The sequence below is a fragment of the Pantoea sp. CCBC3-3-1 genome, assembly GCF_007981265.1.
Taxonomy (GTDB): Bacteria; Pseudomonadota; Gammaproteobacteria; order Enterobacterales; family Enterobacteriaceae; genus Erwinia.
The window spans coordinates 4128653-4359338 of sequence record NZ_CP034363.1 but is presented as its reverse complement, the minus strand read 5'-3'; the positions used below and the strand labels follow the sequence as shown (position 1 = coordinate 4359338).

General features: G+C 52.9%; 214 protein-coding genes, 1 tRNA gene, 4 pseudogenes and 1 riboswitch (2 of these 220 cut by a window edge). Of the genes and pseudogenes, 130 read left to right on the top strand and 89 right to left on the bottom strand.

Features of this window, described 5'->3' with window-relative positions; genetic code table 11:
• A protein-coding gene (gene pepA / locus EHV07_RS20365; protein WP_147199957.1) for a leucyl aminopeptidase crosses the window boundary here: on the bottom strand, positions 1-423 show its 5' portion. 1089 nt of this gene lie to the left of the window's left edge; the window shows 423 of its 1512 coding nt (coding positions 1-423); the start codon lies at positions 421-423; its stop codon lies off the left edge, out of view.
• 256 nt (positions 424-679) lie between these two features.
• Between pepA and lptF the strand changes: the two genes are divergently transcribed.
• From lptF to EHV07_RS20345, 4 genes are all read left to right on the top strand, one after another.
• Entirely contained in the window at positions 680-1780 is a 1101-nt protein-coding gene (gene lptF, locus EHV07_RS20360) for an LPS export ABC transporter permease LptF (protein ID WP_147199956.1), read from the top strand.
• Positions 1780-2856, top strand: a complete 1077-nt coding sequence (lptG, locus tag EHV07_RS20355) for an LPS export ABC transporter permease LptG (protein WP_147199955.1) — start codon at positions 1780-1782, stop codon at positions 2854-2856. The genes lptF and lptG overlap by 1 nt, the downstream gene beginning before the upstream one ends.
• A gap of 386 nt (positions 2857-3242) precedes the next feature.
• On the top strand, positions 3243-3650 hold the full coding sequence (locus EHV07_RS20350) for a YsnF/AvaK domain-containing protein (RefSeq protein ID WP_147199954.1): 408 nt from the start codon (positions 3243-3245) through the stop codon (positions 3648-3650).
• Positions 3651-3678: 28 nt separating this feature from the next.
• Positions 3679-4632 carry a YsnF/AvaK domain-containing protein gene (locus EHV07_RS20345; RefSeq protein ID WP_147199953.1) on the top strand — a complete coding sequence of 318 codons (954 nt, stop codon included), beginning with the start codon at positions 3679-3681 and terminating at the stop codon, positions 4630-4632.
• Positions 4633-4689: 57 nt separating this feature from the next.
• On the opposite strand, the gene EHV07_RS20340 is transcribed toward EHV07_RS20345, so the two are convergent.
• Positions 4690-5970 carry a DUF445 domain-containing protein gene (locus EHV07_RS20340; protein WP_147199952.1) on the bottom strand — a complete coding sequence of 427 codons (1281 nt, stop codon included), beginning with the start codon at positions 5968-5970 and terminating at the stop codon, positions 4690-4692.
• A gap of 170 nt (positions 5971-6140) precedes the next feature.
• On the opposite strand from EHV07_RS20340, the gene EHV07_RS20335 reads away from it, so the two are divergent.
• Positions 6141-6761 carry a LysE family translocator gene (locus tag EHV07_RS20335; protein ID WP_147199951.1) on the top strand — a complete coding sequence of 207 codons (621 nt, stop codon included), beginning with the start codon at positions 6141-6143 and terminating at the stop codon, positions 6759-6761.
• A gap of 323 nt (positions 6762-7084) precedes the next feature.
• On the top strand, positions 7085-7690 hold the full coding sequence (locus EHV07_RS20330; protein WP_147199950.1) for a DUF1640 domain-containing protein: 606 nt from the start codon (positions 7085-7087) through the stop codon (positions 7688-7690).
• Positions 7691-7925: 235 nt separating this feature from the next.
• On the opposite strand, the gene EHV07_RS20325 is transcribed toward EHV07_RS20330, so the two are convergent.
• Positions 7926-8432, bottom strand: a complete 507-nt coding sequence (locus tag EHV07_RS20325) for a DUF2501 domain-containing protein (protein WP_147199949.1) — start codon at positions 8430-8432, stop codon at positions 7926-7928.
• A gap of 547 nt (positions 8433-8979) precedes the next feature.
• Between EHV07_RS20325 and EHV07_RS20320 the strand changes: the two genes are divergently transcribed.
• From EHV07_RS20320 to EHV07_RS20295, 6 genes are all read left to right on the top strand, one after another.
• Positions 8980-9064: transfer RNA gene (locus EHV07_RS20320), tRNA-Leu, on the top strand.
• Between the two features lie 552 nt (positions 9065-9616).
• Positions 9617-11806, top strand: coding sequence for a type I Zorya anti-phage system protein ZorA1 (gene zorA1, locus EHV07_RS20315; protein WP_147199948.1), 2190 nt, complete (start codon positions 9617-9619; stop codon positions 11804-11806).
• 13 nt (positions 11807-11819) lie between these two features.
• The gene (gene zorB1, locus EHV07_RS20310; RefSeq protein ID WP_147199947.1) at positions 11820-12563 is read left to right on the top strand and encodes a type I Zorya anti-phage system protein ZorB1; all 744 of its coding nucleotides are present in this window, start codon (positions 11820-11822) and stop codon (positions 12561-12563) included.
• Complete coding sequence (gene zorC / locus EHV07_RS20305) at positions 12560-14239, top strand: type I Zorya anti-phage system protein ZorC (protein ID WP_147199946.1); 1680 nt, start codon at positions 12560-12562, stop codon at positions 14237-14239. The genes zorB1 and zorC overlap by 4 nt, the downstream gene beginning before the upstream one ends.
• Entirely contained in the window at positions 14239-17487 is a 3249-nt protein-coding gene (zorD, locus tag EHV07_RS20300; RefSeq protein ID WP_147199945.1) for a type I Zorya anti-phage system protein ZorD, read from the top strand. The genes zorC and zorD overlap by 1 nt, the downstream gene beginning before the upstream one ends.
• Before the next feature lie 370 nt (positions 17488-17857).
• Positions 17858-18966, top strand: a protein-coding gene (locus EHV07_RS20295; RefSeq protein ID WP_371419655.1) for an IS3 family transposase whose coding sequence is annotated in 2 segments (ribosomal slippage) — positions 17858-18119 and positions 18119-18966 — 1110 coding nt in all. Because the reading frame shifts where the segments join, the coding sequence is not laid out codon by codon here.
• A 68-nt stretch (positions 18967-19034) separates the two neighbouring features.
• Here EHV07_RS20295 and EHV07_RS20290 read toward each other — a convergent pair.
• Both EHV07_RS20290 and EHV07_RS20285 read right to left on the bottom strand, forming a co-directional pair.
• Positions 19035-19379 carry a hypothetical protein gene (locus tag EHV07_RS20290; protein WP_147199943.1) on the bottom strand — a complete coding sequence of 115 codons (345 nt, stop codon included), beginning with the start codon at positions 19377-19379 and terminating at the stop codon, positions 19035-19037.
• Positions 19376-19744 (bottom strand): tlde1 domain-containing protein, encoded by a 369-nt coding sequence (locus EHV07_RS20285; protein ID WP_147199942.1) that lies wholly within the window; start codon positions 19742-19744, stop codon positions 19376-19378. Before EHV07_RS20285 ends, EHV07_RS20290 begins: the two co-directional genes overlap by 4 nt.
• A 226-nt stretch (positions 19745-19970) precedes the next feature.
• On the opposite strand from EHV07_RS20285, the pseudogene EHV07_RS24985 reads away from it, so the two are divergent.
• From EHV07_RS24985 to EHV07_RS20265, 4 genes and pseudogenes are all read left to right on the top strand, one after another.
• Positions 19971-20388, top strand: a pseudogene (locus EHV07_RS24985) (IS3 family transposase); the annotation flags it as partial.
• Positions 20389-20834: 446 nt separating this feature from the next.
• Positions 20835-21686, top strand: coding sequence for a YPO3983 family protein (locus tag EHV07_RS20275; RefSeq protein ID WP_147199940.1), 852 nt, complete (start codon positions 20835-20837; stop codon positions 21684-21686).
• Positions 21673-22116 (top strand): DUF943 family protein, encoded by a 444-nt coding sequence (locus tag EHV07_RS20270; protein ID WP_147199939.1) that lies wholly within the window; start codon positions 21673-21675, stop codon positions 22114-22116. Before EHV07_RS20275 ends, EHV07_RS20270 begins: the two co-directional genes overlap by 14 nt.
• Positions 22109-22498, top strand: a complete 390-nt coding sequence (locus EHV07_RS20265; protein ID WP_147199938.1) for a DUF943 family protein — start codon at positions 22109-22111, stop codon at positions 22496-22498. The genes EHV07_RS20270 and EHV07_RS20265 overlap by 8 nt, the downstream gene beginning before the upstream one ends.
• A gap of 101 nt (positions 22499-22599) precedes the next feature.
• On the opposite strand, the gene symE is transcribed toward EHV07_RS20265, so the two are convergent.
• From symE to EHV07_RS20250, 3 genes are all read right to left on the bottom strand, one after another.
• Positions 22600-22935, bottom strand: a complete 336-nt coding sequence (symE, locus tag EHV07_RS20260) for an endoribonuclease SymE (RefSeq protein WP_147199937.1) — start codon at positions 22933-22935, stop codon at positions 22600-22602.
• A 239-nt stretch (positions 22936-23174) separates the two neighbouring features.
• Positions 23175-23819, bottom strand: a complete 645-nt coding sequence (locus tag EHV07_RS20255) for a bifunctional 2-polyprenyl-6-hydroxyphenol methylase/3-demethylubiquinol 3-O-methyltransferase UbiG (RefSeq protein ID WP_147199936.1) — start codon at positions 23817-23819, stop codon at positions 23175-23177.
• Entirely contained in the window at positions 23819-24832 is a 1014-nt protein-coding gene (locus tag EHV07_RS20250) for an HNH endonuclease domain-containing protein (RefSeq protein ID WP_147199935.1), read from the bottom strand. The genes EHV07_RS20255 and EHV07_RS20250 overlap by 1 nt, the downstream gene beginning before the upstream one ends.
• 361 nt (positions 24833-25193) lie before the next feature.
• On the opposite strand from EHV07_RS20250, the gene EHV07_RS20245 reads away from it, so the two are divergent.
• The 10 genes from EHV07_RS20245 (at position 25194) to EHV07_RS20200 (ending at position 33966) form a co-directional block, all read left to right on the top strand.
• On the top strand, positions 25194-25565 hold the full coding sequence (locus EHV07_RS20245) for a hypothetical protein (RefSeq protein ID WP_147199934.1): 372 nt from the start codon (positions 25194-25196) through the stop codon (positions 25563-25565).
• A 152-nt stretch (positions 25566-25717) separates the two neighbouring features.
• Positions 25718-26560, top strand: a complete 843-nt coding sequence (locus tag EHV07_RS20240) for a YPO3983 family protein (RefSeq protein WP_147199933.1) — start codon at positions 25718-25720, stop codon at positions 26558-26560.
• On the top strand, positions 26553-27038 hold the full coding sequence (locus EHV07_RS20235) for a DUF943 family protein (RefSeq protein WP_168199653.1): 486 nt from the start codon (positions 26553-26555) through the stop codon (positions 27036-27038). Before EHV07_RS20240 ends, EHV07_RS20235 begins: the two co-directional genes overlap by 8 nt.
• A gap of 35 nt (positions 27039-27073) precedes the next feature.
• Positions 27074-28807, top strand: coding sequence for a DUF4153 domain-containing protein (locus EHV07_RS20230; protein WP_147199931.1), 1734 nt, complete (start codon positions 27074-27076; stop codon positions 28805-28807).
• A 110-nt stretch (positions 28808-28917) separates the two neighbouring features.
• Positions 28918-29967, top strand: a complete 1050-nt coding sequence (locus tag EHV07_RS20225) for a DUF1176 domain-containing protein (protein WP_254446280.1) — start codon at positions 28918-28920, stop codon at positions 29965-29967.
• 127 nt (positions 29968-30094) lie between these two features.
• Positions 30095-30808 carry an integrase gene (locus EHV07_RS20220; RefSeq protein WP_254446279.1) on the top strand — a complete coding sequence of 238 codons (714 nt, stop codon included), beginning with the start codon at positions 30095-30097 and terminating at the stop codon, positions 30806-30808.
• Entirely contained in the window at positions 30801-31472 is a 672-nt protein-coding gene (locus EHV07_RS20215) for an RES family NAD+ phosphorylase (protein WP_147199929.1), read from the top strand. Before EHV07_RS20220 ends, EHV07_RS20215 begins: the two co-directional genes overlap by 8 nt.
• A gap of 111 nt (positions 31473-31583) precedes the next feature.
• Positions 31584-32645 carry a DUF1176 domain-containing protein gene (locus tag EHV07_RS20210; protein WP_147199928.1) on the top strand — a complete coding sequence of 354 codons (1062 nt, stop codon included), beginning with the start codon at positions 31584-31586 and terminating at the stop codon, positions 32643-32645.
• Positions 32646-32654: 9 nt separating this feature from the next.
• A complete protein-coding gene (locus EHV07_RS20205) occupies positions 32655-33602 on the top strand; it encodes a type IV toxin-antitoxin system AbiEi family antitoxin (protein ID WP_147199927.1) in 948 nt (315 codons plus the stop codon).
• Positions 33556-33966, top strand: a complete 411-nt coding sequence (locus tag EHV07_RS20200; RefSeq protein WP_147199926.1) for a hypothetical protein — start codon at positions 33556-33558, stop codon at positions 33964-33966. Before EHV07_RS20205 ends, EHV07_RS20200 begins: the two co-directional genes overlap by 47 nt.
• Here the strand turns inward: EHV07_RS20200 and EHV07_RS20195 are convergent.
• A complete protein-coding gene (locus EHV07_RS20195) occupies positions 33913-34812 on the bottom strand; it encodes a LysR family transcriptional regulator (protein ID WP_147199925.1) in 900 nt (299 codons plus the stop codon). The genes EHV07_RS20200 and EHV07_RS20195 overlap by 54 nt on opposite strands.
• A 191-nt stretch (positions 34813-35003) precedes the next feature.
• On the opposite strand from EHV07_RS20195, the gene EHV07_RS20190 reads away from it, so the two are divergent.
• From EHV07_RS20190 to aroD, 4 genes are all read left to right on the top strand, one after another.
• Positions 35004-36488, top strand: coding sequence for a UbiD family decarboxylase (locus EHV07_RS20190; protein WP_147199924.1), 1485 nt, complete (start codon positions 35004-35006; stop codon positions 36486-36488).
• Between the two features lie 70 nt (positions 36489-36558).
• On the top strand, positions 36559-37278 hold the full coding sequence (locus tag EHV07_RS20185) for a DUF554 domain-containing protein (RefSeq protein ID WP_147199923.1): 720 nt from the start codon (positions 36559-36561) through the stop codon (positions 37276-37278).
• 249 nt (positions 37279-37527) lie between these two features.
• On the top strand, positions 37528-39066 hold the full coding sequence (locus tag EHV07_RS20180; protein WP_147199922.1) for a NosD domain-containing protein: 1539 nt from the start codon (positions 37528-37530) through the stop codon (positions 39064-39066).
• A gap of 135 nt (positions 39067-39201) precedes the next feature.
• Positions 39202-40101: a type I 3-dehydroquinate dehydratase gene (gene aroD, locus EHV07_RS20175; RefSeq protein ID WP_147199921.1), complete on the top strand. Its 900-nt coding sequence runs from the start codon at positions 39202-39204 to the stop codon at positions 40099-40101.
• 50 nt (positions 40102-40151) lie between these two features.
• On the opposite strand, the gene EHV07_RS20170 is transcribed toward aroD, so the two are convergent.
• The 3 genes from EHV07_RS20170 to EHV07_RS20160 all read right to left on the bottom strand — a co-directional run bounded on the left by EHV07_RS20170 (position 40152) and on the right by EHV07_RS20160 (position 43685).
• The gene (locus tag EHV07_RS20170) at positions 40152-41486 is read right to left on the bottom strand and encodes an MFS transporter (protein ID WP_147199920.1); all 1335 of its coding nucleotides are present in this window, start codon (positions 41484-41486) and stop codon (positions 40152-40154) included.
• Between the two features lie 95 nt (positions 41487-41581).
• Positions 41582-42520, bottom strand: coding sequence for a 2-hydroxyacid dehydrogenase (locus EHV07_RS20165; protein ID WP_147199919.1), 939 nt, complete (start codon positions 42518-42520; stop codon positions 41582-41584).
• A 172-nt stretch (positions 42521-42692) separates the two neighbouring features.
• Positions 42693-43685 (bottom strand): LacI family DNA-binding transcriptional regulator, encoded by a 993-nt coding sequence (locus EHV07_RS20160; protein ID WP_147199918.1) that lies wholly within the window; start codon positions 43683-43685, stop codon positions 42693-42695.
• Positions 43686-43960: 275 nt separating this feature from the next.
• Between EHV07_RS20160 and idnO the strand changes: the two genes are divergently transcribed.
• Genes idnO through EHV07_RS20145 form a run of 3 tightly spaced genes read left to right on the top strand, consistent with a single transcriptional unit; the run spans position 43961 to position 45264 of the window.
• Positions 43961-44725 carry a gluconate 5-dehydrogenase gene (idnO, locus tag EHV07_RS20155; protein WP_147199917.1) on the top strand — a complete coding sequence of 255 codons (765 nt, stop codon included), beginning with the start codon at positions 43961-43963 and terminating at the stop codon, positions 44723-44725.
• A 14-nt stretch (positions 44726-44739) separates the two neighbouring features.
• The gene (locus EHV07_RS24980; RefSeq protein WP_254446278.1) at positions 44740-44979 is read left to right on the top strand and encodes a hypothetical protein; all 240 of its coding nucleotides are present in this window, start codon (positions 44740-44742) and stop codon (positions 44977-44979) included.
• Positions 44980-45018: 39 nt separating this feature from the next.
• The gene (locus EHV07_RS20145) at positions 45019-45264 is read left to right on the top strand and encodes a YhcH/YjgK/YiaL family protein (RefSeq protein ID WP_371419654.1); all 246 of its coding nucleotides are present in this window, start codon (positions 45019-45021) and stop codon (positions 45262-45264) included.
• A 74-nt stretch (positions 45265-45338) separates the two neighbouring features.
• On the opposite strand, the gene EHV07_RS20140 is transcribed toward EHV07_RS20145, so the two are convergent.
• The gene (locus tag EHV07_RS20140) at positions 45339-46646 is read right to left on the bottom strand and encodes an FAD-binding oxidoreductase (RefSeq protein ID WP_147199916.1); all 1308 of its coding nucleotides are present in this window, start codon (positions 46644-46646) and stop codon (positions 45339-45341) included.
• A gap of 284 nt (positions 46647-46930) precedes the next feature.
• Between EHV07_RS20140 and EHV07_RS20135 the strand changes: the two genes are divergently transcribed.
• Genes EHV07_RS20135 through EHV07_RS20120 form a run of 4 tightly spaced genes read left to right on the top strand, consistent with a single transcriptional unit; the run spans position 46931 to position 51884 of the window.
• Entirely contained in the window at positions 46931-47824 is an 894-nt protein-coding gene (locus EHV07_RS20135) for an ABC transporter substrate-binding protein (protein WP_147199915.1), read from the top strand.
• Complete coding sequence (locus tag EHV07_RS20130; protein ID WP_147199914.1) at positions 47821-48732, top strand: amino acid ABC transporter permease; 912 nt, start codon at positions 47821-47823, stop codon at positions 48730-48732. The genes EHV07_RS20135 and EHV07_RS20130 overlap by 4 nt, the downstream gene beginning before the upstream one ends.
• Positions 48725-49486 carry an amino acid ABC transporter ATP-binding protein gene (locus EHV07_RS20125; RefSeq protein ID WP_147199913.1) on the top strand — a complete coding sequence of 254 codons (762 nt, stop codon included), beginning with the start codon at positions 48725-48727 and terminating at the stop codon, positions 49484-49486. Before EHV07_RS20130 ends, EHV07_RS20125 begins: the two co-directional genes overlap by 8 nt.
• A 28-nt stretch (positions 49487-49514) precedes the next feature.
• The gene (locus EHV07_RS20120) at positions 49515-51884 is read left to right on the top strand and encodes a molybdopterin-dependent oxidoreductase (RefSeq protein ID WP_147199912.1); all 2370 of its coding nucleotides are present in this window, start codon (positions 49515-49517) and stop codon (positions 51882-51884) included.
• Here EHV07_RS20120 and EHV07_RS20115 read toward each other — a convergent pair.
• From EHV07_RS20115 to EHV07_RS20105, 3 genes and pseudogenes are all read right to left on the bottom strand, one after another.
• Positions 51824-53155, bottom strand: coding sequence for an MmgE/PrpD family protein (locus EHV07_RS20115; RefSeq protein WP_147199911.1), 1332 nt, complete (start codon positions 53153-53155; stop codon positions 51824-51826). The two genes, EHV07_RS20120 and EHV07_RS20115, sit on opposite strands and share 61 nt — an antisense overlap.
• Before the next feature lie 16 nt (positions 53156-53171).
• Entirely contained in the window at positions 53172-54326 is a 1155-nt protein-coding gene (locus EHV07_RS20110; protein WP_147199910.1) for an amidohydrolase, read from the bottom strand.
• Positions 54323-54860: pseudogene (locus EHV07_RS20105) on the bottom strand (GNAT family N-acetyltransferase). Before EHV07_RS20105 ends, EHV07_RS20110 begins: the two are co-directional and overlap by 4 nt.
• 284 nt (positions 54861-55144) lie before the next feature.
• Between EHV07_RS20105 and EHV07_RS20100 the strand changes: the two are divergent.
• Together EHV07_RS20100 and EHV07_RS20095 are read left to right on the top strand one after the other, a co-directional pair.
• The gene (locus EHV07_RS20100; protein ID WP_147199909.1) at positions 55145-56248 is read left to right on the top strand and encodes an iron-containing alcohol dehydrogenase family protein; all 1104 of its coding nucleotides are present in this window, start codon (positions 55145-55147) and stop codon (positions 56246-56248) included.
• A gap of 44 nt (positions 56249-56292) precedes the next feature.
• Complete coding sequence (locus tag EHV07_RS20095) at positions 56293-57597, top strand: LLM class flavin-dependent oxidoreductase (RefSeq protein ID WP_147199908.1); 1305 nt, start codon at positions 56293-56295, stop codon at positions 57595-57597.
• 137 nt (positions 57598-57734) lie between these two features.
• Here EHV07_RS20095 and fucO read toward each other — a convergent pair whose 3' ends face one another.
• The 3 genes from fucO to opgB form a co-directional block, all read right to left on the bottom strand.
• Positions 57735-58886, bottom strand: coding sequence for a lactaldehyde reductase (fucO, locus tag EHV07_RS20090; RefSeq protein ID WP_147200684.1), 1152 nt, complete (start codon positions 58884-58886; stop codon positions 57735-57737).
• 584 nt (positions 58887-59470) lie between these two features.
• Positions 59471-60661, bottom strand: coding sequence for a D-alanyl-D-alanine-carboxypeptidase/endopeptidase AmpH (ampH, locus tag EHV07_RS20085; RefSeq protein WP_147199907.1), 1191 nt, complete (start codon positions 60659-60661; stop codon positions 59471-59473).
• Between the two features lie 73 nt (positions 60662-60734).
• Positions 60735-63032: a phosphatidylglycerol--membrane-oligosaccharide glycerophosphotransferase gene (gene opgB, locus EHV07_RS20080; RefSeq protein WP_147199906.1), complete on the bottom strand. Its 2298-nt coding sequence runs from the start codon at positions 63030-63032 to the stop codon at positions 60735-60737.
• A gap of 472 nt (positions 63033-63504) precedes the next feature.
• Between opgB and EHV07_RS20075 the strand changes: the two genes are divergently transcribed.
• Entirely contained in the window at positions 63505-64656 is a 1152-nt protein-coding gene (locus EHV07_RS20075; protein ID WP_147199905.1) for a porin, read from the top strand.
• A 57-nt stretch (positions 64657-64713) separates the two neighbouring features.
• Here EHV07_RS20075 and EHV07_RS20070 read toward each other — a convergent pair whose 3' ends face one another.
• The 3 genes from EHV07_RS20070 to EHV07_RS20060 all read right to left on the bottom strand — a co-directional run bounded on the left by EHV07_RS20070 (position 64714) and on the right by EHV07_RS20060 (position 68395).
• Positions 64714-65910: a cytochrome c gene (locus tag EHV07_RS20070; protein ID WP_147199904.1), complete on the bottom strand. Its 1197-nt coding sequence runs from the start codon at positions 65908-65910 to the stop codon at positions 64714-64716.
• Complete coding sequence (locus EHV07_RS20065) at positions 65907-67820, bottom strand: FAD/NAD(P)-binding protein (RefSeq protein WP_147199903.1); 1914 nt, start codon at positions 67818-67820, stop codon at positions 65907-65909. The genes EHV07_RS20070 and EHV07_RS20065 overlap by 4 nt, the downstream gene beginning before the upstream one ends.
• 185 nt (positions 67821-68005) lie before the next feature.
• Complete coding sequence (locus EHV07_RS20060; RefSeq protein ID WP_147199902.1) at positions 68006-68395, bottom strand: tautomerase family protein; 390 nt, start codon at positions 68393-68395, stop codon at positions 68006-68008.
• 148 nt (positions 68396-68543) lie between these two features.
• On the opposite strand from EHV07_RS20060, the gene EHV07_RS20055 reads away from it, so the two are divergent.
• From EHV07_RS20055 to EHV07_RS20040, 4 genes are all read left to right on the top strand, one after another.
• On the top strand, positions 68544-69458 hold the full coding sequence (locus EHV07_RS20055; protein WP_147199901.1) for a LysR family transcriptional regulator: 915 nt from the start codon (positions 68544-68546) through the stop codon (positions 69456-69458).
• A 78-nt stretch (positions 69459-69536) separates the two neighbouring features.
• Positions 69537-70487: a WD40 repeat domain-containing protein gene (locus EHV07_RS20050; RefSeq protein ID WP_147199900.1), complete on the top strand. Its 951-nt coding sequence runs from the start codon at positions 69537-69539 to the stop codon at positions 70485-70487.
• 17 nt (positions 70488-70504) lie between these two features.
• Positions 70505-71032 (top strand): G/U mismatch-specific DNA glycosylase, encoded by a 528-nt coding sequence (gene mug, locus EHV07_RS20045; RefSeq protein WP_147199899.1) that lies wholly within the window; start codon positions 70505-70507, stop codon positions 71030-71032.
• 221 nt (positions 71033-71253) lie between these two features.
• Positions 71254-71424, top strand: a complete 171-nt coding sequence (locus EHV07_RS20040) for a Hok/Gef family protein (protein ID WP_371419653.1) — start codon at positions 71254-71256, stop codon at positions 71422-71424.
• A 123-nt stretch (positions 71425-71547) separates the two neighbouring features.
• Here EHV07_RS20040 and rpoD read toward each other — a convergent pair whose 3' ends face one another.
• The 3 genes from rpoD to rpsU form a co-directional block, all read right to left on the bottom strand.
• Positions 71548-73392, bottom strand: coding sequence for an RNA polymerase sigma factor RpoD (gene rpoD / locus EHV07_RS20035; protein WP_147199897.1), 1845 nt, complete (start codon positions 73390-73392; stop codon positions 71548-71550).
• Positions 73393-73715: 323 nt separating this feature from the next.
• Complete coding sequence (gene dnaG / locus EHV07_RS20030; protein WP_147199896.1) at positions 73716-75461, bottom strand: DNA primase; 1746 nt, start codon at positions 75459-75461, stop codon at positions 73716-73718.
• Between the two features lie 111 nt (positions 75462-75572).
• A complete protein-coding gene (rpsU, locus tag EHV07_RS20025; protein ID WP_001144069.1) occupies positions 75573-75788 on the bottom strand; it encodes a 30S ribosomal protein S21 in 216 nt (71 codons plus the stop codon).
• Between the two features lie 303 nt (positions 75789-76091).
• On the opposite strand from rpsU, the gene tsaD reads away from it, so the two are divergent.
• Positions 76092-77114: a tRNA (adenosine(37)-N6)-threonylcarbamoyltransferase complex transferase subunit TsaD gene (gene tsaD / locus EHV07_RS20020; protein WP_147199895.1), complete on the top strand. Its 1023-nt coding sequence runs from the start codon at positions 76092-76094 to the stop codon at positions 77112-77114.
• 73 nt (positions 77115-77187) lie between these two features.
• On the opposite strand, the gene plsY is transcribed toward tsaD, so the two are convergent.
• Complete coding sequence (plsY, locus tag EHV07_RS20015) at positions 77188-77802, bottom strand: glycerol-3-phosphate 1-O-acyltransferase PlsY (RefSeq protein ID WP_147199894.1); 615 nt, start codon at positions 77800-77802, stop codon at positions 77188-77190.
• 107 nt (positions 77803-77909) lie between these two features.
• On the opposite strand from plsY, the gene folB reads away from it, so the two are divergent.
• Both folB and bacA read left to right on the top strand, forming a co-directional pair.
• On the top strand, positions 77910-78269 hold the full coding sequence (gene folB / locus EHV07_RS20010) for a bifunctional dihydroneopterin aldolase/7,8-dihydroneopterin epimerase (RefSeq protein ID WP_147199893.1): 360 nt from the start codon (positions 77910-77912) through the stop codon (positions 78267-78269).
• Between the two features lie 143 nt (positions 78270-78412).
• Positions 78413-79231, top strand: coding sequence for an undecaprenyl-diphosphate phosphatase (gene bacA / locus EHV07_RS20005; RefSeq protein WP_147199892.1), 819 nt, complete (start codon positions 78413-78415; stop codon positions 79229-79231).
• A gap of 41 nt (positions 79232-79272) precedes the next feature.
• Here bacA and EHV07_RS20000 read toward each other — a convergent pair whose 3' ends face one another.
• Positions 79273-80499: a multifunctional CCA addition/repair protein gene (locus EHV07_RS20000; RefSeq protein ID WP_147199891.1), complete on the bottom strand. Its 1227-nt coding sequence runs from the start codon at positions 80497-80499 to the stop codon at positions 79273-79275.
• A gap of 139 nt (positions 80500-80638) precedes the next feature.
• Positions 80639-81259 (bottom strand): TIGR04211 family SH3 domain-containing protein, encoded by a 621-nt coding sequence (locus tag EHV07_RS19995; RefSeq protein WP_147199890.1) that lies wholly within the window; start codon positions 81257-81259, stop codon positions 80639-80641.
• Between the two features lie 283 nt (positions 81260-81542).
• On the opposite strand from EHV07_RS19995, the gene EHV07_RS19990 reads away from it, so the two are divergent.
• The 3 genes from EHV07_RS19990 (at position 81543) to hldE (ending at position 87245) form a co-directional block, all read left to right on the top strand.
• On the top strand, positions 81543-82847 hold the full coding sequence (locus EHV07_RS19990; RefSeq protein ID WP_147199889.1) for an inorganic triphosphatase: 1305 nt from the start codon (positions 81543-81545) through the stop codon (positions 82845-82847).
• 48 nt (positions 82848-82895) lie between these two features.
• Entirely contained in the window at positions 82896-85727 is a 2832-nt protein-coding gene (glnE, locus tag EHV07_RS19985; protein ID WP_147199888.1) for a bifunctional [glutamate--ammonia ligase]-adenylyl-L-tyrosine phosphorylase/[glutamate--ammonia-ligase] adenylyltransferase, read from the top strand.
• Positions 85728-85817: 90 nt separating this feature from the next.
• Positions 85818-87245: a bifunctional D-glycero-beta-D-manno-heptose-7-phosphate kinase/D-glycero-beta-D-manno-heptose 1-phosphate adenylyltransferase HldE gene (hldE, locus tag EHV07_RS19980; protein ID WP_147199887.1), complete on the top strand. Its 1428-nt coding sequence runs from the start codon at positions 85818-85820 to the stop codon at positions 87243-87245.
• 48 nt (positions 87246-87293) lie between these two features.
• Here the strand turns inward: hldE and EHV07_RS19975 are convergent, their stop codons facing one another.
• A complete protein-coding gene (locus tag EHV07_RS19975) occupies positions 87294-87605 on the bottom strand; it encodes an accessory factor UbiK family protein (RefSeq protein ID WP_147199886.1) in 312 nt (103 codons plus the stop codon).
• Positions 87606-87752: 147 nt separating this feature from the next.
• Positions 87753-87904: riboswitch (FMN riboswitch) on the top strand.
• A gap of 96 nt (positions 87905-88000) precedes the next feature.
• Here EHV07_RS19975 and ribB point away from each other — a divergent pair.
• Positions 88001-88657 carry a 3,4-dihydroxy-2-butanone-4-phosphate synthase gene (gene ribB / locus EHV07_RS19970; protein WP_147199885.1) on the top strand — a complete coding sequence of 219 codons (657 nt, stop codon included), beginning with the start codon at positions 88001-88003 and terminating at the stop codon, positions 88655-88657.
• Between the two features lie 99 nt (positions 88658-88756).
• Here the strand turns inward: ribB and zupT are convergent, their stop codons facing one another.
• Positions 88757-89524, bottom strand: a complete 768-nt coding sequence (zupT, locus tag EHV07_RS19965) for a zinc transporter ZupT (RefSeq protein WP_147199884.1) — start codon at positions 89522-89524, stop codon at positions 88757-88759.
• 189 nt (positions 89525-89713) lie between these two features.
• Between zupT and ygiD the strand changes: the two genes are divergently transcribed.
• On the top strand, positions 89714-90499 hold the full coding sequence (gene ygiD, locus EHV07_RS19960; protein ID WP_147199883.1) for a 4,5-DOPA dioxygenase extradiol: 786 nt from the start codon (positions 89714-89716) through the stop codon (positions 90497-90499).
• A gap of 82 nt (positions 90500-90581) precedes the next feature.
• Here ygiD and EHV07_RS19955 read toward each other — a convergent pair whose 3' ends face one another.
• The 3 genes from EHV07_RS19955 to tolC all read right to left on the bottom strand — a co-directional run bounded on the left by EHV07_RS19955 (position 90582) and on the right by tolC (position 94039).
• The gene (locus EHV07_RS19955) at positions 90582-91742 is read right to left on the bottom strand and encodes a glutathionylspermidine synthase family protein (RefSeq protein ID WP_147199882.1); all 1161 of its coding nucleotides are present in this window, start codon (positions 91740-91742) and stop codon (positions 90582-90584) included.
• A 6-nt stretch (positions 91743-91748) separates the two neighbouring features.
• Complete coding sequence (locus EHV07_RS19950; RefSeq protein WP_147199881.1) at positions 91749-92417, bottom strand: DUF1190 family protein; 669 nt, start codon at positions 92415-92417, stop codon at positions 91749-91751.
• Between the two features lie 143 nt (positions 92418-92560).
• Complete coding sequence (gene tolC / locus EHV07_RS19945; RefSeq protein WP_147199880.1) at positions 92561-94039, bottom strand: outer membrane channel protein TolC; 1479 nt, start codon at positions 94037-94039, stop codon at positions 92561-92563.
• Between the two features lie 214 nt (positions 94040-94253).
• On the opposite strand from tolC, the gene nudF reads away from it, so the two are divergent.
• From nudF to parE, 5 genes are read left to right on the top strand one after another with little or no spacing between them, the layout of a single operon-like run.
• Positions 94254-94889 (top strand): ADP-ribose diphosphatase, encoded by a 636-nt coding sequence (gene nudF, locus EHV07_RS19940; protein ID WP_147199879.1) that lies wholly within the window; start codon positions 94254-94256, stop codon positions 94887-94889.
• A complete protein-coding gene (locus EHV07_RS19935) occupies positions 94886-95311 on the top strand; it encodes a DUF1249 family protein (RefSeq protein WP_147199878.1) in 426 nt (141 codons plus the stop codon). The genes nudF and EHV07_RS19935 overlap by 4 nt, the downstream gene beginning before the upstream one ends.
• 45 nt (positions 95312-95356) lie before the next feature.
• Positions 95357-96184: a 3',5'-cyclic-AMP phosphodiesterase gene (gene cpdA / locus EHV07_RS19930; protein ID WP_147199877.1), complete on the top strand. Its 828-nt coding sequence runs from the start codon at positions 95357-95359 to the stop codon at positions 96182-96184.
• A 2-nt stretch (positions 96185-96186) separates the two neighbouring features.
• Complete coding sequence (gene yqiA, locus EHV07_RS19925) at positions 96187-96768, top strand: esterase YqiA (RefSeq protein WP_147200683.1); 582 nt, start codon at positions 96187-96189, stop codon at positions 96766-96768.
• A 47-nt stretch (positions 96769-96815) separates the two neighbouring features.
• Positions 96816-98711 carry a DNA topoisomerase IV subunit B gene (gene parE, locus EHV07_RS19920; RefSeq protein WP_147199876.1) on the top strand — a complete coding sequence of 632 codons (1896 nt, stop codon included), beginning with the start codon at positions 96816-96818 and terminating at the stop codon, positions 98709-98711.
• A 59-nt stretch (positions 98712-98770) separates the two neighbouring features.
• On the opposite strand, the gene EHV07_RS19915 is transcribed toward parE, so the two are convergent.
• The 4 genes from EHV07_RS19915 to EHV07_RS19900 form a co-directional block, all read right to left on the bottom strand.
• Positions 98771-99703, bottom strand: coding sequence for a nucleoside hydrolase (locus EHV07_RS19915; RefSeq protein WP_147199875.1), 933 nt, complete (start codon positions 99701-99703; stop codon positions 98771-98773).
• 23 nt (positions 99704-99726) lie between these two features.
• Positions 99727-101253, bottom strand: a complete 1527-nt coding sequence (locus EHV07_RS19910; protein ID WP_147199874.1) for an amino acid ABC transporter permease/ATP-binding protein — start codon at positions 101251-101253, stop codon at positions 99727-99729.
• A gap of 21 nt (positions 101254-101274) precedes the next feature.
• Positions 101275-102096, bottom strand: coding sequence for an ABC transporter substrate-binding protein (locus tag EHV07_RS19905; protein WP_147199873.1), 822 nt, complete (start codon positions 102094-102096; stop codon positions 101275-101277).
• 85 nt (positions 102097-102181) lie between these two features.
• Positions 102182-102694: a flavin reductase family protein gene (locus tag EHV07_RS19900; RefSeq protein ID WP_147199872.1), complete on the bottom strand. Its 513-nt coding sequence runs from the start codon at positions 102692-102694 to the stop codon at positions 102182-102184.
• A gap of 247 nt (positions 102695-102941) precedes the next feature.
• On the opposite strand from EHV07_RS19900, the gene EHV07_RS19895 reads away from it, so the two are divergent.
• Genes EHV07_RS19895 through argE form a run of 3 tightly spaced genes read left to right on the top strand, consistent with a single transcriptional unit; the run spans position 102942 to position 105184 of the window.
• The gene (locus tag EHV07_RS19895; RefSeq protein WP_147199871.1) at positions 102942-103361 is read left to right on the top strand and encodes a RidA family protein; all 420 of its coding nucleotides are present in this window, start codon (positions 102942-102944) and stop codon (positions 103359-103361) included.
• Position 103362: 1 nt separating this feature from the next.
• Entirely contained in the window at positions 103363-104037 is a 675-nt protein-coding gene (locus EHV07_RS19890) for a DUF1028 domain-containing protein (protein ID WP_147199870.1), read from the top strand.
• Positions 104030-105184: an acetylornithine deacetylase gene (gene argE / locus EHV07_RS19885; protein WP_147199869.1), complete on the top strand. Its 1155-nt coding sequence runs from the start codon at positions 104030-104032 to the stop codon at positions 105182-105184. The genes EHV07_RS19890 and argE overlap by 8 nt, the downstream gene beginning before the upstream one ends.
• Here argE and EHV07_RS19880 read toward each other — a convergent pair.
• Complete coding sequence (locus EHV07_RS19880; protein ID WP_147199868.1) at positions 105181-106128, bottom strand: LysR family transcriptional regulator; 948 nt, start codon at positions 106126-106128, stop codon at positions 105181-105183. The genes argE and EHV07_RS19880 overlap by 4 nt on opposite strands.
• 402 nt (positions 106129-106530) lie before the next feature.
• On the opposite strand from EHV07_RS19880, the gene EHV07_RS19875 reads away from it, so the two are divergent.
• The 5 genes from EHV07_RS19875 to EHV07_RS19855 all read left to right on the top strand — a co-directional run bounded on the left by EHV07_RS19875 (position 106531) and on the right by EHV07_RS19855 (position 114469).
• Complete coding sequence (locus EHV07_RS19875) at positions 106531-108900, top strand: glycoside hydrolase family 3 C-terminal domain-containing protein (RefSeq protein ID WP_147199867.1); 2370 nt, start codon at positions 106531-106533, stop codon at positions 108898-108900.
• Positions 108901-108959: 59 nt separating this feature from the next.
• Entirely contained in the window at positions 108960-110045 is a 1086-nt protein-coding gene (locus EHV07_RS19870) for an ABC transporter substrate-binding protein (protein WP_147199866.1), read from the top strand.
• Between the two features lie 106 nt (positions 110046-110151).
• Positions 110152-111915: an ABC transporter permease subunit gene (locus EHV07_RS19865; RefSeq protein WP_254446277.1), complete on the top strand. Its 1764-nt coding sequence runs from the start codon at positions 110152-110154 to the stop codon at positions 111913-111915.
• 11 nt (positions 111916-111926) lie between these two features.
• Complete coding sequence (locus EHV07_RS19860; RefSeq protein ID WP_147199865.1) at positions 111927-112964, top strand: ABC transporter ATP-binding protein; 1038 nt, start codon at positions 111927-111929, stop codon at positions 112962-112964.
• Between the two features lie 248 nt (positions 112965-113212).
• Positions 113213-114469 (top strand): NAD(P)/FAD-dependent oxidoreductase, encoded by a 1257-nt coding sequence (locus tag EHV07_RS19855; RefSeq protein ID WP_147199864.1) that lies wholly within the window; start codon positions 113213-113215, stop codon positions 114467-114469.
• Between the two features lie 97 nt (positions 114470-114566).
• On the opposite strand, the gene EHV07_RS19850 is transcribed toward EHV07_RS19855, so the two are convergent.
• Both EHV07_RS19850 and EHV07_RS19845 read right to left on the bottom strand, forming a co-directional pair.
• Positions 114567-114875 (bottom strand): putative quinol monooxygenase, encoded by a 309-nt coding sequence (locus EHV07_RS19850; RefSeq protein ID WP_147199863.1) that lies wholly within the window; start codon positions 114873-114875, stop codon positions 114567-114569.
• A 32-nt stretch (positions 114876-114907) separates the two neighbouring features.
• On the bottom strand, positions 114908-115489 hold the full coding sequence (locus EHV07_RS19845; protein WP_147199862.1) for an NAD(P)H-dependent oxidoreductase: 582 nt from the start codon (positions 115487-115489) through the stop codon (positions 114908-114910).
• A gap of 202 nt (positions 115490-115691) precedes the next feature.
• On the opposite strand from EHV07_RS19845, the gene EHV07_RS19840 reads away from it, so the two are divergent.
• The 4 genes from EHV07_RS19840 to ftsP all read left to right on the top strand — a co-directional run bounded on the left by EHV07_RS19840 (position 115692) and on the right by ftsP (position 121445).
• Positions 115692-116459 carry a transporter substrate-binding domain-containing protein gene (locus EHV07_RS19840; protein ID WP_147199861.1) on the top strand — a complete coding sequence of 256 codons (768 nt, stop codon included), beginning with the start codon at positions 115692-115694 and terminating at the stop codon, positions 116457-116459.
• A 150-nt stretch (positions 116460-116609) separates the two neighbouring features.
• A complete protein-coding gene (gene parC, locus EHV07_RS19835) occupies positions 116610-118883 on the top strand; it encodes a DNA topoisomerase IV subunit A (protein WP_147199860.1) in 2274 nt (757 codons plus the stop codon).
• 242 nt (positions 118884-119125) lie between these two features.
• Positions 119126-119863, top strand: coding sequence for a 1-acylglycerol-3-phosphate O-acyltransferase (locus tag EHV07_RS19830; RefSeq protein ID WP_147199859.1), 738 nt, complete (start codon positions 119126-119128; stop codon positions 119861-119863).
• Between the two features lie 166 nt (positions 119864-120029).
• A complete protein-coding gene (ftsP, locus tag EHV07_RS19825; RefSeq protein WP_147199858.1) occupies positions 120030-121445 on the top strand; it encodes a cell division protein FtsP in 1416 nt (471 codons plus the stop codon).
• Positions 121446-121478: 33 nt separating this feature from the next.
• Here the strand turns inward: ftsP and dkgA are convergent, their stop codons facing one another.
• On the bottom strand, positions 121479-122303 hold the full coding sequence (gene dkgA / locus EHV07_RS19820) for a 2,5-didehydrogluconate reductase DkgA (protein WP_147199857.1): 825 nt from the start codon (positions 122301-122303) through the stop codon (positions 121479-121481).
• A gap of 223 nt (positions 122304-122526) precedes the next feature.
• Here dkgA and EHV07_RS19815 point away from each other — a divergent pair, with 223 nt between their 5' ends.
• Positions 122527-123426 (top strand): AraC family transcriptional regulator N-terminal domain-containing protein, encoded by a 900-nt coding sequence (locus EHV07_RS19815; RefSeq protein ID WP_371419652.1) that lies wholly within the window; start codon positions 122527-122529, stop codon positions 123424-123426.
• Between the two features lie 21 nt (positions 123427-123447).
• Here the strand turns inward: EHV07_RS19815 and EHV07_RS19810 are convergent, their stop codons facing one another.
• Positions 123448-124104, bottom strand: coding sequence for a DedA family protein (locus tag EHV07_RS19810; RefSeq protein ID WP_147199856.1), 657 nt, complete (start codon positions 124102-124104; stop codon positions 123448-123450).
• A gap of 108 nt (positions 124105-124212) precedes the next feature.
• On the bottom strand, positions 124213-125406 hold the full coding sequence (metC, locus tag EHV07_RS19805; protein ID WP_147199855.1) for a cystathionine beta-lyase: 1194 nt from the start codon (positions 125404-125406) through the stop codon (positions 124213-124215).
• 245 nt (positions 125407-125651) lie between these two features.
• Here metC and exbB point away from each other — a divergent pair, with 245 nt between their 5' ends.
• Both exbB and exbD read left to right on the top strand, forming a co-directional pair.
• Positions 125652-126386, top strand: coding sequence for a tol-pal system-associated acyl-CoA thioesterase (exbB, locus tag EHV07_RS19800; RefSeq protein WP_147199854.1), 735 nt, complete (start codon positions 125652-125654; stop codon positions 126384-126386).
• A 5-nt stretch (positions 126387-126391) separates the two neighbouring features.
• Positions 126392-126814 carry a TonB system transport protein ExbD gene (gene exbD / locus EHV07_RS19795; protein ID WP_147199853.1) on the top strand — a complete coding sequence of 141 codons (423 nt, stop codon included), beginning with the start codon at positions 126392-126394 and terminating at the stop codon, positions 126812-126814.
• A gap of 44 nt (positions 126815-126858) precedes the next feature.
• Here exbD and EHV07_RS19790 read toward each other — a convergent pair whose 3' ends face one another.
• The 7 genes from EHV07_RS19790 to EHV07_RS19760 form a co-directional block, all read right to left on the bottom strand.
• Positions 126859-128178 (bottom strand): MFS transporter, encoded by a 1320-nt coding sequence (locus EHV07_RS19790; RefSeq protein WP_147199852.1) that lies wholly within the window; start codon positions 128176-128178, stop codon positions 126859-126861.
• Positions 128179-128333: 155 nt separating this feature from the next.
• Positions 128334-129314 (bottom strand): spore coat U domain-containing protein, encoded by a 981-nt coding sequence (locus tag EHV07_RS19785; protein WP_147199851.1) that lies wholly within the window; start codon positions 129312-129314, stop codon positions 128334-128336.
• Entirely contained in the window at positions 129311-131725 is a 2415-nt protein-coding gene (locus tag EHV07_RS19780) for a fimbria/pilus outer membrane usher protein (protein ID WP_147199850.1), read from the bottom strand. The genes EHV07_RS19785 and EHV07_RS19780 overlap by 4 nt, the downstream gene beginning before the upstream one ends.
• A 3-nt stretch (positions 131726-131728) precedes the next feature.
• Positions 131729-132442: a molecular chaperone gene (locus EHV07_RS19775; protein WP_371419651.1), complete on the bottom strand. Its 714-nt coding sequence runs from the start codon at positions 132440-132442 to the stop codon at positions 131729-131731.
• Positions 132443-132462: 20 nt separating this feature from the next.
• On the bottom strand, positions 132463-132960 hold the full coding sequence (locus EHV07_RS19770; RefSeq protein ID WP_147200679.1) for a spore coat U domain-containing protein: 498 nt from the start codon (positions 132958-132960) through the stop codon (positions 132463-132465).
• Positions 132961-133016: 56 nt separating this feature from the next.
• A complete protein-coding gene (locus EHV07_RS19765) occupies positions 133017-133583 on the bottom strand; it encodes a spore coat protein U domain-containing protein (RefSeq protein WP_147199849.1) in 567 nt (188 codons plus the stop codon).
• A gap of 163 nt (positions 133584-133746) precedes the next feature.
• A complete protein-coding gene (locus EHV07_RS19760) occupies positions 133747-133929 on the bottom strand; it encodes a hypothetical protein (protein ID WP_147199848.1) in 183 nt (60 codons plus the stop codon).
• A gap of 200 nt (positions 133930-134129) precedes the next feature.
• On the opposite strand from EHV07_RS19760, the gene EHV07_RS19755 reads away from it, so the two are divergent.
• Both EHV07_RS19755 and EHV07_RS19750 read left to right on the top strand, forming a co-directional pair.
• Positions 134130-136223 (top strand): bifunctional diguanylate cyclase/phosphodiesterase, encoded by a 2094-nt coding sequence (locus EHV07_RS19755; protein WP_147199847.1) that lies wholly within the window; start codon positions 134130-134132, stop codon positions 136221-136223.
• Positions 136224-136313: 90 nt separating this feature from the next.
• Positions 136314-137762 (top strand): PLP-dependent aminotransferase family protein, encoded by a 1449-nt coding sequence (locus tag EHV07_RS19750; protein ID WP_147199846.1) that lies wholly within the window; start codon positions 136314-136316, stop codon positions 137760-137762.
• On the opposite strand, the gene EHV07_RS19745 is transcribed toward EHV07_RS19750, so the two are convergent.
• Positions 137759-138241 (bottom strand): YlaC family protein, encoded by a 483-nt coding sequence (locus EHV07_RS19745; protein ID WP_147199845.1) that lies wholly within the window; start codon positions 138239-138241, stop codon positions 137759-137761. The genes EHV07_RS19750 and EHV07_RS19745 overlap by 4 nt on opposite strands.
• A gap of 162 nt (positions 138242-138403) precedes the next feature.
• On the opposite strand from EHV07_RS19745, the gene EHV07_RS19740 reads away from it, so the two are divergent.
• Positions 138404-139396: a lysozyme inhibitor LprI family protein gene (locus EHV07_RS19740; protein ID WP_147199844.1), complete on the top strand. Its 993-nt coding sequence runs from the start codon at positions 138404-138406 to the stop codon at positions 139394-139396.
• Positions 139397-139417: 21 nt separating this feature from the next.
• On the opposite strand, the gene EHV07_RS19735 is transcribed toward EHV07_RS19740, so the two are convergent.
• Genes EHV07_RS19735 through fliP form a run of 5 tightly spaced genes read right to left on the bottom strand, consistent with a single transcriptional unit; the run spans position 139418 to position 144484 of the window.
• Positions 139418-141514: a flagellar biosynthesis protein FlhA gene (locus EHV07_RS19735; protein WP_147199843.1), complete on the bottom strand. Its 2097-nt coding sequence runs from the start codon at positions 141512-141514 to the stop codon at positions 139418-139420.
• Positions 141501-142634 (bottom strand): flagellar type III secretion system protein FlhB, encoded by a 1134-nt coding sequence (flhB, locus tag EHV07_RS19730; protein WP_147199842.1) that lies wholly within the window; start codon positions 142632-142634, stop codon positions 141501-141503. Before flhB ends, EHV07_RS19735 begins: the two co-directional genes overlap by 14 nt.
• Positions 142631-143404 carry a flagellar biosynthetic protein FliR gene (gene fliR, locus EHV07_RS19725; RefSeq protein WP_147200678.1) on the bottom strand — a complete coding sequence of 258 codons (774 nt, stop codon included), beginning with the start codon at positions 143402-143404 and terminating at the stop codon, positions 142631-142633. The genes flhB and fliR overlap by 4 nt, the downstream gene beginning before the upstream one ends.
• A 10-nt stretch (positions 143405-143414) precedes the next feature.
• Entirely contained in the window at positions 143415-143687 is a 273-nt protein-coding gene (locus EHV07_RS19720; RefSeq protein ID WP_147199841.1) for a flagellar biosynthetic protein FliQ, read from the bottom strand.
• Positions 143684-144484, bottom strand: a complete 801-nt coding sequence (gene fliP / locus EHV07_RS19715) for a flagellar type III secretion system pore protein FliP (protein WP_147200677.1) — start codon at positions 144482-144484, stop codon at positions 143684-143686. The genes EHV07_RS19720 and fliP overlap by 4 nt, the downstream gene beginning before the upstream one ends.
• A 507-nt stretch (positions 144485-144991) precedes the next feature.
• Here fliP and EHV07_RS19710 point away from each other — a divergent pair.
• From EHV07_RS19710 to EHV07_RS19690, 5 genes are read left to right on the top strand one after another with little or no spacing between them, the layout of a single operon-like run.
• A complete protein-coding gene (locus EHV07_RS19710; RefSeq protein WP_371419650.1) occupies positions 144992-145990 on the top strand; it encodes a sigma-54 interaction domain-containing protein in 999 nt (332 codons plus the stop codon).
• Positions 145991-146010: 20 nt separating this feature from the next.
• Positions 146011-146361, top strand: a complete 351-nt coding sequence (locus EHV07_RS19705; RefSeq protein ID WP_147199839.1) for a flagellar hook-basal body complex protein FliE — start codon at positions 146011-146013, stop codon at positions 146359-146361.
• A gap of 7 nt (positions 146362-146368) precedes the next feature.
• A complete protein-coding gene (fliF, locus tag EHV07_RS19700; RefSeq protein ID WP_254446276.1) occupies positions 146369-147589 on the top strand; it encodes a flagellar basal-body MS-ring/collar protein FliF in 1221 nt (406 codons plus the stop codon).
• 58 nt (positions 147590-147647) lie between these two features.
• Positions 147648-148091, top strand: coding sequence for a flagellar export protein FliJ (locus EHV07_RS19695; protein ID WP_147199838.1), 444 nt, complete (start codon positions 147648-147650; stop codon positions 148089-148091).
• 37 nt (positions 148092-148128) lie between these two features.
• Positions 148129-149022: a hypothetical protein gene (locus tag EHV07_RS19690; RefSeq protein WP_147199837.1), complete on the top strand. Its 894-nt coding sequence runs from the start codon at positions 148129-148131 to the stop codon at positions 149020-149022.
• A gap of 76 nt (positions 149023-149098) precedes the next feature.
• On the opposite strand, the gene flgM is transcribed toward EHV07_RS19690, so the two are convergent.
• Positions 149099-149359, bottom strand: coding sequence for a flagellar biosynthesis anti-sigma factor FlgM (gene flgM / locus EHV07_RS19685; RefSeq protein ID WP_147199836.1), 261 nt, complete (start codon positions 149357-149359; stop codon positions 149099-149101).
• Positions 149360-149465: 106 nt separating this feature from the next.
• Positions 149466-149726, bottom strand: a complete 261-nt coding sequence (locus EHV07_RS19680) for a hypothetical protein (RefSeq protein WP_147199835.1) — start codon at positions 149724-149726, stop codon at positions 149466-149468.
• Positions 149727-150000: 274 nt separating this feature from the next.
• Between EHV07_RS19680 and EHV07_RS19675 the strand changes: the two genes are divergently transcribed.
• Positions 150001-150504 carry a flagellar basal body P-ring protein FlgI gene (locus EHV07_RS19675; protein WP_147199834.1) on the top strand — a complete coding sequence of 168 codons (504 nt, stop codon included), beginning with the start codon at positions 150001-150003 and terminating at the stop codon, positions 150502-150504.
• A gap of 64 nt (positions 150505-150568) precedes the next feature.
• Here the strand turns inward: EHV07_RS19675 and EHV07_RS19670 are convergent, their stop codons facing one another.
• Together EHV07_RS19670 and EHV07_RS19665 are read right to left on the bottom strand one after the other, a co-directional pair.
• Positions 150569-151039, bottom strand: a complete 471-nt coding sequence (locus EHV07_RS19670; protein WP_147199833.1) for a hypothetical protein — start codon at positions 151037-151039, stop codon at positions 150569-150571.
• On the bottom strand, positions 151014-151967 hold the full coding sequence (locus tag EHV07_RS19665; RefSeq protein WP_147199832.1) for a transcriptional regulator: 954 nt from the start codon (positions 151965-151967) through the stop codon (positions 151014-151016). The genes EHV07_RS19670 and EHV07_RS19665 overlap by 26 nt, the downstream gene beginning before the upstream one ends.
• A 475-nt stretch (positions 151968-152442) precedes the next feature.
• Between EHV07_RS19665 and fliS the strand changes: the two genes are divergently transcribed.
• From fliS to EHV07_RS19630, 7 genes are all read left to right on the top strand, one after another.
• Positions 152443-152826, top strand: a complete 384-nt coding sequence (gene fliS / locus EHV07_RS19660; RefSeq protein WP_147199831.1) for a flagellar export chaperone FliS — start codon at positions 152443-152445, stop codon at positions 152824-152826.
• Between the two features lie 204 nt (positions 152827-153030).
• The gene (locus EHV07_RS19655; RefSeq protein WP_147199830.1) at positions 153031-153729 is read left to right on the top strand and encodes a FliA/WhiG family RNA polymerase sigma factor; all 699 of its coding nucleotides are present in this window, start codon (positions 153031-153033) and stop codon (positions 153727-153729) included.
• A 229-nt stretch (positions 153730-153958) separates the two neighbouring features.
• Entirely contained in the window at positions 153959-154558 is a 600-nt protein-coding gene (locus EHV07_RS19650) for a cupin domain-containing protein (protein WP_147199829.1), read from the top strand.
• Positions 154559-154993: 435 nt separating this feature from the next.
• Positions 154994-156217 carry a cupin domain-containing protein gene (locus EHV07_RS19645; RefSeq protein ID WP_147199828.1) on the top strand — a complete coding sequence of 408 codons (1224 nt, stop codon included), beginning with the start codon at positions 154994-154996 and terminating at the stop codon, positions 156215-156217.
• Between the two features lie 165 nt (positions 156218-156382).
• Positions 156383-157648: a phosphatase PAP2 family protein gene (locus tag EHV07_RS19640; protein ID WP_147199827.1), complete on the top strand. Its 1266-nt coding sequence runs from the start codon at positions 156383-156385 to the stop codon at positions 157646-157648.
• A 201-nt stretch (positions 157649-157849) separates the two neighbouring features.
• Entirely contained in the window at positions 157850-158284 is a 435-nt protein-coding gene (locus EHV07_RS19635; protein WP_147199826.1) for an SRPBCC family protein, read from the top strand.
• A 17-nt stretch (positions 158285-158301) separates the two neighbouring features.
• Positions 158302-158793 carry a GNAT family N-acetyltransferase gene (locus tag EHV07_RS19630; protein ID WP_147199825.1) on the top strand — a complete coding sequence of 164 codons (492 nt, stop codon included), beginning with the start codon at positions 158302-158304 and terminating at the stop codon, positions 158791-158793.
• Between the two features lie 31 nt (positions 158794-158824).
• Here the strand turns inward: EHV07_RS19630 and ftnA are convergent, their stop codons facing one another.
• The 3 genes from ftnA to EHV07_RS19615 all read right to left on the bottom strand — a co-directional run bounded on the left by ftnA (position 158825) and on the right by EHV07_RS19615 (position 160533).
• A complete protein-coding gene (gene ftnA, locus EHV07_RS19625; protein ID WP_147199824.1) occupies positions 158825-159334 on the bottom strand; it encodes a non-heme ferritin in 510 nt (169 codons plus the stop codon).
• A 255-nt stretch (positions 159335-159589) separates the two neighbouring features.
• Complete coding sequence (locus EHV07_RS19620; protein ID WP_147199823.1) at positions 159590-160057, bottom strand: NUDIX hydrolase; 468 nt, start codon at positions 160055-160057, stop codon at positions 159590-159592.
• Positions 160058-160314: 257 nt separating this feature from the next.
• Positions 160315-160533: a helix-turn-helix domain-containing protein gene (locus tag EHV07_RS19615; protein WP_147199822.1), complete on the bottom strand. Its 219-nt coding sequence runs from the start codon at positions 160531-160533 to the stop codon at positions 160315-160317.
• Between the two features lie 129 nt (positions 160534-160662).
• Here EHV07_RS19615 and EHV07_RS19610 point away from each other — a divergent pair, with 129 nt between their 5' ends.
• Positions 160663-160872 (top strand): helix-turn-helix transcriptional regulator, encoded by a 210-nt coding sequence (locus tag EHV07_RS19610; RefSeq protein ID WP_147200676.1) that lies wholly within the window; start codon positions 160663-160665, stop codon positions 160870-160872.
• 32 nt (positions 160873-160904) lie between these two features.
• Here EHV07_RS19610 and EHV07_RS19605 read toward each other — a convergent pair whose 3' ends face one another.
• The 9 genes from EHV07_RS19605 to EHV07_RS19565 all read right to left on the bottom strand — a co-directional run bounded on the left by EHV07_RS19605 (position 160905) and on the right by EHV07_RS19565 (position 170741).
• Positions 160905-162542 carry a methyl-accepting chemotaxis protein gene (locus EHV07_RS19605; protein WP_147199821.1) on the bottom strand — a complete coding sequence of 546 codons (1638 nt, stop codon included), beginning with the start codon at positions 162540-162542 and terminating at the stop codon, positions 160905-160907.
• A 155-nt stretch (positions 162543-162697) separates the two neighbouring features.
• A complete protein-coding gene (pqqF, locus tag EHV07_RS19600) occupies positions 162698-165139 on the bottom strand; it encodes a pyrroloquinoline quinone biosynthesis protein PqqF (protein ID WP_147199820.1) in 2442 nt (813 codons plus the stop codon).
• A 4-nt stretch (positions 165140-165143) separates the two neighbouring features.
• A complete protein-coding gene (gene pqqE, locus EHV07_RS19595; protein ID WP_147199819.1) occupies positions 165144-166277 on the bottom strand; it encodes a pyrroloquinoline quinone biosynthesis protein PqqE in 1134 nt (377 codons plus the stop codon).
• Positions 166264-166548 (bottom strand): pyrroloquinoline quinone biosynthesis peptide chaperone PqqD, encoded by a 285-nt coding sequence (gene pqqD / locus EHV07_RS19590; protein ID WP_147199818.1) that lies wholly within the window; start codon positions 166546-166548, stop codon positions 166264-166266. The genes pqqE and pqqD overlap by 14 nt, the downstream gene beginning before the upstream one ends.
• Entirely contained in the window at positions 166548-167312 is a 765-nt protein-coding gene (pqqC, locus tag EHV07_RS19585) for a pyrroloquinoline-quinone synthase PqqC (RefSeq protein ID WP_147199817.1), read from the bottom strand. The genes pqqD and pqqC overlap by 1 nt, the downstream gene beginning before the upstream one ends.
• A gap of 11 nt (positions 167313-167323) precedes the next feature.
• Positions 167324-168235 (bottom strand): pyrroloquinoline quinone biosynthesis protein PqqB, encoded by a 912-nt coding sequence (gene pqqB / locus EHV07_RS19580; RefSeq protein WP_147199816.1) that lies wholly within the window; start codon positions 168233-168235, stop codon positions 167324-167326.
• Between the two features lie 51 nt (positions 168236-168286).
• Positions 168287-168358 carry a pyrroloquinoline quinone precursor peptide PqqA gene (gene pqqA, locus EHV07_RS19575; protein ID WP_071822147.1) on the bottom strand — a complete coding sequence of 24 codons (72 nt, stop codon included), beginning with the start codon at positions 168356-168358 and terminating at the stop codon, positions 168287-168289.
• Positions 168359-168522: 164 nt separating this feature from the next.
• Positions 168523-169560 (bottom strand): dipeptidase, encoded by a 1038-nt coding sequence (locus EHV07_RS19570; RefSeq protein ID WP_147199815.1) that lies wholly within the window; start codon positions 169558-169560, stop codon positions 168523-168525.
• Positions 169561-169754: 194 nt separating this feature from the next.
• Positions 169755-170741: an AraC family transcriptional regulator gene (locus EHV07_RS19565; protein ID WP_217363417.1), complete on the bottom strand. Its 987-nt coding sequence runs from the start codon at positions 170739-170741 to the stop codon at positions 169755-169757.
• A gap of 108 nt (positions 170742-170849) precedes the next feature.
• Between EHV07_RS19565 and EHV07_RS19560 the strand changes: the two genes are divergently transcribed.
• A complete protein-coding gene (locus tag EHV07_RS19560; RefSeq protein ID WP_147199813.1) occupies positions 170850-172046 on the top strand; it encodes an MFS transporter in 1197 nt (398 codons plus the stop codon).
• Between the two features lie 55 nt (positions 172047-172101).
• Here the strand turns inward: EHV07_RS19560 and EHV07_RS19555 are convergent, their stop codons facing one another.
• Complete coding sequence (locus tag EHV07_RS19555; RefSeq protein WP_147199812.1) at positions 172102-173319, bottom strand: MFS transporter; 1218 nt, start codon at positions 173317-173319, stop codon at positions 172102-172104.
• A 280-nt stretch (positions 173320-173599) separates the two neighbouring features.
• On the bottom strand, positions 173600-173881 hold the full coding sequence (locus EHV07_RS19550; protein WP_147199811.1) for a SelT/SelW/SelH family protein: 282 nt from the start codon (positions 173879-173881) through the stop codon (positions 173600-173602).
• Positions 173882-174118: 237 nt separating this feature from the next.
• Here EHV07_RS19550 and EHV07_RS19545 point away from each other — a divergent pair, with 237 nt between their 5' ends.
• The 5 genes from EHV07_RS19545 to EHV07_RS19525 are packed head-to-tail and all read left to right on the top strand — an operon-like array spanning position 174119 to position 180184.
• Positions 174119-176509 (top strand): TonB-dependent receptor domain-containing protein, encoded by a 2391-nt coding sequence (locus EHV07_RS19545; protein ID WP_147199810.1) that lies wholly within the window; start codon positions 174119-174121, stop codon positions 176507-176509.
• Positions 176510-176567: 58 nt separating this feature from the next.
• Positions 176568-177596 carry a hemin-degrading factor gene (locus EHV07_RS19540; protein ID WP_147199809.1) on the top strand — a complete coding sequence of 343 codons (1029 nt, stop codon included), beginning with the start codon at positions 176568-176570 and terminating at the stop codon, positions 177594-177596.
• On the top strand, positions 177593-178420 hold the full coding sequence (locus EHV07_RS19535; RefSeq protein WP_147199808.1) for a hemin ABC transporter substrate-binding protein: 828 nt from the start codon (positions 177593-177595) through the stop codon (positions 178418-178420). The genes EHV07_RS19540 and EHV07_RS19535 overlap by 4 nt, the downstream gene beginning before the upstream one ends.
• 32 nt (positions 178421-178452) lie before the next feature.
• Positions 178453-179418 carry a FecCD family ABC transporter permease gene (locus tag EHV07_RS19530; RefSeq protein ID WP_371419704.1) on the top strand — a complete coding sequence of 322 codons (966 nt, stop codon included), beginning with the start codon at positions 178453-178455 and terminating at the stop codon, positions 179416-179418.
• The gene (locus EHV07_RS19525) at positions 179411-180184 is read left to right on the top strand and encodes a heme ABC transporter ATP-binding protein (protein WP_147199806.1); all 774 of its coding nucleotides are present in this window, start codon (positions 179411-179413) and stop codon (positions 180182-180184) included. Before EHV07_RS19530 ends, EHV07_RS19525 begins: the two co-directional genes overlap by 8 nt.
• Positions 180185-180279: 95 nt before the next feature.
• Here EHV07_RS19525 and mrdA read toward each other — a convergent pair whose 3' ends face one another.
• Entirely contained in the window at positions 180280-182175 is a 1896-nt protein-coding gene (gene mrdA, locus EHV07_RS19520) for a penicillin-binding protein 2 (RefSeq protein WP_147199805.1), read from the bottom strand.
• Between the two features lie 632 nt (positions 182176-182807).
• Here mrdA and EHV07_RS19515 point away from each other — a divergent pair.
• The 5 genes from EHV07_RS19515 to EHV07_RS19495 all read left to right on the top strand — a co-directional run bounded on the left by EHV07_RS19515 (position 182808) and on the right by EHV07_RS19495 (position 189001).
• Positions 182808-183365: a fimbrial protein gene (locus tag EHV07_RS19515; protein WP_147199804.1), complete on the top strand. Its 558-nt coding sequence runs from the start codon at positions 182808-182810 to the stop codon at positions 183363-183365.
• Between the two features lie 53 nt (positions 183366-183418).
• Positions 183419-184117: a molecular chaperone gene (locus EHV07_RS19510; RefSeq protein WP_147199803.1), complete on the top strand. Its 699-nt coding sequence runs from the start codon at positions 183419-183421 to the stop codon at positions 184115-184117.
• Positions 184118-184130: 13 nt separating this feature from the next.
• Positions 184131-186689 carry a fimbria/pilus outer membrane usher protein gene (locus EHV07_RS19505; RefSeq protein WP_168199652.1) on the top strand — a complete coding sequence of 853 codons (2559 nt, stop codon included), beginning with the start codon at positions 184131-184133 and terminating at the stop codon, positions 186687-186689.
• 4 nt (positions 186690-186693) lie between these two features.
• On the top strand, positions 186694-187698 hold the full coding sequence (locus EHV07_RS19500; RefSeq protein ID WP_168199651.1) for a fimbrial protein: 1005 nt from the start codon (positions 186694-186696) through the stop codon (positions 187696-187698).
• 202 nt (positions 187699-187900) lie between these two features.
• The gene (locus tag EHV07_RS19495) at positions 187901-189001 is read left to right on the top strand and encodes an NADH:flavin oxidoreductase/NADH oxidase (RefSeq protein ID WP_147199800.1); all 1101 of its coding nucleotides are present in this window, start codon (positions 187901-187903) and stop codon (positions 188999-189001) included.
• 41 nt (positions 189002-189042) lie between these two features.
• On the opposite strand, the gene EHV07_RS19490 is transcribed toward EHV07_RS19495, so the two are convergent.
• The 7 genes from EHV07_RS19490 to EHV07_RS19460 all read right to left on the bottom strand — a co-directional run bounded on the left by EHV07_RS19490 (position 189043) and on the right by EHV07_RS19460 (position 197093).
• Positions 189043-189693 carry a LuxR C-terminal-related transcriptional regulator gene (locus EHV07_RS19490; protein WP_147199799.1) on the bottom strand — a complete coding sequence of 217 codons (651 nt, stop codon included), beginning with the start codon at positions 189691-189693 and terminating at the stop codon, positions 189043-189045.
• 57 nt (positions 189694-189750) lie between these two features.
• A complete protein-coding gene (locus EHV07_RS19485; RefSeq protein ID WP_147199798.1) occupies positions 189751-190902 on the bottom strand; it encodes a fimbrial protein in 1152 nt (383 codons plus the stop codon).
• Between the two features lie 14 nt (positions 190903-190916).
• Positions 190917-193538 carry a fimbria/pilus outer membrane usher protein gene (locus EHV07_RS19480; RefSeq protein ID WP_147199797.1) on the bottom strand — a complete coding sequence of 874 codons (2622 nt, stop codon included), beginning with the start codon at positions 193536-193538 and terminating at the stop codon, positions 190917-190919.
• 47 nt (positions 193539-193585) lie between these two features.
• Entirely contained in the window at positions 193586-194287 is a 702-nt protein-coding gene (locus tag EHV07_RS19475) for a molecular chaperone (protein WP_147199796.1), read from the bottom strand.
• A 56-nt stretch (positions 194288-194343) separates the two neighbouring features.
• On the bottom strand, positions 194344-194913 hold the full coding sequence (locus tag EHV07_RS19470) for a fimbrial protein (RefSeq protein ID WP_147199795.1): 570 nt from the start codon (positions 194911-194913) through the stop codon (positions 194344-194346).
• Between the two features lie 97 nt (positions 194914-195010).
• On the bottom strand, positions 195011-195418 hold the full coding sequence (locus EHV07_RS19465) for a hypothetical protein (protein ID WP_147199794.1): 408 nt from the start codon (positions 195416-195418) through the stop codon (positions 195011-195013).
• Between the two features lie 598 nt (positions 195419-196016).
• On the bottom strand, positions 196017-197093 hold the full coding sequence (locus EHV07_RS19460; protein ID WP_147199793.1) for a tartrate dehydrogenase: 1077 nt from the start codon (positions 197091-197093) through the stop codon (positions 196017-196019).
• 83 nt (positions 197094-197176) lie between these two features.
• On the opposite strand from EHV07_RS19460, the gene EHV07_RS19455 reads away from it, so the two are divergent.
• Positions 197177-198115 carry a LysR family transcriptional regulator gene (locus tag EHV07_RS19455; RefSeq protein ID WP_147199792.1) on the top strand — a complete coding sequence of 313 codons (939 nt, stop codon included), beginning with the start codon at positions 197177-197179 and terminating at the stop codon, positions 198113-198115.
• 759 nt (positions 198116-198874) lie between these two features.
• On the opposite strand, the gene EHV07_RS19450 is transcribed toward EHV07_RS19455, so the two are convergent.
• A complete protein-coding gene (locus EHV07_RS19450; RefSeq protein ID WP_147199791.1) occupies positions 198875-199222 on the bottom strand; it encodes a hypothetical protein in 348 nt (115 codons plus the stop codon).
• 192 nt (positions 199223-199414) lie between these two features.
• Between EHV07_RS19450 and EHV07_RS19445 the strand changes: the two genes are divergently transcribed.
• On the top strand, positions 199415-200449 hold the full coding sequence (locus EHV07_RS19445) for a Gfo/Idh/MocA family protein (protein ID WP_147199790.1): 1035 nt from the start codon (positions 199415-199417) through the stop codon (positions 200447-200449).
• 5 nt (positions 200450-200454) lie between these two features.
• Here EHV07_RS19445 and EHV07_RS19440 read toward each other — a convergent pair whose 3' ends face one another.
• Positions 200455-201372: a DMT family transporter gene (locus EHV07_RS19440; RefSeq protein WP_147199789.1), complete on the bottom strand. Its 918-nt coding sequence runs from the start codon at positions 201370-201372 to the stop codon at positions 200455-200457.
• 247 nt (positions 201373-201619) lie between these two features.
• Here EHV07_RS19440 and EHV07_RS19435 point away from each other — a divergent pair, with 247 nt between their 5' ends.
• Genes EHV07_RS19435 through EHV07_RS19425 form a run of 3 tightly spaced genes read left to right on the top strand, consistent with a single transcriptional unit; the run spans position 201620 to position 204183 of the window.
• Positions 201620-202456, top strand: coding sequence for a transporter substrate-binding domain-containing protein (locus EHV07_RS19435; RefSeq protein ID WP_174822368.1), 837 nt, complete (start codon positions 201620-201622; stop codon positions 202454-202456).
• 9 nt (positions 202457-202465) lie between these two features.
• Complete coding sequence (gene pxpB, locus EHV07_RS19430; protein ID WP_371419703.1) at positions 202466-203158, top strand: 5-oxoprolinase subunit PxpB; 693 nt, start codon at positions 202466-202468, stop codon at positions 203156-203158.
• Positions 203155-204183, top strand: coding sequence for a biotin-dependent carboxyltransferase family protein (locus tag EHV07_RS19425; RefSeq protein WP_147199786.1), 1029 nt, complete (start codon positions 203155-203157; stop codon positions 204181-204183). Before pxpB ends, EHV07_RS19425 begins: the two co-directional genes overlap by 4 nt.
• A 68-nt stretch (positions 204184-204251) precedes the next feature.
• Here the strand turns inward: EHV07_RS19425 and EHV07_RS19420 are convergent, their stop codons facing one another.
• Positions 204252-205457, bottom strand: coding sequence for a pyridoxal phosphate-dependent aminotransferase (locus EHV07_RS19420; protein WP_147199785.1), 1206 nt, complete (start codon positions 205455-205457; stop codon positions 204252-204254).
• A 179-nt stretch (positions 205458-205636) separates the two neighbouring features.
• Here EHV07_RS19420 and EHV07_RS24600 point away from each other — a divergent pair, with 179 nt between their 5' ends.
• The 8 genes from EHV07_RS24600 (at position 205637) to EHV07_RS19385 (ending at position 211194) form a co-directional block, all read left to right on the top strand.
• Positions 205637-205795 carry a hypothetical protein gene (locus EHV07_RS24600; protein WP_168199650.1) on the top strand — a complete coding sequence of 53 codons (159 nt, stop codon included), beginning with the start codon at positions 205637-205639 and terminating at the stop codon, positions 205793-205795.
• Positions 205792-206715, top strand: coding sequence for a nitrogen assimilation transcriptional regulator NAC (nac, locus tag EHV07_RS19415; RefSeq protein WP_147199784.1), 924 nt, complete (start codon positions 205792-205794; stop codon positions 206713-206715). Before EHV07_RS24600 ends, nac begins: the two co-directional genes overlap by 4 nt.
• A 187-nt stretch (positions 206716-206902) precedes the next feature.
• Complete coding sequence (locus EHV07_RS19410; protein WP_147199783.1) at positions 206903-207331, top strand: acetyl-CoA carboxylase biotin carboxyl carrier protein subunit; 429 nt, start codon at positions 206903-206905, stop codon at positions 207329-207331.
• Positions 207328-208104, top strand: coding sequence for a LamB/YcsF family protein (locus tag EHV07_RS19405; protein ID WP_147199782.1), 777 nt, complete (start codon positions 207328-207330; stop codon positions 208102-208104). Before EHV07_RS19410 ends, EHV07_RS19405 begins: the two co-directional genes overlap by 4 nt.
• Positions 208105-208218: 114 nt before the next feature.
• Positions 208219-208971 carry an SDR family oxidoreductase gene (locus EHV07_RS19400; protein WP_147199781.1) on the top strand — a complete coding sequence of 251 codons (753 nt, stop codon included), beginning with the start codon at positions 208219-208221 and terminating at the stop codon, positions 208969-208971.
• Positions 208972-208992: 21 nt separating this feature from the next.
• Positions 208993-209688: an amino acid ABC transporter permease gene (locus EHV07_RS19395; RefSeq protein ID WP_147199780.1), complete on the top strand. Its 696-nt coding sequence runs from the start codon at positions 208993-208995 to the stop codon at positions 209686-209688.
• Positions 209689-209692: 4 nt separating this feature from the next.
• Positions 209693-210445: an amino acid ABC transporter permease gene (locus tag EHV07_RS19390; RefSeq protein ID WP_147199779.1), complete on the top strand. Its 753-nt coding sequence runs from the start codon at positions 209693-209695 to the stop codon at positions 210443-210445.
• A gap of 11 nt (positions 210446-210456) precedes the next feature.
• Positions 210457-211194, top strand: a complete 738-nt coding sequence (locus EHV07_RS19385) for an amino acid ABC transporter ATP-binding protein (protein ID WP_147199778.1) — start codon at positions 210457-210459, stop codon at positions 211192-211194.
• Between the two features lie 53 nt (positions 211195-211247).
• Here EHV07_RS19385 and EHV07_RS19380 read toward each other — a convergent pair whose 3' ends face one another.
• Genes EHV07_RS19380 through EHV07_RS19365 form a run of 4 tightly spaced genes read right to left on the bottom strand, consistent with a single transcriptional unit; the run spans position 211248 to position 214718 of the window.
• Positions 211248-212687, bottom strand: coding sequence for a 6-phospho-beta-glucosidase (locus EHV07_RS19380; RefSeq protein ID WP_147199777.1), 1440 nt, complete (start codon positions 212685-212687; stop codon positions 211248-211250).
• 41 nt (positions 212688-212728) lie between these two features.
• Positions 212729-213070: a PTS lactose/cellobiose transporter subunit IIA gene (locus EHV07_RS19375; RefSeq protein ID WP_371419702.1), complete on the bottom strand. Its 342-nt coding sequence runs from the start codon at positions 213068-213070 to the stop codon at positions 212729-212731.
• A complete protein-coding gene (locus EHV07_RS19370) occupies positions 213070-214398 on the bottom strand; it encodes a PTS sugar transporter subunit IIC (protein ID WP_147199776.1) in 1329 nt (442 codons plus the stop codon). The genes EHV07_RS19375 and EHV07_RS19370 overlap by 1 nt, the downstream gene beginning before the upstream one ends.
• Positions 214398-214718 (bottom strand): PTS sugar transporter subunit IIB, encoded by a 321-nt coding sequence (locus tag EHV07_RS19365; protein ID WP_147199775.1) that lies wholly within the window; start codon positions 214716-214718, stop codon positions 214398-214400. The genes EHV07_RS19370 and EHV07_RS19365 overlap by 1 nt, the downstream gene beginning before the upstream one ends.
• Before the next feature lie 298 nt (positions 214719-215016).
• Between EHV07_RS19365 and EHV07_RS19360 the strand changes: the two genes are divergently transcribed.
• From EHV07_RS19360 to EHV07_RS19285, 17 genes and pseudogenes are all read left to right on the top strand, one after another.
• Complete coding sequence (locus tag EHV07_RS19360) at positions 215017-216036, top strand: LacI family DNA-binding transcriptional regulator (protein ID WP_147199774.1); 1020 nt, start codon at positions 215017-215019, stop codon at positions 216034-216036.
• A gap of 155 nt (positions 216037-216191) precedes the next feature.
• A pseudogene (locus EHV07_RS19355) lies at positions 216192-216436 on the top strand (zincin-like metallopeptidase domain-containing protein); the annotation flags it as partial.
• 449 nt (positions 216437-216885) lie between these two features.
• On the top strand, positions 216886-217164 hold the full coding sequence (locus tag EHV07_RS24975; protein ID WP_254446275.1) for an SDR family oxidoreductase: 279 nt from the start codon (positions 216886-216888) through the stop codon (positions 217162-217164).
• A 125-nt stretch (positions 217165-217289) separates the two neighbouring features.
• Entirely contained in the window at positions 217290-217634 is a 345-nt protein-coding gene (locus EHV07_RS24970; protein WP_371419701.1) for an SDR family NAD(P)-dependent oxidoreductase, read from the top strand.
• Between the two features lie 187 nt (positions 217635-217821).
• The gene (locus EHV07_RS25230) at positions 217822-217992 is read left to right on the top strand and encodes a helix-turn-helix transcriptional regulator (protein WP_371419700.1); all 171 of its coding nucleotides are present in this window, start codon (positions 217822-217824) and stop codon (positions 217990-217992) included.
• A gap of 460 nt (positions 217993-218452) precedes the next feature.
• Positions 218453-218841 (top strand): annotated as a pseudogene (locus EHV07_RS24960) (site-specific integrase); the annotation flags it as partial.
• A gap of 316 nt (positions 218842-219157) precedes the next feature.
• Positions 219158-220033 carry a ParA family protein gene (locus tag EHV07_RS19335; protein ID WP_147199773.1) on the top strand — a complete coding sequence of 292 codons (876 nt, stop codon included), beginning with the start codon at positions 219158-219160 and terminating at the stop codon, positions 220031-220033.
• Positions 220026-221396, top strand: a complete 1371-nt coding sequence (gene dnaB-PI, locus EHV07_RS19330) for an SPI-7-type island replicative DNA helicase (RefSeq protein WP_147199772.1) — start codon at positions 220026-220028, stop codon at positions 221394-221396. Before EHV07_RS19335 ends, dnaB-PI begins: the two co-directional genes overlap by 8 nt.
• Complete coding sequence (locus EHV07_RS19325) at positions 221393-223063, top strand: ParB family protein (protein ID WP_147199771.1); 1671 nt, start codon at positions 221393-221395, stop codon at positions 223061-223063. The genes dnaB-PI and EHV07_RS19325 overlap by 4 nt, the downstream gene beginning before the upstream one ends.
• Positions 223056-223766 (top strand): DUF2786 domain-containing protein, encoded by a 711-nt coding sequence (locus tag EHV07_RS19320; RefSeq protein ID WP_147199770.1) that lies wholly within the window; start codon positions 223056-223058, stop codon positions 223764-223766. Before EHV07_RS19325 ends, EHV07_RS19320 begins: the two co-directional genes overlap by 8 nt.
• Before the next feature lie 6 nt (positions 223767-223772).
• Positions 223773-224369 (top strand): DUF2857 domain-containing protein, encoded by a 597-nt coding sequence (locus tag EHV07_RS19315; RefSeq protein WP_147199769.1) that lies wholly within the window; start codon positions 223773-223775, stop codon positions 224367-224369.
• On the top strand, positions 224366-224614 hold the full coding sequence (locus tag EHV07_RS19310) for a hypothetical protein (RefSeq protein WP_102891651.1): 249 nt from the start codon (positions 224366-224368) through the stop codon (positions 224612-224614). Before EHV07_RS19315 ends, EHV07_RS19310 begins: the two co-directional genes overlap by 4 nt.
• Before the next feature lie 100 nt (positions 224615-224714).
• Positions 224715-225950, top strand: coding sequence for an STY4528 family pathogenicity island replication protein (locus tag EHV07_RS19305; RefSeq protein WP_147199768.1), 1236 nt, complete (start codon positions 224715-224717; stop codon positions 225948-225950).
• 378 nt (positions 225951-226328) lie between these two features.
• Positions 226329-227042, top strand: a complete 714-nt coding sequence (locus EHV07_RS19300) for a PFL_4669 family integrating conjugative element protein (RefSeq protein WP_147199767.1) — start codon at positions 226329-226331, stop codon at positions 227040-227042.
• Position 227043: 1 nt separating this feature from the next.
• Positions 227044-227598, top strand: a complete 555-nt coding sequence (locus EHV07_RS19295) for a hypothetical protein (protein WP_147199766.1) — start codon at positions 227044-227046, stop codon at positions 227596-227598.
• 15 nt (positions 227599-227613) lie between these two features.
• Positions 227614-229635: a DNA topoisomerase III gene (locus EHV07_RS19290; RefSeq protein ID WP_147199765.1), complete on the top strand. Its 2022-nt coding sequence runs from the start codon at positions 227614-227616 to the stop codon at positions 229633-229635.
• Between the two features lie 643 nt (positions 229636-230278).
• Positions 230279-230686, top strand: partial view of an STY4534 family ICE replication protein gene (locus EHV07_RS19285; RefSeq protein ID WP_147199764.1) — the 5' portion only. 63 nt of this gene lie beyond the right edge of the window; the window shows 408 of its 471 coding nt (coding positions 1-408); the start codon lies at positions 230279-230281; its stop codon lies off the right edge, out of view.

Here is a 230686-nt window from a genome sequence, read left to right as displayed (position 1 = left end):
GTCAAAGCAGTACAGCGTCTCTTTGGAGGTTTCAACCGCCTGGCGGACTTTCCAGTAGGTGTTACGGCCTTTAACATGCAGCTCGGTCAGGAAGCAAACCGCTTCCATTGAGCCGGTGTCATTCAGCGTATTGATGGTTTTTTGAATAACCTGCTTATACTGACGCTCATCCAGCTCGCGCTCTTTGCCACAGCCGATCAGCAAGATACGCTCGGAGAGAATATTTGGCACATGATGCAGCAGCAACGTTTGCCCGACTTTCCCTTCCAGTTCACCGCGGCGCAACAGGGCGCTAATGTAGCCATCGCTGATTTTATCCAGCTGTTCAGCAATCGGTGACAGTCTGCGCGGCTCGAATACGCCGACCACAATACAGGCACTGCGCTGCTTTTCCGGGCTACCGCTTTTTACACTGAACTCCATGCACTCTCCTGAATCTTAAAGACAACGGCGCCAGCTGCGGCTAGAATGTAGCGCTTATCAACCGCATAATGCTGCGGGCGTTAGATTTGGTTTTGATGATTTTTTGAATTCGTTCGAATTTTTTTACATCACCGAAACACGATTGTTGTCATACTAGTTTAGCTATGAACGAGGCCATTGATAGAAAAAATGGCGTATAAGCGATGAAACTATCGATTTTCCTGCAAAAAGACAAGTTTTCACAGGCGTATTCAGCGTGATCATCATTAGATATCTGGTAAGGGAAACGCTCAAAAGCCAGCTGGCTATCCTGTTTATTCTGCTGCTGATCTTCTTTTGTCAGAAGTTAGTCAGGATCCTGGGAGCCGCGGCGGATGGACAGATCCCCACAAATTTAGTTCTGACATTATTGGGTCTTGGGGTTTCAGAGATGGCGCAGCTCATCCTGCCTCTAAGCCTGTTTTTAGCCATTTTAATGACTCTTGGTCGTTTATACACCGAGAGTGAAATCACCGTGATGCATGCCTGCGGCCTCAGTAAGGCCGTATTGGTTAAAGCGGCGATGGTCCTGATGCTATTCACAGCGGTGGTGGCGGCGGCCAACGTCGCGTGGCTCGGCCCCTGGTCGGCGCGTTACCAGAACGAGGTAACGAAAAACGCCAAGGCCAATCCGGGCGCGGCCGCGCTGGCGGCAGGGCAGTTCCAACAGTCGGGCGACGGCCAGTCCGTGATGTTTATCGAGAACGTCAAAGGCAATAATTTCGGCAATGTCTTCCTGGCGCAGCTGCGGCCAAAAGGCAACGCGCGTCCGTCCGTCGTGCTGGCCGATCAAGGACACATGACGCAGCGTGCGGATGGTTCGCAGGTTGTGACGCTAGATAAAGGCACGCGTTTCGAAGGCACCGCGCTGCTGCGTGATTTCCGCATCACTGATTTTGAAAATTATCAGGCGATTGTGGGCCATCAGGAAGTGGTGCTGGATCCGAACGATGCCGAACAGATGGGCTTCAGTACGTTGAGGCATTCGCCAAGACCGGAATTCCGCAGCGAGCTGCACTGGCGCCTGACGCTGGTCTTCTCGGTACTGGTCATGGCGCTGATGGTGGTGCCGCTGAGCGTGGTCAATCCACGTCAGGGACGCGTGCTGTCGATGCTGCCAGCAATGCTGCTTTATCTGGTGTTCTTCCTGCTGCAAAGCTCGCTGCGTTCCAGCGGGGCGAAAGGGCGGTTAGATCCGGCCATCTGGATGTGGGTGGTGAATATCGCTTATCTGGCGCTGGCCGTGCTGCTTAACCTGTGGGATACGGTGCCGATGCGGCGTCTGCGTGCCCGATTCAGTAAGGGAGGCTCCGTCTGATGTTCGGCGTTCTCGACAGATATATCGGTAAAACGATTTTCAACACCATTATGGCGACGCTGTTTATGCTGGTGTCGCTCTCCGGCATCATCAAGTTTGTCGATCAGCTGCGGAAAACCGGCCAGGGCGACTACACCGCGGTGGGTGCCGGCCTGTATACCATTCTCAGCGTGCCGAAAGATATCGAAATCTTCTTCCCGATGGCGGCGCTGTTAGGTGCGCTGCTGGGCTTAGGGACGCTGGCACAGCGTAGCGAGCTGGTGGTGATGCAGGCTTCAGGCTTCACCCGTATGCAGATTGCAGCTTCGGTAATGAAAACCGCAATCCCACTGGTTATCCTGACCATGGCCATTGGCGAGTTTGTTGCGCCGCAGGGCGAGCAGATGGCGCGTAACTATCGCGCTCAGCAGCTGCTGGGCGGTTCGCTGCTCTCCACGCAAAACGGCCTGTGGGCGAAAGATGGCAACAACTTCATCTTTATTGAAAGCCTGAAGGACAATAACGAGCTGGGCGGCGTCAGTATTTACAGCTTTAACCCGGCGCGTCGCTTACAGTCGGTACGTTATGCGGCTACGGCGAAATACAATGCGGATAAAAAGGTCTGGGATTTGGCCGAAGTGGACGAATCCAATCTGCAGGATGCGAAACAGGTTACGGGCAGCCAGACGTTAAGCGGTGAATGGAAAACGACGTTGACGCCGGATAAGCTCGGCGTGGTGGCGCTGGATCCTGACGCATTGTCGATTAGCGGACTGTATAACTACACCAAATATCTTAAGCAGAGCGGACAGGTTGCAGGACGCTATCAGCTGAATATGTGGAGCAAAATCTTCCAGCCGTTATCGGTCGCGGTGATGATGCTGATGGCGCTGTCGTTCATCTTTGGCCCGCTGCGCAGCGTGTCGATGGGGATGCGCGTCGTTACCGGCATCAGCTTTGGCTTCCTGTTCTACGTGCTGGACCAGATCTTTGGCCCACTCAGCCTGGTTTACAATATCCCGCCGGTGCTGGGCGCGCTGCTGCCAAGCGCCGCGTTTATGGCGATCAGCATCTATCTGCTGCTGAAACGCCGCTAGTTCCCTGCCGCCACGGGCTTCCTGTGGCGGCATGACCTCCAGCCTCTCCTTATCGTTATCCCGCTTTTCGCCTGCCGTTTCGTATTAATCCTGGTATTAACAAGGCATCATGAAATTAACCAGGATATATCCGTATTGACTTTCAATTATTTAAAGCGAAACGGCACGGTGTTCTAAATAAGCATAAAGTTCAATTTAATTATCAAAAAAAGCATTTGTATATATTCCTTCAGGATATACAAAATCTGTTACATGTTGCGTGATAATTAAAAGTGCGAAATGCGATTCAACGACTATCATTATTTGTGTGTGCAACACAACGTGACGGTGAGCAAAAAGTTGATTTAGCCAGATGGCAAATTTTCACCTTCTCTAAGGTAAAGTTTATGGGAAATAAAAACGAGCCACTCGCTAAAAATATGGAACATGTTGAAACGATGCCACTTGCCGAAGAGCAGGCAGAAATTGCCACTCATCGCAAGGTCGACAGCCGCGTGCAGCTTACGCGCTCCACCCATGAGGTAGAGAAGCTGCTGCAAGCTGAACTGACGCATGAGCATGTTGAAATTAAACATGTTGCAAAAAACTGTCCGGTTGCAGATGACTATTCTGCTGAGGTTCGTCAGGAAGGGGATGTGTTTATTATTCCCGTCATTGAAGAACAGGTAGAAATAGTCAGAAGGAAAGTGCTTAAGGAAGAAATACATATCCACAAACATATAAATAAAGAAGAGTTTCAGCAGAGCGTCACTCTGCGTAATCAGGAAGTCAAAATTACGAAGAAGAAACTTTAACGTCAAACCTGTTAACGAGGATCTATTTATGTCACATGAAAAAATTGTCACCGCATTCAATCAGGTAACCCAGGCTGAGGCGGCAAAACAGAAATTGATCGTCGAAGGTATTGCAGAAAAAAATATTGATATCATCTCTGGCGAAAGATTACGCGTTGAAGATAAAGAGATTCGTCATCCAAGCTTCTGGCAGCGCCTGTTTGGCGATGATGTTGACGATAACTACGCAAGTGAATACAGCAAAGCGCTGCGTTCAGGCGGCGTACTGCTGACAGTACGCGCCCCGAAAGATCAGGCCGACCATATCGAGCATGAACTGAGCGCTTTTGCCGCTGATTACTCTTCACTGCATGCAAACGATCGCGACCCAATCAATCGTGATTTTGCCGGGGAAACCAACGATCTGGGCACCAATCAGCGTGCGGCAACCGGGCTGGCCAGTGATGAAAACATCATTAACCCGAACGGGCCACTTACCAATACCGACACCACAGCGAACACCTTAGGCAACACCAACTCGCTGACGGGCGATCGTGCGGTTTCCGAAACCAACCGTGAATCCCTGAAGCTGGCTGAAGAGCAGGTGGATATTGGTAAACGTCAGATTAATGATGGTTCTGTACGTCTGCGCCGCTTTACGGTAGAAGATGAAGTGGCCGAAGACGTGTCGCTGTTCGACCAACATGCTGAAGTGTTCCGTACCGCAGTCGACGAGCCGGCGTATTTGAATGATGTGGACTGGTCAGATAAAACCATCTCGGTGGAAGAGTCTCATGAGATCCCGACCATTGAGAAAACCGCCCGTGTGAAAGAAGAAGTGGGCCTCCGCGGTGAAGAAACTGCTCGCGTCGAGACCGTAAAAGATACCGTGCGTCGTCAGGAAGTGGAAGTCGAGCACAGCAACGAGAATCGTCTGCGCGATGATAAGCTCAATGCCGAAAATCCTTTGCGTGACGACAAACTGACCGACAAGAAATACTAAGTCGGCCACCTCGTGTAGCCGCTCCTGATAACGGCTACAAAACGAAGCCCGCCCTGTTTATCTCAGCAGGGCGGGCAGCTGCGACATTGCCCACAGCAGCAAACCAATGGCACCGCCCACAACGGTGCCATTGATGCGTATACGCTGCAAATCCCTGCCGATATTCAACTCCACCTGATAAGACATATCTTTTGCATCCCAGCTTTTCACCGTATCGCTGATATGACGGCTTAAAAACGCCGAGAACTCTGGCGCAACGCTGACGGCGGCCTCTTCCATATGCTGATTAAGCGATGCTCTTACCTGCCGGTCCTGCATTAACGTCTCGCCAAACCATTGTCCCGCTGCGCTTACCTTAGCGTGCAGCGTGGAATCTGTTTTATCCAAATCCTCTTTAAGCCAGCGGCGCAGATCGGCCCACAGCTGACTGATGTAAGTATTCAGCGCCTCGTCCTGCTTGAGATACGCTTTGATCTCTTCCGCTTTTAGCTGCATTTCCGGATCGTGGCGCAGACGCTCAATCAGCCGCTCCACAGCGCGGTTAAACCCCTGACGCAGCTCGTGTGTTCCATCCTGTTCGATATCGTTAAGAATCGACTTCACGGCGTTAGCGGCAAGCTCGGCACTCTTTTCTCCCACCCATTCGGTCGGCAGCATTTTCTCTTTGATCGGATGTTCGCGCTTCAGCCAGCGCATTACCTGAAGCGCAATAAACTCGTGCGTGGCAGGTTTGTTAATCAGCTGGAGCAGCTGGCTGATAGCATCGTCCAGCAGCGCCTGATGACGGTTATTTTTGGTCAGGCTTTCCAGCACCATCGCTGCCGACTGCGACAGATCGACCTTATCAATGGCTTTGTGAATTGCGCGACGCATAAAGGCCTGGATGCGCTGGTCGTCGGCCAGATCGAGAAAGCCGCGCACCATTTTCAGCAGATAACCGCTTAGCCTTGCTGCGTTCACCGGCGTACTCAGCCAGTTAGCGATGATTTGCGCCGGATCGTGACGGCGGATCAGCGCCAGCAGCGAATCGGTGTTGAGGAATTTATCCTGCACGAACAGCGCAAGGTTATCGGCAATGCGATCTTTGTTGCGCGGAATAATGGCGGTATGACGGCCAACCAGCGGGATCGGCACGCGGCGGAACAGCGCGCTGACCGCGAACCAGTCGGCTAACGCACCCACCATCGACGCTTCTGAGACAGCTTTTAGCGCGCTAACCCAGGCGTTGGCCGGAAACCAGAGTGGATAAAGGACGGTCGCGATAAACAGGATTGCAGCGGCACAAAGCAGCAACAGCGGCAGACGTTTGGCTCTCGCCAGTTCGGTTTCTTTATTCATGAGCAACATAGTCGTTATTAGGTGACTACTGATAATGCAGGCGAGCAACGACAGATGCAAACGAGCGCTTAATGCTTTAACAGCGCTTAAAAAGTGTGGCGTCAGATGATGACAGCGTTATTTTTTTCAGTCATGTTTAATGAATACTCTTTCACTGGCGGGAGAAAAAAATGGAAGCGAACCTTATTGCAGTAGCGACGATTGGCGGTGCGCTGGCGTTAGGCGCGATGAGTCCGGGCCCCAGTTTCATTTTGGTAGCGCGTACGGCATTGGCCTCTTCAAGACGAGCGGGTATGGGCGCGGCGCTGGGAATGGGCGTGGGTTCAATCGTGATTTCCCTGGTTGCGTTGATGGGGCTGCACACGTTGCTGGCCGCAGTACCCTGGCTGTGGCTGATATTAAAGACCGGCGGCGGTATTTATCTGCTGTGGATGGCGTTTAAGATGTTCCGTCACGCCCGTGAGCCGCTGCATGTTGAATCTAACGCCTCTGTCGGTAAAAGCTTTCGCCGCGCTTTCCTCACCGCTTTCGGTACGCAGATCAGCAACCCGAAAACGGCAGTGGTATTCGCCGGGATTTTTGCCGCGCTGTTGCCGAGCCATATCACGCCAGTGATGTATGTGGCGCTGCCGATCGTATCGATGCTGGTGGATGGCCTGTGGTATGCGTTTGTCGCGTATGCGCTTTCTTCAAGCGGGCCGCGTAATACCTATCTGCGCTATAAGACTACCTTCGACCGGATAGGCGGCAGCGTGATGGCGATGCTGGGGATCAAGCTGATAGTGAAATAATGATGCGGTTGTCTGTAAGTTCTGTGTCTGCGCAGGGAACACGCTGCTTGATCGGTATTGTTTGCAAGACGCGTTTGCTGAAAGTCTGGTGTCCCCTGCGCTTTGCGGGTTGCCGCTGCCTGTTAAATATATTCGCTGAAGGTATAGTTATTAATTTCTGGCTGAATGGACGTTGCAGAGTCATTTCAGGAAAATTGAGAGCGGCATTACGAAACCAGGCATTGCCCGCCTGCTGAATAAAGAAACGATAACCTTAATTTTGCTCTGGCGGTATCATCTCCTTCAATGGAAAAAAAGATAATATAATGACAAGGAGTGTCACAATGGTACAGTCGGGTAATCTGAATAAAAAGGTCACTTCGTTTTCAGTAGATGCCGGAAAATCGAAAACCAGCGGCGGAGGTGGGGATATGGAATCCCGTATAGCCAAACTTGAATCTGATGTTGAGAATATCAAAGTCAATATTATTGATATTAAAGAAGATGTGCGTGAGCTTCGTGTAGAAGTTAACGGGGTAGAAACCAGCTTACGCAAGGAAGTCAAAGACGCAGAAACCAGCTTACGCAAGGAAGTCAAAGACGTAGAAACCAGCTTACGCAAGGACGTCAAAGACGTAGAAACCAGCTTACGTAAGGAAATCAAAGGGGTGGAAATCAGTTTACGTGAGGAAGTCAAAGCCGTAGAAACCAGCTTACGCAAGGAAATCAAAGACGTAGAAACCAGCTTACTTAAGGAAATCAAAGGGGTGGAAACCAGTTTACGTGGGGAAGTCAAAGGAGTAGAAACCAGCTTACGTGGTGATATAAGAAGCCTGGAAACTAACTTGCGCAGAGATATGAAAACAGATTTCCGCCTGATGTTTAGCGCGCTTATTACCTCAGTATTGGGGCTTGCTGCCCTGATGGCTAAAGGTTTTCAGTGGCTATAATTAACAGTAACGCTTCTGCTTAATAAAAGATATGTCGCAATAAAAAGGCATGCGTTATTTAACAGGTTCTCTTAATAAAAATATTGATAATAGCTTGATTTTGGTCAGTGGATTTTACCTGGGCACTATTTGACAGATCTTTGCGGCAAATATTCCCCATGCTTCAGGAAAATCCTGAAGCGTGGGAAACATGATGATCCGGGAAAGCAGGCGAGGGGACAGCCCCGCTGGTTTATTAAGAGATAAACTGTTTGCTCTGCTTCAGCACCAGATCGCAGGCTTTGGTTTTTACCTTCTTGCCCAGCTCGGTATTGCCCAGGCTTTTCAGATTCACCTGCTGATCGTTACCGGTATTCAGCAAGCCCATCAGCCCCTGTTTGTAGTCGGTGGTTTCCTGCGCCTTAGTCGTATCAGTCAGGCCCAGTTTGCTCATCAGCTGATCTTTCACCGAACTGACATTGTTATCAACCACGTTGTTCTTCACACAGTATTGCAGCACTCCAGCCGCATTGGTCATGCTGTTGGAGCTGAGCTGCTGATTGCCGCCGTTCAGTAAGCCAGTCAGCGCGCCCAGCGAAGTGCCGCTGTTCTGCTGTGTCGTCGTCGTGCCTGAGTTGCTGTTCTGGCTAAGCGTGTTGGCCGCGCTGCTAAGCTGATCCTGCCAGCTGGCCGCCGAGGCCACGCCAGCAAACAAGGATGTAGAAACCGTTAATGCCAACATCATTTTAGTTGAAGCTTTCATTTTTATACCCTTTCAAAGTTATCTGACGCGATGAAACCGCATCACGCGCCGATCTCCACACTCAGACTGCGGGAATAGTGCGGAGTTCCCTGGCAAACCCTGCTGAGGATTCAGGAAAAACGGCTTTAAGAGTAGTCCTGGAAATGCGTACGCACCTGGCAAGTTTTCCTCAGGGCGAGGATGTCAGGTAAATCGTCGTCGAGTAGCTGGCAGCGTTGGTGAAACGGTAAATAGCGCCTTTTACTGAGAGATGGATAACGCTGTTGGTTATGTCTACTTTGGCGTTCTTGTCAGAGGTTGAATAAAACATCTGACGAGCGAGTTCTTATGCCTGGCAGATGCAGCCCATTACCTTACCTGCAATGAAAGTGTTCCCTGCGAGAGATGATAGTTAATTGGGCAGGTGAGGCAGGTTTATGAATGGAAAAGGGAGAGTGGTATCGTCTTTTGCTGCATTTTCCATCAGTTGCACGTTCGAACGCGGATAGGGGTTGCGGAAACAGAAGGTAAAGGTATAATCCACAACGTTTTCCGCATACCCTTCAGTGCCGAAGTGGCGAAATCGGTAGACGCAGTTGATTCAAAATCAACCGCCGCAAGGCGTGCCGGTTCGATTCCGGCCTTCGGCACCATAAAGTTTGGTATGAAAATCAAGTCACCTCAGGGTGGCTTTTTTTGTGCCTGAAATTTGGGGGCAGCGAGGCGGGTCTTGCTTCTCTTTCGATCAAAAATAGTTGAGCAAATCCTTTTCAAATTATTGATATAAATGAAATTTCATGCATATACCTGTCCAGTGATTTCACTTCTGATTAGCGTCTTAATGATTGCTCAATGTATTTGTCAAGTGATGCGATTTAAAGCAGTGATGAGTCAAAATTATGTGATTTATCGGATTATTTCTCTGCAAACTGTTTTCTACTTGTGATCTTTGTATAGATTGTTATGATTTTCAGGACTAATCCGGTTGCAAAAGCCTCTGGTGGTTTGACTTTTTCACTATCCCTAAAATGGTTACAAAGTCAGCCGACCCAGCCATGTTTCACGCCTACCTGATTTTTCTTATTTTCTCTGGCGCTAAAAATTGTTTTTTTAAAAATTCAAATTATTAGTCGCCGTATAAGCAACTATAAAAATTCATAGCCAGACGTTGATAAATCCTTATTACTTTATTCAGAGAGAAAAAAATGCATGTGATTGACTTATTATTAACTATGTTAACGTCAGTGCAACCTTACCGGGTCCCGCTGACGGTTGGTGGTATTATTGTCTTGTTCTCTGTTTTTTTCGTCTGGCTTTATGTTGTTAAAGCTATAAAAATTTCTCGTAAGATAAATAAGCAGAAGGATGATATCTCAACCTGGAAGGAAGATGCTCCTGAAACTAAGCTGAGAAAATTAAGCGACCTATTTACCAAAACTGCAATGGAGCATGCATGGAGTGAGTTCTCTAAATCGCTTCATAAGCAAAGGGATGTGATCGATGGTGAGCTGAAACTAAAAAATATTCGAGCAACTGCGCCCGCCGCCGCTTATTTTACTGAGCAGCAGTTAGTTGATATTCCGCTAAGCACGGAGTTTATCAAACATCTGCCTGGCATTTTGACTGGCGTAGGGATTATTGGCACCTTTTATGGTTTAATGATTGGTTTATATCATTTTGATCCCAGCACACCTGAACAGGTTACAAGCAGCGTAGCTGCACTACTGCGTGATGTTCTTTATGCTTTTCTGGGATCATTTTTTGCTATCACTGCATCCATCGCAGTTACCTGGCTTGAAAAATTTCTTATTGCTAAATGCTATAAAAACCTTGAAAAATTGGCAGCGGCTATCGATCAATTATTCGAAAGCGGCGTCGGCGAGGAGTATCTGGCAGAGCTAGTTAAATCAGGTAACGAAAGTGCCACGCAAGCGAAGCAATTAAAAGATAGCCTGGTGACTGATCTCCGCGAGATGTTGCAAAACCTGGTTGCAAGTCAGGCAACAGAAAATGAAAAGCTGGCTCAAACGCTTTCTTCAACCTATCGTGACAGTGGCCAGATAATGGCAGAACAGATCGGTGGGGCTATCGAAAATAGCCTCAAATCACCTTTAGATAAAATAGCTGGTGCGGTACAAACGGCCAGCGGAGAGCAGACCGGACAGGCTGCGACCGTATTGCAAGATATGCTAAGCGCATTCATGACACGTCTTGATAATACCTTTGGTAAACAATTTGAAGATATGCACGTAATGATGGGACAATCCGTTAGTGCTATTGAGGCTATGCAGTCTGGTTTCTCCAGCTTATTACAGGATATGCGTAGTGCCAGCGAGGAAACCAAGCAGGGAAGTACAGAACTGATAGCTCAGTTGATCAATGAAATGAAATCTGGTCAGGTGGCAATACAATCAGGGATGAGCGAGATGCTTGCAAGCCTGCAGTCTTCGGTAGCCAAAATTGGTGCTGAAGGAGAAGGTGCAGGCGAGCGTATGGCGAGACAGCTTGAAAAAATGTTTGCTGACAGTGAAGCGCGTGAAAAAGCGATGGCCGATCAAATGAAAGAATTTATCGCTTCTATCCAGCAAACCTCCGAGCAGGGCCAGCACGAAACGATGCAAAAAATGGCGGCATCAGTAGAAACGCTGGGTGAGCAGCTCGGCTCAATGTTTACGCAACTTGAGCAAGGACAGAAACAACTGACCAGTCATCAGCAGGACACGCAGGCATCCTTGCATCAGGAAACTCAACAGATAGTTTCTGGGTTCGACGAACAGATAAAAGCTCTGCTAATTGCATTAAACGAACAGCGAGAAGCCTCAGAAAACACTTTGCGCAGGCTGGCAGAGCAAACTACTACTCATCTGCAGGATATGCATACCGGAGCCGATAAGATGCGGGTGGCGGCGGATCGTTTTGAGACCGCTGGCGATAAAGTAAAAGAAGCCAATAACCTTACCGCAGATGTACTTAACAAGGCGCAAAGTGCAGGCAGTGAGCTGAGCATGGCAAGCCATGAATTGAGTTCCGTTGTTGCCGATTACCGCAATAATCGTGAGGCAGTGGCTAAATCTATCTCGCTGCTTGAAGGCGTTGTTGCTAACGCTCAGGCAGAGCTTGCTGCACGCAGTCAGTTTCTTAAAGAACTTAAACAGCACAGTGAAAGCCTGCATGATTACAATCGTGAGGCTAGGGAGTTCCTGGAAAGCTCAGGCCAGGTGTTGGCAAACGGATTTAATCAATTCTCTGACGGCATGAAAACCAGCCTTGATACTACTTTAGGAGCGTTAGACGCGAATCTGGATACTGCTGTTAAGCGCTTAGGTAGCGGTATTGATGAGCTGGGGGAAAGTATTGAAACCCTGGAAGAAGTTCTTTCTAAAGTGCCGGCATAAAGGAAGCTGAGTCATGTTCGGTCATTCTTTTCGTATTAAAGGCCGTCGTTCAGACGAAGCTGAGAAACCTTTTTGGATCTCTTATGCTGACCTGATGACGGCAATGATGGTTTTATTTTTAGTCGTGATGGTGGCATCGCTCAGCTCGGTGACCCAGCGTATTCAGCGCGTAGAGCAGGGTGAAAAACTCCGTGGGCAAGATATCACTCGTCTTTGTGAACGCCTGGAGCTGCATGCGAAAGAAACGAACCGGAATATCGTTGTGGATTGTCGTGATAACCGTATCAGCTTTGGTGAGGCTGGTCGGTTTGACCATAACCGCTTTTTTCTTAACGCCAATGGTCAGAAGGCGCTGCAGGATGTGGTGCCTCTTGTGCTTGATGCCGCTAACAGCGAAGAAGGAAAAAAGTGGTTTAAGCAAATAGTCATTGAGGGTTTTACCGATACAGATGGTTCCTATTTGTACAACCTGCATCTTTCGCTGCAGCGTTCAGAATGGGTAATGTGTAGTTTGTTAGATAGCCGCAGTTCACTACAGCAGCAAATCACCGCATTGCAGCAAGAGCAAATCCGTAAGCTATTTCTGGCTGGTGGCGTCTCATTTAATAATGCCAAAGAGAGTAAAGAGGCGAGCCGCCGTGTTGAACTACGAATGCAGTTTTTTGGCTTAAAAGATGAACACGAAAAAGCGGCCGTTGATATTGAAGGTGCAGTCACGCCGAATACGGAGAAGTGTCAGTTGGAGATGTCATTATGATGACTGCTCTATCCCGGCTGACAACGGAAATTGCGGCAACTGTAAAACGCCACACAGGTGAAGAAAGTACAGGCTTTGGCGAGTTTCCCCGGTTGAAAGCCGCTGAAGAACATCTGGCCGCAAATATGGTAATAAGCGAAAGAACTATGGTTCCCCCGCTTGAAAAACGTCTTATGGCGATAAGGGCTCTTCGCCAGAAAAAAGTGAAAGCCAGGGACAGGTATCACTGGCAGCTTATTTTTGCCGGATTAGCGGACAAAGATCCGGATGCAGCATTCCCAGTGTTACTGGAGGATGATTTACTCTATGGCGTAGTTCAGCAGGAAATACAGCGCCGCATTGATAATAAAAAACTCAAGAGAAGAGAGTGGAAGTTTTTATGTAGTAGCTATTTCGGTTACCACGTAAAAAAACCGGAAGAAAATGATAACTGGTGTTCTCTACGCGATCAGCTTCGTATCAGCTACATGATGATTAAGAGTCAGGTGCGTAGAGAAAAACGCTGGATGGCAGTCATTGATGAATTCAGCGATCTGTTTACATCTGAAGCAGGGAGCCTACTGGCAGAAAAAATGAGCGCAGGCGAGCTGGTAGATTTTTCAGCACTGGAAAATGTGGCTCAGGTACCTGATTTAAGCTGGCTATGGTATCGGGCTTTTGTAGTCTTACTAGCTAAAGTAGCAGGCTTAGATGATGACGGATTTAAAGAACGCTTACCTAATCTTTTGTCTCTCGCGCAACAGCGAGAGAGATACAGAAATACTATCTTACGGGCATGTTTAACCCGATATTATCGCTCATCCTTCAGAAGTACTCCGCATGCACAGCTCAAGCAGATGGCTTTAGAAAACTGGGGAAGTCCGCAGCTTCGCAGTAAACAGAATCTCTGGCTTAATCACCTGAAAGACCCGGAAACCAGCGAAAAAATCTGCGGAATGGTACGCAGCTGGTTGGCAAAAGAGGATCTGACTCACTTCTTCCAGCTGCTAAAAGGGAGTAAAGAAGTAGATCATGCTCGCTTGTTTTACTGGTTACGCTTCGCCAACCAGATGGGGTTTACCAGAATCGTTATGGGGCAAGATGCCCGTAATGACAAGCATTCTGATTTTATTGCATTCCGCGAAAAAAATAAGGGACGCCTGAGTAATCTCTATGGTGGCACGAGCGCTGATAACGCCGTGATTATGCAAATTGGTGACTATCTGTTTGTAGAGTTTTCGCGTACCGGAAATGCAATGTATGCCTATAAAATTTCCTCTGCGCCATTTGATCCTGAGAAAAACGACCTGCAGCTAAGTGAGCTGAAATCTGGCGATGTTAAGTATCGTCACGCCCCTACGGCACTGGGTTATAAAGATCATCACCTGACCGGCTGGATGTTATCGTACGAAGATGCGCTGCGTGATTTAGGTATTACATATCTTTCACCTGATAGTGATGTATTACCTGACACCAGCAAAGCTGATATATCTGTAAACAAGGTTCCCATAAATCAGCGTGAACAAGATATTCAACAGCTGCTGAAAGGATTGAAAGCAACGGTAAGCGATAAGCGTGGTATGGGCGGCGCTTTGCATATACGTTTGGCGATCAGCAACTCTGATGACATAGCCAAACTTATCAGGCTTGGTTTTAAACAAAAACACGGCGATCCGCTGACCTTCTGGAGTAGGTAATGCTAAAACGTTTGCTCAGCAAATTCATAAATTCAGGCTCCTCTGAACAAGTGGTAAGCCACAGGTATCATGCGGAAGATGCCGGGCTCTCTTTTACGTTCACGCTGGCCGATGAGGATGCTTTATGGCCTTTAGTGGCTTACATGGAACAGTTAGTCGAAGAGGATTATGTTGCTGAGCTTACCGACCGTTGGTTACTCACATGGGATGAATTATATCGTTTAGCTGAAGATGAGGATCATCAAACCAGTCTTCCCCTGTTAGGTGTGCCAGATTTTAAACCTCTAAAAATCTGCCTGGCTGGCCAGGGAGGATTGAGTGACGACGATTTCAGCATCTATATTCGTGAGTGGCGGACAGCGGATTCTGGCTATTCTGTTGATTTCAAAAGAACCGGTGCGTTCATCAGTGATGCCGCAGGCGCGCAATTACTTACAAAGGCAAACTGGCAACTGCTATCGGCTCTTCAGCAATTTCGCGATGAGCAGGCTCAAAGGCCAGGTGAAAAAACTAACCAGCTTGGCTGGGCGAAAATTCGTCGCCTGGCTAAAAAAGCAAATGCAGAGCTGGACCACTATCTTGCAAAAACCATTGTTGTAAAGCCGGAGTCGTTACAATTAAAGCTGCGGAAGGCGATGGTTCACGACACGCCGGTAATTGAAATTGAACCTTCATTTGAGGATCAACCCGATCAGTGGCTAAACACGTTTGACAGTAGTCAGCGTGTGCAGGATCAATATCGCGTTCTCGGTAAAGATGGATCGCTCAGCCATGTCATTATTTCGCCAGAGGTAAAAGAAGTCCTTTCTTCGGTTCATTCGATTAAGGGAAGGCGTGTTGCAGGTGATGATGCGATCTCTTTTGTCCGAAATCCTTACACGTTTATTGGTGAAGAGGCTGCAGGCGTTGTTCCACCTGAACAGCATGAAAAAGCATTGCACGATGCGCATATTTTCTTTCATCGTTTCTATGTTGAAGCGGTATTGGATCCTGAAATTGGCCGTATCTGCGCGATTTCTCTCACACTGGAACCCGTTACGGCCACACCTCAGGAAGCTGTTACTTTCTCGCTGGTGAAGCCTTTTGAGTTTGCAAAATTTATACAGGAACTCTCTGTAAAACTGGCATCAGGACTACCTGCTGGGATTTGGCAAGGCTTCGAATTAGAGCTGAGTCAATTAACGCTGGAGCAGTTGCAGAGGTATCAGGATCTGCTTTTATGCTGGCAGCAAGAAGTCGCTGGTGTGGAATTCGATGATGTATTGGATATTAATAAATATGGCGATCGGGTCATCGGCATAGGTGAATTTCAAAAAATCTCTTCTCCTTATCTGGTTAAAAGCGAGAGCGAAAACTGGCTGCCTGATGAAATTGCAGAGTCGTTACTCGGCGCGGATTTTTTCGACGGTTGGGATCGAGAGAGTGAGGAACAGCTATCAGATCTCGACAACCGTATTGAAACTGCTGAAAAACAGCAGGATGACAGCGTAGCTATGCCGTGGAATGAACATCTTTTACCTGTAGACGATGCGAAAAAATTATTGAATGACTGGAAAAAAAAGGTCACGGAGCAGGATCCTGACAGAGGAAAAGTAAGCGCGGAAGATAACAAGCGAGCCGTATTGTTGATTGAGCAAAATATTGAACATGCGGCCTATATCAGGCAGAGGCGTAAAGCGCTACTGGATGCAAGAGCAGCAGAGCCTGTCTTGCCCGTGCTGCTTAGAGGGCATATTCAACTCCGTGAGCATCAATGCCAGGGCGTGGCGTGGCTGCAGCAACTTTTCTTGCGGGCACCTGATGAGGTTTCAGGCTGCCTGCTTGCTGATGACATGGGATTGGGTAAGACCCTACAGATTTTGACTTTTTTGATGTGGTATATCGAAAAAAATCCTGATGGTTTACCGACAATGATTGTTGCACCAGTGTCATTACTGGACAACTGGGAAAGAGAACTCAATAACTTTTTCCATACCGACGGCGTGGAAGTCCTTAAACTCTATGGCGAAACGGTCAGAGACGTTAAGTTCCATAAGGATGAAATTCCGGTCGAATTGAAAGCACAAGGAATAAAAAATCTCCTGCGTCCGGGGTGGGTAGGCGATGCCAAAATCGTTTTAACAACCTACGAGACCTTGCGCGATCAGGAATTTTCCCTCGCTCGTCAGCAGTGGTCAATTATGGTTTGTGATGAAGCACAAAAAATAAAAAATCCGGCCGCACTGATAACACATGCTGCCAATGCTGTCCCTGCGCAGTTCAAAGTTGCCTGTACGGGAACCCCGGTTGAAAATACGCTGGTTGATCTCTGGAGCCTGTTTGATTTTGCCCAACCTGGTTTGCTCGGTGCACTGAATGACTTTGGTAAGAACTATCTCCGGCCTATAGAAGGAGCGCAGCAGCGCGACAGTAAAGCGCTTGAAAAGCTACGTGACCTTATCGAAGGACAGACTTTACGACGCACGAAAGAAGACGTGGCAAAAGATCTGCCCCTGAAACTTGAAGATGTAAACTGTAAGAATCTGAACATGATACCGCTACAGCGGGATCTCTATATTTCTTCTGTTGCAGCTTATAAAGATCAACAGAAAATTCAGGAAGAGTTGGCCCAGCCCGGCATGGGGATGCTGGGGTTATTGCACAGGCTTAAATTGATTTGTGCACACCCTTACAGTGTGAAGCCGGACAGTCGGTTAGAAGCTCATTCGCCGAAGCTTGAATGGCTAATGCGCACGCTGGAAAAGATCCACAAAAAAGGCGAAGACAAAGTTATTATCTTCTCCGAACTAAGAGAACTTCAAAGAGCACTGAAGAAAGCGATTCACGATCGCTTTGGTTTTATGCCTTATGTAATCAATGGCGACACAAGCACAAAGAGTTCGAGTGCTAACAACAGACAGAAACTTATCGACCTTTTCCAGGCACAGCCCGGATTCGGGGTGATTATCCTGTCAACGGTAGCGGTTGGATTTGGTGTTAACGTACAAAAAGCAAACCATGTAATTCATTTCACACGTTGCTGGAACCCGGCAAAAGAAGATCAGGCAACGGACCGTGCATACCGTATTGGGCAGACAAAAGACGTCTATGTGTACTACCCAACGGTAAGAGATGCGTCAATACCTACCTTTGAAGAAACATTGGATGCGTTACTGCAGAAACGGCGGGCGCTGGCGCGCGATATGCTCTGTGCTAAAGGCGATGTCTCGGTTGAAGAGTTTAACCAGGTTTTGAGTGCAAAACGGTAGCAATGGTAAGTTTCCCGCTCAATGGCGGAAGCCTCAAACTTGTACCTATTTTGGCGCCGGAGGAATTAAGTTAGGCTGATTTTATGAGATAATCCCAGCCACAATAACTGTGCATACATTGTTAGATTTCCGCTTAGAAATTAACCCATGGTGGAGTTTCCATTTATCAGGGATTAGACTCCAAAGAGCCGAGTTCTATTTGGTTTTCATAAAAAAGAGAACGTATTACATGGCTAAATCACCAACCAAGAAAGTTGGCAAAGGCTTCGAAGAGACCCTTTGGGATACTGTGACCCTGACCCGAAATCCTGCTCCATTCAGAAACAGAGTTCCGGCATAATAAATACTCCCCTGAACGGAGGTGGTGCCAATGAAAAAGTCACGATTCACCGAAGAGCAGATTGTCTTTGCCCTGAAGCAGGCGGAGCGGGGGACGTCTGTGCCGGACGTTTGCCGCAAGCTGGGTATCTCCGATGCCACGTTTTACACGTGGCGTAAGAAATACGGCGGAATTTCCCCATCTGAACTGAAACATATACGCCAATTGGAAGAGGAAAACCTGCGGCTGAAGAGGCTGGTTGCCGACCTCAGCCTCGACAAAGCCATGTTGCAGGACGTGCTGGCAAAAAAGAACTGACGCTGGCACGCCTGCGCGAATGGGTCAGGGATTTACAGGCCAGATACGGTGCCAGCGAAAGACAGATCTGTTTTGCGCTACGGCTCAGCCTCAACTCGTTCAGGTATCGTTCAGTTGCTGCCGATGACAGCGCGCTGCGCCTGCGAATCCGTGAGATCACCGAAACGCGAGTTCACTACGGATATCGCCGGGTACACGTGATGCTCCGGCGTGAGGGCTGGCGCGATAATCACAAACGGATATACCGTCTCTACTGTGAACAGGGTTTGTCGCTGCGCCTCAAACGGCCACGCCGCAACAAATCCGCTCAGCGCAGGCAACCGCAGCCTCAGGGCCTGTATCCGAATCACGTCTGGGGCATGGATTTTGTTTCTGATGCTCTGTTTGACGGGCGCAGACTGCGCCTGCTGACGGTTATCGACCTGTACACCCGCGAGTGCCTGGGGATCTGCGTGGGGCAGAATTTGCGTTCAACAGAAGTGGTAGAAATGCTGAACAGCATAGCGCTCAGGCGTCCTTTACCACAGTTGCTGAAAACTGATAATGGTTCTGAATTTGCAGGTAAAATGCTGGACAGGTGGGTATATGAAAGGGGTATCCGCATTGACTTCTCACGGCCGGGCACACCGACGGATAATGCGACGGTAGAGTCCTTCAACGGCAGGCTTCGGCAGGAATGTCTGAACGAGAACTGGTTCATGTCCCAGGAGGATGCACGGTGCAAAATTGAGGCCTGGCGCATACACTATAACCAGAGTCGTCCCCATTCTGCACTGGGCTGGATGACCCCCTCCGAATTCGCCAAAAAATCTGCCGGTTGCCAGAATATGCAGCCAGACTGAAGCCGGTTATTCCTGATTATGAATGGATCACATACGGGGAGCGGGTCAGTAACTTTATTACCTGATGCTCATTCATCATGATTTATAGTTGTTTTACTAACCTGATAAACATTCACCTCGCTGGCTGAACATTCCTCACGGGTTGCATCACTTTGTGTGATCACATCGTAAGATTTACCGCTTTTGTCATTAAAGGTGAAATGATAAATCTGAGTAAAAACGCCACCTTTTTTTGGTTCGCTGGCAAGTAACCTAACGACAGTTTTCTGTTCATCAAGCAGAGTGACATCAACTATCTTTTCATTTTTTAACCATACTTCAGCCATGCTCATGGGCCAGGAATAACAGTCTGGCATCTTGGCGGTGGCAGATGCTGATACCACCAACAGTAATGGTAGTAAAATCTTTTTCATTGAATGACCTCAACCTGTCGATCACCGCTGGCCCAGATGGCTTGACGGATATTGAGCGGCATGACAATGCATCCGTTCGAGGCACTTCCCGGATGTGCAGCACTGTCACCATGAATCAGAAACCCGGCACGACCAAACATGACATTAGTAGATGCAGGCTGAAGGCGCATTGAGTAGTTACCTGTGTGCGGGTGATGAAAGGGATGTCCAGTGATGGTATATCGTCCTCTCGGCAAGGGGCCGATATCTGGAGTAAACTGCATGGCGGGATTGTTTTTCCCAGAATCTTTACCAGCATACCCTGTTGCCACCAGTTTTCCATTGCGGGACAGACGCCCCGTACTCTGTTGAAAAATCCAGCTCATAAATTCGCACATCCTATGCAAGGTTGTTAGTTAATAGTTCCATCTTAAACCAGAAAATAAAAAAATAAAATTTATACTTTTTAGTTTTCATCGGTCTGACGAATATATTTTAATTATATAATTCATGATCTTATTTATTATTAGTGTCATTTTAGACTAGCTCATTAGATTACCAGACACTGCAACTCTCTTACAATAAGAGGTAGTCTTTGAACCAGGTTCAACCCAGTCAGAGCAGGATGCGCTGCTGGTGGTTAACGCGAAACACGAATACCGGTCATGCGCGGACATCATCTGCTTCGGGTACGTAAGCCAGCGGCTCTTCAGCGTAAGGACGCGTGGCGGTCAGTGAGAACAACCGCTGCTGGTGCTCAGATGGCTTTGAGTTCCGCTGCAACAACGGGGGAAAGTTACGCGTGACCTTTGCCCAGGAATGCTGTGTCCGTGAAATTATTGACTGGGTAGCGGGCACAGGTGGCTATGACAAAGAAACCGTGCAGGATGTGATGCCGGGTACGGTGGTAAAGCGCTTCGGACAGCAACTGCCGTTAGCGTTCAGCCATTACAACGAACACCATCCGCACAGTGCGCTGAGATATCGCTCACCACGGAACTATATGCGCAGGGAGTTATCGCAACCGTAAAAGAGAAAAAGCGTCTGGCTATATAGGGGCAAATCCACGAAGGTTGAAGTATGTGGTCATGGTTTCAGAACGATAGATCTATTTTAGTTGACCACTACATTACACAACTGAATTTCGCAATTAAAGCGCTGCCGCTTGCTAAACGAATTGGTGTTGCTGCCGGGGATCGCGAACTCAGTCTCTGTTAATGAAAGTTTAATATCTGACGCAGCAAATAGCAGCAGATAATGATCTCGTCAGAGCGTGAAAGTAAACTGGTCGCTGAAAATGTCTGCCTTATCTACGATGCCGCCGTCCTTCAGGCACGCCCCCAGCAACCTGGCACCCGGGCAATATTCCTAATTCCTATCCTCTGCAAATCGGGCATTTACAGCGCATTTTAGCAGCGTATGATTGAGCGTTATCTGTACAAATGAAATGGATCTCTACACACAAGGAAGCGAGACATGACAGCTCTAAAATACCCTTTTACTGTATTCAAAAGCCAAAGACATATGGATGATTACGATGCCAGTGATATGCGTTGTGGTGACCTGTCCGAAGCAGACCTTAAAAGAAAACTTCACTTAGTCGATGTTTCTGCCAGAGCCAATCCTTATACGCTGACAAAAATCACCCCTTTTAACCAGCCGCAATCGAGGTTTTACGGTATGCATGGGCAGGGTGAAAAGATCACTAAAAAGGAATGTATCAGAATCCTCTTTGATGAACTTCGTCATCTGTCTCAGCCGTTCGCTGCCAGTGGTCCTTATAAAATCCTAATAGAAAAAATGATCGCTCATATGCATGATAATAAGGGTACGGCGTTCAGAAGTCAGTATCTTAATCAGGCATTAAAAGAACAGATAAATAACGATAATTCTAAAGAAAATAGTTCACGCTTGCTTTTAAAGAAAGTATTTGACTACCACATCGACTGGAAAAATGGATTTTATCCGGATAACAAGAAGGATGAGCTGGTAAAAGCTATCACCTTTTGTAAATTGCCAAAATTTGACAGGTTTCAGGATAATTATAACGGTATGGGTATAACGGTTCACGATACCTGGGCAACTCATATCACTATAAAATCGCTTAAATTTGATAAGGATTCATACTCTGCAATTGTACATTACAAGATACAGGACCACTTTGGTCTTGATGGTAATGATATTTTGAAATTCAAGTTTAATCAGTTTCGTTTTTTTCGTATCTGGTTTGTTCTTCAGCGTTATGAACAATTCGCATTTAAACCTTTTATGACCAATATGGAAGCCACAATAGAGATTATCGGAGAGCGCAAAAATGATAATAAATAAAAAAATCCTGCTCACATCGTTAACAGCAGGCGGTGTCCTGTTGGCAGCACTCCTTTGGTTATCGCTACGCCCGGTCGAAATCATTGCCGTTCATCAGGATGGCAATTACAGCTCTGTTCTGGTTAGAAATTTTCCAATTACGGACAACGGTAAAATTAACTGGTGGCTAAAAAATAAAAGTTTGCTAAAGACCCAATATGGTATTCCTAAGCCCGCCTCCTATGGGAGTTACACTATCATCTTTTGGGATTTTGGTGATGGCTATAAAGAGGAGGGGAAATATGACAGGCTCTGTTTTACTGACATGGAAACCAAAAAGAACTGCATTGAAAAAGAAAAAGTTATGACTATCCAGAGGATTAATAAGAAAAAGCCGTTTTTTTCAATTAATGGTAAGGAATATAAAACCCCTGGGGAAAGTGATGATTAAGCACTTTGTTATAATGCTTATCATTATTATCTGCGTTTGCGCTGCATGGCATACATCAAGACCCGTAGAGATCATTGCTGTACATGATGGTAATACAATATTAGTTAAGAACTTCCCGATTTTTAAAAACAAGCAGATTGCCTGGTGGGAGAGTAATAAAGAAATGATAAAGAATAGATATGATATCCCGCGGCCAGATGAAGAAGGCTACTATGCCATTTACGTTCAGGGGTTCGGTGATGGATATCATAGAGATGGTGAAAGAGAAGAGGATGCTGACTTACTTTGTTTTAAAGACATGCCTGTAGAGGCGCATTGCATCAACAAGGATCCTTTACTAACTATAGGCAATGCCCGCAATGCGCCAAGTTACTTTGAGTAACCCCACGTACGGCTCACAAGGTGGCTGAATTTTTATTACTCATCAATATGCAAAAAGGGGCGGCCTGCCCATGGTGACGGTAAGGGCGGGCCAGCCACACCTCAAATCCGCTTACCGCCAACAACCCCAATAAACTCCTGAACCTGCCGCTGTTTGCGTGCAGAGAGCTTACAAACCTGCCGTAGCGACTTCATCAGCTCGGGTTCTTCCGGCTCAGGAGCACGGCTGGTGATCACCAGGCATCCGTCCATCACCCGCACATCGACGGCTGTACCGGTACTAAACCCAGCGGCCTCAAGCCATTTTCCTTTCATAATCAGCGAAGGGATCCGCTCATAATCTGGGAAGGTGCTCGCATAGCTCACTTTTATCCGGCGCGCTGCGTGGCCCGGCACTTCTTTCAGATCTGTTTCTGCACTACAATCCTGTTCAGCCATAATAACTAGCTCCGATAGTTGTTGTGGTCAGCGGTGTGAATGTGTTCCCGCACATTCACGCCGCGATTAAATTACCCTGTTATTATATCCAGCTGCATGCCGTATCCTATCTTTATATTAATGCAGATTTAGAAAATGAATGATGGCTCGCAAAATTAAATGCAATCAATGAAAGTGCTTTCATGCCATGAAATACAGGCAGGGATGCTATTTAAATTAAACTATTTACTTCCACAAACTCATTTGCTTCCTTTTAGCAATATCCCATTTAACCAAACCTCGCTACCACGTCCAGGCCTTAAATCCCCGGTTTTCCAGATATCAGCGATCGTAATCGCATTGATGCCTTCATCCGCTTTATTATCGCCCCGTTCAGTATTACTGCCACCTTCGTTACTCAGCCCGGCAACCAATGCCTTTAAACCGATCTCATCCAGATCGGTAAACGTCCGCCCATCCTTTTCCCGCTCGCCGTTGCCATATTTAAAAGAGAGATACCACACGCCGCCAGGCTTCAACGCGTTCGCCAGCGATGCCATCACGCCGGGCAACTCAGCTTCAGGAACATGCAGCAGGGAAGCACAGCACCAGATGCCGTCGTATTTCTCAAGCTCGGTAACGTCCTGAAAACGCATCAGTGCAACCGGTTTACCGCATAGCTGACGAGCCAGCTCAACCAGTTCCGCAGAAGCATCAAAAGCATCCACCTCATAGCCCATTGCGCTGAAAGCTTTGGTATCCCGCCCTGAGCCGCAACCGGCATCCAGAATGCGTGCGCCGGGCTCCAGGTGCGCCAAAAAACGTTGATAAAGCGCAGACATATCTACGTCTACCGTATCAGCGTAAAAGCGCTGAGCATGTCGTTGGTAGTAGTCTTCATTCATCAGAAAACACTGTCTCCCTGAGCGTCGGGCTGCCATTCATGTAACAGCGTAAACTTTGCGGTGTTCCAGCTTTGCTGTAGATAATGTTGCCGCTGTTCCGGCGTGTTGCCCGTCTGACGGATCAGCGTCTCCCGCAGCGGTAAATGACTGTTAATAAAATATTCGTTGCGATCGTGCAGGCGTTGCAACAGCGTTGTGGTTGGAATACGGGTGAACTTTCCCTGAGCGCCACGATTACAGCTCTGGCAGGCCAGCACCAGGTTCCATACGCCGTTAAGGTTGCTGATTTGAGCACTAAGCGTGAGAGGCAGAAAGTGATCCACGTCGGCGAGATCCGTCGCGCCCGCTACTACGCTAACCGCGCGGAAGCAGTAGAAGCAGTGGCCTTTCTGATAGCCGTTCAGGCTGCTTCGACAGCTGGTAATGGTAATACGTCGGTTACTCTGACGGCTGAATAACATCTTGTCGTTTGCATCGTATTCCACTGCAATCAGCTGGCTGGAGACGTTCATGGCCCACGCTTCTTCGACCAGTCGCCATCTGGCGTCGGTTTCCTGAATCAGATTGGGAAACTGTTCCTGTTCGGTTAGCGTGTAAAAATTATCCGTCAGCCGAATCCCTTTATGCGTTTTGCGTTCATCCAGGAAAAAGCGCTTGTCGATTTCGGCGCTGTTCACGTTATGAAAGGCGTCAATCACGTTTGCAAAACCGCGCTTCGCAGTGAGGGTAATCAACTCATCTTCAGAGATTTCATCTTCATTAAACCGCCTGCATGCATCAAGGAACTGGCTGCTCTTACTGGTGATCTGTTTCGGTGCCTGCTTCAGATGCGCACACAGATGGCGTGCAAAAGGCGCAGCCAGTGTTTCCAGCGTAATGAGGTCGTTATCCGGCTGCTTCAGGTCATACAGCGCGTGGGCGAGGGCAAACTTGTAAGAGGCGACGTTTTTGCCAAAAAGAATAACGCCGCGCCAGTAGTTTTCAAGGCGGGGATCGGCCTGATAAAAACGCATGCAGGATCCTGTTTTGTGAGACGGCTCGTAAAAATCAACGTAACAGGATCACATAACAAAAACCGCTATTTGTAAACTGAAAAAGCTCGCAGCGACGTTACCGGCGGGTTGCCTGGTGAAAGCTATTTTTTAAAACAAACATGGAGGGAAGCCGTCTGGCTGATGGTTGTATAAAGACGAGTAATAATTTCCAGAAAAAATTAATGCCGGAGAGAGTTATCACGCATGAAAAATCCTGTGTAAAGAAAAGGTTTATTTTTTCCTAATATTAATGAAAATGCTTACATTCAATTTTTTCTTCAAATTCATAAGTGGAAAATATACTATTCGTAAATGTCGTAATATCTTGCCCAGAAAATAAATGGATCCTTCACTTTCTCAGGTAATCATTTTTGTACATCAGTTCTCGAAAGCGCCGCTTGCTTCTGTCCATGAACAGACCTTGCTGGAAGCCGATCTCGGTATTACCGGCGATGATGGCGTGGAGCTTATAGAAGCGGCAGAGAAAATCTTCAGAGTCGATTTTTGCTCAACAGAACAGAGTTTCAGTACAATATTTTCTCTTAAAGAAAACGAGTATCTTTTTAACAGCGAAGGTCTGGACCTGCTGGGGATCTGCCGATTGTTCGACTGGATCCGAGGCATTCCCCGGCCAGTCATTCGCGATCTCTCTGTTGGTCAGCTGCATCGGGCGCTGGTCGAAGCCTGTAACGTTCATTTGTTAGAGGCTTAAGGCTGAATGAAGACTCAAGCGATGACTAAATCGGGCAAAAATCTTAAATTACCTTCAGAAGAATAAGGGTATTTACAGGCTGTTTTAGCAGCGTATGATTGAACGTTATATGTGCAATTTGAATGAATCTTTATACGCAAGGAAGCGATACTATGGCAGCTCTGCAATTCCCCTTTACCGTATTTAAAAGCCAAAAGAAAATGGATGATAGCAGCGCCAGCGATATGCGCTGTGGTGACTTATCTGAGAACGAACTGAAAAGAAAATTTCACCTGGTTGATATATCCACCAGAGCCGATCCTTACAAACTGACTAAAATCACCCCCTTCAATCAACCACAGTCGCGGTTTTACGGTATGCATGGGCAGGGGGAAAAAATCACTCAGCAGGAATGTGCCAGAGTTTTGTTTGATGAGTTTAGAAGCCTGTCGCGACCTTTTGCCGCTTACGGTCCCTATAAGCATCTTATCGAAAAGATGATTACTCACCTGCAGGAAGGTGAAGGCCAGGCATTCAGAGATCCTTTGTTGGACAGCGCTTTAAAGGAGCAAATACTTGATGATAAATCTAAAAAGTACAGCTCTTTTCTGCGACTTAAACAGGCACTAGCCTCTAACATTGACTGGAATTTATGCTGTTTTGATAATGCAAGAAAGCACACTTTAATTGATGCGGTAAAAACCAGTATTCTTCCTAAATTTTGCAGGTTTCAGGATAATTTCAATGGTATGGGAATTACTATACATGATACCTGGGCAACCCATATTACTGTCTCCTCACTAAAAATTGAGAAAGATGCGTTTCAGGCAGTTATAAACTATAAAATTCAGGACCATTTTGGCCTGGATAATGATGATATTATGAAGGCGAAATTTAACCAGTTTCATTTCTTCCGTATATGGTTTTTGCTTCAGAGATATGACAGGTTTGGTTTTAAGCCTTTTTTTACCAATCTGGAAGCGCGAGTGGAAATTAAATGGAGTAAAAATGATTAGGAAATGGATTGCTATTTTTCTGTTTTTTATCGTTGCTATGATAATGGCTATTATGGGATTGCGGCTGGCCATCCGTCAGCCTGAGATAATCGATGTGTTCACTCAGAATGATACCAGTAACGTTATTGTGAAAAATTTCCCGTTGACGGATAAAGGGAAGATTGACTGGTGGCTTGATAATAAAAATACGCTGTTTGAATCGTATGGTTTCCCTAAAGAAGATAAAAGTTATGGGACTTATACCGTAACGTTTTGGGATTATGGTAATGGTTACAAGAAATTTAGAGAGCCAGAGAGTTCATTTCTTAATTTTTTTTATAATGAAATGTATTGTTTTGATAGCGAAAAAGAAAATGAGAGGTGTTTGGATAAAAACATCCTGTTGATAATTAACAAGTCAACAACGGGTATTGTCAGTTATACGACAGAGCATAAATACTATCAAAAGAAAAATGGTGATATCTTTGAGGGTGAATAATAATCTTTTTTTTAGCTAAACAGCAAGGAACCGCTATGTTGCCAAAAGGCGTTTTACCAGTAAGTACCCGCTGGATGATTATCATTATTGGGCTATTCGCGGGGCTGCTTTGGGCTTTGCCGGATGGCCTTAGCCTGCATGAGCGCTATGCAGTTTATCTGCCGCCGCTTTCTCTCGGCGCGGCCAGCGTGCTGGCTTTTACTCTTACGCGACCGGGCGCAATAAAGCCCTGGCTGTGCGCGTTGGCAGTACTGCCTGTTATCGCGCTAATGACAGGGTGGCTGCGCTGGAACTTTCCGACTCTTCCGCAAGGCGAGTTCAACTTTAGAAATATCTGTGCCGTCATTTTTATGCTCAGCATGTTGATGCCTGCCGTTCAGGCTTTCTGCAATAAGTCAGAAGAGAGCGAAGGCAAAGTACAAATGAGCGTAGATATAGCCGATGCGCTGTGGCGCAATACGTTTACTCTGGGTATGACCGGCATTATAACCCTGCTGTTCTGGCTGGTGCTGTTAATCTGGAGCAAACTGTTCAGCGCAATTGGCATTACGTTTTTTGACTGGCTGTTTTTTAATAATGTCTTTTTTGCCCCAATGGCAACCGGCATGGTAATGGCTGCCAGCATTGGATATTGCAAAGGCATGGCGAGTCCGGTCAGCGTGTACCGTCAACTGGTAACTCTGGCGGCCAGCGCGCTGTTACCCTTGCATGCTATCGTATCACTGTTGTTTCTGGCCTGCCTGCCGTTAACCGGCCTGGCGGGCCTCCCGCATGCGCTTTCAGCGGCAACAATATTGCTTACCATAACGCTGATGATGCTGGTATTTAGCGCCGTCGTTGATAAAAGGGCGCTCAGCGCATCGTTCTGGCGGCGTGGTATGGGGCGTATCGTGCTGATAGCGCAATTTCTTACTCCACTGCTGGCCGCGCTGGCTGGCTGGGCATTATGGATACGGATTAATGAATATGGCTGGACGGTAGAGCGGGTCTATGGCGTTGCAATAGCCCTGATCGCTTTTATCGGTTCGCTGCTGCTTGTGTGGTTCCAGCGCCGTGCCTGGTCTCAGGGCGCGGGCAGCATGAAGACGTATACCGCTTTGATGCTGGGTTTAACAGCACTTGGCTGCTTCCTGCTTCATACTCCGGTGGCCGATCCTTATCGTATTGAGATAAAAAACCAGCTGGCGCGCTTTAAGCAAGGCACAGCAAAAGCGAGCGAGATGGATATTTACTCATTCAGCACTGCGGGCCGTCGGGGGATGCAGGCGTTACAGACAGTAAACCAGCATCCGCAATGGCTCTATTCTCCTGCTGATCAAAAGCAAATGCTGGTACAGCTCCTGGCGGAAAAAACGGGTAAAACGTATCAGCAAGCGGATGTCGGCGAACTGCAACGCAGTATCCCATTACGAACAGGCAGTGAAGCGCCGCCAGAAAGCTGGTGGCAATCTCAGGCAAATTATCTCGATCATTCCCTTGCTACCTGCATGGTGGATAAGGATACCTGTCTGCTCTGGATGCAGGATCTCAATAACGATGGGTCGCTGGAAGTGCTGCTCTATAACCGTAATCAGCAGGAGATCGTTATCTACAAAACCGGTGAAGAAGGCTGGCGTCAAACAGGAAGCCTGTCCTTGCGGGATAAAGATCCGAACATTGAAAAAAGTATTCGTGAGGAAGTGCCCGGGACGGCGTTAAAACCCTGGCGCGATCTTAAAATTGATGGTCATCGATACCCGGTACAATATTACGGGAACGACGACGAATAATCATTATAACAGCCCGCACCTTCGCTGGTGCGGGTTACAAAAACAGTCAAAGCAGCGAATCCCGCAGCTGAAATATAAAAATGACATTTTTAACTGGCAGGAGCCGCGAAGTGAATATACCGATCAAAACAGCTTTCCTGATACTGGCTGCGTTAAGCGCACCGGCAATAGCCAGAGAAAGCGGTACCTACTTCTATCATAAAAACTGGGAAGTCGCCTGCGACAACACCCTGACCTGCCGTACTCTGGGTTTCGAAAGGGATCGGGAAATGGACAGCTCGGTTCTGCTTACCCGACAGGCTGGCAGGGACACTGTTCCCACCGGTGAAGTGATGCTGGAAAAAAACGACCTGCGGGACGATTCCACCGTAAATAAATTAACGATATGGATTAACGGCAAGTCAGCAGGCGATCTCACCGCAGCTGAAAACGGTGTCTGGCGGTTATCTCAGCCGCAAACACTGGCACTTATTAGTGCAGTAAAAGGGAACGGCAACGTCGAATTTAAAGGCGGCGAATCCTCATTTACGCTCTCAAACGATGGCGCTTATGCCACCATGCTGAAAGTGGATGATGTACAAGGCCGTATCGGCACACCGGGAGCCTGGACGAAAACGGGTGATAAACCGGAAAGCAGCGTCGCTAAGGCCATCTTCCAACCCGTGATTCAGGCAGCAAAAGTCAGCCAGGCTCAGCCTCGCATCCTGAGCAAATCAGAAGTCGCTGCGCTCAGGCCACGCCTGCTCGCCACGCTGAACGAGGATATGGATTGCGAGCGTATGACGTATCCCGGCCAGGAAAATATCAATGGAGAAATCGATAAAGACGAATTTACGCTGACTCCGCTTGATGACCATCACGCCTTAATTTCCACGCTGTGCTGGAGCGGTGCTTATAACGAAGGGCATGGCTACTGGATAATTGATAAACAGCTCAAAGGGGATCCCGTAGCGGTCACTAACGCTGGCTATAAGTATCAGGATGGCGTCATTTCAAGCTACTTTATGGTCAGCAGCATGGGCAACTCAGCGACGGAAGAACAGTGGGTATGGGAGGGTAAAGCTTTCCCGAAAAGCCGCTCGGTGCTGTGGCGGTCAAGGAGTGAGGATGGCGGCTGGGAGATGCCTCTGCTGGTAACGGAAGTGAAAACGGCTAAATGACTGAAAAAATAACTAATCTGCTGGCTTCACCAGGCGTCATTATCGTTTTTGACAAAAGCACAGTGACAAAATTTCCATCAAGAATATAATGTATATAACCAATATATCCTGTTCCGTGATGGAGCGAATGATGTCAGCGAAAGCCAATACTGTACGGCGTAATGAATATTCATTTAACGTTCAAACGTTAAACGGCGCTCAGCTCACTAAGCTGGAAACGAATGCAGATAAAGATTATCTGGTCATTGATTTAGGGCAGGCTAAAGAACATAGCCCGGTTTTTAATGAAACCATCAAAGTGGCGATGCGGGCGGCCATGAATGCTGTTCTGGCATCGTTGAGCATGCCTGAGACCGCAGCGCCTGAAACCGCTGTCGCTCGCCGCAAAGTGCCTGACGAGGCTCTTACTGAAGCAAAGCCGGAAAAATCGGCGCGTGCGGAACGAAATGCACAGCGTTTGCAGCAATTAACTGCCCGTATTCTTGCGGATTCAGAATGGCTGACGGCTCGAGAGTTGTCTGAGAAAGCTAACTTCCGCAACACGAATCCGAGTGCAGGCCCGAACCGCTGGAAGGCTGCTGGCGCTCTTTTTGCTATACCGCTGAATGGCAAAGACAACTATCCGGCATATGCACTGGATGAAGGATTCAGACCAATTCCTGTTGTTAAACAAGTTATTAGATTGTTTGAAGGGAGGAAAACTCCCTGGGGATTAGCTATCTGGTTCGGTTCAGAAAATAGTTGGCTGGCAGGCAGAAAACCGAAAGATGTGTTGATAACTCAGCCACAGCAGGTACTCGAGGCGGCCCATGCCGAACTGGACGGGGGAACCCATGGCTGAGTCGGATAACAGGGATGTTGCCGTTCGCAAGTTGCGGAAACCCAAACATGTATTAGAAGTCAATTTCACAACATGGATAGCGGGCAAACCAATTTGCCGGATACATTCGGCAAACTTTAACGCTCTCCAGTTTAATCCAGGAAAAGGCAACGCCCGGTTTAGTCCTTTAAGCAATGGTGTATCGACTTTGTATGGTGGTGAGAACATTGGCGTTGCCATAATGGAAACGCTCTTTCATGATTTACCGCCAGATTCAGCAGGAGTTCCCTACGATTTGGCAAAACTGGAAGGTGCGGTTCATTCGGTCATCAAACCCTGCACCAATCTTACTCTGGTTGATCTTAATCCTAAAACGCTTCGCAGAATGGGCATTACACGTTCTGAATTACTTGATTCATCCGCCGATCAGTATGTTTTCACCCGTGAATATTCTCTGGCCATTTATTTGAATTTCTCTGAAGTGCATGGCTTGCAGTGGTCTTCAAAACAGCATGGAAGTACAGCCTTAATGCTATTTGGCGATCGGGTAAAACCAGAAGATTTCAGCGTGTTAATTGAGTCACAGCCACTTTTGGAATCTGCCGCCGTAATAAACGCTATCGAATACGAAGCCGATCAGTTGGGGATTGTACTTATTGAACCGTTGGGCGGTTATGGGCCATAGCGCCTGTAATATAATCAACTGATTAGGTGAAAGGTAGCACCCTGAATAAAAGATTTCCTATTGAATCCCTAATTGTTCAAACTCTTCGGCTTATCTCACAGGAGAGATCGCGTGAAAGCCTCTTATACAACAGCCTTGTTCTTATTCAGTACCCTTACTGCACCCGTCCTCGCCGAACAAAGCGGCATCTCATTCGAGCATAAAGACTGGGAAGTGACCTGCGACAACACCCTGACCTGTCGTACCGCTGGTTATGCCAATGAAGAAGGCGCGGGCGGTTCGGTGCTGCTTACCCGACAGGCTGGTGCGAACACGGTTCCCACCGGTGAGGTCATTTTGTCGGAGACCGACTCGGAAGATGAAGCACCTGTTACTAAGCTGACCGTATGGATTAATGGTGTTTCAGCGGGCGATCTCACCGCGGCTGAAAACGACACCTGGCGGTTATCGCAGCCGCAAACCCTTGGGCTGATCAATGCCGTTAAGGGCAGCGGCAAAGTCGAGTTCAAAGGCGGCCACACGCCCTTTATGCTCTCAAACGATGGCGCTTACGCCGTCATGCTGAAAGTGGATGATGTGCAGGGCCGTATTGGTACGCCAGGCGCATGGACCAAAAAGGGAAATAAGCCGGAAAGCGGCGTAACCAAAGCCGTACCGGCGCCGGTTATTCAGGCGGCGAAAGTCAGTAAAGAACCTTCCCGCCTGCTGACCCAACAGGAGATTACCGCGCTAAAGCCCCGGCTGATGGCTACGCTGACCGACGATCTGCAATGCGATCGCCTGAACCCGGATGAGGAAGAAAAGGGCAGTATTAGCGACGAAGAGAGCGACAAGCTGACCTATATCCCGCTGGATAACACCCATGCTCTGATCTCCACGCTTTGCTGGCGCGCTGCCTACAACGAAGGGTACGGCTACTGGGTTATCGATAAAGCCTTAACCGGTAAACCTGCGATCGTCACGGATTCCGGCGATGATTACCGCGACGGCGAGATTTCCTGGTTCCAGAAAGGTCGCGGCATTGCCGACTGCGTCAGTATGGCCGGATGGGTATGGGACGGCCAGACATTCCAGAAAACCCGACATGCGAACAGCGGGATGTGTCGCTATATCCGTGCGGGTGGAAGTTGGGATTTACCGGATTTTGTGACCGAGGTGAAGCCAGCGCCCTGACCGGATTTTTTGATTCTATTGAATGCCGATCGGGCTTCAGTTAATCAGGATGGGCTGGCGACGTTAGTCAGCCCAAATGGGCTACCATTTATCTTTTCATTAAACGTTAAAAAAATTCACCGTAAAGAGTCACTTAAAAGCATTGTTAACAATACGGCGCACGTTACAACGGCTGCTCCTCTGCTGCTTGTTTGTAATCAGCTGACCCCCACTCTTGCTGAGTATTGTCACAGTAATCACCTGAACTTTATCGATATCGCAGGCAATGCAGGGATAAATGTTCCCGGGCTGTATGTACTTATTGAAGGTAAAACGGCAGAGAAAATAGTCGCGCCTAAGTCCCGACTGGCTGAAGGCGTCATGAAGCTGCTTTTTGTTCTGCTATCCCAACCTGAATCCTTAAATGAGACCTACAGAAGCCTGGCTGTGAAAGCCGGTGTTTCGCTGGGGATGGTGAGCAAAGCTTTTGAGTATCTTGCCGCACAAAAATACTACCGTAAAACGCAGTCTGGCCGACGCTTAATGAATGCCGAAGAGCTGCTGGTATTGTGGCTACGAGACTACGCTTCGGCCTTGCTTCCAAAATTATCAGGTGTTCGCGTAGCGGGTTGCGATTTGTGGCAGGATATCCCACTGGGTGCAGGAGAGTATTGGGGTGGGGAGGTGGCCGCCGCTGAATTAAGTGACGGTTATCTGGTACCGGAAAAGGGACAGTTATTTACGCCCTATGCTTTGTCAGTGCGCTGTAAGGAACTTGGGTACAGGCCAATGCATGACGGCCAGCTACAGCTGATATCCAGCTTCTGGGGACGGGATTTTCAGCTAAATGAAAAAGCAAAGGTGATGCTGTGCGTAGCGGATCTGCTGGCCAGCGACGACGACCGCAACAAGGAAGCAGCAAGGATTATCAATGACAAATACCTTAAGCTTAGCGATACCGCTCTTTTCAGTTACTGAGTCGCTGTTAACCGATATCCATAATGTCTGTTCTGAGCAGAATCTTCCTTTCTTTATCGCCGGGGCTACAGCCCGCGAAATATTACTTCATCATGTATACGGAAAAAGCATGGGCCGCCGTACGCGCGATATTGATGTAGCTATATTTGTTGAGGAATGGCAGGAATTTTATTCCTTGAAACAAAGTCTGCTACAGCATGGAGCCAGTGAAAAGGCAAAAAACATTCATCGATTGATCTGGCAGGACACCGAGCTGGATATCATTCCGTTTGGGGGGATCACGCAGGAGAATAAGATTGCCTGGCCTCGCTCAGCATCCCCCTTTCTCAGTCAGTTCCCGCGCATAATTAACAAAGTTCTTTAACGTGCGGTGATAACGACGCCGCTGCCAGGCAAGCATCAGCGTGGTGGTGGCTTGTTCATCAATCAGCTGACAATAGCCCACGTCGGGCAGCAGAACCGAACGCTGCGTTTCCGGCACCACGGTGACGCCCATGCCCATCGCCACCAGTCCCATTGCGACCGAAACGTCGCGCGTCACCTGAATCTTTCCCGGCGTGAATCCCGCACGCTGACAGGCAGAAAGTACCGACCAGCCCAGCCCGATACCCGGTGGATCTTCCTGAATCAAAAAGGTTTCATCAGAGAGCTGGCTGAGGCAGATACGTTGCTGCCCGCACAGCGGATGATTAGCCGGTAAGACGGCGGTCAGGGGGCGGGTGACAATATTCAGATAATCCAGTTCGTCGTAACGCGGCACCGGCGAGCGAACCAGCGCGATATCGAGCCGGTCATCCATTAACCGTGTGAGCTGATTGTCGACATTGTGTTCTTCAATTGTTATCTCGGTGGTGGGCCAGGCCTGTCGATAACCATTGATTAACATTGCCAGACTGGGGTCGAGAATGGAACTGCCGACATAACCCAGCGTCAGGTGGCCCTGCAATCCCTGCTTCAAAATATTGGCATGTTCGCGAAACCGCGAAAACTGGCTAATCGCAATTTTAGCCCGGCCAATCAGCTGCTCGCCTTCCCAGGTCAGGGCGACTTTGCGCTTATCACGGACAAACAGCGGCAGGCCGAGCTCCTGCTCCAGCGCCTTAATATGCTGGCTCAGCGCGGGCTGGGCAATATTCAGGCGGCAAGCCGCATTGCCAAAATGCAGCTCTTCCGAAAGGACCAGGAAAGCTTGTAAATGCCGGTATTCCACGCTGAGTCTCCCTTTTTTTGGTGATAATAAACGCTTATTTAAAACAGGGTAATGCTTATTGGACAAAGTTGGCTGGAATTCTAAAACTGATAGCACAGCGAATCATGACCTTTTCCCCGCAGTCGAAGGGTCTGATTAAACCGCACCCTTTAGTTAGCTTCAGTCAGAATCACAGCTTAAGAGGTTTTAAAATGTCTGAGAATCAGAAGAAAGTAACAGACTTACGCAGCGCAATTGAGGTGCTGAGTCAGTACGATGACGAGCTCATTTACACCGATGAACCGGTAGATCCGATTGCTGAGCTGTCTGGCGTTTACCGTTATGTTGGCGCAAACGGTACGGTGATGCGCCCGACCCGTATCGGCCCTGCCATGATTTTTAACAAAATCAAAGGCTATAACGACATGCGCGTGCTCATCGGGCTGCTCTCTTCCCGTCAACGCGTTGCTCATCTGTTTGGCAGCACCCCTGAAAAACTGGCCTTTATGTTGAAAGACGCGGCCAGCAATCCAATCGCACCGATTGTTATTCCGCAAGAAAAAGCCGTCTGCCAGGAAGTGGTGCATCTGGCCAGCGATCCCGACTTCGATATTCTGAAAATCCTGCCTGCCCCAACCAATACGCCGGAAGATGCCGGTCCCTATTTTACGCTGGGCATGTGTTACGCCGCCGATCCAGAAACCGGCGAGCATGATGTGACTATTCATCGCCTTTGCGTGCAGAGCAAAGATGAAATCTCCATGTACTTTGTGCCGGGTCGTCATCTGGACGTGTTCCGTCAGAAAGCGGAAGAGAAGGGCGAGCCGCTGCCGATCTCCATCAGCATTGGCGTGGATCCGGCCATTGAAATCGGTGCCTGCTTTGAGCCGCCAACTACGCCGCTGGGCTTCGATGAGCTGTCGATTGCCGGTAGCCTGCGTAATCAGCCCGTTGAGTTGACGGACTGCGTCTCTGTTCATGCGCGTGCCATCGCCAATGCCGAAGTGGTGATTGAAGGCGAACTGTTGCCAAACGTGCGCGTTCAGGAAGATCAGAACACCAACACCGGCAAAGCGATGCCGGAGTTTCCGGGCTATACCGGCGATGCCCAGGCCGCCGTGCCGGTTATCAAGGTGAAGGCAATTACCCACCGCAAACATCCGATCCTGCAAACCTGCATCGGCCCAAGCGATGAACATACCAACATGGCGGGCATCCCAACGGAAGCCAGTATTTTGCAGATGGTCGAGCGCGCGCTGCCGGGCTTTGTGCAGAATGTTCACTGCCCATCACCCGGCACCGGGAAATACCTCGCCGTGCTGCAAGTGAAGAAACGTTCTCCGGCAGATGAAGGAAGACAGCGTCAGGCCGCGTTGCTGGCATTCTCAGCTTTCTCAGAGCTGAAGCACGTGATGCTGGTGGATGAGGATGTCGATCTCTTCGATATGAACGACGTGATGTGGGCGATGACCACGCGTTATCAGGGCGATGCCAGCACCGTGTTTATTCCAGGCGTGCGCTGTCATCCGCTTGATCCCTCTTCCGATCCGGCATTCAGTTCGTCCATCCGTGCGCACGGTATCGCCTGCAAAACCATTTTCGACTGTACCGTGCCTTACGATCTGAAGCATAACTTCAAGCGCAGCGCATTCCTTGAAGTGGACGTAAACCGTTTTATTCCCGGCTTTAAAAAATAAGACGCGCTTGGGTCAGGGCTGATTTACCGCGCTGGGGAGAGTCAATGAAATCCATCAGGAGTACCCATCAGTGATAGTAGGACCCTATATTAACGGCTCTGCCGTTTTCCTGGGCGGCATCATCGGCGCGGTACTCAGTACCCGCCTGCCGGAACGTATTCGGCTCAGCATGCCGTCGATTTTTGGTGCCGCCTCAATGTGTATGGGCATCGTACTGGTGGTCAAAGTCGTTCATATGCCGGTAATGGTGCTTTCAGTGATTTTAGGTTCGTTATTAGGAGAACTGATTTATCTGGAAAAAGGCATCGGTAAAGTCGGCGGCAAAGCGAAAGGGCTGGTGGAGCTGTTAGTGAAACCGGGGAGCAGTGATGAAAGTGCGCAGGAGCAATTTTTACATCAATACGTCTCTATCATCGTACTGTTTTGCGCCAGCGGGACGGGTATTTTTGGTTCAATGCATGAAGGCATGACCGGCGACACCAGCGTGCTGATTGCCAAATCCTTCCTGGATATTTTTACCGCGGCTATATTTGCTACGTCATTGGGTTTTGCAGTAGCCATTATTGCCCTGCCTCAGCTGATTATTCAGTTAGCGCTGGCGCATGGTGCAGTCTACATAATGCCCTTGACCACTTCTGCAATGCAGGCTGATTTTTCTGCCGTCGGTGGTGTATTGATGTTTGCTACCGGGTTTCGGATCTGCGGTATTAAAATGTTTCCTGTAGCAAATATGATACCCGCGCTGGTTCTGGCAATGCCAATATCCGCAGCCTGGGTGCACTGTTTTTGAGTTAAAAATAAAATACAAGTCGGCTCATTCATAAATATTATGGGTGGGCCTCGGCGTGTCTGGTATATAACTATTTTTATTGTTGTATGTTTGCTGGCTAATTTGATTTTGATCATAAGTTTTATTGTAGACAGGCGTATCTTTTTTTAAGAAATAATGAGTACCTCTTTTGTTTATAAACGATCGCTTACGATAATACGGATGAGCGCAATCGCGCTTATTATTATGGCTCTCAATGTCAGGTGAAACATGTTTAAAAATAAAATTGCCGTTATGCTGTCTCTGCTTTTATCTTTTGCCGTTACGGCTGAAGAGAACGTCTTGCCAGAAAAAGACATACTGAAAGTTAACGCTGCTGCTGATAATGGTCAGAATGGCACGTTGCGATGGGCGTTGGAGAAAAATAATCAAAATCCAGGTCGATATAAGATAGAGATAGATTTTAAAGATAATGCCCCGTTAGTGATTAAGCCAGGCAAGCCTTTACCAGAAATTAAAGGGCCAGTGGATATTATTAATATGAACTGGTTACGGGAAGGGACATATATTGCCATTGATGGCTCTGGCTATATCAAACCTGTCGATCCCCGCAGCTGTCCGGGTGCAGAAAAAGGGCAGTATGGCGCAAATGTCCGCACCAACACGCTGCCGGGGTTGGTTCTGCGCGATACGCATGACGTCACCATTCAGGGGCTGGAAGTGCGTAATTTTTGTATCGGTATTTTGCTAAACCGCGCCAGCAACAACGTAATTGAAGACAACCGCTTTGTGGCAAACCACGGTGGTGCCGGACTGATGATGACCGGCGACGATGGCAAAGGAAACTCAACGGCCACTACCACCCAGCGCAACAAAATTCTGCGCAATACCTTTCTTAATAACGGCGACGGCATGGAGGCAACACGCGGCGCTTCGTTCAATCTGATTGCCGATAACTTAATCACGACCGATGCCAGTAATCAGGAACCGTCTCAGGGGCTGGAAATGCTGTGGGGCAATGATAATCAGGTGATCCACAATACGTTTCAAAACTATTCAGACGGCGTGCAGATAAACTGGGGAAACCGCAACTATATCGCTGCCAATATGTTTAAGAATTTATCCTCTGCCGTTACGCTTAGCGGCACAGATAATATCGTAGCGGGAAACCGTATGGTCAATAATCGCGTTGCCGTCGCGGTTCGGCCACAGGGCGTGGCGGGCAAAGATGGCCGCTTTGGTATTAACCGTATTACCGGACCAAATCGCGATCGCATTTCGGAAAATATTATGATCGATAATGGTAAGGATATTAAGCGCTGCTTTGCTGGCGGCAGCTGCCTGCCTGATTATGCCGGTGCGATAGTGTTTAATGTGCCAGGCCTGGAACATGCCGATTTCCCAGGAAGCCGCGGTGGAGGCATCAGTAATAATGCATCCACGCTTGAACGTATTTGTGCGCTTGATGGTAACAGTGCAGGTTGTGAGAAAACACCCAATGAAAACCAGCTGCCGCCGGTTATTTCACAGGCTGCTCACCAGGGCAACGATCTTATCGTGAGTGGCAGTGTCAAAGGCGAAGCCAATACTCTGTATCGCATTGAGTTCTTCGCTAACAGTAAAGCAAACAGAGACGAAGCTGAAAACTTTCTTGGCTATGACATGGTGCCGGTTCACGCAGATGGGCAGGGCACGTTTAAATATATATTACCACTGACGGATGACATCGTGGTCGCTAACGTTACCAGCACGGCGACGACGGAAGATGGCGCTACATCGCCCCTCAGCAAGCCCGTAACAGCAAAGTAATAGAGACAGTGCTTATTTATCTGTAAAAATAATGTTCGGTAACTCAGCGTTAATGGCTTTTGTTTCTATCCCGTAATTCGGCGGTCTTTAATCCGCTGAAGATAATAACGATCCGTGCTTAATGGAGTAGTAAACGTGAATTTACGAAAAATGGTTATAGCAGTCTCATTATTACTGGGTACACAAAGCGGCGTTGTGGCTTTATCTCAGGCCCATGCGGCGTCCACCAGCCAGGCGGCAGCGGCTTTTACCCAGCGGCATGCCGTCCCGTTGAAGATCAATAACACCCTTATCGGCCAGGGGGCGCCTAAAATCATTGTGCCCACCACCGGCGCCACTGCGGAGCAGGTGCTGGCACAGGCAAAAATGATTGGTGAAAACCCGGATGCCGACCTGATTGAATATCGAATTGATTACCTGAATTTTGCCAACGATCCCGCGCAAGTTGCGGCGCTGGGCAAAAAAATTGTGGCCGAAGTGAAGGGTAAGCCGCTGATCCTGACTTTTCGCACTAAGGCGGAGGGGGGAGCAAAAGTGATAACGGACCAGGCCTGGGGCGATCTCTACCTGGCGCTAATCAAATCGCATTTTATTGATATTCTGGATGTTGAAATGTTCCGCCAGCCCGCGGTGGTGCAAAAAGTGGTGGCTGCGGCACATGAGGCGGGTATCAAGGTGGTGATGTCCAGCCACGATTTTAACAACACGCCCGACACCGCTGAAATAGTTTCGCGGCTGCGTAAACAGGATGAAATGGGGGCAGATATCCTGAAAATCGCGGTAATGCCGCACAATGCAGGAGACGTACTGAAATTGCAGGATGCCACTGCGCAAATCCGCGAGCGCTACTCACGCAAACCACTGCTGACCATGTCCATGGGCGGGCTGGGAGCCGTCACGCGAATCACCGGCCAGGTGTGGGGATCGGATCTCACCTTTGGCATGATCGGCGAGGCATCGGCTCCAGGTCAGATCGAGGTCAAACCGCTGCGCCAGGCGCTGGAAACCATCAATATGGCGATGACCGGGAAATAAGGTTTAGCAGGATGTTCGGGTGGCGGGCCATCCCTGGCCCGTTTTTCGTCTTAATGCCCCTGATGCGACACCTCGCCCTGCATTTTCTCCTCCTCTGCCTGTTTCTTCGCGGCGGATTTTTCATCGTCTGATAAATCACAGCCTTTTGGCAACGTCGCAGCAAGAACGCCCGCGATGATCAGCGAAGCGGCCAGCGCGCAAACGGCGGCGCCCTGACCGTAGACATACGTCATGATCCCGACCAGATACGGACCGCAGAAACCGCCGAGGTTGCCCAGTCCGTTAATCACGCCACGTGCGCTGCCCGCCAGCTCCGCCGAAGCGATGCGGCCAGGGATAGTCCAGAAGGGACTGGTTGCCGCCTTGAGGAAGAAGCCGCTGAACACCAGCGCGATATAAGAGGCGACAATATGCTGATTCAGTCCGACCGAAGCCAGCAGCGAGGCGGCAAAGCAGAACAGCGAGACCATTACCCAAAAGCGACGTTTACCGGTGCGGTCGCTCAGCCAGGAAATCAAATAGATACCGGCAATGGTGGCGACAAACGGCAGGATAGCCAGCACACCAACGCCCGCCATATTCGCGCCGGTCAGATTTTTCAGGATGCTGGGCAGCCACAGCGTATAGCCGTAATCACCGGTCTGATAAAAGAAGTTCAACAGCACCAGCTTCATCAATCCCTTACTGCGAAACACCTCTTTCAGGCTTGCCTTGCCCGGCGGCGTTTTTTTCGCGCGCTCTTCCCGATCGCGTTTTAGCTCGGTCAGCAGATAGTCGCGCTCGCGTGCCGGTAACCAGCGCGCTTCTTCAGGCCGATCGCTGATCGCTATCCACCACACCAGCAGCACGAACGCAGAAAGCACGCCTTCGATGATAAACAGCCAGCGCCAGTCAAACATATTGATTATCGTGCCGGAGATCGGCGCGGTGAACATGCCGCCAAGCGGCGCAAACATCATTACAAAAGCATTGGCGCGGCCCAGCTCTTTTTCGGGGAACCAGTTACTGACCATCGTCAGCACTACCGGCAGCATTCCGCCTTCGGAAACACCCAACACAAACCGCAGGGCCAACAGCTGCCAGTGGTTGGTGACAAAGCCGGTGGCGATGGAAACCACCATCCAGGCCGCCAGCGACCAGGCGATAAAGCGCTTACCGCTGCCGTTAACGGCAATCCGACCGCCAGGCACCTGTAAAAACAGATAGCCGATAAAGAAAATCCCGCTGGCGACACCCGCCATCTGGCTGGTGATCGCTAAATCTTTTTCCATCCCGCCGGGCAGGGCAAAACTGATATTGACCCGGTCCATAAATGAAATAATGCAGGTAATCAGGATCGGGGCTATTACACGCAGCCAGCGTGTTCCGGGTATCTTATTCTTCATCTCTGACCCTCGTTAGAGTAAGGCGTGAACGTGCCCCACGCCTGTCTGGCAGGATGAAAAGAAGTTATCCCGTCATCCTGAACTGATAAAAGGAATTAAATTGCGTTAGGGAGATCATCTGCTTTGAAAAAGGCTTCGACGTTGGCAAAAACGACATCACTCATTTTTTGGCGGGTTTCGTGCGTAGCGCTGCCAACATGAGGTTGTAAAACCACATTGCTCATGGCTATTAACTCTTCCGGCACCTGCGGTTCCTGCTCATAAACGTCCAGTGCGGCACCGGCTATATCGCCTTTACGTAAGGCCTGAATTAACGCGCTTTGATCAACCAGCGTGCCGCGCGCAATATTAATCAGCCAGGCGTGTTTTGGCAGGGCATGTAAAACATCAGCGTTAACCAAACCTTTGGTGGATTCGCCACCGGCGGCGGCAATCACCAGGAAGTCGCTATCGCGTGCCAGAGACTGCACGTCGTCGTGCCAGGCGTAAGGCAGCGCGTCATGACGGCTGCGGCTGGTATAGCTGATTTGCATATCAAAACCAGCGGCGCGGCGGGCAATCGCCTGGCCAATATTGCCCATGCCTAAAATGCCGATGCGTTTGCCGCTAACCTGATTGCCCAGCGTCGGGGCGGTATTCAGCCATTTGCCCTGACGGACGAAGCTGTCGCCCTGACATAAGCGGCGTGAGGCGGCCAGCAGCAGTCCCATGGCCATATCGGCCACATCGTTGGTCAGCACGCCAGAAGTGATGGTGACGGCAATATTTTTCGAGCGGGTATAGTTCAGGTCTGTGGCATCGGTACCCACACCGAACACGGCAACCAGGCCCGCGTTGGGCAGCTGTTCCAGCACCTCTTTGCGCACGCCGACGTCACCACGCGTGACCACCGCCTTGATGGTGTCGCCTTTGTCGGCCAGAAACGTCTGCGGGTCATCCTGCTCAAAAAGACGGTGTACCGTCCAGGCCGAAGCAAGGCGATCGAGCAGGGCGTCAGGTACGGCAGCGATTAACAGGATGGCTTGGGTCGTCATAAATATCTCCCTTCGGAATGCGATACGTCGGATACGTATTATTAAAGGCGTTCCTGAAGGATTTTTTGTGACGAAGATCACACTGAATCGTGTTAAGAAATCGTGTTACCGACTACGTGATCGCCAGGACAAAACCGGCACGATCGGCAGGGATTTTTAGGGGGGAAGAGGCTTAAATAGTGGCACCCATCGATAAACGATAGTGCAAATCTACACGCTCGATAGCCGGCATATTATTGATTTTTTTAATTAAAATTTCGGTGGCGGTTTTGCCCATCTCAAAGCGCGGCGTGATCACGCTGGCCAGTTTTGGCGTGGTAACCTGTCCGATTTCCAGCCCGTGAAAACCGGCAATCGCCATTTCTTGAGGCACCGCGATACCCGCCGCCAGACACTCCTGTAAAACGCCGACGGCCAGGTCGTCATTGGTGCAGAGAATGCCGTCCATATCGGGATACATTTGGCGTGCCAGCGTCATCATGCCCGCGCCGGTCGACACGGAAGACACTTTGTTCGGTGAGATGCGTCCTGCCTGCAAACCCGCGCCCGCCATCGCCTGGCAATAACCCGCGTAGCGCTGTTCATCACGAATATCGGACATCGATCCAAAGTAGATAATGCGTTTTTTACCGCTGCCGATCAGCATACTGGCCATATCAAAACCGGCCTGATGGTTGTTAAAGCCAACGTTAACGCGACCCTGAGTGGTCGTCAGACCCATCACTTCTGCAACCGGAATGCCGGAAGCCTTGAGGTATTTTTCTGCCCGCACCGTATGAACCGATTCAGTTAACAAAATCGCCTTAACATTAAACGCTAACACCGTGGCGATCTGCTCTTCTTCGCGCTGGCTGTCGTAGTCGTAATTAACCACCAGCGTCTGGTAGCCCTGAGCGCCGGCGACCGATTCCACACCGGCCAGCAGCTCGGAAAAAATCTGGTTATGAAAAGAAGGGATTAACACGCCGATACGGGGCAGGGCGTTGCTGGCGATAGCGTGATTATCGGGATCGGGCTGATAGCCCACTTCGGCGATGACGCTGGCAATGCGCTCGGCGGTGTCGGGCTTTACTTTTTCCGGCGTGCGTAAATAGCGGCTGACGGTCATTTTCGTTACGCCCGCCAGCGTGGCGATATCGTGTAACGTGATGCGTTGCATTTTCATAGAGGGTCATCAGCCTGCCGGTTATAGCCTGTCATTATGCCTGCTGCGTGACATAAAGGAAATTAACAAAAGCTGCGCTTAACTTTATTTGCAGCGCCTTGATTCATGGGAAAATTCGTGGCGGATCACAGCGCTTGTAACCTGCTTCTGTAACACTTTTTAAAGTGATCTCCATCACAGTTTTATAGCGGCAAAAGCCGTGTGATAAAGCTCACACCCGTCGCATCTCTCCGGGCACGCCATTGAATGCCTGAAGGTTATGGAGCAGGAAACCTATGAATCAACTCTTCAGCTTAAAGAACAAACGCATTTTACTGACCGGCTCGGCGCAGGGTATTGGCTTTATCATGGCGCGTGGCCTGGCGGAACAGGGAGCGGAAATCATCATAAACGGCACGTCACATGAACGTGCGGAAAACGCCGCGATGAAATTACGCGATGAAGGTTATACCGCGCATGTGTCGGTCTTTAACGTTGCCGATGCGCCCGCCGTGGAGCAGGCGATCGATCATATTGAGCGCACCATTGGCCCGATTGACGTGTTATTCAATAACGCAGGTATTCAGCGCCGTCATCCTTTTACCGAGTTTCCATTGCAGGAATGGAACGACATTATTGCCACCAATCAGACCGGCGTGTTTGTGGTTTCCCAGTGCGTGGCAAAAAGGATGATGGGGCGACAGGCCGGGAAAATCGTTAACATCTGTTCCATGCAGAGCGAGCTGGGGCGCGACACCATTACCCCTTATGCCGCCGCCAAAGGCGCGGTCAAAATGTTGACGCGAGGCATGTGCGTTGAGCTGGCCCGTCACAATATTCAGGTCAACGCCATCGCACCGGGCTATTTCCAGACGCCGATGACGCAGGCGCTGGTGGATAATGAACAGTTCACCGACTGGCTGTGTAAACGCACGCCTGCCGCACGCTGGGGCAATCCGGAAGAGCTGGTTGGTGCGGCCGTATTCCTTTCGGCAAAAGCATCCGATTTTGTTAACGGTCATCTGCTGTTTGTGGATGGCGGTATGCTGGCGGCAGTTTGATAACGGAGGAAGATATGGCGGGACTTTGCATCATTTTAATGGGCATTTCCGGCACAGGAAAATCCCCGGTCGGCACGGCGCTGGCTAACTGCTTCAGCCTGCTACAGGCACCAGCCTCAAGGGCAGTGGGGACACGTGCGCCTTCAACGCGTGCAGCCTCTGTCCCTGCGGCAGCTTCAGGCCGGGAAGTATCGACATCAGCACCGGCAGTGACCCCCCTTCAGCCAGAAACGGAGCAGCGTTATGATCATTGATACCCTTACCCTTGCAGCACAAACCCGCTTTATCCGGCGGTGATCCGCCGTACTTTGCAGACCATTCAGCAACATAATCCGCAAACGCTGGCGGCAGGGAAATATGAAATTCAGGGCGAGGCGATTTTCTTTAACGTGATGGAAGGCGAAACGCGCGATATCAATGCCCAGCAGCCGGAATTTCACCACCAGTATATTGATATTCATCTGGGTGCTGGCAGTGATCTTCCCGCTGGAGCTGCACCGCCCAATGTGTACGCAAGGCGTGCCGTCGCCGCTGCGTAAGATCATGTTGTGCCTGGCCTGCAAGATCATTGCCTGGCGCACTGGACAGGCATTTTAGCAGCAAAAATGCACCATCAGGCTTCGCGCCTGCCGAGCCAGCGCTCTTTAAGCAGCGACAAGCCAATGGCTGCATCCAGCACGGGCGACGGCGGCAGATAGCTGGCTTCGCCCAGTCCCAGCATGGGCGCAATCAGCGGGTTATCCTGACCCAACGCATAATCCGCCAGCAGCGATCCGGCAATGGTTTGCTTGGAAATGCCCGCGCCGTTGCAGCCGCTGGCGGTATAAAGCGCAGGCCCGATCGCTCCCCATACCGGCGCGCCGTTTCGCGTTACGCTAATGGTGCCGGACCAGGTATGCGTAAACGCCACATCGGTAAGCTGCGGCCAGAGGCGATGAAGCATATTGCGATGCTGCAAGGTCGCCTGCCAGGTTTGGGTAGCGGTCACGCTGCCGTTCAGCGCGGGCGTAACATGCTGGCGGATCATTAAACGATGATCGTGCGTGTAGCGCACGCTGGCACCTGCAATCGCGTTGACCGGCGTCAGTCCCCAGCTTTGCATTGCGGGCAGGCGCTGACGCTGTTCTGCGCTGAGCGGTGCGGTAAGGCTGGCAAAGGTCGCCATTGCAGCCTGACGGCTGGTGACAGGAGAAAGCTCGCGGGAAAGGGCATTGGTTGCCAGCATCACTTTAGGTGCGGTGATAATGCCGTGGGGCGTAATCACCCGCATCGGCTGGCCGTGCTCAATCTTCATAACCGGCGTGTTGTCATACAGCGTGACGTTATCTGGCAGACTCGCGGCCAGACCAAGGGTCAGGCTGGCCGGATTCACCAGAATCGCGCCGGGCGTATAAATGCCTTTTTGATAAAACCGGGTGCCCAGCGTTTGTGCCAGTTCGTTGGCATCAAGCATCTGATAGGTTTCACCCATCGCGTCCAGGTTATCGGTGTATTCCCGCAACAGGCGTTCATTGATGGCATCAACCTGGCAGTGGTACTTGCCGACGTTTTCCCAGTCACAGGCGATCTTATGCTGCTCTACGATCGATGCCAGCTGCTGAATGCCTTCCTGTAACAGCGAGCGATAAGCCTGCGCTTTTTTTAATTCCGCCGTCGAGCTGCCGATATTATGCGGCAGGCCAATAATAAAACCGGAATTCCTTGCGGAAGCGCTTTCGCCCGCGCATTCCGCATCAACCACCACAATATGCCAGTCAGGATGCAGGCTTGCCACCCGGCGGGCAAAAGCCAGCCCGGCAAAGCCGCAGCCGATGACTACCCAGTCTGCGGTAATATTCGCGCTTAATGCCGGATGGGGTTTAGCTTCTTTATTCAGCCAGCCGTTTTTATTTTGATTAAAGGGAAGGGTGGCGTATTTCATTATGTATCATCCTTGTTAAGCAGCAGTCCGTTTTAATTAACTTCGCCCGCGACGCGCTATTTCCGATTAGGTGCCGCTGGCGGGATAGTAGCACCGTCCGGGCTTTTGTGTCACCACACGCTCTTTTTTTTCAACTTACATTTTATTTGGTAAAGCTTATCTTTTTTTCGCATTTGCCCTGCTTCTGCGGCTTCAGACAGAATGGCCGAAGCGTTAACCAACCTGCAATGCTTTCCGCCACCTTGTTGCGCGGCTTTTATTTTTTTTCAGGAGAAAGGGTACCAATGAAAATATCTAAATGGCTGTTTCCGCTGCTGATGGCAGGAAGCTGTGTCGTCCAGGCCGCTGAACAGAATGTACCCACCTCCAGCACGCTGCATGTGACGGCTGACAGCCAGCTAAAAAGCCAGCTCCCGGCGGATATCGTGAAGCGCGGTTATCTCATCGCCGGCACCAACCCGAACACGCCGCCAACTACCTTTTATAAAGAAGATAACCGGACACTGGCAGGACGTGAAATTGACGTGATGAACGCCGTTGGCGAACGGCTGGGGATTCCGGTGCACTGGCAGGATACCGGCGGCTTCGACAACATTATTCCAGGCCTGAAGTCGGGTCGCTACGACGTGGCGCTCTCTAATATCAACGCCACCAAAGCGCGCCTCTCGCAGGTCGATTTTATTGGCTATTTTAACGCGTCCCGCCTTGGGGTGATCGCCCGCAAAGAGGCCAACATTAAGCCTTTCACTTCTTTGCAGGACGTTTGCGGCCAGCAGATTGGCGGCGGGGCCGGAACCACTCAGCTTACGCGTCTGGACGAGGCGAGCAAGGCATGCGTGGCGGCAGGTAAACCTGCAATCAACGTCGCGGTCTTTCCGGATCGGCCAGCGGGCGTACAGGCCGTGGTCAGTGGCCGCGTGCCGATGTTCTTTGGCCCTTATGAAGGGCTGACTTATCAGGTCAGTCAGGTTCCTGCGCTGGTAATGCGCGGACAAATTCACGTGGATGATGCCCCGGTCTCGGTCGCCTTCGCGAAAGATTCACCGCTGGAACCCGCCGTACAGGCCGCGCTGAATTCGCTGATTAAAGATGGCAGCTATCAGAAAATCCTCGACCACTGGTCAATCGGTTACGGTGCGGTGACCGAAGCGCGACGCAATCAGGATATCTTCAAATGAAAGCAGAACAGGATCCCGATTCACTGCGCATTGTGAGTAAGCGCTACTACGGCCGCTGGATCAGCGCCCTGGTTGTGGTGCTGTTGCTGGCAGCGGCGGTCAATTCGATGGTGCAAAACCCGCGCTTTGAATGGCAGGTGATTGCTAACAGCTTTACCGAGCAGTCGATTATCGACGGCGTGCTGATGACGCTGCAACTGACGCTGATTTCGGTCGTGCTGGGCTTTACCGGCGGCACGGTGCTGGCGCTGATGCGCCTCTCTTCTAACCCGGTGCTGAGCAGCGTCAGCTGGGCTTATACGTGGTTTTTCCGTGGTGTACCGATGCTGGTGCAGCTGTTTCTCTGGTACAACATCGCCGCGCTCTATCCCAACATTTCGCTATCGTTACCGGGCGTGGGTGAGCTGTGGAGCGCTTCCGCAAACGCGCTAATCAGCCCGTTTAGCGCCGCAGTCATTGCGCTGGTGATGCATCAGGCCGCGTATGCAGCGGAAATTGTGCGTGCCGGGATCCAGAGCGTGGGAAATGGTCAGCTTGAAGCAGCAAAAGCGCTGGGCTACCGCCCAACCGAAATTTTCCGCTATACCGTTCTGCCGCAGGCGATGCGCGCTATTTTGCCGCCCGCGGGTAACGAAATCATCGGCCAGTTAAAAACCACCGCGGTGGTGTCGGTGATCTCCTTACAGGATGTGCTGTTTTCCGCGCAGATTATCTATCAGCGTACCTATCAGGTGATCCCACTGCTGCTGGTCGCCACGCTGTGGTATCTGCTGCTGACCTCAGTGCTTTCCGTCGGACAGTACTATGTCGAGCGTTATTTTGCGCGAGGCGTCACCCGCCGCGAGAAGCGTGAATGGTTTAAGCGTACGCCTTTTGCAGTGGAAGAAGGGAGAGTGAGCAATGGCTGAAGCGATCGCATTGCGTAAAGTAACCAAACGCTTTTCCGGCGTGACTATCCTTGACGGGATCGATCTTGATATTCCGGCAGGCTCGGTCACTACCATTCTTGGCCCGTCCGGTTCGGGAAAATCGACGCTGCTGCGCTGCATCAATCATCTGGAAAAGCTGGATGGCGGCACCATCCGTATCGGTAACGATCTGGTTGGCTATCAGCAAAAAGGCCAGCTGCTGCATGAGTTAAACAGCAGGCAGATTGCCGTACAGCGTAGTCAGATTGGCATGGTGTTTCAGCAGTTCAATCTGTTTCCACACCGGACGATTTTGCAGAACATTATTGATGCGCCGATGCGGGTGAAAAAACTTTCCCGGCAGCAGGCGGAAGCGAAAGGGCGTGCGCTGCTGAAGCAGGTTGGGCTGAGCGGCCGCGAAAACGACTGGCCCTCGGAACTCTCTGGTGGCCAGCAGCAGCGCGTCGCCATTGCCCGTGCGCTGGCAATGGATCCGGAAGTGATGCTGTTCGATGAGCCGACGTCGGCGCTGGATCCTGAACTGGTTGGCGAAGTGCTTCAGGTGATCCAGAAGCTGGCGCACTCCGGCATCACCATGGTGATCGTCACGCACGAAATCGGCTTTGCCCGCGAAGTCGCCGACAATATCGTGTTTATGGAGGAGGGCCGAATCATTGCCAGTGGCCCTACGGCGCAGGTGCTGGATAGTGCGCAAAATCCTCGCGTAAAAAACTTTTTAGCCACGGTGCTTTAATTGTCCTCTACTCATCAGGAAATTTTCCATGTCCGTGACCCGCGCGATGCACAGCTCACACTGGGGTGCGTTTAGCGCGCGCCGTGAAAACGATCGTCTGACCATCGTTCCCTTCAGCGGCGATCCCGATCCCAGCCCGCTGTTGCAGAATTTTGAAAATGTCCTGAGTCATCCTGTGCGGGTGGCAATGCCCTGCGTGCGTCGTGGCTGGCTGGAAAACGGCCCCGGTCCCGACGCGCGTCGTGGCGCGGATGAGTATATCGCTGTCAGTTGGGAAGACGCTTACGCGCTGGCCGCGAAGGAACTGAAGCGGGTCGCTGACGAAGGCGGCCCGGAAGCGGTATTTGGCGGATCCTATGGCTGGTCGAGCGCCGGACGTTTCCACCATGCGCAAAGCCAGGTGCATCGCTTTCTCAATACCACCATCGGCGGCTATGTTCGCTCGGTGAACAGCTACAGTTCCGGCGCGGCTTCAGTCATTCTGCCGCACATCGTTGGCGACATGAACGAGATCGCCCGTCGTGGCGTCAGTTGGAAGGAGATAGCTCAACATACGGAAGTCGTGCTCTCTTTTGGCGGCCTCGCATTGAAAAATTCCCAGGTCGCAAGTGGCGGATTGAGCGAGCACACCGAGCGAGGGTTTATGCAGCAGGCTGCGGCACGCGGCACAAGGTTTATCTCAGTCAGTCCATTGCAAAGCGATTTACCGGAAGAGGCGCAGGGGGAATGGCTGGCGATATGTCCCGGCACCGATGCGGCGCTGATCCTGGCGCTGCTGAGTACGCTTTACCAGCGCGGCTGGAGTGATGAATCCTTCCTGGCCCGCTACTGCACAGGCTGGGAAACGCTGGTGGCTTACCTCAACGGCGAAGAAGATGGACAGGTGCGTGATGCGGCCTGGGCCGCAGCGATCTGCGGCATCACGGCGGAAAAGATTGAAGCGCTGGCGGAACAGCTGCACGGCAAACGGACGATTATCAGCGTGGCACACTCGCTTCAGCGCGCGGAGCATGGTGAACAGCCGGTCTGGCTCGGTCTGGTGCTGGCGGCAGCGCTGGGGCAGCCAGGCCTGCCCGGCGGCGGTTTTTCCTATGCGCTTGGTGCGCTGGGGCATTACGGCAAGCATCATAACCGCGTCAGCTTTCCCGCGTTGCCGCAGGGCAAAAACGGCATTGACCGGCTGATCCCGGTCGCCAGCATCGCCGATATGCTGCTGCATCCGGGCGAAAAATTTCACTATAACGGCCGCCATCTGACCTATCCCCATATCAAACTGGCGTGGTGGGCGGGCGGTAATCCTTTTCATCATCATCAGGATCTGGCGCGTCTGCGGCGGGCATTCAGCAAGCTTGATACGCTGATTGTGCATGAGGTGGCGTGGACCGCGACGGCCCGTCATGCGGATATTGTTTTTCCGGCCACGATGACGCTGGAGCGGGAAGACGTTGGCGGCGCACCAACGGATCGCCACCTGATAGCTATGCAGCCGGTGGCGCAGCCCTATGGCGAAGCGAAAGACGATTACACCATTTTCAGCGAACTCGCCCGGCGACTGGGGAAAGAGCAGGCTTTTACCGAAGGCCGCTCGGCAAGGCAGTGGCTGGCGCATCTTTATCAACAAATGCGGGCGAAATTGCAGGATATTGCAGTTAACGTGCCGGACTTTGATACTTTTTGGCAGCAAGGTGTACTGGAACTGCCGCAAACCGAAGACGGCGGCAGGCTGCTGCGAAATTTCCGTGCCGATCCGCAGCATTCCCCTTTACCGACGCCGAGCGGAAAGATCGAAATCTACTCCGCACGGCTTGCCGGTTTTCACTACGCCGACTGCCCTGGCCATCCCGTCTGGCTGGAGCCGGTACAAAAACCGGATGACGCGCACCCGTTCTGGCTGCTTGCCAATCAGCCCGCTTCCCGTCTTCACAGCCAGCTCGATTTTGGCCGCTACAGCGTGAGCCAGAAGCGTGAAGGCCGCGAAGTGTGCCGCATGCATCCAGATGACGCGCAGCAAAAGGGCATTGGTGAGGGTGATGTTGTCGAAATTTTTAATCAGCGAGGCTCGGTGCTGGCCTGTGTACAGCTGAGTCGGCAGGTGAGAACCGGCGTGGTACAGCTGCCTACCGGTGCCTGGTACGATCCGGTCGATCCGCTGGCTGACAAACCGCAGTGCCGGCACGGCAATCCCAATGTACTGACGCGGGATGCGGGAACCTCTTCCCTGAGCCAGGGTTGCACCGGGCAGATTACCGTTGTCCAGGTGCGGCGATACGACAGGGTAGCGCCAGCGGTGCGGGCATTTACGCCGCCGCGAATTTCTGGATTAAAGGAAGTACAGGCTCAGTGCAGCGGACGTAGCCTTTCGTCCAACAGCTTTATCAGCCCGGACAACGCATCCTGAGTCCGCAATTCGCACAGCGCAACGATATGCTGGCGCTCAGCAACGGAAGCGCCGGCCAGACAGCTTTGCAGCTTCTTAACCAAATCGACCGGCTTGCTAAGGCTTTGCTGGCGCGTCACGCGGCTGCCTGATGACTGTCCGTCAGCGAAAAAGAGCCTGACCTCGTGGAAGCGGGCGGAAGGATCGTGTTCATCCGGTGGCGCCGAGGGATCGGGACAACGTTCAACCCGTGCGGCCAGGGCGGCAATCTCTGGATTCACCGGGCCTTCTGCGACGTCTTCCAGCGCTACGCCGTCGTACAGCAGGCAGGAAGCAATCACGTATTCCAGACTGAAGCGCGCTTCGATACCGTTCGCCGGCTGACGGATGGCCGCAGCAATATCCCCCCCGGGCGGGAAAGCCACTTCGATACGGACAACGGCTTCCGCCAGCGGGTGCGATGAAGCGTGAGACGCCAGCCAGCGCTCACGCAGCTGGCGTGCAGCATCGGCCGCGCTGTGGGTGCCGCTACAGGTAGCGTAAGGCTTGAATTCCAGCCCCGGCACCTCAATCCGCCACGGTGCTCCCCATTGGGCCACCAGACGATCCGGGTCGCTACCGGCACAGCATGCCGCTAAAAATCCGTCTATTACGCCCTGGCGCTGACCGTCAAAGCCTGCGAGCGCCAGCTTTGTCGCAAACACCGCCGCCTGCGCGGCCAGCCCGGCATGCAGCGGCTTTACCGCTGAACCAAACTGGGCGCGCAATCCGCTGGCCTGGGTCGCGGCAATGCCAAGCAGAATTTCTGTCTGAATAACGCTCGCTCCGCTCAGGCGCGCCATGGCCGCCGCCGCGGCCAACGTTCCGAGCGTCGCGGTATTATGGAATCCCTGCTGATAGTGGCGCTGGCCCGCCGCCAGGCCGAGCCTTCCTGCCGTCTCAACGCCAGTCACACAGGCATCCAGAAACGCGTCCGGCGTGCAGGGATGTTCTCCGGCAAAAGCCAGCAGGGCAGGCAGGATCACCGTGCCGGGATGGCCACGAAAATCGGGATGGAAATCATCAAAGTCGAGCGCGTGTCCGGCATAGCCCAACAGCAGCGCGCGCGTCTGGCTGTCGCGGGCGAAACAGACCGACTGAAGGGCCGCCAGGCCGCTGTCTGCCGTTTCACCGCGCAGTACCGGCAGCGTAACCGCAATAAAATCCAGCAGACCGGCGCGAGCGCGTTCCCGGGCTGTCGCCGTTGGCTGACTTTCCACAATCCGTGTTGCCAGCTCATGGGTAATATTCATTGCCTCTCCTGATTTCTCAGCGCTGCGCGAGCTGCTCCAGCGCCTTCACGGCGAGGTTGGCCAGATAATCCGCCGTAGGAAACAGCGCACGGTCATCAACACGGAACTCAGGATGATGCAGGGCGAACGGGCCGCCTGAGCCAATCATCAGAAACGCGCCGGGGAGCTGCTGCTGGTAAAAAGCAAAATCCTCGCCGATGGGGCTGGCTGCCACCCGCCTCGCTTCAAATCCTGCGGCAGGCGCCTGCTCAAGGGCGAAATCTACCCAGGCTTCATCATTGATAACCGACGGCGGCCCGGCCTGCCAGTCCAGCGCAATCTCTGCGGCAAACGCGGTGCCAAATCCGTTAAGCAGCTCGCGGAAGCGACGTTCAATCAGCTCGCGCGCCGACTGACTGAAGGTACGCACCGTCCCTTCCAGCCAGGCGCTGTCAGGGATCACGTTCCAGGTCGTGCCGCTGTGGATCTGGGTGATCGACAGCACGGCATTTTCAGCGGAAGGCAGGTTACGGGCGATCACCGTTTGCAGTGCGCCGATCAGTTGCCCGGCGATCACGATCGGATCGTTGCCATCATGCGGACGCGCAGCATGACTGCCGTTGCCGGTAACGGTAATGGTAAAGCGGTCTACGCCAGCGGTGAGCGGCCCGGCTTTACTGCCGACCACGCCAACCGGGAGCGTGGGGTCGTTATGGATGCCGAAAATCACGCTGGCGTTGTTCAGCGCGCCGGTTGCCAGCAAAGCGGGTGCGCCCAGGCCAATCTCTTCCGCGGCCTGAAACAGAATGCGTATCCGCCCCGGCAACGACGTCTCATTGCGCTTTAGCAGGATCGCCGCGCCCAGCGCCGCAGAAGCGTGAAAATCATGGCCGCAGGCATGCATCACGCCGGGGTTTTCAGAACTGAACGCGACGCCGGACTTCTCAGAAATGGGCAGCGCGTCAATATCGGAGCGCAGCACCACCAGCGGGCCCTCTGGCTTGCCAACTTCGGCCACCAGTCCGGTTGCCAGCGGTAGGTTAAGAATGCGGATTTGATGTTCATCCAGCACGGCACGCAGGCGGGCGGTGGTTTCAAACTCCTGATTGGACAATTCGGGATAGCGATGTAACTCCTGGCGAAAAGTCTGAATAAAATCGGCCAGTGGCCGTTGTTCTGCGGCTATCTTCATCGAATTTCCTGTTTCTGGCGGGCAAGCCACTGCGTATGCAGCGCCGCGTCGAGAATTTTTTTCATATACAGCGTGATATGTCCTTTACCGAGATCGGTCTCGTGCATAGGCTGAAAACCGCGTTGCAGATACATTTCCTTCAGCCAGGGATGACTGACCGCGGTACCCAGCGATACAGCGGGCGCTTTGAGCTGGTCTCGCAGAATATGCTGCTCAACCCAGGCGAGCATTTTACGGCCGAGCTGTTGCCCCTGACAAATCGGGATCGCTGCCAAACCAGCCAATATGCGGCAGGCCAAACGGGCCGGGAAGCGGGCCCCACGGGTAACGAAGCGTCAGAGAACTGGCGAGGCGATCGCCGACAAACAGACCATAAACGCCATGCTGTTGCAGATGCTGGCTGACCTGCGCTAAATCGGCCGTTGCCGCATCAAAATGAATACCCATTTCACGAATGGGCGCATAGGCGTGCAGCATCAGGGATAAATAAGAATGGCGGTCGTCCAGCGTTAGCTGGCGAAAATGCAGGTTCATGCGGCTGTTCCCTGAATAACGGTAGAGCGATTTAATTCGCCGTTTTATCTCTCCTGAAAAATAATCATGCCGTGGAGAAAACGCGAACGGCAAGTGATTTATTGCTTTAGTTTTTATTGGCATAACGACTTGCTTATTTGTCAGAAAGGAACGGCAAAGCGTGATTGCTTCTGCACTTTTCTTTGTAGCATGATGAAAAAAAGCTTCCGTCTGAGCCGCTGGTCGATGAAAAGTTATTGCCGCTACGGTCCGGAATATTCCGCTTAATTAACAAAGGATGTGGCGTGTTTTCAATTAAATCTCCACGCAATTATTATCAGCTGGCCGGAGTCAGAGCGCAGGCTGGTGATTATCTTTCGCCGCTGTCGCAGCATATTTATATTATTTCCAGCACGCAGGCCTGGCAGGCGGTGAATCCTGAACTGGAAAAAAGTTTGCAGGCGGCGGGTATTCGTTACCGGCTTGCCCTGCTAACGACTGGCTGCACCGATGAGGCGACAGAACGCCTGACAGCGGAAGCGCAGCAGGAAGGTGCCAGCCTGATCCTCGGCGTGGGCGGTGGCCAGGTTCTGGACGTGGCGAAAGCCGTGGGGAATGCGCTGATCGATAACGCAAACGCCGCTGGCGACACGCAGGCTGGCATAGCCATCGTCACGATGCCGACGCTGGCCGCCACCTGCGCGGCCTGGTCGCCCGTCACCATTATTTATGACGAGAAGGGCGGCCATTTACGCAGCCAGCCGCTGGGCGTGATGCCGGAACTGGTGCTGGTCGACAGCGAGGTTATTGCGCGCAGCGACGTGCGCTATCTGAAAGCGGGCATCGTCGATGCCCTTGCCAAATGGTATGAGTTTCAGCCTTACCAGCAGCACAATCCCGACAGTCTCGCGCTGGATATGAAAGCGCTGGTCGCCCGTCGCGCAGTAGACGTCTTCCTGGCGCATGGCGCACAGGCGCTGGTGGATAATCAGCAGCAGCGGGTTTCCCCGGCGCTGATTAAAACAATCGATGCCTGCATTGCTCTGGCCGGCATGGCTAACAGCCTGCGGGACAGTCTGCCAACGCCGGGTTTCGCTCATGCTATCCATAATCGGCTGACGCATCTGCCCGAGCTGCATGACTGGCTGCACGGCGAAAAGGTGGGTTTTAGCCTGCTGGTACAGTCGATTATGCAGCATCCTGACGGCAAGCCGGATGCAGAGCTGCTTGCCCTGCTGCGCCAGTACGATGCGCCGCTAACGCTCTCGCCCTTGACGGGGGAGAGGGGCGAGGCGATTCGCACCCTGGCGCACGAGATCAAATTTCCGCCCGCCTGCGCGGCGCGGCTGCCCTTTGAGATTTCCCCCCAGGCGCTGGAAAAAGCGCTGCTGGCGACGGAAATCGGCTAACTCTTTTGGCGTAATATCGCGCCGCAAATAATCCAGGACACTTTATGCCTTCATCAACTTCTGTACGCCAGCTGCGGCTGGGGCTGTTTGTTCAGCCACTGGGACACCATGTCAGCGGCTGGCGTCTTACCGAACGGCTCGGTTCACCGACCGACATTGACTGGCTGATTCAGATTGCCAAAAAGGCCGAAGCGGGCCTGTTCGATATGTTCTTTGTCGGCGATGCGCTGGCCACCAACGTTCACCGCTTGCCCTCGACGATGGCCCGGCTGGAACCGCTGACCCTGCTGTCCGCGCTGGCGGTTTCTACCCGAAACATCGGTCTGGCCGCGACGGCATCTACTACCTTCAGCGATCCGTTCACGCTGGCACGCAGCTTCTCTTCTCTCGATCACATCAGCCGTGGGCGTGCGGCCTGGAACGTGGTGACATCATATTCCACTGACGTGGCGCGTAATTTCAGCCGTGAAGATATGCCGGGCCATGCCGATCTTTACGCCCGCGCCCGGGAATTTTTGGCAGTGACGTTCAGGCTGTGGGAAGGCTGGCAGGAAGGGGCTGTCGCGCCGGATGCCGCCACAGGCCGCTATTTTGTTGATGAGAAGATCCAGCCGGTTAACCACAAGGGCGACTACTACCAGGTGCAGGGACCGCTGAATATTTCGCGATCGCCGCAGGGACGACCGGTGATTATCGAAGCGGGATCGTCAAACGACGGTCAGGCGCTGGCCGCCGCCACGGCGGAAGTGGTTTTTACCGCCTCGGCCAGCCTTGAAGAGGGGCAGGCTTTTTATCGTTCGCAGAAACAGCAGGCAACCGCCGCCGGACGCGATCCTCAGCATCTGCTGATCCTGCCGGGCGTGATGCCAATTGTTGGCCGCACGCGTGAAGACGCTCAGGCCACCTGGAAAAAATTGAATACGCTGGTGGATATCGAAAACGGTTTGCGCCAGCTTTCCGCCCGCTTCGGCAGGGATCTCAGCCAGCTTCCTCTGGACGGCCCGGTGCCGGATGTGCCAGAGGGCGAAGGCAATCAGAGCCGCGTCAGGCTGCTGGTCGATATGGCGAAACGGGACAATCTGACGCTGCGCGAGCTGGCTGCGGTGGCCGCAGGCTCCCGTGGGCATCGGGTGATTGTCGGCACGGCAGAAGAGATTGCTGATGACTTCCAGCAATGGCTTGAGCAGGAAGGTGCGGATGGTTTTAACATCATGCCCGCCATCATGCCGGAACAGCTGGATCTGTTTATTGAACTGGTGGTGCCGGAGTTACAGCGCCGTGGCTTGTTCCGTAAGGAGTATGAGTACACCACGCTGCGCGGCAATCTGGGACTGCCGGATTATCAATAATTTCCATCAGGCAGAATAACGAAAGGAGTGGCAGCTATCGTGACTATTGCGATGGTCAACACCGTACGGGCATGAGGATCGACAGCCGCCTGCGAATAAAAGAGCATGCAGGCGGAGCAAACCTGCATGCCGGACGCTTAGTACAGTTGGCGATAGAGTTCGGCAATGTCGGCCAGCGTGGCTTCTCTTGGGTTGCCGCCGGTGCAGACATCATCAAACGCGGCCTGAGCGAGTGCGGCAATATCTTCCTCTTTCATCCCCACATCACGCAGGCGCTCGGGAATGCCGACGTCGGCGGAAAGCTGCTTCACGGCCTGTACTGCCGCTTCACGCACGTCAGGCAGGCTCATGCCACAAATGTGCTTCACGCCCATCGCGCGGGCGATATCACGGTATTTCTCGCCGGTAAATTCGGCGTTCCAGGCCATCACGTGCGGCAGAATGATGGCGTTGGCAACACCATGCGGCACGTTATAAAACGCGCCCAGCGGATGGGCCATCCCGTGTACGAGGCCAAGACCGACGTTAGAGAAGCCCATGCCGGCAATGTACTGGCCGAGCGCCATATCTTCCACGCCGCGAGCCTCACCCGCCACCGAAGCACGTAGCGAGCGGCTGATGATTTGGATAGCTTTCAGGTGGAGCGCATCGGTCAGTTCCCATGCGGCTTTCGTCGTCAAACCTTCAATTGCGTGCGTTAACGCATCGATCCCGGTGGCGGCTTTAAGCGACGGCGGCATGCTGGCCATCATCTCGGCATCAATAATCGCCACAATCGGAATGTCGTGCGGATCGACGCAGACGAATTTGCGGCGGTTTTCCTCATCGGTGATGACATAGTTAATGGTAACTTCGGCTGCCGTACCGGCCGTGGTAGGAATGGCAATAATCGGCACGCTGGGCTGACGCGTATTCGCCACGCCTTCCAGACTGCGTACGTCGGCAAATTCGGGGTTATTAATAATAATGCCGATGGCTTTTGCCGTGTCCTGCGGCGATCCGCCGCCGATGGCAATCAGATAATCCGCCGAAGCGGCTTTAAACGCGGCAATGCCGTTTTTTACGACAGTGATGGTGGGATTAGGCACCACTTCGTCATAAATCACATAGGGCAGATTATGCTGTTCCAGCAGCGAGGTTACTTTTTCAATCACGCCCGCTTTGATCAGCGTTTTGTCCGTGACCAGCAACGCTTTTTGCAAACCTCGCTGGGCGACTTCATTCACGATTTGCGAGACAGATCCCGCGCCAAACCAGGACGTTTCGTTCAGTATCATTCTGTGCAACATCATATTCTCCGTTAGTGTGAATTTTCACAAAAAAAGTCCATTAGCGATTGTCACTGCTGGAAAATATGAGGAGGAATGGTGCGGGTCGTATTGATTAAGATCATTTATAGACGAGTCAGACGGAAAGATTCGATCGGGAAAATATCTCAGGCCTGCCGGATAAGCCAGGTGCAGGATAATGTTAGCAATTGCCCACTCAGCGGAAGAGTGAGCGGGCAATAAGCGGCATCAATAAGCATGACAGGTGAAGTGGGTTGATGCGAACTCTGGGTAATAGCGGTGAGAAACGGCTTCATTAGCGTCGTTGTATATCTGCGCATCTGGTTGTGCAGTAACCTGCCTGAATGCTTCAGGCAGGCCTGGCTGAGAAACATTTTTTACCGCAAGTGGCTTTCTGGTTAAGCGAGGAGTTCTTGGCTCACGAGGAGTTCGCGGTTCACGAGGTGTTCGCGGTTCGCGAGGCTCTCTCGGTTCAAGATTTTCTCGTGGCACCCTTGCGGGCCTCGGTTCTCTTGGTTCTCTTGGTTCTCTTGGTTGCCGGGGTTTCCGCGGCGTTCCGGATTCTGGCGGTGAGCTCAATTTCATTATTCACTCATAATACTGGCGGCTAACTGCGCGCTGGCTGGGGTGTTGCCAATCAGCTCGGTCAGCAAATTATTTACGCCGTCGCTCATGGCGGTGAAGTGCGTTTGCGGCGAGCGGGTAACCACAATAAATACCCCGACGCTGTAGCGCGGCACCATTGCTATGTAGGTGATAAAGCCGCCGCCGCCGCCTGTCTTCTGAATAATCCCAGGACGGCCGCCTTCCGGTGCCATATAGACCCAGCCCATCCCCAGCGCCGTCGCTTTGCCCGGTACGTCCATGCCATCGACTTTCGTCAGCTGGCTGCGCTGGTAAATCATGGTCTGAATACGGTCGGCCTGCGCAGAGCGAGCGTGAATGTCCGAGGAGAGGAACTGCTGCATCCAGCGACCCATATCATCCGGCGTGGAATAGACGCCACCGCTGCCAATCGCCGCCAGTGTGTTAGTACAGGGGCTTGCCCCTTTTTGCGCCACCATCAGGCGCGAGCACTGCTCCGGCGAAGGCGTAAAGGTGGTGTCTTTCATTCCTAACGGACGGGTTATTTCACGTTGCAGCAGCGCGGGATAAGGCACGCCTGCGGCCCGTGACAGCGCATCGCCAAGCAGATCGAATGCCAGGTTGGAATAGGCCGCCTGCGTTCCCGGTGGCGCTTTCAGCTGCGCTTTCTGCAACCAGCTCCAGCGCTGGCTGGCAGTGGGCCAGACAAATACCGGACGGTTAGCTTTGCCGCCAGGCTGTTCGCGCGGTAAGCCGCTGGTGTGCGTCGCCAGATTAATCAGGCGGATGGTTTGCCCGGCATAGTTGGGAACGCGGCTGCCGGCGGGAGAGTATTTGCTCAGCGGATCGTCAAGCCGCACCACGCCCTGTTCGGACAGCTTGACCAGCATCTCGCTGGTCATCAGCTTGGTCAGCGAGGCGATACGGATTAACGAATCTTTTTGCGGCCTGACGCTGCTGCCCGGACGCACCGAACCCATGCTGGCAAAGACGCGCTGGTTGGCGTCAATCGCCACCATCGCCATGCCGGTGGCTTTGGTGTTGTAGTAGATGTTTTGCGCATAGCGATCGACAATTTGGGACGCGAGCAGCGGATCGGGAGCAACCTGTGCCGCTTGACCGCAGAGCGGCAGAACAGCGGCAAACAGAGCCAGCAAACGGTAAGCGGGTTTCAACGTACGTATATCCATCTGAATCGGCGTGTAAGGATTAACATCATAATCTGTTTCCGGCCGGGTAAAAAAGATCCCGGCCGGGTTTATTTCAGGGCGTTGGTACTATTTGCAGGCTGACCAGGCCGATGCCCAGTTTTCGTGCGGCAAAGCCATCGACAGCGCCTTCCGCCGTCTCTTCCGGCGCGGGTGGCACAATCTCAATGGTGCGGGCCTGTTGCGGATTGGTGAAGTGCAGCTTAACCGTGCTGTTGCTCGTCCCCAGCGTGACCGTCTGCGTTATATCACCAATCCTGATGCTTACCGGCCGCTGGCTGTTGGGGCCAAAAGCACGAGCGGTCAGGATCAGATCGAACGCCGCAGGCAGCGCTTGCAGATAATGTACGGTGACTACCGGCAGAAGATTGGCATCAGACCAGCGGCCACCCCACGGCTCGATAAAAGATAAGCCGGTAATTTTCTGCACCTGCTTTGGCAAGCCGGGCAGGGCAAAAAGGAGGGTGTCCGAGGTATATTTCAGGTCGTCGTCAGCGGTGCGTAACCGGGTAAGGGTACGCTGATAGCGATCGTCGCTGCCCTCGCCAACCTGCTTAAACGTTACCCGGCCGGAGAAGCTACCCGATTTAACCGGGGTAATGACTGGCGCAGAGTTAAGCGTGCCGTCAGCCACGCAAAGCTGGGTATTCAGCTCCAGTTTTTCATCCCAGACATCGCCCATTTTGAAGCAGCGATCGATCCAGACGAACTTTTCGTCCGGAGCAAAATTCGACAGCTGCTGTTTGAGCGGGGGGGCCATATAAACATCAAACTTCGGCTCGATTTTACCTGGCTTTACCGACAGCAGCAGCGGCAGTTTGAAATCTACGCCAGCAAAGCTGAAGGTGTTTTTAGCCGTATCAATTTTATAATCGGAAATCGCCTTCGGGAAATTCCACAGCTTAATGACGTCTGGCTTCCACTCTTCTATCTTTTCTTTAATATTCAGATACGTGGCTGAAAGAGAAGACGAGGAAAGGCTGCTGCGGCCCAGGCCGATAAAGTTATCACCCCCCATCGCATCCAGCACCGTTGCGCCATTATCCAGCGTACTGCGCTTCACCGGGATCGCTTTGCTGGTGGCCTCATCGCCACGGATCATAAAGAACAGATCGCTACGGTCGTGCTGATTAAGCGCCTGATAAGCGGTGTTGTTCATCGCCAAATGGTCAGAGCTGACCACGATAAGGGTATTTTTGAACCAGGGCGTGGCCTGAATACGCGTAATCAGCCGGGCGATATGCTCCTGGCTACAGGCGACGGCAGCAAAAGATTTATTGTTCTTGCCTTGCCAGAGATAGCTTTTGCGCTGGCAGCTGCGGGAAATAAACCCGTCCGGGTGATGTGTATCTACCGTTAGCGCAAACAGCGAAAAAGGCTGCTGTTTCTGCGACAGCTCAACGTATTTATTAAAGACGACATCCAGCACGGTATCGTCGTACCAGCCCCAGTCATTGCGATAGCTGGGATCTTTAACGATGCTTTTCAGTTCGTTAAAGCCATATAAATGATCAAAGCCGTGCGAAGAGAGGAACAGATCTTTCCCGGCAAAGCTCAGGTTGGCACCCTGATAAAAATAGTTCTGGTAGCCCGCCGCTTTCAGGATGTCGCCCAGGCAGATGTTTTGCGGATAGAACGTCGACAGCGAGCTGGAGGCGTTACCGTCAAAAGGCGCAAACAGCGGAATGCCACACTGGGAAGCGACCATGCCCGCAATCGTATATTCAGTGCCCGGAAGCTGCGCTGTGTTACTGAAATCCAGGGCGTTGTTTTTTATTTCACTCAGCTCCGGTGCCAGCTTTGGAAAGGCTTGTTCATTAAAATATGTGCGTTCCAGGCTTTCGGCATAGATATAAATCAGGTTGGGTTTATTACCGTGAAGCTGCGTTCCTGGCACTTTGTAATGGCTGTAAAAATCGGAATCGCCTCTGGCGACCTGGGATTTGATCAGGCTGGCAACCTGCTGATAAGCAGGCGTGGTTTTAATTGAGGCGAGCGCCAGCAGAACGGCCAGCAGGCTGTATAACTTATTGCCGCTGTGACGTTTGCGCAGGCGCAAAAGCCAGGCAAGAAGGCCGAAAAGAGCGATTAATCCCACGCCAAGCCCCGCCGCCGGCAGCAGATATTTGCTGACGCCCGCGCCGCTAAGGCTGCTGGTAATTGTATAAATGACCGCATCATTTATGCCTTCGCCGGTAAAATAATTACTTGCCAGCAGGGAAGCATTCAAAACGAGGTAGACCCCGAGCAGCAGCAAAATCGCGGTGAACCAGAGTTTGTTTTTCCCGGCTTTCCAGGTGTAAAGCGCAACGGAAGCAATAAATAAAAGCAGTGACAGTAATTCCGAACCCATTGGTGTTATTTATCCTCGCAGAACGCAATCCCGGCTGAGACCTGTAATCAACCTGATGCAGCGAATTATCGCTGGCAACGGTTTGACAGGACAGAAAAAGGGTCACAGTAACAGAGCTGATGTCGTGTCGTTTATCTTTCGTTTAATTTTGCTTTTTTTACCACGAGGGAGCGGGGAGGCGTATAAGGGTAAAAAAGCTTGTTGTTATATTGATGTTAAGTCAAATGTAAACGAAATAACGTTAACTGCGGCAGAAGGTGAAAAAACAGGCGATTGATTTATGCCAGCCGGCTTAACACAAATTAAGCGAAAAACACCGCTATTTATGTCTAAATATTACAAAATACACATTTTGTTAAATAAATATTAGGATAATTCTTATAAAAGCGCGGTGAAATCAGGCGGCATTTCGCATTTCTCACGTTACTATCTCTGCAAATATTTTTCTGACAAATCTTTACAGGGATCTACAATGTTAACAAAGATGCGCATTTTAAGTCAGGCCGTTGGTCTGGCGTTAGTGGCAGGCAGTGCCTCTTTTGCAGCACACGCTGAAGTCACCGTCCTTAAGGCAAATCCTCAGGCTGGCGATCCGCTGAGCCGTCTTAATTTCACCGTTGGCGGCAGTATCCGTCCTCAGTTCAATAACCTGACCGGCAAAGATGGCAGCAATGCTTATCGTCGCAACGGCTTTGACGGCGGTACGCGTTTCCGCTTCCTGGCCGATTATTATCTGTTTGATGACGTTAGCTGGGTAGGTTATTACGAAGTAGGCGTAGATATCCCTGAAGCATTTAACTGGGACAACCATCGTGCGGCAAAAGCGCACAATACCAGCCGCCGTATGCTGTATACCGGTTTCCAGAGCAAGACCTGGGGTAAACTGACCTTTGGTCAGCAGAACAGCGTCTATTACGATGTGGTCGGTGCTAAAACCGATATCTGGGACTACGACATGCTGGCCCAGGCGCCAGGCAACGGTATCAAGGGCGATTACGACGGCTCTTATCGTTCACGTAAAATGCTGAAGTATAAGAATACCTTTGGCAACGCCGACGTGCTGGCTTCTTATCTTTTTTCTGACAGCGAGTTCTTACCAGGCAATGGCCTGCGCTACAAGCGTCAGGGCGGCGGCTCACTGGGCGTAGATTATCATCTGTCGAAAGATCTGACCTGGGGCACGGCGTGGAACTATACCCGTGCAGATATGCGTAACCCTGGCAACAACGACAGCAAGAGCTGGGATCAGAACATTTATGGTACGTCACTCAGCTGGAAACCAGACAACTGGACCTTCAGCTTCGGCGGCGGTTATTACCAGAACTTCCTGACCAGCAAAAAAGTTGACGTGAATAAATACTTTGCCGGGGATGCCTGGGGTATTGAATATTTGGCCGGTTACACCATTCCGGTTGCTCAGTACGGGCTGAAAACCTTTATGCCTTACGTAATGGGCGACCGCCTGGAGTACGTGAACGATCGTGATTACCAGCGTATCGATAACGGCGTGGGGATTACCTTCCAGCTGGATTATGGCTTCCGCGTCGATTACGAACACGTCTTCACTTCAAGCTCCGATAACCTGGGTGATATGAACCTGGTGCGTCTGCGCTGGGACTTCTGATAAATAACGCTCCCTGGCGCAGGCCGGGGAGCGTTTTCTTATCAATAAAGAAAAAGTTTATTTCCCTTCTTGTTGCTTCTCTGTCATCTGGCGAATGGCTTTAACCTTTGCTGGCGTGACGGCGGCGGCCTGGTTGCCCCAGCTGCTGCGAATGTAGCTCATCACATCAGCCACTTGCTTATCGTCCATTGTCCACGCATAAGCGGGCATCGTTTGCGACAAACCCTGCTGCGTTAGCGGTGTATGAGCGCCTTCCAGCACCACCCGGATCGCATTAAGTGAACTTTCTCCCGCCACTGCGGTGTTACCTGCCAGCGCCGGAACAAAACGATCGACGCCTTCACCGTTGCTGCCGTGACAGGTCGCGCAATATTGCCGGTAGCTTTGCTTTCCGTTCCCTGCTGCCGTTGTCGCCGTGCGGGAAACCGCAGAAGGGAGAGCGGGCAGAGCATGCAGATAAGCGCCAATTGCCTGCAAATCTTCCTGCGTAAGATATTGCGTACTGTGGGTGACGACTTCAGCCATCGGCCCGGCGACTGCACTGTGCTGACTGCGGCCCGTTTTCAACAGGTCGACAACGGTTTTTGGCTCCAGCCCACGTAATGACGGCGCGTACCAGCCGGCCAGTTCTCCGCCGCTGAGATAAGCCGCATCCGCTGCGCTTTCTCCTTTTTCCTGCATCGCCCAGCCTCGTGGCGTGTGGCAACTGCCACAGTGTCCCGGCCCCTGAACCAGCCATGCGCCACGGTTCCATTCGGCACGTTGCTGTGGGTCTGGGCGGAAGACCGCGCTGTCATGAAATAACGCGTTCCAGACGGTCAGCGGCCAGCGCATCGACAATGGCCAGGGAATATCGCTGGCGCGGTTGGCCAGCGGCTGCGGCTGCACTTCCTGCATTAAATAATCATACAGCGCCCGCATCTGCACGGGATCCATTTTGGCATAGGCGGTGTAGGGCATCGCCGGATAAAGGTGATGACCGTCTTTCGCCACGCCTTTGCGCATCGCACGGTCGAAATCCTCGAAGCTGTAGTCGCCAATTCCCTGCTGCTTATCGGGCGTGATATTCGTCGACCAGATATCGCCGAGCGGCGTGGTAAAACGGACGCCCCCGGCCAGCGGCTTGCCTTTCGGCGCCGTATGGCAGGCGCTACAATCCCCCGCTGTTGCCAGATATTCGCCCTCAGACATTGGCACGGCCTGGGCGCTTCCGGCCATCACCAGTCCGCCAATAAGGAGATTACGCAGCCTCATGCTTTCTCCTTAGCGGCGGTCGCTGCTTGCGAAGTCAGCTCATTAACCGCTCGCCAGGCCTGATCGATTGCCGAGTTGGCATACGGGCTCCAGTCGGAATCCGAATTGGCAATAGTGATGTTGCCGACAGGGCGGCGGGCGAGGTTAATGGTCGCCTGCGCCTCGTCTTCATCATCGAACAGCCCGTTGATAAAATAAGAGTAGCCATGTGACCAGCGGTTGACGGTAATCGCTTCGATGTCGCGCTGATGGTCAAATCCGGCAGCGCCTAACATGCCCTGAAGCTGCTCGCGGATCATCTGTTCATGCACGGCAAAAGAGGTGCCTAATAGCTGCGCACGACCTTTGCGAGCCTGTTCACGCGAGCTAAGCCCGCTGCCCGGTACGCAAGGGACATGAACCATATGTAACCCAATGGGTTGTTCAGGATCGCGTGGATGGCGATAGCTGCCCAAATCTACCGGATAATCGAGCTTAACGCGGCAGTAAGGCGCGGTCGGACAGTAAACTTCCTGCACGCCCAGCGCTTTAAAGGCTTTCCAGTTTTTGATCAGGACTTTGCTGTATACCAGCGGCGCCTTAACGTTCTGTTTTAAGGCTTCCTGCTGTTCCGGAGGAATTTCCGGCACAAGGTAAGGGATCATCATGTTATAGCCAGCCATCACCACCTGACCGGCATGAACTTTTGTTAGTTTGTCGCCGGTGGCGTAGGTGACTTCAACGCCGTCAGCGACGTTGGCAACATGCATGCCGGTGCTGTTCAGACGCAGCTTCACCGGCCACGAAGGCTTGTCCAGCTGGCTGTAATCAAATTTGGCCGTCACGATCGCCTGCATGCTCTGTTCGGCCGGACTGACTGCCGGAATGAGTTTCCGCACCATCAGACGCGCCAGCGTGGCGTTGCCGTCCGGGAAATGGAAGACGTAGGGATCGTCAAGGTCAGCCTGTGATTCGGCATCCATAGGCGGCAGATTCATGCCGTTGAGCCCTGGCAAATCGCAAATACGGGCGTCACTGCATGAGGTGGCATCAATGCCGACCGCCTGAAAATCGCTGGTGGTTTGCTGGAAATAGCGGATCGCCAGCGGGCTGAGGCCGACTTTTTCCCGCAGGAATTCGCTATAGCTGTGGCTGTCCAGCCAGGCCATTTTCTCTTCGGTACTTAAACCGGGCAGATAATCTTTCGGCTGGGTATGCAATAAAATCAGCGCATCCCGATCGGCCTGTGGCAGAGGAAAATCGCCGATAAACGCTTCATATGAGCGACCGTTTAAGCGATCGCGAGGAATATCATCAGCAACCATCCTGCCAGGATCGCCACTGACGATTTTATCCACGCCAAAGTTTTCGCGGTCAAAATAGACGCCACGGCTGAAATTGAGATCGGGGTAAAATGTCTTATCAAAGCCTTTTTCCAGCGTATCAATATTGACGCCTAACTGTGAAATCAGCTGCATCACCACCGGGCTGAAATTGGAGCGCGGAGATTGTAAAGACTCACTGCCGCCATAGCCCAGAATCATGCCTTTGGCGGATGAAAGCTCGTTACGCTTTGCATGTCCGCCAAAATCATCATGGTTATCGATCAGCAAGATTTTCTGGTCTGTCCCTTTCAGCTGCTGCCAGAAACAGGCCGCCGCCAGGCCGCTGATGCCAGCGCCTACCACTACCAGATCGTAGGTTTCGCTAACCGGCAGTCGTGTATCGGGAATGTTTTCGCCCGCACGTGCCAGGCGATGGGCATTTTCAAAGGAACCCGGATGGTTTCCACGCAGGCCTGTTAAGGCAGGAGGGTAAGTCAGCGTCTGCTGAGCCGCCAGGGGTGAAGCGCGCAGGATGTGGCTCGGGGTAAGTCCTGCGGCAATCGTTATCGCTACGCCATTGAGAAAATCGCGTCGTGTGATGCTCATTATCATTTCCTTGTGGGGCTTCTTCGTCATCACGAAAAGCGCGGTGCAAAAGCGGCGCTATTGTGCTTACCCACGCAGGAAGATCAAGGAAAAGGTAAATTCATTACGCGCGAAGCCGGAAGCGCGGCATTATGCATAGCGCTTCCGGCTGTCCGGCAGGAGAGGAGAGCGGCGTGGGGGCTGAGTTATAACTCACCGGTAACGTACTGCGCTACACCGTGGCCGAAACTCCAGTCGCCTTTGCTGTTGGTAATAAAAGTGATCATCACGTCGCTGCCTTCAATGCCGCAGCTCTCTTTTAACTCGCGGCAGAGTTCTGCCATAAAAAATTGCTTCTGCTCGTCGCTGCGCGGGCTGGTAAAAACACGCACCATGACCAGATTATCCGTACGGGTTAATCCCAGACCCGTGTCTTCGAACACCATCTGATAACTCTTGTTTTCGTGAACAATCTGGTAACGGTCGCGTTGCGGCACTTTAAATGCGCTAAGAACAGCGCGATGCGCGGCATCCAGTAGCGTTTTTAGTTCAGATTCGGAGCGGCCCTGAATCACATCAAATTGCAGTAGTGGCATAATTTATTCCCCTTAAAATAATAGGTTATGGGCAGAAGGTCGTTCTGCTTTTCATTTTTCCTGCTTTACTTTACGGCGAATGTTGTGCGGGAAAAAGCGGTATACTTGAATTGATTATTTACTATTTTGAACAATCGATGGAAAGATTATGAAAACTGACGCGCTGTGGATGCATCTGCACTGGCTAACCGTCCTGGCAGAGCAGGGGAGCTTTACCCGAGCGGCCGAGCGGCTGGAAGTCAGCAAAGCCGCCATGAGCCAAAAGATTAAAGAACTGGAGCAACAGGCGGGCGTGCCGCTGGTCACGCGCACCACGCGCAGCGTCAGATTGACCGGCGCAGGGGAAAAGCTGGTAGCAGAACTCCGCACGCCGTTTGCACAAATCGAGCAGAGCTTTTTTAGCGTGCGTGATTCCGCCGGGCCTTTGCGCGGGCTGGTTCGGGTGACGGCGCCGGTCGCTTTTGCCCGCCAACATTTGGTGCCGCATATCACCGCTTTTCTGCGCGAGCATCCGCAGGTGCGCGTTCAGCTGGAGGTTTCCGATCGGCTGATCGCGCTGGCCAGCGAAGGATTCGATCTGGCCATTCGGCATAGCGAAACGCTGCCGGAAACGCACGTCGCTTTGCCACTGTGTACGACGCGTGCGTTAGTGGTCGCTTCTCCTGCCTATCTCTCTGAGCAGGGTGAACCTCAAACGCCACAGGCTTTGAGCGAGCATCGGTGCCTCTACTATCCACGCGGAACGGAAGCGCCGCGCTGGGCCTTTGTATCCGCTTTGAACCCGCGGGAAAGGGTAGAGGTCAACGTAAGCGGCCCTTTTGCCACCAATAACAGTGAATCGATCAGGGATGCTGCGCTGGACGGATTGGGGATTGCGCTCTTGCCTGATTTTAGTGCTCATGCAGCACTGCGCGACGGACGGCTGGTCGAGCTTTTACCGCAATGGCAGGCAACAGGCGCGTTTGCACAGACGCTGTATATCGTGAGGCCATGGTCTGCACAGGTACCCCGTGCGGTCAGCGGTTTTATTCAGTGGCTGCGCGATGCGTTTCGGGAACGCTGAAGCACACGCTTTCCTGTTCCAGCGCCGACCTCATGAACTACCTTTATATGAAACAGGTATTTAAAGGAGAGAGCTACGATGTCGGAAACCCAATATGGCCTGATTGCCGTCGATAAGCAGGGCAGTAACGTCCTGTTTCTGAATCCCGAAACTTTTGCCGTTGAGCGCGAGCTGAATGCTTTTCCCCCTCGCCCACACGAATTGTTGATTCTGCCCAAACAGCATAAAGCCTATGTGCCGATTTTCGGTGATGGCATCCATGGTGATAATCCTCATCCGGGCCACAAAATTGCGGTAATCGATCTGCTTAAGCGTCAAACCCTCGGTTTTATTGATATCAGTCCGCTGGAGTCCCCTCATACCGGCAGGCTGGGCCGCGATGGTTACGTTTATCAGTGCTGTGAAAACAGCGCGACGATCCTGGTGATCGATCCTGATACCGATCGGATCCTCCGCAAAATTGCCGTGCCGTCGCATAATACGCACCGTCTGACGCTGTTGCCGTCAGGGGATAAACTATTCACAGATAACGAAGAAGATGCATCTGTAACCGTTGTGGACTTGACCCAGGGCGACGGCAAGGTAGTGGATAATATCGTTATGCCTGCTGCCATAAGCGGTATCGCGGCTTCACCTAAACATCCCTGGCTTGTCGCCACCGATGGCAGCCAGCCGTTGCTCCACGTTATCGATGCGGCCAGCCATCAGCGGGTTAAATCGTTGTCGCTTGCTGGCCATCAGCAACCGTCGCAAATTGTCCGTTTCAGTGAGGATGGCTCACTGCTGGTGGTGATTGGTGACGACGAGCCGGTCATCAGCCTTTTTGACGGCGAGTTGAATCCGCTTGGGCAGGTTGCCGTGGGTAATAAGCCGATGGATGGCTGCTTCAGTCCTGATAACCGTACGCTGCTGATTGCCAATGAAGAGGATGGCACGCTTAGCGTGATTGATATCGCCACGCTGACCGTTATTGCCACGCCGACGGTGGGGCGCGGTTGCGAAGTGCTGAGCTATTTTGAAATGGCGTAAAGTTGAGAAAAAAGTAAATGAGTGAAATAACGGACCATACGATCACGGACATTCTTACACCCGCGCTGCGGGTGGTGTTTTGCGGCATCAATCCAGGAAAGTCGTCAGCGCATACCGGCTTCCATTTTGCCCATCCGGGCAACCGCTTCTGGAAAACTATCTGGCAGGCGGGCTTTACCTTCCGCCAGCTGAAGCCGGAAGAAGAACAGCAGCTGCTGGATACGGGTTGTGGCATTACGATGCTGGTGGAAAGGCCCACAAAAGAGGCGACCGAACTGTCGCGCGGTGAGCTGCTCGATGGCGGCCGGCTGCTGGTGGAAAAAATAGAGCGGTATCAGCCAGCGGCTTTAGCCGTGCTGGGCAAGCAAGCCTATAAGCAGGCCTTTGGCGTCAGTAAAGTGGAGTGGGGCAGGCAGCCGCAAAATATTGGTGAGACGGAGGTTTGGGTTTTGCCGAATCCCAGCGGATTGAACCGGGCATCGCAGGAGGAACTGGTTGCCGCTTACCGCGAGCTGGAGACTGCGCTAACCCTGCGTAAACGTTAGGCGTTTCATTGAAGTTGCAAAAAAATCAGGGCCAACGCGGACTTTAGAAAATCTGTCAGACGATCGCTCAATTCGTGCGTTACACTGCCGCCGGGTGCTCAGGAACTTTTTGTCCTGAGTGACCGGGACAAGAAGAGAAAAGCCCCACTTGACGTTAATCAAAGTGAGGCTGCTCTTCCATCCCAACAATGGAAAGGTAGCCTTTTACCTGCTGAAAAGCAATGGAAAGGAGGCCAGTGATGGCACAAAAATTGTTCGTTCTCAGTTTAATAGTGGTCTGTCTAACGCTAATAAGCGTTATCTGGATTACGCGTGGTTCGCTTTGCGAATTGCATGTTAAACAGGGAGGTACGGAGATTGTAGCCAGCTTAGCCTGCGAATCTGTAAGGTAAGGCAACATGCTGACGGGCAGGCTGCCCGTCAGCACATTGTCCGGATGTGATTCTTTGAGCACCCTTCTGACATAAAAAAAGCCCCTGCAAGCAGGGGCTTTTTGTTGCACAGGGCTAGACGGATTAATCGTCCAGGAAGCTGCGCAGAACTTCAGAGCGGCTTGGATGACGCAGTTTACGCAGCGCCTTCGCTTCAATCTGACGGATACGCTCACGGGTAACGTCAAACTGCTTACCGACTTCTTCCAGCGTGTGGTCGGTATTCATATCAATACCAAAACGCATACGCAGTACCTTCGCTTCACGAGCGGTCAGGCCAGCCAGCACGTCATGAGTTGCTGAACGCAGGCTCTCGGAGGTGGCAGAATCCAGCGGCAGCTCCAGCGTGGTATCTTCGATAAAATCGCCCAGATGTGAATCTTCATCATCACCAATCGGCGTCTCCATGGAGATCGGCTCTTTGGCAATTTTCAGCACTTTACGGATTTTATCTTCCGGCATCAGCATACGCTCGGCCAGCTCTTCCGGCGTTGGCTCACGCCCCATTTCCTGTAGCATCTGACGAGAAATACGGTTGAGCTTGTTAATCGTCTCAATCATATGCACCGGAATACGAATGGTGCGCGCCTGGTCAGCGATGGAGCGGGTAATAGCCTGACGGATCCACCAGGTAGCATAAGTAGAGAACTTATAACCACGACGGTATTCAAACTTATCCACCGCTTTCATCAGACCGATGTTACCTTCCTGGATCAGATCAAGGAACTGCAGGCCACGGTTGGTGTACTTCTTGGCGATAGAGATAACCAGACGCAGGTTAGCCTCAACCATCTCTTTCTTCGCACGACGCGCTTTCGCTTCGCCGATAGACATGCGACGGTTAATGTCTTTTACCTGCTCAATGGTCAGGCCGGTTTCTTCTTCAATCTGCGAAAGCTTGGTCAGGCCGCGCTGAACGTCTTCGGTTACGTCTTTCAGCTTTTCTGACCACGGCTTGTTCATTGCCAGCGCTGCCTGGAACCAGGTTTCGCTGGTTTCATTACCGGTGAACAGCGTAATGAAGTTCTTTTTCGGCATCTTACAGATTTCAACACACAGCTTCATGATGATACGTTCCTGAGTACGAACGCGATCCATCATGGTACGCATGTTGTTCACCAGGTAGTCGAACTGCTTCGGCACCAGGCGGAACTGTTTGAAGACGTCTGACAGATTCTGGATTTCAGCAATCGCATCTGCGTGGCTGCGGCCTTTGGCCTTAATGACCGTACGCGCTTTCTCGTACTGCGTACGCAGGTCGCCGAACTTCTCGCGTGCCAGTTCAGGATCGATGCTGTTGTCATCGTCAGCGCTGTCGTCGTCGGACTCTTCATCTTCGTCTTCGTCGTCGTCACGCTCTTCTTCAGAAAGTTCAGACCCTACGTGTGTTGCCGTAGGTGCCATTTCTTCTTCTGCGTTTGGATCGACAAAACCGGTGATCATATCAGACAGGCGAGCCTCGCCCGCTTCAACGCGATCGTACTGCTCCAGCAAATAGGTGATGGCTTCAGGATATTCAGCAACGGAACACTGTACCTGGTTGATACCGTCTTCGATGCGTTTCGCGATGTCGATTTCGCCTTCGCGCGTCAGCAGTTCAACGGTACCCATTTCACGCATGTACATGCGCACCGGGTCAGTTGTGCGTCCGATTTCCGATTCAACGCTGGATAGCACCTGAGCAGCCGCTTCGGCAGCATCTTCATCCGTATCGCTGCTGTTTTCATTCAGCATCAGATCGTCGGCATCAGGTGCTTCTTCCACAACCTGTATGCCCATGTCGTTGATCATCTGGATGATGTCTTCGATCTGATCGGAGTCGACGATATCTTCCGGCAGATGGTCATTGACCTCGGCATAGGTCAGATAGCCTTGCTCCTTACCACGGGTGACAAGCAGCTTCAGCTGTGACTGCGGGTTTTGCTCCATAAGACGGTATCCACACTTCTGTTAAATTAGATTGGTGTTGGTCGGCTAAGCTTAAGCAGCCAACAATAACAGTGAGGGCGTTGGATTATTGCCGCTGCCCATCGTGGCGGCTGCCAGGTTCAACCTGGCGGAAGTTCGGCACTTAAGCCGCTTGAATTGTGTTCGAAGCGCTCGATCTTGCCATTTTGAACGCTGACCGTGCTCGCCGTCCTCACGTAGTAAAGTACGCTGCGGGTGCTGTGCGCTGGCACCGTTCAAACTGACTGCGACAATCGCTTCTTAAAGCTGTTAAACCAAATCGTCGTCGCGTTTAAATTGGTTTATTACTGTTTCTTTAAAGCCTGACTCAGCGTCCAGAACTCACGCCGCTCGTCTGCGTTGAGTACATGAGTACGGTCGCGGGCTATTAATTCTTCCAGCCTGCGTTCCAGGGCGGCGTCGTACATACTGGCCAGCGAGTCCTTAAACATGGTTTCCACTTCATCTTCTACGATCATGTGGTTCCATGTAGCCAGTGTTTCAAGGCTCTGACTAAATTTTGTTCCGCGATATAACTCTAGTAGCTGTCCCGTAGTCAGGCCAGGATGCGCAACGCAGGTGCCGACTAACTCAACAAACAGCGTAAAGCCAGGCAGCTCAGAATTTCCTAATCCTTCCAGTGACGGTACCATTGTTGCCAGATCGGGATTCTGAATCAGCAGCCCAATGAGTATACGCATGGTTGTGCGTTTTAGCTGGGGCTGCTTAGGCGGTTTCGCGTTCTCACCCTGTTTTGGCAACAGTTTTTCCAGCTGGCTGTCGTCCAAAATTCCCAGCTTGTTGCCAAGCTCCTGACGCAGATAGATCCTCAGCGTTTCGCCTGGGACCTGGCTAATCAACGGCAGTGCCAGCGTACTCAGCTGCGCGCGCCCATCCGGAGAACGCAAATCAACCTGTGGCATCAGCGTGTCAAATAAGAAGGCGGAAAGCGGCATAGCCTGTTCCATCCGCGCTTCAAACGCCTCTTTTCCTTCTTTACGCACCAGCGTATCCGGGTCTTCGCCATCGGGCAGAAACATAAAGCGTAGCTGACGACCGTCATTCATGTAAGGTAATGCGGTTTCCAGCGCACGCCATGCTGCTTCCCGGCCCGCTCTGTCGCCGTCATAGCAACAGATCACATTGTCGGTTGTGCGGAAGAGAAGTTGAATGTGCTCAGGCGTAGTAGAAGTGCCCAGCGACGCCACGGCATAATCAATACCGAATTGTGCCAGCGCTACTACGTCCATGTAGCCTTCCACCACCAACAGTTTCGCGGGTTCAGGATGATGCTTTTGAGCTTCATAAAGACCGTATAACTGACGGCCCTTATGGAAAATATCGGTTTCCGGGGAGTTTAAATATTTTGGCAGCGCATCGCCCAGCACGCGCCCACCAAATCCTATTACTCGCCCGCGCTTGTCATGAATGGGAAACATTATCCGTTCACGGAAGCGATCGTAACTGCGGCCCTGGTCGTTAGTGACCAGCATTCCGGCATCGCTTAGCGACTGGCGGTCATCCTGACTGCGGCCAAAGCGTTTTAACGCATTGTCCCAGCCTGCCGGAGCAAAGCCGATGGAAAAGTGTTTAATGACTTCATCACTGAGCCCACGCTGCGCCAGATACTCACGTGCGCCTGCTGCCTGATTTTGGGAAAGCGACTGCTGGTAATACTCGCTCAGTCCGGTCATCAGCTGATACAAACTCTGCCGCTGGTGCCGTTCAAGCTGGCTGGGGCCCGTACCGCTTTCATAGGGCACTTCAAGGCCGTACAGCGTTGCCAGCTCTTCAATGCTTTCCACAAATTCCAGACGGTCGTAATTCATCAGGAAATCAATGGCGTTACCGTGTGCTCCGCAGCCGAAGCAATGGTAAAACTGCTTTTCGCCGTTCACGGTGAAAGAGGGGGTTTTCTCATTATGGAAAGGACAGCACGCGTGATAATTCTTGCCCTGCTTTTTAAGCTTTACGCGCGCATCGATCAGATCCACGATGTCCGTGCGTGCCAGCAAGTCATTGATAAAAACGCGTGGAATTCGTCCAGCCATAAGCCCCGGTTTATCAGCTCATAAACGAGAACAAGCCGCGCATTCCTTTCGGAAAGCACGGCCTTGTATACTACTACTTGTCTGTCAAGCGTGAGGGCAAGCCCTCAAAGATTAGTACAGACGAGTGCGGCGTGCGTTTTCGCGAGCCAGTTTCTTCGCGTGGCGTTTTACTGCAGACGCTTTAGCGCGCTTACGTTCGGTAGTAGGTTTTTCATAAAACTCACGACGACGAACTTCAGCCAGAACGCCTGCTTTCTCGCAAGAACGCTTGAAGCGACGCAGTGCTACGTCAAATGGCTCGTTTTCACGTACTTTAATTACCGGCATGTAACTCTCACCTCGATAAATTCGGTTTTGTTGCTGACGTCAGTGCCAGCTTGTTTCAAAATGGTGCGGAATTTTACTCCAACACAGGCTGCGTTGTAAAGCACCATAGCATAATGTCACCAACAGATGCGCCTGTGCCGCTGCCGGTTTTTTCAGGCGGATGATTATACACTAATCAACCAACTGCTGCGAAAGTATTTTCCCTTTGTACATCAAATAGTCATCGGTTCCGCACGGAAAATTGCCGCCGTAAGTCTGGCCTTCATGCTACACTGCGCGCCGCAAGAATGAGGTAAAAATGCCATGCGTGTACTCGGAATAGAAACTTCCTGCGATGAAACCGGTATCGCGATTTACGACGATGCCACCGGCTTGCTCGCTAACCAACTTTACAGCCAGGTCAAACTGCATGCCGATTACGGCGGTGTGGTACCGGAACTGGCTTCGCGCGATCACGTGCGTAAAACCGTGCCGTTAATCCAGGCCGCTTTGAAAGAAGCGGGCCTGAAGGCACAAGACATTGACGCGGTGGCTTATACTGCCGGGCCCGGTCTGGTCGGTGCGTTGCTGGTCGGCGCAACGATCGGTCGCTCGCTGGCTTTTGCCTGGGACGTCCCGGCCATCCCTGTCCACCATATGGAAGGACATCTGCTGGCACCGATGCTGGAAGAGAATCCGCCTGAGTTTCCGTTTGTCGCGCTGCTGGTTTCGGGCGGCCATACTCAGCTGATTGGCGTCACCGGCATTGGCGAATACACGCTGCTGGGCGAATCCGTTGATGATGCGGCTGGCGAGGCGTTCGATAAAACGGCGAAGCTGCTCGGCCTTGACTATCCTGGCGGTCCGCTGCTGTCAAAAATGGCGCAGCAGGGGGTGGCAAAACGCTTTGTTTTCCCTCGTCCAATGACCGATCGCCCTGGCCTGGATTTCAGTTTCTCCGGGCTGAAAACCTTCGCGGCCAATACCATCCGTGAAAACAGCGATGACGATCAGACCCGCGCTGATATCGCTCGGGCATTTGAAGATGCCGTTGTCGATACGCTGGCGATCAAATGTAAACGAGCGCTCGAGCAAACCGGCTTTAAGCGGCTGGTTATTGCGGGAGGCGTTAGTGCTAACCGGACGCTTCGTGCCAAAATGGCAGAAGTGATGCAGGCTCGCGGTGGTGAGGCGTTTTATGCGCGTCCTGAGTTTTGTACCGATAACGGCGCGATGATCGCTTATGCGGGAATGGTGCGTTTGAAGGACGGAACCCACGGCGAGCTGAGCGTTACCGTACGTCCTCGCTGGCCGCTGGCAGAGCTTTCTCCGCTGCATCACGACTAAACAGAACGCGCCATGATGTGATGGCGCGTTTTAAATGATTCATCAGGCAGAAGCCTGCCGCCACGCTGAAGCACTACTCTTCTTCGGGCTTGTTCCGCTTTTTCTTCTTCCAGATTTTTGTCTCCTGACCGCGCCACAGCCGCTGAATATTATCGTGATGGCGTAACAGCACCAGACACGACAGCATCGCCACCGGAAAAGTCAGCTGGGGCTTAAACCACCAGACATAAAACGGCGCAATCAGGGCGCTAATGATGGCGCCAAGCGAAGAATAGCCGCTCAGCAACACGGTCAACAGCCAGGTGCCGGTCATCAGTCCGGTCAAATCCCAACCAATCGGCGCAATCGCGCCAAATGCTGTCGCTACCCCTTTGCCGCCTTTAAAATGGAAAAACACCGGATAGATGTGGCCCAGACAGGCGGCAATGGCGATCAGGCCAAGATAGAAAGGAGAGAGTCCGTAATGATAAGCCAGCCAGACCGGCAGCATGCCCTTAAGGACGTCGAAAATCAGTACGGTCAGTGCGGGTATTTTGCCGCCGATGCGCAACACATTTGTCGCACCAGGGTTGCCGGATCCATTCTGACGCGGGTCGGGTAATCCGAACATTCGGCAAACCAGAATCGCGCTGGAAATGGAGCCGCACAGATACGCGAAAAAAATCATACCAAGCGCGAATACACTCATAACACCGTTCCGCCTTCCAGGGGTCGTTTTGATCTCTTCATCCGTGGATAATACGCATAAACCGCCGGAAGTGGTATCCGGCAACCACAAAAACAGAGACTGCCATCATGGATATCGTATTTATTGAACAACTCTCCGTCATCACCACGATTGGTGTTTACGACTGGGAACAGACTATTTCACAAAAGCTGGTGTTCGATGTCGAAATGGCCTGGGACAATCGCCGAGCCGCCGCCAGTGATGACGTCGCTGACTGCCTGAGCTATGCCGACGTCAGTGAAGCCATCATTAATCACGTGGCCGGCGGCAAATTTGCACTGGTTGAGCGCGTCGCGGAAGAGGTTGCCACTCTGCTAATGCAGCGATTTAACTCTCCCTGGGTTCGCATCAAACTCAGCAAGCCGGGCGCGGTTGCACAGGCGCATCAGGTAGGCGTCATCATTCAACGAGGGACTATTCCGAAATAAGAGCATTGTGATTGCCATCACAGTGAAACCAAACCACATTATGGGTCTCTAAGATTGGCCTAACCCAATGTGGGCACAATTTCGGCGGTAGCGCACGAGCTACCGCCTTTTTAATGGTTTTTATACGGATAGGGGTAGAGTAGATGGCAGATATTCATCAGCTGTGGGTGGCAGCCATACTGGGTATTGTTGAAGGGCTGACGGAATTTCTTCCCGTCTCTTCCACCGGACACATGATCATTGTCGGTCATCTGTTAGGGTTTGAAGGCGATAAAGCCGATACTTTTGAAGTGGTTATCCAACTGGGCTCCATTCTGGCTGTCGTCGTGATGTTCTGGCGACGCCTGTTTGGCCTGATCGGTATCCATTTCGGTAAAGTACCGCACGAAGGCACCGGCAAAGGCCATTTAACCCTGATCCATATTCTGTTGGGAATGATCCCGGCGGTCGTGGTTGGTCTGGTGTTTCACGACAAAATCAAAACGTTATTTAATCCAGTCAACGTGATGTATGCCCTGGTCGTCGGCGGTGTGCTGCTGCTGGCTGCGGAGTTCCTGAAGCCAAAACAGCCGAAAGCGGTTGGCATTGATGATATGACCTATCGTCAGGCCTTTATCATCGGCTGCTTCCAGTGCCTGGCGCTGTGGCCGGGCTTCTCCCGTTCAGGAGCGACCATCTCTGGCGGGATGCTGATGGGCGTCAGTCGCTATGCGGCAGCGGAGTTCTCCTTCGTCCTGGCGGTGCCAATGATGATGGGAGCAACGGTGCTGGATCTGTATAAAAGCATCGCCTTCCTGTCGATGGCTGACTTCCCGATGTTCGCCACCGGCTTTATTACCGCCTTTATCGTGGCGCTGATTGCCATCAAGGTGTTCCTGAAGCTGATTCAGCGCATCTCCTTTGTGCCGTTTGCCATCTACCGCTTCATTGTGGCGGCTGCGGTTTACATGATCTTTGTCTAGTTAATGCAGAACGAGCCGGATGGATGAGTCCGGCTCGTTGCTTAAGCCTTTGCTACCTGCCAGTCACCTAACGCCTTGATACGCCTTCTCGATAATTCTTCTCTGACTTCAGCGCCTTTAAAACCTGCGGCAACAACCTCTTTGGTCGAGACGTTCAGAACGATTTCAAACGCTTTACGCAGATAATCGCCTTGCGGATACGCATTGTTTTCGAAACCGGTACGCCCACGCGCGTCTGCTTCGCTGGTCAGGGCCAGTTGCTCAACGCGCTGGGGTTTACGCCAGGCATCAATGCGGTCAAACAGCGCCACCAGCGTTTCCGGACTCTGGCGGTCAACGGTATGCACCAGATCATGAAATTCCGTCACCAGCAGTGCCAAATCACGCAATGCATTCGGCACCCGCAATCGCTGACAAAGATGCTCAACCAGCGGGACGCCAGCAGGGCCATGACCATGATGGCTCGGCCATTTTTCCGGCGGCGTCAGCGCCTTGCCAACATCGTGGAAAAGGGTAGCGAAGCGCACGGCAATATCTTCAGTGAGCTGGGCGGCAATCGCGAGCGTCATCAGCGTATGGATGCCCGTGTCGATTTCGGGATGCCATTTCGCCGGGGCGGGGATGCCGTACAGGTTGTCCAGCTCCGGGAAAAGCACGGCTAATGCACCACAATCCCGTAAGACCTGAAAATAGACCTGGGGATTGCGGGTCTCCAGCGCCTTTTCGGTCTCTTTCCAGACGCGTTCAGGCGTCAGCGCATTCAGCTCGCCGCTTTCGACCATCCAGCGCATCAGTGCCTGAGTATCAGTAGCAACAACAAAATTGAGATGGGCGAATCGCGCCGCGAAACGGGCGACACGCAGCACCCGCAGGGGATCTTCCTTAAAAGCCTCGGAGACATGGCGCAGTTGGCGTTGCTGGATATCATCGCGACCGCCATAGGGATCGTAATAATTGCCATCATCATCCTGCGCTATGGCATTGATGGTCAGATCGCGGCGCTGCAAGTCCTGCTCAAGGGTGACGTCCGGCGCGGAGTAGCAGACAAAGCCGGTGTAGCCGCTGCCGCTTTTGCGTTCGGTACGAGCCAGCGCATATTCCTGATGGGTCTTGGGATGAAGAAAAACGGGGAAATCGCGGCCAACCTGTTCATAGCCCAGCGTCAGCATCTCTTCGGGGGAAGCGCCAACCACGACCCAATCTTTGTCTTTGACCGGTAAATTCAGCAGGGCATCGCGTACCGCGCCACCGACAAGGTAAGTCTTCACTACACACTCCTGGATTAAACGTTTCAGGCATCATACGTAAAGTGTAGAAGCTGTCATAGCGTTGCGAAGAGGGCGGCCTTTGTGCAGACATGCGAAAAAGGGCATCGGAAGATGCCCTGAATACAACCAGACGGGAAAATCAGTTCATCCAGCGATCTTTTTTCTTGCGGCTCGGGATCATATGCGGCAGCAGCAGCCCAAGCAGCAGGCCCACACCCGCTACACCGCCGCCGTACATAAACCATTGCATAATAATGGTGCGCTGTTTGTCATCCAGCTGAACATTGGCGGCATTCACCTTCTTCTGCGCCACCACCAGCTCATTTTTCAGCTTTTGATTCTGAGCTTTCAGGCTGTTAATTGCATCATCACTGCCGGCGACTTTTTTCTGCATCTCGGCAGTGCGCTGGTTCCAGCTGCCGTCAATGTTCGCCAGTTTATCGGTCAGATCTTTCACCTGCTGCTCCAGCTGCGGAACGCGCGTACGCAGGCTCGGTTGCTGGCTAAGCTGCGTCAGGGGGATCCAGGCGGTACGACCGCTGGCATCGCGGATCTGGCCGTAATGGGTTTCGTCATTGGTTTGCAGTAAAGCGACCTGTTCGCCCGCATTCAGGGTAGCAACCAGACGGTAGCTGTCGCTCGGCCCGCTGCGAACCCAGGTGGAAAGCTCATCAGAAATATAGCGTTTTTCTTCGGCATGTACGGATGCTGCTACGCTAAAAGTGAGTAAAGTGAGGCCAATAAAATGCGTTTTTTTCATTCGATATCTTTTTTACGTGAGTGCAGGAAAAAAGTAATGGCACAGTCTGGAGCTGGCTCGCATAAAGCTGAATGAGAACTATCCTGGTCTCAAATCGCTACGAGGCGGCGCGCATCGCTTTAAGAAAGCCAGGACAGCCTGGGGGATTGTGCATTACTCTTCTCGTCATAACTGTCTGATCCCGGCCATGCGACCTGCCGTAAGCGAAAAAAAGCCGGGACCTGTAAGGGATAATCAGACCTGAATGTCACTATCGTACCGGTAACTAACTGATTAAGAAAATATGACCATCGAAATTGAATTAAAGTTCATCGCCTCACCTGAAGCAGCCGAAAAACTTTCCTCACGGATGGCGGCCTGGCCGAACCAGCATGCCGCGCCGCAAAAGCTGACCAATATTTACTTTGAGACAGAAAACCGTCAGCTTCGCCGCTGGGATATGGGCCTGCGCATCCGCGGTTATGGCGACAGTTATGAAATGACGCTTAAAACCGCCGGGCAGAGCGTGGGCGGATTGCATCAGCGCCCGGAATATAATGTGCCGCTGCAAAAGCCCGAACTGGATATTGCACAGCTGCCGACAGAAATCTGGCCTGAAAACTGTGATTTAGCGGCGCTACAACAGCAGCTGCACCCACTTTTCAGCACCCACTTCATTCGTGAAAAGTGGGTGGTCACTTACCTGAACAGCGAGATAGAAGTTGCATTTGACCAGGGAGAAGTGCGTGCCGGTGAGCAGGCTGAGCCGCTGAACGAAATCGAGCTTGAACTCAAATCGGGCGAGCGTGATGACCTGCTTGCCTTTGCTGCGGAACTGGTCGAAATGGGCGGTTTGCGCCTGGGCAGTTTAAGCAAGGCGGCGCGCGGCTATGCGCTGGCACAGGGCAATCCACAGCGTGAACTGCATCCGCTGCCGGTCTTAAAACTAAAACCGAAAGCGACCGTGGAAGAAGGTATGCGCAGCGCTTTCACGCTGGCCTTAAGCCAGTGGCAGTATCATGAAGAGCTGTGGCTGCGCGGTAATCATGCTGCTTTGCACGAAATACGCCAGGCGCTGGAAACGCTGCGTCAGGCCTTTACGCTGTTTGGAGCGCTGGTGCCACGAAAGGCCAGCAGCGATCTGCGACAGAAGCTGGTAGCGCTGGACGAGGCGTTAACGGCAGAAGCTTTACAGGCGGAAACGTTGTGCTTCAGTCCGCTTTGGTTACAGACCCAGTTAGCACTTACTCATTGGATTGCGTCCGAGCGCTGGCGCGAGTTTATAGATGCGAAAGCCGATGCCAAACTGCAAGGCTCGTTTAAACGCTTCAGCGATATCATGCTTGGTCGCGTCTCTGCCGATTTGAAAGAAACCTTTGGGCAGATCCGCCAGCAAAATGAATATCAGGACAAGCTGGGGCGTCTGACTCGTCAGCTGCTGGCAGCGCGTTTGTTAGCGGGCGCTTACGATGAAGCAGCCGTAGCAGCCTGGCTTCATGAATGGGAGCAGCTGGCTCACGCCATCGAAAACAAACAGGATGCCTGGCTGGAAACCTGGAGCCGTCAGGCACTGAAGCAGCCTGTTTTCTGGAAAAACGGTCGCGTCTGATCGCCGCCGCCGTCGTTGCTGTCTGACATCACCTTACAGGGAGTCATTATGTTGCCTTCATCCTCGCTGCCATTGCCACCGCTGCTGGCGGAGCAGGCAAACCAGCTAAGCGCCGAATGGGGTGAGTTAAGCACCTCTGAGCAAACGGTGCTGGTATTCAGTGATTTTGTTCGTGAGAGCCTCGCACGCCATTCTGAATGGTGGCAGGCGCTGCGCGACAAGGCGCCGGAGCCTGATGAATGGCAACACTATGCTGACTGGCTACGGGAAAAACTCGCGCCGGTAGAGGATGAAGCAGCGTTGATGCGCGAGCTGCGCCTGTTCAGGCGGCATATGCTAACGCGTATCGCCTGGATGCAGACTCGCGGCGGTGATACGGCGGCTTCGTTACAGCAGCTGAGCGTGCTGGCTGAAACGTTGATCGTTGCGGCCCGTGACTGGCTATGGCAAGCCTGCTGCAAGGAATTCGGCACGCCAGTTAATGCTGAGGGGGAGCCGCAGCCGTTGCTGATCCTCGGCATGGGTAAGCTGGGCGGGGGCGAACTGAATTTTTCTTCTGATATTGACCTCATTTTTACCTGGCCGGAAAACGGCACGACGCGCGGCGGTCGTCGCGAGCTGGATAATGCGCAATTCTTTACCCGACTCGGACAGCGGCTGATCAAGGTGCTGGATCAACCTACCGTCGACGGCTTTGTTTATCGCGTTGACATGAGGCTACGTCCGTTCGGCGACAGCGGCCCGCTGGTGCTGAGTTTCGCTGCGCTGGAAGATTATTATCAGGAGCAGGGGCGCGACTGGGAACGCTATGCGATGGTAAAAGCACGTCTGATGGGCGGTGCGGACGATCGCTGGAGCCAGGAGCTTCAGCAAATGCTGCGGCCATTTATCTATCGTCGCTATATTGATTTCAGCGTCATCCAGTCGCTGCGCAACATGAAAAGCATGATTGCACGAGAAGTCAGGCGACGTGGACTGACCGACAATATTAAGCTGGGTGCGGGTGGAATTCGTGAAACCGAGTTTATCGTGCAGGTTTTTCAGCTCATTCGTGGTGGCCGTGAGCGAGCGCTTCAGCTGCGATCCTTACTGCCTACGCTGGAAGCTATCGGCGAGCTCAATTTGTTGCCTGCTGAACAGGTAAGCCAGCTGGGCGAAGCCTATCTCTTTCTGCGTCGCCTGGAAAATCTGCTGCAAAGTATTGCCGACGAACAGACGCAGACGCTGCCAGAAGATGAGCTTAACCGCGCGCGGTTGGCCTGGGCAATGGGCATGAACTCATGGGCACAACTCCATACGCGGCTTGAGCTGCATATGGCTGCCGTGCGGGCGATTTTCGATGAATTGATCGGCGATGACACGCCGGAAGTGGGCGAAAATAAAGAAGCTGATGAATATGGCGTACTCTGGCAGGACCGCCTGGAAGAAGATGACCTGGCACCGCTGGTTCCACATCTGGACGCCCCGGCGCGGCAGCGTCTTTTGCAGGCGATTGCTGAGTTTCGTCAGGACGTAGACAAACGGACCATTGGGCCACGCGGTCGCCACGCGCTGGATCAGCTAATGCCGCGTCTGCTTTGTGAGGTGTGCCCGCGCGATGATGCTGATATGACACTCAGTCGGCTCACCCCGCTGCTGTTGGGAATCGTCACGCGAACAACCTATCTTGAGCTGTTGACGGAATATCATGGTGCATTAAAACACCTGATCCGGCTGTGCGCGGCGTCTCCAATGATCGCCAGCCAGCTGGCGCGTTATCCGCTGCTGCTGGATGAATTACTGGATCCTGCAACCCTTTACCAACCAACGGCAACGGACGCCTATCGCGATGAGCTGCGCCAGTATCTGCTGCGTATTCCTGAAGAAGATGAGGAGCAGCAGCTGGAAGCACTGCGCCAGTTTAAACAGGCTCAACATCTGCGCATTGCCGCCGCCGACATTGCGGGTACGCTACCGGTCATGAAGGTTAGCGATCACCTGACCTGGCTGGCCGAGGCGATGATCGAACAGGTGGTGCAGCAGGCCTGGCAAATGATGGTGCAGCGTTACGGGCGTCCCTCGCACCTCAGCGATCCGCAGCAGCGGGGTTTTGCGGTTATCGGTTATGGCAAACTGGGCGGTTGGGAGCTGGGCTACAGTTCGGATCTGGATTTAGTTTTCCTGCATGACTGCCCGGCTGAAGCAATAACGGACGGCGAGCGGAGCATTGATGGCAGACAGTTTTATCTGCGCCTCGCTCAGCGAGTTATGCATTTGTTCAGTACCCGAACCTCATCAGGCATCCTCTACGAAGTCGATGCACGGCTAAGGCCGTCAGGCGCGGCAGGCATGTTGGTCAGCACGTTCGATGCCTTTGATGATTATCAGCGTAATGAAGCCTGGACATGGGAACATCAGGCGCTGGTTCGCGCACGTATCGTGTTTGGCGACGCTGCGTTAAGCCAACGATTTAATGACATTCGCCGGGGAATCTTGTGTCTCCCGCGCGAGGCGGAAAAACTCAAAACCGAGGTGCGTGAAATGCGTGAAAAAATGCGTTCGCATCTGGGAAACAAACACAAAGGACGCTGGGATATTAAGGCCGATCGCGGCGGTATTACCGACATTGAATTCATTACGCAATATCTGGTGCTGGGATACGCCGCAGAAGAGCCTGAACTGACGCGCTGGTCTGACAATGTGCGGATCCTGGCACTGATGGCCAGCAACGGGCGCATGGAGGCAGCCGAAGCCAGCGCCTTGACGCAAGCCTATGTTACTCTGCGGGACGAGCTCCATCATCTGGCATTGCAGGCATTGCCGGGTCAGGTCGCGCCAGAGGCATTCAGTACGGAACAAGCGGTGGTAAACGCCAGCTGGCAGCGTTGGTTCGGCGACTAAACGCACGTTTGTGAAGGGTAAATGTGCGTGACAAGCTGCATGTGCTATCATCGCGCGCATTATTTTTTGATGCAGCCTGGAGTGTCTGGAATGAAAATTACGCTGCCCGATTTTAACCGTGCGGGTGTTCTGGTTGTTGGCGACGTGATGCTGGATCGCTACTGGTACGGCCCAACCAGCCGTATTTCTCCTGAAGCGCCGGTGCCGGTGGTAAAGGTAGACAACGTGGAAGAACGTCCTGGCGGGGCGGCTAACGTGGCGATGAATATTGCCTCATTAGGTGCCCACTCGCGCCTGGTTGGACTGACCGGCGTGGATGATGCCGCGCGGGCACTAAACGAAACGTTGACGGATGTTAACGTGCAGTGTGACTTTGTCTCGGTAGCAACACATCCCACCATTACCAAGCTGCGCGTGCTGTCGCGTAACCAGCAACTGATCCGCCTGGATTTTGAAGAAGGCTTTGAAGGGGTGGATGTTGAACCTCTACATGCACGCATCCGTCAGGCTCTGCCTGCCAGCGGTGCGCTGGTGCTTTCTGACTATGCCAAAGGCGCGCTCGCCAGCGTAAAAAGTATTATTGCCATTGCCAGAGAAGCCAAAGTGCCGGTACTGGTCGATCCTAAAGGCACTGATTTTGAGCGCTATCGCGGGGCGACCATTCTGACGCCAAATCTCTCCGAGTTCGAAGCCGTTGTCGGCAAGTGTAAAGACGAAGCGGAGATCGTGGAACGTGGCATGGCACTGATGCAGCAGTTCGAGCTGTCCGCTTTGCTGGTGACGCGTTCAGAAAACGGCATGACCCTGCTGCAACCGGGCAAAGCGCCGTTCCATCTGCCGACTCAGGCGCAGGAAGTTTATGACGTTACCGGTGCTGGCGATACGGTGATTGGCGTACTGGCGGCGGCATTAGCAGCAGGAAACACGCTGGAAGAGAGCTGTTTCCTGGCCAATGCCGCAGCTGGCGTTGTCGTTGGCAAGCTGGGCACCTCAACCGTTTCTACCGTCGAACTGGAAAACGCCATTCGTGCTCGTCCGGAAGCGGGTTTTGGCGTGATGACAGAAGCTCAGCTGAAAGAGGCCGTCGTGCTGGCGCGCCGTCGCGGTGAAAAGGTGGTGATGACCAATGGCTGCTTCGATATCCTGCACGCCGGTCACGTTTCCTATCTGGCAAACGCACGCAAACTCGGTGACAGACTGATTGTCGCGGTTAACAGCGATGCTTCCACCAAACGCCTTAAGGGCGAGAGCCGTCCCATCAATCCGCTGGAAAACCGCATGATTGTGCTGGGTGCGTTGGAAGCCGTCGACTGGGTTGTGGCGTTTGAAGAAGATACGCCGCAGCGCGTGATTGCCGATATCCTGCCCGATCTGCTGGTGAAAGGCGGAGATTACAAGCCGGAAGAGATTGCCGGTAGCCAGGAAGTCTGGGCAAATGGCGGGGAAGTGCGGGTACTTAATTTTGAGGACGGCATTTCAACCAGTAATATCATCAAGGCCATTCAGTCGAAAAACTGACGGGCAGGATGAATGTTCAGGGGACGATGCAGATCGCCCCCTGATTTATTACGGCATATCTTCTGTTTTAATCACTTCTGCTGGCGCAGGTGCCTGGGCCGGTGCTGACGCCTGGTTTACATTACGGCTCTCCAGCTCGGCAATACGCTGTTCCAGTGCGGCCAGCTTCTCACGGGTACGCAACAGTACCTGAGTCTGTACGTCAAACTCTTCACGGTTTACCAGATCCAGACGAGTCAGCTGTGACTGCAAAGTCTGGCGGATTTTTTTCTCAACGTCGTCGCCAAATTCGCGGATCCCTTTTGGCATAGAGTCATGAACCTGACGGGCAAGTTGTTCAATTTTTTTTGGGTCAATCATGGCGGCTTCCTGGTAGCGGCAAAGTTTCTTTAAGTGTAATGCCATAACCTGAAAGGATAAACCCGAAATCGGTAAAGCCGCAAAATGGGTAACTATTTGCACGTTTTGTTCGTTGCTCTGCCATTTTTTCGGCGCTATAGTAATCAGGCTTATTCTCAGGGCGGGGCGAAATTCCCCACCGGCGGTAAATCAGCTACGGCTGAAAGCCCGCGAGCGCTTCAGACCTGCCGGTTTGAAGGTCAGCAGATCCGGTGTGATTCCGGGGCCGACGGTTAGAGTCCGGATGGGAGAGGGTAACGTTTCCTGACGGGCTTTTGCCTGCCTCGCCGTTATTTACTGCACTCCTAAGCACGCCCTGATTCTGGTAACCCATACAAAATAAAGGTTTATTTACCATGAATCAGACGCTTCTTTCTGAATTTGGCACGCCGGAACAGCGTGTAGAACGGGCCATTGCCGCTTTGCGTGCAGGCCGTGGTGTGATGGTGTTAGATAACGAAGATCGCGAAAATGAAGGGGACATGATCTTCGCTGCAGAAACCATGACCGTTGAACAAATGGCACTGACTATTCGTCACGGCAGCGGCATTGTTTGCCTTTGCCTGACCGAAGAGCGTCTTCGTGAGCTTGAATTACCGATGATGGTGGAGAACAACACCAGCTCATACGGTACGGGCTTCACCGTCACTATCGAAGCAGCCGAAGGCGTGACAACGGGTGTTTCAGCAGCAGATCGCATCACCACTATTCGTGCAGCTGTAGCCGATGGCGCTAAGCCATCCGATTTGAACCGGCCTGGCCATGTATTCCCACTGCGTGCTCGCAATGGTGGCGTACTGACCCGCGGCGGCCATACTGAAGCCACAATTGATTTGGTTACGCTGGCCGGTTTCAAATCCGCAGGCGTGCTGTGTGAACTGACCAATGATGATGGCACCATGGCGCATGCCCCGGAAGTGGTGGTTTTTGCCAGACAGCATGATATGCCGGTAGTGACCATTGATGATTTGGTTGCGTATCGCCGCAGCAAAGAAACGCTTCAGGCTAGCTAAGATTGATGCGGCGTCGGGCTAAGCCAAACGCCGCAGCTATTATCCTCTTCCTCAAGCCCGCCAGATGAAGTACCAGGCCAGATTCGCACTCGCCGGTTTTTAACTCAGCCCGCTACTTTCCAGCAGCGTCAAGCTCAAGCCCATCACTGACATACCCGATAATACGCCATAGCTGGGATTAACGTCAGGTGCCACATCACGAGCCAGCGGCATCAGCTCATCTACCGATAGCGCGACCATGATACCGGCAACAGCAGCCATAATGGCACCCATGAGCACCGGAGAAATCAGCGGCCCCAGCAGCCAAAAAGCCAGAACGCCCCCCAGGATTTCCGCCATGCCGGAGACGCCAGCCCACAGCATTGCTTTGCTTTTTGAGCCTGTTGCGGCGTACATCGGCCCGGCAACCGCCAGTCCTTCAGGAATATTGTGAATGGCGACGGCGAGCGCAATACCCAGCCCCAGTTCCAGGTCGCTGCTGGCGGTGACGTAAGTGGCAATACCTTCCGGAAAATTGTGCAGGCTGATGCCCAACGTCAGCAGGATAGCGGTGCGTCGCAGATTACGGGGCGGTTTATCTCCCACCATCAAATCTTGCGGATGTTGATGAGGCAGCAGGCGATCGAGAGCAAAATAGCCGAGCAGGCCAATAATAAACATGCCATAGCCCATAATGGGCGACATGCCTTCAGCCCGCAGGGCGGCAGGCAGCATCTCCATTAATGAAATCAGCAGCATAATTCCGGCCGCAAAACCCAGTGCAAAAGCCAGCGCCCGGGGTGAGGGTTTCTGCCCAATCACGCCCAGAAATGCACCAAGAAACGTTGCAGCGCCAGCCAGTAAAGTCAGAAGTAAAGGCACAGACATGGTGTTCTCTCCGCAAAAATGAAAAGTATAGCCTTTGCTATACATTAGCAGAAGCTGACGCCCTGTAACGTCAGGAAATGTCTTTTTACCGTTCAAATTTCCTGAAGATCTTCATCATGGTTATCCGGGTTCATCCGCAGAAAAAAGGGCGTAAGGTATTCTCATTAAGCCAATATTCAGAGGATTATCATGAGTCAATCACGTATGCCCGCACTGTTCTTAGGCCATGGTAGCCCAATGAATGTGCTGGAAGAGAATGTCTATACCCAAACCTGGCGTCAGCTGGGAAAAACGTTGCCGCGCCCTGAAGGGATTATTGCCGTTTCGGCTCACTGGTACACCAGAGGCACTGCCGTTACCGCGATGGAAAAGCCGCGCACTATTCACGATTTCGGCGGTTTTCCTCAGGCGCTGTTCGATACCCATTATCCGGCGCCCGGTTCACCAGCGCTGGCAAAGGAAGTGGCAGAAGCGCTGTCGCCGGTTGATGTGCATCTGGATCAGGAATGGGGCTTTGACCATGGTTCATGGGGCGTGCTGATAAAAATGTATCCGCAGGCGGATATTCCAGTCGTGCAGCTTAGCGTCGATGGCACGAAGCCAGCCGCATACCATTATGAGCTGGGGCGTAAGCTCGCGGCCCTGCGCGAACGCGGCATAATGATTGTCGCCAGCGGTAATGTGGTGCATAACCTGCGCATGGCGCGCTGGCAGGGCGATGCGGAGCCTTATCCGTGGGCGTCTTCGTTTAATGATTATGTGCGGGATAATCTGCAATGGCAGGGAACGGCAGAGCAGCATCCGCTGGTGAATTTTATGCAGCACAGCGGGGCTGAGCTATCTAACCCAACGCCCGAGCATTATTTACCTTTACTGTATGTGCTGGGCGCTCGCCAGCCAGATGAAGCCGTTTCTATACCGGTAGACGGGCTGGAAATGGCCTCGTTAAGTATGCTGTCGGTGCAGGTAGGCTAAAACAGACTGTTGACGTAGTGCTGGCGCGAGGAACCCGGACTGAGGCAAGAAACGGCATCCATGCCGACTCGATCCGGATCGCTTATTCCACAAAAGTATGCGGATAAAAACGAGACAGATCCTGCGTGATCAGGTCGCGATCCTCGCGCAGACCAATTCCAGCTGGCCGATCGTCGATCAGCCAGCTGCCGATTAGCGTATAGCTGTCGCCGAACTTAGGCAGCGGATGGAACTGCTGTACGATCATGCCTTCTTCACCGTAAGGGCCATCTACCCGGGCAATTTCTTTGCCGTTTTCAACGATGCGGATGTTAGCGCCTTCGCGGGAAAACAGCGGTTTAACCACATATTTATCCATCGCGGGCACGTTGTCTTCGGCAAAGTAAGCGGGCAGCAGGTTGGGATGGTTAGGGAACATTTTCCACAGCATCGGCAGCAGCGCTTTATTGGAGATGATGCTTTTCCAGGCCGGCTCCAGCCAGCGCACGCCAGCATCTTCCAGCTTGGTAGAGAAGGTTTCCCGCAGCATAAATTCCCACGGATAAAGCTTAAACAGATTACCGATCACCCGATCGTCTACGTCGGTAAACTGACCTTTTTCGCCAAGACCAATTTCATCGATAAACAGGAATTCACTGGGCAATCCCGCTTCCGTCGCACAGTCCTGTAAGTACTGTACCGTTCCGCGATCTTCATCCGTATCGCGGCAGCAGGCAAAATGCAGCCAGCTAAAGCCATGCTGCTGGTGCAGCGCCGCAAAGCGTTCGATAAGTTTTTCTTGCAAGCTGTTGAACTGATCGCTGCCTGCGGGCAAATTACCGGCGCGCAGCTGATCCTCCAGCCAAATCCACTGGAAAAAAGCGGCCTCATACAGCGAGGTTGGCGTATCGGCATTGTTTTCTAATAGTTTTGCGTCAGTTTGACCATCCCAGGCCAGATCCAGCCGTGAATAAAGCGAAGGCTGATTGGTTTTCCAGGATGAGCGCACAAATTCCCAGGTATGCTTTGGAATACGGAACTTAGCCAGTAACTCTTCGCTACCGACCACCTTATCGACAACCTGTAAACACATCTGATGCAGTTCACTGGTCACATCCTCCAGCTTTTCAATCTGCTGAAGGTTGAATTCGTAGTAAGCGTCTTCACACCAGTAGGGTTCTCCGTGCATGGTATGAAAACGGAAGCCGTACTCGGTGGCTTTTTCACGCCAGTCAGGACGTTCGGTAATCGCTCGACGTTTCATTAACCGTCAGCCCCCGAACGAACGGCTGGAGCCGGATGTGGCGCTGCTGCGCTGCATGGTGGACTGTTTAGCAACGCTTTCGCCAAAGCCACCACGCGTTACCGTACTGGTCGTTGCAGGTTTTGGCGCCAGTGCTGTTTTCGGCACGGTCATCGTGCGGCCAGGCGTGGCAGTTCCAAAGCTTTTACCGCTGGCATCGACAAACTTCCCGTTTGCCGGGCTACCCGGTGCGCGTGAGGTAAACAACGGTTGCTGAGCAAAGCCCGCACCGCCGCCCATCAGCCGGCCCATCATGTAGCCTGCCATCAACGGCATCCAGAAGCTGCCGCTCTGCTGTGATTCAGCATTGGTGCTGCCCACACCAGCCTGAGCCGGGGCCTGCTGGCACTGACCTTCGCCAAATTCAGCAACGCACTCCTCGCGGCTGGCATATTTCGGCGCCGTTTTTTCCGCTTCTTTTTTGGCATTGTTATATGCCGTGGTGCACTGCTCGCTTTTACCCGGATTGGCGCTTGAGCAGTCATCCGCATTTTGATACAGCGAGACGGTTTCATCCGATTGTTCGCAACCGGCCAGCATAAAGACCGCGGTCACGGCAAGAGCGACCGGCGTCAGATGACGTGCGCTCCAGCTTTTACGAAAGGAGGCATGATTAATTGTTTTTGTCCGTTTCATTTTGTTCAATCCTGTGCCCAAAGGTAAGCATAGAATAGGGGAACAGCGGTTGAAATTGAAGCGATGAAGGGCGAGTCGGCGGGGTCTTTACTTAGCTATACGTTCATGGCTGAAAAGGGGCAGTATGCACTGCCCCAAACGTTTTAATGGCGGAAAGGATTCCGATTATTGCTGGCGGGTGCAGGGCTGTTAACCGCAGGGGCAACCGCGCTGGTTTTCACTGCTTCGGGCGCAGAATTATCCGCAGCGGCATCCTGCTGCGTGTTCTCCGGCGCGACCGTTTCCGGTGACGTAGGAACCTCTTTACCCAGGCGAGTGTTCAGCGTCGCCAGATCCTGCTCATTCAACGTACCGAGCGCAGACTTGATGTTTAGCTCGTTAATCATGTAGCTGTAGCGCGCATTGGAAAGCTGCTGTTTGGCGTTAAACAGCGTGGTGGTAGCGTCCAGTACGTCAACGATGGTACGAGTCCCGACCTGATAACCTGCTTCCATCGCATCCAGAGAGCTTTGCGCAGACACAACGGCCTGCTTGTAAGCGTTGATGCTGCTGATAGATGCATTCACGTTATTAAACGATGAACGCACGGTCTGCACCGCAGTACGGTGAGCGCTTTCCAGCTGCTCGCTGGCTGCAACATACGCATACTGCGCCTGTTTTACCTGCGAGGTGACGGCGCCACCGCTGTATAACGGCAGAGTGAAGCTCAGACCAACCTGATTCTGACCGCTGATGCTGTCCTGATAAGCTGCGCTGTTGGCGCGGCTCCCGCCGTACTTGCTGTTAGACAAACCGGATGAAGCGGTCAGATCCAGCGTTGGCATATGGCCGGTTTCCGCATAGCGAATCTGCTCGCGGGCCAGATCCTGGTTCAGGCGAGCGGAGAGCAGGCTGAGGTTGCGGCTTTCCGCTTCTTTCAGCAGCGCATTAACCGGCTGAGGTTTTTCCGTTTGAAAACGGTCAACGTTCAGCGAGGCCAGACCAGGATAGTAGTTGCCGGTTACCTGACGCAGCGTTTCGACATTGTTATCCAGATCGTTACGCGCCGTGACTTCGTTGGCCAGCACGGTATCGTACTGAGAACGGGCGTTCTGTACGTCAGTGATGGCAACCAGACCAACGTTAAAACGCTGTGTGGTTTGATCCAGCTGGCGATAGATCGACTGTTTCTGCGATTCAACGTAGGAAAGCGTATCAATAGCGTTTAATACATTAAAATAGGCAGTAGCGGTATTCAGGATCAGCGTTTGCTGCGCGGTCTGGTAGGTGACATCCTGTACACCCGCCGTTTTTTCCTGAAGGGTCAGGGCGCGCCATTTTGACATATCAAAAATGGTTTGCGTCAGCTGCAGCGTGCCGCTGGTGGTATTGGAGTGCAGGCCGCTGCTGTCGCGATAACCATTGTTATAGGTATAATCAGCACCCAGGCCTAACTGCGGCAGCAACGGGCTGCGAGACTCGTTGATTTTCTCAAAGGCGGCATCGCGATCGGCTGCAGAACTGCGAAGATCGGGGTTAGACAACCGGGCCTGCTGATAAACTTGCAGCAGATTTTCCGCCTGGCTGGCGACGCTGAAGCCGCCCAGGCTCAGGCCGATAAGTAAAGGGAGCAGTTTCTTCATTTGCATTCCTTGTTATGCAGCAAAATTGCTATGGTAGCGCTGTCGTAAGCCAAAAAAATTATCGCCGATTCTAACAGAGTAAAGGAAACAGATAAGTTGGCTGAAAGTGCCATGTTGCCATAATTTACTCAAATAATTCATCAAGAACTACACTCTGAGCGGTTCAGGCCGTACTTTCCCTATTTTTAGTCTCACCGGTAGAAGAGAGGAAACGATGGAAAACGAAAAAAAATACCCAGTGACTTTCGGCAAAAACGATGTAGAAATTATTGCACGCGAGACGCTCTACAGCGGTTTTTTTTCGCTTACCCGCTATCGCTTTCGCTATTCCTTGTTTAACGGCGGGATGAGTAAAGAGGTAGAAAGAGAAGTTTTTGAACGCGGTCACGCCGCGGTCCTGCTGCCTTACGATCCGGTCAGAGACGAAGTGGTGCTGATTGAACAGATCCGTATTCCGGCTTTTGACACCAGCCCAACGCCCTGGCTGTTAGAATTAGTCGCCGGTATTATTGAACCCGGCGAAACGCCAGAACAGGTGGCGCGCCGTGAAGCAGTAGAAGAAGCCGGAATCACCCCAGCCCGTGTTAAACCCGTCCTCAGCTATCTGGCGAGTCCGGGCGGTACCAGCGAACGGTTGGAGATTCTGGTGGGAGAAGTGGATGCCAGCGTGGCACAGGGAAACCACGGTCTGGAGGAAGAGAATGAGGATATTCTTGTCCATGTGGTCAGTCGCGAGCAGGCTTATCAATGGGTGGAAGAGGGGAAAATAGATAACGCGGCTTCCGTCATCGCCTTGCAATGGCTGGAACTGCACTATAAAAAACTACGCGAAGAGTGGAAAACCGAATGATGAAGCGCTATGTACCTGATTTTCCCGAAATGATGCGGATCTGCGAAACGAATTTCGCACAGCTGCGTCGCCTGTTGCCGAAAGGAGATCGGGCGGGTGAGGCTATTACTTATCAGGTGAACGGTGCCAGCTACACAGTGACTATCCAGGAATCAACACGATACACTACCCTGGTTGAGATCAAACAAACCGCGCCGGCTGTCAGCTACTGGAGTCTGCCCGCCATGTCCGTGCGTCTGTATCACGACGCGATGGTCGCTGAAGTGTGTTCCACGCAGCAGATCTATCGCTTTAAAGCACGCTATGATTATCCCAATAAAAAGCTGCATCAGCGTGATGAAAAGCATCAGATAAACCAGTTTCTGGCAGACTGGCTGCGCTACTGTTTATCGCATGGCGCGATGGCCGTTCCGGTTTGTTGAATCCGTCACTGTAAGCTGTGATGGCGTTAACCCTAAGGACATTGATTGGATAGCCTGTTAAAACTTCCTGTGGAAAGTGGGGCCCGGGTCAGGATTTTACAGATAACGGATACCCACCTTTTTGCTGGTAAACACGAAACGCTGCTGGGGGTAAATACCTGGGCCAGTTTTGATGCGGTATTGCAGGCCATTTCAGCCTGCCAGCAGCCGTATGATTTGATCGTCGCCACGGGCGATCTGGCACAGGATCATTCCGTTGAAGCCTATCAGCATTTCGCTGAGGGCATTGCTCGTCTGCCTGCGCCCTGCGTCTGGCTGCCGGGCAACCATGATTTCCAGCCAGCGATGTTCAGTACGCTTGCCGAATCGCAAATTGCCGATCAAAAGCATGTGCTGGTGGGCGAACACTGGCAAATCGTGCTGCTGGACAGTCAGGTCTTTGGCGTGCCGCACGGTGAGCTGAGCGACTACCAGCTGGAGTGGCTGGAGAAAACGCTGGCGATTGCACCCGAGCGACATACGCTGGTGCTGTTGCATCATCACCCGCAGCCTTCCGGCTGTACGTGGCTCGATCAGCACAGCCTGCGCAATTCCCACATGTTGGAAGCGGTGCTTAAGCGTTACCCGCTGGCTACCACGCTGCTTTGCGGCCATATTCATCAGGATTTGGATCTGGACTGGAACGGCCGCCGCCTGCTGGCTACGCCCTCCACCTGTGTCCAGTTCAAACCGCACTGTACCAGCTTTACGATTGATTCAGAGGCGCCGGGCTGGCGCTGGTTGGACCTTCACGCTGACGGCCGCGTTGAAACGCAGGTCGAGCGCCTGCAAACCCGCGCCTTTAGCCCCAATCTCGATTCCGAAGGATATTGATGATGGCCACGCTGCTTTATCTGCACGGTTTTAACAGTTCGCCGCAGTCAGCCAAGGCCACTCAGTTCCAACGCTGGCTGGCCGCGCATCATCCGGGAATCAACGTGCACGTTCCGCAACTGCCTGCTTTTCCTGGCGAAGCGGCCATCATGCTGGAAAACTATATCCTCTCTTCGTCGGGGGAGACGATTGGCATTGTTGGCTCGTCGCTGGGCGGTTATTACGCCACCTGGCTGTCGCAGTGTTTTCTGCTGCCTGCCGTGGTGGTCAATCCTGCCGTGCGGCCTTTCGAGCTGCTGGCGGATTATCTGGGCGACAACGAGAACCCGTACACCGGCCAACAATATGTGTTAGAGTCACGCCACATTTACGATCTGAAAGTGATGCAGATTGACCCGCTGGAGTCACCAGATTTGCTCTGGCTGCTTCAGCAAACGGGCGATGAAGTGCTCGATTACCGTCAGGCTCTGGACTATTACAACGCCTGCCGCCAGACGGTAGAAGAGGGCGGCAATCACGCTTTTATCGGATTCGAACGCCATTTCTCCCCGATCCTCGACTTCCTGGGCCTGTCCGACGCCTGAAGCGATGCGTGGAGTCTGGCAACCATTTAGCGACCAAGATTTATACGATGACTCAATCCAGCTATAACGCTGACTCCATTGAGGTACTCAGCGGCCTTGAACCCGTTCGTCGCCGTCCGGGAATGTACACCGATACGTCACGTCCTAACCATTTAGGTCAGGAAGTGATCGATAACAGCGTCGATGAGGCGCTGGCGGGCCATGCCAAACGCGTCGAAGTGATCCTGCATGCTGACCAGTCGCTGGAAGTTATTGACGACGGACGCGGCATGCCGGTTGATATTCACCCTGAAGAAGGGGTGCCAGCCGTTGAGCTGATTTTCTGCCGTCTGCACGCGGGCGGTAAATTCTCTAACAAAAACTACCAGTTCTCCGGCGGCCTGCACGGCGTGGGGATTTCGGTGGTTAACGCCCTGTCAACGCGAGTCGAAGTTACCGTTCGTCGTAATGCTGAAGTCTATGAAATGGCTTTTGAAAATGGCGAAAAAGTGCAGGATTTGCACGTTACCGGCACGGTCGGCAAGCGTAACACCGGTACCCGAGTGCGCTTCTGGCCCGATGGTTCCTTCTTCGACAGCCCGCGCTTCTCTGTTTCACGTCTCAGCCATTTGCTGAAGGCGAAGGCGGTGCTTTGCCCGGGTGTTGAAATTGTTTTCAAAGATAAAGTTAACAATACCGAGCAGACCTGGTGCTATGCCGATGGCCTGACCGATTATCTGATGGAAGCGGTAAACGGCCTGCCTACGCTGCCTGAGAAGCCGTTTGTCGGCACCTTTGCGGGTGATATTGAAGCGGTAGACTGGGCGCTGCTGTGGCTGCCGGAAGGCGGCGAGCTGCTGACCGAAAGCTACGTGAACCTGATCCCGACCATGCAGGGCGGTACGCACGTCAACGGCCTGCGTCAGGGGCTGCTGGATGCGATGCGCGAGTTCTGTGAATTCCGTAATATTCTGCCGCGCGGTGTCAAACTGTCGGCGGAAGATATCTGGGATCGCTGCGCTTACGTGCTGTCAGTGAAGATGCAGGATCCCCAGTTCGCCGGCCAGACCAAAGAGCGCCTTTCGTCACGTCAGTGCGCCGCGTTCGTGTCCGGCGTGGTAAAAGACGCCTTCAGCCTGTGGCTGAACCAGAACGTACAGGCCGCAGAGATGCTGGCCGAGCTGGCCATCTCCAGCGCACAGCGTCGTATGCGTGCGGCGAAGAAGGTGGTGCGTAAGAAGCTGACCAGCGGCCCGGCATTGCCCGGCAAGCTGGCCGACTGTAGCGCGCAGGATCTGAACCGCACCGAGCTGTTCCTGGTAGAAGGGGATTCCGCAGGCGGATCGGCCAAGCAGGCGCGCGATCGTGAATATCAGGCGATCATGCCGCTGAAGGGCAAAATCCTTAACACCTGGGAAGTCTCTTCCGATGAGGTGCTGGCTTCGCAGGAAGTGCATGATATTTCTGTCGCTATCGGCATCGATCCCGACAGCGAAGATATGTCTCAGCTGCGCTACGGCAAAATCTGTATCCTCGCGGATGCCGACTCCGATGGTTTACATATCGCTACGCTGCTTTGTGCGCTGTTTGTTCGCCACTTCCGCACGCTGGTGAAAAACGGCCATGTCTACGTTGCGATGCCGCCGCTGTACCGCATCGATCTGGGTAAAGAGGTCTATTACGCGCTGGACGAAGAAGAGAAAGCGGGCATTCTGGACCAGCTGAAACGCAAAAAGGGCAAGCCTGGCGTGCAGCGCTTTAAAGGTCTGGGTGAGATGAATCCGCTTCAGCTGCGTGAAACCACGCTCGATCCTAATACTCGTCGCCTGGTTCAGCTGACGATTGAAGACGATGAAGTGGAAAAAACCATGGCGGTAATGGATATGCTGCTGGCGAAGAAACGCTCGGAAGATCGTCGCAACTGGCTACAGGAAAACGGCCATACGGCGGATATCGAGGTCTGATTTTCGCACAGCGATATGAAGCCCGGTTATGCGAAAGCTAACCGGGCTTTTTTATGGGGTCAGGCCGCAGGATTGACGCGCAGGCTGTCCAGAAAAGCGGCTTTCACCTTCGCCGTATCCACGCCCAGACACACTGTTTGCTGGTGACAATGCGCAAAAGGATTGAAGCGAGACGCTAACTGCGTGAGCTGCCGCAACGTCTGTCCAAGAGTAATGCCTTCGCAGACCACCCTGAGCGGGGATTTCACTGTCGTAAAGAACTCGGGATGATCCAGCCACGAGATGGTCAAGGTATCGTGCAGCGTCATGCCTTCAAAACCTTCTTTTTCCAGGCTGTAACGCAGATAACCTTTTGAAATAGCGGTTAACACTGGCAGGTTTAGCCCACGGATATCTTCACCGGTGATCGGCACCTCATGAGTAACATCCAGCGGCAGCAGCACCACTGGCAGAGCCGAAGAGAGTACCTGATCGGCCGCGTGCGGATCTTTCCAGATATTGAATTCGCTGTGCGGCGTTACGTTACCGGCGTGGCCGTGCGTGCCGAAAGCACCGCCCATAATTACCACCTCTTTTACCAGCGGGATGATCTCCGGGGCGAGATTAATAGCGGTAGCGATATTGGTCAGGGGGCCGATAGCCACCAGCGTCACTTCTCCCGGCAGCCCTTTTACGGTATCAATGATAAAACTGACGGCATTATCAGCCTGTTCATCGAAAGGATTAGCTAACGCATCTCCCAGCCCATCGCCGCCATGCACCGCTGCGGCACTACTGACCTGTGCCAGCCCCATTGGGCGCGAGCAACCGCGAAAAATCGGGACGTTCAGGCCAATCTCCCGTGAGAACAATTTGGCATTTTTAACCGCCTGACCCACCGCCACATTGCCGAAAACCGTAGTGATCCCCAGTATATTTTGCGTTTTTGCCGCGTAAGCCAGCGCAAAAGCGTCATCAACGCCAATATCCGTATCAAAAATTATCTTTCTCATCACCTTCTCCGTTGGGCGTGAATTCAACCCGTGGCAAAATTAACGTCTTTCAGGAAGGCTTTGATTCGTGGATGCTCTCCATCCTGCAATATCTGTGGTGCATCATCACAAACCACGCGACCTTTCTCCATAAACACAATGCGGTCCGACACCTTGAAAGCGAAGTTCATCTCATGGGTGACAATCACCATGGTGATGCCTTCTCCGGCCAGCGTTTCAATGACCTGTAGCACCTCGTTCACTTTTTCAGGATCGAGAGCGGAAGTGGGTTCGTCGAACAGCATAATTTGCGGCCGCATCATTAGCGCCCTGGCGATTGCCACACGCTGCTGCTGCCCGCCAGAAAGCTGATGCGGATACTTCATCGCCTGGTCCAGCATGCCGACTTTTTGCAGCATGACGCAAGCCTGATGTTTCAGTTCATCCAGCGGCGCGGTGCGATGGTAGCGAGGGGCCAGTAGCAGATTGTTCATGACCGTTAAATGCGGGAACAGGTTGAAGCTCTGGAACACCATGCCAATGTTCAGCCGGTGTTCATCATGCTCAATAAAGCGGGGTTTTTGCGACCCATGTTGGCTTAGCTGAATAAACGGCTGACCGTTAATGCGAATTTCACCGTTATCAATCTGCTCCAGACCGTTCAGCAGGCGGATTAGCGTCGTTTTACCTGAGCCGGACGGACCGATAACTGAAACCACTTCACCAGGCTGAATTTGCAGGCTAACCGCACCCAGCACCTCTACATTGTTATAGGCTTTGTGTAGCTTAGAGGCCTGTAACGCCGGGATAGTCTGTGCAAGCGTGGGGCGCACCGTAGCAGGCAACGGCTGAGAGGCGACAGCCCGTAGCGCCGGATCCAGAGGTCGAGTTGTGTTGCGCTGGGTAACATCCAGATAGCGCTCCAGCCTTTTCAGCAGAAAATCAAACACCGTGACGATTAGCACATAGTAAAACGCGACTGCCGCCATCGTCTCCATGACCAGGAAGTTTTGCGAATAGAGACGCTGGCCCACCATCAGGATTTCGGTCAGTGAAATAACCGATACCAGCGAGCTGAGCTTCACGATAGAGATATATTCATTTGCCAGCGAAGGCAGCGCCACGCGGATCGCCTGTGGAATCACGATCCGCCACTGAATCCCGGCATAGCGCAGGCCGAGGGCATGCGCAGCTTCACGCTGCCCTTTTGGAATGGATAACAAGCCACCACGATGGATCTCAGCAATATAGGCTGTTTCGCTCAGCACCAGCGCAATCAGCCCTGCCCAGAAAGGATCGCTGAGCAGAGCGGAAGACGCTGGCATCGCTTGCGGCAGGTTATAAACAAAAATCAGCAGCACCAGCAGGGGCAGGCTGCGGAACAGCCAGATATAAACGCGGGCGGGAACGGACAACCAGCGCCGGGACGCCTGTTTGCCCAGCGCCAGCACAAAGCCCAGCACAATGCTGATCGCCCAGCTTGCCAGGCTCAGTTTGCAAACCGTCCAGCTCGCCAGCCAAAAGTCTGTGTCGGTAAACAGACTCAGTAAGTAATTCCAGTCAAAAGTCATGCTTGTTCTCCCGTCGCAGGATTACTGTTTCAGAGCCTGAATATCGACGTCCTGCGGTTCAGCAAGATGGTATTTTTGCAACAGGGTGGCGTACTGGCCGCTGGCTTTATATGCTGCAATACCGTCGGTTAACTGCTGTTTGAATGCCGGGTTAGCTTTGCTGACGCCTAGTCCCACCAATACCGGATAGAGCAGCGTGTCGGACGTTATGGCCAGGCGGCCCTTCATTTTTTCCACTACCTGGCTGGCAACCGCCGCATCGGTCATCTGCACTTCTACCGCATGGGAAAGCATTGCTTGCGTGACTTGAGGATCGGTTGAAAATTCACTGACTTCAATCGGCTTCTGTCCCTGCTTTACGCAGTAATCAGCGGAAAGAGCATGGAGCTTTTCCAGCCAGTAGGTGCCCTGCATCGAACCGACTTTATGACCGCACAGCGCTTCCGGCTTTTTCGGTTTAAAGCTGCTGTTGCTGAGGGCGATCAATGATTCGCCGGTTTTCAGATAAGGGATCATCTCGATCACTTTGCTGCGTTCGGGCGTAATAAACAGCGCGGAGGCGATCAGCTCATAGCGTTTTGCCTGTAAACCTGGGATGAGATTGGTAAAGCGGGTGTCGATATATTGCGGTTCCAGCTTCATTGCCTTCGCCACGCCATCAATAAACTCAATATCGAAACCGGCAGGTGCCTTATCGTTAAGGTATTCATACGGTGGAAAAGTGATGTCGCTGCCGACGGTCAGTTTACCCGGGGTCATTACCGCCGCCTGAACATAAGCGGTGGAGGCCAGCAGGGTCAGCGTTAAGCATTGAGCGATCTGTTTAATCCGCAGGTGGGTCATGTTTACTCTCCGGTGCAGGTGTAATGAATTCTATTGGCCTCTTCGGGCAGCCTGTTCACAGCAATACAGCAATAAAGCCGGGTGCTTAAGGCTGATCCCGCTGGATCAGCACATACTGTCGCGCCTGCCTTGCCAGCGGAATGCCGGGGTGACAATGCACGTTTTTCACCATGCCAATCAGCATTACATGGCTGTTTAGCACCAGCTGATTTGTCAGCTGGCAGTCAAAGTTGGCAACCGCACCGTGCAGCAGTGGATGGCCTTCGGGGCTTTCGCCCCAGTCAGGCGAATCAAAAGCCTGCGCATTACGACCGGACGTGGCGAAAGTCTGGACGAGGGGTTTTTGTAATTCAGAGAGCACATTGATGCTGAAGCCGCCGTTTTGCTCAATCGCCGGGCACAGCGGACTGTCACGGTGCAGGCAGATCATCAGCAGACGCTGCGCGGCAGAAACGAAGGTCAGGCTGTTGAGTGTGCCGCCCGCCTTGCCGTCCGCGCCATCGCTGGCGACGAGATACACGCCGCTTACGCAGTTTTCCATCGCGCTAACAAACGCATCCCGAGTAATCAGCGGTAACTCTTTAACAATGGAATGCATAGCCAGGTCCTCAGTTAGTCAGGCTCGAGTATGTTCATGACCAACGTGAAAGATAAATGTGTATTTTTTTAGGCTCTGGCACCAAAAAAACGAGGTTCGCTAAGGCCAGTTTTCCCCTAAGTCCTGCAAATAAAAATCCTTATTTATTTTCTGCCCCACAGGCACCAAAAATGAGTTTGCTCTGTCCTGGGCGTTAGCGGCAAACAAAGCGGCTTCCGTCTCCTCTTTAATCTGTAAGGAACCCACGATGAGTCAACCGACCCATACCCGCATCCGTATGTTTAATACCAAAGATACCTATCCTAATCAGGCGCTGAATAATGACCTCTGTCAGGCGGTCCGTGCCGGGAATACCGTTTATGTTCGCGGCCAGGTCGGCACCGATTTTGACGGCAATCTGATTGGGCTGGGCGATGCAGGATTGCAGGCAGAGCAGGCGATGAAAAATATCAAGCAGCTGCTGGAAGAAGCGGGTAGCGACCTCAGCCATATAGTGAAAACCACCACTTATATTATCGATCCGCGCTATCGCGAACCGGTCTATCTGGAAGTGGGCAAGTGGCTGAAAGGCGTTTTCCCCATCTCCACCGGGCTGGTTGTTTCTGCGCTGGCGCAGCCGCAGTGGCTGGTGGAAATTGACGTGATTGCCGTGATCCCGGAGGCATAACATGACCTTTTCCATTGCCGGTTTTTGTCCTCGCAGCGGCCAGTACGGTATTGCTCTCAGTTCATCCAGCATGGCGGTAGCGGCGCGTTGCCCCTGGCTGATGAGCGGCGTGGGCGCGGTATCAAGCCAGAACGTTACGCTGCCTGCGCTGGGGCCGAAAATCCTCAACCGGTTGGCGCAGGGCGAAAGTGCGACAGCGGCCCTGGCAGCGGAAATGGCCGCCGAACCTTTTGCCGACTGGCGACAGGTGACGGTGCTGGACAGCAGGCAGAGCGCCGTGTGGTCTGGCTTACATACGCTGGGCACTCACCATCAGCACCAGGGACTGAACTGCGTGGCGGCGGGCAATATGCTGGCCACTGCGGAGGTAATTGAGGCCATGGTCAGTCAATTCTGCGTCGAGCCGTCGCTGTCGCTGGGCGACCGGCTGATCGCTGCCTTGCAGGCTGGTTTACAAGCCGGTGGCGAAGCCGGACCGGTCTATTCCGCCGGATTGAAGGTGGTGAGTAGCGAAAGCTGGCCGCTAACCGATCTGCGCGTCGACTGGCATGAAAAGGATGCGATTGGTGAGCTGGCGCGCATCTGGCAGATGTGGCAACCGCAGAGCGAAGCGTACCTGACTCGCGCTGTTAATCCGGCGGAAGCGCCGAGTTACGGTGTTCCTGGCGATGAGTAAACTCAGCACGCGGGCATTGCTGGCCGAACTGATCGCCTTTAACACCGTTAGCAGCGAGAGCAATCTGGCACTGATTAACTACGTCCGCGACTATCTGGCGGAATATGGCGTAAGTTGCCAGGTTTTGATCGATGGTAGCGGTCAAAAGGCTAATCTGCTGGCGGTCATCGGCCCGCAAGAGCTGCCCGGGATTGTCTTGTCAGGCCATACTGATGTGGTAGCGGTTGAGGGGCAACACTGGCAAAGCGATCCGTTTATTCTGCGCGAGGCCGATGGCCGGTTATATGGTCGGGGTGCGGCGGATATGAAAAGCTGGCTGGCGGCGGTGCTGGCGCTGGTGCCAGAACTGGTGGCGCGGCCGCTGCGTCAGCCGGTATGGCTGGCGTTCAGTCACGATGAAGAAGTAGGCTGCAAGGGCGTGCCGGGGCTGCTGGCGCATATCGATCGTCTGCCGGTACTGCCTGCCGTCTGTATTGTCGGCGAACCCACGGAGATGCGTCCAGTTCTCGGGCACAAAGGAAAAATCGCGCTGCGCTGCGCTGTCACGGGTTATGCCAGCCATTCGGCCTATACGCCACAGGGCGTGAACGCGATTGAATACGCCGTGCAGATTATCCAGCGGTTAATGACGCTGGCAGAGCGGTTGCAGCAGGAGAAAAACGTCGCCTTCGATCCCCCTTTTTCCACCCTGCAGACAGGCGTCATTCGCGGTGGCGAGGCGTTAAATATCGTGCCTGCTTCCTGCCAGTTTGATTTTGAAATTCGTACGCTGCCGGATGTAGATGCGCAACCGATAGTTGATGAAATCACGGCGTGGTGTGAACGTGAGCTGGTGCCGCAGATGCAGCGCATTTCGCCTGATTGCACCATCGTCTTTAGTCCGCTGAGCCACTATCCCGGCCTGCAAACGCAAATCACCGCAGCGACAGATGAAGTTATGGCGCTACTACCCTCACCGGCAGCGTTAAGCACCGTGGCTTTTGGTACCGAGGGTGGCCTGTTCCAGCAGCATGGTATTCCTACCCTGGTTTGCGGCCCTGGCTCAATGGCACAGGGGCATAAGCCGGATGAATTTGTCAGTGTGCAGCAGCTGGCAGAGTGCGATGCGTTTCTGCTCCGTCTCTGCCATCGGCTGCAAATCGTTTAAGCTACTGAAAGCGGTGGCAATTCAGATTCGCTGATATGCTCCGGCGTCAGTTCCTGTGCCCGGCAGTAATCCATAAACAACTGCGTGGGGCGAGTCGGTTCAGCGTGGCGTAAATGCGCCATCACCAGGCATGATCCTTCCATCTCATCGCGAATGGTGACCCGCTTCACGCGCTTACCGTCATAGGTAAAGTCCGGGAAGGGGCGGGTCACCAGTAGCGAAAAGCCAAATCCCTGACCGACCATGCAGCGTACCATCTCAATCGACGGCGAACTGAAGGCCACCTTCGGTGAAAGCCCCTTCTGCTTGAAGATATCCAGGAAATAGTTCCGGCTCGGCACGACGTCCAGCAAGATCATCGGCTCGTGGCTCAGTTCTTCCAGGCTAATGCTGCTGCGCAAGGCCAGCGGGTGATCGGCAGGCAGCAGCGCATAAGGCTTTTGTGGTGCTTTCAGCTGTTCGGCATGAATACTGTTGTCCAGCTCATGGCGGTAAAGGATTGCCATATCAAAGCGTCCGCGATGCAAACCGTCGGTTAACTCGTGCTGCTCGCCGTCATAGATCTGCACTTCAATATTGGGATAGAGCTTTTTGAAACCGGCAATAAGCTTTGGCATATACAGCGGCGCGGCGGTTTCAAAACAGCCGACGGAAAGCGTGCCTGCCACCAAATCATTATCCGCCCGGGCATTCTGTTCAAACTGCCGGGACATTCTCAGCAGCTCGGCGGCTTTTTCATAAAACCGGCGTCCGCTGGGCGTCAGCGAGACGCCCTGCGCGTGATGACGGATAAAAAGCTGCTGTTCAAAACTCTCTTCGAGGCCTTTGATCGCCGTTGAAATGGAAGGCTGAGCGATATGCAGATGGCGTGATGCCTCGGCAATGCTGCGATGCTCAACCACGGTAACAAAATATTTAAGCTGTCGGAGGGTGAAATGCGCCATGTGCAGGTGATCTCTCTGATTAGTATTTGGTTATGTCAGAGCTTTCCGTAAGAACAAAAAAGCGATGCAGGCAGCAGTTGCAATAACTGTGCCACAGGAAATACGCGCTAGCTCGCTGATAACTTACTGTACAGCAGGCGAATTGCGCTGGGAGGGTGCAATCGTTTGCGACCTGGCTGGGCAGTGGCGCTATTTCAGGGCAAAAAAACATCAGTTTCTGGCTTTTCTCTGCTCTCCGTTGCGTTATTTATGACGCAGGGAATCCTGCGCAGCTGGATAGTTTTTTTAACTCCAGTGACAAACATTTTACTTCTTTCGCCGCGGTTTCTAACCGGGCCATATTGAATGCCAGCGCAACAGTGGCGACTGCTCGCCGCTTTCATCTCACAGGAAAACACTGGCATGAGCACTGTTTTATCTCAGCACGAGAAATTTTTATCTCTGGCCAAATCGATGACGCCGGAAGAGCTGGGCGACATTCTTAGCGGTCACGGCATGTGGAAAACCGAAGCCAATGCCCGGCTGGGGATCCCGCATATTGTTATGACCGATGGCACCTACGGCGTGCGCTACTCCATCCAGCAAATTGAACAGGATGAGAAGGGGGGCCAGGACTTCGAAGCCTTCCTGAACGTGGTTAACCAGCGGGCGAAAGATGTGGAAGTGGCCTGGGGAACGATGCGCCCCGCCACCTGTTTCCCCAACGGGTCCAGTTTTGCCTGTAGCTGGGACGTGAATCTGGCACAGACGCTGGGTGAAGCGCTGGGTAAAGAGTGCCAGCATCTGGGCGTTAACCTGCTGCTCGGGCCTGGCATCAACATCCGCCGTACGCCACTGGGCGGCCGCAGCTACGAATACTATTCCGAAGACCCCTTAATCAGCGGCGAGATGGCGACTGGCGTAATTAACGGTCTGCAACGGCAGGGCGTTGGCGCATCTTTAAAGCATTTTGCCTGTAACAATTCAGAAGTTGAGCGCACCAGCATGAACTCGATCGTTGATGAGCGTGCGCTGCGGGAAATTTATCTGCGCGGCTTTGAGCGCGCCATCAAACAGTCGCAGCCCTGGACGGTCATGAGTTCCTATAACCGACTAAACGGCGTACATACCGCCGAAAACAGCTGGTTGCTGGAGGAGGTGCTCCGTCAGGAATGGGGCTTTGAAGGCGTGGTGGTAGCAGACTGGCATGGAATTAAAGATCGCCCGCTCTCGCTGATGGCCGGCAACGATCTCGACATGCCAGAAAGCGAAACGCGCAGGGCGAGTCTGGTCAGGGCGCTAAAAGCGGGAGAAGTGCCACGTACGCAGGCCGAGCGTTCAGCAGAACGTATCCTCAACCTGATCCACAAAGCGAAAGACGCGGAACAACCCGGCACCCCGATGGAAACCGATGCGCATCATCTGCTGGCGCGCAGGATGGTGGCCGAATCCATCGTGTTGCTAAAAAACAGCAATCAGGCTCTGCCGCTGGAAGCCGCAAGCTGCCGTCATCTGCTGATTGTCGGTGAAGGCGCCAGGAAGCCCGTGATCCAGGGATCGGGCTGCGCCACCACGACGCCGACGCAGGTGGATATTCCCTACGACGAAATCCGCAAACATTGCGGCGACAACGTCACCCTGAACTGGTGTCAGGGCACCAGCGATGAAGTGGCTGATCGGCCGTCATTGCGCGAAGAAGCTTGTAAAGCGGCGCGCCAGGCCGATCGCGTGGTGGTGTTTGTTAACAGCGAAGATGGTTATGACGGCGAAGGATCAGACCGTCGCACGCTGGGTTTGCAGCAGGGTCATGATGAATTAATCCGCGCGCTGGCAGCGGTCAACGACAACGTGATTGTGGTGCTGGCTAATCCTGATGCGGTGGTGATGCCGTGGCTGGATCGGGTCAGTGCCGTCGTGGAAACCTTCTACGCCGGTCAGGCGATGGGCGGCGGTCTGGCAGACGTACTGTTCGGTGTGGTGAATCCCTGCGGCAAGCTAACGGTGACTTTCCCTCAGCGTATTGAAGACATTCCCGGCTGGCACAGCTACCCCGGCGAAAATGGCCGTCATTACTACAGCGAAGGGATCTTCGTCGGCTATCGCTGGTACGACGCCCGTAACGTCGAGCCGTTGTTCCCGTTCGGTTATGGCCTCAGTTACAGTCAGTTTGCCTATAGCGATATTGAGCTGGACCGCGATAGCCTGCGCGATGGTGAAGAAGTGACGGTCAGCTTTACGCTAAGCAATACCGGCTCGCGTGCCGGAAAAGAGATCTGCCAGCTCTACAGCCACTATCAGACATCTTCGCGCTCGCGGGCCGAGCAGGAGCTACGTGCGTTCTGCAAAGTTGAATTACAGGCGGGTGAACAGCGTCGCGTAGCGCTGACCGTTCCCGCTGCCGACTTACGCTACTACGACACGGGTCGCCAGCAGTGGATCCTTGAAGCGGGTGACGTGTTGCTTCGCGTCGGGCCAAACTCGCGAGACCTGCCGCTTGAGGGCAGTCTGCACTGTGAGAGTAAGGTCGGAAAGTACCGACTCATCTCGCGTGATACGCAGCCAATTTTCGTGCTGGAAAATCCGCTGGCGCGTGACTATTTCAACCGCTTCTTGCAGGTGCAACTGTCGGTGAACGCCGCCGATGCGGACCGCATGCTGGAACACTGCAAAAACTCATTCTTCAGTATTTTCACCACCTTTGACCGCCGTTTCCGCCAGCGCTTTACCGCGGAGGAAATCGACCAGCTGATTGCGGAAGTTAACCTTGCCATTAAAGAGCAGGAACAAGCGTAGAAAAATCACCGGCATCCGTGTCGGCTCATTAAAACTTTTCGTGATGCAGGGGAACCAGGATGAAAGAGAACAAAACGTATACCCGTCGTGATGCGCTGAAGCTGGGGATTGGGGCCGCCGTTACCGCCGCCGTTGCCCCGATGATCATCAGTCGTCCGGCGCGGGCGGCGGAAGTCACCACTCTGACCGTCGCCGACGTGGGCGGCCCTTACGGCACGGGATTTGGCAAAGCATTTTACAAGCCGTTTGAAGAAGAGACCGGCATCAAAATCATTAATACGGTGCTGGGTCCCGACCCGGTACCGCAGTTCCAGATGATGGTGGATACCAAAAACTACCTGTTTGACGTGGCGCTGCTCAACCCGGAGCACCTGGTGCGCCTGAACAAAATGCCGAAACCGTATCTGGAAGATCTGCATCTGCAAGTGCCGGATCCGCAGAATTATGTGAAAGGTTCGATTACCTCTCAGTTTGGCGGTGTCAGTATTTACGCACTGGCATTAGGCTACCGGACTGACGCCTTTAACGGCAAAACGGCACCTACCAACTGGACAGATTTCTGGGACACCGCCAAATTCAATGGCCGTCGCGGCCTGTGGCGCAGCCCGGTCTGTACATTGGAACTGGCGCTGATGGCCGACGGCGTCGATCCAAAAAAACTCTATCCGCTAGATGTCGATCGGGCTTTCCGCAGCCTCGATAAAATCCGCAAAAGCATTGATGTCTGGTGGACCAGCGGCGCGCAGGCCACGCAGATGCTGCAAAGCGGCGAGCTGGACATGATGAGTATCTGGAGCACTCGCGCCCAGACCGCGATTGATGCCGGTACGCCAGCCAATATCGCCTGGGGCCAGGGTCTTTATAACATCGATGGTTTCAGTATTCCGCACGGCAGTCCGAAGCTGGAAGCAGCACGCAGATTTATCCATTTCTGTATGGATGCGAAACGTCAGTCGCTGTACACCAACGATCTGGCGTGCGGGCCGACCAACATCAAAGCCTACGACTTTATCGACAAGAAAAAAGCGGCTCTGTTGCCGACGGCACCGGACCATATCCAGGGGCTGGCACTGCTGGGCGCAGATTATTGGGGCGATAATCAGGTCGCGCTGACCGAACGCTTTGAAAAATGGGTCATGAGTTAATCCGGGTGAGGGTGCTTTGCACCCGACCTGTATTCCCTGAGCGTTGAGTTTGCCTGCCGTCTGCGGTGACGCCTGAGCGTCACCCGTTCTTTGGGAGAAGAGTTCCTTGACCGATCTTGCAACATCTGACGAGAAAAAACGTATGCCGACAGCAACGCGACGCTGGCATCCCTTGTGGCTGACCGCGCCAGGCCTGTTATTCCTGGCCCTGTTTCTCGCCTGGCCCACTTTGAAGCTAATGCTACTGAGTTTCCAGAACAGCGACGGCGGCTTTTCGCTGGATATCTGGCGCCAAATGTTTGGCGCGGGCATCTACGTGAAGGTGATGATTAACACCTTCGCTATTGCCCTGCAAACCACGCTCGCCTGCCTGCTGGTCGGCTATCCGGTAGCGTACTGGCTTTCGCAACGCAGTGAAAACGTCCGCCGACGGCTAATGTGGCTGATTTTACTGCCGTTCTGGACCAGCGCTTTACTGAAAAACTTCGCCTGGCTGGTGCTGCTGTCGCGGCGCGGGATCCTCTCTGAAATCCTGATGTCGATGGGAGCCGACCAGCCGCTGAATGTGCTTTACACGCGTGGTGCGGTGGTCTTTGCCATGGCACACAGCATGCTGCCGCTGGCGATTATCACCATGCTGCCGACCATGACCGGCATCGATCACGGTCTGATACGCGCCGGTCATACGCTGGGTGCGTCACGTGCGCAAAGCTTCTGGCGTATTTTCTTTCCCCTTTCCATGCCGGGCGTGGTGGCGGCCTGCCTGCTGATCTTTATCGGCTCGCTGGGCTTCTTTATCACCCCGGCGCTGCTCGGTAGCCCACAGGATTCGGTGATAGGCCAGCTGTTGATCACTCAAGTTCAGCAGCTGCTGAACTGGCGGCTGGCGGGCGCGGTGGCGATGCTGCTGCTGGTGACCACGCTGGTAGTTTGCTTCTGTTACGACAAGCTGTTTGGCATGTCGGCGATATCAGGTGGAGAAAGCCACGCCAGCGGCAAACATATCCGGCGTGTGGGCCAGGGGATCACCGCTGGGGCCGCAAAGATTTCCGACTGGCTGGGCAACATGCTGGCCGCGATCCCGGGACGTCCGCGCCTCGGCTGGCTGCTGCCGCTGTTCAGCGTATGGGTGATTCTGGTTTTGGTGTTACCAGTGGTTTCGTTCCTGCCAATGGCGTTCAGCAGCTCCAGCTTCCTGCAATTTCCCCCGCCGGGCTTTTCGTTACGCTGGATGGAAACCTATCTGGGATCGCCAATCTGGACGGGTGCCACGATCCGTTCGTTCGGCATCGCGCTGGTCACCGGCATGCTGTCGGTTGCGATTGCAGGGGCAGCAGCTTATGGGCTGGCGCGGCACCAGGGAAAATCCGGCAGTCTGGTGGTCATGACTTTCCTGTTGCCGATGATCGTTCCCAACATCGTCACCGCCGTTTCGCTGTTCTATTTGTTTGCCACTATCGGCCTGGTGGGATCGGATCTCGGCATCATCCTTGGCCATACGGTAATGGCCATTCCGGTGGTGTTTGTCATTATCCTGACCACCTTCAAAGGGTATGACTGGCGGCTGGATCAGGCAGCGAAAACCCTTGGCGCTGACCGCTGGCGCACCCTGCGTGAAATAACCTTGCCGCTGATCAAAAGCAGCCTGGTCGCCGCCTTTATCTTCGGCTTCCTTAACTCTTTTGAAGAGCTAACGGTCGCGCTGTTTGTAGGCGGCGGCGTGAAGCAGACGCTGCCAAAACAGATGTGGGATGACGTCCTGCTGTCGGTAACGCCGACGCTGGCCGCCGCGTCAGTCATTATTCTGTCCGTCGTGACAGTGTTGTTCATTATCGCTGAACGTTCGCGCCGCAAAGCGGAAGCGCAGTAAGGAGAGAAATAATGTCATCCGTAAAGTTACAGGTGGAGCAAATTGCTAAATGCTTTGGGCCGACGAAGGTGTTACAGGATCTGGATTTAACGGTGCAGAAGGGTGAATTACTGACGCTGCTCGGCTCGTCAGGCTCGGGGAAAACCACGCTGTTGCAAATTATCAGCGGTCTTTTAGCGCCGACCTCAGGCCGCCTGCTGATTGATGGTAAAGACGAAACCTGGACGCCGGTGCACAAGCGCGATATCGGCGTAGTGTTTCAAAACTACGCGCTGTTTCCGCACCTGACGATTGAAGAAAATGTGGCTTTTCCGCTGCGTATGCGCCAGCTGCCCGCCGCTGAAATCAACCGTAAAGTCAAAGAGGCGCTGGAAATGGTAGAACTGGGCCATGCCGCGCAGCGCTTTCCACGAGCGTTATCCGGTGGGCAACAGCAGCGTGTTGCGCTGGCGCGGTGCCTCGTCTATCAGCCGGGGATCATCCTGATGGATGAGCCGCTGGGCGCACTGGATCGCCAGCTGCGCGAGACGATGCAGATAGAGATCAAACGCATTCACCGTGAATCGGGCGCGACGATCGTTTTTGTTACGCACGATCAGGAAGAAGCGCTGGCGCTCTCCGATCGGATCTGCCTGATGAACGAAGGGCGGATCGTGCAGATCGATACGCCACAGGCGATCTATCAGCGCCCTCGTTCGACCTTTGTTGCCGGATTTATTGGCCTTTCCAATATCCTTCGCGGTGAGGTGCGTGCCGGTCAGCTGATCACAAAACAGGGGACTTTCGCCTTGCCGGACAAATCCGCCATGCAGGGACAGGCCTCGCTGGTCATCCGTCCTGAACATATCCGTATTCAGCAACCGGGGACGGCGGCGCTGGAAGGGGAAATTTGCGAAAGCATTTATGCCGGTTCGGAAACGCGACTTGTCGTGGCACTTGCCGAGGGAACACGATTTGTCGTGCGCAGCAGTGGCCTGTGCTGTGAAAAAATCGGCGATCGCGTATCGCTGGGATGGGATGTGCAGCAAAGTTTGCTGCTTTCTGCCTGATGCTTTAAATATCAGCCCGCTTTCTTGCCCGTGGGGACTATTTCACGCGGGAGGAAATCCCATAGATTAAATAAAAGAAGGGTATCTGGTTTAGCGCGTTATTGTAGCGTTATCCGCTGCCTCTTTATTTTATCTTCAGGGACTCGTTTTTTACTAATTTACCCGGCTGGCGTAGTTCAATAACCTTGGCGCATGTCGAAGCCCCGAATAATTAGGGGATAGTTTAGCCCTTATTTAAGGATGCAGTGATGACCGTTGAAATAACCGAAATTGATACGTTGGTAGTCGGTGCAGGGCAGGCGGGTGTCGCCATGAGCGAACATCTGACTAAAGCAGGCATCCGTCATCTGGTATTGGAAAAAAATCGCATTGCCGAAGCATGGCGTTCAGGACGTTGGGATTCGCTGGTTGCTAATGGGCCAGCCTGGCATGACCGTTTCCCCAATATGGAATTTTCCAATATTTCTGCCGATGGTTTTGTACCGAAAGAACAGGTGGCGGATTATTTCAAAGCCTATGCGGAAAAATTCTCTGCGCCCATTCGTACCGGAGTGGAAGTGAAAAGCGTGGTACGGAATGAAGGCCGTCCGGGATTCACCATCGAAACCTCGGAAGGCGTTATTCTGGCGCGACATATTGTTGCCGCGACTGGCCCGTTCCAGCGTCCGGTGATCCCGGCCATTGCGCCTGAAAATGACGGCTTACATCAGCTGCATTCTGCGCACTATTACAACCCGCAGCAGCTGCCTGAAGGCGCGGTGTTGATTGTTGGCGCTGGCTCATCAGGGGTGCAGATTGCCGATGAACTTCAGCGTGCTGGCAAAACGGTTTATCTTTCTGTCGGACCGCACGATCGCCCGCCGCGCGCCTATCGTCAGCGTGATTTTTGCTGGTGGCTGGGCGTGCTGGGCCTGTGGGATGCCTCGGCCAGCGTACCTGGAAAAGAGCACGTGACCATTGCGGTCAGCGGTGCGCGTGGCGGCCACACCGTTGATTTCCGCCAGCTGGCGCACCAGGGCGTTAACCTGGTTGGCCTGACCGAATCTTTTGCCGACGGAAAAATCACGTTCCAGCCCGATCTGGTCGATAATATTGCCAAAGGCGATGCCAACTATCTTTCGCTGCTGGATGCGGCCGATGCCTATATCGCCCGTAACGGACTGGATTTACCGCCTGAACCCACAGCCCGCCATTTCCTGCCCGATCCGGCGTGTATGATCCATCCACGCACTGAACTGGATATTAAGGCGGCGGGGATTACGACTATTATCTGGGCAACAGGTTACGTCACGGATTACAGCTGGCTTAAGGTTGATGCCTTTGACAAAAACAATAAACCTAAGCATCAGCGCGGTGTTTCCAGCGAGCCGGGTGTTTATTTCTTAGGTTTACCCTGGCTTTCACGTCGCGGCTCTACTTTTATTTGGGGCGTTTGGCACGATGCAAAATATATTGCCGATCATATTGCCACGCAGCGGAAATATAATGAATACAGACAGGGTTAATAGGTGGCACTGACTATGACACGGCAGGTTTACTGCGAATAAATGGAAAAGATGGGGTTGATTTAACGCGGGGCGAAAAAAATCACCCCGCTAATCATTATTTCGCTGGCTCGAGGACAAAAATCTTCACGTCGACCACGTCATCTTTAATATTGGCGCGGTGATGTTCCATATGTTCTGCCTGCTGGTGCTGCTCAAGATGGCGCAACGATTCCCAGTGCTCCACCATAAAGATCGAATCCGGCGAGTTCTGCTTCCAGGGCACCTGTGCCTGATGATCCACCAGCGCCTGATAGCTGCCGCATCCTTCTTCCTGCAAAACCACCGGCGTCAGTTTCTCAATGGCCTGCATGACGGCGGTACGACGGCCTGGTCTGACACAAATTTCGGCAAGTACGGTGAGCATGGGCATTCCTTAAAGGAGAGTGGTCTACTCAGTTAAGCAAAGATTTGGCTCAGATGCGTCTGATAGCGTGCAATATCGCGCGGAACGTCCGGCTGTTTGATCACGTCGTTACAGATAAAGGTCGGCAGTGCCTCCATTCCCAGGAACTGGTTGGCTTTATGGAAATGCAGATACAGGCCGTCAACGCCAACGCCCTCGAAGAACTGATCCGGGTCGGTGAAGGCTTCCAGCGGCGCGTTCCAGGTCAGTGACAGCATATATTTTTTACCGTGGATCAGGCCACCTGAGCCATATTTTTTACCGGCGTCTGAACGGGTACGGCCATCGCTGGCGTACAGCGCGCCGTGACCTTCGGTAAAGACTTCATCGATATATTTTTTCAGGATCCACGGTTCGCCCATCCACCAGCCCGGCATCTGATAGATCACCGTATCTGCCGCCAGATATTTCTGGATCTCATCAGCAACGTCATAGCCGTTATCAACAGTGGTTACTTCAACCTGATGGCCTGCATCACGCAGCCAGGTTGCCGCAACTTCAGTCAAGGTATGGTTCAGTTCGCCTTTAGAGTGGGCAAAGGTTTTTCCGGCATCGATAATAAAAATGTTGCTCATCGCTTAGCTCTCTTATAAATGAAATTGCGCTCAGTCTACGCGCGCGGCGGCAGGATAAAAATGTGCAATTGATCACAATACTTTTGCTCTGGGAGCAATAATAGCTGCGTCGAGATAAGGACTCTTTCATTATGGGAAAAGCTGAGATGCAAAAAAATGTCGTAGCCAGGTGTGATCATCTACCACAGTAGGAAAGAAAAAAATGCTTAAAAAAGGAATAACCGCACTGCTGCTGGTGGCGGGTTCTGCCAGTGCGCAGTCGCATCTTGATCGGGTGATGCAGAGCAAAGTACTGACCGTCTGTACGACGGGCGACTACAAACCCTACAGCTTTTTGCGGCCGGACGGGAAGTATGAAGGCATTGACGTGTCGATGGCGCAGTCGCTGGCGAAAAGCCTGGGCGCGCAGGTCAAATGGGTGCCCAGTACCTGGAAAACCCTGATGGCAGACTTCACGGGTAAACAGTGCGATATCGCGCTTGGCGGCGTCTCCGTTACGCTCAAACGTCAGCAGACCGCGTGGTTTGCCTCTTCGCTCGGTACCGATGGAAAAATCCCTTTGGTGCGCTGTGCTGATAAAACGAAATATCGCACCGTGGAGCAGATCAACAAGCCGTCAGTGCGTCTGATTGAACCGCCGGGCGGCACCAATGAGGCTTTTGCCCGGCAGTACCTGCCGCAGGCGAACCTGACGCTTTTTGACGATAACGTGACGATCTTCCAGCAGCTGGTGGATAAAAAAGCGGATGTGATGATTACCGATGCTTCAGAAGCACGTTATCAACAAAAGCACTATCCTCAGCTCTGCGCCATCCACCCCGAGCAGCCGATGCAGTATGGCGAAAAGGCCTATATGCTGCCGCGCGACGATATCAGCTGGAAAATGTATGTCGACCAGTGGCTGCATCTGAGCAATACCACCGGCGAGTATCCGCAGGTGGTTGGCGAATGGCTGGCCGTTACCCAATAAGGCCCCGTCCCTGGAGGATTTTTTTTCCGCCAGGGGAATCTCTCCCGTCACGGTTAACTGTGACAGACGCGGCCCTGATAAGGTACTATCCTCGCCAAACGACCCCGATGTGGCGCGACAATAGCGCCATGATGTGAGGAACAAAGAGTAATGAGTGACCTGACGCAGGATGGTGCAGAGCGTCGTGCCCTGCATAAGTTTACGGAAGAGGCCTACCTCAACTATTCCATGTACGTCATCATGGATCGAGCGCTGCCCTACATTGGCGATGGCCTGAAGCCCGTTCAGCGCCGCATTGTCTATGCGATGTCGGAACTGGGGCTGAACAACAGCGCTAAATTTAAAAAATCCGCCCGTACCGTGGGTGACGTGCTCGGTAAATACCATCCGCACGGCGACAGCGCCTGCTATGAAGCGATGGTGCTGATGGCGCAGCCGTTCTCATACCGCTATCCGCTGGTAGACGGTCAGGGAAACTGGGGTGCGCCTGACGATCCGAAATCCTTCGCCGCAATGCGTTATACCGAGTCGCGCCTGTCAAAATATGCGGAACTGCTGCTGGGCGAACTGGGGCAGGGCACCGTCGACTATGTGCCGAACTTTGACGGCACAATGCAGGAGCCATCAATGCTTCCTGCACGGCTGCCTAACATCCTGCTGAACGGCACCACCGGGATCGCGGTTGGCATGGCCACGGATATTCCACCGCACAACCTGCGGGAAGTGGCGCAGGCGGCGATGAAGCTGATTGATGCGCCGCAGACCACGCTGGACGAGCTGCTGGATATCGTTCAGGGGCCGGACTACCCGACAGAAGCAGAAATCATTACGCCACGCGCGGAAATCCGCAAGATCTACCAGAATGGCCGTGGTTCTGTTCGCATGCGCGCGGTGTGGAAAAAAGAAGATGGCGACGTGGTCATTACGGCGCTGCCGCACCAGGTCTCTGGTGCGCGCGTGCTGGAGCAAATCGCCACGCAGATGCGCAATAAAAAGCTGCCGATGGTGGAAGACCTGCGCGATGAATCCAACCATGAAAACCCAACGCGACTGGTCGTTGTACCCCGTTCAAACCGGGTGGACATGGAACAGGTGATGAACCATCTGTTTGCCACCACCGATTTGGAAAAAAGCTACCGCATCAACCTGAACATGATCGGGCTGGATAACCGTCCTGCGGTGAAAAACCTGCTGGAAATTATCAGCGAGTGGCTGGTTTTCCGCCGCGACACCGTCCGTCGCCGCCTGAATTTCCGTCTGGAAAAAGTGCTTAAGCGCCTGCATATCCTCGAAGGCTTGCTGGTGGCGTTTCTCAATATCGATGAAGTGATTGAAATTATCCGCAGCGAAGATGAGCCGAAGCCGGAACTGGTTTCGCGCTTTGGCATCAGCGAAACACAGGCTGAGGCCATCCTTGAGCTGAAATTACGCCATCTCGCCAAACTGGAAGAGATGAAAATTCGCGGCGAGCAGGATGAGCTGGCGAAAGAGCGCGATCGCTTACAGGGTATTCTCGCTTCCGAACGCAAAATGAATACGCTGCTGAAAAAAGAGCTTCAGGCAGACAGCGACGCGTATGGCGACGATCGCCGTTCGCCGCTGCGTGAACGCGAAGAAGCGAAAGCCATTAGCGAAAGCGAGCTGGTGCCGTCAGAGCCGGTGACGATCGTCCTCTCCCAGATGGGCTGGGTGCGCAGCGCCAAAGGACACGATATCGATCCTGGCGGATTAAGCTATAAAGCGGGCGACAGCTATCGCGCGGCAGCGCGCGGCAAGAGCAATCAGCCGGTTGCCTTTATTGATTCGACCGGACGCAGCTACACGCTCGATCCAATAACCTTGCCTTCTGCACGTGGACAAGGTGAACCGTTAACCGGTAAATTGACGCCGCCGCCGGGCGCAGTCGTCGAGCAGGTACTTATGGAAGCCGACGATCAGAAACTGCTGATGGCTTCCGACGCGGGTTATGGTTTTGTCTGCACCTTTAGCGATTTAGTCTCCCGAAACCGTGCCGGCAAAGCCCTGCTGACGCTGCCGCAGAATGCTAAAGTTATGACGCCAATGGCTATTCATCACGATGACGAAATGCTGTTGGCTATCACCGCTGCTGGAAGAATGCTGTTGTTCCCGGTGGCCGATTTGCCGCAGCTGTCAAAAGGCAAAGGCAACAAGATTATCTCCATTCCTTCTGCCGAAGCGGCGTCCGGTGAAGATAAGCTGGCCTGGCTGCTGCTGCTGTCGCCGCAAACGTCAGTCACGCTGCACGTGGGTAAACGCAAGCTAACGCTACGGCCGGAAGAGTTGCAGAAGTTCCGTGCTGAACGTGGACGTCGCGGTACCCTGTTACCGCGTGGTTTGCAGCGTATTGATCGGGTTGAAGTCGACGGGCCTGTACGGCCTCAGGCCACCGACAGCGAAGCGTAAAGCACAGGGGTTGTTGACGCGGGGGCGTTGCCCATGCTTTGAGCGCGTCATCAGTTTTACAGCGGGTTAGCGGCACAAAAGTGGCGCTAACCCGATGAAATGCAGTTTAACAGGCTTATTCAGGATATACTTCTGTCGCTGCCTGTCTGGCAGGGCGCAGCGCGCCAATGGATTTATAACGGCTTAATGTTGCCGTGAGCATGAATCCCTAAACCCAACCTGCAAGGAATAATGAGGGTAAGATGCTGTCAATTTTACGTATCGTCGTGGTGATAATTTATTCGATACTGGTGTGTGTGTTCGGCTGCATTTATTGTCTGTTCAGCCCGCGTAATCCCCGCCACGTTGCCACCTTTGGCCACCTGTTTGGCCGTCTGTCACCGCTGTTCGGTTTGAAAGTCGAATTGCGTAAACCGGAAGGTGCAGAGAACTACCCTAACGCGATTTACATTGCGAACCATCAGAACAACTACGATATGATCACGGCGGCAAAATGCGTGCAGCCGACGACCGTGACCGTAGGGAAAAAAAACCTGCTGTGGATCCCTTTCTTTGGCCTGCTGTACTGGCTTACCGGTAATTTGCTTATCGATCGCGATAACCGGACAAAAGCACACGGTACGATTAACCAGTTGATCGATCAGTTTAAAAAGAAAAAAATCTCTTTCTGGATGTTCCCGGAAGGGACGCGCAGCCGTGGTCGTGGTTTGCTGCCTTTTAAAACCGGCGCCTTTCACGCGGCAATGGCGGCAGGTGTGCCGATCATTCCTATCGTGGTCAGCAACACGCATGACAAGATCAAACTCAATCGTCTGAAAAATGGTTTGGTGATTGTCGAAATGCTGCCACCGGTTGATACGCAAGCTTTTGCCGATCTGTCCGTACGCAAGCTGGCGACCCACTGCCGCGAACTGATGTCAGCTAAACTTGATGAGCTGAATGCAGAAGTTGCTGCCCGGGAAGCCTCCGGGAAATTGTAGTTCCGGCTTGCTATTCGCAGGCGGGAAAGGCAGTGATAATTGCGGTTTTTAGCCGGTTTCCGTAAAAAAGCGGCCTGACTTCAGTCAGCCACACAGCACTTATCAGAACCATAATAAATGGATAGCAGCCTGTCTTGCAGGCTGACTTTTCGGTTACGGAGTTTGTATGTCCTTCAGTCGACGTCAGTTTATTCAGGCATCGGGCATTGCGCTGTGCGCCAGCGCATTGCCCGCCAGCGTCCGTGCCGCCGGGCTGGACAATGCGTTACCGGTGCCGCCGCTGATCGAATCCCGGCGCGGACAGCCTATTTTCCTGACGCTGCAACGTAGCCACTGGTCATTTACCGGCGGCAGTAAAGCGCAGGTTTGGGGCTTTAACGGCCTCTACCTGGGACCGACCGTCCGGGTTTGGAACGGTGATGACGTTAAGCTGATTTACAGCAACCGGCTAAACGAGTCAGTTGCCATGACGGTTAGCGGCCTGCAAGTACCGGGCGCGCTGGCAGGCGGCGCTGCAAGAATGATGTCGCCTGGCGTTGACTGGTCTCCGGTGATGCCGATCCGTCAGGCAGCGGCAACCTGCTGGTATCATGCCAATACGCCAAACCACATGGCACCGCACGTCTACAACGGCCTGGCAGGGATGTGGCTGGTTGAAGATGAGGTGAGCAAAAGCCTGCCGCTGCCGAATCATTACGGCGTTGATGATTTCCCGTTGATTATTCAGGATAAACGGCTCGACAACTTTGGCTCACCGGTTTACGACTCGCCTTCAGACGGCGGCTTTATTGGCGACACGCTGCTGGTTAACGGCGTACAAAATCCGTTTGTAGAAGTCTCACGCGGCTGGGTTCGCCTGCGTTTGCTCAATGCCTCTAACTCGCGCTGCTATCAGCTGCAAATGAGCGACAGCCGGCCGTTTAACGTTATCGCCAGCGATCAGGGCTTTCTGCCTGCACCCGTTGCCGTTCAGCGGCTGTCGCTGGCGCCGGGCGAGCGCCGTGAAATTCTCGTGGATATGAGCCAGGGGGATGAAGTCTCGATTACCGCGGGCGAGGCCGCAGGCATGGTTGAGCGTCTGCGCGGCTTGTTCGAACCGTCCAGCATTCTGACCTCGACACGGGTACTGACGCTGCGGCCTACCGGCCTGCTGCCGCTGGTAACGGATAATTTGCCGATGCGTTTGCTGGCCGATCAGCTCATTGAAGGCAGCGTCAGCCGTACGCGTGAATTCCGGCTTGGTGATTCGCAGCCGGGTATCAACGGGGTGCTATGGGATTTGGCGCGCATTGACGTGCAGGCACAGCAGGGCAGTTATGAGCGCTGGATTGTGCATGCCGATCTGCCGCAGGCGTTTCATATTCAGGGCGTGATGTTCCTGATTAAAAACGTTAATGGCGCTCAGCCGATGGCGGAAGATCGCGGCTGGAAAGATACGGTATGGGTGGATGGCAGCGTTGAGCTGTTTGTTTCCTTTACCCAGGCGACCAGCGAGCATTTCCCGTTTGTCTATTACAGCCAGACGCTGGAGATGGCCGATCGCGGTTCCGTAGGGCAGTTGCAGGTTCAGCCCGCAGTCTAATCAACAAGCCCCGACCTCGGCCGGGGCTTTCCTTTAGTTCAGTTCATCCGGGTTTGGTCCCAGACGGTTGCCCTGATCCAGCTTGGTGATTTCACTGATTTCTGGTTTTTCCAGACGGAAATCAAAGACCTCAAAGTTTTCCGCGATGCGTGATGGCGTAACGGATTTCGGGATCACCACCAGGCCGCTGTCCAGATGCCAGCGGATCACGATTTGTGCCGGCGTCTTGCCATATTTTTTCGCCAGCTCTTTAATGATCGGCCGATCGAAAACGCCTTTACCGCCCTGTGCCAGCGGACTCCATGATTCGGTTTGGATCTGGTGCATCGCGTTCCAGGCATGCAGGGTGCGCTGTTGCAACATCGGGTGCAGCTCTATCTGATTGATGACCGGGCGAACACCGGTTTCATCCAGCAGGCGTTTCAGATGCGTTTCCTGGAAATTACAGACGCCGATGCTTTTTGTCAGCCCCTGCTGTTGCAGCTCGATCATCGCTTTCCAGGCCTCGACATAGTTATCTTTCGCCGGACACGGCCAGTGCATCAGGTAGAGATCAACCTGTTCAAGCTGAAGCTTTTTCAGGCTGGTCTGTAACGCTTCCTCCGCATTGAGCTGATCGTCATTCCACAATTTTGTGGTCACAAAAATATCGTCTCGCGCGACAGAGCTTTCCTGCAAAGCCTGACCAATACCTTCCTCATTTTTATAGATAGCGGCAGTGTCAATGGAGCGATAGCCAACGTCCAGTGCTTTCAGCGCGGCCTGGCGTGCTTCGTCGATGCTGGCCTGCCAGACGCCCAGGCCAAGCTGGGGCATCATATTGCCATCATGAAGTTTAATAATCGGTTGATCTGCCATGTTATCTCCTTTGCAGCGATTGAACCGGCGACTCTGTGCCGGTGAGTGACTCTAAGTCTAGTTGAGATTAGGGCGGAGTTTGCTGAATACCTTTTCATAGTGGCAAGCCGGTGACATACGCTCAATGCCCGTTCCTGTCATATTCTTGCCTGTTTCTCCAGGATGCTGGAGGATTGGTAGCGGATTGGGCATGATGAAACCGGGAAAATTTCGAGGAAAAGAAATGACAGTGGATCGCAATACGCTTTGCGCCCGGCTCGCCAGCCAGGTGGTGGAACTGGTAACGTCCGGCGCCTCTGCTCAGGCGTTACTGCCCGATATCCGGCTGATTTACGCTAACCAACCCAGCGGTCGGACGCCGGTGCTTTACGCTTCCGGCATCGTGATTCTGTTCCAGGGCCGTAAAACCGGCTATCTCGGCAGCCATATTTTTCATTATGACGCCACGGAATATCTGATGCTAACCGTGCCGTTGGCAGTTGAGTGCGAAACCTTCGCGACGGAACAGGCGCCGCTGGCGGGCATACTGCTCAATGTGGATCCGGTGAAGTTGCAAGATTTGCTGATTGATATTGGTGATGACGACAGCTTTCAGCCACAGCCGCAGACGCGAGGGATCCACTCTTCGCCGCTGACCGAAGCAATGCTTTGTGCCGCGGAACGTTTGCTGGATGCGCTAAAAAACCCCCGTGATGCCCGGGTACTCGGCCCGCAAATCGTCCGTGAGATCCTTTATCACGTTCTGCTCGGTCCCTGCGGCGGCGCGCTGATGGCGCTGGTGAGTCGCCATACGCAGTTCAGCCAGATTGCCCGTGCACTGCGGCGCATTGAGCGTCACTACACCGACAATCTGAGCGTGGATCTGCTGGCGGCAGAAGTGAATATGAGCGTGTCGGCTTTCCATCATAACTTCAAGGCGGTCACCAGCACCTCGCCGCTACAGTATCTGAAAAGCTACCGGCTGCATCAGGCGAGAATGCTGATGCTGCACGAAGGATTAAAAGCCAGCGCGGCAGCCATGCGGGTTGGCTACGAAAGCGCTTCGCAGTTCTCCAGGGAGTTCAAACGTTATTTCGGCGTGACGCCGGGTGAGGAGATAACCCGCATGCGGCAGGGCGTGTAAGCAGGCCGGCTGGCGGCCTGTTTAAGCCCGTTTTTTACGTTTAAGCACCAGCGTAATGCTGCCAACCAGTCCCGCGCAGAGCAGGACCAGCGGTAAAAGCATCAGAATGGTCATCACCTGATCCTCATGGCGCTTGATAAACGGCACCTGGCTAATTGCATAGCCCAGCGAAACCAGAATACCGACCCACAGCAGGCCGCTCAGCCAGTTAAAAAACTGAAAGCGGCCATTTTTCAGGCCGGAAATCCCCGCCATCGTCGGCAGTAACGTGCGGACAAAGGCCAGAAAACGGCCCGCCAGCAACGCCAGCAGCCCATGGCGGTGAAACAGATTCCAGGCTCGCTGATGATATTGCGCCGGCAGATGCATCAGCCAGCTTTTCACCACGCGCGTATTCCCCAGCCAGCGGCCCTGTAAGTAACTCATCCAGCAGCCCAGACTGGCAGCCAGGGTCAGGATCAGAACCGTAGGGATAAATCCCATCACCCCTTTGGCTATCATTGCGCCCGCCAGCAGCAGCAGGCTGTCGCCAGGCAGAAAAGCTGCCGGAAGCAAGCCATTTTCCAGCAGCAGGGTGATAAACATAATGCCGTAAATAATCCAGATAACATCCGGATTTGCCAGTGCGGCAAAATCCTGATGCCAGAGCGCCTGAACGATGTCGTGAAGGACTGCCATTTTAAATCCTGTTTAGCGCATGAAGAGGATTATTGTACTGGTAAACCGCATGCGGCATCGTTGATTCGGGCCGCATTAATCCGTGTATTGCACGTTTGTTTAACTTTATTACCGACAATTTTCCAGTCTGGCAAAGCCTGCGGCCAGATCGGCAATCAGATCGTCGACGTTTTCCAGGCCAATATGCAAACGCACCAGCGTTCCGCTAAAGTTCGGGCCGCCAGCAGGACGGATCGCAGCCAGTTCTTCCGGCTGGTTTGCCAGAATCAGCGACTCATAGCCGCCCCACGAATAGGCCATGCTGAAATGCTCAAAGCGATCCAGATACTCCGCCAGCTGAGCGTCGCTTAAGCGGGCCTTCAGGATGAACGAGAACAGGCCGCTGCTGCCGGTAAAATCGCGTTTCCAGAACGCATGACCTTTGCACTGCGGCAGTGCCGGGTGGTTGACCTGAGCCACTTCCGGGCGCTCCGCCAGCCAGTGGGCAACGCGGATGCTGCTCTCTTCATGCTGACGCAGCCGCACGGCCAGCGTACGCAATCCACGGCTGGCCATATAGGCGGTATCGGCGTCGACCATTTGGCCCATCAGATAGGAGTTCTCACGCAGCTGCGCCCAGCAACGTTCGTTAGCCACGGCGGTGCCGATCATCGCATCAGAGTGGCCAATCAGGTACTTGGTACCGGCCTGGATCGAAATATCAATACCGAAATCCAGCGCGCGGAACAGAATGCCTGCCGCCCAGGTATTATCAATCATAATAATCGCTTCCGGCGCTTTACGGCGCACCGCGGCAACGATTGCTGGAATATCCTGCACCTCCATGGTGATGGAAGCAGGCGACTCCAGAAATACCACTTTGGTTTCCGGCACAATCAGGTCAGCGATCCCGGCACCAATGCAGTGATCAAACCAGGTGGTGGAAACATTCATCTTGCTAAGGATTTTAGTGCAAAAATCCTGAGTCGGTTCGTAAACAGAACCGGCCATCAGCACATTGTCACCCGCAGAAACAAAGGCCAGAATCGCGTTAGCTACCGCCGCTGCGCCGCACGGGTAAAGCACACAGCCAGCGCCGCCTTCCAGTTCCGTCATCGCCTCCTGCAATGAGAAATGGGTCAGCGTCCCGCGACGTCCATAAAACAGCTCGCCTTCGGCACGACCCGCCGTAGCACGCTTTTTATCTGCCACGCTGTCAAAAACCAGTGAAGAAGCGCGCTGGATAACACTGTTCACGGAACCCTGGGTGTAACGTTTGCTGCGTCCGGCGGCAATCAGCGCCGTTTCAATGTGTTTAGTCATCGGTATGCTCTGTAAAATCTCAGGTATGCCTTAACGTTAACACGGCAGGCGACAAGGCGAAATTACGCATCTTCCTGAGTGACAAAGTTTCAGTTAAAGCCGCAGGCCGTGGCGAAAAAGCGTGTGATTGTGTAAAAAGTGGCCGCGAAAGGTAAATAGTAATGATAACCACTATCAATTCGGCTTCATTTTGGTATGATCCGCACTGGTTTTTTGCTATCCGTAACTGACGTTGGAGAGACAGCGTGACGAATGATTTGATGCAGACGGATCTTTCCGTCTGGGGCATGTACCTGCATGCAGACATCGTAGTGAAAGTGGTGATGATCGGACTGCTGCTGGCTTCGGTGGTAACCTGGGCGCTGTTCTTCAGCAAAAGCGCAGAGCTAAGCTCGGCGAAACGTCGCCTGAAGCGTGAACAACAGGCCATCGCCACTGCCCGTTCCCTGCCTGAGGCAGCAAAAACCTGCACAGATTTCAAAGCCAACAGCCTGACGTTGCAGCTGCTGAAAGAAGCAGAAAACGAACTGGAACTCTCCGAACGTTCGGAAGACAACGACGGCATCAAAGAGCGTACCGCGTTCCGTCTTGAGCGCCGTGTGGCTTTCTTTAGCCGTCATGCAGGTCGCGGTAACGGTTTCCTGGCCACAATCGGGGCGATCGCACCCTTTGTTGGCCTGTTCGGCACCGTCTGGGGCATCATGAACAGCTTTATCGGCATTGCTCAGACGCAAACCACCAACCTTGCCGTTGTGGCTCCCGGCATTGCCGAAGCGCTGCTGGCAACCGCGATTGGTCTGGTTGCTGCGATCCCAGCGGTCGTTATTTATAACGTTTTCGCTCGCATGATTGCTAACTACAAAGCCACGCTGGGTGATGTTGCGGCACAAATCCTGCTGCTGCAAAGCCGCGATCTGGATCTGGCTGCCAGCAGCGACGCACAGCGTCCGCACTCAGCGCAGAAACTGCGGGTAGGGTAAGCACCATGGCAATGCGATTGAATGAGGATCTCGACAGCAACGGCGAAATGCATGAAATCAACGTCACGCCGTTTATCGACGTCATGCTGGTGTTGCTGATTATCTTTATGGTCGCCGCGCCGCTGGCTACCGTTGACGTTCGCGTTAACCTGCCTGCCTCAACCAGCGCGCCTCAGCCGCGTCCGGAGAAACCGGTTTATCTTTCTATTAAGGCAGATAAGCAGCTGTTCATCGGCAACAACGCGGTAACCAGCGAGACGCTGCTGGATGCGCTTAACAGCCAGACCGAAGGCAAAAAGGACACCACCATATTCTTCCAGGCGGATAAGTCGGTTGATTATGAAACGCTGATGGGCGTGATGGATAAACTGCGTCAGGCTGGCTATTTGAAGATTGGCCTGATGGGAATGGAAACCGTCTCGAAGTAAATCACAATACGAAAAAAGGGCCGACAACGTGTCGGCCTTTTTTATTACATCTGCACCACCGGTGCGCCGGACTGCTTCGCCTGATACTGGCGAATAAGTCGCTTGATAATCATCGTGCCAATCAGACCGCATACCGCGGCGATCGTCAGCCAGACGCCGGGCATCGCCTTATCGCCCGTCGAGTGGATAAGATAGCTGCAAACGGCTGGCGTGAAGCCGCCAAACAGCGCGGTCGCCAGACTGTAGGCCAGCGAAAAGCCGGTCGCCCTGACTTCTGCCGGCATCACTTCAGCCAGATAAACCACCATCGCGCCGTTATAGCTGGCGTACAAAAATGAGAGCCACAGCTCAGCTTCCAGCAGATGCGAGAAGGTCGGCGAACCCACCAGCCAGTGCAGTACCGGCCAGGCAGTCGCGATCATCAGCAGCGTAAAGAGGATGAGCAGGGGACGGCGACCATAACGGTCGGACACCGCACCCATAATGGGCAGCCAAATCAGATTCGACAGGCCAACGCATAAGGTGACGAAAAAGCTCTGCTTATCGCTCATCATCAATACCGTTTTGCCAAAGGTCGGCGTAAAAGCGGTGATCATGTAAAACATCACGGTAGTGGTGACAACCATCAGCATGCCTGCCAGCACCAGCGCCCAGTTACTCGCCACTGAGCGGACAATCTGACGCATTGACGGGTGAGTCTTACGCTGGCTGAACGCTTCCGTCTCCTCCAGCATTCTCCGTACCCAGAACAGGAACGGCACAATCAGGCAGCCGATAAAAAACGGAATACGCCAGCCCCAGTCCGTTACCTGCTCTTTCGCCAGCAGATGGTTAAGCCCCAGGCCAAGCAGCGCCGCAAAGATCACCGCGACCTGCTGGCTACCGGACTGCCAGCTGACAAAAAAGCCTTTGCGGTTTTTGGGCGCGATTTCAGAAAGGTAAACAGAGACGCCACCCAGCTCAACACCTGCCGAGAAGCCTTGCAGCAGACGGCCGAGCAGGATCAGGATCGGCGCGGCGGCACCCAGCGTGTTATAGCCCGGAACAACAGCAATGGTGAGCGTTCCCATCGCCATCAGACCCAGCGTTAGCAACAGGCCTTTACGACGGCCATGATGATCGATGTAGGAACCGAGAATAATAGCGCCCAGCGGGCGCATCAGAAAACCGGCACCGAAGGTCATGAGGGTAAGCATTAACGACGCGAATGGGTCGTCTCCGGGAAAAAACGTTTTAGCGATGGCCGTCGCGTAATAGCCAAACACCATAAAGTCGTACATTTCCAGAAAGTTGCCGCTGGTCACATTGAATATAGTTCGGGCGCTGCCCTGCGGTTTTTTCGGATGAGAAGATAAAGCTGACATACAGTTTCCTTGCAGTTTTCTTCTCTTTTAACGTGCCGGGGCAGATTTTAATGTGACGGGCCTCACCCTTGATGAGGCTGATAATCATCGCTTTAGTAACAAAAAATTAACAGAGTGATGCCATGGTAACCCGTCACTGCCGCTACGTGGCTGCGCTAAAAAGAGAGATCAACCACCACGCTGTCGCTGTAGCTCCCGGCAACCGGTGTCGCCTGCGTGGTCAAAACCCGGGCCGTATAGTTAAAGGTTCGGGTCAGGCCATCGGTGGTAATGCTGTTCGCCGAACTACTGGCAACCCGTTCCGTTCCCGCCGATCCCCAGCGCGTCGTGCCGCCGCTTTTATAAATCTCATAGGCCAGCCGGTTGCTGCCGCTGGCCATGTAACGCTGTGAGCTGACCGCATTGCTGCCGTCACTCAGCCCAACCGTGTAGGTGCTTCCTTTGGTGCAGATGACGTTAATCGACTGGGTGACCGCATTGAAGCTACTGACCAACGGTGCGCTACCAAAGCTGATATTGGGTGCAGTAATAGTGGTGCAGTCGTTAGAAATAACCATCGTTGTCGTGATGGGCACGGTGCCTGAACCGGTATTTTGGCTGCCTGCCAGGCAGAGACCCAGCGCCCCGATGCCGGTACAAATGTTATAGGAGACCAGAATATTCAGCGTCACCGTATAGGTTCCGGCAGCAACCACCTGGCCGGTCAGCGTACGTAAATAGAGTGGGATAGCGAAGTTTTGACCGCCGCCTGCCCCTAACAGGTTGAGCAACTGTGCCTGACTGTAGTTAACGGTGGTGCCGCCAATCAGCATTTCACTGGTGCAGGCTGAATCACTGCATACCCGCACAGGGATCGCATCCGTGCCGGTGCTCGCCGTTTTCAGCGCGCCGCGCGTGCCGCTGGTAAAAGATGCACTGGCGAGCTGAAACCTGATGTAGTCGCTGGAAAGCAGTGACAATACGCTGCCTGAACCACAGTTTACGTTAACCGTCGCGGTAGTATTACTGGCCGTAGTGTTGACCGTAAACGAGCTGACTGAGCCAAAGGCGGCAGTAGAAGAGGGCAGCGAGCAGGCCGCCCATGATGATAAAGAGCAGCTCATTAACAGAAGAAAGAGGCTAAGCAACTTTTTCATGGTGATGTTCCAGGCAGAGGAGGAAGCGCGCAGGTCAGCGGGCCATAGGTTTCCAGTGATTTCGGACGTCCGCCAGGCACGTGCAGCACCGCTTCGCACTGGCGGCCATCGGGCGTAACGGCACGGAAAGAATTCTCTGCGCTGAGGTTTTCCATCCATGCAATACCGTCCCAGCCAACGTATTCGGGGTCCTGCCCCTGGCGGATAATCTGCGTGGAAACGGGCAGCGGCTGACCATTAAGATCGTGCAGGATCACGCTGGCGGCCCGTAAAGGCTCAACCGGGAAGTGCAGCAGGTAGCCGCTGTCGCGTTTAACGGCGAAACGTTGTTCTACGTGAGGCGTGGTCATATCAGCAGGTAAATTCAGCGTATCGATATCGTATTTCGCGGGATAGTAAGAGCTGATGCCCGGCACCAGCAGATAACCTTTGTCATCGGTTTTACCCATCAGCTGATTCTCATAACGGACATTGATATCCGGATAATCGGTTTTTACCAGCACAAAGGCGTCGTTCACCTGATTTGCCGCAAAGAAGCTGCCGTCCATCACCACCAGAGAGCCGGTGATATCACCCCATTCGGTACTGTAGTCACCATCGCCATAGAAGCCAGCCGAGGTTTCAATTTTCTGATTGCGCCAGCTCAGGCTACCCTGGCGGTAGGCGCTGTTGCTGCTCTGATTAGCCCAGGAGGCGTCGTAAGCAAAGCCGCCATCCGTTGGCATCGCGCGGGAAAGCGTCACGCGTTGCGCAGACCCGCCCTGGGCATCGCGTTCCACACTGAGGCTGGCATTGGTGCGCTCGCCAAAGGGGATCACCAGAGAGATCGCGCCTGACCATTCGCCTTCCTGCCGATCGCGGCTGGCAGAAACGTACAGGCTGCTGTTGCCCCACAGGTTTTTACTCCATGACAGGTTCCATAACTGGGTGCGGTCGCCGGTGCCGGCGGTAATATCAATAAACGCCGCACCGATGCTGCCATACTGGTTCAGCGACAGGCTGGCGCTGTACTGCGAGCTGCGGCGGCTAAGGGAGTAATCCGTATTGGTAGTGGCGCTGGTACGGTCGCCATACAGCGCCAGATTGCCAAAGCCCGCGGAACGGATGATATGCTGCATTCCCAGGCTAAAGCGGCTGTTATTGTACTGATACCCCCAGCTGTACTGATTGCCATGCTCGCCAGCCAGCTGGCTTTGAGTCAGTGCCGCATTAACCACGCCAAGTGAGCCAATTCTCACCTGGCCGCCCGCGCCGCCCAGCGCAAGCGTATCGGCACCTTCAGCATGGCTCTCCAGCGTCAGCCAGTCGGTCAGGCCATAGCGGTAAGAGCCGCTGACGGCAGCAGAGCCATAATCAAAATTCTTCAGTCCGTAATTTTGCCGCAGCGCCCCGGCGGAAAAAGAGAAATCAGAAAGTCCGGGCTTGAGTAAATTGCTGGAGACATAAAACGGCAGCGTGGTAGTGACCCGTCGTCCCACGGCATCGGTCGTCACCACCACCGCATCGCCAGCCCCGTTGACAAAGGGCATATTGGTCAGCGTCCAGGGGCCGGGCTGGACGCTGTTGGTGCTGTTCTTATAGCCATTCACAAAGAGATCAACCGTTGACGGCACCGCTGCCTGGCCAGAGAACGAGGGCAGAGGATAGGTAATCAAATCCGGGCGAACGGAAAAGTCTCTGGCAATCTGAATACCGCCCAGCCGGACGCTGTTACTCCAACTTAGGGAGTCGGTGATCAAATCCCCTACCCGCCAGCTTAGCGAGCGGTTTTCACTCTGATTTCCCCACCAGGTGTCATAACGCAAATAGCCCTGATCCTGCGCGCCGGGCTGGCCGGAAAGCTGCTCCTGCCAGACGCCGTTAGTGGAAAACTGCCCCAAATTGCCAAAAAGGCGGAATTCATTAAAGGCCGAAATGCGGCTGCCGCTGGCGGAAGTGTGGCTGGTATAAAGATCGTAGTTAAACAGTGCGCCCGTTGAGGTTCTGCCGGGATAACGCGGCCCGCTCTGTTCAGTGCTGTTGAGTTTTTGCTGCGGCAGCCAGGCGGGCGGCACGGTCAGCAGGATGCGCTGGCGAGTCCGGTCGTATTCCGCTTTCACCTCTGGCATCACCGACACATCCATGATCGACGACGTGATTTGAGGGGAGGGAATGCCAGCCCGCTGCAAATCAGCGGCGCGTAAAAGATAGTGATTATCCCGGAATTCAACCGGCACAATCTGGCCGGTATCCTGCTGATTGACGATCAGCCCCAGCATGTACTGCTGATTTTGCGTACCCGGCGTGTTTTGCTGTGGCGGCGGTGGCAAAGAGGAATAGGTTTCCGCGCGGCCGGTTACAGAAAACAGGCAGCTTATCAGGCTCAGGGCCAGGGAGCAGCGTCCCGGGGACGCAAAGCATCGCCTGCTCATTGGCTAGCGCGAGGAACGGGTGCTGCGCCAGGTTTTACCACTGTCCAGCTCCGCACTCAGCTCTGAGCGGTCAGATGCTGGAAAATTCAGGGGAAACACATTGCTGGAACCAGCCAGAACGTAGCCGAACAGACTATTCGACAGCGAGCGGCCGCCTAATGAAACCTTGCTCAGCCGGGCATGACCGTTACCGTTATTGGTAATGCGCAGCGCCGATTTACCGTCCTGATTCACCACCTGCCAGCTAAGCTGCGGATTGGCATTATCGGCATTTAGCCCTTCGCCATAGGTAAAGAGCGGGACCGAGTAACGCATCTGAAAACTCAAGCCCGCCTGATTCTCTCCTGGCTTTTGCGGCGTGGGGATCTCATCCAGCAACACTCTGTAAGCCATCTCTTTACCCGCAGGCGGCGGGGTCTGATTAATCAGACGCACCAGCTGCCTTTGCCCCGGTTCGATTCTGACCAGCGGCGGGCTGGCCAGCACCGCTTGCTGGGTCTGATACTGCTCTTTGCCATCCACCTGCTGCCAGCTGAAAACGCGGACCTGCATCAGCGTGGTTGCTGCCCCACGGTTTTCCAGCCAGAGTTCGGTGGCTTTATCCCCGCTAAGAATTTTAGGGTCGATCGGCCATATCAGCACCGAATTCCCTGCCCAGGCCGGTAGTAAAGCACTGGACAACGCCAGCAGTAGCGCAAAAATAGGTAGTTTCATCATCGTCCTTTTTCCTCCCTGTATTACCAACTCAGCGTCACCGTTAGGGTATCGCTGTAAGTCCCGGCCCGCCGTACGCCACTCATCTGCAATAAGCCATAGATCGGTAGCGTGATATTGTTGGCATTGCTGTAGGTCAGCGCCACGTTTTGGCTAACCGGGATGGCACTTGCTGCGCTGTGGGTGGCGCTGGTATAGAGCGTGTAGCCCACCAAATCTGTGTTATTAGCGACTTTCAGATTACGCGTCGAAGTGTAATTACTGCCCCCATCTATGCTCATATTCAACGTGGTGCCCGGCGTACAGGCCAGCGTGAGGGTAGAGCTTTGTACGTAACTGGCACTGGCAGAAACCGTACCGACACCGGGTTGCGTACCAAAATCCAGTGCGCCAATAACGCTGGTATTTGTACCGGAAATGACACAGCCGTTTACTATCGACGCCGTCACCTGAAAAGTTTGAGTTGGCAGCGACCAGCCTGCATTGCTGATAAAAAACAACACGAAGCAAAGCGGGCGCATCAGGCCCGCCAGTCGTCTTACCTGCTCCGGCACGTTGCGTTCCCTGTAGTTATAGGTCAGTAGTTTACGGCGACATTAATCGTATCGGTGTAGGTTCCTGCTGGAATAGCGGCATTGAATCCCCCGCCTGAAATACGACCATAAATCGGGTAGTTATCGCCATTGGTCGGGTCGGCGGTGCCGGTATTCGCCAGGTTGGTATTGTTAGCGATGGGTGTCGTATATGACGTGGTGCCATAGAGGGTATAAGCGATACCTTGCGTCGCGTTGCTGCCGAGGATCAAATAACGCGGCTGGGCGGTCACCGCGCCAAAAACGGTTGCCGGTGCTGCGTTGCTGCTGGTTAGCTGAACGTTGTAGGTTTGCCCGGTAGTGCAGCGTACAAAAATACCGTTACCCAGCGAGCCCACTAAAGTCGCGTTTAGAGTATCGAAGGTAGCAGCGCTCGTACCGAAGTCTAAGGTACCGAAATTGACGCCGGTGGTTGCCGACTGGCCGTTAACGAGGCAGCCCGTGGTCAGTACCACTCTTGCGTTGATAGTCCCCGTTGTAGTGGCGGCAAAGCCCGAAGTCGCCACGCTGAGGCCAATGCCACAGCCCAGCAGAAAAAGCTTCATTTTCATAACCATTCCTTACTGATCAGTCTGATGGAAGTGCTTTTTCGCCTGGTACGAAAGAGAACAACGCGGCGGCGTGCGGGTGAATAATAATCGCCATCCAGCGTAAAAAAAGAGCAGAAAACCGTCATAAAAACGGTATCTGCGCTTGCTGTCTTATCTTATGTTTTTAAACTATAGAACAGCCTGCCGGGGTGGGCGAAGCGAAACGTAAAAATAAAGCTAATGGATTGAAAGGAATGAGAAGGCGATGCTGAGCGGGTAATTTTGGCGATTTATTAAAAATGATCGGAATCATCTTAGGATTAGCTGGGCAAAAAAAATTGCGGATGCTAAGGTCGTTGCGCGACATGATCCTCCTTTAATAAACCTGTTAAATGATGGGGATACCGGCAGTTTGCATGCGGTTAATTTGCGCGGTCAGAAGACTTTGATTTCCTCCGGGGTAAAGTTGACTACTCTTTAGCCGATACCGTGATCATTGAAAGTGTTAAAAACACCTTTGTTCCATCACACGGCGCCAGGCCATCGGCTGGCATCAGAGATTTGCATATGCTTATGAGCTCTTACGACCATCTGTTGGTCACTGTCTCCATTTTTGTCGCCTTTCTGGCTTCCTATACTGCGCTGGATATGGCGGGCAGAGTCGCGACCTCAACGGGCAAAGTTGCCCGGGTCTGGCTTATCGGCGGCGGTTTTGCGATGGGTATTGGCATCTGGTCTATGCATTTTATCGGCATGCTGGCCATGAACCTGGCAATGGTGATGAGCTACGATCCCGGTCTGACCCTAATCTCGATGGTTATCGCCATCGCTGCCTCAATCTTTGCGCTGTGGATCGTCTGCTACGGCGAGCTGCCGCTGTCACGTTTGCTGACTGGCGCAGTGGTTATGGCCAGCGGCGTGGTCGCCATGCACTACACCGGCATGGGTGCATTAATGTTTACACCCGGCATCATCTGGGACTGGCGCTGGGTTGCCGTCTCGGTGGCCATTGCGCTGGCAGCCAGTACCGCCGCGCTGTGGTTGGCTTTCAAACTGCGGCAGGGGGTGGGACATTTAGCGTTGCTGCGTGCAGGAGCCGCGCTGGTGATGGGGGCAGCGATTGCCGGAATGCACTACAGCGGCATGGCAGCCGCCAGCTTCCCGATGATGAGCCACGCCACAGATATGGGCGTAAACAGCAACTGGCTGGCGGTGCTGGTGGTAGTGGTTACGCTTTCCATTCTGGGTATTACTCTGGTCGTTTCCACACTGGATGCCCGCTTACAGGCGCGCACCTCGGTGCTGGCCTCTTCTCTGGCCGAAGCTAACCGCGAACTGGCCCAGCTGGCGCTGCACGACAACCTGACCCGCTTGCCGAACCGTATTCTGCTGGAAGACCGTCTGGACCAGGCGTTAAACAAAGCCGTACGGGAAGAGACCTCTTTTGCGCTGATGTTTATGGATCTTGACGGCTTTAAAGCGGTAAATGACGCTTTTGGTCATCATATTGGCGACAATCTGCTGGTCGCCGTGACCGACCGGATGAAAAATCTGCTGAAGGGGCACCATACGCTGGCGCGCCTTGGCGGGGATGAATTTGTACTGCTGGTTGAAATCACCGATCCCAACGACGCTGCCGCTATTGCCGATCAGCTGGTGAAAGCGATTGATGCGCCTTTTGTTATTTCACGCTATGAGCTGGTGGTATCGCTGAGCATTGGTATTGCCGTTTACCCTGGCGATGGCAATGACGAACGCGAACTGATGTTCAATGCCGATGCCGCGATGTACCACACCAAAAACAATGGTCGTAATGGTTACAGCTTCTTCCAGCCCTCCATGAACACCATTGCTCAAAACCAGCTGCAGCTGATTAATGACCTCTGGCTGGCTCAGGAACACAACGAACTGCGTCTGTTTTATCAACCTAAATTCTGTGCACCGCAGGGCCCGATCGTCGGCTTTGAGGCGCTGATCCGCTGGCAGCACCCGCAGCGCGGCCTGCTGACGCCGGATATCTTTCTGCCGCTGGCGGAAAAAACCGGACTGATTGTCAGCATGGGCAACTGGGTGATCAACGAGGCTTGTCGCCAGCTTCATGAATGGCACCAGATGGGCAACACGCAGTGGTCGGTGGCCGTTAACCTCTCTGCCCTACAGTTTGAACAGGCTGGACTGGTTGAAACGGTGGTTAGCGCGCTGAAAAAGCATCAAATTCCGCCGGAGCAGTTAACGCTGGAAGTTACCGAAACGACGGCAATGCGCGATCCCGATGAGAGCGTGCGCATCCTTACCGAACTGACCGATTTAGGCGTTAAAGCCTCGATTGACGACTTCGGGACCGGCTATTCAAGCCTGCTTTATCTGAAGCGTTTACCGGCCAGCGAACTGAAAATCGATCGGGCGTTTGTTAACGAGCTGCAAACGCAGAATGAAGATGCCACCATTGTGACGGCCATCGTCGCGCTGGCGCAAACGCTGAAGCTGAAAGTGGTGGCGGAAGGCGTGGAAACGCGCGAACAGCAGGACTTCCTGACCAGCCTCGGCTGTAACTCGCTACAGGGGTATTTGCTGGGGCGGCCGGTGCCAGCGGATAAAGTGCCGGAACTCGATCTGTATGCGGACGGGGGTGAAACGCTGCCCGAGAAAAAGGCCGTCTGACCGACCACCTGTCAGGTAAAGGACGCTGTTTTATCAGCGTCTTTAGACCTATAATAGTTGCCAAATTCCCTTATCGGGTACGTAACAGTTTTGGCCAAATACCAACAGCTTATTGCACAAATCCAGCAGCAGATTTCCGCCGAGCTCTGGCTTCCCGGTGAAAAACTGCCTTCGCTGCGGGAACAGGTAACGCTAAGCGGCATGAGCCTGATGACCGTTATGCATGCTTATCAGGTGCTGGAAAGTCAGGGATGGATCCAGTCGCGGCCGCAGTCTGGCTATTACGTTGCGCCCCGCGCAGAGTTTCTCAGTCAACCTGCCAGTCATCAGAAAGTGCAGTTGACCGAATCCGTCGATATCAACGGCTTTATCTTTGACGTTCTTCAGGCCTGCCGCGACCCCAAAATTGTGCCTTTTGGCTCCGCTTTTCCCGATCCCGAACTCTTTCCCCAGCGTCAGCTGATGCGTTCGCTTAGCGCCGTCTCGCACTCGCTTAAACCTGCCGATGCGCTGAATAATTTGCCGCCTGGCAACGAAGCATTGCGCAAAACGCTGGCGCAGCGCTACGCCTTGCAGGGAATTCAGGTCTCGCCGGATGAAATTGTCATTACTAATGGGGCGATGGAAGCGCTTAACCTCAGCATGCAGGCGGTGACGGAGCCGGGCGACTATGTCGCGATTGAAAACCCGTGCTTTTATGGCGCGTTACAGGTGATTGAGCGGCTTCAGCTGAAAGCCGTCGCTATTGCCACCGATCCTCAGCACGGCATTGACCTCGACGAGCTGGCACGCGCGCTTGAGCGCTGGCCGATCAAAGCCTGCTGGATGATGACCAACCAGCAAAACCCGGTGGGCTGTACGCTCACAAGGGATAAAAAGCAGCAGCTGGTGGCGCTGCTCGAACAGCATCAGGTTTCGCTGATTGAGGATGATGTCTACAGCGAACTCTATTTTGGCGGCGACAAGCCGCTCCCCGCGAAAGCGTTTGAAAAGCAGAGCAGCGTGCTGCATTGCTCCTCTTTCTCAAAGAATCTGGTGGCGGGTTTTCGCGTAGGTTGGGTGGCGGCAGGCAAACACGCGCAGCGGATCCAGCGCTTACAGTTGATGAGCACGCTTTCGACCAGCGCGCCGATGCAGCTTGCGCTGGCCAATTACCTGGGAACGCGCAGCTACGACAGCCATTTACGTAAGCTGCGTCAGGCGCTGGAACAGCGTAAAAATCAGGCCCGGCTGTCTTTAAAGCGGCATTTGCCGCTCGGGGCCAAAATTAATGATTCTCAGGGTGGCTACTTTTTGTGGATTGAGTTGCCCGCGCAGATTAATACCACCGAACTTTATTACCGCGCGTTGCAGCACAAGATCAGTATCGCGCCCGGCAAGATGTTCTCCTCCGGCGAGCAGTACGCGAACTATTTTCGCTTTAACAGCGCCTGGGAATGGAATGCGACGCAGGAAGCGGCGGCAGAAAAACTGGGGAAACTGATAGCCGAAATGCTCCAGGGCCAGACTGGCTGGCCCCAGGAGGACGGTGGCGATTAAACCGCCGAGGCGCGCTGCTGGCCCCAGGCCAGGTGATAAACATCGTAGAAGTCCACTTCGCCTTTCAGCGACAACAGCTTCTCAATGCCCTGTTTGACTTTATCCGGCACCTGGCTGCTGCCAAGGATATCCTTAATCGCCTGTTCGGACAGGGTGCGAACGTAATACCATTCGCCGTTGTAACAAACGCGCAGATCAAGCGTATCGATATCTTCAAAGCGATAGCGGGGATTCACATCCAGCAGCATCAATCCGCTCATCAGCAGCACGAAAAAAGTCGCGCCCCAGAAAGCGGGCCAGCCGAGAAATTCCGTGGTAAAAATCAGCGCAACGGTCAGGGCGTAACAGACATACATTGATGCCCAGAGCCCGGGATGATTTTTCAGAAAGTTAAAGCTGAAACGCGGCCGGTTATCGCGCTGTTCTTCACGATTGAGCGTGTCAATTTCGCGCAGCAGTATCTGTTTGACGTCTTCCACTCATCACCTCCTTTCGGTATATGCCTTAGTAAACCACAGTTTGTATACCTGAGGCAGACACAGTTAATGCAAATAAAGCTATAACAGTTGCGTTCGTTTAAGGAAATATGGCTGAGATGACGACATACTCTCTGTTCTCAAAACTGCTTCCGGGCCCCGATAATGATGAAACTGGCGCTAAACGTTTTTCTGCTTGTGGCATTTTTTGGTTGCACCTCTTCAGCGCTGGCGATCGATTGCGCCAGGTCAGCAAGCATTGTGGAAAATACCATTTGTGACTCTCCTCAGCTCTCCTGGCTGGACGCGGTATTAAACGACACCTACCGCAACGTCATGAAGCTGTCGGAGCCTGCCAGCGTAAATCAGGAAATGCAGCAGTGGCAGGCCTCGCGCGATGCCTGTGCCAGCAGCAGCTGTCTGCGCTGGGCTTATTTACAGGGCATTGGACAACTCTATAACGTCCCGGAAAAATTCAACTGGGACGGTGAATGGTGGAACCGCTCGGCGGTGCATGGCGACGGCGGAAAAATTATCCTGAGTCACACCACGAAATGGGCGTTTAACTTTGATGCGCAAGTCTGGCGAGGAACCTATAAATCTAACCTGCGTGGTGATGTCAAAATGTTTTACGGTACCGGCCTGGCGGACAATATTGCGTGGGGTGCAGGCTGCACGGTGCTGTTTATCCCGCGTACCGACGGGCAGATTGACGTCCGTAGCGACAGCAACGGCAGCTGCAAATTGTTGATGCGCGGCGGGATGAGCATTGATGGCACTTACGTCAGAAGCCAAAGCGATCCGCGCCCCGCCGCGACGCTGTTATCGCTGGGGGTGTTTCCCACCAAAGCGCTGGACGATCGTTTTCGCCAGCTGGCAGGTAAGGATTATCAGCAATTCGTCGATGTTGCCAACAACCTGGTCTATTCCGCTGATTTGGATAGCATGGGCGCTACCGTAGTCACACTGTCAGTGAAGGGGGCAGCCAGCCGCCGCGCAGCGATAATTATGTTTACCCAGGACGGAACAATGTGGGCAATGCGCCTGCTGCCAGACAGGGATAATGGCAACGCGCCTGAGACGCAGCTAATCACCAGCGAAAAGGGGACAACGCTGCCAAAAACGCTCGCTGAATGGCGCTCGCTGTTTGATTATTAATGGCCGGATAAAGGCCGTGGCTCAGGAGACGTGACCCACAATCTGCAAATCCGTTTCCTCCGGGATTTCATTGTATGAGAGCACCGACATGCCGGCAGCAAACTGCCGTGCATAGCAGGAGAGTAACGGTCGCAGCTGAGGCTGCACCAGTAAAACAGCCGTCAGATTCTGTGCTTTTAGCGTCTCCAGCACGACGGGCAGAGCAGACTGCAACCGGCTTGTAACAGTGGGATCTACCGGGAAACTGTCGAGACTGACCGGGCCCGCCTGCCGTGCCTGGCTCAACGCGCCGAGTAGCCGATTTTCCAGTTCAGCCGCAAGCGCGTAAGCCGAAAGCGGTTTGTTATCGGGCGCGATGGCGGCAACCAAACGCCGGCGCAGGGCATAACGCACATCGGAAACCAGTAAAAGGGCGTCTTTCGTCACCGCTGCGCTTGCAACCAGCGTGGTGGCGACAGAAACACTATCTTTCAGTGAAACCTGTTCCTGCAACAGCAGACGATAAATTTTCAGTTGCAGACTATAAGAAAGCGCCTTATTCAAATCATCAGCCAGACGGGGAGCTGTCTCTGCAAGTCGCTGATTGAAAAAGGTAATATCATCGTAATTAAACAGCTCGGGCAGATGCTCGCGCGCCACCTGATGAAGATGCGTGGCAATAACGCTGGCACAATCCACTACCTGATAGCCAAGACTCAGCGCGCTGGCTTTTTCATCCGGCATAATCCAGGTGACGGCCAGGCCACAAGCCGGATCGGTGTCGCGCAGGCCTTCTATCTCGCCATAAAGCGCCGCCGTTGGGATCGCCATTAATCGGTTCGGATGCACTTCTCCCAGCGCCGTTCGTAACCCGTTGACTTTGATCTCATACTGAACCGGCTTCAGGCAGAAATCTTCGTGAAGAGCGATCTCCGGCAGCAGCACGCCGCTGGTTTCCGAGATAAGTTGTCGGACGGATCTTACGCGCTGAGCCAGCGGGGTGCCGCTGGATTTATCCATCAGCGTAACCAGCTTATAGCCAAGACAGAGGCTCAGCGGCTCAACAAGCGGGATGCTCTGCCAGCTGATACCGACGCTTTCATTATCATCTGGCGCCTGCGTGATCTCCTCATCGTTTTGCCGTGCTGGCTGAACCACGCGATATTGCCGCCAGGCAATAAACAGCATCAGCGCGGTAAAGGCGAGAAACACGAAATGGGGCATGCCGGGCACTATCGCCAGCACGAACATGACAAAAGCGGCGGTACACAGCGTGGCAGGCTTTGCCAGCAGCTGATTCTTGATTTCATCGGCAATACCGGCGCTGTCGTCGTCGCTCACACGGGTCACAATGATGGCCGCCGCGGTGGCGAGCAGTAGCGAAGGGATCTGAGCGACCAGTCCGTCGCCAATCGTCAGCAATACATATTGTTCAAATGCCTGGCCGGCATCCAGATTGTGTTTAAAGATCCCGATCAACATCCCGCCAATAACGTTGATCAGCAGGATCATGATCCCGGCAATGGCATCGCCACGCACAAACTTCGATGCGCCATCCATTGCGCCATAAAAATCGGCTTCGTTAGCAACCTCACGGCGACGTAATCGGGCCTGTTGCTGATTAATCAGACCGGCATTGAGGTCGGCATCAATCGCCATTTGCTTGCCAGGCAATGCATCCAGCGTGAAGCGGGCCGACACTTCCGAAATACGCTCGGCACCTTTGGTCACCACCACAAAGTTGATGATCATCAGGATGATAAACACCACGAAGCCCACCACAAAGTTGCCGCCAATCACCACATTGCCGAACGCTTCAATCACTTTACCGGCGGCTCCCACCCCCTCATGTCCTTTCAGCAGCACTACGCGGGTGGATGCGACGTTGAGGGTCAGCCGCATCAATGTAGTAATCAGCAGCAGGGTAGGAAAAACGGAGAAATCCAGCGGGCGTCGGCTGTTAACGCTGGCCAGCAGCACCATAATCGCCAGCACGATGTTGAAGGTGAACAGCACGTCCAGCACCAGTGGCGACAGCGGTAGTATCACCATGGCCAGCACGCAGAGCAGCAGCAGCGGTACGCCAAAAGGGCTTTGTCCCAACAGCGCCACGATCTGGCGGAAATTAAATTTTGGCATGCTTATCCGTTCCGTATTCAGGAATAGGGGTGCGTAAATCCAGCCGGGGCTTTGCGCCTTCTCCCTTCCGCCAGGCCTTTAATTGCATGACGTACGAAAGAATGTGCGCTATCGGCCGAAAGAGGGAGGCAGGAATTTGTTGATTGACGCTTGTGCTGTGATAAATCGAACGCGCCAGTGAAGGAAACTCCACGATTTCAATCTGATGCTGCCGTGCGGCCTTGCAGATTAACAGGGCAGTCTCATCGATTCCTTTTGCCACGATATAAGGTGCGGCGGCCTTTTCGGGGGCATATTTTAGCGCCACCGCATAATGCGTCGGGTTTACGATCACCACGTTTGCCCCGGATACTTTGCTGGATACTTGCCCCATTGCCATCTGGCGTTGCCGCTGGCGCAGGCGGCTTTTTACCTGAGGAATGCCTTCCTGATTTTTAGCATCGTCGCGTACCTCTTTCTTACTCATCCGCAACTTTTTAATAAACATAAAGTGACCGATCGGCAGGTCAATAAAGGCAAACAGCACGATGATGATAATGAACTGCTGCATAATCCCGGCATAGTGCTGAAGAGCGGAAACAATCGCTCCGGTCAGGAAATGATTTTCGAGATCCAATAGCGCGGGGAGTTGCTGAAAAAGGGTAAAGGCCAGCAGCGACAGCAGCACCGTGCCTTTCAGGAGCGTTTTCAGCACCTCATAATAGTGTTGCTGGCTGAACAGCCGTTTTACGCCTGCCAGCGGACTCATTTTATTAAAATCGGGCAGCAGGCGGGCAGGGACGAAGATCCAGCCGCCGGGGATCAGATTAGCCAGGCAACAGACGGTCGGAATGGGGATTAAGGTTGCCAGCACTTTCAAAATAACCAGCACGTTGAGCAACATAAACTCACGTAGCGCGCCTTCGTCGTTGATATGGCTGGCGATCTGACGTAGCGCGATAAACGTGCTGTGCATCAGTTGCAGATAGTAAGGAAAAAAAGCGCTCAGTGTTGCCAGGCCAACGATCAGGCTGGCTGCCGTCCCCAGATCTCTCGAACGCGCGATATCGCCTTGCTCACGGGAGTGGCGCAATCGGTTTTGCGTCGGTTGTTCGCTTTTATCACCGCAGCCTGACATCAGTTCACCTTAAGGTGTTCGAGCTGAGCCAGGATGTCGTTGGTCAGCGAAAGATAATGTTGAGGAATACGGCTGGCGAGCAGCATCAGACAAAGCAGCCCGAACAGCATGCTGACGGGGAAACCAAGCGCAAAAAGGTTCAGCGTGGGCGAAATGCGGTTAAGCAGACCAAAAGTACCCTGCACGATCAGCATAATGATCGCCGCAGGCAGCGCCAGAAGCAGGGCGCTGGCGATCATCCAGCCCACGCCGGTGACAAAATAGCTCAGGGTCAGGGGCGTGATTGCCTGACTAATCGGCCATAGCGCGAAACTTTTGAACAGAATAGTGACCAGCAGCAGATGCCCGTCCATGCTGAAAAACAGCAGCCCGCTAAAAACAGAGACGATTTGGGAAATCACCATGGTCGAACTGCCGCTGCCGGGATCGTTCATCACGGCCATGCCCAGCCCCATACTCATCGATAACAGCGTGCCAGCGGTTTGCAATGCCCAGAACACCCAGTTCAGTATCTGACCGAACAAGAACCCCCACAGCAGCTGTTCAGCGGTCAGCAAGATTGTCTGAGAGCTCATCAGCCTATGCAGCACAACGTTGTGCTCAATCAGCGGGGTGATAATTATGCTGAGTAGCAATGCCAGCCCGAAGCGGGCCTTGCGTGGGAAAGCGTGATGATCGAACAGCGGACAGCAGTGGAAAAAAGCCGTCGTGCGCACCAGCGGCAGCCACAATGCCAGCAGAGGCGTCATCAGATCCTGAAGGTTGATATCCATCACGTGAACGCTATCCGGCCAGCACAGCAGCCTGTTCAAAAATCAACAGGGTGAAATCGATTAGCTGAATAAGCATCCACTTACCCGCAAACACCAATACCAGCATGGTGACAACCAGACGAGGTAAGAAGCTGAGCGTCTGCTCGTTGATTTGGGTCGTAGCCTGAAAAACACTGACTATCAGCCCCGTTATCAGACCCGGCAGAATGGCGACGAAAGCGATGGTCAGCACCAGCTTCAATCCCTGAGCGACAATATCGCCGGCCACATCGAGACTCATCATAATCCGGCAGCCTGAACGCTGTGTGTCAGCGTACCTACAATCAGCGACCAGCCATCGCAGAGCACAAACAGAATCAGTTTGAAAGGCAGGGAGACGATCAGTGGCGAAAGCATCATCATCCCCATCGCCATCAGGATGCTGGCCGTAATCAGGTCAATCACCAAAAACGGGATGTAGATCATAAAGCCGATTTTAAACGCGGTTTTCAGCTCGCTCAGCACAAAAGCAGGCGTAATCAACGTCAAATCCTGCTGTTTAGCGTCGCCGCTGGCGTTGGCGATGGTCATAATCTGTGCCAGCGCAGTGCTGCTGGTCTGAGATAACATAAAGGTCTTTAGCGGGGCAGAACCGAGACTCAGCGCCTGTTGCAGCGAAATCTGCTCTTTCTGGTAAGGCACAACCGCATCCTGATAAATCTTCAGCCCAACCGGCCGCATCACCAGTAGCGTTAGCACCAGCGCGATGCCGGTGAGTACCTTGTTGGGTGGGCTTTGTTGCAGTCCCAACGCCTGGCGCAACAGCGACAGCACGATGATAAAGCGGGTAAAACAGGTCATCATTAGCAGCACGACGGGCAGAAGCCCCAGCAGCGTCATCAGCAGCAGCACTTCAACCTTCACGCTATAGTCCTGACCGCCAGGCGTGGTGGTCGCGCTAAAAAGCGTCAATCCACGGGATTCCGCCAGCGCCGCCAGTGGGCAAATAAGCAGCCCGGCCAGCAGCAGGCCATGCGATAAAAATCTGCGCGGGATAATAACGCGGACTGGATATTTTTTTTGGCAACGGGAAATAGTCATTTTGGTATCAAACAGATAATGCTTATCCGTAAGCAGATGCTGGATATGATAAGAAGGTAGAACCAACTTATTAAATCCCCGCCTTATCATTTCTGAATGTTCTTCGCGATGATAAATCCGTGCCTTATTTTATTTGGGCTTGCAAAGTAAAGCCCGCCTGACGACTTATTAATAATCCCTGGTGTTTTAAAATTTACAGCTTTCAATTTCTCTTGTTTTAAGTGTCGCCTCTCTGCAGAACAACTTGCAAGAGGGGGTTATTCTGACAGCCAGAGAAACGACGACGTAAATTAAACTGCTTATCAGCCTGAATGGCAATCCCTTGGGCATTATTAATTGATTATTAAAAAACGAGAGCTTATCGATGGGTTTCTTGTTAATCCAATGATTGATAAGGGTTTATATTTTAATATCTCATTAATGGGAGATTTGTGTAACGCAGAAAGCGTATGCTGCTCACATCTTAAACAAAGTGAAACGATAACGTTAAACCTGGGAATGCTCTCAATGAAAATGAACGGGGAAGATGAATTCGATAGTGGTTTTATTTCGCATTCTCAATCCAGCAGGGATCTATTATCGCTGGCGCGGAGAGTGGCAAAGTTTAACGTTCCGGTGCTTATAACAGGCGAAACGGGAACCGGTAAAGAATGCGTGGCAAAATATATTCACCATCATGCTTTCTGTAATGGCGCGCCTTATGTCGGTGTTAATTGTGCCGCCATTCCTGAAAATATGTTGGAAGCCATCCTTTTTGGATATGAAAAAGGGGCGTTCACCGGCGCGGTAAGCAGCCAGCCGGGTAAATTTGAACAGGCCAATGGCGGAACGCTGTTATTAGATGAAATTGGTGATATGCCAATAGCGCTACAGGTGAAACTACTGCGGGTATTGCAGGAGAAAAGCGTCGAGCGTTTAGGAAGCCATAAATCTGTTTCGTTAAATATCAGACTGATTGCCTCGACCAATAAGGATCTGGAAGCGGAGATCATGGCAGGGCGGTTCCGTCAGGATCTTTTTTACCGGCTTTCCGTGGTGCCTGTCCAGCTCAAGCCACTGCGCGAAAGAGTGGAGGACATCGTCCCGCTTGCTGAATTTTTTATCCGTAAGTATCAGGATTTTTGCAGCAGCAAACCTCATCTTACCGACAGCGCGCGCAGCTATCTGCAACGCTATGAATGGCCTGGCAATGTACGTGAGTTGGAAAATGCGGTGCAGCGTGGGCTGATTATGTCCTGCGGTACGCCGCTGGATGAACGTTGCTTTGGCCTGAACCTGAAGCCGCAGCCCGCTCTGACTTCCGATGACACCGGGGCCGCCAGCGTGCAAAGCCCCATCAAACAGCGTGGTCGTATGGCGGAATGCCAATATATCCTGGACTTGTTGAAACGCCATCGGGGTAATAAATCCCAGACGGCGGCGTGCCTGGGCATCACGCCACGGGCATTGCGCTACCGTCTGGCCAGCATGCGTGCGCAGGGTGTCGATCCCAGCTACCTCTCCTGAAAACCACAGGCAAGTAAAACATGGCAGAAAAAATTACCTTCGATATGCATGTCGGACAACGTCAGATGATGGCCGAAATGGCACGAATGCGTGCCGGGGCCAGCGCACTCCCATTGCCGCCGATGGCAAATGGAGTCACCGGCATGCAGCAACCTTCTTTTGGCGCGGTGCTGAATCAGGCTATCAGTCACAGAGATAATGTGCAGCACGCTGCCAGCGTGCAGCAGCCTGCCCAGGAAACAGGACGGCGGGTCGATTCTGCTGCGGCCATGCTGGAAAGTCAGAAGGACAGCGTCGCTTTTTCTGTGCTGGCGCAGGTACGTGACAGGCTTAGTACGGCGTTTGACGACGTCATAAACACGACACTATAGGCTCAACGTGAACGAAAAGATCAGGGCGTGTCGGGCATTTCTGACTGACGAACGTCTTAAAAAGTGGCTGTTGCCTGGCGTGGTAGCGATAGCAGCAACGGCGATTGTTGTGGCAATGCTGTGGCAAAACGATAACCACTACATCCTGCTTTATGGATCACAGGAAAATATCCCTGTTGCGCAGGTCGTGGAGGTTCTCAGCGGCGAGCAAATCTCTTACCGCGTAGAACCCAACAGCGGCAATCTGCTGGTACGTGAAACCGATCTGCCGAAAGCCCGCATGGCGCTGGCATCGAAAGGCGTTGCGGCACATTCTCCGGCGGGTTATGAGCTGATGGACAAAGAGAGCGTGCTTGGCAGCAGCCAGTTTATACAGAATGTCCGCTTCCGGCGCAGTCTGGAAGGTGAGCTGGCGCAAAGCATTATGGCGCTTGATGCGGTTGAATTCGCCCGCGTGCATCTGGGCCTGAGTGAAACCAGCTCGTTTGTCTTGAGCAATAAACCGGACAGCACTGCCTCAGTGATGCTGCGCGTACATGTCGGCAGGCAGCTTAGTGATGAGCAGGTAACCGCTATCGTCAGTCTTGTTGCCGGCAGCGTACCGGGTATGAAGCTGAGCGAAGTTCGCGTAGTCGATCAGCACGGCTCGCTGCTTTCTGCCAGCACAGGAACGAAGCGTCACTCTACTGCGGGCAGTAAAACCCACGGCGATCTGCTGCAACAGATGCGTCAGGAGACGGAACGCAGCCTGGCAAACTTGCTGGCTCCCGTGGTGGGCGCGGACAATTTTCGCATCAGCGTCGTACCCCGGGTGAATTTCAATGAGATTGAAGAGACACGGGAACGTTTTCTTAAGCCGCAACGGCAATCCAGCTACGACCGCGACGTGCGGCATATCCGCCATCCGGGCTATCAGCTGGAAAAGCTGTCGGTCTCGGTAGTGATTAATCGTGCTGCGCCGGCCGTCGCGGCCTGGACGCCGGAAAATCAGGCTCAGGTGCAGCAAATGCTCAATCAGGCGGCAGGGATTGAAACATCACGCGGTGATGTCTTGACCCTCAGCCTGCTGAGTTTCCCTGAAATCAAACCTGACAGCGAGCCGCCGCTGCCGTGGTGGGAAAAGCCAGACCTGATTAACTGGGGGCAGCGTGGCGGTCTCGCGCTGCTGATTCTGTCGGCGCTTGTCCTGCTGCTCAAACGTATCAGACGCCGCCCTGACCGAACGTAAACTGCCAAAGCTTCAGGCTCGCCCTTTTGCCGCCTGAGCCTAATTCTAAGGAAAGAACATGGACAAGAAAGTCGAAAAGCTGGACGTGCTGGAACTGTTACGACAAATGCGCGAAAGCGAACTGGAAGCGGCCAGCGGCAGGCTGGCCCGGCAACAGCAGGTTTGCCAAAGATACAGCAACACTATCAATAAATTAACCAGCCTGAGTGCTCAGGGCCAAAGGCCAGAGAGCGGGAAGGCGACGCTCTCTAACCCGATCCGTTTTGAGGCCGGCATCCAATGCATTATCGACTGGCTGAAGCAGGAACAGGCGCTGGCGCAAATTCGTGAGGAAGCGCTGGCGCAGGAATGGGTTGAGCAGGCCTGCCGGGAAAAATCGCTGAGCCTGATCCTTGAGCGCCAGCGTGCCGCACAACGGCAGTGCCGGGAGCAGTGGGAACAGCAGCGGAGCGATCGTCAGTTGACAGAAATCAGGCTAAGCAGAGGCCGCAACGGCAGGTAAGCCGTTGCTGTTTTTTCACAATGAGTGCAGGAATGAGATGAGCCTTATCGAAAGTTACATGCCCGATTACGTCTTGCGTTTACAAGCGATCCCACACGCTTGTGGCTGCGCTGGCTGTTTTAACGCTTCGCCGCTGGTCCAGCTGCGCTGGAAAAATCAGGTGCGTCACAGCGCCGTGCTGAGCTGCGATAGCGCGGCCCGAGAAATTCTCTGTCACGATAAATTTTTGCAACTGCATATCGGCGAGGCGATAGCTGAAAACCTGCCGCCGCTCTGTTCTGAACTCAGGGCGGTGAATCAGTGTTGTTTGCAACTGCTTACGGTGAACCAGGCGGATCCCTGTTTTTTTCTGTTTCAGCTGGGGCGTTTTCTCACAAAAATGCAGCAACGACAGAAAGGTAAATCCGGGTTAACGCTGATGGACGAGCTGCTGCATCCGGGTCAGCAGCGCCAGTCCGCCGCTGAGTTTTCTGAAGGGAAAAATGGTGCAGGTTGTAAGATGGCGGCGCTGCGGACGTTAGGCCAGCTAAATATTCAGGCTAATATTGCCGGGCACTACAGTGAGGCATTATCACGGCAGCTTTCAATACTGGCCCTGTCATCCGACGATTGTCTGCAACACCACTTGCGGTCGCTACAGCAGCAAAGCCTCGGCTGGCAAGCATTGCCGCGAATACTGGCCAACTTTCTCGGTTATGAGCTTTATCACAATGTGTTTCCCGGCAGCAATAGCGCCGAATGGCAATTTGCTTTTGCCGATCTTTGCCAACATTTTTTCCAGCTGAAGATGCTTTGTGCGCTCTGTATGCAGCTTAACGTGCCGCTGGATACGGTCAATATCAGCGCGCTGTTTGCCGCCTGGCAGCGCGCCCGGCCACAACGCGTTTTCACCGCAAATCCCGCCGTTTTCGGCATCGCATTGCTGAAATAACGGATATTTGCGGATCATGATAAAGGGTCAAGAATAAACGCCAGGCTGCCCGAGATCGTACAAAAGCCGCTTTGGCTTATCGCCGATAGTAGTCCATCATGGCTTTAGCCAGCACGTTACCATCCAGCGAAAGCGTTCCGTTTTCCAGTGCGGCTTTCATCTCGCTGACCCTGGCCAAATCCACCTCCGGCATCGCTTTTAGCGCCTGCTGCGTCTGGCTGACCAGGCCTGTTTCAGCAATCGATACGGCTGCCTGGCCGGGACTCTCCACCGCGCTGGCGATAACCTGATTGATCGGGCTGGTCGTATGAATAAGATTTTCTGCGGAAATTTTCATCGTGTTTTCTTTTTTTGTTCAGAGAGTTATCAACGTTACCTTGCTGAAAGCGACCGTTTAAATAACTTCTTAATCAGATAATCCCTTTTTTCTCTCATAATGGGATTTACCGATTTTTATTGCTGCAAAACCACACCATCATCGCTGCGGCAATGTCTGCTGAATCCGCAGGGATTTCGTTGCGTTGCAGCGCCAGCTGCATTGACGCAATACGCCATTCACTGATTTCGGGGAACTCTCGCAGCCTGACCTGAAAGCCGAGCAAAACCGGCAGATCGGCCCGGAGCTGCGCTACGCTGAATGCCTGGCGTAGCAGAGGTGCGGTTTGTTTTTGGGCGCAAGCCCGGTTAATGCTTGAAATTTTCATCCTGCTGTTTTCCCTAACGTCATATTTCTACAACTCTAAGACGTCAGGTATTTGGGGAACTTAAAGGATCAGGATCGGCGTGCTGACAACGCTGGCATATTGGCTTTCATATTACCGGGAAGGCATAGATCGCTAACATTTTGTCTCTGTCCGAGCCAGAAAGCAGAAGCTTAGTCCCGCCCGTGCATTAACGAAAGCATAAGGCCTGCCGCTTATATTCCCCACTCAGCAGCTAACAGGCTGCTTTAATCCTTTTTCGCTCTAAGGTTTGGCAATGACGCAATCACTCACATTTTTTTTGCTGGGGGCAATGCTAACGATGGGGCTTGCCCAGGCACAGTCCCGGCATACCCCCGTATCGTTTAATACGCCCGTGGATCCCACTTTTACGCCTCAACAAAAAGCGTTATCTCTCCGTGCAGGTAAAAAGCCCGCTCGTGTGGTTTTTAATGCTCGTACCGGCACACTGGTAGCGGGCAAGGAGATTAGGGTACATGCCGCAGCGATCTCGCATGGGCATTTGCAGGTAATCATCCGGGAAAGCGGAAAGATTCACCCTTCCGGCATGCCAGGCGGGAGTAAAACTGCCGTTACGGCAGCCGGTGAAATCGTTATGCATCGTGGCGCGGGTCAGAAAACTATCTTTTCCACAAGTACCCACCTGCGCAGCATTGTCGACACGCTTAACAGCCTGGGGACTTCACCGAACGATACGCTGGCCATCCTTCAGGCGCTAAAAGAGGCGGGCGCGCTTGATGCAGAACTGGTGGTGATATGAGCCGGGCACTGGCGGGCCAGACCCGCCTCTCCGGCAGCAGAGTCTGTAATATCCTGAGCGGTAGTTAAAGATTACTGAAAATTTGCCCGGTTGAAATGGCGGTAATTTCACCCTCGGCAGAACGGATCCGGCTAAAAAAGATCTTTTCCTGCTCAAGGTAGCTCAGCACGCTGGAGATCATTAATCCGTCATTTCTGTTAGTGATATAGACCGGCTGATAATCGTAGATTAGCCCTTGCGAGGTGGCGCCCTTGAGCATCATGCGCACTTTAATCTGTAAACGGTTGTCGTCCGGGTTATAAAGTTTCAGCATCACTGTTTTATCGCTGGCTTCAAAATGAAGATTATAGAGCTCGCTGTTTTTAGACAGCAGATCGTAATATCCCATCTGAAAATTGGACGGATTAGCGCTGGCGCGACCTTGAAACAGCTGCGCGTGATACATTGATGAACAAAAAAGATCCCTGACGACTGCTGCGCCGATCAGCAGCAGCGTTAGCAGCATCAGGCTAATTGACGCAGTTCGCCATTTCATTTATTTCTCTCTCCGTTTCCCGATAAATCAGTGCGTTGAGTTGAACTTCATCGCTGCGAAACTGGGCAATATTCATCGCCAGCTGGCGACGAGAACAGCCATCGTTGAGGACCAGCGTGTAATTCAGGGTAGTGGCAGTGGCCTGGAAGTAGACCTGCATTTGCATCTTCTGGGCCATTAACAGCGCGTTGATGGCGAAAAGTGAAGGGCTAAGCCGTTTATTTATGTTTTCTCCGGCGTTCAGCGTATAAATATGAATATTGCTGTACGTGCCGGACGCCTGTTCAGTCACTTGCAGGGCGGGCGTGGTTTGCCGTACCAGAAAAATCAGCGTTAACAGTAACAATGCCGCCTGCGCTAAACACATACCACGCCAGAATCGGTTGTGCTTTTTCTGTAGAGCCTGGGTCAGCCTGGCGCTTTCTTTTTGTGACTCTTTTTGCCATTCCTCATGGGCGCTGGCAAGAGCGTGAGTTTGCTCGCCGCTTCCGTCCTGCACTTCAGAAAAGGCTAACCTTTCCGCTTCAGGTCCGTTTTCCGCTTCAGGCTCAGTGAGCACGGAAGCGGAAAACGCTGGCGTTTCTGTGGCGTACTCTTCGTCCCGTATAAAATCGCAAAATTCTGCTTCCAGGATATAGCCTTTTTTGGGGATGGTTTTAATAATACGCTGTTGTTTACCATCATCTTCCAGCGCCACGCGTAAGGCATGAATAGCGTTAGGCAGGCTGTTATTACCAATGACACGCCGCTCCCAAACCAGCGTATTCAACTCCTCACGCGTCAGAATTTTACCGGCGTGTTGAACCAAAACAATCAGCAGTTTCAGCTGATATTCACCCAGACGTCGCTGTTCACCCGTCAGCTGATGGATCAACGAACCTGAACGCATATCAATCAACCAGTGATAAATCACACATTGAGAAGTCATAACGTTGATATCCAAAAAGCCGATCGTTTGAACAGGGCAATATTTTCACTGACTAAAATAAGTTGTTCAACGTTTAATGAAATTTAGGGAATAAGATAACGCCTTCATTAAGGAGATGTTTATTATTGTAAGCTTTATGATGCCATTAAATTATTTTTATCTGATTAATTGTTAATTAATAGATTTCTATTTGTTAGTTAATTATCCACGCTATTCATTGTCCAGGCTGCACCGCTGTTAATAGAGAAGGCAGCACAGAGGACGTTCGCTAAAGAACGCTGGTTTTTTCCGCCCATCACCCATTTTCTTCCGCTCTGAGCGGAAGGGAAACTTCCTCTTTAATTATTAATTATATGATAAATATCCTTTTTTTGATCTGGCATGGGCTTTGCAATTAATGCCCGGCAGCCTGAGCCAGGGCCGGTAAAGGGATGCCTGAAAATAGGTTAATTATCGATTTATAACGGAGTGTGAAATGGATAAAGCAAACAGCGGCTTTACGCATGACCAAACGACTGATTTGGCAATCCGTACAGCGGCATCCGTGCCGCATCAGCGGGTATTAATGATGTTTAGCGGCTTGCTGGACGAACTGACGCGCGCAAAAAACCATATCGAAATGCGGCGTCTGGAACGTAAGGCGGAGAGCCTCAACAAATGTATCGACATTCTCAATGCGCTAACCAGCGCGCTCGATTTTGACAACGGTGGCGAAGTGGCGCTGCGGCTGGCCGGGCTTTACGACTATTGCGTTTACCGCCTGTATGACGCCAGCCACCATCTGGCCGTTGAGCAAATTGAAGAAGTAGAAGAGATCCTGCACGCCATCCTGGAAGGCTGGGAAGGGATGGCAGGCTAAGGCATCAGGTGGAAACACGGCCTGGTCGGGCGCGGCGCACGGAAAAGCCGCAGCCAAAAATCAAAGGGATTCACCGTTGATATTTTCAGGTCAATGGCTCACATCAATGCTCGCCATTTGCGGGCTGTAGAGCGACGTCAGCTGAAGATGCAACGCTACCGGGCGCTTTTAAGGCGCCACCCTCTTAAAAATGGTCTTTCAGTCATGTCACATCAGGAAATATTTAAAGAACTGCCTTCCCTCACGCCGACGGAAGAAAGCCAGTATATGCAGCAATGGCTGCCGCTGGTTAAGCGAATCGTTCGCCAGCTGGCTCCGCAAGCTAACAGTATGATCGACAGGGAAGATATTGAGCAGATTGCACTAATGGGTCTGCTGGAAGCGCTTCGTCGCTATGGCCGTCCCGATGAGAAATTTGTTGGCTATGCTTCTCAGCGCATTCGCGGTGCCGTACTTGATCAGTTCCGGCAGCATGACTGGCGGCCGCGCAGCCTGCGTCAAAAAACGCACAAGCTCAATGACGGCATCAGGGAGCTGACTCGTCGTCTTGGGTGTGAACCTACTGAAGAACAGATTCGTCAGGCGCTTGATCTGACGCATGAGGAATATCAGGAATATTTACTGCTTGATAACGCCAGCACCATGGAGAGCTTCGACACGCTGCTTTCAGGAGAGGTGCCGGGCTATACGTTCGCGGGGCGTCGCCTGGAGGATGAGGTGGAAATTCAGCGCACGCTGGCACTGGCCATTGATAGCCTGGATTCGCGAGAAAAAGTCATTCTTAATCTTTATTATCAGCAGGATATGAGCCTGAAAGAAATTGCGCTGGTATTGGCACTGACTGAAGCGCGTGTCTGCCAGCTGAACAAGCGTATCGGCGAAAAGATAAAAGCTTTTTTCTAAATGCTCAAACTGGCTGGGGAGTGGCCGCTCTTGATCATACCCACTCACCGGCTGGCTTTGCTTGCCGGGCGGCTGACGCGTAAATAAGTTTAGCTTGATTTGACTTAAGTTGCGTAAAATTAGCAAGTTATGTGATCTGCCGCGAGCGAAGGGCATTGCAACTTTAGCATCAGGTGCCACAATTAATTAACAGTACTTCGATCCTCTACCTGATGTCAGGAGACGCTTTATGCAGCCCCATGCTGGTAGTTTGCTTGCCATGATGTCCTTTGCTGCCGGCACTTTTTCTGCCGGCTCGTCAAACAACCCGCAATATCTGACTTTTCAGCCGGTCAATGGGGTGCCAAACAACCCTTTGCCGTTGATTATCTATCCGCAGGTCGTGCCGGAAGAGATTGAAGAAGAAGATATTGCCCACTATTTTGAGGATCTGTTTGCCCGGCATCAGTGGCCACCCGCCTGGCGCTATCCGGTCTACACCTATACCCATTATCACCCTAATACCCATGAGCTGTTGGGTATCGGCGCCGGTTGGGCGCAGATCCTGTTCGGCGGTGAAACCGGCAGGGCGGTGACGGTTCATGCAGGAGATGTTGTGCTGATCCCGGCAGGCGTGGGACATCATCAGCTCGCCGCCAGCGAAGATTTCTTTGCCGTCGGTGCTTACCCTAAAGGAATGAAACCCGAAACGTGCCGCGATAACGATGCTGATTTAGAGCAGTCGCTGCTCGCCATTAAGCGCGTTCCTCTGCCTGAACACGATCCCGTAACGGGGGGAGAAGGGGCCGTAACGAATATCTGGCATCCGCTGGCGAACCCGCCTGCCTGACCTTTCATGCTTTTTTCTGCTCGCCCTTTCTGTTCAGCAGAAAGGGCGCTGACAAAAACGCCTCTTTTTTCTGCTTCTTGTCTCTCTGCATCGCTCTCCACAAAAGGCCGATTTTCCGCACTGCGGCTGTAAGCGGATATTTCACTCGCCGTCGCGGCGCTAATAAAAATTTTCACTGGCAAATTACGGTACCAGTCATTACTGCTGAATAACGTTGGTAAAACAGTTTTCGGTTATAGCGGCTAGCGAATAATCATGGGTTTTTTATAAATATATCTGTATTAATGATTAAATTTATTTATGGTCATATGCTTACAATTCAGCATGTAATGGCTTTTGTGCAGAGAGGTTTTGTTGATGATTGTGTAGTTATTCTTATGAACGTGCCGGGTGGTGCCCGGCACAATTCTTTGAACTCTACACAAGGAAGCAAAAATGAATGCAATAACGCGTCGTAGTTTTATGGCGTTTGCCGCAGGGGGTACGGTGGCGCTGGCGGCTGGCAAAGTGCATGCGCATGACCAGACCGTGGTTGCTCAACCCTGGACAGGAAAGATGGGCGGCAGCGATCCCGGCCCGCAGGATCCGGTGCGGCAGGGCGAGAATCCGGACATGGTTAATCCGCCTTCAACCGACAGCGGCACTTTACCTAACCTGCGTTTTTCCTACAGCGATTCGCATGTGCGTAAAGGAAGCGGCGGCTGGACTCGCCAGATTACCGAGCGTGAGCTGGGCATTTCCAAAAGTATTGCTGGCGTTAATATGCGCCTGAACAGCGGCGGTATTCGTGAACTGCACTGGCACAAAGAGGGCGAGTGGGCCTATATGCTTTACGGCAAAGCGCGTATCACCGCGCTGGATGTCGACGGCCACTGGTTTGTGGATGATGTTGGCGTTGGCGACCTGTGGTATTTCCCCTCCGGCGTACCCCATTCTATTCAGGGTTTGGGACCCGACGGCTGTGAATTCCTGCTGGCGTTTGACAGCGGCGGTTTTGATGAGGACAGTACTTTCCTGCTCAGCGACTGGTTTAAGCACGTTCCCCCCGAGGTGCTGGCAAAAAACTTCGGCGTGCCCGTCGAGACCTTCAGCAAACTCCCTTCACCTTCCGATGAATATATTTTTGCCGCTAACGTGCCTGGCGCGCTGAAGGATGATGCTATTGCAGACGCAACCCGCTCCAGCACCGCGTTTAGCCACCGGATGATGGCGCAGCAGCCGATTACCCTGAAGGGCGGCACGGTGCGCATTACCGACTCCTCACTTTTCAAGGTTTCGAAAACCATCGCGGCGGCGTTGGTGGAACTCCAGCCCGGAGCTATGCGTGAGCTTCACTGGCATCCCAACACCGATGAGTGGCAATACTACCTTGAGGGCGAAGGCCGGATGGGCGTTTTTGCTTCTTCGGGACAGGCCCGTACCTTTGATTTTCGTGCAGGTGACGTCGGTTATGTGCCCTTTGCAATGGGTCACTATGTTGAGAATACGGGTGATAAGCCGCTGCGTTTTCTGGAGCTGTTTAAAAGCAGTTACTACGCCGATATTTCGCTGAATCAGTGGCTGGCTTCCACGCCGCCAGAGCTGGTGCGCCAGCATCTGCATCTGGACGATACGTTTATGCAGGCGCTGGATAAAAATAAAAAGCCGATTGTCGGTTAACCGGTGTTGGCCGTTAAGCCCGGTCGCATAACGGCTCGATTTTTGCCGCCGAAAGGCGGCAATGCGCTAATCCGTATCAAAATGTGAGTTGTCACTCTTCTGTCATATTTATCGAACAGCATGACTGTCGGCAAGGGTATCCGCCCCCTCTTTTAAGGAACGTTCATGCGCTTTCGTTATTCTCTGCTGGCTGCCACGCTGCTGGTTAGTCAGTTCACGCAGGCTGCACCCGCAGCCCTGAATCTGGAACAGGTTCGCACGCTACTGGAAAGTACTACGCCCGCCAGCAGCAACTCGCAGTTTGTCGATTTCGATACGGCTGTACAGCAGTCACTGATTGCTGCCCTGAAAGGGGATGCCAGCCAGCTGACGCGCGAGCAGCTGGAGGAGACGAAACAGAGCGACAAGCTGGCTGATAAACAGTGGCTAAAGCAAAGCGGCTACGATTTTGATAAAAAAACCAATCAGCAGGTCGGTATCCAGCTGCTGGGTGCTTTCCCGTCGCTGCCGAAAAGCACCCTCGATGCCAGCCTGAAAACGGTGGAAAACGTTAACCTGAACGCGACCGACGGGCTGCGTCGGCAGGCTCTGATTGATGCAGAAGGGCAAAACCATCTCTATTTCCTTGCCGATGCGCTGGGACCGAAACTGGGGGCGGCTTTTCTGAGGGCTTATAACAAGGGAGAGCTGGGTAAAGCGGCGGCATTGATTAAAGCCAGCGAAGTCAGCACCAGCGCGGCTAAAAAGCAGTTTAACTATCCACGTCCGTTTTTAGTCACGACGACCCTCCATCCGGTGCCGGACAACGCAGTAGTGAAAGACAATAAGCCCTACACCGCAACGGAAGGATCCTTTCCCAGCGGCCACACCAATACGGGTTATACCGATGCGCTGCTGCTGGGTGAAATGCTGCCAGAACGTTTCGTCCCGCTGGTCGAGCGTGGCGCGCGTTATGGCTATTCCCGAATGGTTCTGGGCGTCCACTATCCCGTCGACCTGATGGGATCGCGCATGGTCGCACAGCGCAACGTGGCGCATTACCTGAACGATGTAAAATATCGCGTCCTGTTTGACGACGCGAAACAGCAGTTACGCAGCGCGCTGGAAAAAGAGTGCGGAACGTCGCTGGCACACTGCGCCAAACCGGCAGGGCCAGCCGACCCGTACACCGCGCCACAGATGAAGGCATTTTATCGTTTCACCATGGCCTATCATCTGCCGCAGGAAAAAGAGCAGGTTTCACCGCTGGTGGTGCCGGAGGGGGCAGAAGTGCTGTTGGAAGGACCGCTGCCTCATCTTAGCGCGGCGAAACGTCGCCAGCTGATGGTTTCCACCGCGCTGGCGGGCGGCTATCCGCTCTCCGGCACAACGTCTGAGCAGAACTTCTGGCAGCGACTGAATCTGGTTGATGCGGTCAGCAGCACTCAGTAAACAGAAAACGGGCGACCTGATGCCGCCCGCTTATCCCAATTACCGGCGTGGTGGATTATTTATCAGGCTGCTATTGGTGGTTTCGTGCCCGCTGGGATTATCATCGCAGGGAAATTTTCACCAGGCGACACGGCGAGATAATAAAAGCGCAAAATGCCGTGCTAAAGTTAATTTTATTCATTAGCTCAGGAACGCATTGCTATGCCACACACTTCTTATGCCAGCCGCATCATCAAAGCCACCACCGCGCAAATCTGGCCGCTGATTGCCGATTTTAACGGACTGCCGAAAATCCATCCGGCTATTACCGCCAGCGAACTGGAGCAGGGCGCCAGCGAAACGGCGGTGGGCGTCATCAGAAAAATCACGCTGCCGGACGGTTTTGTTCGGGAGCGTCTGGTAAAGCTGGACGTTGATAACCACGAACTGCATTACGCCATCGTCGACGGCATTATGCCGGTGACGGACTACGTGGCAGTTGTCAAGCTGACCCAAAAAGAGGACGGCACCACGTTGGCAGAATGGTGGGCGGATTTTAATGTGACGGAAGGGCAGGATTTGCAGGAAGTGGCGCAGAATGTCAGTGAAGGTGTGTTTGCCACCTGTTTACAGCATATTGCGCAGCACGTTGCCTGACCAACCGGGAGAACGACGTGACAAGAGCTTATCGCATTCAGCGCTACTTACCTCATTATCAGGCTGGCGTGGTTGGGGTTATTTTGCCGATTCAGAATAATGAGTTTGGTATTGCGATAACCGCCGAACAGCAGCCGGATCTTGGCGATATCGAGAATTTTTATCAGCAGGGCGAGGGGGATTTCTGGCTGGCGCTGGCAGATGATGAGGTGGTGGGCTGTATTGGCCTGAAGGATATCGGCAATGGCGAGGCGGCATTACGCAAAATGTTTGTTGCCGAGGCCTGGCGAGGCAGGGAGCAAGGCGTTGCAAATGCGTTACTGAATACGCTGCTTGAGCACGCACGTCAACGGCAGCTACAGGCTGTCTGGCTGGGAACGACCTCCAGGTTTCTGGCGGCCCATCGCTTTTATGAGAAAAATGGTTTTCATGAAGTGAGCGACGCGCTATTACCGTCGTCGTTTCCGCGAATGCAGGTCGACAGCAAGTTTTACCGTATTAACGTGTAAAAAAAGGGGCGAAGATATCGCCCCCGATCGATTACGCCTGCGGGTGTCCGGCATTGCTCATCGTCATCAAATCTTTATCGACAAAGAACAGGCCTTTGCCGCTGGTGCCCACCAGCGCCAGCTTATCCAGTACGGATTTAAACAGCTTCTCTTCTTCATGCTGCTCGGCAACATACCATTGCAGGAAGTTAAAGGTGGAATAGTCCTGAGTGGTCATCGCCGCATGTGCCAGCTCGTTAATTTTTGCCGTAATCAGCTGCTCGTGCTCATAGGCCTGCTCCAGCACTTCGTTCAGGGAGTTGAAGATAACCGGCGGTGCAGCAATCGAGCCCAGCACCGGCATGGCACCGGTATCGCTCAGATAGTTGAACAGGCGCTGCATATGCTGCATCTCTTCTACCGAATGCTCACGCAGGAAAGCGGCAGCACCTTCAAAACCTTTGTCGGCGGCCCAGGCACTCATTTGCAAATAAAGGTTTGCGGAATAAAATTCCAGATTTAACTGATCGTTCAGCTTGGCGGTCATATCGGCAGTCAGCATAGCGGCTCCAGGGATTAGCAGGCAAAAGAGTAATAATTGCCCGCATTATGCATAAAAAATGGCGAAATAAAAACCTTGTTAATCGTTTATTTACATTAATAATAAATATTTTAACTCGATGATAGATAAGTGATAATTATTATCGATTGCGTTGTTTGTTAAATGGTTTTGATAACCATTATTATTCCTGTTTCTGGCAGGGAACGGGATGCTTTTTGACAGGGTTAATTTATTTTTACCCGTGCGCATCAGCGATTAAATAGCCGTGATACATTTTTCAGAAATAAAATCAGAAACTAATTGCGCAATATTATCTGGGTAAATCGTTTCTTCACTGCATCGTAATTGCTCACCTGTCCACCACTCGCTCTGGTCAATCACGCGGCGTTCATTGTCACTCCAGCCAGCAAAATCGATTTCATGGTCGCTAACCTCGATCGCATAAAAGCGTTCATCGGCTAACACTTCGCTGCCGTCAGGCAGGCGCATCGGGAAAGTCCTTTCCGCGATACAGACGCCGGGATCTTCCCTGACTATCCCGGTTTCTTCCCGCAGCTCGCGGCAGGCTGCTTGCTCCCAGGACTCGCCTGCCTCAACTCCACCGCCTGGTGTTGCCCAATAGCTTTGTCCTGCGAGGGCGTCATCATGGTGGCTGAAATGAAACAGTAAAATACGCCGTTGGCGATCAACAAGTAGCAGGCGAGCAGAAGGACGTTTTTTCATTGAAAAACTCCAGATTTCAGCGGGTGGGGAAAATGATAAAGGATTTCTGGAATGAATAAAATCAGGAGGACATCCACACTTTATTTTTTGACTAAAAAATGCCAAAAAAATAGATTGCGGATGTTTTTAGGTTAATAAACAGAAGGGAGGTATCAATAAAAAAATCCAGAGAATTTATGGTTAAAATAAATAATGAGACGCCCGTTTTTTCTTCAACTGGATGATTTAATGATAATTAAAAATAAATAACATAGATTTTAAAATTCAATCAAATTTTTAATTTCAACCCCTAAACCTGAGGCGATCAATGCGATCACTTCAAGAGTGGGATTACGTAAACCCCTTTCAATTCCACTAACATAGGTACGATCCAGTCCACATTTAAGTGCAAAAGCTTCTTGTGACAAGCCTGCCTGCAGTCTGAGTAATTTAACTCTTGTTCCAAAAAGAACTTTGATGGTTGTTTGCTTTTCCATCTCATTAGCATTGCGCTTTGCGGACTAATAGTCCACGGACTATCAACCACATTTGTTAAATAGCGTGCTATGCTGTGTGACTCATAGTCCACAATTTAAAAGTTGTTAATAATTCAGGCGGGGGTAATGATGAATAAAAAAGATTGGCATCCTGCAGATATAATTGCGGCGTTAAAAAAACAGGGGACGAATTTGTCAGCATTGTCACGTGAATCGGGTCTGGCCTCTTCAACGTTAGCTAACGCACTACGGCGTCCCTGGCCAAAAGGAGAACAGCTTATTGCTGAAGCGCTCAATGAAAAGCCAGAGCGGATCTGGCCCACGCGTTACGGAAAATAATCCCGGCACGGTGGCCGGGAAAGATTAACAACTCAGAAGGTTTCCCAGCTACCTTCACTGGCCACCGCTTTGCGTGGCGTCTGAGGCTTTTTCACCGGCGCAAAGCTACCGTGCTGGCCCGTTTTGAAAACGGCAACGGCCTGTGCCAGGCGGCTGGCCTGATCCTCCAGCGAAGCGGACGCGGCAGCGGATTGCTGAACCAGCGAGGCATTCTGCTGGGTAACGCGATCCATTTCCGTCACGGCCTGGCCAATCTGATCGATTCCCCGGCTTTGCTCATCAGAAGCGGAAGAAATTTCAGCCATGATATCGGTGACGCGAATCACCGCACTGACGATATCGTGCATCGTTTCACCCGCAAGCATTACCTGCTGGGAACCCGCGTCTACCCGACTGACCGAAGCCTCTATCAGCGTTTTAATCTCTTTCGCCGCCTGTGCGCTGCGCTGGGCAAGGTTACGCACCTCACCGGCAACCACGGCAAATCCACGGCCTTGCTCACCTGCACGGGCCGCTTCTACCGCCGCGTTCAGCGCCAGAATATTGGTCTGGAAGGCAATACCGTCGATCACGCTGATGATATCGGCGATTTTCTTCGAACTACCGGTGATTTCACTCATGGTACTGACCACGCCATCTACCACCCGTCCGCCTTTTGCAGCCGTTTCAGATGCACTTTTTGCCAGCTGTGAAGCCTGACGGGCGTTTTCCGCATTCTGCTTCACCGTCGCGGTCAGTTCCTCCATGCTGGCGGCAGTCTGCTCCAGCGAAGCGGCCTGTTCTTCGGTACGGGCGGAAAGATCGTTATTGCCCATAGAGATTTCACTGGCACCGTTGTAAATCGCATCGGAGCTTTCACGTACGTGACTGACGGTGGTAATGAGTGATTGCTGCATTGCCGCCAGGTTATTCGCCAGTTCGGCCATTTCATTACGGCCCTCAACGATCAGCGTTTCGGTCAGCTCCCCTTCGGCAATACGTTGAATATGTGTCTGAACCTGCTTAAGCGGAGCCAGCAGCACGCCTTTAATCACCTGCCAGACAGCGATGACCAACAGCACTAACAGCACCACAATTGTCACCAGCGTCCACAGCATATGGCTGAAACCCTGGTGATTTTCAACGGTGCCGACGCTCAGCAGTTTGGCATTTTGCGTACGCCAGACGTTATAGACGTTCTCCAGATCGTCCTGAGCTTTTTGCGCTTCCAGATTTCCGTAGGCCTCGTAATTATTAGCGCTCAGATACTGAATCGACATTTTCATCGTTTCTGACAGCTGCTGATAGCTGCCCGCCAGCGTTGAGGCCAGTTCACTGCTTTGTCCGGCCTGAGTCGGAACGCTTTTATAACCATTGAAATGTTGCGCCGCGTCATTAAGAGAATCGGTGGCGGTTGACAGTAACTTGCTGATACCGGCCAGCGTCGCCGGGTCGGTCTGTTTTTTCAGAATGCGGATCGCCGCGCGGTTAATACTGATGCGCGTTTTCAGCAATGCCTGCCATGTGTCGCTTAGCTGGCCCTGCTGCTGCGTCAGAATGCTGGCGCGGGTGAAGTTGTTTTTATCCTGGCTGATGGCGTTGAAAGAGAGCGCGCTGGAGATCAGCAGCAGCCCACTAAAAACAACCAGCATGATAATAATGCTGGTGACGACTTTTATATTTTTTAGCATGCGGCGTACTCTGAAGAAGGGGTGGCCCGGTAACAGATCTATCGGTTCACAGCGGCAGAAACTTTATGGTATCCGGTTCCAGACCTTAATCAGATATGTGAGCTGAAACGATTATCCGTTTTATCACGTACCTACGCTTGAGGTTGTGACTGGCTTTATTGCGCAATCAGGGCACTGTTACTCAGCCGCCACGTTGTGCTGCTGTCTGTGATGAGCTGTTGATAAGCCATTTGCAGGCGGGAAGGGAGAAGCGGGACGTACATTTCCTGCATCAGGGGCTGGACGGCCAGCTGCTGATGCAGCCAGTGTTCGGTTATCTGAGAGACGTTTTCCGGTAAAGATGAGGGAAGCTCTGCCTGCAAACTCGCCGCAATAGTGGCAATTTCCGCAACGGTTATTTGCGCGATAACCTCACGCATACCACAGACAAATGCTTCAATATGCTGAAAAAGTTGTTCTGTCGTCAGGGCGGGAGATTGCAGGGCGAACAGAATGCCTGCCTGGCCTGCGGTGTGATGAAAGCGACAGCTGACCACGTAGCCAATATTCTGCTCCACCCGCAGCTGCTGGAAAAATCGTGGTTCAAACAGGGCAGCCAGCAGTCGCCATGCAGCAAAGCTATCCGCATCCGGTACCGGACAAAATACGAGGACGGCGGCATCACGGCTTTCCGTTGGGAAGGAACAGGCGTGGGAAGGGAAACGCTTAGCCTGCTGCGGCTGAGCAATGATTTGCCCCGGCAGGCGTGACAGCAGCCTTGCCAGCGCAAGATGTAACCCGACATCACCGCCGTATAGCCCTCCCTGCCAGCGAAGACCGTGGAGGCTTTCGTAAGCCGGGTCGTTTGCCAGATGCGGGCTTTGGCTTGCAGGCGCTTGTGGCTCTGTCTCGCTCGTCAGCAGATCGGGTAGTCGTGCCAGCAGGCAGCGTATAGCGATATCGCTGTACAGCTGTTGCTGCGCCTGATGGTGTTGCCGTTTTCCCTGAGCAATGGCAGAGGCGCCCGGTTCGTTCAGCGTGTTCAGCATGGCTTCGGCACTCGCAAGCAGTAAATCGCCGTTACCGCTAAGCTGTAGCAGCCATATGCCCTGCTGGCGAGAGAAGCGCAGCTCGCCGCCCCGATGACGGCATTCTCCCATCACAGGCTGGAGCGCTGCCTCAATGACAGCGGCCTGATGACCCGACAAACAGCCCGGTAGCGGATTCAGCAACAGTACGGTTTCACCTACGGCGGGCAGCCTGCGTAAAGCGCTTTGCGTCGGGGGTAAAACCGGCAGCGTAAGGGCTGCGCCTGGGGTATGAAAGGCGAGCGCAGGCGGAGGCGTTTCCGGCACCGTTGGCCAGTCAATAGCGGCGGAATGCAGGGCAAAACCCTGTACGCCTGTCGCTGGCGCTGTGGCATCAGGAGAGACCCACAGTCGGCCCATGTTGTCTGGACGCAGTTGAGCGAGCAGCCGCTGCCAGCGCAACGTTAGCGGCGGGGCGTTTTCCGGTGGGAAACCAAAAGCCCACTCACGCAGCTGCTGCATTGGCGAGAGCTGGTTAAAGCTGCGTCGCGACAGCGTGGCGTAGTGCATCAGCTGGTCGGCAGTCAGCAGCCGTAGTCTTTCCAGCCAGTGTTTAAAAATGGCTTCAGTGGCCGCGCACTGCTCAAGCCCTGACTCACTCAGCAGAAACGCCACGCTCAGTACGGACTGCCGCCGGCTGCGATACGGCTCCAGTAGCGTAACATCGTCGCACAGTCCGGCTTCACGCAGTACCGCAAGCAGGCTGCCCTCAGCTTTATCCGTCAACAGTTCGCGCAATACCGACAGCAATGAGGCATCAGGTTCAGATAACAGGAAATGCAGCTGAAGCTGTTCCATGCCGGAATGCTGTAGTGAAAACGTGCGACAGGAAGCGGGTTGCAGGGGCGGGGCAGGAGAGCGGGTAAAAGCATTATGATGGCGGAAAACCGATCCCCACTGGCTGGCCAGCGCGTGCAGCGTTTCCAGCGGCTGTGGCCCGCTTAGCCACAGTTCAAGGGCGGCGCCACAAAAGAACCGCTGATGGTAATCTTTTAGCGCCTGTTGCAATAATGCGATGTCATTACCGAAGCTGGCCTGATTGCCGACGTGAAAAGCGTGCAGAGCGTGAGGCGCGCAAAAGGCCTGACTCAGTGCCGCCTCGCACAATGTTGGCCGATGGCTGCACAGCATGCGATATTCCGCCTCAATCGCTGCCGCTTCCGTTGCCACTGATTCGGCGGAAAGCAGCGGGTTTGCCAGCATGTCCACCAGCCGTCGCAATCCGGCTTCCAGTTTTTCCGGCGCTATCTCAAAAAACCAGGCGGTGCTGCATGCCAGCGTGGTGGCGTTCAGTCTGGCACCTTCTGTCGGCCCCCAGGCCATCAGGCGCTGTTCATTCTGAAAATTTTCGCTGCCGGCAAACAGCACATGTTCCAGCAAATGTGCCAGACCCGGCCACCGTGGCGCTTCATCATGCGTGCCTGCCGCCAGCTGGATCAGCGCGGCCGCCCGTGTTGCCTGGGGATCGTGGATTAAATGGATTTTTAAGCCATTTTCCAGCGTCAGCGGTAAGTGTTGGGCGGCGCTCATTTGATCAGACTTTGAAAATCAGCTGAGAGTTGACGCGGTTGCGGAACTGCAACTGATCGATGCGCATATTGGTACAGTTGGCCTGCTCACGTGCTTCAAGGATCTTGCCGTGGTGCGGTGATTTGCTGCAAACCGGATCGGCATTATCGGCGTTGCCGGTCAGCATAAAGGCCTGACAGCGGCAGCCGCCGAAGTCTTTCTCTTTTTCTGAACAGGAGCGACAAGGTTCCGGCATCCAGTCAAAGCCGCGATATTTATTGAAGCCGAACGAGTCGTACCAAATTTCCTGTAGCGTGTGTTCCAGCACCGACGGGAACTGAACCGGCAGCTGGCGTGCGCTGTGGCAGGGCAGCGCCATGCCTTCCGGCGTGACGCTCAGGAAAATCGCGCCCCAGCCGCCCATACAGCCTTTTGGACGCTCTTCATAATAGTCGGGCGTCACAAACAGCAGATTTGCCAGGTTGCTGGAATCCTTCATTTTTTCGCGGTAGTGCGCCACGACGTCTTCCGCGCGGGCAATCTGCTCGCGGGTGGGCAGCAGACCTTCGCGGTTCAGCTGCGCCCAGCCATAGAACTGACAGGTGGCCAGCTCCACGTCGTCGGCTTCCAGCTCGATCGCCAGCTCAATAATCTGCGCTATCTGGTCGATATTATGGCGATGTAACACGAAATTCAGCACCATCGGGTAGCCATGCGCTTTAACCGCTTTCGCCATCGCCAGCTTTTGCTGAAAAGCTTTTTGCGATCCGGCCAGCGCGGCGTTCAGCGTTTCATCGCTTGCCTGGAAGCTGATCTGAATATGATCCAGGCCCGCTTCGGCAAACGCATCGATCTTTTTCTCGGTCAGGCCAATACCGGACGTGATCAGGTTGGTATAAAAACCGAGATCGCGCGCGGCACGAATGAGTTCAGGCAGATCTTTGCGCACCAGCGGCTCGCCGCCGGAAAACCCCAGCTGTACGGCACCCATCTGGCGGGCCTGTTTGAAGACTTCTATCCATTGCTCCGTCGTCAGCTCTTTTTCCTGCTGAGCAAAGTCCAGCGGGTTAGAGCAGTACGGGCACTGCAACGGACAGCGATAGGTCAGTTCCGCCAGCAACCATAGCGGCGGATTGACCTGAGGTTTAAGCAGGTTCACGAAAAATTATCCACTTCTGTTCAACGGCTTCGGCAAAAAATTCTTTTACATCATCGTCCACGCCACCGGCATCGGGAAAGCGCTCGTTCAGCACGGCAATCAGCGAGGTCAGCGTTTGCTTGCCGTCCACCAGCTGTAAAATGGCGGTGGCGCTGTCGTTCAGCTTCGCCATGCCTTCCGGGTAGAGGATCACGTGGCAATCCTGCGTCGGTTCCCACTGCAAACGATAGCCGCGACGAAACGCGGGAATATGCTGCTCAGTAAAGGTCATTACAGCAGTCTCTCTTTATGCCATACCGGCTGGTCAGTCACGGTGTGATACGGTGGGCGCTTCAGCGCGTAGGCCATGGTCATCGCGTCCAGCATGCTCCACAGAATATCCAGTTTGAACTGGAGAATTTCCAGCATACGCTGCTGTTGCCCGGCGGTGGTGAAATATTCCAGCGCCAGCTGCAAACCGTGCTCGACGTCGCGGTTTGCCTGGCTCAGCCGGCCTCGAAAATAGCCGTAGCCTTCCGCTTCAATCCACTTATAGTGCTGCGGCCAGCTGTCGAGGCGCGACTGATGGATTTCCGGTGCAAAAAGCTCGGTCAGCGAGCTGCACGCCGCTTCCTGCCAGACTGCACGGCGAGCGAAGTTAACGTAAGCATCCACCGCGAAGCGCACGCCAGGCAGCACCATCTCTTCAGAAAGCAGCTTTTCACGATCCAGGCCTACGGCTTCACCCAGGCGCAGCCAGGCTTCAATTCCGCCTTCGCTACCTTCATGACCGTCGTGATCGAGAATGCGCTGTACCCACTTGCGGCGGGTTTGCGGATCCGGGCAGTTAGCCATGATCGCGGCATCTTTCAGCGGGATGCTGGTCTGGTAGTAAAAACGGTTCGCCACCCAGCCCTGAATCTGTTCGCGGGTCGCCTGACCATTATGCATCGCAATATGGTAAGGATGGTGGATATGGTAATAAGCACCTTTGGCGCGCAGCGCCTGTTCAAACGCTTCTGGCGTCATCGGTTCTGTTAGAAAATCAGACTTCATGTTGTGCAAGCTCACAGGTCAATACGCATTCCGTCCCAGCTGACTTCAATGCCGTACTGCGTCAGCGCCTGACGTTCAGCCGACGCTTCATCGAGGATCGGATTGGTATTATTAATATGAATAAGGATTTTGCGTTTTGCCGGCAGCGAAGCCAGCAACGCAATCAGCCCCTGCTCTTCGGCGAGCGCCAGGTGCCCCATATCCTTGCCGGTATTCAGGCCCACGCCGGTGTTGGCCAGCTCATTATCCTGCCAGAGCGTGCCGTCAATCAGCAGGCAGTCCGCCTTCTGCAACCAGCCCAATAGCTCGCTGTCCGGTTCGCCCAGGCCGGGCGCATACATCAGCGTGTGACCGCTGCGGGTATCTTCGATAAACAGCGCGACATTGTGGCCAGGCAGCGGCCTGTCACGATACTGCGAATAAGGCGGCGCGTTGCTGAGTAACGGAATAGCGGTAAATTTCAGCGCCGGGCAAACGGCCACCTGGAACGGTTCGCCGGGCTGGATGGCATGGTGCACAAGACCGCCATTCCAGTGGGAAAGCATGGTGAAGACCGGAAAGCCGGTCGTCAGATCGTTGTGCACTTCGGGCGTGCACCAGACCTGATGCGGGCAGCCTTCGCGCAGGCTCAGCAGGCCAGTAGTATGATCGATCTGGCTGTCGGTCAGGATAATCGAACCGATCGCGGTGCCGCGCAGCACGCCTTTTTTATTCAGTTCCGGCGTGGCCGCAATCTGATGGGCAATGTCTGGTGAGGCGTTGCACAGCACAAAATCGACGCCGTTATCGCTGATGGCGATGGACGATTGCGTGCGTGCCGAAGTTTTCAGGGTGCCGTTACGCACGCCCTGACAGTTTCTGCAGTTGCAGTTCCACTGTGGGAAACCGCCGCCAGCCGCAGAACCAAGAACGTTAATCTGCATGTGTAGACCAGGAAAGAAAAAAAAGATGCCCACAGGCGTGGGCATAAGGGATTAGCGGTTAGAGATGTACAGCGTTACTTCTAAGCCCAGACGTAAATCAACGAATTTAGGTTTAGTCCACATAGTGAAATCCTCTTGGTGTTAATAAAAAACGCCGCCATTAAGTTCGGCAGGTAATCGTCCTATTGTCAAATATTGACAATTTGGCGGCGCAAATGTTGCGCCTATGTCACATCGATATCAACCCTGCGTAAAACAGGGATAATCAGGTCCGGCGGGGATACGGTTCATTCCCCCCAGGTTTTTTTCAGTACGCTCAGCCAGTTGCGCCAGGTTATTTTTTCAATCAGCTCAGATGAATAGCCGGCAGCAGACATCGCCGCAACCAGACGCGGCAGCCCGGCGGCGTCTTGCAGCGCATCGGGAACGCTGATGCCGTCAAAATCAGAACCAAAGCCAACGCGGTTCTCGCCTAATTTTTCCAGCAGGGCATCCAGATGACGAACGATATCGCTGAGCGGCGTATCGCCATCGCGCTTACCGTCGGCACGCAAAAACGCATTGCCGAAATTCACGCCGACAAAGCCGTCGCTTTCTGCGATTGCCGCCAGCTGGCGATCGGTTAAATTGCGCGGCTGGGGGCAGATCGCATGCACGTTGGAGTGCGTGGCAACTAATGGCGCATTACTGTGTTCAGCAACCTGCCAGAACGATTTCTCATTCATATGCGACAGATCGATCAGCAGCTTTTTCTGATTGCAAAGTTTTAGCAGATTCAGTCCGGCGGCGGTGAGTCCTTCGCCACTGTCCGGCGAACCGGGAAAACCACCCGTAACGCCTGTACCAAAGCAGTTTTGCAGGTTCCACAGCGGGCCGATGCTCTTCAGTCCACTATCTACCCAGCGGTCAAGCTGGCTGCACTGCTCATTCAGCGCCTCAGCCCCTTCAATATGCAGCACCATCGCCAGCACACCTTGCGCAATGCACTGTTCAATCTCGCCCGCGCTGCGGCAGACTTTCGCCTGTCCGTCTGAGCGTTCGGCAATAGTATGCAGCAGGGCAATTTGCGCTTCGGTAATCGCCAGCGGATGATGATCTTCTTCCACATACGCCGTTTTGCTCTGTTTGGCGTACTGTACAGGAGGCACAAATACCGCAAACAGTCCGCCTGCAAAGCCGCCCCGACGCATGCGCGGCAGATCCAGATGACCTTTCATCGACCCTTGCAGAAACTCCGCAACGGGATCGCCTTCTTCCTGTAGCCACAGGCGCAGCAGGAGATCGTTATGTCCGTCGAAGACGGTAGGGATTGCATCAGGGTTCATAGCAGTGATGGCGACGTCCGGTTAGTGTTATGAATCAGAAGGTACAATGTTAATGAAATGATATCGCAAAATGGATGGGACGGGGGTCTAAAAAGTGCGGTTGGACCCTCCTGGATTTTTCTTTGCGATTCTGCACCCGACTCGGCGGATAATTGTCGCGGTCAGCCACGTAGTACAGCAGCCAGTGCCGGGCATTAAGCCCGCGCAGCAACCTGAGGCATGGCATCGTAAGCCTGAGCTGCTTGTTTATTTTCACCCGCACGCATCGCGCCAGGCGTCACGCCCATGGTGCGTTTGAACGCGCGGCTAAAGGCCGCCAGCGAGCCATAGCCCAGCCGCCAGGCCACGGTTTCAATCGCCTCGCCTTCGCGGCCGATCCACTGTGCCGCCAGCTGCATGCGTAGCCCGGTGAGATAGCGAACCGGCGTCATGCCCGTCACCGCCAGAAAACGTTCGGCAAATACCGAGCGGGAGCTGCCCATTTCGGCGGCCAGCTGGGCAACCGTCCAGTTTTTTCCCGGCTCGCGGTGCAGGGCAACCAGCACTTTACCGAGACGAGGATCGCGCAGCGCCTGGATCCAGCCGCCCGCTTCACCACAGCCTGACTCCACCCAGCCACGCACGATAAACGCAGCCACTACATCAGCCAGCCGTGACAAAATACCCGCATAGCCAGCCCGTTTCCCCAGCGATTCCCGTTCCATTGCTTCAAGCATTGGCTGCACTTCCGGGTAATTGCTCAGCAGCGTTGCAGCCAGCAACACTTCCGGCATGGCGCTGACCAGCATCTGCATGCCGCCTAAATCGAACTCCATTGAGCCGCTAAAGATCAACGCGCTGGGCTCCTTAAGACAGGCTTTAACACAGCTGACGTTGCTGCATACCGGCGTGCTGTCGAAAGCGCGAATATCTTTGCAGGCGATGTCTGGAGACGAGACGAGTACATGATCGATGCCCTGCGGCAGCAACAGCGCATCGCCGGTATTCAGCGTATAAAGAGTGCCGCTGCCGGTACGCAGCATTACCGGTCCACGGCTGACAAAGTGAAACTGCGCGCGGCCTGGCGCCTGCACAAAGCCGACGCCAAAAGGGGCGGCCAGCTCAATACGCCGGTATTGCACGCCCAGCAGGCGCATGCCCAGCAGCAGTTCGCTGGCTAAATCGTGGCTTTCTGTGGTCATAAGGCGCCATCCGGACGAATAATCAATAATCACGGATTTTACATCATAGACCATCCGGGTCGAGCCTTTTACGCTTAGGCTATTATTTTCATGTCACGAGAGATTTTTATGAGCACAGCACAACAGGCCGGTACGGCACAGGAAAAGCCCCTGTGGGGCGCAGTTTTTTCGATGGCGCTTGGCGTGTTTGGACTGGTGACGGCGGAGTTTCTGCCCGCCAGCCTGCTGACGCCGATGGCAGCGAGTCTGGGTGTTACCGAAGGCGTAACCGGGCAGTCCGTTACCGTTACCGCTGTTTTTGCCCTGTTAACCAGCTTTTTTAGCGCATCGGTCACCAGCCGCTTTGACCGACGTTGGGTGATGCTGACGTTTTCAGTAATGCTTATCGTCTCTAACCTGCTGGTGGCTTTCGCGCCAAATCTGACCTTTATCCTGGCGGGCCGCGTTCTGCTGGGCATCGCGATTGGCGGCTTCTGGACGCTGGCTCCGGCCACCGCGATGCGTTTAGTGCCGGAAGCGATGATCCCGCGCGCGCTGTCGATTGTTTTTAGCGGCGTCTCGGTCGCAACAATCGTTGCCGCGCCGGTGGGCAGCTATTTCGGACATCTGATTGGCTGGCGTAACGTTTTTATCGCGGCGGCGGCCTGCGGTCTGCTGGCGCTGATTTGGCAGACGATTGCCTTACCTAAAATGCAGCCAGGGCAGGCAGGCGCAGGTAATTCGATGCTCTCGCTGGTAAAGAGGCCCGGCATGCAGACGGCGCTGCTGGCGATTATCCTGCTGTTTTCCGGACACTTTGCCTTCTTTACCTATCTGCGGCCGTTCCTGGAAAGCGTGACGGGCGTCGGCGTCAACGGCCTCTCCGTCATTCTGCTCGGCTTTGGCGTGGCGAACTTTGCCGGAACGCTGATTGCGGGTGTGCTGTTGGAGCGTAACCTGAACCGGACGCTTATCGGCATGCCGCTGGCAATGGGGTTGCTGGGCGTGGCGCTGGTCGGACTGGGATCGGCACCGGTGATGGATGCGGTACTTATCGCGCTGTGGGGCATGGCTTTTGGCGCTGTTCCGGTCGGCTGGTCAACGTGGATCACCCGCACCATGCCGGAAGAAGCGGAAAGCGGCGGTGGACTGCTGGTAGCGACTATTCAGCTGGCAATCACTATTGGCGCTGCGGCTGGCGGTATGATCTTTAACGTCACCGGGGCGAAAGGCGTCTTTATGGGCAGCGCAGCGGCATTGCTGCTGGCGACGCTGACGATTTGTATGGCGCTACGGGTCAGGCTTCCCGCGCGCGATAACATCTGAAAAAGGTCGTCTGAAAAAACGTTATCAGGCCGGGCGCATTGCCCGGCCGTGTTCATCAAATCAAATCGGTGGAACTGACGTCGGTATTTTTACGGTCGGCCACTTCTTTCAGCAGCGCCACAATAAAGATCACCATACCCAGCACCGGCAAAATTGCGCCATAGGTCGCGGTCTGCGTCATCGGATAACCCTGCTGCACGACATAAGCCCCCAGGAAAGCGCCCAGCGCGTTGGCGATGTTAAATGCCGAATGGTTTAGCGTTGCCGCCAGCGTTTGCGCTTTTCCGGCTACCTGCATCAGACGAACCTGAAGCGGCGCGCACAGCGCCAGGTTAGTGCCAATCAGGAAAGCGCCTAACAGCAGGCCAGCCAGCGACGTCACCATCAATGGGAAGAGGGTCAGCACCACCACGCTCCAGGCCAGAATGCAGAAAATCGACAGCATGATTTTGCCATCGGCCAGCTTGCCGCCCGCCAGATTGCCCAGCACCATCCCCAAACCAAAAGCAAACAGCACAACCGGCAGCCAGAGGGTCGACAGGTGGGCAGCTAAGGTCAGAATGGGGGTGATATAGCTGATCACCGCGAACATTCCGCCAAAACCAATTGCCGCAATACCCAGCGTTAACCAGATACGGATATTAGCCAGGCCGCGGATCTCTTTCAGCGGCGAGCTTTGAGCTTCTTCACGCTGCATTGGGAAAAGTTTGAAGATTAACAACGCATCAATCAACGACAGCAGCGAAACGCAGGCGAAAGCCCAACGCCAGTCAAGATGTTCCCCCAGCAACGTTGCAGCCGGATTGCCCAGCAGCGAGGCCAGCGTCAGACCAAGCATCACTTTTCCTACGGCCTGGCCGCGACGATTTTCATCCACTAAAGAGGCCGCCGCCAGTGCTGCCACGCCCAGGAAGGCGCCATGCGGTAAGCCGCTCAGAAAACGCGAAACCACCAGCGCGTGCGCCGTTTCAGCCAGCATGCTGCTGATATTGCCCAGTAGAAACAGGGTGATAAAGATCATCAGCTGATGCTTACGCTGTAAACGAGCGGTGCTGAGTGAGAACAGCGGAGCGCCAATAACCACGCCAAGCGCATAGTAACTGATGAATTTGCTGCCTTCGGCCAGGCTGACGTTCATGGCCGAAGAGACCTGCGGCAACAGGCCCATAATAACGAACTCGCTCAAACCAATGGCGAAAGCGCCCAGCGCGAGAGAAAACAACAGTGGCCCGATAGCGCGAGCCTCAGGAGGTGTTGGACTTACAGTATTCATAATAAAAAGATGCACTTAAATTTAGCGATGTATGCAGGAACCTGAGCACAGCATGTGACAGGGGCGCAGGTCTTCAGGCAGGGAAGGTAAGGGGAAAGCGTATTGTTATCGGCCTTCTGGCTCTTGTTAACGTCGCCAGAGCCTGAGCTTTGGCGACGCAGAGTCTACAGCGAAGCGGCAGGGAGACACAAGTTTAGGGTGATCTTCGTCACATTTCAGTCCCGCTGTAACCCTGTAACGAGGCGCTTATCCTTCCTTATTTTGTTATTAAATCAGGTAATTACGCTTTATCAATATGCCCTAAATCCCGCTCGGGAAAACAGACATTCCGCACCCGCTGCTTTAACTCTTTCACTTCCGGAAAACCGCCATCGGTTTTTCGATCCCAAATCAGGTGTCCATCGATGGCGATCTGATAGATACCACCGGTGCCCGGGATCAGCGAGACCGAAGCCAGATCGGTACTGAAAGTGTGCAGCAGTTCCTGCGCCATCCAGCCTGCGCGCAGCAGCCAGTTACATTGAGAACAGTAGTGAATAGTGATAGCTGGAGAGGTTTTCATTGATTCAGGCTCGTGAAAAAAACAGACGGTCATCATCTGGCGGTCGTTACGGGCTGTCAACCCGGCCACTTTTTTAACATTGTGAATTAATTGTGGAGATGATTGCTAACTGAAATCAATATGATTATCATTCGCATTTGTATTTACCGTCAAGGATCGACAGCGATAATGTGCAGTGGGCACACCTGCGGCAGCAATGAATGAGTCGATACTAATAATGAATAAAGGCTTACCCAAATGTGTAAAAAATTAATTTCTCAGGGAATTATCCAAAAATCCGTGCTGTTCAGCACGCTGGTGACTTCCGGCTTTGCCGTCGGTGCTGATAATCAGAGCGATAAGATTACCGCTGCGACCTCTTCTGAAACGCTGACGATTGCCGCAAAAAAGCAGGCCCGCGAGCCGGTGATGGTGGTTACCGCGCCGCAGCCTGAAAAAGAGGCCGGTACGAAAACGACAATCACGGCTGAGGAGATGCAAAAAAAAGGTGCCAACGATTTTGGTTCAATAATGCGTTACGAACCGCTGATTAGTGCCACCGGCGTCAGCGGGGGATCGTCGGCGGGCAAAAGCGGCTTCGATCGCAGTGGCTATACCGGCTATAACATTCGCGGTCTTGAAAGCAACCGCGTCGGGCTGGATGTCGATGGCATTCCTCAACCGGAAGCGACCGGGCGCAGCTACGTCAGTCGCGCCGGGCTGAATACCTTCGGCATCGGCCGTGACTATATAGACCCTTATATCTACGGGCAGGTGGATATTGAATCGGGCGCAACCTCAACCGCCAAAGCCAATAACGCTATCGGCGGCGCGGTGTCGTTTTTGCCCAAATCTGCTGATGATTACCTCTCGCCTTATAAAACGACCTACTTCGGCTATCAGTCAGATTACGACTCCTCTAACCGCAGCTGGCACAACGGCATTACCGCAGCAGCAGGTGACGAAACCCTGCGCGGCGTCTTTGTTTACAGTCGCCGCGACGGTCAGGAAACGCGTAATAACAGCGGAACGCAAGAGGCTTATCCGGCGAACTGGCATTCCAATGCGCTAATGGCTTCCGGCATCTGGCAGCCCAACGATGAGCACAAACTGACGGGCACCCTCGACTATTACGACAAAACGAACCATACCCACTACGACTCATGGAACGATGGCGGCAGTGCCATTTGGGGGACCGCGCAGCAGCAGAGCAATACACGCCGCTGGGGCGTTAGCCTGAAGGATGAGTGGACGCCCGCAAACGCCTTTATCGACAGCCTGACATCGCGCCTTTATTACCAGCAAACGCAGGCGCACGATAATACTTATATGCCTTCCAGCGCGACGGCGATGCAGCGCGTCTATTCCGATTATGATGTCGATACCTATGGCTTTGAAACGCAGCTGGCGAAAACGTTGGGGCGTCACGATCTGAGCGGCGGTCTGAACGGCAGCATCAATGAGACCAAACGCCCGTTCCGTCAGGTGCCACCCGCCAGCCAGTACAGTGTGATTATGCCGCCGCAGGCCGACAGCCGTAGCTATACGCTGGGCGGATTCGTGCAGGATAAAATCCATTTCGATCTCGACGGCCACGACTTCAGCGTGGTGCCGGGCGTGCGTATCGCGCATCAAAGTATCAAACCGCAAAATCTTGGCAGCCTCACCACGGGCAGTTCAGTATTGACCGAATCCCAGCTGGAAACGCTGTATGGCAAAGAGAACGCCGATACGCAGGTTCTGCCGTCGCTGAGCGTTAACTATGATATTACGCCCGGGCTGATGACTTACGTGATGTACAAGCGCGGCGCACAGTTCCCGAACGCCAGCCAGCTGTATGGGTCCTGGAATCTTGGCGCAAGCTACGCGGGATCGGCGCAATATGCGCTGATCGGCAATACCGCGCTGAAAACCGAGACCAGCAATAATTTCGAGTGGGGTTTGAAAGGCCACGTGATGGAAGGCGTGACCGTCAATGCGGCCATGTTCTACAACACTTACGACAACTTTATTGCCTACACTCGCTATAGTCGTTCCCGTAATCCATCGATGTTCGGCAACGTGCCCTCGAACATCTACACCATTTATCAGGCAGAAAATCGTGATAAGGCTTTTATCTATGGCGGCCAGCTCAGCACGAAGCTCAACGTCGGCACCTGGTTTGAGCAGGTTAACGGTCTGAGCGCCACCTTCGCGCTGGGCTACAGCGAAGGGAAATCTAAATCCAGCTACGCCGGTGACAGCTACGTCGATCTCGACAGCGTCGCGCCAGTAAAAGCCATTGTCGGCGTGGCCTGGGACGATCCGGCAAAACGCTACGGCGCAGCCGTCACGGCCACCTTCGTGAAAGGTAAGCGCGCTACCAATACCAACCGCGAAAGCTACAGCAACAGCGGCACGGCACTGACCGATTCAACGTCTGAGTATATGCGCGTGCCGGGCTACGGTATGGTAGATATGACCGCTTACTGGCAGGTGGCTAAAAATGTCAAATTCAACGGTGGTATCTATAACCTGACCGATCGCAAATATTGGGATTACCTCAACAGCCGTAACCAGCTGGAAGCGACCAGCCAGGATGCTTACGAAAAAGCGCTGGCAGTGATGCCGGGCCGAACCTTCCAGCTGGGCGTTAATATCGACTTTTGATTGTTTGTAAAATAACACTTGCCCTGCGCTGAACGCAGGGCTTTATGGAGAGCAAGTGATGAATCTTTACCAACGTTATCAGCAAGCTAAAGCAGGAAATCCGAAAATGTATGCGCGCGATCTGGCAGGTTTGCTGGGCGTCAGCGAAGGCCAACTGACCCATGCGCGCGTAGGCCAGGATGCGGTGGCGCTAAAGCCGGATTTCAGCGCGTTATTGCCTGCACTGGAGGCCGTCGGTGAAACCAAATCCATTACCCGTAACGCGTTTGCCGTTCATGAACAGGTCGGTCGTTATGAAAATCTGCATCTGGGCGGCCATGCCGGGCTGATCCTTAACCCTCGCGCGCTGGATCAGCGTCTGTTTCCGCACCAGTGGAAAAGCGCTTTTGCCCTGAATGAAGTCACCGGGCGCGGCGAGCGTCAAAGCATTCAAATCTTTGATGCGTATGGCGATGCGATCCTGAAAATTTACGCCACCGCCGCAACGGACAGGGCGGCCTGGCAGGCGCTGATCGACCAATTTACCCTGGCAGACGCGCCCGCGCTTGCGATCGGCAAATCTCAGCCCGTTGCGTTAAATCCGCAGCCGGACGCTGCGCTGATTGAACAGGAGTGGCGTGCAATGACGGACGTTCATCAGTTTTTTGGCCTGCTGAAGCGTCATAACATTTCGCGCCAGCAGGCCTTCAGCGCGGTTGCGGACGATCTGGCGCTGAAGGTCGAAAACAGTGCGCTGAGCGAGCTGCTGTCGATGGCCCACGGTGACGGCAACGAAATCATGATTTTCGTCGGCAACCGTGGCTGCGTGCAGATCTTCACCGGGGTAGTGGAAAAACTGATGCCAATGGAAAACTGGCTAAATATCTTTACGCCAACCTTCACGCTGCATCTGATGGAAAACGGCATTGCGGAAAGCTGGATCACCCGTAAACCGACCGCGGACGGCTTCGTAACCAGTCTTGAACTGTTTGCCGCAGACGGCACGCAAATCGTGCAGCTTTATGGACAACGCAGCGAAGGGATGCCGGAGCAGGCTCGCTGGCGCGAGCAGATGGCGCAGTTGACCGGTGTTGGAGCGCCAGTATGAAAACAGGCTTGAGTGCGCTACTGCTGCTGCTGACGCTGCCTTTCTCGCTCATGGCGGAAGAGAGAGTGGTGTCGATTGGCGGCGATATCACTGAAATTATCTATGCGCTGGATGCTCAGCAAACGCTGGTGGCGCGTGACAGCACCAGCCAACAGCCTGCGCTGGCGCTAAAACTGCCGGATGTGGGCTATATGCGGCAGCTAAATGCGGAAGGCATTTTGTCGATGAAGCCGACGCTGGTGATTGCCAGTGAACTGGCGAAGCCGTCGCTCGCGTTGCAGCAGGTGTCACAGGCCGGGGTGAAAGTGGTGATGGTCACCGGCACGCCCTCGTTGCATGCTATCCATGAAAAAATCGCTACTGTCGCGAAAGCCCTTAACCGGCCGGAGCAGGGCAGGGAGCTGGAAGCTAAAGTGGACAGGCAGCTGGCTGGCGTGACGGGAAAGCCGCTGCCGGTGAAAGTGTTATATATCCTTAATCACAGCGGCATGAAGACCATGGCGGCGGGAACGCAAACGGCGGCGGATGGGGCGATTCAGGCCGCAGGTTTGATCAATGCGATGGGCGCGATCCCCCATTATCAGCCGCTGACCCAGGAAGGCATTGTGGCGAGCGCGCCTCAGCTGGTGGTCATTGGAAAAGAAGGGCTGCAGGCGATGGGCGACGATGCCGCGATCTGGTCGCTGCCCGGTCTGGCACTGACGCCGGCAGGGAAGCATCACAACCTGCTGGTGGTGGACGAAATGGCGTTGCTCGGTTTCGGCCTGAAAACGCCTGAAGCCGTGGCGAAACTGCGTAAAGCGGCGGAAGCGATAGCCGAATGAAAGTTGTCAATCTGCGGCGGACGCTGCTGATTATGTTGGGGATAACGCTCGTGATGGTGCTGTTGTCCGCCAATATCGGCGCGATGCATCTTTCGTTGCCCATGGTCTGGCATTCCTCTGCGGACAGTCTTATCTGGCAGATCTGGTGGAATATCCGGCTGCCGCGGGTGCTGCTTGCGGTACTGGTAGGCGCTGCGCTGGCGCTTTCGGGCGCGGTTATGCAGGGGCTGTTCCGTAATCCGCTGGCCGATCCCGGCCTGCTGGGCATCAGCAGTGGCGCTTCGCTGATGCTGGCGTTGTCGGTGGTGTTGCCGGTAACGCTGCCTGCCGCACTGGCGCTGTGGCTGCCGACGCTGGCGGCTTTTATCGGCAGCCTGGCCGTTACCCTGGTTATCTTTTTACTTAGCCGTCGCGGCAGTACTACGCTCTCAAAACTGCTGCTGGCGGGTATCGCAATTAATGCGATCTGCGGTGCGGCGGTCGGCATCCTCTCGTGGATCGGCAATGACCAGCAGTTACGTCAGCTTTCGCTGTGGGGGATGGGTTCGCTGGGGCAGGCGCAGTGGTCGACGGTATTGGTTTGTGCTGCACTGATTTTGCCCGCAATGCTGGCCACACAGTGGCAGGCGCGACGGCTTAATCTGCTACAGCTGGGTGATGAAGAAGCGCACTATTTGGGCGTTGACGTTCTGCGTACGCAGCGCATTCTGCTGGTACTCAGCGCACTGATGGTCGCGGCTGCGGTTGCTGTCAGTGGCGTTATTGGCTTTGTGGGATTGGTGGTGCCGCACCTGATCAGACTCTGCACGGGCGGCGATCACCGCTGGCTCCTGCCATTTTCCACGCTGCTGGGTGCTATCCTGCTGTTGGTGGCGGATACTCTGGCACGAACGCTGGTGTCGCCAGCAGAAATGCCGGTAGGGTTACTGACCAGCATGCTGGGTGCGCCGTGGTTTTTATGGCTCATTTTAGGCCGCCGGGAAAGCCAGTATGAATAATACCTTACAGGCCGTCGCGGCTTCATATCGTCTCGGCCAGCGACTGCTGATCGATCGGGTTTCAGTGTCGTTGCAGCCCGGTGAAATGGTGTCGCTGATTGGGCCAAACGGCGCGGGAAAATCAACCTTATTGCGCATGCTGGCCGGGTTTTTATCGCCCAGCGAAGGACATTGCCTGCTGGAGGAACGAGCGACAGAGCGCTGGCCGCGCGATTTACTGGCGCAAAAACGCGCGGTAATGCGCCAGCAAAGCCACGTCGAGTTTCCGCTAACCGTGCGGGAAGTGGTGACGATGGGACGTTCGCCGTGGCCGGGCAGAGCGAAACCCTCGATGATTGACGACGTAATGCAGCTGACCGGGAGCGACGTGTTGGCAAACCGTGACTATCGACAGCTTTCGGGGGGCGAGCAACAGCGCGTTCAGCTGGCGCGGGCGCTGACTCAGCTCTGGCATGACGACGGGCCGCAAGGCTGGCTGTTTCTCGATGAGCCGACCTCGGCGCTGGATCTTTATTACCAGCAGCATGCGCTGCGGTTGCTGCATCAGCTGACCCGAAAAGGGCAGCTTACGGTGTGCTGTGTGCTTCACGATCTGAATCTGGCCGCGCTCTGGTCAGACAGAATGCTGCTGTTGCATCAGGGTTGCCTGGTGGCCAGCGGCACGCCGCAAACGGTGATGACCGAAGAGACACTAACTCGCTGGTATCAGGCCGAGCTGCATGTTCATCATCACGGTGACGTGCCGCAAATTATTTTGCAGCGTTAAGCGACAGATACTGTGCCGGTGGCTCAACGGAGCAAATGTCCTCACATATTGGGTAAGCAGAAAATAGCAGGCAGAAGCGATCTGCCTGTTTATCACTATTGCGCAGTCAGGTTACTTTGCGGGTCAGCGGTGACCGGCATCGGGGCGACATCCGGCGGCAGGAAAATATGATCCATGATATTTCTCACCAGTGGAGCCGCCGTTACGCCGTTGATACCGCCGTTTTCGAGGATCAGCGCTATCGCCACTTTTGGCTTATCAAACGGCGCAAAAGCGGTATAGAAGATATGGTCGCGCAGGCGAACCGGGATCATCTTCGCGTTATAAATTTGGTTTTGCTTCAGGCCAAATACCTGAGACGTCCCGCTTTTCGCCGCAATGCCATAAGGCGCCGTATGGAAATATTTATAACCGGTACCGTTAGGCGCATTCGCCATACCAAACATGGCCCGGCGTACCAGCCCCCAGTAAGGCGAATTCGCGTCGCCGATTTGCTGCTGGGGCAGGGTTGGCTGCCAGGGCGTCACGCTTTTGCCCTGTTTCTCTTCGTACATAAGATGCGGCTGAACCACGTGACCGTTGTTGATCAGCGTCGACATCGCCTTCACCATCTGGATTGGCGTCGCGATCCAGTAGCCCTGACCAATACCCACCGAGACGGTATCGCCCTGATACCAGCCTTTTTTATGCACTTTTTGCTTCCATTCGCGGCTTGGCAGCAGGCCGTTATACTCTTCGTTCAGATCGATGCCGGTCGATTTACCGTAGCCGAACTGGCTGAGCATGGTGTGAATGCGGTCAATGCCCATCATAAACGCCACCTGATAGAAGAATGTATCTGCCGACTCCTCAATCGCGCGGGTCACATCCAGCATGCCGTGACCCGATTTTTTCCAGTCGCGATATTTGCGTTCTGTGCCCGGCAGCGTCCAGGTGGGCGCACCAAAAAAGGTGGTCTGTGGCGTAATCACGTGGGTGAGTAATGCCGACATTGCCATATAGGGCTTCACGGTAGAAGCGGGCGGATATAACCCCTGCGTCACGCGGTTGATCAGCGGCAGATCTTTATTGCCTAGCAGCTCTTTATACGCCTTATAGCTGATGCCTTTTACAAACGGGTTGGGATCGTAGCTGGGACTGGAAACCATCGCCAGCACTTCACCGGTTTTCGGGTTTTCGATCATCACGGCGGCACGTTGCCCAACCAGCTGCGTTTCAACATACTGCTGAAGGTGTAAATCCAGCGTCAGATAGATATTTTTTCCGGCAGCCGGCGGCACCTCTTTCAGCACGCGGATTACCCGGCCGTGGTTATCAACTTCCACTTCCTGATAGCCCGTTTTGCCATGCAGCACCGGCTCGTAATAACCTTCGATGCCCTGTTTACCGATGTTATGGTCAGCCGCGTAGTTTTCACCAATGCCAGCTTTATCGAGACGCTTGTAATCGTTATCGTTGATTTTAGAAACGTAACCGACGACATGCGCCAAATCGGGGCCATAAGGATACTGACGATCCTCGTAGCTGTTGATGTCCACGCCGGTGAACTTGAACTGGTTGACGGAAAAACGGGCCACTTCTTCGGCAGAAAGTTCCGTTTTTAGCACCACGGGTTTGTAGCGGCTGGCGGCATGCAGCGCATGCGTAAAGGTTTCGATATCTTCCGGTGAAAGATCGACAATTGGCGTCAGCTCGGCCAACAGCCCTTTCATATCCTGCACTTTGTACGGCAGGACTTCGACATCGTACCAGGTGACGTTTTTGACCAGCGGGATGCCGTTGCGATCGAAAATGATGCCTCGCGTAGGCGCAATGGGGATCATTTTGATGTCGTTCTGGTTAGAACGGGTCTGATAATACTGATTTTGCTCAATTTGCAGGTGATAGAGGTTACAGACAAGAGTGACAAACCCTGCCATTACCATGCCGAAGGCGACCAATGCCCTGCGTACAAACAGCTTTTCTTCTTCTGCAAAATCTCTGAATTTCATTACCGGACAATCGCGACTTTTCGAATTTTCGCGCTCAATAATAGAGATAACCCAGCAAATCACGACCTGAAAGATGCATCTCACGCGGCTAAAGTGTGACATTTATTGAAGATGTAACAAAAAGTGGATAAACAATCACAATTAGCAAAGAAGATGTGACAAGGGTTATTTGTGCAAAAAACAGGCTAAAGGTGAAGGGGGATCGCTTAAGTCCACCTTTTCTTTTGCCGTTTAAGCGAGTTTTCGGGCAGTGGAAAAATAAGCATGATATTTCTTATTTTTTATGAATGATTTACTCAAATTATAAATAGGTTTCGCCGTGCGTTGTATATTTTCCGCGCCTTGCGAAAGGTGACTTACGTTGTAATTATATCGTGTTTGTTCTTTAAATGTATTTTATTGTGAAAGTGACGTTTGCCATTGTTGCATATTTATTTTAAATAATACCTATTTTTGATGTCTATTTGCATTCCTGATATTAATTTATTTTCTGTCATAAATATATTTCCCTGAGGCGTTAATTTTCTTTTTGAATTTGACGCTTTAGGCTCAAAGTTGGTTCGTATTCTTATTGCAAGTTAAAAAATATCTTACTGTATTTTTGTAAATAAAATTTTAAAAGGATTCTGCTTATGTGGATAAAAAAAACATGGGTGTTGGCCATGGCCTTTACTGCCGCTGGAACTTCTCTGACCGCGCAGGCTGTCGATGACGGTACCGTACGTTTTACGGGCACTATCTCTGCTTCTGCCTGTTCAGTGAGCAGCGTAGCGGGATCGGGTGCAACGACCGGTACGGTTGGCTTTGGCTCCGTCAGCAGCGCTAACCTCTCTACCCTGGGCGCCACTACGCTGGCAAGACCCTTTACGATCGAACTAAACCATTGCGCAACCGGTAGCGCGCCTGCCATTACCTTCAACGGGACCGCAGTGACTGAGGCAAACTATACCAGCCTGTTTGCCACCCCAGTACCCGGCGTCGGTATCCGGCTTGAGGATGCCGGCCGCATCGGCACCTTTTACAACCCCGGCGTATCCCTGAGCAATACCGGTCTGGATGCTATTTCCTCTGAAAGCGTGACCAGCGGCACGGGGCGTTTTAATGCCTATCTGGTGGCTTACACCGCAGGAACGCCTGTCGGTGCGATTGATACCGATGTCACCTTTGTTATTGATTACGCCGAGTCGTAATTATTACTCTCTCGCCCTCCGGAGAGAGGGCAAAACTGTCAGGTAAATGGGCAATGAAATTCCCCGGTTTTACGGTTTTTGTATCGCTACTGGCCCTGCTGATGCCGGGCATCAGTCAGGCCGAAGGTTTGACGCTGGGCGCAACCCGCCTTATTTATGAAAGCGGTAAAAAAGAGAGCAGCGTTCCGCTTCGCAACGGGGCTGACAGCGTACCCTGGCTGGTGCAGTCCTGGGTTTCAGATTTTGAACGCAAAAATACTAACGTGCCGTTTATCACCACGCCGCCCTTATTCAAACTGGGACAACAGAGCACTAGTGCAATACGCGTAGTTTATGTCGGATCCGGTGAAAGCAAATTGCCTGACGATCGTGAGAGCGTATTTCTTCTTAACGTCCGTGCGGTGCCTGCCGTACAGAAAGAAGCCAACCCTTCGCGTCTGGTTATCGCCACTCAAAATATTATCAAGCTGATTTACCGGCCCGCAGGCTTAACGGCCCAGGGTGCCGGAGAAGCCGGGCAAAAACTGAAACTGGTGCCCGGGACAAACAGTATCAACGTTGTTAATCCCACCGCCTATGTCGTTACGCTAACGGGCATGAAGGTAAATGAACAGCCCGTGGAACGACCCGGAACGCTGATGCCTTTCTCATCAAAGCAAATCAAGGTTCCCGCAGCACGGGTACGCCACGTCGCCTTCAGCACTATTAATGATTATGGCGGCATTACCTCAGTCAGAGATGAAAAGTTCTGATACCGGAAACCGTATGAAGTGCGACGCTCACACTCTGTTTCGCCAGTCTGATAAATTGTTGCGGGCAGGTTTACTGCCTGGCGGATTGTCAGTTGTCATGCTCGTTATTACGTTATCCGCTCAGGCTGAGCTCTATTTTAATGTCAATGCACTGCATCTGACTGCCGAGCAAAAATCCCAACTGGATCTTGATCTGCTCTCTCGTTTACACAGCCAGATGCCAGGAAAATATCGGGTAAAAATCAGTGTTAATCAGAATCTGGTGCTGGAAGAGACATTAAGTTTTATTAGCTGTAATGAACGGCTTTGCCCGATACTTAACGTTGGCCTACTTAAAAAACTGGGCGTAAAGATCGATGCAATCGCCGCACTGGCAAAACTGCCTGACGATGCGGTCATAAATAATATCAGTGCTGTGATCCCGCAGGCTCACGATGATTTTAATTTTGAGCTGCATACGCTTAACCTGAGTATTCCTCAGGCGGCATTAAATAATCAGCGAAGAGGGGATATTCCATCGCAACGGTGGGAAGAAGGGCTTCCGATGCTGTTTACCTCTTACAGTGTTTCCGGTAGCGAAATGAAAAATCGTTCCCGCTATGCTTCCCACTCGACAAGCTCGCAGTACCTTAATTTACGTAGCGGGGCGAATCTTGGCCCGTGGCGTTTACGTAATTACACGTATTATTCACAAAGCGGTGCCGGTAAAGCAGAGTGGAACAGTATGCAAACCTGGCTGGAAAGGGATATTCGGACTTTGCGTTCGCGCCTGGCCATGGGTGACATATCCAGCCAGGGAATAGCTTTTGACAGCGTAACTTTTCGGGGAATCGCCCTCGCATCACAGGATGAGATGCTGCCTTATAGTCAGCGAGGCTATGCGCCAGAAATTCACGGCGTGGCAATGACTAATGCCTCCGTTGAAGTGCGGCAAAATGGTAATCTTCTGTACCAAACCCTGGTCCCACCGGGCGAATTTATTATTAAGGATCTTTACACGCTGGGTGGCTCGGGCGATTTGGTGATTACCGTCCGTGAAGAAGATGGCTCCGAGCGAACAATGGTTCAGGCCTACGCCACGCCGCCCATTTCTTTGCGCAAAGACCAGATAAAATACGCTTTCAACCTGGGCGAATATGGCAGCCGTAGCGCGGTAAAAGAGGGCGCGATAAACCAGAAGTTTATGCAATCGGAGATGATTTACGGCCTGCTGAATAACACTTCGCTTTATGGTGGCCTGATTGCGGGCGAACATTATTACTCTGTAATGACCGGGATCGGGCAGGGAATGGGAGAATTAGGCGCGGTGTCGCTGGACGTCACTCAGGCACAAACGCACTTCAGCCACGGAGATAAAAAAAACGGACAATCCTGGCGTCTCAAATACAGTAAGCGGCTGGACAGTACCGATACTACGATTACGCTGGCAGGATATCGTTTCGCCACCGATGGTTATTACAATTTTAACGAAGCAAGCGACTACTATAACGATGCGCCGTATGCCTCTCGCTATTCGTTAAAGAATAAGGCTCAGCTCACGCTCAATCAAAATATTGGCGAGCTGGGTTCCCTATCCCTTTCCGCCTGGCAACAAGAATACTGGCACCAGAAAGGCGCAAAAATGCGCGCTTACACCAGTAGCTGGAACAAAAATTTCTCCGGCGTGACGGTATCATTGAGTCAGAGCCACAGTAAAAACAGGCATACGGATAAAGCGGATAACCTGTTTTCAGCCAGCTTCAGCCTGCCGCTGGGCCAGTGGCTCTCCCCTCAGGGCGATCGTTCTTTGCGGATCAGTAACCGTTTCTCTTCCTCCCAACAGGGAGGGGAATCTCTGGCGACAACCTTGTCGGGTTCGGCATTGAGTAATAACGCGCTCTCCTGGTCTGCAATGCAGGCGCGCAGTCAGAGGAAGAACAACGTCGATAACAGCACGGCACTGGCCGCCAGCTGGCAGGGCTCAGCATCGACGGTCAGTCTCGGTTATGCCAATTATTACGGTAAAAACGAAAGGGTAAACTGGGCGGCTCAAGGCGCAATTGTCGCGCATCCTTATGGCGTCACCCTCTCCCGCCAGCTGTCAGAGGGGAACAGCTATGCGCTGGTCCGCGCGCCAGGAGCCGCCGACGTACAGATTTTGAATCATGCCGGGGTAATGACCGATTTCAGGGGATACGCCATTATTCCTTCCCTCACCGCCTATCAGGAAAACGAGGTCAGTCTGGATACCGCCACGCTCGGCGACGAAACGGACTTGACGAATACTGAGCAGAAAAAGGTGCCAACCCGGGAAGCCCTGGTGCTGATGAACTTCAACACTCGTCAGGGACATCGCGTTTTTCTGACAATTAACCATAAAGGTAAGCCGTTACCGTTGGGCGCATTAGTCAGTGCCGGTGAGGTAAGCGGTATCTCAAATGAACGGGGGCAGGTCTACCTGTCAGGCATGCCGGAAAACGTTATTTTAAAGGCCAGCCTGGCTGACGGTGAAATATGTACTGTACCGTTCAACGCGCAACGTGCGGATAAACAAAACGGCATCATTATGGCCGAAATTGAATGCGAGAAATAAAGAAATGCCCATCAAACTTATCGTACTCTTTTTTTTAATTGCCCCCTGGGCTGCTCGCGCCGAGATGAATTGCTCGTCTGATGAGACGGCCTATAATATCAATATTCCTAATATCATGGTTCCTGCTAATTCCCTGCCGGGACATATTCTTGCTATGGCACCGCACAGTGTTCATGTTACCTGCGCGGGTACAGGTAATTTTCAACAAGTTGCTGGCGTTGGAAATGGTGACTGGAGCAGTTCAGGTTTAACAGCGAATGTTGATGGCTTATCTTGTGCGGTGATCGATCAGGGAACCGCAATATCTGCGATGGGGTTAGGTATTGTCTGGACTAATTATAATTCTGCGAGCGGAACATGGGCATGTTTCTCTGGTGTTTTTAATGGTAGTGCCACTGTTAGCCCACAACGAAGGGGGTTGCAATCCAACGGCACGACGACGCTGACTGATAAGTTTTATATTGTCAGAACGAATACGGAACCCGGGTATGGTGAAACGGCATTAATAGACCAGTTAATTTATATTGATGAAGCCGATAGCGATCGCGTTAGCAGAGGCCATCTTTATCAAATTGGCTTTTCGGGCAGTATGTATATTGAGGCTGGAGGGTGTTCAGTTGACAGCGTTATTAACGTAAATATGGGCACCGTTTCCTCAGACAGCTTTAGAAAACAGGGTGATACAGGACCCAACGTCCCCTTCAATTTAACGTTAAAAAACTGTTTTGGTAGCGCAGCAACGGCGTTGGTTTCGCTTGAACCCACCTATGGCTATGCTGATGAAGCTAACGGCGTGATAGCATTAAGCTCTGAGACAGGCTCGGCCCAGGGGATAGGAATACAGTTATTGATGAATGGTATGAAGCCGGATCCCGGCGGCAATAACAAATATCCTTTACAGCCGGGCACCACAAATATCCCTTTTGTTGCCCGTTACTTTCAATATCTTAGCGACATCAAATCCGGTAATGCCGATTCGAGCGTGCTTTTCTATATCACTTATGAATAGCTTATCAGTCAGAAGGTTATCAGGTAAAACGGCCTGCTATTCACTATCGCCGCAGGCATCCGGCAAGCTGTTTTTCTGGCCGCGGAGGAAAGCAAGATGGCCAGATGCGATAACCTTTATCGCATTAACGGCTAACCGTTCCTCGAAGATTCGTGCCAATAATCCCACGTTATTCTGCTGTTAACCTACCAATGAGGTTGTTATGTCCGGACTTTTTTCTCCTTTTACATTGAAAGATGTAACGTTACGTAATCGTATCGCCGTACCGCCAATGTGCCAGTACATGGCCGAGGATGGGGTGAGCAATGACTGGCACCGCGTACATTACAACAGCCTGGCGCGCGGTGGCGCGGGTCTGGTGATTGTGGAAGCGACCGCTGTGGCACCAGAAGGCCGTATCACGCCGGGCTGCCTGGGAATTTGGAATGATGAGCAGGCTGAAAAACTGGCCGTTATCGCGCGTGAAATCAAAGCAGCAGGCGCGGTCCCAGGCATTCAGATCGCTCACGCCGGACGCAAAGCCAGCGCTAACCGTCCATGGGAAGGCGACGACCATATTGCCAGTAGCGATCCTCGTCACTGGGAAACGCTTGCGCCTTCTGCAACGGCTTTTGGTGCGAACCTGCCGCAGGTGCCGCATGAAATGTCGCTGGAAGAGATCGCCCGCGTTCGTCATGATTTTGCCGTAGCGGCTAAACGCGCGCGTGACGCAGGCTTTGAATGGCTGGAGCTGCATTTTGCGCATGGTTATCTGGCGCAAAGCTTTTTCTCTGTTCACGCGAACCAGCGTCAGGATCAGTATGGCGGCAGCCTCGAAGGCCGCAGCCGTTTTCTGCTGGAAACGCTGGCCGCCGTGCGTGAAGCGTGGCCACAAAATCTGCCGCTAACCGCCCGTTTCGGCGTAATCGAATATGATGGCCGTGATGAGGAAACCGTTGAGGAATCGATCTGGCTGACGAAGAAATTCCGTGAAGGGGGCCTGGATCTGCTTAGCGTCAGCGTTGGTTTCTCTACACCAGACGCTAACATCCCATGGGGACCGGCTTTCCTTGCGCCGATTGCTGAACGTGTCCGTCGTGAAGCAGACATTCCGGTGGCTTCTGCCTGGGGCATTGACTCTCCGCCTATTGCCAACGAAACGATTGAAAAAGGTCAGCTGGACGTGGTGATGGTCGGCAAAGCACACCTCGCCAATCCTAACTGGTCATATCAGGCCGCGCTGGCGCTGAAGAAAGAGAAAGCGTCGTGGGTACTGCCTGCGCCTTATGCGCACTGGCTGGATCGTTACCGCGTAAGCGAATAAAACAATTCTGGAGCAGGAGGGCTGAACTCCTGTTCCAGATTTTAATGACAATCTGAAAAATGCCTGAAAACAAACGGCGTGGCAGCAGCAGGTAAGCGGCCCTGCATGCTGAAATTGTTGTTAATGGCGCCTGAAAAAAGGTTTAAAATTTCCTTGTAGCACACCAGCGACATATCATTCATATGCATCATGCCCAGTTTGCGCACGGCATTTTGTTTATGTGAGCTGACCGTTTTAACAGAAATATTTAATTTTTTAGAAATTAAAATAACGGATTTCCCAGAGGAGAGCTCTTTCAGTATCAGCATTTCTTTAAACGATAACTGGCTACAGCGTAAAATTTTATTGTTAACGGGCCCTCTCAGTAAGGGGATGAATTTTTTGAATCCGCTTTTCTTCGATATCAACCAGTAAGGGTAAAAGCCTTTTTTTTCAAACTGTAGGGGGAGATCAATGATAAAGGCTATATTTACGCCGAAGTAACCCAGGCTTTTAGCCATGCCCAGCCTCGAATGACAGCCGGTAAAGTTAACATCGATAATCACCGTATCTTTGGCTGTTAATTTTTCACGCTGAAAAATAGCTGACCAATCTTGATAATTATAGATTTTTAAAGGGATACCATTGGTTCTCAAAAAATGCGCCAGCCCTGCGGTAAAGTAAATGTCATCAGAAATAACATAAATACACATAATTCCCTCTGTGTGAGTTTTTTACTGCCTGATTAAGATGCGTTCATAGGCTTTTTCTCAATAATAATTAATGGTGAAAGTCACTGTTGCATCGGCTCTTCCGGCAGTCACTTCGGATTCCGTTTGTATATATCGGGCAATTAAGGGAAAAGTCCGGCGAGTTAAGGCATCGTCAGCGACCGTGTAATTATTGCCTGAAGAAAAGTTAACAAATTCAGGCGCGGTATCCGTTTCGCTGCCATAGGCAAGCTGAATACCCACTCCCGAAGCGGCATCCGTGCCGGTTTTCAGGCTTAGAATACCGTTTGTGCTATCAATGACGGAAGTATTCGGTGCCAGGGTTAAATTCAACACATTGTTCGTTATGGTCCCGGTTCCGCTGGTGCCATCATCAGAATTAAACGTATTTCTTCCGTCATTCAGGGTGCCATAAAAGCGCGGGCAATCGGTTAATATAACGGATGCATCTTTCCATTCGGTATAGCTACCGACTTTCGTAAAGGTGCGCGGTATTTCATAAGGGCCCATTTCCACCACGACATCTGGTGTTGTACAGGTTCGGGAAACAATGTTTATGGCGCCCGAAAAAGAGAGGCTGCCAAGGTAAAGCGGAGAGATGTTCTGAGCCTCAAAATTATATACGACCGTAGGAAGCTGGAGACCGCTAATGGTTCCGGGAGTAATTACACCGGTTTTGATGAGCACAACATCAAACTCAAACCCGCCCTGAGCTACCCAACTCGCGGAATCAGTGGTTTTTTCTTCTTGCCACGCCTGATAGGTAAAAGGGACGGTATATCTGTCTACTGCCCGGTTATAAGTATATATCGCAATACCGACTCCCGGGACGCCAGTCTCATAAACTTTCCCTCCAAAGGGAGAGCCTGACCAGTCTGAAATCCCATTGGGAATGATACTGTAGCTCCAGCTTATCGTCGGTTGATAGCTGGTGCTGTTCCCCGTACAGTTAATTGTTGTTGCACGGGACGGCTTAAAATACTGGCGATATATTATCGTGCCGTTGCTAACGTCCGGCCCGACGGTAAGATTAAGACTTTGTAAGGGCATCGTAAAATCCATTACGCCATTACCCTCACTCAGGCTACAACTGAAGGCGGAAGCCTGGGGAGAATAGACCAGGGCCAGACTCAACGCAGCCAGCCCAATGGCCGTTATCCCGAATTTTTGTAAAACGTTTAATTGCATCATTCTCACTATCCGTATTAGCTGTTGACGTCACTGTCAGGGGCGTTCGAACTGGCAAGCTGCTTTGAACCCGAACTTTTATTGGGGCTTTCACAGGTGCTGTTAAAGCGCTGCAACGCGGTATATTTTGCATTTTTAGCGCGTGGCATCAGGATATAGCTCAGGGTACATTGCATCTCTGGCCCGGAACCCCATTTCACATGTAATCGGCCTTTTTCATCCTGAACGCGAGCGTAAATCTGGCCGCCCTGGCCTACAGTGCCTACGTGGTTACCTTTGCTATCGATAACCTCTGCGCCAAACGCGACGGGAACATGGTTATAAGTGGCGTTAATCAGCAGCGCTGTTCCCTGGCGGGTGCCATAAGATAACTTCACTACCGCTCCTGAATAAGGCGCAACTTTCTGTGAGGTATTTTCCAGCTCGACTTCAGGAGGGATCCCTTTAGGGTCAAGAACGATCTCATTGAGCTTGTAGGGATTTAAATAAGGTACGGCGGCATAGCCTGCACGATCGACATAAACGCCGGGATAGGATGAAACTTTTGCCCCATAAGCGCCTTTCGCTTCCACAAGCGCAAAGGTATCGGAGGTATAGGGCGTCAGTGTTATCCCGTCAGTATGGCCGATTACGGTGCCGCTTATTCCGGCTGAAGTGCTGTGGTAGCCGGAACCCTGACTGTAGTTTGCGTTCAGCCAGGCGATTGAGCTACGCCAGGACCCATTAACCGAGCCACTGGTACCGCTACCCTGGTTAGCATTTGTTGCGCTCACGCCATAGCTGTATTGATTTTCTTCTCCGGCATTGCCATTTAGCGTTGCTTGTTCAGCATAGCGTCCACGGGTGTTATGACTCAGGTCGACCCGGAGCTGCGGGACGTGAGTCATTCCACTGTTGCCCAGCGGCAGGCTAAAGTTGAGCAAATAATTGTTTTGTGTCTGACCGTAGAGAGAATAGCTGCGGTTAACACTGAGTCCCCATGTCAGCCTTTTATACATGGTATTGTAACCAAGCTGATATTGCTTACTGTCACCGCCCTGATTCCAGTAATTCTGTAGTGAACTGCTGAGGTAAATTTGCCCCCAGTTATCGGGTAATCCCTGGCTGGCAGTCACAATAAAGCGGTTTTTCGCACGCCAGATGGACTCCGTCGACAATCCGTCATTAACGGCTTCACGCGTCTGCATTGCGGTGAGTAAATCCATATAACCACTGGTGGAAAAACGGTAGGCGGCCAGTGAAATAGTGCTGCTGGTAGCAGAAACGGTTTTACTGTAACTAACCTGATAGCTCTGGCCGCTCATGGCGTTGTCTGCGTGGCTGTCGCTGCTTCCTAAATGGGTTCTGGCTTGCGTCACATCCAGTGCAAATGCGCCGACATTCGTTCCTAACGCCGTGCCCAGCTGGACAGCGTAGTAATTTTGACTGGCCTGCACGCCGCCGTAACCGGTCAGGGAATTGGTCAGGCCGCGTTGCCATGTCGCCTGATAAAGAGCGGGATCCTCACGTAAGCTGGTACTGCGCAGTTTACCGGCCGTCATGGAATAACGATTATTACCCGGTCGCAAAAGCTGTGTAACGGCAGCGTATGGAACCTGAAACGTCTGTTCAGAACCGTCCGCTTCCCGTACGGTTACATCAAGATTGCCGCCATAGCCCGTTGGATAAAGATCGTTAATTAAAAATTCACCTGGTGTAACGGTGGTTTCGTAAATGATCTGATCGCTTTGCCGTATGGTGACGCGAGCATTGGAGCGCGCAATGCCACGAATTTGTGGAGCATAGCCGCGGAGCGAGTCCGGCAGCATTCTCTCATCACTGGCCAACTGTACACCGGTAAAAGGGACGGTATCGAACAATAAACCCTGCGTATTTGCCTGGCCAATCAGCGCACGACCACGCACGGAAGGTATGTCCCGTTGCAGATAAGTATTGGTGGTGTTGTACTTTTTTGTCCCGTCCTGTATCCAGTTATAATTACCGTTATGCCTTAAATACCATGCGCCCAAATTGAGGCCGGCCGTTAAGCTGGCGTAGAAAGATTTATAGTCGGCACCGTTGCTCTCGCTACTGTAGACATTGGTGGTGTATCCAAGCAGTAAGGCGGGAACGCCGCTGTCCCACATCTCCTGGCTGACTGAACCCCTGGCCGTTCTTAACATATAGATTTGTGGAACGGTAATGTTCAGACGTTGCTCATTACTGTCATAAAATACCACTGCATCTTTCAGCGCATTTTGCAGGTTAGGGCAGCTTTTATCTTCTTTAGTCAGAAAGTCAGAGGGCAACTTTTCATAGTCAAAGGCGATGTTTTTTAAAATTTCCTGGTTTATGCAGGGGACAATAGTGTTATTAGCGGCAGATTTAATTTCCAGATTATAGTTACCAATCATCCGATCGTTGACATAAATATCTGTCCGATAAACCCCGGGAAAGACCGACGCACCATTAGCAAACCGGCTAAGGTCAATACTATTCCCTTCTCCGATATTCAGAAATGATGAATCGAATTCGACATTTTTAGCCACTTCCTGAGGTGAAGAAGGAACCGGGGGGGCGGCATAGGTGGGTAATATCACAAAAATGATAATCAGCGGCGCTACTTTCCATTGAGTTACCTGCGGCAAGGTGGTTTCCATAAAAGTCCTTTTACAAAAACGTAGCTGGTGATATTTATCTGGTGTATCTACATAATTCTGGCTGTGAACTTCGCTATAGCACCATAATCATTAACAAATTCACCCGTTATTTCGTCTCCTTTCACACTGGCAAGGCTAAAAGATTCTGAAGAAAAAGGGGCAACCATTTTTCCTTCAACCTTTTTCCTCTTCACTGAAAGAGTGACAAAGGAAACGTAATATGGCCCTGAGTTGGTGGCAATAAGCTGTTTTCCCTCTGTCTTCCATTTGAAATTATTGACGGCAGAATTTGCATTGCCAGCAAGGTTAACGGGCCGGTAAAAAAATTTTATGCGCGACCGGAACGCCATTTGTAAATAATTTTCATTTTTTAACTTCGGGTCTTTAGCAGGAATTTCCAGAATATTAAGCCAGAAAATTGATTCGCGATCTGTCGGTAACGCTTCTCCTGTTTGGCTGATACGTAACGTTTGGCCTTTCCCCGCTTCAACCCGGTTAATCGGCGGCGTTAAAACGAACGGAACATGAATTGTCTCAGGTTTGGCTTTACTGTCGCCGCTATCAACCCAGCTTTGTACCAAAACCGGTTTTTTGCCAACGTTCGACAACTTGACGCTGACTTCTCTGGCATCTGATGGATAAATAACCCGTGTTCCGCTGATTACCACGCTTGCCGACACGGTAGCAGCAGCAAACATCACTATAGCGAAGCAGGAAAACGTTAAAGAAAAGCGGCCATATTTGTTCATGCAGACCTTCTTTAAAAAAAGAAAAGGCAGAGAGAAATTCTCTCTGCCAGATAAACTTACTTGTACTGAATGGAGTAAACGACGTTACTGCTTACCAGCCCTGCGGTAGTCGCATCCGTTGCATAGTAACGTACGGAATAAGGCAGAACGGCTGAACCTGTAGCAATACTGACGTAGCTGTTGGCATCAACCTGGCTGTCATTACCGGCAACAATGACATCCCCAGTCGTACCATTAAGCAGCTCCAGACTTACGTTAGTCGCCGCAGTTGTGGCTGGAGTATCATCTGTTGCAGCCGTGTCGGTTGCCGTATTTTTTAAGCGACCGTCGGTATCCACTGTCAGGCCATTTTCAAAGAAAGCTGAAGCGGTAGTCAGCGTTCCTGCGCAGTTAGTCAGTGCCATATTAAAGCTGGTCTCACCCGCCGTACTGCCTGCTGTAGCCAGCTGGTTGATACCTAAGGTGGGTAGCTGAATAGTGGCGTCTGCTGCCTGATTATCCACGACAACATCACAGGTAGTGGCGGTTAACTCACCGTTAAAGGTGATCGTACCCGTTGATGCAGCCTGAGCGTTCATGCCTGCAAAAGCAGCCAGAACAGATGCAGTAATAAGCAACTTTTTCATGAAATATCCTTATTCTTTATTTGATAAAAATAAATCCATTTTAACGCTATGGATCTATAGCCTGTTCCCATAAAGGGCGTATTTGTAGAGGTAGAAACTACAAATTCTGTGCATCGAAATAGTAAATGGGCGTAACGCTATGAGGATTGATTCTGAAACCCATTGTATTACCTTTTTCAACGCGTTTAATGAAATCTTCTGATATACCAATAACAATAAGTTTATTTTTAAGGTCTTTCATCACTTGCCAAAGCCGCTGTGATGAGGAGCTTAAACCATGTTTATCCCAAACGTTTGTTAAAATCTCTTCGTTTTCTATCACCGCGTTATTGGCATTTTTCAGAAGATAGATAAAAAGCCGCATCATTGTCTTTCTTAAAATAAGCCTGTTTGGTTTCTTTTCTGAAATAAGAGATTTGATATTTATCAGGCTGTTGTAGGAAATATTAACCTGAATATCTGACTCTATTAAGTAGCCAAAAACTTTCGCTTGCTGAATATCCATATCTCTCGCCTCTGTTAAAACTTCACGACGATTATGAAAAAGCGGTATGGCACCAGCACTTCCTGATTAAGTCCTATGTTACCTTTTTCATTAAATCTCCCTCAATATACAATTGTTACTGGTTGCATAACAGGGTCATGATGTGATTTACAGATATAAAATCTGATTTTATAAATAAGGGTGAAATTATCTATTATTATTGTCTTTGTTGATGGCTTATCTAACTTCTTGTATGCTCTGCTTTATCATCAAGATAAAAACATATATATTTCCTTTTTTGTAGTGTTTAATGTCGTGTCTGGTTTTGGTTTTTTGTATTTTTCTTACACGGTTCTAATGAATTATTAACGAGAAAGAAACTAAGTTGACGACATTAACAGGCCTTCAATTAAAATATGCAAAGTGATGAGCGTTTTGAGCGTTAGTTTTCGCAATTCAACTTTGTACTGCCCCCTTTTTTGATAAAAAAAGGAATATAGCCAGGATAATTCTGACTGAGCATAATTCCTGTCATTTTACCTGGCTTCATGAATTTTATGTTTTTTTAATAAGAATAGTCTTATATTCGTACAGGAACTTTATTCCCTGTGTTTCTCCATTACAATGCAGCAGCAACAGCAGCCCCCAGGTCGTGAGTAGTGCCGGTTCCTCCCATATCGGGAGTCAGCAGGCTGCTGTTTCCGGCGGCCAGCACGGTTTCAATTGCCTTAACGATCGCTTCGCTTGCCGCTGCATGGCCCAGATGCTCCAGCATCATGGCACCACACCAAATCTGCCCAACAGGATTGGCAATCCCTTTTCCGGCAATATCAGGTGCGGAACCGTGAACCGGTTCAAAGAGGCTGGGGAAAGTCCGTTCCGGATTGATATTTGCGGAGGGTGCAATACCAATAGTGCCGGTGCAGGCCGGGCCTAAGTCAGAAAGGATATCGCCAAATAAATTGCTGGCGACGACCACGTCAAATCTGTCCGGGTGTAGCACAAAATGGGCGCTCAAAATATCAATGTGATATTTATCTACGCGCAGGTCAGGATAGCCGCTGCTCATTGCCGCCACGCGACTGTCCCACCAGGGCATGGTGATAGCGATGCCGTTAGATTTGGTGGCGGACGTCAGGTGTTTTGCCGGGCGCTTCTGGGCCAGTTCAAAGGCGAATTTAAGCACGCGATCCACCCCCGTCCGGGTCATCACCGTCTCCTGAATCACAATTTCCCGTTCCGTATCGGGAAACATCGTGCCGCCCACGCTGGAGTACTCACCTTCGGTATTTTCACGAACCACATAGAAATCAATGTCACCTGGTTTACGATCGGCCAGCGGCGCTTTCACCCCAGCCAGCAAACGAACGGGACGCAGATTAACGTACTGATCGAACTGGCGGCGGAATTGCAGCAGCGATCCCCAGAGTGAAACATGATCCGGAACGATCTCCGGCCAGCCTACCGCCCCAAAGTAGATCGCATCAAAAGCTTTCAGCGTAGCGAACCAGTCATCGGGCAGCATTTTGCCATGCTGGAGCCAGTAATCCGCGCTGGCAAAATCAAACCAAACCCATTCAATATTTATGTTGAAACGGCGGGCAGCGGCGTTCATCACCTTCACGCCTTCCGGCATCACTTCTTTACCGATCCCATCGCCGGGGATCACGGCAATTTTGTATGTTGCGACAGCCATAACTTTTCTCCTGAATAAAGGGGGTTTTCTCCCTGAGTCTATTTCAGCATTATGGTTAAATAATTAGCCTGAGATTTAATCCAATGTTGAATAAAAGTAAAGAATGGAGCACCAGCAGTGACGACCTGCATTTTTTTATGCGTGTTGCCGCGCTTTCAAGCCTGACTGAGGTTGCCAGAGAGCTGGGATTAAGCCTGCCTGCCGTCAGTAAAAGGCTCTCCAGTTTGGAAAATAAACTTGGCGTTCAGTTAGTTAAAAGGACTACACGGCGCCTTGAATTGACGCAGGAGGGAGCGCTTTATGCCGCAGGAGCACGGCCGATTTTAGATCAGCTGGCAGAGCTTGAGGATACGGTCAGTCGCCAGAGCGAGGTACTGCGTGGCAGTTTGCAAATCAACGCCTCATTTGGTTTTGGGCGACGGCATATTGCTCCGCTGATCTCTGCGTTTGCCAGACTGCATCCTGCTCTGAACATCGGCCTGCAGCTCACCAGTCAGCCTTTAAACTGGCCGGAATCTGGCATTGATATTGATATACGCGTTGGGGATGTGCCCGATTCACGGCTGATTGCCCGACGTATCGCGCCAAATTTTCGGGTTGTTTGCGCTTCGCCTGACTATCTTGAACGCCACGGCGTACCGGAAAGGGTGGAAGATTTGGCCGCGCATAACTGCATCGTGTTACGGCAGCATGAGTCAGATTATGCCATATGGCGGTTTAGCAGCGAAGGGCGTGAGATCGCCCAAAAAGTGCAGGGCAGTTTAACGACCAATGACGGAGAAGTCGCGATGCGCCTGGCGCTTGATGGCCATGGCCTGATCCTGCGTTCATGGTGGGATGCTCATGAGGCCATTGGCAATGGCAAACTGAAGCAGGTCCTGACGCGCTATCAGGCACCGTCAGCGGATATTTATGCTGTTTACGCGCACAACAGACAGATTCCCCGTCGGATAAGATGCTTTGTGGATTATCTGAGTCATCAGCTTGCAGCAAACGCTTTAATGCTGCATCAGGAACGGTAAACATGAGAAGCAGGTTGGCGTCTGACGTCATCATGATGTAACTGGCAACAGTAGTAGCAGGCTTTTACCTGCTTACCAAAACGCACTTTAGCGATGGTTAAAGCCTGAAGAGGGGCATAAAAACTGCCTATAAATACCAGTTTATTCTTTTCCGGCATCTTTCGGCATCCCCGCCGGTGCACCAGGTGAAAATCGGTGTGCTCGGTTTGCTTCGTAACGTAATAATAATCTGCCTGCATAAGATTGCGCCCACCGTAAAAGAGACATAGTTAACCCCTCCTGACTTTAAAAAAAGGGCGAGACTCCAGTATAAGGGCATTATTAACCATGAAAATAACTTACAGATTAAACCTGGTCAGTGATGTTAAGCGCTAATTATCAGTAGGTTCCGTTTTTTTTGTTAATACAATGTTATTGCAAAAAGAAAAGTATTTATGTGTTTCTTTTTTTTAAAACGGTTACACGTTTTCACGGCGTGAGTCTGAAAAAGTCTGGTCTTAATTATGTTGAAGCCACAGGGTGGTTTCATTATTTTTTTCTGCTAAGTGAGTATGTCATGGCACGCTTTTGTCAGGTTTAACTCTTTTCATCTCGCTAAAGACATTTAGTGCCAGCAAAAGGAATTATTTATTCATGTTATAGAAATAATTAGAGAATAGTATACGACGGCGGAAGACTATTTTTCATCAGGAAATAATGAAAATTTATTAACCTAATTCATGAAATGAGTGTTGGCATGGCTCCACCGCCGTCAGGCAGTTAACTGCCTGAATTCTGAGGCATCATCACCGGCAGGCAGCTATCGATACTCTTTTTGGCCTGCCGCTGCTCTGTTTCTGACAAATGTTGATAATGTCTGATAGCCGCTTGCGCTGAAGCCGGGTCGAACTCAACTTTATCCACGGCGTAAGAGGCGTTTTCGTTCATGATCACCGTGCGCAATTTTTCCGTAAAATCCGCGGTCGACGCAGGCGCTGCCATATCGTTAAGCACAACGCAGGCGGCAGCAAAATAGTGCGGATCCTGCTTATGAGGCTTAAAAAAAAGATATATAGCGTAGACGATAGTCATCACGGCGATAAGGATCAAGATGTTTTTGCGGTTCATGCTCAACTTCTTTCAAAAAAAATGAAGCGGCGAGCTTACCGCCTCATTTGAGGGTTTTCCATCATTGCCGCCGCAAAACGCACTTATCGCTCTGCCTGAAGCCACACTATTCTCATCCTTTGACGCTCTGGCCCGTCATTATCGGCGCGGTCAGATTCACAGCACAGATGCTGAACAGCAAAAGGAGTCCGAATGTTTCCCTCCGTATTACCTGTCCCGAGAAATCCTGAGCCACAAGCCGTTCCCGTTCTGCGCTGGGGAATTATCGGTCCTGGCTGGATAGCCGCGCATTTCGCTAAAGCGTTAAAAGAAAACAGCGCGCAAAAACTGGTGGCGGTTGCCGGACGCAACGCCGGGAAGACCCGCGCCTTCGCGGATAAATGGGCGATCCCGCATACCTTCAGCAGTGCTGATGAGATGCTGGCGATGAATGCGCTGGACGTAGTGTATATCGCCACGCCACACAATCATCACTTCCCGGATGGGCTGCAAGCGTTGCGGGCGGGTAAGCATGTGCTGATTGAAAAGCCGCTGGCATTAAATGCGCAGGAGGGCGCAGAGCTTCAGGCTGAAGCGCAGCGGCGGGGAGTACTTTGTATGGAGGCGATGTGGTGTGATTTTACACCGAAATATGATGTGCTGCGTCAGCTGCTGGCTGATGGCGCGTTAGGCGATCTGCACACGCTGATTGCCGATCATGGTGAGTTCTTCACGCCGGATCACCGTATTTTTAACGCCGATTTAGCTGGCGGGCCGATGCTGGATCTGGGCAGTTATCTGTTGGCGTTCAGCGTGATGGTGGGAGGCGGGGCGCCTGCGCATATTACCGCTTGCGGCCAGCCAGCAGAAGGCGGCGTCAACGGGCAGGCATCCATGCTGTTACAGCACCCGAGCGGCATGCATTCAGTGCTGCATACTACGCTGTTCAGCAACACGCCGGGCCGAGCGGTTATTGCCGGGCGCGAGGCCAGCATCGTGCTTGACGGACAATTCTATGCGCCGGGCGGCTTCGTTTTGACCTCAAGCCAGGGCAATAAGTCGCTGCGTTGGGAAGAACCGCAAAATCGTTATGCGCAGCTCAGTTATGAGGCTGAACATTTTGCCTGGTGCGTAGGACAGGGCTTACAGACATCGCCTGTTCGTTCACTGCAAACGTCCTTGCAGACGCTCTCCACTATGGATGAGGTGCGCAGACAACTGGGCATCGTATTTAATGAGGAGCGCTGAACGGCTTAGTTCACCGTGCGGATGACGCTAAGTTTCCGCTTCCGTTGTTCACTCCACACGGTAAATATGCCTGCCAGCGCAACGATTGACGCGCCGGTCAGGGTGGAGACGGTCGGCAAGCTGTTCAGAAAGAGATAACCAATCAGCATCGACCAGACCAGCGAGGTGTAGTCAAAGGGCGCAAGGAGTGAAGCATCAGCATAGCGCAGGCTGAGCGTGATCAGGATTTGCGCCATACCGCCAAAAAATCCGCAGCCGACCAGCAGCAACAATTGCAACGGGCTGGGCCGCGTCCAGCCAAAAACAACGGTGGCCATGCCGATAAGCATGGTCATTAACGAAAAGTAGAAGACGATCGCGCCCGGTTTTTCAATACCGTTTAAAAAACGGATTTGCACCGATGAGACGGCGGTACAGAGTGCGGCGAGCAGCGCCAGCATCACGCCCAGACCGGCAGTAAGATCGATGTGTCCGGCAAATAATGAATTGTTTTCGCTCAAATGCGCAGAAAGCATCACCAGAATGCCTGAGAAGCCTGCTATTACCGCCAGCCAGCGGGAAAAACGCACGTTTTCTTTCAGCAGCAGCGCCGCCAGAATGACCGTAAATAACGGTGCGGCATAGCTGATGGCTGTCGCATCGGCTAAGGAAATATAAACCAGCGCCATATAGTTAAAATACATGCCGCCCGTGCCGGAAAATCCGCGAATTAAATGGCCAAAAATATTTTTCGTTTTGAGCTGGCTGGCAATGTTGCCCTGACATTTAAGCCAGACAAGCAGCGGAAAGAGGGCGATAAAAGAACGGAAAAAAATCACCTCGCCGGTAGGGATGGCGCCATCCAGCCCTTTCACACATGCCAGCATTAAGGTGGCACACAGCGCCGCCCCGATTTTTAACGCTATGCCCACTCTGGAATTCATTGTTCACTCCGCCAGTCCTGCCTGCCTCAACGCTGCTCACCATAAAAGACCGGAGACGACGGGGGATAACATCATTTTGCTCTGTACGGATAGCATTTACTTATAGCCATCAGGGAGAGTGTCATACAAATTGCATATTGCCATACAGGGTTTACCTCTTATACAGCGCCTGCAAGGCTCTCTATAGTCGGAAACTGAACAGCGGCAGCGATCTGCTGTAACTGACAACGATAACGGGGAATTCTTGATGAAGAAAATGGTGTCCTGCTCATTACTGGCGCTGCCGATGCTGATGGCCTTCTCACCGGCAAAAGCAGATCTTCTGGGTGATATTCAGGCGCGTGGACAGCTGAACTGCGCGGTCTACTCCGACGTCCCGCCTTTTTCCTCTCCCGATCCTAAAACTCGTCAGCTGGCAGGTATGGACGTTGATCTGTGCGATGCGTTAGCGAAACAGATGGGCGTAAAAGCTAATCTGATGCCAACGTCCATCGAAGCGCGTATCGCCGTTATTGCTACCGGCCGGGCAGACGTGCTGATCGCCAACCTTGCGTACACCAAAACCCGTGGCAAACAGATTCAGTTCAGCGATCCTTACTACGTAGCCAAAGAGATGCTGGTAGTGAAACAGCCCAACGTGGACAAGACGCGGGCAGATTTTAAAGGAAAACGGCTGAGTGCGACTAAAGGCACGACATCAGAACAGTCGATCTATCTGGCAGGCGCAAAAGCCATTACCTTCCAGGACGCGGCTTCTGCTTTCCTCGCACTGGAGCAAAACAAGGCAGTCGGCTTCGTGACCAATACCATGACGGCGACAAAAATGATTTCACAGGCGGGAAAAGATGGCATCGCGTTGGGAATGATTAAGGAGCCGATGGCGCTGGAACCGATTGGCGTTGGAATGAAAAAGGATGAGCCGGCCCTGCTGGAGAAAGTGAACAGCAGCCTGAAAGCGATGGATGACGACGGCAGTATCGACAAAATCTGGAACAAGTGGATTGGGCCGGCGACGGAATACAAAATGGTCAGGGAAGAGAAAGTACAGTCGTTAGCCAGCCTCAAGTTTCAGCCTCTGGAATAAACGATGACGATGCTGCTGCATGAGAAACGACCTGTCGCAGGTGGACTGGACGGTCAGGCCAAAATATCCACCATCGGCAGTCGCGCCTGGCTGATTGAAGCGCCGGGAGCGTTTGATTTACCCGCCCAGCGACGGATCTGGTCGCTGGCCGCCTCGCTACAGGATGATAAAGCGGTCGAATCGCTTATCCCTGGCGTAACCAATCTCCTCATTATTTTTCGACAAACTCCTGCCGATTACGACGGCACGCTAATCAAGCTTAAAAAGCTGTGGGAACAGGCCAGAGCGGTACATCCCGTTGGCAAAATCATTGAAATTCCGGTTGTGTATGGCGGCGAACACGCCAGCGATCTGCTTACCGTTTGCCAGCATACCGGCCTGTCTGCTCAGGAAGTGATCCGCCGGCACGCTCAGGGAAATTACACGGTTTTTGCACTGGGCAGCGCGCCCGGATTTGGCTACCTGCACGGGCTGGATGCTTCCCTCGCCACGCCAAGAAAAAAAGTGCCTTCTCTGCATATGCTGAAGGGCACCGTTACCATTGGCGGTGCGCAGACGGGCGTCTCTGCGCTGACCGGCCCCAACGGCTGGAATGCGATTGGTTTTGCTGAACTTAACGTATTCGATCCCGACGCGCATCCGCCTGCGCTGATGGCGCCGGGCGACAGCATTCGTTTTTTGCCTGTGAGGATTGAGCTGTGATTGAAATTATCAAATCCGCCGCGCTAAATACCGTACAGGATACCGGCCGCAGCGGCTTCCGGCATATGGGCGTTTCAGTAAGCGGCGCGATGGATCCGCTTGCGCTACGCGCGGGAAATATCCTGCTGGGGAATGATGAAAACGCCGCCTGTCTGGAGATTCAGATCTTCCCTTTCAGCGTACGCTTTCTGACGGATACCAGTATTGCGATTACCGGAGCGGACTGCCGCGCCCGGCTGGATGATAGGGATCTTCCTCCGTGGTGGGGCTGCTCAGTCAAAAAAGGCCAGCAGCTCACGCTGCAGTTTCCCCGTGGTGGTGCGCGCAGTTACCTTTGTGTAGCTGGCGGTATTGACGTACCGCAGGTCATGGGATCGCGCAGTACTGCATTGCGCGGCAGTTTCGGCGGTTATAAAGGGCGCGCGCTGGAAACAGGCGACAGGCTGCCCGTTGGCCTGTCATCGGCGGCGGCTTTACCCGCAGCGGGGATCGGCATTGAGCCACCAACGGTGGCGATGGCGCACGCTTTTCCCGTCAGTAGCGACGGCGTGGTGCAGCTACGGGCCATACCGGCCGGGGAGTATGCACTGTTTGCAGCCGATCATGCCCGTTTCTGGCAGCAGCGCTGGCAGGTTTCCCGCCAGAGCAATCGTACGGGCTATCGCTTAAGCGGCGAACCGATTTTCCCTGCCGAAACCATTGAAATGCGCTCTTACGGGCTGGTGCCCGGCATTGTACAGGTGCCGCCCGCAGGCGAGCCGATTATTCAGTTAAGCGATGCCAATACGGCAGGCGGCTACCCAAAAATCGCGGGAGTAATTGAAGAGGATTTATGGCGTCTCGGCCAGATCCAACCCGGCCAGTGGTTGCAGCTGGTAAAAAGCGAGGCAGGTGAGGCTATTGTTGTGGCAAAAGAAATAGAGCGCTGGCTGACCAAAGTGCGGCAAAGTTGTAGCGCGTTAAGCGGTTGTGCAGTTAAAGGGATGAGCATGACAGCTTGCCGCTCCCCTTTAACCGCGTGCTGATAAACCTGAATCCGTCCTCTCCCGAGCTCGGCACCGTCAGGTGCCGAATCATCACATGCTTCTACGTTCTAATCCCGCATCCCCTGGCAAAAAGCCGCGATACGGTTACAACCTTCCTGCAATATATCGAGACTTGTCGCGTACGACAGGCGGAAGAAAGGACTCATACCGTAAGCCGCCCCCTGAACGGTGACTACCTGTTGCTCCTCCAGTAGCGCCATGACAAAGTCCGTATCGTTACCGATCTTCCGACCGCCCGCGGTTGTTTTACCGGTAAACGCGGCGATATTCACGAAGAGGTAGAAAGCACCTTGTGGCCTGTGGCAGAGCAGGCCATCCACCGAGGTCAGACGCTCAAGAACATAATCACGGCGCTGGCGATAAATAGCGGCCCGCTCTTTTAAAAGTTCCTGCGGACCGTCCAGTACCGCTACGGCTGCCGCCTGCGTTAGCGTCGAGATGCCGCCGCTGTTCTGGGTATTCACATTACTCATCGCTTTGATCAGCGGCTCCGGGCCACCACAAAACCCCAGCCGCCAGCCGGTCATGGCCCAGGCTTTGGAGATGCCATTTACCGTCAGCACGCGATCCAGCAAACGAGGTTCAACCTCTGCCAGCGTATAAAACGTCGCATCGTCGTAGATCAGATGTTCATAAATATCGTCAGTCATAATCCAGATATCCGGGTGATGCAGCATCAGCTTCGCTATCGCCAGCAGCTCTGCGCGGGTAGCGACCGCACCGGTTGGGTTGCCCGGATAATTCAGCAGCAGCCACTTAGTGCGTGGCGTAATGGCTGCTTGCAGATCGTCCGGCCGGGGCTTGAAGCCATTTTCCTGTAAGCAGGCAACCGGAACCGGCACGCCGCCGGCGAATTTGACGATGTCGGCATAGCTGATCCAGGAAGGGGAGGGAATAATGACCTCATCACCCGTATTAATCGTTGCCATCATTGCGTTGAAAATAATCTGTTTGGCACCGCCAGCCGTCAGGATCTGGCTGAGCGGATAATCCAGATGATTGTCCCGCCTGAATTTCCGTTGAATTGCCGCCCGCAAGGCTGGCGTGCCGTCAACGGGTGGATAGCGCGTGTCGCCCGCCAGCGCTGCCGCATGGGCCGCCGCGATAGCATGGTCAGGCGTGGGGAAATCCGGTTCGCCGGTGGAAAGCGTGACGACGTGCACGCCTTCGGCACTCAGTTCTCGGGCTTTCTGGGTCATGGCTACGGAAGCAGAAATGGCGACGTTCGTTAAGCGATTGGCAATATCAGGCATGGTGCGGAGATCCCAGATTCAGGGTAGCCAGCTCGCTGCATAACAGCGGTTTTGCATAGCTACAGGCGGATAGATGAAGGTCAGAAGAAGGGTACTGAGGAAAAGTCAGGCGGCGTTAATAGCGCTTTGTTGTGGTGACATAACGCAAAACGATGGTTCAGCGGTGTTTGCCCCTGTGAATGCGCTTTATCAGTGCATTTACCGACCCTGCGCCCGGACACGGCGCGTATCTTTTCACCGCTAAACGTCCGTACAGCGCCAGTATTACGCTCTTTGCCGTGACTGGCATCGATATTGCTTATATCAGCTACGACCCGCGTTATGAGGAGTGGCTATGAACCTGCGACGGTTGAAATACTTCATTAAGATCGTAGACGTTGGCAGCCTGACCAAGGCCGCCGATATTTTGCATATCGCCCAGCCCGCCTTGAGTCAGCAATTAGCCACGCTGGAAGGCGAGGTGAATCAGCAGTTGTTGATACGCACTAAGCGCGGCGTCACGCCGACGGAAGCAGGCAAAATTCTTTATACCCACGCGCAGGCGATTTTGCGCCAGTGCGATCAGGCCCAGAGCGCTATCGATGGTTCGGGCCAGATGCTTTCTGGCAGCGTCTCGGTGGGCCTTGCGCCCGGCACCGCCGCTCAGCAGCTGGCACTGCCGTTGATGGAGGAAGTCCATCGTCAATATCCTGGCATCGTCCTCTACTTCAATGAAAACTTCGGCACAACGCTCAGCGAACTGATTATGAATGGGCGTATGGATATGGCGGTGATTTATGGCAATCGCGAAATCCATGGCCTGCGCTTTATGCCGCTGATGAAAGAGGAGCTATGGTTTGTTTGCCCGCACAGCCTGGCGAAACCGACTAAAACCGTCACGCTGGCCAGCGTCGCCCGTTACGATCTGTTCCTGCCGCGTATTTATAACAGCATGCGTAAAGCCATTGACGACGCGTTTATTCATGAAGGTCTGGCCTACCGCGTGAAATGCGAAATCGAATCGCAAACCACGCTGAATGCCGCGCTGGCGGCGGGTCTCGGCTGCACGATAATGCCGGAATCTGCGGCACGGGCAATGCTGAAAGCCGCCGATGGCTGGATGGCGAAAATTGCCCAACCGGAGCTCAAGGTGTCGCTGTCGTTCTGTATGTCCGATCATCTCCCGCTCTCGCAGCCGGCTGAGGCGGTAAAAGGGATCCTGCTGGCTTTAATGGCTAACCGCACCACAGATAACCGGCCGTTAACGCTGGTTGGGTGATAAGCCGACCTTATCTCCGCAAAGCGAAACCCTCTTACCTGGCGGTAAAGACGGCGCGCTAGAGTGTCCGTATCCCTCTGCTTCAGGACGCAGCGGGCCGTCTTGCCGCCGCCTTTCGGTGGGGCAACCTCTTATCAACGGCAGAAAGATGACCGTGCGCGGCACACGCCTTTTCGACAGGATAATTATGGAAAACAGGGCATTAGCGTTGGCGGAACTGCGGCAGATCGCACAAAAAATGCGTGCGTCTAACCTGGACAGTATCGAACTTAACGGCAGCGCCTGGCGAGTAAGAATAAAGTGCGCGCCGCAATTCAGGCCTTTGATGCCGGACAACCTTGTGCAAACAACGCCCGATGTGCCGCCGGTCTCCCTGTCGGCACCGATGCCTGGCATTGTCCTGCTTCAGCATCCGCTCAATGGCCTGCCGCTGACAAAAACGGGCGACGCAGTCGAAAAGTCCGCACTGTTAGGCATGTTGAAAGTGGGGGCCGTTTATCTGCCGCTGCGCAGTCCTGTCGGCGGCGTCATCACCGCAATTCAGGTGCAGCAGGGCGAGGTGGTTGAGTACGGTACGGAGATATTTGTTCTGCGCGACTCGGAGATAACAGTTTGAACTATATCGATTTAAATGCCGACATCGGCGAGGGTTTTGGCGATTACGTTATCGCCGATGATGCGAATTTAATGCCGCTGATCACCTCCGCTAACGTCGCCTGCGGTTTTCATGCTGGCGACGCAGTGATTATGGCAAAAACGGTGGCGATGGCGAAGCGCTACGGCGTGGATCTTGGCGCGCACGTCGGTTTTCCCGACCTGCTGGGCTTTGGCCGTCGTCAGATGCAGATCGAAGCGGAGGTCATGGCGCATTACGTCACTTATCAGCTGGGTGCGCTCTCCGCCTTTGCGACAGCCGCTGGCTATCCGCTGACGCATATGAGTTTTCACGGCGCGCTGGGCAATAAGGTGTCAGAAGATGAAGCGCTGGCGCGGGTGCTGTTGCAGGCGGTAAAAGCGTTCAATCCCCATCTGATTATCAGCACGATGGCGGGGAATGCCGTTGAGCGGGTGGCCCGTGAGCTCGCGCTGCCGGTAATTTGTACTTTTCTGGCCGATCGTGCTTATGAAAACAGTGGGCTACTGGTCAGTCGGGCGAAGCCAGGCGCGGTAATCCATGACCAGCAGCAGGTTCGTGCACGGGTTCGCCAGCTGCTTACGCAGGGGACGGTGCAAAGCATTGATGGCGAGACGCTTTCAGTTAGCGCCACCTCGATTCTGGTGCATGGTGACACGCCCGAATCCATCGCCATGGTGCATACGCTGCGGGAAATTTGTGAAGAATTGGGTATCGCTCTGCTCCCGCCTTCGAGGCAGTCGGCACTGTTATAAGCCCCCCTTATTGCCTCAAACCGTTTATGTCTTATACCGGGCGAGGAGTGAGTTGATAGAGTCAGTTAACCGATTTTCGGCCGTAGCCGCCGATGTGTTTACAGGAGAGGCGAAATGCCATTTTCAGATTACAAGACTGCACTAGTTACCGGGGCGTCAGCGGGTATGGGAGAAGCAATTGTTGAGCGCCTGTGCCAGGAAGGAATTACCGTTCACGCCGTCGCCAGACGTGAAGAACAGCTGTTAGCACTGGCCGCCCGCACCGGTTGCATTCCGCATGCGATTGACGTCGGCGATTTGGATGCGTTAACCCGTCTTTGCAAAGAGATCGACGTGGATATCCTGGTGAATAACGCGGGCGTTTCCCGCCCCGGTTCCATTTTGGATGCGGATGAAGAAGCGATCGATACTCAGGTAGATGTTAATTTGCGCGCCGTGCTGCACCTTTGTCGTCTGCTGGTGCCGGGGATGATGGCGCGTGACTGTGGCCACGTCATCAACATTACTTCCATTGCCGCCATCTATAACTTCAACGGCAATTCAATTTATCACGCCACCAAAGCGGGCGTGCATGCACTCTCTCGTCAGCTGCGCGTCGATTGTTTTGGCAAACGCGTACGCATTACCGAAATCTGTCCGGGACGCGTCGCGACGGATATTTTCGGCAATGTAATGGGCGATCGGGAAGAGGGCCGCCGCCGCTTTATTGATGGCTTTGAGCTGCCGCAGGCGAAAGATATCGCCGACTGCGTGGCCTTTGCGCTCTCTGCGCCAGTTGCCGTTAACATCGGCAATATTGAAATCACGCCAACGCTTCAGGTGCCGGGGGGACTTTCTACCCTGCGGCCCGGCGACCGTGCCGAATAACGGCTTGAAAGGGGAAAGAGGATGACACTTGATTTCGGTGCCGTCATAGCCGGCCAGTTTGGACAGATGATTATGGCGGGGACGCTAACCACGCTCAAACTGGCGTTAGGTTCCTGGCTGCTGGCAATGACGATTGCTTTACTGCTGGTAGTCATCCGCTTATCTCATCAACGTCTGGCCGTGTTTCTGGTGGCGGCATATGTTTCATATCACCGCAACGTGCCGACGCTGATCCAGCTAATGATGTGGTATTTCGCGATCCCTACGCTGTTGCCGGAATCGGTACAGATGTGGATTAACGATTTTAACGCTGAATTCCTCTTCTCAATGTTTGCGCTTGGTTTGTGTCAGGCCGCCTATTTTTCAGAGGACATTCGTAGCGGTCTGCGCGCCATTCCTGAAGGGCAGAGCGAAGCAGCAAGAGCGCTGGGGATGAGCTATGTGCGCTCAATGATCCTGGTTATTCTGCCGCAGGGCATCCGTAACGCTTTGCCTTCTTTACTTAATCACACGGTGCTGTTGTTCAAAAATACCAGCCTGGCGATGGTGATTGGCGTGGCAGAACTCACTTATGTGACCCGCGATATCGAAAATCAGACGTTCCGTACTTTTGAATCTTATCTGGTGGCGTCAGTTGGCTATCTGTTCTTCTCTCTGCTGCTGATGGGCGCGGGTGCGATGCTGGCTCGTCGTTTCCAGCGCGCAACCGCGAGGTGATCTGATGATTGATATCTTCACGATTGTGCATGATAACGGCATGCTGTTTTTGATGGGGCAATATCCAAACGGTCCGTTGGGCGGCGTTCTCTGTACCTTGCTGATTTCGCTGCTCGCGGTGCTGCTGGCTTTCCCCCTTGGTGTCCTGCTGGGGCTGGCACGTATTTCTCCGTTTCGTCTGCTGCGCTGGCCTGCGGCAGGCTGGGTCTATGTGCTGCGCGGCATTCCGCTGCTGATGGTGGTCTTTTGGACCTATTTCTGCGTCCCGCTGTTAATTGGCCATAACATCAGCGGGTTTGCCACCATGCTCTGCACGCTGGTGATTTATGAAAGTGCCTATATCGCTGAGATCGTACGCGGTGGCATTCAGGCGCTACCTGGCGGCCAGTACGAGGCTTCACGCGCGTTAGGGATGAGCTATCTGAAAACGCTGCGGCTGGTGGTATTGCCCCAGGCGCTCTACAACACCTTGCCGAGCCTCGTTAGCCAGCTGGTCTCGATTATTAAAGACAGCACGCTGGGCTATGTGATTAACGTACCGGAACTGACCTTTGCCGCCAACCAGGTCAATAACCAGCTGCTGACCAAACCGTTCCAGGTCTTTTTCATCGTTGTGCTGGGTTATTACATCATCTGTTTCAGCCTGACCTGGTTGGCGAATAAACTCGAAGCGCGTATCGCGCGCAGGCGTAAAAACACCGATCCGCAGGCAGAGCAGGTGGCAAAAGCCCTGCAACTCTCCAGAGCCCAGCCGTAAAAGGAACCGACATGAGACCGATGATTTTGTTTAACCAGGTCAACAAATGGTATGGCGAATATCAGGCGCTGACCGACCTGAGCGCGGAAATAAAAAGTGGCGAAGTGGTGGTGGTTTGCGGCCCGTCCGGTTCAGGTAAATCGACGCTGATCCGCACGGTTAACCGGCTTGAACCCATTGAGAAAGGCCAGATTCTGTTTGATGGCACGGATATCCATGGCAGCAGTACGCGGCTTAATCAGCTGCGCACGCGCATTGGCTTTGTCTTTCAGAACTTCAATCTTTTTCCACACGTATCGGTGTTGGAAAACATTATGATGTCGCCGGTCAAAGTACTGGGCATCAAACGCTCGCAGGCTCGCCTGCATGCCGGTGAGCTGCTGGAAAGAGTCGGGCTGTCCCACAAGGCCAATGCTTATCCGGCGCAGCTTTCTGGCGGACAGCAGCAACGGGTAGCCATCGCGCGAGCGCTGGCGATGAAACCGCCGGTGATGCTATTCGATGAGCCGACTTCAGCGCTGGATCCGGAAATGGTGGGTGAAGTGCTAAACGTCATGCGCGGACTGGCGCAGGAAGGAATGACCATGATGTGCGTGACGCATGAGATGAACTTCGCGCGCGATGTCGCTGACACCATTTGGTTTATGGATCAGGGGAAAATCCTGGAGAAAGCCAGCCCGGAACGTTTCTTCAGCAATCCACAGCACGAGCGGGCTAAACGTTTTCTCAGTGATTTACGCCAGCACTGAGGTGCAGGCCGTAAGGTTTTTATCAGGCCCGGTCTGGCAACCGGGCCTGTTTGTCAGAGCTGTTCGCCGTCAGAAGCGATGACGTTTTTATACCAGCCGAAGCTTTTTTTCCTGATGCGGGTGAAGTCACCGGTTTGATCATCATTACGATTAACGTAGATAAAGCCGTAGCGTTTGCTGTACTGACCGGTGCCGAACGAGACGCAGTCCAGACATCCCCACGGCGTATAGCCCATCAGATCGACACCGTCTTCAATCACCGCCAGCTTCATCTGTTCAATATGGTCACGCAGATAGGCTATGCGATAGTCATCGTTGATTTCACCGCTCGCATTCATCTCGTCCACGGCACCAAAACCGTTTTCTACAATAAACAGCGGCTTCTGGTAACGTTCGTAAAGGACGTTAAGCGTATAGCGTAAGCCGACCGGGTCGATCTGCCAGCCCCAGTCAGAAGCGGGGACATGCGGATTTTTACGGCTGCCCGGCCAGGCTTCAAGCGCCGACGTTTTGGCTTTCTCTGCCGCAGCATGCTCAACAGCATTGCTCATGTAATAGCTGAAACCGATATAATCGGTACAGCCTTCCCGTAAAATCTGCGCATCTTCCGGTTCCATTTGGATGGTGAAGTTGCGCAGCGCCCACTCGTTCAGAATATATGACGGGTAGTAGCCGCGCATATGCACATCGCCAAACAGCCAACGCTCGCGCATCGCTTTCTGAGCATACATTACGTCGTTGGGGTCGCAGGACCAGGGATAGAGCGGCACCATTGCCAGCATGCAGCCGATTTTAAAATCCGGGTTAATTTCATGGCCCGCTTTCACCACTTTTGCGCTGGCGACAAACTGATGGTGCAGAACCTGATACATCACTTCTTCGGGATTATCATAGTCGGTAAATATCACGCCGGAATTACTGTAACCATATAAGGGCTTACGCCAGTTACGCTGGTTATTGATCTCGTTAAACGTCATCCAGTATTTCACTTTGTGCTTATAACGACGCATGACCACGTCGCTGTATCTGACAAAGAGATCGATCAGTTCGCGGTTCAGCCAGCCACCGTAATGTTTCACCAAATGCAGCGGCATTTCGAAATGAGAGAGGGTGATAACCGGTTCGATACCATATTTCAGCAGTTCATCGAACACGTCATCGTAAAACTGTAATCCGGCTTCGTTAGGTTCCGCCTCATCGCCCTGTGGAAAAATACGCGTCCAGGCGATGGAGGTGCGAAAACATTTAAAGCCCATCTCGGCAAACAGCGCAATATCTTCTTTATAGTGATGATAAAAGTCGGTCGCCAGATGATTTGGATAATGTTTACCCTCAATCACGCCATCGGTAATTTCGCGATCCACACCGTGCGCGCCGCCGGTAAACACATCAACAATACTCGGCCCTTTGCCGCCTTCCTGCCAGCCGCCTTCAACCTGATGAGCGGCAACGGCACCTCCCCATAAAAAATCGTTGGGTAACTTTCTGGACATGGGTTTTCTCCGTGTAAATTAACGATATTGAGTAGCGGGAATTAATGCGTCGCCGTTTTGCTGATTTCCTGAATCTCCTTATGCAGGACGATTAACTCTTCAACTAAATCGCGGCAGAGCATGGCGTTCATTAAGTGATCCTGAGCGTGAACCAGAATCAGGTTCACCGGCACTTTGCCGCAGCCCTCATCGGCACCAATCAGCGCCGTCTGGATTTTATGTGCCTGACGCGAAGCCTCACTGGCGCTTTTCAGCAGGCTTTCCGCCTCTGACCAGTCGTGCTGCCGCGCAGCCTGAAGCGCCTGCATTGAGGCAGAGCGGGCTTCTCCCGCATGGATAATCAGTTCCATTACGGTGCTTTCCATTTCCGACATCTCACTCATCATTTCATCTCCTCGGTCAGTGTCACTTCCGACATGGCGGCTTCCTGCTCGTTTTCCTGAGCCAGCAGCTGGCGCTCGTACATTTTGAAGAAAGGGTAATAAATCAGCGTCGACAATCCGATAAGCAGAAACACCAGCACGATTGCCCGCCAGTCCCAGCCTGTCGACCAGGCCGCGCCAATCGGACCTGGCGTAGTCCAGGGAGCCAGCGAAATAACGTGGTTAACCAGGTCGGTGCGGGTAGCCGTCCAGGCGATAACGGCGTTGATCAACGGCGTGAGAATAAAAGGAATAAACAGCAGGGGATTCATCACTACCGGCGAACCGAAGATAATCGGTTCGTTGATGTTGAACATGCTGGGCACCAGCCCCAGTCGCCCGATCGAGCGTAAATGGGCAGACCGGCTGCGCAGATAAAGCAGCACCAGGCCCATGGTTCCGCCCGAGCCGCCAACTACGATGAAAAATTGCCAGAACGGTTCAATAAACACTTTAGGAATGGCTTCTCCCGCGTTCAGCGCTTCCTGATTCAGGCCAAGATTGCTCAGCCAGAACGCTTGCAGAAGGCCGCCAACAATTGCTGCGCCATGAATACCGGCAAACCAGAGCAGGTGGCAAAGCAGCACGGCAATCAGCACCGCGGGGAGGGAATCGGCCGCCGAGATAATGGGAGCGAACATTGCCATAATCGCTTGTGGCAACAGCAGCCCAAAATGGCTTTCAAGGAACAGATTAAAAGGATAGAGCGTTAAAAAAATCAGCAGGATCGGAATAAGCAGATCGAAAGATTGCCGTATTTTTGGCGGCACCTGTTCAGGTAATTTAAAACCGATATTATATTTCTGTAAGAAATGCATTAATTCCGTGCAGTAAAGCGCGATCAGAATAGCGGTGAATATGCCTTCTCCGCCTAATGAACTGACCGAAAGCGCACCATCCTTTTGTGGGGCGGCAACGACCAGGAATGACATTAGAGCCAGTGACGCCGCCATGAGTCCGTTCATTTTATAACTTTGTGCCAGGTTATAGGCAATTGTTCCGGTAATATAAACCGCCATAATGCCCATGGTCATGTTATAGGGCATCATCAGCTGGCTGTTATATTGTCGAACCATGCCTAACCACCATTGTGCGAATCCCCACTGGCTCTTCTCGCTAAAAGGCGGATGGGAAAAAAGCAGCATAAACGAGCCGACAATCAGAAAGGGCATCGCAGCAATAAAACCATCTTTGATTGCCACCACGTGCCGCTGTGATGAAAGCCTTGCCGCAACCGGACTGATTTGATTCTCAATCACGCCAAACAGCGTAGTCGCCAGTGTGTTCATTAAGCCCCCTTATGAGACTCAACCAGTGAAATAGCAGCACGAAGGATTTTTTCGCCATTGAGCATGCCGTAATCCATTGTATTAATCACGGCGACAGGCTTGTTAAGCTCATCCGCATGTTTTTTAAAATCAGCCAGTTTATATTTAATTTGTGGTCCTAACAGACAGCAATCATAATCGGACAGTTTTTCAGTAAATTCTTCCATTCCGACCGCATCAATTTTTGATTCCACAGCCAGCTGCTGTGCGGCTTTTTCCATTTTCTGTACAACCATGCTGGTAGACATACCTGCGGAGCAACATAATAATATTTTAATCATAATTACCTCCTCTTTTTTAATAACTTTTACTCAGCATTTCCCTCTTCTGCAACCGGTTACAGATTGGTTTGTTGTTTTTTGTGATCTGTCGCGCAATCGTTAATTAATCGCTATTTACAAGGATATTGATGATGATATGAGAGCGGTTTCATATTATTTTTATCTCAGGTTTTACTTTCAATGTGTTATCGGAACAGTGCTATTATGGTCATGGCCGGGATCTGAGCAGGGCGGAAACAGAAGATTCCAGCGGGAGTTTTTTGGATGCAAGGGTCAGGGAAGCGAGGAGAGCAGTCAGATGGTAACGATGTTGGATGTGGCTAAACGCGCGGGCGTGTCGAAAGCGACCGTTTCTCGCGTGCTGGCGGGTCATAATTATGTTTCAAAAACCGTGCGTGACAGAGTGATGTCAACCGTCGAGGAAATGGGCTACCGGCCTAATGTCCATGCCCGGAGCCTGGCAACCAATCGCTCTGACAGTATCGGTCTGATGGTGCCTAATACCTTGTATAACGGTCCCTTTTTTAGCGAGCTGCTGTTTCAGGTCGCGACGCTCACCGAGCAGCTTGGCTCACAGCTGATCCTCGCCGATGGTAAGCACAATGCCGAGCAGGAGCGCGAGGCCATTCAGTTTCTGCTGGATACGCGTTGTGATGCCGTCATCGTCTATCCGCGCTATCTGAGCGTTGAAGATATTGATGCTTTACTGCCAACCATTTCTAAGCCGTTGGTGGTGCTTAACCGGCGGCTGCAACACTATCCGCAGTATGCAGTCTGTGCCGATCATTACAGTGATACTTTTGAAGCCGTCAGCTGGTTAATCGGGCAGGGGCACCGGGAAATTGCCTTTATTAAAGGAATGGAAAACTCCGCCACCGGCCAGAGTCGCCTTGCCGGCTATCTGTCAGCTCTGGAAAAACATCAGATTGCCGTTAATGATGCGCTGATCCTGGCAGGCTGCTGGACACCTGAAAGCGGAAAGATTGCGGCCACAGCATTATTGAACCGCAAAGTGGCTTTTTCCGCGATTGTCGCCAGTAATGATGATATGGCGATGGGCGCGGCGAACGCGCTTCATGCTCAGGGAATAAACGTGCCTGGTGACGTATCGTTACTCAGCTTTGATAATATTCCTGTCGCATCCTACTTTATTCCTGCGCTAACGACCGTACACGTCCCGGTAAACGAAATGGTCGCCAGTGCGCTAATGCAGCTGACAAATATGCTGGATGGGCAGAATGTTGAGGCGCTTCCGCTGATTCGCGGAAAGCTGATGCAAAGAGAGTCGGTGGGAAAGGGACCCTATTATTCAGGCTGAACAAAAGCTGAGGCCCGGACGTTTTCCGGTTATACGTAGCGCCGTATGCTTTTATCACGGGTTCGCTTTTTGTCTATATCCCTTATTTCGGCATTGATCCTCAGCCTTATGGCTGGCTGTTTGCCGTTTGTGGGGCTGCGAGTATTAAACCGCTCACTGATGAAATTGTGATGCCGGTGGCAGAGCTGTTTTTACCGAAGCGGACTGTTGGTCCAGGCAGCTGCACGAACTGGTACACAGTACCGGTCATGCAAAACGTCTGAACCGGGAGGGGATAACCGCTTCGTCGCGCCAGCCTGGCGATCCGGTTTATGCGCTCGAGGAACTTATCGCCGAAATGGGCAGTGCGTTTTTATGCGCGCGGCTCGGTCTATTCGGTGAAGTGCAGCATGAGAGCTATGAAGGATTCAGTCCCCCTGGAATCCATTGTTGCTGCCGACTAATCGCTGATGGCAATAAATCAATAAACCAATGGCCACCGTTAATACCGGTGGCTTTTTTTGCTCAATTGGGAACGCCGTTTTCTTGCCAGGTGGTTGACGTGGATTCCCTTGGGCACTGCAGCGTGGGGGGAGGTGATAATTGGTAACTTGTTTAATAATGAGCTGCGCAGGGTATTGTATACCCCTGGTCCTTACTTAGGACTATACCCATTAAAATTGGCGAATGAGTGAAAGCAGATTCATTAAGTAAAGGCTCCAAAGATAAGGCTTTATGGCAGTACTGGCTTTCTGCGGTTGCCTTTTATTATTAAGAGGGTGTAGTCTTCCCAACTGTATTTCTCCAATCATGGTGTGATTTTCAATTCGCTATAAGCAGGTATTTAAAAACTATCTTGAGGGTTTCCGAATGTCAGCAAAAACAGTTCTAATAACAGGTGCGCTTTCCGGAATTGGCGAAGAATGTTGTCGCCAGTTTGCGAATAACGGTTATAACGTAATATTTTCCGGTAGAAATACCAGGCGAGGCGAGGAACTACAAGAGGAGTTGAGGAACGTTAATTCTCATAGCTACTTTGTGCTCGCTGATGTTGTGATTGAAGAACAAGTCGTCTCTTTAATAGAAAAAGCCTGTCAAATATACGGTAAGATTGACACGTTAATTAACAGCGCGGGAACAGAAGGCTAGCCCGCGCCACACGATCAGACTACCGTCGAAGACTTTCACCGGGTATTTGATACAAACGTCCTGGGAACACAGCTTGTAATGAAGCATGCTTTGCCTGTTATGAGCAAACAGAGGAGGGGAGTTTAATTAATATCTCTTCGCAAGCCGGATTGGTCGGGATCCCAGGGGCAAGCGTATACGCCGCCAGTAAACACGCAGTCAATGGGCTTACACGTTCCGCAGCACTGGAGGTTGCAGCTAAAGGCGTCAGGGTTAATGCAATTGCACCGGGCCCCGTAGAGACTGATATGTTTGACCGCTTTGTTGGTCGGAATGAAGAAGCGAAAGCAGAATTTCTCAGTAGAATGCCTACCGGACGTATAGCCACCACAGGGGAGATTGCTGGCACAGCTCTATTCCTCGCTTCTGATGCAGCTCGATCCATCATAGGACAAATTATTACAGTTGATGGTGGATACTCGGTTGGTTAGAACGACGTCTATAGAATCTATGTTCACTCATTGTAGATATCTCTCATAATCTGGACTGAGGCAGGGCAAACTGATGTCGGGTTGATCTGCCTTTCAGTTGTCTGCAAGGTTTTCCATAGGGGCGGTGGAGCAGGAAACTGATACCTACACAGGTGACAGACCAATAATTGCCGGAACATCAAAGTTTATGAAAGTGTCCCCCTATCAGGGGGTGCATCTTACTGCTAATGAGGCCAGGGTGCTTTTCTTTATTCTAAAGGGGATGAAAAGGAAAAAAATTGCAGATGTGATGAATATGTCGCTTATGAGCTATGACTATTATTTGCGGAACATCAAATTGAAATTCCATACTAACTGAATAGTAAATCTTATAGAGATTTGCATTGAGCGGGGTTATCATGAAAACTTTCCTTTTCAGATGATTATGTAATATGTTAAAGGCTGTGACCTATGAGAATTCATAGGTTTTTATTTTTTACTGTTTGATTCCCTCACCCATTAATATTACCCTACGCATGTTGAAGAACTGAAGTTGATGGCTTTTCTTCATCACAATAAGTGCAACGCCAGGGAAGTATAAGAAGATAGAGAATTATTTAAAAAAGATACGCTATTTTTATGCGTTTAATAGTGTATCGCTAAAATTTATTAATGTTAAGTCTGTAATACCATTGTGCGCTGAATACTAATCTGGCTACCATAACATGGTATTCAGCGTTTTTTTAAGACTATAGCAAGAGCAATGCATCTAACCCTAAAATTTTTTCTTTTTGAGAAAGGAATTCATGTGGCGGATGTCGTCTTGATCTGCGCAGGATGTTGACGTTTTGCATTCAACCGGTATGCGGCAGAACCAGCTATTGCACGTCCGTCTGACGGACGTCAATCTGGAAGTTAACTCCATGTTGCTCTGTAAAGAGGGGAGTAAAACCCATGGTGAGTGGCTGGTACCTGTGGTTAGTTTTGCGTGCCCGCGTATGCACATCGCTTCCGCCATACTCTGGCAACAGAAATGATGAAATTACCGGACCGTAACCTGGCAATGGTGAAAGGATTACTGGGGCATCGGAGTATCAGCACGACTATGGAATAGATTGAATGAGATTTGAAGGTGACAGGACAGGCTTTAGAGGATGAATTGTCACTGTATAGGGATGTGATCCCCGCCAACAGGGAGGAAGTCAGACACACCTTTAACAAGCTGTGAGAATCTTCATTGATCGAAAAAAGGACACCTGCGTCAACAGGTGTCCTTTTTAGAGGAACCTGGCTATCCATATCGAGTGTGCAAATTCGGAAAACACTGCGATATCAACTTACCAGTTCCTTCGTTCCGCCCGTTAAAGGGTTACCTCTAACCAGCGTGCTTTGATGCAAATTAGTGGTGCCCGGACTCGGAATCGAACCAAGGACACGGGGATTTTCAATCCCATTGCCGAAATGTTAAAGATTTAGCCTCTTTGTTATAAAGATGTGATTATTCATTTGGGCATACATCCAAAACCTTGATTTGGATGTGCAAAATGAAAATACTTCCCGTTATCTCTCCCAAGGGTGGAGAAGGCAAATCCACGTTTGCTGCTTACGTTGCTGGCTTTCTTGCTGACGCCGGCCTGAACACCCTTCTTGTCGATGCGGATTATTCCCAGCCGACTGCCAGCAGTATCTTTGCGCTGGAGCATGAAGCGCCTTTCGGCCTGTATGAGCTGCTGATGCAGATGGTCAGTGACCACACACAGTGCATTTCACAGACCGCCATAAAAAATCTTGATGTCATCTACTCCAACGACCCGGACGAGCTGTTGCCGACGGCGATGCTCCATGCTGCTGATGGTCGTCTGAGACTGCGTAATATACTTCAGCATCCTTTCTTTAGCCGTTACGACGCCATCATTGTGGATTCAAAAGGCGCAACAGGCGTCATGACCGAACTGTCTCTCCTGTCATCGTCCGGGAACGTGATGGGGGTGGTAAAACCCATTCTGCCGGACGTCCGCGAATTTATCCGCGGTTCCCTTCATATGCTTACCCGCCTGAAAACGTATGAAAATTACGGTATCCGCCTCCCGGATATTTCCATTCTCGTCAACTGTATCGAAAACACCCTGCTGGACCGTGAAGCGATGGACGGCCTTGCCGCCATCATTAATGGAAAACATTACGACGCCACTGCGCTGGGCAACCGGGACGTTTATCGTCTGCTCGACACCCGTATCGAGGCGCTGGATATTTTCAAGCTCGGGCACGTCAAGCAGCAGCCCGTGCATCGTCTGGAGTACAAAACGCGGCGCAAAGGCACGGCCGCAGCCGTCACCATGCACGACCTCGCCTGCGAACTGTTCCCGGAGTGGAAATCCCGCTTCAGTGACGTTCTGACCCGGGAGGTGCGCCATGTCTGAGATGATAATGCCCTGCTCCTATGAGGCTGAGCAGGCCGTGCTCGGCGGACTGATGCTTGATAACGACCGGTGGGATGAGGTGATACTGCAAATCTCCCCGGAAGATTTGTTTTCCCGGCCGCACCGCATGGTCTTCCGGGTAATGGCTGAGCTCGCCGGCGAGGGGCTGCCGCTCGATCTCATTACCATCACTGAGCGCCTTGAAACCCGGGGTGATCTGGTTCATTGCGGTGGTTTCGCCTATCTGGCTGAAATGAGTAAAAACACGCCGTCTGCCGCCAATATCCTGGCTTACGCGGGAGTTGTGGCGGAGAAAAGCCGCCTGCGGCAGCTCATGACGGTGGGTAACAGTCTTCTTTCCGATGTGCAGGCCCCGAAAGCGAACTCGGCGGGCATCCTTGAGTTGGCCGAAGGTAAGCTGTTCAACATTGCTGAACAGGGCGCCATGCAGCTCAACAGTGAGACCGGCGTTAACGAGGCGCTGGATAAACTGCTGACGCAGCTGGAAAGCATGACCGCCAGCGACGGCCTCACCGGGACACCGACCGGATTCAGTGAGCTGGATGCGATGACCTGTGGTCTGCAGCCCGGCGATCTGGCGCTTCTGGCTGCACGCCCGTCAATGGGTAAAACCTCCCTGGCGATGGCGTCCTGCACCGCGGCCGTAAGAGGAAAACCTGACGATTTCGTCTTTGTGTTCAGCCTTGAAATGCCCGCAGAGCAGCTGATGATGCGCCTGCTGGCGATGGAAGGCCGGGTGGAGCTGAGCCGGCTTCGCAGCGGCAATATGGACGATGAGGACTGGGCCCGGGTGTCTGAGGCCACCGGTCGCATCATTGAGTGGCAAAACCGCCTCATTATCGATGACACCAGTTACCAGACTCCGGCCACACTGCGCGCCCGAGCCCGGCGTTATGTCCGTAAATACGGCCGTCCCTCTCTCATCATGCTGGACTATCTGCAGCTTGTCCGTTCACCTGAGCAGGAAAACCGTACCCAGGAAATCTCAGAAATTTCCCGCTCGCTCAAGGCGCTTGGCAAGGAGCTGGGCTGCCCGGTACTGGCGCTTTCCCAGCTTAACCGCCAGGTGGAGCAGCGGCCCGATAAACGGCCCAACAATGGCGACCTGCGTGATTCAGGGGCGCTGGAGCAGGATGCGGACCTCATCATGTTTATTTACCGGGATGAGGTTTACAACCCCACGACCCCTGATACCGGGGTGGCTGAAATCATTGTCGGTAAACAGCGGCAGGGGCCAACCGGCACGGTGAAAATTAAGTTTGACGGGCGTTATACGCTGTTTTCGGCATTTCAGGAAGGCAGCTATGACTTCGGTTATCACAGCGGGAGGAAAGAGGCATGAGCCGTAAACGTTCTGATGTGGGGGCGGCCATGCTGCAGCCCGGACGCCAGTCGCAGGCAGCCGGCAATATCAGTGTTATGCCGGCGGCTGAAATGCCCATGGTGCTGACGCTCGACCAGTTAAGCCCCAATCCCGATAATCCGCGGACGTCGCGCAACCCGCGCTATGACGATATCAAGGCTTCCATCCGTTCGCGCGGGCTGGACACGGTGCCCAAGGTGACCCGGGATCCGGATGGTGAACCCGATATCTACATTTTCAGCGACGGCGGGAATACCCGCTATCAGATCCTGTCCGAACTGTGGCAGGAGACCGGCGAAGACCGGTTTTTCCGCGTCCACGTGCTGTTCAAACCGTGGCCGGGACGGCTGCAGTGCGTTATTGGCCATCTGGCAGAGAATGAGGTGCGCGGGGACCTGAGCTTTATTGAAAAGGCGAAGGGTATCCACAACGCCCGCGCTATCTATGAAGAGCAACTGGGAAAAACGGTTTCATTGCGCCAGTTGTCCGAGCTGCTGACCCGTGAAGGCCTGCCGGTTCATAATTCAACAATCAGCCGCATGGAAGACGCGCTGAAATACCTTTATCCGTGGATCCCTGACCTGCTGGAGTCCGGGCTCGGCAGGCCACAGGTGGCGGCCCTGCTGGCGCTCCGGCATGATGCGGAACGCGTGTGGGATGCGTTTTGCCTGCTTTCAGACACAGGAGAAAAATCCTTCAGCGACGTTTTTGGCCAGTGTTGTGGCCGCTTCAACTCGCCGGAACTGTGGTCTCAGGAGATGTTCCGTGATGAACTGATCGGTGATTTACTCCAGGCATTGCCCCACCCGGAGCTGGACTATGACCGCTGGATGATGGAGCTTGACCCCAAAGAACGCAACCGCCGGCATCACTTTGGTGACCCGGAGCCGGTTGCCCTGCCTGCCGCAGACAAGCCTGAAACCGCCCTGCCTGCCATCGTATCAGATGAGGATGAGAGCGTCCCGCTGTCTGTTTCCGCTTCACGTCCTGAGGTCCCAGCTGTAACGCCCGTTCCGGGGAATGCGTCATCGCCTTCTGAAACACCAGTTAATGACACCCCCCGGCATGAAGTTCAGCCGGATATGTACGGTGCCGCGCCGGTCATTTCAGGTGAGGGCGGGGAGGTCAGCGGGCTGGTTACTTTCTCTGAAGGACATGGAGAAGAGGACAACAGTGAAGACGGCCTGCTTTCCCTGCTGACACCTGAGCCTGAAGTGGTCACCCGGGATGATGCGCCGCTCATTAATGACAGCCTCTGGCATGTGCCGGCCCATCAGGACGATATCGAACACCTGCAGAATACCGCTTTTCGTCTGGCATGGGAGCTGGGGGAAGTCCTGGGTTGTGAAGATGAAATTTTGCCGCAACGCGACAGCGATATATCCGCCGGTTACGGCGCGGCAGGTGAGGTGTGTTCTGAGGCGGCCGCATTCCTGCTGGGCCTGACCGGCGATGCGCCTGCAGTGCATCCGGCAGCCGGTGTCTGTGACCTGGCGGTGCTTTTCACCGGCGGGCCGGGGGAGCGAGAAACCCCCGCACTCAACGATGATGATGCCATGAAGCTGCTGCGCCTGATGCGTGTGATGCGCCGTCTGCGGGAGCTGCAGCGCGGCGTGAAGCCTGAAGAGGAGAAGACTGATGAATAACCCACAGCGACAGCTGCGGCTGCTGAATCTGGTCAGAAAGCTGCTGGAGCTGGGCCGCAGCAACAGCAATCCCCATGAGGCCGGTCTGGCACTACAGCGGGCACAAAAGCTGATGTCTCGGTATGGCATCACCGAACTTGATGCCGGCCTGTCATCCGTGCGGGAAGTCTCTTCCTGCACGGCCCCGTCAGAGGCTGAAAAAATCCCGGAATGGATGGTGAGCATGGTGTGGGGTGTCTGTCATGCCTTTGGCTGCCGCGCGTATTACTCATGGCGTCAGACATCTGCCGGGTCTCGCCGCGCCGTGACCTTTTACGGGTTCAGTGAAAAACCGGAGATAGCGGCGTATGCCTTTGATGTGCTGACGCGCCAGCTCAAGGATGCCACAACGTCTTATCTCAAAACCCAGAACAGGCGTCTTAAGCTGGCCACGCGCCGGGCGAGAGCGGAACAGTTCCGCGACGGCTGGGTATGCGGGGTGCGTGAGGTGATATCGGCGGCTGACCTCAGCCGCGAAGAGCAGCAGGTGATGAGCCACTGGCTGGAAAGCCGCAGTATGAAAACCGTCACAACCCGTGAGCTGAAAGCGTGTCGCGGGGCAGATACAGCACGTTATCAGGGGTACGAGGCCGGGCAGAATGCCCGTCTTCATCAGGGTGTCAGCGGCCGGAGTCCGGCAGCCATCGGTTACCGTGAGGATTAAGGGGGAATGATGAACAGTTTATCTCAGGCTGCGAACGGGCTTCTGATGCAGCTGGTAATGGATCTCAGAAGTGGCTATCTGCGCCGCTGCGAATCACTGGGGCTTAACCGGGAAGAAATGCAGATGCTGCAGGGGCTCTCGCTCGAAGAGCTGCACTACCTTTCCGGCAGTGAGGTGTCGATCATCAGTGTGGGCATCAATCACGGCAATCTGGTGCGCATGCTGCAGCAGGCCCGGACGGAACAGAAACGCCTTCAGCGAATCGACCGGGCGCTGGCGCTGGGCGGTTCCATTGAGCTGATGGCGCATTATTTCGGGCTGTCGAGCACGGACGTGGCGGCCCGCCGGCGTATTGCCGGTATCGATGTCCGCCCGGGGCGCGGTAATGCACTCGGTGATGACGATAATGCTGCGCTCTGGCGACAGTGGCAGAAGTCAGGTGTTGACGACGCGGAAAGTGCTGACGGGCTGGACGTGATGATGCTGGCTGCAGAGCAGATGAACGTCTCGCTGACGTCGGTCTGGCACGCCGTTCGCGGCTGGCACCGTACCCGGGAGATGCAGACGCCTCCTGCCCGGGCGGCGGTAAGGAAAACGGCATGAAATACAGGGTGGTTGCGCCGGGTCTGCGTGCCCCTCACGGTACGCCGCCACAGTGCTGTCAGAAGGCGTTACGCCAGGTTCGCCGCTTCCGTCAGGGGGCGCGTAATTACACCCGGCTTGATGAAAAGGGGTGTGGTTACTACAAAATCGATCTGGGTCCGTTCTGGCGGCTGCTGAGCCGCAACGAAGGCCGGACGTGGCTTCTTCTCAGCCACGAACGCTATAACAGCGCCATACGGAAATAGCGGCATGCCAGTCTGTTTACCCTGCACCCGTACGCGGGTGCAGTACTGAGCATACTGACAGAACAGAACGGCCGCGAGGGTGGCCAGAAAAGGAAGAATAATGACTCTGCCTGCAGAAAGCCTGATAGCTTACACGCTGGACAAGATGAATGCCCGTCTTGCGGCCAACCCCCGGCGGGACGAGGGACGGATACGTAATGGCCTGCTGTTTACCGGCAATGTGCATGATGCCATTCCCCGCCGGCTGTTGCTCGATACTCGCCTGTCCCCGCTGGACAAGATGGGCTGGATGATGATCCGCCTGTATGCACAGAATAATGAAGGGGCGGTTTTCCCGAGCTATGACGAACTCCAGCTTCAGCTTGCCTCGCCCGGAAAAGGAAAGGCTTCAAGGGAGACGGTCAGCCGCGTCCTGCTGATGCTGCGAATAACCGGCTGGCTCAGTCTCTGCAAACGTGTGCGGGATGATAAAGGACGGGTGCGGGGTAATATTTACGCCCAGCATGATGAGCCGCTGTCCTTCAGCGATGCGGAAGCGCTCGATCCCCGTTTTCTGGACACAGTGGCAGACGCCTGCCTGAGTAAAAACCGCACCGTCAGCCAGACCGCCCGTGACGTTCTGGACGATATCAAAAATGACCCCACCATGCGGCATTACCGCAGCCATCTTGCGCTGATCGAATCGCGCCTTGGCCATCCACAGACAGCCAGCCAGATGGCGAAACATCACAGCCGGATACCCCATCCTGCACCGGGTTCGGAATCCGGACTCAGTCAGAGCCGGCAAAAAAATGCCGCCGGAAAACCGGGTTCGGAAACCGAACTCAGTAAGGAATCGTATGGAAAACCACTGAGTTCGGAATCCGTACTGCCAGTAAAATCAGGCGGTTATGACCGGGTTCGGAAACCGAACCATTACGTACGTAGTATCACACACAGTGTGAATAAAAATACGTACGTACCGGGCAAATCTGTGCTGCCTGACAGCCTGAAGGAACTTATTCCGGCAGAAGATCTTGCCATGCTGACCGCCCAGCTGCAGGGACTGCCTGAGGAGCAGGCGGAACTGGTGCTGCTCAGCCTGCAGAAAGTGATGGCACGTCAGCGGCTCAGTAATCCGGTGGGCTGGTTGCTGGCCGTGATGAAAAAGGCCCGTGAGGGCAGGTTGTATGCGCCCCGTCAGGCTGATGATCTGCCAGAGCGTGCCGCGCATAAATCCGTCCGGCGTCCTGAACAGCAGCTGTGGAAGCCAGAACCACACACCTCTGCCCGCCCGGTATCAGAGGAAAATATCCGTAATCTGGTCAGGGATATTCGCAGTAAGCTAAAAAGCTGAGCGGAAAAAAACTACCCGTTGCAGAAGCGGCTAAAAAAAGCACAGTGCTGCCAGTGGCAGCAGTGGATAAAAAATGTACAGCGCTGCCAGTGGCAGCAGTGGCTAAAAAATGTACAGTACTGCCAGTTGCAGCATTGGCTAAAAAACATACAGTGCTGCCAGTGGCATTGCTGTGTAAAAAATATACACCGCTACCGTTGGCTGTATTTAATTGGTCGCCAACGTTATGTTTTGGTTACTTTTGACCAATATTTTCACCTCTCTCAATCAAGAATTCACTTCTTTACGGATCTGGTTTCTTGTTGTCCGGAACATCTTACCTGAAGAGTATCAGTGCCTCGGGTCGAACCTGACCGGGATCTAACAGGAGATGGCTGTATGACTACAGAAAATGAAACGCGAAGCGATAAAGCGGGTGGACTCACCTCCTCCCTGAAAATCGAGATCCACTCAAATTATGCTATCCGTCTCTGGGAAGGTCGCCAGCAATCCCAGTCAAAGGCGGGGGAAAAGAAAGTACGGCATGCCATTATGAGTATGCCACAGGCGATTAAGCGCTCAGGGGTCATCTATCAGGACTCAATTGAAGATAATCCGTGGGCAGATGAGGCGATGTATAAAGTTGAGATGCTCTTGAATGCAGCTGGCGAGCATATCCAGCACCGGGTTGAAGAGCTTGAAGTCATATTGAAGTCTGTTCCCCCCGCGGTATCATTTTCCGATATTGTTTCCACATCACCTCTTAATATAGGCGTGTTCAGCCGCTCCCCGCTGGGTTACAGATGTGTCTGGGTACTCGTCGGCTATGATCAGATGGCGCTTAAAGCATTTCAGGCTGCCCATTATGGTCTTATTTCCCGCAGCCAGCGTGATGAACTACTGAGTCATGGTGCTCACCTCATTCGTAAAGTATATGGCGTTTTGCGACTGTACCGGACCGTCAAAGTAAATCGTTCTGACATTGCAGCCCAAACGCCTGCCTCACTTCAGGCCAAAGAAAAGCTGGGATCACCCGATCCTGAAATCTTCTCTGGTAAGAAGCGTTCTTCTTTTTCTCCTCCTTTACGGAAACCCCTGTCAGAGGAAAAATAATATGATCCGCTTATTGTTTCTTCCTGCCGCCTTCTTTTTATTAAGCGGGTGCGCAACAACTGACTGGGCTGCGATTAATAAACAGGTCAGTGACACAGCTGCAAACCTGACCAGCACTCTGGGTGGCAGCAGCAGTGGTGAAAGTGGCGGGATGCCGCTGATGAGCCCGGCGGGGCAACAGGCCATGCAGTCCGTCGATAAAACGTTCTCCGTGCCGGTCGATGTGGATACCGCAGCGGCCCGCCTGAAGCGACATTACAAATTTATCTCCACGCAGGAGCTTGAGGCACTGCGGCAGGCTTCAAATGACGGGGACTGGAAAGCGGCGGCTGAAGATGATGCACATCCGGTCTGGGACGCCATGCCGGGCAGCTACTACAAAATGGGCTCAGACTGGAACGGGCGTGATCACCTGGATATCGAAATCGAGAAAAACGGGTCCGGCAGCAGGCTGTATGTCATCTATCGCTCATCGTCATCACAGCGTCTGGCCGGTTCCGGCGTCACGAAGCTGATGAATGATGTCCGCGCTGTGGCTGCGGGCGAAAAGCGCTGATGCGGGAGGCACTATATGCAACTCTTTCTGTGTGAAAAACCCTCCCAGGCAAAGGACATAGCCCGCGTGCTGGGTATCAGCAAGCGTGAGCAGGGATTTATCAGCGGCGGGGATACCGTGGTGACCTGGGCGATTGGCCATCTGCTCGAAACGGCAAGCCCTGAAGCTTATGGTGAGCAGTATGGCAGGCCGTGGCGTGCCGATGTTCTGCCTGTACTGCCTGAAGCCTGGAAAATGGTCGTCAAGGAGCAGACAAAATCGCAGTTCACCGTTATCAGTAAGCTCCTTAAAAAGGCATCTGAGGTGGTCATCGCCACCGATGCCGACCGTGAGGGAGAAGTTATCGCGCGTGAGCTGCTGGAATACTGCCGCTACAGTGGCGCGGTGCGACGGCTCTGGTTATCAGCCCTGGATGAGGCCAGTGTGAAGGAAGCACTGAGCAGTATTCTTCCGGGAGAAAAAACAGCCCTGCTGTATGATGCCGGCAAGGGCCGGAGCCAGGCTGACTGGCTCATCGGCATGAACCTGACCCGCCTCTATACCCTCAAGGCCCGTGACTCAGGGGTGTCAGAAGTGCTGTCCGTCGGGCGGGTACAGACGCCGACGCTTGCCATGGTGGTTAACCGGGATAATGAAATCACGTCCTTCGTGCCAAAGCCCTGGTGGCAGGTACATGCGCTTATTGAAAAAGAGGGCGTCCGGTTCCGGGCAGGCTGGGTGCCCGTTGAGCAGTACTGTGATGAGGAAAAGCGTTGCATCAATCCCCAGGCTGCCCGGGCGGTGGGGCAGCTGTGTCAGCAGCAGGGCAGGGCTGCGGTACTGGAAGTAACACAGAAGCGGGAGAAAACGGCGGCTCCCCTGTGTTTTGACCTGGGCACCCTTCAGCAGGTCTGTTCCCGAAAATTCGGCATGGGCGCAAATGATGTGCTCGCCATTGCCCAGTCCCTTTATGAAACCCACAAAGCGACCACCTACCCCCGGACAGACTGCGGTTTTCTGCCGACATCGATGCAAAAAGAAATACCCGAGGTCCTCGCGGCAGTGGCAAAATCCGATCCGGCTGTGGCCCCGGTACTGAATCAGCTGGACAGGCAGTTTGTCTCGCGTGTCTGGAATGACAAGAAAATCACCGCGCACCATGCCATCATTCCCACCCGGCAGGCATTTGATATGTCGCGCCTCAGCGCCGATGAGCTGAAGGTCTACCAGCTGATTCGCCAGCATTATTTCGCCCAGTTCCTTCCGCTGCAGGAATCTGACGTAACGGAGGCGTCTTTCAATATCGGTGGCCAGTTGTTCCGCACACGCGGGAAGGTCGGTGTGGTGACAGGCTGGAAGTCATTGTTCCAGGCTGAAAAAGATGATGATGAGGAGGACACCGATGGGGACAGCATGGCACTGCCGGCGCTGGCTAAAGGGGATATCTGCGCGGTCACCGGTGCTGAGGTTAAGGATATGAAAACCAGTCCGCCCAAACCGTTTACGGAGGGGACGCTGATTGCTGCCATGAAGAACGCGGCCAGTTTCGTCAGTGACCCGAAGCTGAAGAAAGTGCTGCGTGATAACGCCGGTCTGGGCACAGAGGCGACGCGAGCGGGCGTGCTGGAAACCCTCTTCAAACGACACTATCTGGAGAAAAAAGGGAAGCACATCCACTCAACGCAGATGGCCCGTGAACTGATTGCTGCGCTGCCGGAAACGCTGACGAGTCCGGGTATGACTGCCTTGTGGGAGCAGGCACTGGATGATATTTCTCAGGGGAAAATGTCGCTTGCCACCTTTATGCAAAAGCAACTGCAGTGGACGCGTCACCTTGTCGAAAAAGGCCGCCAGGACAGTGTGAAAATCACTGCTCCCGTCACACCTCCCTGCCCGCTGTGCAAGGGGCCCACGCGTAAACGAAAGGGTAAAAAAGGGGATTTCTGGAGTTGTACGCGTTACCCGGACTGCAAGGGTATTATTAACACCAACGGGAAAAAGACCACAAAGCGTAAAAAAGCAGCAACAGGGACAAAAACCGAATCATCAACTCCGTGAAGAGTTATTTCACTGTACAACACCGGGTCGGGTTCTGCTAATGTGACATACGCTTCGATATGTACTCCCTTGCCGGAGGCAGCCAGATTAACTTTAACGGGATTGATCTGGCAACCGGCACAACAGTTTGCCATCGCACATCTGGCAGGAACTGTAAGACGCATGCGCTCCGTGAAAACCGCGTCGGGAACGGATCCCCGGAGTAGTGAGATACTTTAAGGTCTGGTACAGCCCTCACGGCGTTGCTTATGCAACGCCGTTTTCATTTGCTTGTCTTATATACCGGTTGACACACGGCTTGTTTGGTTTAAAAATCAACAGTGCTTACCGCTGTTTTTTACAGCCAGCCAAAGTTTCAGCAGTCTGAGAGAAACGCCTTCGGGTGACTGCCATCTAACGTTTCACCGGTCTGAGAGAAACACCTTCGGGTGACCGGAAAATCCTCGCAGCCTGAGAGAGGATACCTGCGGGTGGTAAATTCGTTTAACCTCTGGAAACGAATGTCACTGCACAGTGACTGAGGTCCTTTCAACATATCAGACTCTCAGGATTCAGCTAATCCTGACCCCCGACGGGAAACCACTCCCGTCAGGGCAGATGGTTTCTCCGTTGTACCTTTTTTTACCTCCATGGAGAAAACATCATGTCTGCAAACAATACTTCTGCATCTGCAAAATCTGAGTACTTCAACCTGACTATCAAAGGCATCGGGTATCTCAGCAACATCCGCCAGGTTAACCATCAGAATGGCTCGTTCCTCAGCTGCGTCATCAATGCACTGAGTGGTCCGACTGATAATCCGGCCTACGTCCGTTTTGACATTTCTGTCGCAGGTAAAGAGGCTACAAGCCTTATTGCCCGCTGCCAGAAGGCCGTCGATGAAGACAAAAAAGTCCTGCTGGGCTTTAACCTGAGTAATCCGTCCACGGACATATTTACGCTGAACAAGGGCGAGCATGCCGGCGAACAGCGTGTCAGTCTGAAAGCCCGCCTGATAAAGGTGGACTGGATCAAAATAGGCCAGGACATGGTCTACAAGACTGAAAAATCT

Coding starts and splice junctions, on each gene's coding strand:
- lptG (WP_147199955.1), top strand. CDS start 1,780: ATGTTCGGCGTTCTCGACAGATATATCGGTAAAACGATTTTCAACACC.
- EHV07_RS20350 (WP_147199954.1), top strand. CDS start 3,243: ATGGGAAATAAAAACGAGCCACTCGCTAAAAATATGGAACATGTTGAA.
- EHV07_RS20345 (WP_147199953.1), top strand. CDS start 3,679: ATGTCACATGAAAAAATTGTCACCGCATTCAATCAGGTAACCCAGGCT.
- EHV07_RS20340 (WP_147199952.1), bottom strand. CDS start 5,970: ATGAATAAAGAAACCGAACTGGCGAGAGCCAAACGTCTGCCGCTGTTG.
- EHV07_RS20335 (WP_147199951.1), top strand. CDS start 6,141: ATGGAAGCGAACCTTATTGCAGTAGCGACGATTGGCGGTGCGCTGGCG.
- EHV07_RS20330 (WP_147199950.1), top strand. CDS start 7,085: ATGGTACAGTCGGGTAATCTGAATAAAAAGGTCACTTCGTTTTCAGTA.
- EHV07_RS20325 (WP_147199949.1), bottom strand. CDS start 8,432: ATGAAAGCTTCAACTAAAATGATGTTGGCATTAACGGTTTCTACATCC.
- zorA1 (WP_147199948.1), top strand. CDS start 9,617: ATGCATGTGATTGACTTATTATTAACTATGTTAACGTCAGTGCAACCT.
- zorB1 (WP_147199947.1), top strand. CDS start 11,820: ATGTTCGGTCATTCTTTTCGTATTAAAGGCCGTCGTTCAGACGAAGCT.
- zorC (WP_147199946.1), top strand. CDS start 12,560: ATGATGACTGCTCTATCCCGGCTGACAACGGAAATTGCGGCAACTGTA.
- zorD (WP_147199945.1), top strand. CDS start 14,239: ATGCTAAAACGTTTGCTCAGCAAATTCATAAATTCAGGCTCCTCTGAA.
- EHV07_RS20290 (WP_147199943.1), bottom strand. CDS start 19,379: ATGAAAAAGATTTTACTACCATTACTGTTGGTGGTATCAGCATCTGCC.
- EHV07_RS20285 (WP_147199942.1), bottom strand. CDS start 19,744: ATGAGCTGGATTTTTCAACAGAGTACGGGGCGTCTGTCCCGCAATGGA.
- EHV07_RS20275 (WP_147199940.1), top strand. CDS start 20,835: ATGACAGCTCTAAAATACCCTTTTACTGTATTCAAAAGCCAAAGACAT.
- EHV07_RS20270 (WP_147199939.1), top strand. CDS start 21,673: ATGATAATAAATAAAAAAATCCTGCTCACATCGTTAACAGCAGGCGGT.
- EHV07_RS20265 (WP_147199938.1), top strand. CDS start 22,109: ATGATTAAGCACTTTGTTATAATGCTTATCATTATTATCTGCGTTTGC.
- symE (WP_147199937.1), bottom strand. CDS start 22,935: ATGGCTGAACAGGATTGTAGTGCAGAAACAGATCTGAAAGAAGTGCCG.
- EHV07_RS20255 (WP_147199936.1), bottom strand. CDS start 23,819: ATGAATGAAGACTACTACCAACGACATGCTCAGCGCTTTTACGCTGAT.
- EHV07_RS20250 (WP_147199935.1), bottom strand. CDS start 24,832: ATGCGTTTTTATCAGGCCGATCCCCGCCTTGAAAACTACTGGCGCGGC.
- EHV07_RS20245 (WP_147199934.1), top strand. CDS start 25,194: ATGGATCCTTCACTTTCTCAGGTAATCATTTTTGTACATCAGTTCTCG.
- EHV07_RS20240 (WP_147199933.1), top strand. CDS start 25,718: ATGGCAGCTCTGCAATTCCCCTTTACCGTATTTAAAAGCCAAAAGAAA.
- EHV07_RS20235 (WP_168199653.1), top strand. CDS start 26,553: ATGATTAGGAAATGGATTGCTATTTTTCTGTTTTTTATCGTTGCTATG.
- EHV07_RS20230 (WP_147199931.1), top strand. CDS start 27,074: ATGTTGCCAAAAGGCGTTTTACCAGTAAGTACCCGCTGGATGATTATC.
- EHV07_RS20220 (WP_254446279.1), top strand. CDS start 30,095: ATGATGTCAGCGAAAGCCAATACTGTACGGCGTAATGAATATTCATTT.
- EHV07_RS20215 (WP_147199929.1), top strand. CDS start 30,801: ATGGCTGAGTCGGATAACAGGGATGTTGCCGTTCGCAAGTTGCGGAAA.
- EHV07_RS20200 (WP_147199926.1), top strand. CDS start 33,556: ATGACAAATACCTTAAGCTTAGCGATACCGCTCTTTTCAGTTACTGAG.
- EHV07_RS20190 (WP_147199924.1), top strand. CDS start 35,004: ATGTCTGAGAATCAGAAGAAAGTAACAGACTTACGCAGCGCAATTGAG.
- EHV07_RS20180 (WP_147199922.1), top strand. CDS start 37,528: ATGTTTAAAAATAAAATTGCCGTTATGCTGTCTCTGCTTTTATCTTTT.
- EHV07_RS20170 (WP_147199920.1), bottom strand. CDS start 41,486: ATGAAGAATAAGATACCCGGAACACGCTGGCTGCGTGTAATAGCCCCG.
- EHV07_RS20165 (WP_147199919.1), bottom strand. CDS start 42,520: ATGACGACCCAAGCCATCCTGTTAATCGCTGCCGTACCTGACGCCCTG.
- EHV07_RS20160 (WP_147199918.1), bottom strand. CDS start 43,685: ATGAAAATGCAACGCATCACGTTACACGATATCGCCACGCTGGCGGGC.
- idnO (WP_147199917.1), top strand. CDS start 43,961: ATGAATCAACTCTTCAGCTTAAAGAACAAACGCATTTTACTGACCGGC.
- EHV07_RS24980 (WP_254446278.1), top strand. CDS start 44,740: ATGGCGGGACTTTGCATCATTTTAATGGGCATTTCCGGCACAGGAAAA.
- EHV07_RS20140 (WP_147199916.1), bottom strand. CDS start 46,646: ATGAAATACGCCACCCTTCCCTTTAATCAAAATAAAAACGGCTGGCTG.
- EHV07_RS20135 (WP_147199915.1), top strand. CDS start 46,931: ATGAAAATATCTAAATGGCTGTTTCCGCTGCTGATGGCAGGAAGCTGT.
- EHV07_RS20130 (WP_147199914.1), top strand. CDS start 47,821: ATGAAAGCAGAACAGGATCCCGATTCACTGCGCATTGTGAGTAAGCGC.
- EHV07_RS20125 (WP_147199913.1), top strand. CDS start 48,725: ATGGCTGAAGCGATCGCATTGCGTAAAGTAACCAAACGCTTTTCCGGC.
- EHV07_RS20120 (WP_147199912.1), top strand. CDS start 49,515: ATGTCCGTGACCCGCGCGATGCACAGCTCACACTGGGGTGCGTTTAGC.
- EHV07_RS20115 (WP_147199911.1), bottom strand. CDS start 53,155: ATGAATATTACCCATGAGCTGGCAACACGGATTGTGGAAAGTCAGCCA.
- EHV07_RS20110 (WP_147199910.1), bottom strand. CDS start 54,326: ATGAAGATAGCCGCAGAACAACGGCCACTGGCCGATTTTATTCAGACT.
- EHV07_RS20095 (WP_147199908.1), top strand. CDS start 56,293: ATGCCTTCATCAACTTCTGTACGCCAGCTGCGGCTGGGGCTGTTTGTT.
- fucO (WP_147200684.1), bottom strand. CDS start 58,886: ATGTTGCACAGAATGATACTGAACGAAACGTCCTGGTTTGGCGCGGGA.
- ampH (WP_147199907.1), bottom strand. CDS start 60,661: ATGGATATACGTACGTTGAAACCCGCTTACCGTTTGCTGGCTCTGTTT.
- opgB (WP_147199906.1), bottom strand. CDS start 63,032: ATGGGTTCGGAATTACTGTCACTGCTTTTATTTATTGCTTCCGTTGCG.
- EHV07_RS20075 (WP_147199905.1), top strand. CDS start 63,505: ATGTTAACAAAGATGCGCATTTTAAGTCAGGCCGTTGGTCTGGCGTTA.
- EHV07_RS20070 (WP_147199904.1), bottom strand. CDS start 65,910: ATGAGGCTGCGTAATCTCCTTATTGGCGGACTGGTGATGGCCGGAAGC.
- EHV07_RS20065 (WP_147199903.1), bottom strand. CDS start 67,820: ATGAGCATCACACGACGCGATTTTCTCAATGGCGTAGCGATAACGATT.
- EHV07_RS20060 (WP_147199902.1), bottom strand. CDS start 68,395: ATGCCACTACTGCAATTTGATGTGATTCAGGGCCGCTCCGAATCTGAA.
- EHV07_RS20055 (WP_147199901.1), top strand. CDS start 68,544: ATGAAAACTGACGCGCTGTGGATGCATCTGCACTGGCTAACCGTCCTG.
- EHV07_RS20050 (WP_147199900.1), top strand. CDS start 69,537: ATGTCGGAAACCCAATATGGCCTGATTGCCGTCGATAAGCAGGGCAGT.
- mug (WP_147199899.1), top strand. CDS start 70,505: ATGAGTGAAATAACGGACCATACGATCACGGACATTCTTACACCCGCG.
- EHV07_RS20040 (WP_371419653.1), top strand. CDS start 71,254: ATGGAAAGGAGGCCAGTGATGGCACAAAAATTGTTCGTTCTCAGTTTA.
- rpoD (WP_147199897.1), bottom strand. CDS start 73,392: ATGGAGCAAAACCCGCAGTCACAGCTGAAGCTGCTTGTCACCCGTGGT.
- dnaG (WP_147199896.1), bottom strand. CDS start 75,461: ATGGCTGGACGAATTCCACGCGTTTTTATCAATGACTTGCTGGCACGC.
- rpsU (WP_001144069.1), bottom strand. CDS start 75,788: ATGCCGGTAATTAAAGTACGTGAAAACGAGCCATTTGACGTAGCACTG.
- tsaD (WP_147199895.1), top strand. CDS start 76,092: ATGCGTGTACTCGGAATAGAAACTTCCTGCGATGAAACCGGTATCGCG.
- plsY (WP_147199894.1), bottom strand. CDS start 77,802: ATGAGTGTATTCGCGCTTGGTATGATTTTTTTCGCGTATCTGTGCGGC.
- folB (WP_147199893.1), top strand. CDS start 77,910: ATGGATATCGTATTTATTGAACAACTCTCCGTCATCACCACGATTGGT.
- bacA (WP_147199892.1), top strand. CDS start 78,413: ATGGCAGATATTCATCAGCTGTGGGTGGCAGCCATACTGGGTATTGTT.
- EHV07_RS19995 (WP_147199890.1), bottom strand. CDS start 81,259: ATGAAAAAAACGCATTTTATTGGCCTCACTTTACTCACTTTTAGCGTA.
- EHV07_RS19990 (WP_147199889.1), top strand. CDS start 81,543: ATGACCATCGAAATTGAATTAAAGTTCATCGCCTCACCTGAAGCAGCC.
- glnE (WP_147199888.1), top strand. CDS start 82,896: ATGTTGCCTTCATCCTCGCTGCCATTGCCACCGCTGCTGGCGGAGCAG.
- hldE (WP_147199887.1), top strand. CDS start 85,818: ATGAAAATTACGCTGCCCGATTTTAACCGTGCGGGTGTTCTGGTTGTT.
- EHV07_RS19975 (WP_147199886.1), bottom strand. CDS start 87,605: ATGATTGACCCAAAAAAAATTGAACAACTTGCCCGTCAGGTTCATGAC.
- ribB (WP_147199885.1), top strand. CDS start 88,001: ATGAATCAGACGCTTCTTTCTGAATTTGGCACGCCGGAACAGCGTGTA.
- zupT (WP_147199884.1), bottom strand. CDS start 89,524: ATGTCTGTGCCTTTACTTCTGACTTTACTGGCTGGCGCTGCAACGTTT.
- ygiD (WP_147199883.1), top strand. CDS start 89,714: ATGAGTCAATCACGTATGCCCGCACTGTTCTTAGGCCATGGTAGCCCA.
- EHV07_RS19955 (WP_147199882.1), bottom strand. CDS start 91,742: ATGAAACGTCGAGCGATTACCGAACGTCCTGACTGGCGTGAAAAAGCC.
- EHV07_RS19950 (WP_147199881.1), bottom strand. CDS start 92,417: ATGAAACGGACAAAAACAATTAATCATGCCTCCTTTCGTAAAAGCTGG.
- tolC (WP_147199880.1), bottom strand. CDS start 94,039: ATGAAGAAACTGCTCCCTTTACTTATCGGCCTGAGCCTGGGCGGCTTC.
- nudF (WP_147199879.1), top strand. CDS start 94,254: ATGGAAAACGAAAAAAAATACCCAGTGACTTTCGGCAAAAACGATGTA.
- EHV07_RS19935 (WP_147199878.1), top strand. CDS start 94,886: ATGATGAAGCGCTATGTACCTGATTTTCCCGAAATGATGCGGATCTGC.
- yqiA (WP_147200683.1), top strand. CDS start 96,187: ATGGCCACGCTGCTTTATCTGCACGGTTTTAACAGTTCGCCGCAGTCA.
- parE (WP_147199876.1), top strand. CDS start 96,816: ATGACTCAATCCAGCTATAACGCTGACTCCATTGAGGTACTCAGCGGC.
- EHV07_RS19915 (WP_147199875.1), bottom strand. CDS start 99,703: ATGAGAAAGATAATTTTTGATACGGATATTGGCGTTGATGACGCTTTT.
- EHV07_RS19910 (WP_147199874.1), bottom strand. CDS start 101,253: ATGACTTTTGACTGGAATTACTTACTGAGTCTGTTTACCGACACAGAC.
- EHV07_RS19905 (WP_147199873.1), bottom strand. CDS start 102,096: ATGACCCACCTGCGGATTAAACAGATCGCTCAATGCTTAACGCTGACC.
- EHV07_RS19900 (WP_147199872.1), bottom strand. CDS start 102,694: ATGCATTCCATTGTTAAAGAGTTACCGCTGATTACTCGGGATGCGTTT.
- EHV07_RS19895 (WP_147199871.1), top strand. CDS start 102,942: ATGAGTCAACCGACCCATACCCGCATCCGTATGTTTAATACCAAAGAT.
- EHV07_RS19890 (WP_147199870.1), top strand. CDS start 103,363: ATGACCTTTTCCATTGCCGGTTTTTGTCCTCGCAGCGGCCAGTACGGT.
- argE (WP_147199869.1), top strand. CDS start 104,030: ATGAGTAAACTCAGCACGCGGGCATTGCTGGCCGAACTGATCGCCTTT.
- EHV07_RS19880 (WP_147199868.1), bottom strand. CDS start 106,128: ATGGCGCATTTCACCCTCCGACAGCTTAAATATTTTGTTACCGTGGTT.
- EHV07_RS19875 (WP_147199867.1), top strand. CDS start 106,531: ATGAGCACTGTTTTATCTCAGCACGAGAAATTTTTATCTCTGGCCAAA.
- EHV07_RS19870 (WP_147199866.1), top strand. CDS start 108,960: ATGAAAGAGAACAAAACGTATACCCGTCGTGATGCGCTGAAGCTGGGG.
- EHV07_RS19860 (WP_147199865.1), top strand. CDS start 111,927: ATGTCATCCGTAAAGTTACAGGTGGAGCAAATTGCTAAATGCTTTGGG.
- EHV07_RS19855 (WP_147199864.1), top strand. CDS start 113,213: ATGACCGTTGAAATAACCGAAATTGATACGTTGGTAGTCGGTGCAGGG.
- EHV07_RS19850 (WP_147199863.1), bottom strand. CDS start 114,875: ATGCTCACCGTACTTGCCGAAATTTGTGTCAGACCAGGCCGTCGTACC.
- EHV07_RS19845 (WP_147199862.1), bottom strand. CDS start 115,489: ATGAGCAACATTTTTATTATCGATGCCGGAAAAACCTTTGCCCACTCT.
- EHV07_RS19840 (WP_147199861.1), top strand. CDS start 115,692: ATGCTTAAAAAAGGAATAACCGCACTGCTGCTGGTGGCGGGTTCTGCC.
- parC (WP_147199860.1), top strand. CDS start 116,610: ATGAGTGACCTGACGCAGGATGGTGCAGAGCGTCGTGCCCTGCATAAG.
- EHV07_RS19830 (WP_147199859.1), top strand. CDS start 119,126: ATGCTGTCAATTTTACGTATCGTCGTGGTGATAATTTATTCGATACTG.
- ftsP (WP_147199858.1), top strand. CDS start 120,030: ATGTCCTTCAGTCGACGTCAGTTTATTCAGGCATCGGGCATTGCGCTG.
- dkgA (WP_147199857.1), bottom strand. CDS start 122,303: ATGGCAGATCAACCGATTATTAAACTTCATGATGGCAATATGATGCCC.
- EHV07_RS19815 (WP_371419652.1), top strand. CDS start 122,527: ATGACAGTGGATCGCAATACGCTTTGCGCCCGGCTCGCCAGCCAGGTG.
- EHV07_RS19810 (WP_147199856.1), bottom strand. CDS start 124,104: ATGGCAGTCCTTCACGACATCGTTCAGGCGCTCTGGCATCAGGATTTT.
- metC (WP_147199855.1), bottom strand. CDS start 125,406: ATGACTAAACACATTGAAACGGCGCTGATTGCCGCCGGACGCAGCAAA.
- exbD (WP_147199853.1), top strand. CDS start 126,392: ATGGCAATGCGATTGAATGAGGATCTCGACAGCAACGGCGAAATGCAT.
- EHV07_RS19790 (WP_147199852.1), bottom strand. CDS start 128,178: ATGTCAGCTTTATCTTCTCATCCGAAAAAACCGCAGGGCAGCGCCCGA.
- EHV07_RS19785 (WP_147199851.1), bottom strand. CDS start 129,314: ATGAAAAAGTTGCTTAGCCTCTTTCTTCTGTTAATGAGCTGCTCTTTA.
- EHV07_RS19780 (WP_147199850.1), bottom strand. CDS start 131,725: ATGAGCAGGCGATGCTTTGCGTCCCCGGGACGCTGCTCCCTGGCCCTG.
- EHV07_RS19775 (WP_371419651.1), bottom strand. CDS start 132,442: ATGATGAAACTACCTATTTTTGCGCTACTGCTGGCGTTGTCCAGTGCT.
- EHV07_RS19770 (WP_147200679.1), bottom strand. CDS start 132,960: ATGCGCCCGCTTTGCTTCGTGTTGTTTTTTATCAGCAATGCAGGCTGG.
- EHV07_RS19765 (WP_147199849.1), bottom strand. CDS start 133,583: ATGAAAATGAAGCTTTTTCTGCTGGGCTGTGGCATTGGCCTCAGCGTG.
- EHV07_RS19760 (WP_147199848.1), bottom strand. CDS start 133,929: ATGTCGCGCAACGACCTTAGCATCCGCAATTTTTTTTGCCCAGCTAAT.
- EHV07_RS19755 (WP_147199847.1), top strand. CDS start 134,130: ATGCTTATGAGCTCTTACGACCATCTGTTGGTCACTGTCTCCATTTTT.
- EHV07_RS19740 (WP_147199844.1), top strand. CDS start 138,404: ATGATGAAACTGGCGCTAAACGTTTTTCTGCTTGTGGCATTTTTTGGT.
- EHV07_RS19735 (WP_147199843.1), bottom strand. CDS start 141,514: ATGCCAAAATTTAATTTCCGCCAGATCGTGGCGCTGTTGGGACAAAGC.
- fliR (WP_147200678.1), bottom strand. CDS start 143,404: ATGGATATCAACCTTCAGGATCTGATGACGCCTCTGCTGGCATTGTGG.
- EHV07_RS19720 (WP_147199841.1), bottom strand. CDS start 143,687: ATGATGAGTCTCGATGTGGCCGGCGATATTGTCGCTCAGGGATTGAAG.
- fliP (WP_147200677.1), bottom strand. CDS start 144,484: ATGACTATTTCCCGTTGCCAAAAAAAATATCCAGTCCGCGTTATTATC.
- EHV07_RS19710 (WP_371419650.1), top strand. CDS start 144,992: ATGAAAATGAACGGGGAAGATGAATTCGATAGTGGTTTTATTTCGCAT.
- EHV07_RS19705 (WP_147199839.1), top strand. CDS start 146,011: ATGGCAGAAAAAATTACCTTCGATATGCATGTCGGACAACGTCAGATG.
- EHV07_RS19695 (WP_147199838.1), top strand. CDS start 147,648: ATGGACAAGAAAGTCGAAAAGCTGGACGTGCTGGAACTGTTACGACAA.
- EHV07_RS19690 (WP_147199837.1), top strand. CDS start 148,129: ATGAGCCTTATCGAAAGTTACATGCCCGATTACGTCTTGCGTTTACAA.
- flgM (WP_147199836.1), bottom strand. CDS start 149,359: ATGAAAATTTCCGCAGAAAATCTTATTCATACGACCAGCCCGATCAAT.
- EHV07_RS19680 (WP_147199835.1), bottom strand. CDS start 149,726: ATGAAAATTTCAAGCATTAACCGGGCTTGCGCCCAAAAACAAACCGCA.
- EHV07_RS19675 (WP_147199834.1), top strand. CDS start 150,001: ATGACGCAATCACTCACATTTTTTTTGCTGGGGGCAATGCTAACGATG.
- EHV07_RS19670 (WP_147199833.1), bottom strand. CDS start 151,039: ATGAAATGGCGAACTGCGTCAATTAGCCTGATGCTGCTAACGCTGCTG.
- EHV07_RS19665 (WP_147199832.1), bottom strand. CDS start 151,967: ATGACTTCTCAATGTGTGATTTATCACTGGTTGATTGATATGCGTTCA.
- fliS (WP_147199831.1), top strand. CDS start 152,443: ATGGATAAAGCAAACAGCGGCTTTACGCATGACCAAACGACTGATTTG.
- EHV07_RS19655 (WP_147199830.1), top strand. CDS start 153,031: ATGTCACATCAGGAAATATTTAAAGAACTGCCTTCCCTCACGCCGACG.
- EHV07_RS19650 (WP_147199829.1), top strand. CDS start 153,959: ATGCAGCCCCATGCTGGTAGTTTGCTTGCCATGATGTCCTTTGCTGCC.
- EHV07_RS19645 (WP_147199828.1), top strand. CDS start 154,994: ATGAATGCAATAACGCGTCGTAGTTTTATGGCGTTTGCCGCAGGGGGT.
- EHV07_RS19640 (WP_147199827.1), top strand. CDS start 156,383: ATGCGCTTTCGTTATTCTCTGCTGGCTGCCACGCTGCTGGTTAGTCAG.
- EHV07_RS19635 (WP_147199826.1), top strand. CDS start 157,850: ATGCCACACACTTCTTATGCCAGCCGCATCATCAAAGCCACCACCGCG.
- ftnA (WP_147199824.1), bottom strand. CDS start 159,334: ATGCTGACTGCCGATATGACCGCCAAGCTGAACGATCAGTTAAATCTG.
- EHV07_RS19620 (WP_147199823.1), bottom strand. CDS start 160,057: ATGAAAAAACGTCCTTCTGCTCGCCTGCTACTTGTTGATCGCCAACGG.
- EHV07_RS19615 (WP_147199822.1), bottom strand. CDS start 160,533: ATGGAAAAGCAAACAACCATCAAAGTTCTTTTTGGAACAAGAGTTAAA.
- EHV07_RS19610 (WP_147200676.1), top strand. CDS start 160,663: ATGAATAAAAAAGATTGGCATCCTGCAGATATAATTGCGGCGTTAAAA.
- EHV07_RS19605 (WP_147199821.1), bottom strand. CDS start 162,542: ATGCTAAAAAATATAAAAGTCGTCACCAGCATTATTATCATGCTGGTT.
- pqqF (WP_147199820.1), bottom strand. CDS start 165,139: ATGAGCGCCGCCCAACACTTACCGCTGACGCTGGAAAATGGCTTAAAA.
- pqqD (WP_147199818.1), bottom strand. CDS start 166,548: ATGACCTTTACTGAGCAGCATATTCCCGCGTTTCGTCGCGGCTATCGT.
- pqqC (WP_147199817.1), bottom strand. CDS start 167,312: ATGAAGTCTGATTTTCTAACAGAACCGATGACGCCAGAAGCGTTTGAA.
- pqqB (WP_147199816.1), bottom strand. CDS start 168,235: ATGCAGATTAACGTTCTTGGTTCTGCGGCTGGCGGCGGTTTCCCACAG.
- EHV07_RS19570 (WP_147199815.1), bottom strand. CDS start 169,560: ATGAACCCTGATGCAATCCCTACCGTCTTCGACGGACATAACGATCTC.
- EHV07_RS19565 (WP_217363417.1), bottom strand. CDS start 170,741: ATGACCACAGAAAGCCACGATTTAGCCAGCGAACTGCTGCTGGGCATG.
- EHV07_RS19560 (WP_147199813.1), top strand. CDS start 170,850: ATGAGCACAGCACAACAGGCCGGTACGGCACAGGAAAAGCCCCTGTGG.
- EHV07_RS19555 (WP_147199812.1), bottom strand. CDS start 173,319: ATGAATACTGTAAGTCCAACACCTCCTGAGGCTCGCGCTATCGGGCCA.
- EHV07_RS19550 (WP_147199811.1), bottom strand. CDS start 173,881: ATGAAAACCTCTCCAGCTATCACTATTCACTACTGTTCTCAATGTAAC.
- EHV07_RS19545 (WP_147199810.1), top strand. CDS start 174,119: ATGTGTAAAAAATTAATTTCTCAGGGAATTATCCAAAAATCCGTGCTG.
- EHV07_RS19540 (WP_147199809.1), top strand. CDS start 176,568: ATGAATCTTTACCAACGTTATCAGCAAGCTAAAGCAGGAAATCCGAAA.
- EHV07_RS19535 (WP_147199808.1), top strand. CDS start 177,593: ATGAAAACAGGCTTGAGTGCGCTACTGCTGCTGCTGACGCTGCCTTTC.
- EHV07_RS19530 (WP_371419704.1), top strand. CDS start 178,453: ATGTTGGGGATAACGCTCGTGATGGTGCTGTTGTCCGCCAATATCGGC.
- EHV07_RS19525 (WP_147199806.1), top strand. CDS start 179,411: ATGAATAATACCTTACAGGCCGTCGCGGCTTCATATCGTCTCGGCCAG.
- mrdA (WP_147199805.1), bottom strand. CDS start 182,175: ATGAAATTCAGAGATTTTGCAGAAGAAGAAAAGCTGTTTGTACGCAGG.
- EHV07_RS19515 (WP_147199804.1), top strand. CDS start 182,808: ATGTGGATAAAAAAAACATGGGTGTTGGCCATGGCCTTTACTGCCGCT.
- EHV07_RS19510 (WP_147199803.1), top strand. CDS start 183,419: ATGAAATTCCCCGGTTTTACGGTTTTTGTATCGCTACTGGCCCTGCTG.
- EHV07_RS19505 (WP_168199652.1), top strand. CDS start 184,131: ATGAAGTGCGACGCTCACACTCTGTTTCGCCAGTCTGATAAATTGTTG.
- EHV07_RS19500 (WP_168199651.1), top strand. CDS start 186,694: ATGCCCATCAAACTTATCGTACTCTTTTTTTTAATTGCCCCCTGGGCT.
- EHV07_RS19495 (WP_147199800.1), top strand. CDS start 187,901: ATGTCCGGACTTTTTTCTCCTTTTACATTGAAAGATGTAACGTTACGT.
- EHV07_RS19490 (WP_147199799.1), bottom strand. CDS start 189,693: ATGTGTATTTATGTTATTTCTGATGACATTTACTTTACCGCAGGGCTG.
- EHV07_RS19485 (WP_147199798.1), bottom strand. CDS start 190,902: ATGATGCAATTAAACGTTTTACAAAAATTCGGGATAACGGCCATTGGG.
- EHV07_RS19480 (WP_147199797.1), bottom strand. CDS start 193,538: ATGGAAACCACCTTGCCGCAGGTAACTCAATGGAAAGTAGCGCCGCTG.
- EHV07_RS19475 (WP_147199796.1), bottom strand. CDS start 194,287: ATGAACAAATATGGCCGCTTTTCTTTAACGTTTTCCTGCTTCGCTATA.
- EHV07_RS19470 (WP_147199795.1), bottom strand. CDS start 194,913: ATGAAAAAGTTGCTTATTACTGCATCTGTTCTGGCTGCTTTTGCAGGC.
- EHV07_RS19465 (WP_147199794.1), bottom strand. CDS start 195,418: ATGGATATTCAGCAAGCGAAAGTTTTTGGCTACTTAATAGAGTCAGAT.
- EHV07_RS19460 (WP_147199793.1), bottom strand. CDS start 197,093: ATGGCTGTCGCAACATACAAAATTGCCGTGATCCCCGGCGATGGGATC.
- EHV07_RS19455 (WP_147199792.1), top strand. CDS start 197,177: ATGTTGAATAAAAGTAAAGAATGGAGCACCAGCAGTGACGACCTGCAT.
- EHV07_RS19450 (WP_147199791.1), bottom strand. CDS start 199,222: ATGAACCGCAAAAACATCTTGATCCTTATCGCCGTGATGACTATCGTC.
- EHV07_RS19445 (WP_147199790.1), top strand. CDS start 199,415: ATGTTTCCCTCCGTATTACCTGTCCCGAGAAATCCTGAGCCACAAGCC.
- EHV07_RS19440 (WP_147199789.1), bottom strand. CDS start 201,372: ATGAATTCCAGAGTGGGCATAGCGTTAAAAATCGGGGCGGCGCTGTGT.
- EHV07_RS19435 (WP_174822368.1), top strand. CDS start 201,620: ATGAAGAAAATGGTGTCCTGCTCATTACTGGCGCTGCCGATGCTGATG.
- pxpB (WP_371419703.1), top strand. CDS start 202,466: ATGCTGCTGCATGAGAAACGACCTGTCGCAGGTGGACTGGACGGTCAG.
- EHV07_RS19420 (WP_147199785.1), bottom strand. CDS start 205,457: ATGCCTGATATTGCCAATCGCTTAACGAACGTCGCCATTTCTGCTTCC.
- EHV07_RS24600 (WP_168199650.1), top strand. CDS start 205,637: ATGCGCTTTATCAGTGCATTTACCGACCCTGCGCCCGGACACGGCGCG.
- nac (WP_147199784.1), top strand. CDS start 205,792: ATGAACCTGCGACGGTTGAAATACTTCATTAAGATCGTAGACGTTGGC.
- EHV07_RS19410 (WP_147199783.1), top strand. CDS start 206,903: ATGGAAAACAGGGCATTAGCGTTGGCGGAACTGCGGCAGATCGCACAA.
- EHV07_RS19400 (WP_147199781.1), top strand. CDS start 208,219: ATGCCATTTTCAGATTACAAGACTGCACTAGTTACCGGGGCGTCAGCG.
- EHV07_RS19395 (WP_147199780.1), top strand. CDS start 208,993: ATGACACTTGATTTCGGTGCCGTCATAGCCGGCCAGTTTGGACAGATG.
- EHV07_RS19390 (WP_147199779.1), top strand. CDS start 209,693: ATGATTGATATCTTCACGATTGTGCATGATAACGGCATGCTGTTTTTG.
- EHV07_RS19385 (WP_147199778.1), top strand. CDS start 210,457: ATGAGACCGATGATTTTGTTTAACCAGGTCAACAAATGGTATGGCGAA.
- EHV07_RS19380 (WP_147199777.1), bottom strand. CDS start 212,687: ATGTCCAGAAAGTTACCCAACGATTTTTTATGGGGAGGTGCCGTTGCC.
- EHV07_RS19375 (WP_371419702.1), bottom strand. CDS start 213,070: ATGAGTGAGATGTCGGAAATGGAAAGCACCGTAATGGAACTGATTATC.
- EHV07_RS19370 (WP_147199776.1), bottom strand. CDS start 214,398: ATGAACACACTGGCGACTACGCTGTTTGGCGTGATTGAGAATCAAATC.
- EHV07_RS19365 (WP_147199775.1), bottom strand. CDS start 214,718: ATGATTAAAATATTATTATGTTGCTCCGCAGGTATGTCTACCAGCATG.
- EHV07_RS19360 (WP_147199774.1), top strand. CDS start 215,017: ATGGTAACGATGTTGGATGTGGCTAAACGCGCGGGCGTGTCGAAAGCG.
- EHV07_RS24975 (WP_254446275.1), top strand. CDS start 216,886: ATGTCAGCAAAAACAGTTCTAATAACAGGTGCGCTTTCCGGAATTGGC.
- EHV07_RS25230 (WP_371419700.1), top strand. CDS start 217,822: ATGAAAGTGTCCCCCTATCAGGGGGTGCATCTTACTGCTAATGAGGCC.
- EHV07_RS19335 (WP_147199773.1), top strand. CDS start 219,158: ATGAAAATACTTCCCGTTATCTCTCCCAAGGGTGGAGAAGGCAAATCC.
- dnaB-PI (WP_147199772.1), top strand. CDS start 220,026: ATGTCTGAGATGATAATGCCCTGCTCCTATGAGGCTGAGCAGGCCGTG.
- EHV07_RS19325 (WP_147199771.1), top strand. CDS start 221,393: ATGAGCCGTAAACGTTCTGATGTGGGGGCGGCCATGCTGCAGCCCGGA.
- EHV07_RS19320 (WP_147199770.1), top strand. CDS start 223,056: ATGAATAACCCACAGCGACAGCTGCGGCTGCTGAATCTGGTCAGAAAG.
- EHV07_RS19315 (WP_147199769.1), top strand. CDS start 223,773: ATGATGAACAGTTTATCTCAGGCTGCGAACGGGCTTCTGATGCAGCTG.
- EHV07_RS19310 (WP_102891651.1), top strand. CDS start 224,366: ATGAAATACAGGGTGGTTGCGCCGGGTCTGCGTGCCCCTCACGGTACG.
- EHV07_RS19305 (WP_147199768.1), top strand. CDS start 224,715: ATGACTCTGCCTGCAGAAAGCCTGATAGCTTACACGCTGGACAAGATG.
- EHV07_RS19300 (WP_147199767.1), top strand. CDS start 226,329: ATGACTACAGAAAATGAAACGCGAAGCGATAAAGCGGGTGGACTCACC.
- EHV07_RS19295 (WP_147199766.1), top strand. CDS start 227,044: ATGATCCGCTTATTGTTTCTTCCTGCCGCCTTCTTTTTATTAAGCGGG.
- EHV07_RS19290 (WP_147199765.1), top strand. CDS start 227,614: ATGCAACTCTTTCTGTGTGAAAAACCCTCCCAGGCAAAGGACATAGCC.